The 228836-nt window shown below is 59.1% G+C and carries 217 protein-coding genes, 3 tRNA genes and 1 other RNA gene (1 of these 221 running past the window's edge); 101 read left to right on the top strand and 120 right to left on the bottom strand.

From position 1 onward, the window contains the following. The 4 genes from K7A42_RS24205 to K7A42_RS24220 form a co-directional block, all read right to left on the bottom strand. Positions 1-567 (bottom strand): alpha/beta fold hydrolase (locus K7A42_RS24205; RefSeq protein WP_282456039.1); only part of this gene is annotated, 567 nt, incomplete at its 3' end. A 311-nt stretch (positions 568-878) separates the two neighbouring features. Further along, on the bottom strand, positions 879-1574 hold the full coding sequence (locus K7A42_RS24210) for an FkbM family methyltransferase (protein ID WP_006698480.1): 696 nt from the start codon (positions 1572-1574) through the stop codon (positions 879-881). Positions 1575-1729: 155 nt separating this feature from the next. Next, positions 1730-3652 carry a putative bifunctional diguanylate cyclase/phosphodiesterase gene (locus tag K7A42_RS24215; protein WP_006698481.1) on the bottom strand — a complete coding sequence of 641 codons (1923 nt, stop codon included), beginning with the start codon at positions 3650-3652 and terminating at the stop codon, positions 1730-1732. Positions 3653-3673: 21 nt separating this feature from the next. Further along, positions 3674-4180, bottom strand: coding sequence for an oxidoreductase (locus K7A42_RS24220; RefSeq protein WP_003585660.1), 507 nt, complete (start codon positions 4178-4180; stop codon positions 3674-3676). A gap of 614 nt (positions 4181-4794) precedes the next feature. Between K7A42_RS24220 and K7A42_RS24225 the strand changes: the two genes are divergently transcribed. Further along, positions 4795-6231 (top strand): NAD-dependent succinate-semialdehyde dehydrogenase, encoded by a 1437-nt coding sequence (locus K7A42_RS24225; RefSeq protein ID WP_282456040.1) that lies wholly within the window; start codon positions 4795-4797, stop codon positions 6229-6231. A 245-nt stretch (positions 6232-6476) separates the two neighbouring features. After that, the gene (locus K7A42_RS24230; protein ID WP_282456143.1) at positions 6477-7574 is read left to right on the top strand and encodes a DNA alkylation repair protein; all 1098 of its coding nucleotides are present in this window, start codon (positions 6477-6479) and stop codon (positions 7572-7574) included. Positions 7575-7595: 21 nt separating this feature from the next. Here the strand turns inward: K7A42_RS24230 and K7A42_RS24235 are convergent, their stop codons facing one another. The 5 genes from K7A42_RS24235 to K7A42_RS24255 all read right to left on the bottom strand — a co-directional run bounded on the left by K7A42_RS24235 (position 7596) and on the right by K7A42_RS24255 (position 12628). Next, on the bottom strand, positions 7596-8621 hold the full coding sequence (locus tag K7A42_RS24235) for a sulfate/molybdate ABC transporter ATP-binding protein (protein ID WP_003585657.1): 1026 nt from the start codon (positions 8619-8621) through the stop codon (positions 7596-7598). 5 nt (positions 8622-8626) lie between these two features. After that, complete coding sequence (cysW, locus tag K7A42_RS24240; protein WP_022562944.1) at positions 8627-9514, bottom strand: sulfate ABC transporter permease subunit CysW; 888 nt, start codon at positions 9512-9514, stop codon at positions 8627-8629. A 4-nt stretch (positions 9515-9518) separates the two neighbouring features. Further along, complete coding sequence (cysT, locus tag K7A42_RS24245) at positions 9519-10340, bottom strand: sulfate ABC transporter permease subunit CysT (RefSeq protein WP_003585655.1); 822 nt, start codon at positions 10338-10340, stop codon at positions 9519-9521. Between the two features lie 73 nt (positions 10341-10413). Then, positions 10414-11400: a thiosulfate ABC transporter substrate-binding protein CysP gene (cysP, locus tag K7A42_RS24250; RefSeq protein ID WP_022562946.1), complete on the bottom strand. Its 987-nt coding sequence runs from the start codon at positions 11398-11400 to the stop codon at positions 10414-10416. Positions 11401-11569: 169 nt separating this feature from the next. After that, on the bottom strand, positions 11570-12628 hold the full coding sequence (locus K7A42_RS24255) for an enoyl-CoA hydratase/isomerase family protein (protein ID WP_416220922.1): 1059 nt from the start codon (positions 12626-12628) through the stop codon (positions 11570-11572). A gap of 296 nt (positions 12629-12924) precedes the next feature. Between K7A42_RS24255 and K7A42_RS24260 the strand changes: the two genes are divergently transcribed. Beyond that, a complete protein-coding gene (locus K7A42_RS24260) occupies positions 12925-13182 on the top strand; it encodes a DUF2934 domain-containing protein (RefSeq protein WP_174151291.1) in 258 nt (85 codons plus the stop codon). A 186-nt stretch (positions 13183-13368) separates the two neighbouring features. Here the strand turns inward: K7A42_RS24260 and K7A42_RS24265 are convergent, their stop codons facing one another. Next, on the bottom strand, positions 13369-14214 hold the full coding sequence (locus K7A42_RS24265; protein ID WP_034497603.1) for an SH3 domain-containing protein: 846 nt from the start codon (positions 14212-14214) through the stop codon (positions 13369-13371). A gap of 256 nt (positions 14215-14470) precedes the next feature. On the opposite strand from K7A42_RS24265, the gene ubiG reads away from it, so the two are divergent. Then, positions 14471-15223 (top strand): bifunctional 2-polyprenyl-6-hydroxyphenol methylase/3-demethylubiquinol 3-O-methyltransferase UbiG, encoded by a 753-nt coding sequence (gene ubiG, locus K7A42_RS24270; RefSeq protein ID WP_003585646.1) that lies wholly within the window; start codon positions 14471-14473, stop codon positions 15221-15223. 33 nt (positions 15224-15256) lie between these two features. Here ubiG and K7A42_RS24275 read toward each other — a convergent pair whose 3' ends face one another. The 4 genes from K7A42_RS24275 to K7A42_RS24290 are packed head-to-tail and all read right to left on the bottom strand — an operon-like array spanning position 15257 to position 17672. Continuing rightward, on the bottom strand, positions 15257-15685 hold the full coding sequence (locus K7A42_RS24275) for a DUF1178 family protein (RefSeq protein WP_035211660.1): 429 nt from the start codon (positions 15683-15685) through the stop codon (positions 15257-15259). Further along, positions 15682-16542 carry a carbon-nitrogen hydrolase family protein gene (locus K7A42_RS24280; RefSeq protein ID WP_034497116.1) on the bottom strand — a complete coding sequence of 287 codons (861 nt, stop codon included), beginning with the start codon at positions 16540-16542 and terminating at the stop codon, positions 15682-15684. Before K7A42_RS24280 ends, K7A42_RS24275 begins: the two co-directional genes overlap by 4 nt. A gap of 24 nt (positions 16543-16566) precedes the next feature. Beyond that, entirely contained in the window at positions 16567-16821 is a 255-nt protein-coding gene (gene grxC / locus K7A42_RS24285; RefSeq protein WP_003585640.1) for a glutaredoxin 3, read from the bottom strand. A 59-nt stretch (positions 16822-16880) separates the two neighbouring features. Then, entirely contained in the window at positions 16881-17672 is a 792-nt protein-coding gene (locus tag K7A42_RS24290) for a ComF family protein (RefSeq protein ID WP_006698495.1), read from the bottom strand. 140 nt (positions 17673-17812) lie between these two features. Between K7A42_RS24290 and K7A42_RS24295 the strand changes: the two genes are divergently transcribed. Further along, on the top strand, positions 17813-18694 hold the full coding sequence (locus K7A42_RS24295) for a methyltransferase domain-containing protein (RefSeq protein ID WP_037093261.1): 882 nt from the start codon (positions 17813-17815) through the stop codon (positions 18692-18694). Positions 18695-18711: 17 nt separating this feature from the next. Here K7A42_RS24295 and K7A42_RS24300 read toward each other — a convergent pair whose 3' ends face one another. The 6 genes from K7A42_RS24300 to K7A42_RS24325 form a co-directional block, all read right to left on the bottom strand. After that, complete coding sequence (locus tag K7A42_RS24300; RefSeq protein WP_006698497.1) at positions 18712-18882, bottom strand: Flp family type IVb pilin; 171 nt, start codon at positions 18880-18882, stop codon at positions 18712-18714. A 98-nt stretch (positions 18883-18980) separates the two neighbouring features. Next, positions 18981-19295 carry a hypothetical protein gene (locus K7A42_RS24305; protein ID WP_003585635.1) on the bottom strand — a complete coding sequence of 105 codons (315 nt, stop codon included), beginning with the start codon at positions 19293-19295 and terminating at the stop codon, positions 18981-18983. Positions 19296-19467: 172 nt separating this feature from the next. After that, a complete protein-coding gene (mutT, locus tag K7A42_RS24310) occupies positions 19468-19881 on the bottom strand; it encodes an 8-oxo-dGTP diphosphatase MutT (protein ID WP_003585633.1) in 414 nt (137 codons plus the stop codon). After that, positions 19878-20654, bottom strand: a complete 777-nt coding sequence (locus K7A42_RS24315) for a GNAT family N-acetyltransferase (protein ID WP_282456041.1) — start codon at positions 20652-20654, stop codon at positions 19878-19880. The genes mutT and K7A42_RS24315 overlap by 4 nt, the downstream gene beginning before the upstream one ends. An 18-nt stretch (positions 20655-20672) precedes the next feature. Next, positions 20673-21914: a bifunctional glutamate N-acetyltransferase/amino-acid acetyltransferase ArgJ gene (argJ, locus tag K7A42_RS24320; protein ID WP_022562956.1), complete on the bottom strand. Its 1242-nt coding sequence runs from the start codon at positions 21912-21914 to the stop codon at positions 20673-20675. An 88-nt stretch (positions 21915-22002) separates the two neighbouring features. After that, positions 22003-22866 (bottom strand): peptidylprolyl isomerase, encoded by an 864-nt coding sequence (locus K7A42_RS24325; protein WP_035211677.1) that lies wholly within the window; start codon positions 22864-22866, stop codon positions 22003-22005. 242 nt (positions 22867-23108) lie between these two features. Here K7A42_RS24325 and secA point away from each other — a divergent pair, with 242 nt between their 5' ends. The 5 genes from secA (at position 23109) to K7A42_RS24350 (ending at position 30891) form a co-directional block, all read left to right on the top strand. Then, a complete protein-coding gene (gene secA, locus K7A42_RS24330) occupies positions 23109-25826 on the top strand; it encodes a preprotein translocase subunit SecA (protein WP_282456042.1) in 2718 nt (905 codons plus the stop codon). Positions 25827-25960: 134 nt separating this feature from the next. Next, the gene (locus K7A42_RS24335; RefSeq protein WP_003585624.1) at positions 25961-26854 is read left to right on the top strand and encodes a DMT family transporter; all 894 of its coding nucleotides are present in this window, start codon (positions 25961-25963) and stop codon (positions 26852-26854) included. A gap of 81 nt (positions 26855-26935) precedes the next feature. Then, positions 26936-28138 (top strand): acyltransferase family protein, encoded by a 1203-nt coding sequence (locus tag K7A42_RS24340; RefSeq protein WP_282456043.1) that lies wholly within the window; start codon positions 26936-26938, stop codon positions 28136-28138. A gap of 57 nt (positions 28139-28195) precedes the next feature. Next, positions 28196-29611: a Wzx-type polysaccharide biosynthesis protein UppV gene (gene uppV, locus K7A42_RS24345; RefSeq protein ID WP_107339425.1), complete on the top strand. Its 1416-nt coding sequence runs from the start codon at positions 28196-28198 to the stop codon at positions 29609-29611. 8 nt (positions 29612-29619) lie between these two features. Next, positions 29620-30891, top strand: a complete 1272-nt coding sequence (locus K7A42_RS24350) for a GNAT family N-acetyltransferase (protein WP_003585618.1) — start codon at positions 29620-29622, stop codon at positions 30889-30891. Positions 30892-30937: 46 nt separating this feature from the next. On the opposite strand, the gene uppQ is transcribed toward K7A42_RS24350, so the two are convergent. Beyond that, positions 30938-31597: a polysaccharide biosynthesis GNAT family N-acetyltransferase UppQ gene (gene uppQ, locus K7A42_RS24355; protein WP_113731947.1), complete on the bottom strand. Its 660-nt coding sequence runs from the start codon at positions 31595-31597 to the stop codon at positions 30938-30940. 184 nt (positions 31598-31781) lie between these two features. After that, positions 31782-32486, bottom strand: a complete 705-nt coding sequence (locus tag K7A42_RS24360; protein WP_006698505.1) for a glutathione S-transferase family protein — start codon at positions 32484-32486, stop codon at positions 31782-31784. 100 nt (positions 32487-32586) lie between these two features. Here K7A42_RS24360 and K7A42_RS24365 point away from each other — a divergent pair, with 100 nt between their 5' ends. The 3 genes from K7A42_RS24365 (at position 32587) to K7A42_RS24375 (ending at position 33958) form a co-directional block, all read left to right on the top strand. After that, complete coding sequence (locus K7A42_RS24365) at positions 32587-32961, top strand: winged helix-turn-helix transcriptional regulator (RefSeq protein ID WP_125271209.1); 375 nt, start codon at positions 32587-32589, stop codon at positions 32959-32961. A 133-nt stretch (positions 32962-33094) separates the two neighbouring features. Continuing rightward, positions 33095-33179 (top strand) — tRNA-Leu (locus tag K7A42_RS24370). A gap of 263 nt (positions 33180-33442) precedes the next feature. Continuing rightward, positions 33443-33958 carry a disulfide bond formation protein B gene (locus K7A42_RS24375; RefSeq protein WP_003585612.1) on the top strand — a complete coding sequence of 172 codons (516 nt, stop codon included), beginning with the start codon at positions 33443-33445 and terminating at the stop codon, positions 33956-33958. A gap of 29 nt (positions 33959-33987) precedes the next feature. On the opposite strand, the gene K7A42_RS24380 is transcribed toward K7A42_RS24375, so the two are convergent. Beyond that, the gene (locus tag K7A42_RS24380) at positions 33988-34545 is read right to left on the bottom strand and encodes an HNH endonuclease (protein WP_003585610.1); all 558 of its coding nucleotides are present in this window, start codon (positions 34543-34545) and stop codon (positions 33988-33990) included. A 311-nt stretch (positions 34546-34856) separates the two neighbouring features. Between K7A42_RS24380 and K7A42_RS24385 the strand changes: the two genes are divergently transcribed. The 4 genes from K7A42_RS24385 to K7A42_RS24400 all read left to right on the top strand — a co-directional run bounded on the left by K7A42_RS24385 (position 34857) and on the right by K7A42_RS24400 (position 38170). Beyond that, positions 34857-35156 carry a hypothetical protein gene (locus K7A42_RS24385; RefSeq protein ID WP_125271200.1) on the top strand — a complete coding sequence of 100 codons (300 nt, stop codon included), beginning with the start codon at positions 34857-34859 and terminating at the stop codon, positions 35154-35156. A gap of 120 nt (positions 35157-35276) precedes the next feature. Continuing rightward, positions 35277-35882, top strand: a complete 606-nt coding sequence (locus K7A42_RS24390; protein WP_282456044.1) for a transglutaminase-like cysteine peptidase — start codon at positions 35277-35279, stop codon at positions 35880-35882. 209 nt (positions 35883-36091) lie between these two features. Beyond that, positions 36092-36883: a metallophosphoesterase family protein gene (locus tag K7A42_RS24395; RefSeq protein ID WP_113731950.1), complete on the top strand. Its 792-nt coding sequence runs from the start codon at positions 36092-36094 to the stop codon at positions 36881-36883. Between the two features lie 324 nt (positions 36884-37207). Next, on the top strand, positions 37208-38170 hold the full coding sequence (locus tag K7A42_RS24400; RefSeq protein ID WP_282456045.1) for a glycosyltransferase family 2 protein: 963 nt from the start codon (positions 37208-37210) through the stop codon (positions 38168-38170). 37 nt (positions 38171-38207) lie between these two features. Here K7A42_RS24400 and K7A42_RS24405 read toward each other — a convergent pair whose 3' ends face one another. After that, positions 38208-39680, bottom strand: a complete 1473-nt coding sequence (locus K7A42_RS24405) for a lipopolysaccharide biosynthesis protein (RefSeq protein WP_282456046.1) — start codon at positions 39678-39680, stop codon at positions 38208-38210. A gap of 73 nt (positions 39681-39753) precedes the next feature. After that, positions 39754-40977, bottom strand: coding sequence for a glycosyltransferase family 4 protein (locus K7A42_RS24410; protein ID WP_282456047.1), 1224 nt, complete (start codon positions 40975-40977; stop codon positions 39754-39756). Between the two features lie 316 nt (positions 40978-41293). On the opposite strand from K7A42_RS24410, the gene K7A42_RS24415 reads away from it, so the two are divergent. After that, positions 41294-42415: an acyltransferase family protein gene (locus tag K7A42_RS24415; protein ID WP_282456048.1), complete on the top strand. Its 1122-nt coding sequence runs from the start codon at positions 41294-41296 to the stop codon at positions 42413-42415. A 45-nt stretch (positions 42416-42460) separates the two neighbouring features. Further along, positions 42461-43789 carry a hypothetical protein gene (locus K7A42_RS24420; RefSeq protein WP_282456049.1) on the top strand — a complete coding sequence of 443 codons (1329 nt, stop codon included), beginning with the start codon at positions 42461-42463 and terminating at the stop codon, positions 43787-43789. Between the two features lie 110 nt (positions 43790-43899). Here the strand turns inward: K7A42_RS24420 and K7A42_RS24425 are convergent, their stop codons facing one another. Further along, a complete protein-coding gene (locus K7A42_RS24425; RefSeq protein ID WP_137069501.1) occupies positions 43900-44952 on the bottom strand; it encodes an acyltransferase family protein in 1053 nt (350 codons plus the stop codon). 429 nt (positions 44953-45381) lie between these two features. Between K7A42_RS24425 and K7A42_RS24430 the strand changes: the two genes are divergently transcribed. The 5 genes from K7A42_RS24430 (at position 45382) to K7A42_RS24450 (ending at position 52112) form a co-directional block, all read left to right on the top strand. Beyond that, positions 45382-46239: a hypothetical protein gene (locus tag K7A42_RS24430; protein WP_282456050.1), complete on the top strand. Its 858-nt coding sequence runs from the start codon at positions 45382-45384 to the stop codon at positions 46237-46239. A 133-nt stretch (positions 46240-46372) separates the two neighbouring features. Further along, positions 46373-48631, top strand: a complete 2259-nt coding sequence (locus K7A42_RS24435; RefSeq protein ID WP_060942264.1) for a polysaccharide biosynthesis tyrosine autokinase — start codon at positions 46373-46375, stop codon at positions 48629-48631. Then, entirely contained in the window at positions 48624-49301 is a 678-nt protein-coding gene (locus K7A42_RS24440) for a hypothetical protein (RefSeq protein ID WP_035209090.1), read from the top strand. Before K7A42_RS24435 ends, K7A42_RS24440 begins: the two co-directional genes overlap by 8 nt. Positions 49302-49374: 73 nt before the next feature. Then, positions 49375-50904, top strand: a complete 1530-nt coding sequence (locus K7A42_RS24445; protein WP_282456051.1) for an O-antigen ligase family protein — start codon at positions 49375-49377, stop codon at positions 50902-50904. 2 nt (positions 50905-50906) lie between these two features. Next, positions 50907-52112, top strand: coding sequence for a glycosyltransferase family 4 protein (locus K7A42_RS24450; protein ID WP_282456052.1), 1206 nt, complete (start codon positions 50907-50909; stop codon positions 52110-52112). On the opposite strand, the gene K7A42_RS24455 is transcribed toward K7A42_RS24450, so the two are convergent. Together K7A42_RS24455 and K7A42_RS24460 are read right to left on the bottom strand one after the other, a co-directional pair. Further along, complete coding sequence (locus K7A42_RS24455) at positions 52113-53207, bottom strand: glycosyltransferase family 4 protein (protein ID WP_282456053.1); 1095 nt, start codon at positions 53205-53207, stop codon at positions 52113-52115. Between the two features lie 55 nt (positions 53208-53262). Continuing rightward, positions 53263-54411: a glycosyltransferase family 4 protein gene (locus tag K7A42_RS24460; RefSeq protein ID WP_135855577.1), complete on the bottom strand. Its 1149-nt coding sequence runs from the start codon at positions 54409-54411 to the stop codon at positions 53263-53265. 417 nt (positions 54412-54828) lie between these two features. On the opposite strand from K7A42_RS24460, the gene K7A42_RS24465 reads away from it, so the two are divergent. The 4 genes from K7A42_RS24465 to K7A42_RS24480 all read left to right on the top strand — a co-directional run bounded on the left by K7A42_RS24465 (position 54829) and on the right by K7A42_RS24480 (position 60473). Further along, positions 54829-56166 (top strand): SGNH/GDSL hydrolase family protein, encoded by a 1338-nt coding sequence (locus tag K7A42_RS24465; protein ID WP_282456054.1) that lies wholly within the window; start codon positions 54829-54831, stop codon positions 56164-56166. A gap of 130 nt (positions 56167-56296) precedes the next feature. Then, complete coding sequence (locus K7A42_RS24470; protein ID WP_035209096.1) at positions 56297-57673, top strand: O-antigen ligase family protein; 1377 nt, start codon at positions 56297-56299, stop codon at positions 57671-57673. A 124-nt stretch (positions 57674-57797) separates the two neighbouring features. Continuing rightward, on the top strand, positions 57798-58892 hold the full coding sequence (locus K7A42_RS24475; RefSeq protein ID WP_282456055.1) for an acyltransferase family protein: 1095 nt from the start codon (positions 57798-57800) through the stop codon (positions 58890-58892). A 183-nt stretch (positions 58893-59075) separates the two neighbouring features. Beyond that, a complete protein-coding gene (locus K7A42_RS24480) occupies positions 59076-60473 on the top strand; it encodes a family 16 glycosylhydrolase (protein WP_004445580.1) in 1398 nt (465 codons plus the stop codon). 79 nt (positions 60474-60552) lie between these two features. Here the strand turns inward: K7A42_RS24480 and K7A42_RS24485 are convergent, their stop codons facing one another. The 3 genes from K7A42_RS24485 to K7A42_RS24495 form a co-directional block, all read right to left on the bottom strand. Beyond that, positions 60553-61467, bottom strand: coding sequence for a TIM barrel protein (locus K7A42_RS24485; RefSeq protein WP_072493435.1), 915 nt, complete (start codon positions 61465-61467; stop codon positions 60553-60555). Between the two features lie 401 nt (positions 61468-61868). Then, a complete protein-coding gene (locus tag K7A42_RS24490; RefSeq protein WP_282456056.1) occupies positions 61869-62207 on the bottom strand; it encodes a hypothetical protein in 339 nt (112 codons plus the stop codon). Between the two features lie 134 nt (positions 62208-62341). Continuing rightward, on the bottom strand, positions 62342-62833 hold the full coding sequence (locus K7A42_RS24495) for a hypothetical protein (protein ID WP_004445587.1): 492 nt from the start codon (positions 62831-62833) through the stop codon (positions 62342-62344). 132 nt (positions 62834-62965) lie between these two features. Here K7A42_RS24495 and K7A42_RS24500 point away from each other — a divergent pair, with 132 nt between their 5' ends. From K7A42_RS24500 to K7A42_RS24530, 7 genes are all read left to right on the top strand, one after another. Then, positions 62966-64948, top strand: coding sequence for a BTAD domain-containing putative transcriptional regulator (locus K7A42_RS24500; protein ID WP_282456057.1), 1983 nt, complete (start codon positions 62966-62968; stop codon positions 64946-64948). Between the two features lie 8 nt (positions 64949-64956). Beyond that, positions 64957-65385, top strand: coding sequence for a hypothetical protein (locus K7A42_RS24505; RefSeq protein WP_004445589.1), 429 nt, complete (start codon positions 64957-64959; stop codon positions 65383-65385). A gap of 37 nt (positions 65386-65422) precedes the next feature. Beyond that, entirely contained in the window at positions 65423-66622 is a 1200-nt protein-coding gene (locus K7A42_RS24510) for a YcaO-like family protein (RefSeq protein ID WP_282456058.1), read from the top strand. Beyond that, entirely contained in the window at positions 66619-67335 is a 717-nt protein-coding gene (locus K7A42_RS24515) for a TfuA-like protein (RefSeq protein WP_282456059.1), read from the top strand. The genes K7A42_RS24510 and K7A42_RS24515 overlap by 4 nt, the downstream gene beginning before the upstream one ends. Further along, positions 67325-68461 carry a hypothetical protein gene (locus tag K7A42_RS24520; RefSeq protein WP_282456060.1) on the top strand — a complete coding sequence of 379 codons (1137 nt, stop codon included), beginning with the start codon at positions 67325-67327 and terminating at the stop codon, positions 68459-68461. Before K7A42_RS24515 ends, K7A42_RS24520 begins: the two co-directional genes overlap by 11 nt. A gap of 139 nt (positions 68462-68600) precedes the next feature. After that, positions 68601-69038, top strand: coding sequence for a helix-turn-helix domain-containing protein (locus tag K7A42_RS24525; protein ID WP_006697702.1), 438 nt, complete (start codon positions 68601-68603; stop codon positions 69036-69038). A 93-nt stretch (positions 69039-69131) separates the two neighbouring features. After that, a complete protein-coding gene (locus K7A42_RS24530) occupies positions 69132-69365 on the top strand; it encodes a hypothetical protein (protein ID WP_004445594.1) in 234 nt (77 codons plus the stop codon). Positions 69366-69607: 242 nt separating this feature from the next. Here the strand turns inward: K7A42_RS24530 and K7A42_RS24535 are convergent, their stop codons facing one another. The 3 genes from K7A42_RS24535 to xylF all read right to left on the bottom strand — a co-directional run bounded on the left by K7A42_RS24535 (position 69608) and on the right by xylF (position 72842). Then, positions 69608-70390, bottom strand: coding sequence for an ATP-binding cassette domain-containing protein (locus K7A42_RS24535; protein WP_072493206.1), 783 nt, complete (start codon positions 70388-70390; stop codon positions 69608-69610). Between the two features lie 18 nt (positions 70391-70408). Beyond that, on the bottom strand, positions 70409-71722 hold the full coding sequence (locus K7A42_RS24540) for a sugar ABC transporter permease (RefSeq protein WP_004445596.1): 1314 nt from the start codon (positions 71720-71722) through the stop codon (positions 70409-70411). A gap of 79 nt (positions 71723-71801) precedes the next feature. Beyond that, on the bottom strand, positions 71802-72842 hold the full coding sequence (xylF, locus tag K7A42_RS24545) for a D-xylose ABC transporter substrate-binding protein (protein ID WP_004445598.1): 1041 nt from the start codon (positions 72840-72842) through the stop codon (positions 71802-71804). Positions 72843-73083: 241 nt separating this feature from the next. Here xylF and K7A42_RS24550 point away from each other — a divergent pair, with 241 nt between their 5' ends. After that, on the top strand, positions 73084-74316 hold the full coding sequence (locus K7A42_RS24550) for an ROK family transcriptional regulator (RefSeq protein ID WP_035209109.1): 1233 nt from the start codon (positions 73084-73086) through the stop codon (positions 74314-74316). A gap of 16 nt (positions 74317-74332) precedes the next feature. On the opposite strand, the gene K7A42_RS24555 is transcribed toward K7A42_RS24550, so the two are convergent. The 8 genes from K7A42_RS24555 to K7A42_RS24590 all read right to left on the bottom strand — a co-directional run bounded on the left by K7A42_RS24555 (position 74333) and on the right by K7A42_RS24590 (position 84277). Continuing rightward, a complete protein-coding gene (locus K7A42_RS24555; RefSeq protein ID WP_282456061.1) occupies positions 74333-75877 on the bottom strand; it encodes a glycerol-3-phosphate dehydrogenase in 1545 nt (514 codons plus the stop codon). 165 nt (positions 75878-76042) lie between these two features. Then, a complete protein-coding gene (gene mce, locus K7A42_RS24560; RefSeq protein WP_112636999.1) occupies positions 76043-76459 on the bottom strand; it encodes a methylmalonyl-CoA epimerase in 417 nt (138 codons plus the stop codon). A gap of 12 nt (positions 76460-76471) precedes the next feature. Beyond that, positions 76472-78613 carry a methylmalonyl-CoA mutase gene (gene scpA / locus K7A42_RS24565; RefSeq protein WP_282456062.1) on the bottom strand — a complete coding sequence of 714 codons (2142 nt, stop codon included), beginning with the start codon at positions 78611-78613 and terminating at the stop codon, positions 76472-76474. A 133-nt stretch (positions 78614-78746) separates the two neighbouring features. Next, on the bottom strand, positions 78747-80750 hold the full coding sequence (locus tag K7A42_RS24570) for an acetyl-CoA carboxylase biotin carboxylase subunit (protein ID WP_153775890.1): 2004 nt from the start codon (positions 80748-80750) through the stop codon (positions 78747-78749). Beyond that, positions 80747-81310, bottom strand: a complete 564-nt coding sequence (locus tag K7A42_RS24575; RefSeq protein WP_006697708.1) for an RNA 2'-phosphotransferase — start codon at positions 81308-81310, stop codon at positions 80747-80749. Before K7A42_RS24575 ends, K7A42_RS24570 begins: the two co-directional genes overlap by 4 nt. A gap of 36 nt (positions 81311-81346) precedes the next feature. Further along, positions 81347-81724, bottom strand: coding sequence for a hypothetical protein (locus K7A42_RS24580; protein ID WP_004445608.1), 378 nt, complete (start codon positions 81722-81724; stop codon positions 81347-81349). A 21-nt stretch (positions 81725-81745) separates the two neighbouring features. Next, positions 81746-82642, bottom strand: a complete 897-nt coding sequence (gene yghU / locus K7A42_RS24585; RefSeq protein ID WP_022562996.1) for a glutathione-dependent disulfide-bond oxidoreductase — start codon at positions 82640-82642, stop codon at positions 81746-81748. Positions 82643-82744: 102 nt separating this feature from the next. Further along, positions 82745-84277 (bottom strand): acyl-CoA carboxylase subunit beta, encoded by a 1533-nt coding sequence (locus K7A42_RS24590; RefSeq protein ID WP_022562997.1) that lies wholly within the window; start codon positions 84275-84277, stop codon positions 82745-82747. 118 nt (positions 84278-84395) lie between these two features. On the opposite strand from K7A42_RS24590, the gene K7A42_RS24595 reads away from it, so the two are divergent. Continuing rightward, positions 84396-85814: a helix-turn-helix domain-containing protein gene (locus K7A42_RS24595; RefSeq protein ID WP_004445612.1), complete on the top strand. Its 1419-nt coding sequence runs from the start codon at positions 84396-84398 to the stop codon at positions 85812-85814. Positions 85815-85820: 6 nt separating this feature from the next. On the opposite strand, the gene K7A42_RS24600 is transcribed toward K7A42_RS24595, so the two are convergent. Then, the gene (locus tag K7A42_RS24600) at positions 85821-86477 is read right to left on the bottom strand and encodes a DNA-3-methyladenine glycosylase family protein (RefSeq protein ID WP_282456063.1); all 657 of its coding nucleotides are present in this window, start codon (positions 86475-86477) and stop codon (positions 85821-85823) included. Positions 86478-86516: 39 nt separating this feature from the next. On the opposite strand from K7A42_RS24600, the gene gluQRS reads away from it, so the two are divergent. Then, positions 86517-87416: a tRNA glutamyl-Q(34) synthetase GluQRS gene (gene gluQRS / locus K7A42_RS24605; RefSeq protein WP_282456064.1), complete on the top strand. Its 900-nt coding sequence runs from the start codon at positions 86517-86519 to the stop codon at positions 87414-87416. On the opposite strand, the gene K7A42_RS24610 is transcribed toward gluQRS, so the two are convergent. Continuing rightward, a complete protein-coding gene (locus K7A42_RS24610) occupies positions 87384-88301 on the bottom strand; it encodes a YihY/virulence factor BrkB family protein (RefSeq protein WP_004445618.1) in 918 nt (305 codons plus the stop codon). The two genes, gluQRS and K7A42_RS24610, sit on opposite strands and share 33 nt — an antisense overlap. A gap of 179 nt (positions 88302-88480) precedes the next feature. Between K7A42_RS24610 and K7A42_RS24615 the strand changes: the two genes are divergently transcribed. From K7A42_RS24615 to K7A42_RS24650, 8 genes are all read left to right on the top strand, one after another. Further along, positions 88481-89314, top strand: a complete 834-nt coding sequence (locus K7A42_RS24615; protein ID WP_282456065.1) for an SDR family oxidoreductase — start codon at positions 88481-88483, stop codon at positions 89312-89314. Positions 89315-89330: 16 nt separating this feature from the next. Beyond that, the gene (locus K7A42_RS24620) at positions 89331-89528 is read left to right on the top strand and encodes a twin transmembrane helix small protein (RefSeq protein WP_004445622.1); all 198 of its coding nucleotides are present in this window, start codon (positions 89331-89333) and stop codon (positions 89526-89528) included. A gap of 1 nt (position 89529) precedes the next feature. Beyond that, a complete protein-coding gene (locus K7A42_RS24625) occupies positions 89530-90108 on the top strand; it encodes a cob(I)yrinic acid a,c-diamide adenosyltransferase (protein ID WP_282456066.1) in 579 nt (192 codons plus the stop codon). A 32-nt stretch (positions 90109-90140) separates the two neighbouring features. Continuing rightward, positions 90141-90914 (top strand): rhomboid family intramembrane serine protease, encoded by a 774-nt coding sequence (locus K7A42_RS24630; RefSeq protein WP_004445626.1) that lies wholly within the window; start codon positions 90141-90143, stop codon positions 90912-90914. Positions 90915-91094: 180 nt separating this feature from the next. Continuing rightward, the gene (locus K7A42_RS24635; protein WP_022563006.1) at positions 91095-91841 is read left to right on the top strand and encodes an electron transfer flavoprotein subunit beta/FixA family protein; all 747 of its coding nucleotides are present in this window, start codon (positions 91095-91097) and stop codon (positions 91839-91841) included. 25 nt (positions 91842-91866) lie between these two features. Continuing rightward, positions 91867-92796 (top strand): electron transfer flavoprotein subunit alpha/FixB family protein, encoded by a 930-nt coding sequence (locus K7A42_RS24640; protein WP_282456067.1) that lies wholly within the window; start codon positions 91867-91869, stop codon positions 92794-92796. A 114-nt stretch (positions 92797-92910) separates the two neighbouring features. Next, positions 92911-93792: a 3-hydroxybutyryl-CoA dehydrogenase gene (locus tag K7A42_RS24645; RefSeq protein WP_004445632.1), complete on the top strand. Its 882-nt coding sequence runs from the start codon at positions 92911-92913 to the stop codon at positions 93790-93792. Positions 93793-93925: 133 nt separating this feature from the next. Then, positions 93926-94582, top strand: a complete 657-nt coding sequence (locus K7A42_RS24650; protein WP_107340918.1) for a hypothetical protein — start codon at positions 93926-93928, stop codon at positions 94580-94582. Positions 94583-94604: 22 nt separating this feature from the next. On the opposite strand, the gene tlpA is transcribed toward K7A42_RS24650, so the two are convergent. Beyond that, positions 94605-95267: a thiol:disulfide interchange protein TlpA gene (gene tlpA / locus K7A42_RS24655; protein ID WP_072493436.1), complete on the bottom strand. Its 663-nt coding sequence runs from the start codon at positions 95265-95267 to the stop codon at positions 94605-94607. Between the two features lie 22 nt (positions 95268-95289). On the opposite strand from tlpA, the gene argH reads away from it, so the two are divergent. From argH to K7A42_RS24675, 4 genes are all read left to right on the top strand, one after another. Then, positions 95290-96690: an argininosuccinate lyase gene (gene argH, locus K7A42_RS24660; RefSeq protein ID WP_174151318.1), complete on the top strand. Its 1401-nt coding sequence runs from the start codon at positions 95290-95292 to the stop codon at positions 96688-96690. 94 nt (positions 96691-96784) lie between these two features. Next, on the top strand, positions 96785-96988 hold the full coding sequence (gene lptM / locus K7A42_RS24665; protein WP_072493217.1) for an LPS translocon maturation chaperone LptM: 204 nt from the start codon (positions 96785-96787) through the stop codon (positions 96986-96988). A gap of 13 nt (positions 96989-97001) precedes the next feature. Next, entirely contained in the window at positions 97002-98270 is a 1269-nt protein-coding gene (gene lysA / locus K7A42_RS24670) for a diaminopimelate decarboxylase (RefSeq protein ID WP_282456068.1), read from the top strand. Positions 98271-98436: 166 nt separating this feature from the next. Next, the gene (locus K7A42_RS24675) at positions 98437-101133 is read left to right on the top strand and encodes a TIGR02302 family protein (RefSeq protein ID WP_282456069.1); all 2697 of its coding nucleotides are present in this window, start codon (positions 98437-98439) and stop codon (positions 101131-101133) included. Between the two features lie 257 nt (positions 101134-101390). On the opposite strand, the gene K7A42_RS24680 is transcribed toward K7A42_RS24675, so the two are convergent. The 3 genes from K7A42_RS24680 to K7A42_RS24690 form a co-directional block, all read right to left on the bottom strand. Then, positions 101391-101750, bottom strand: a complete 360-nt coding sequence (locus tag K7A42_RS24680) for a response regulator (protein ID WP_004445642.1) — start codon at positions 101748-101750, stop codon at positions 101391-101393. Positions 101751-101892: 142 nt separating this feature from the next. Then, positions 101893-102435, bottom strand: a complete 543-nt coding sequence (gene hpt, locus K7A42_RS24685; RefSeq protein WP_004445644.1) for a hypoxanthine phosphoribosyltransferase — start codon at positions 102433-102435, stop codon at positions 101893-101895. 68 nt (positions 102436-102503) lie between these two features. Then, positions 102504-103175, bottom strand: coding sequence for a DUF3426 domain-containing protein (locus K7A42_RS24690; protein WP_135855560.1), 672 nt, complete (start codon positions 103173-103175; stop codon positions 102504-102506). Between the two features lie 197 nt (positions 103176-103372). Here K7A42_RS24690 and ftsE point away from each other — a divergent pair, with 197 nt between their 5' ends. The 4 genes from ftsE (at position 103373) to K7A42_RS24710 (ending at position 106787) form a co-directional block, all read left to right on the top strand. Further along, on the top strand, positions 103373-104032 hold the full coding sequence (gene ftsE, locus K7A42_RS24695) for a cell division ATP-binding protein FtsE (protein ID WP_004445648.1): 660 nt from the start codon (positions 103373-103375) through the stop codon (positions 104030-104032). After that, positions 104025-105032, top strand: coding sequence for a cell division protein FtsX (locus K7A42_RS24700; protein ID WP_282456070.1), 1008 nt, complete (start codon positions 104025-104027; stop codon positions 105030-105032). Before ftsE ends, K7A42_RS24700 begins: the two co-directional genes overlap by 8 nt. Positions 105033-105143: 111 nt before the next feature. Beyond that, the gene (locus K7A42_RS24705) at positions 105144-105875 is read left to right on the top strand and encodes a YdcF family protein (protein ID WP_035209126.1); all 732 of its coding nucleotides are present in this window, start codon (positions 105144-105146) and stop codon (positions 105873-105875) included. Positions 105876-105989: 114 nt separating this feature from the next. Next, entirely contained in the window at positions 105990-106787 is a 798-nt protein-coding gene (locus K7A42_RS24710) for a lysophospholipid acyltransferase family protein (protein WP_282456071.1), read from the top strand. Here the strand turns inward: K7A42_RS24710 and K7A42_RS24715 are convergent. Continuing rightward, a complete protein-coding gene (locus tag K7A42_RS24715) occupies positions 106760-107311 on the bottom strand; it encodes a gamma-glutamylcyclotransferase (RefSeq protein ID WP_004445654.1) in 552 nt (183 codons plus the stop codon). The two genes, K7A42_RS24710 and K7A42_RS24715, sit on opposite strands and share 28 nt — an antisense overlap. Positions 107312-107360: 49 nt before the next feature. Between K7A42_RS24715 and K7A42_RS24720 the strand changes: the two genes are divergently transcribed. Further along, positions 107361-108362 carry a DUF2125 domain-containing protein gene (locus K7A42_RS24720; protein WP_004445657.1) on the top strand — a complete coding sequence of 334 codons (1002 nt, stop codon included), beginning with the start codon at positions 107361-107363 and terminating at the stop codon, positions 108360-108362. A gap of 124 nt (positions 108363-108486) precedes the next feature. Here the strand turns inward: K7A42_RS24720 and K7A42_RS24725 are convergent, their stop codons facing one another. The 3 genes from K7A42_RS24725 to K7A42_RS24735 form a co-directional block, all read right to left on the bottom strand. Beyond that, complete coding sequence (locus K7A42_RS24725; protein WP_034497228.1) at positions 108487-109416, bottom strand: prephenate/arogenate dehydrogenase family protein; 930 nt, start codon at positions 109414-109416, stop codon at positions 108487-108489. Beyond that, on the bottom strand, positions 109416-110522 hold the full coding sequence (hisC, locus tag K7A42_RS24730) for a histidinol-phosphate transaminase (RefSeq protein WP_006697142.1): 1107 nt from the start codon (positions 110520-110522) through the stop codon (positions 109416-109418). The genes K7A42_RS24725 and hisC overlap by 1 nt, the downstream gene beginning before the upstream one ends. Positions 110523-110605: 83 nt before the next feature. Beyond that, positions 110606-111367 (bottom strand): class I SAM-dependent methyltransferase, encoded by a 762-nt coding sequence (locus K7A42_RS24735; RefSeq protein ID WP_004445660.1) that lies wholly within the window; start codon positions 111365-111367, stop codon positions 110606-110608. A 119-nt stretch (positions 111368-111486) separates the two neighbouring features. Between K7A42_RS24735 and gloB the strand changes: the two genes are divergently transcribed. Beyond that, positions 111487-112257 (top strand): hydroxyacylglutathione hydrolase, encoded by a 771-nt coding sequence (gene gloB, locus K7A42_RS24740; protein WP_006697143.1) that lies wholly within the window; start codon positions 111487-111489, stop codon positions 112255-112257. Next, positions 112257-112697, top strand: a complete 441-nt coding sequence (locus K7A42_RS24745) for a cupin domain-containing protein (RefSeq protein WP_006697144.1) — start codon at positions 112257-112259, stop codon at positions 112695-112697. The genes gloB and K7A42_RS24745 overlap by 1 nt, the downstream gene beginning before the upstream one ends. Before the next feature lie 142 nt (positions 112698-112839). Here the strand turns inward: K7A42_RS24745 and K7A42_RS24750 are convergent, their stop codons facing one another. Then, on the bottom strand, positions 112840-113613 hold the full coding sequence (locus K7A42_RS24750; RefSeq protein ID WP_004445663.1) for a DUF3108 domain-containing protein: 774 nt from the start codon (positions 113611-113613) through the stop codon (positions 112840-112842). 253 nt (positions 113614-113866) lie between these two features. On the opposite strand from K7A42_RS24750, the gene rpmB reads away from it, so the two are divergent. The 3 genes from rpmB to K7A42_RS24765 all read left to right on the top strand — a co-directional run bounded on the left by rpmB (position 113867) and on the right by K7A42_RS24765 (position 115336). Continuing rightward, entirely contained in the window at positions 113867-114157 is a 291-nt protein-coding gene (gene rpmB / locus K7A42_RS24755) for a 50S ribosomal protein L28 (protein WP_003509888.1), read from the top strand. 109 nt (positions 114158-114266) lie between these two features. Continuing rightward, on the top strand, positions 114267-114911 hold the full coding sequence (locus K7A42_RS24760) for a queuosine precursor transporter (RefSeq protein WP_282456072.1): 645 nt from the start codon (positions 114267-114269) through the stop codon (positions 114909-114911). An 89-nt stretch (positions 114912-115000) separates the two neighbouring features. Continuing rightward, positions 115001-115336: a pentapeptide repeat-containing protein gene (locus K7A42_RS24765; RefSeq protein WP_006697146.1), complete on the top strand. Its 336-nt coding sequence runs from the start codon at positions 115001-115003 to the stop codon at positions 115334-115336. Positions 115337-115338: 2 nt separating this feature from the next. Here the strand turns inward: K7A42_RS24765 and K7A42_RS24770 are convergent, their stop codons facing one another. The 4 genes from K7A42_RS24770 to K7A42_RS24785 all read right to left on the bottom strand — a co-directional run bounded on the left by K7A42_RS24770 (position 115339) and on the right by K7A42_RS24785 (position 120059). Next, a complete protein-coding gene (locus K7A42_RS24770; RefSeq protein WP_282456144.1) occupies positions 115339-116316 on the bottom strand; it encodes an esterase-like activity of phytase family protein in 978 nt (325 codons plus the stop codon). Between the two features lie 37 nt (positions 116317-116353). Next, on the bottom strand, positions 116354-118258 hold the full coding sequence (cobT, locus tag K7A42_RS24775; protein WP_282456073.1) for a cobaltochelatase subunit CobT: 1905 nt from the start codon (positions 118256-118258) through the stop codon (positions 116354-116356). Between the two features lie 107 nt (positions 118259-118365). Beyond that, positions 118366-119355 carry a cobaltochelatase subunit CobS gene (gene cobS, locus K7A42_RS24780; protein WP_004445672.1) on the bottom strand — a complete coding sequence of 330 codons (990 nt, stop codon included), beginning with the start codon at positions 119353-119355 and terminating at the stop codon, positions 118366-118368. 68 nt (positions 119356-119423) lie between these two features. After that, complete coding sequence (locus K7A42_RS24785; protein ID WP_004445673.1) at positions 119424-120059, bottom strand: J domain-containing protein; 636 nt, start codon at positions 120057-120059, stop codon at positions 119424-119426. A 115-nt stretch (positions 120060-120174) separates the two neighbouring features. On the opposite strand from K7A42_RS24785, the gene K7A42_RS24790 reads away from it, so the two are divergent. Next, entirely contained in the window at positions 120175-120456 is a 282-nt protein-coding gene (locus tag K7A42_RS24790; RefSeq protein ID WP_004445674.1) for a BolA family protein, read from the top strand. Between the two features lie 226 nt (positions 120457-120682). Here K7A42_RS24790 and aroB read toward each other — a convergent pair whose 3' ends face one another. Both aroB and K7A42_RS24800 read right to left on the bottom strand, forming a co-directional pair. Beyond that, positions 120683-121816 (bottom strand): 3-dehydroquinate synthase, encoded by a 1134-nt coding sequence (aroB, locus tag K7A42_RS24795; RefSeq protein ID WP_044459155.1) that lies wholly within the window; start codon positions 121814-121816, stop codon positions 120683-120685. Positions 121817-121821: 5 nt separating this feature from the next. Then, positions 121822-122403 carry a shikimate kinase gene (locus K7A42_RS24800; RefSeq protein WP_004445677.1) on the bottom strand — a complete coding sequence of 194 codons (582 nt, stop codon included), beginning with the start codon at positions 122401-122403 and terminating at the stop codon, positions 121822-121824. A gap of 188 nt (positions 122404-122591) precedes the next feature. On the opposite strand from K7A42_RS24800, the gene K7A42_RS24805 reads away from it, so the two are divergent. The 5 genes from K7A42_RS24805 (at position 122592) to K7A42_RS24825 (ending at position 126484) form a co-directional block, all read left to right on the top strand. Further along, on the top strand, positions 122592-122765 hold the full coding sequence (locus K7A42_RS24805) for a hypothetical protein (RefSeq protein ID WP_034497628.1): 174 nt from the start codon (positions 122592-122594) through the stop codon (positions 122763-122765). After that, complete coding sequence (xerD, locus tag K7A42_RS24810; protein ID WP_044459154.1) at positions 122762-123748, top strand: site-specific tyrosine recombinase XerD; 987 nt, start codon at positions 122762-122764, stop codon at positions 123746-123748. The genes K7A42_RS24805 and xerD overlap by 4 nt, the downstream gene beginning before the upstream one ends. Positions 123749-123810: 62 nt before the next feature. Continuing rightward, on the top strand, positions 123811-124764 hold the full coding sequence (locus K7A42_RS24815) for an acetyl-CoA carboxylase carboxyltransferase subunit alpha (protein ID WP_004445681.1): 954 nt from the start codon (positions 123811-123813) through the stop codon (positions 124762-124764). Between the two features lie 191 nt (positions 124765-124955). Continuing rightward, complete coding sequence (locus K7A42_RS24820; protein ID WP_006697153.1) at positions 124956-126251, top strand: L,D-transpeptidase family protein; 1296 nt, start codon at positions 124956-124958, stop codon at positions 126249-126251. Beyond that, positions 126248-126484, top strand: a complete 237-nt coding sequence (locus K7A42_RS24825) for a sulfurtransferase TusA family protein (RefSeq protein WP_282456074.1) — start codon at positions 126248-126250, stop codon at positions 126482-126484. Before K7A42_RS24820 ends, K7A42_RS24825 begins: the two co-directional genes overlap by 4 nt. A 245-nt stretch (positions 126485-126729) precedes the next feature. Here the strand turns inward: K7A42_RS24825 and K7A42_RS24830 are convergent, their stop codons facing one another. After that, entirely contained in the window at positions 126730-127872 is a 1143-nt protein-coding gene (locus tag K7A42_RS24830; protein WP_282456075.1) for a CobW family GTP-binding protein, read from the bottom strand. A gap of 192 nt (positions 127873-128064) precedes the next feature. After that, positions 128065-129183, bottom strand: a complete 1119-nt coding sequence (locus tag K7A42_RS24835) for a D-alanyl-D-alanine carboxypeptidase family protein (RefSeq protein WP_034497250.1) — start codon at positions 129181-129183, stop codon at positions 128065-128067. Positions 129184-129347: 164 nt separating this feature from the next. Here K7A42_RS24835 and K7A42_RS24840 point away from each other — a divergent pair, with 164 nt between their 5' ends. Both K7A42_RS24840 and K7A42_RS24845 read left to right on the top strand, forming a co-directional pair. Further along, positions 129348-130511, top strand: a complete 1164-nt coding sequence (locus K7A42_RS24840; RefSeq protein ID WP_004445691.1) for a M20 aminoacylase family protein — start codon at positions 129348-129350, stop codon at positions 130509-130511. A gap of 679 nt (positions 130512-131190) precedes the next feature. Further along, positions 131191-131490 carry a hypothetical protein gene (locus tag K7A42_RS24845; protein WP_282456076.1) on the top strand — a complete coding sequence of 100 codons (300 nt, stop codon included), beginning with the start codon at positions 131191-131193 and terminating at the stop codon, positions 131488-131490. A 118-nt stretch (positions 131491-131608) separates the two neighbouring features. Here the strand turns inward: K7A42_RS24845 and pbpC are convergent, their stop codons facing one another. From pbpC to K7A42_RS24875, 6 genes are all read right to left on the bottom strand, one after another. Continuing rightward, on the bottom strand, positions 131609-133687 hold the full coding sequence (pbpC, locus tag K7A42_RS24850; RefSeq protein ID WP_112554679.1) for a penicillin-binding protein 1C: 2079 nt from the start codon (positions 133685-133687) through the stop codon (positions 131609-131611). Beyond that, positions 133684-139140 carry an alpha-2-macroglobulin family protein gene (locus K7A42_RS24855; RefSeq protein WP_282456077.1) on the bottom strand — a complete coding sequence of 1819 codons (5457 nt, stop codon included), beginning with the start codon at positions 139138-139140 and terminating at the stop codon, positions 133684-133686. The genes pbpC and K7A42_RS24855 overlap by 4 nt, the downstream gene beginning before the upstream one ends. 119 nt (positions 139141-139259) lie before the next feature. After that, the gene (locus K7A42_RS24860) at positions 139260-139448 is read right to left on the bottom strand and encodes a Trm112 family protein (RefSeq protein WP_004445702.1); all 189 of its coding nucleotides are present in this window, start codon (positions 139446-139448) and stop codon (positions 139260-139262) included. 10 nt (positions 139449-139458) lie between these two features. Continuing rightward, entirely contained in the window at positions 139459-140130 is a 672-nt protein-coding gene (locus K7A42_RS24865) for an LON peptidase substrate-binding domain-containing protein (protein WP_022563035.1), read from the bottom strand. Between the two features lie 67 nt (positions 140131-140197). After that, on the bottom strand, positions 140198-141166 hold the full coding sequence (gene trxA / locus K7A42_RS24870; protein ID WP_282456078.1) for a thioredoxin: 969 nt from the start codon (positions 141164-141166) through the stop codon (positions 140198-140200). Between the two features lie 53 nt (positions 141167-141219). Then, positions 141220-141729, bottom strand: a complete 510-nt coding sequence (locus tag K7A42_RS24875; RefSeq protein WP_004445709.1) for a prolyl-tRNA synthetase associated domain-containing protein — start codon at positions 141727-141729, stop codon at positions 141220-141222. 254 nt (positions 141730-141983) lie between these two features. On the opposite strand from K7A42_RS24875, the gene K7A42_RS24880 reads away from it, so the two are divergent. Then, positions 141984-142058 (top strand) — tRNA-Gly (locus K7A42_RS24880). A gap of 28 nt (positions 142059-142086) precedes the next feature. Here K7A42_RS24880 and K7A42_RS24885 read toward each other — a convergent pair. From K7A42_RS24885 to ruvC, 25 genes are all read right to left on the bottom strand, one after another. Further along, entirely contained in the window at positions 142087-142518 is a 432-nt protein-coding gene (locus K7A42_RS24885) for a hypothetical protein (protein WP_282456079.1), read from the bottom strand. A gap of 75 nt (positions 142519-142593) precedes the next feature. Beyond that, positions 142594-142670 (bottom strand) — tRNA-Met (locus K7A42_RS24890). Positions 142671-142805: 135 nt separating this feature from the next. After that, the gene (mnmA, locus tag K7A42_RS24895) at positions 142806-144002 is read right to left on the bottom strand and encodes a tRNA 2-thiouridine(34) synthase MnmA (protein ID WP_035209137.1); all 1197 of its coding nucleotides are present in this window, start codon (positions 144000-144002) and stop codon (positions 142806-142808) included. A gap of 206 nt (positions 144003-144208) precedes the next feature. After that, positions 144209-145399 (bottom strand): OpgC family protein, encoded by a 1191-nt coding sequence (locus K7A42_RS24900; protein ID WP_022563038.1) that lies wholly within the window; start codon positions 145397-145399, stop codon positions 144209-144211. A gap of 449 nt (positions 145400-145848) precedes the next feature. Continuing rightward, positions 145849-146922: a Tim44 domain-containing protein gene (locus K7A42_RS24905; RefSeq protein WP_174151329.1), complete on the bottom strand. Its 1074-nt coding sequence runs from the start codon at positions 146920-146922 to the stop codon at positions 145849-145851. A gap of 221 nt (positions 146923-147143) precedes the next feature. Then, the gene (gene serA, locus K7A42_RS24910) at positions 147144-148739 is read right to left on the bottom strand and encodes a phosphoglycerate dehydrogenase (protein ID WP_003506257.1); all 1596 of its coding nucleotides are present in this window, start codon (positions 148737-148739) and stop codon (positions 147144-147146) included. Between the two features lie 82 nt (positions 148740-148821). Beyond that, positions 148822-150000 carry a phosphoserine transaminase gene (locus K7A42_RS24915; protein ID WP_022563040.1) on the bottom strand — a complete coding sequence of 393 codons (1179 nt, stop codon included), beginning with the start codon at positions 149998-150000 and terminating at the stop codon, positions 148822-148824. Between the two features lie 212 nt (positions 150001-150212). Then, positions 150213-151067 carry an outer membrane protein gene (locus tag K7A42_RS24920; protein ID WP_142182419.1) on the bottom strand — a complete coding sequence of 285 codons (855 nt, stop codon included), beginning with the start codon at positions 151065-151067 and terminating at the stop codon, positions 150213-150215. A gap of 186 nt (positions 151068-151253) precedes the next feature. Next, positions 151254-152606 carry a phosphoglucosamine mutase gene (gene glmM / locus K7A42_RS24925; protein ID WP_282456080.1) on the bottom strand — a complete coding sequence of 451 codons (1353 nt, stop codon included), beginning with the start codon at positions 152604-152606 and terminating at the stop codon, positions 151254-151256. Between the two features lie 190 nt (positions 152607-152796). Next, positions 152797-154761 carry an ATP-dependent zinc metalloprotease FtsH gene (ftsH, locus tag K7A42_RS24930; RefSeq protein WP_004445722.1) on the bottom strand — a complete coding sequence of 655 codons (1965 nt, stop codon included), beginning with the start codon at positions 154759-154761 and terminating at the stop codon, positions 152797-152799. 154 nt (positions 154762-154915) lie between these two features. Then, entirely contained in the window at positions 154916-156241 is a 1326-nt protein-coding gene (tilS, locus tag K7A42_RS24935) for a tRNA lysidine(34) synthetase TilS (RefSeq protein ID WP_282456081.1), read from the bottom strand. A 30-nt stretch (positions 156242-156271) separates the two neighbouring features. Next, a complete protein-coding gene (gene ybgF / locus K7A42_RS24940; RefSeq protein WP_282456082.1) occupies positions 156272-157279 on the bottom strand; it encodes a tol-pal system protein YbgF in 1008 nt (335 codons plus the stop codon). Positions 157280-157437: 158 nt separating this feature from the next. Then, positions 157438-157971: a peptidoglycan-associated lipoprotein Pal gene (gene pal, locus K7A42_RS24945; protein ID WP_004445728.1), complete on the bottom strand. Its 534-nt coding sequence runs from the start codon at positions 157969-157971 to the stop codon at positions 157438-157440. A 209-nt stretch (positions 157972-158180) separates the two neighbouring features. After that, positions 158181-159494, bottom strand: a complete 1314-nt coding sequence (gene tolB / locus K7A42_RS24950) for a Tol-Pal system beta propeller repeat protein TolB (protein WP_006697167.1) — start codon at positions 159492-159494, stop codon at positions 158181-158183. Between the two features lie 78 nt (positions 159495-159572). Continuing rightward, positions 159573-160751 (bottom strand): hypothetical protein, encoded by a 1179-nt coding sequence (locus K7A42_RS24955; RefSeq protein ID WP_282456083.1) that lies wholly within the window; start codon positions 160749-160751, stop codon positions 159573-159575. A 9-nt stretch (positions 160752-160760) separates the two neighbouring features. After that, a complete protein-coding gene (tolR, locus tag K7A42_RS24960) occupies positions 160761-161222 on the bottom strand; it encodes a protein TolR (protein ID WP_004445732.1) in 462 nt (153 codons plus the stop codon). Positions 161223-161279: 57 nt separating this feature from the next. Continuing rightward, positions 161280-161999, bottom strand: a complete 720-nt coding sequence (gene tolQ, locus K7A42_RS24965) for a protein TolQ (protein WP_003523238.1) — start codon at positions 161997-161999, stop codon at positions 161280-161282. Positions 162000-162260: 261 nt separating this feature from the next. Beyond that, positions 162261-162701, bottom strand: coding sequence for a tol-pal system-associated acyl-CoA thioesterase (gene ybgC / locus K7A42_RS24970; RefSeq protein WP_004445735.1), 441 nt, complete (start codon positions 162699-162701; stop codon positions 162261-162263). Next, the gene (locus tag K7A42_RS24975) at positions 162698-163234 is read right to left on the bottom strand and encodes an NUDIX hydrolase (protein WP_282456084.1); all 537 of its coding nucleotides are present in this window, start codon (positions 163232-163234) and stop codon (positions 162698-162700) included. Before K7A42_RS24975 ends, ybgC begins: the two co-directional genes overlap by 4 nt. Next, positions 163231-163755, bottom strand: coding sequence for an NUDIX hydrolase (locus K7A42_RS24980; RefSeq protein ID WP_034497288.1), 525 nt, complete (start codon positions 163753-163755; stop codon positions 163231-163233). Before K7A42_RS24980 ends, K7A42_RS24975 begins: the two co-directional genes overlap by 4 nt. After that, positions 163752-164333: a DinB family protein gene (locus tag K7A42_RS24985; protein ID WP_004445740.1), complete on the bottom strand. Its 582-nt coding sequence runs from the start codon at positions 164331-164333 to the stop codon at positions 163752-163754. Before K7A42_RS24985 ends, K7A42_RS24980 begins: the two co-directional genes overlap by 4 nt. Before the next feature lie 33 nt (positions 164334-164366). Next, positions 164367-164585 (bottom strand): DUF2945 domain-containing protein, encoded by a 219-nt coding sequence (locus K7A42_RS24990; RefSeq protein WP_004445742.1) that lies wholly within the window; start codon positions 164583-164585, stop codon positions 164367-164369. A gap of 52 nt (positions 164586-164637) precedes the next feature. After that, a complete protein-coding gene (gene ruvB, locus K7A42_RS24995) occupies positions 164638-165678 on the bottom strand; it encodes a Holliday junction branch migration DNA helicase RuvB (protein ID WP_282456085.1) in 1041 nt (346 codons plus the stop codon). A gap of 122 nt (positions 165679-165800) precedes the next feature. Then, positions 165801-166418, bottom strand: a complete 618-nt coding sequence (gene ruvA, locus K7A42_RS25000; RefSeq protein ID WP_004445745.1) for a Holliday junction branch migration protein RuvA — start codon at positions 166416-166418, stop codon at positions 165801-165803. Between the two features lie 29 nt (positions 166419-166447). Next, entirely contained in the window at positions 166448-166960 is a 513-nt protein-coding gene (ruvC, locus tag K7A42_RS25005; RefSeq protein WP_004445748.1) for a crossover junction endodeoxyribonuclease RuvC, read from the bottom strand. A 223-nt stretch (positions 166961-167183) separates the two neighbouring features. On the opposite strand from ruvC, the gene K7A42_RS25010 reads away from it, so the two are divergent. Continuing rightward, positions 167184-168185 carry an LLM class flavin-dependent oxidoreductase gene (locus K7A42_RS25010; RefSeq protein ID WP_282456086.1) on the top strand — a complete coding sequence of 334 codons (1002 nt, stop codon included), beginning with the start codon at positions 167184-167186 and terminating at the stop codon, positions 168183-168185. Positions 168186-168240: 55 nt separating this feature from the next. Here K7A42_RS25010 and K7A42_RS25015 read toward each other — a convergent pair whose 3' ends face one another. Then, entirely contained in the window at positions 168241-168987 is a 747-nt protein-coding gene (locus tag K7A42_RS25015; protein ID WP_004445751.1) for a YebC/PmpR family DNA-binding transcriptional regulator, read from the bottom strand. Positions 168988-169185: 198 nt separating this feature from the next. Between K7A42_RS25015 and K7A42_RS25020 the strand changes: the two genes are divergently transcribed. Then, complete coding sequence (locus tag K7A42_RS25020) at positions 169186-169689, top strand: pyridoxamine 5'-phosphate oxidase family protein (RefSeq protein ID WP_004445753.1); 504 nt, start codon at positions 169186-169188, stop codon at positions 169687-169689. Positions 169690-169726: 37 nt separating this feature from the next. Here the strand turns inward: K7A42_RS25020 and K7A42_RS25025 are convergent, their stop codons facing one another. The 7 genes from K7A42_RS25025 to K7A42_RS25055 form a co-directional block, all read right to left on the bottom strand. Next, a complete protein-coding gene (locus K7A42_RS25025; protein WP_072493294.1) occupies positions 169727-170569 on the bottom strand; it encodes an MBL fold metallo-hydrolase in 843 nt (280 codons plus the stop codon). A gap of 112 nt (positions 170570-170681) precedes the next feature. Then, positions 170682-171506, bottom strand: a complete 825-nt coding sequence (locus K7A42_RS25030; protein ID WP_004445757.1) for a TIGR00282 family metallophosphoesterase — start codon at positions 171504-171506, stop codon at positions 170682-170684. Positions 171507-171578: 72 nt separating this feature from the next. Further along, the gene (locus K7A42_RS25035; protein WP_282456087.1) at positions 171579-172196 is read right to left on the bottom strand and encodes a 5-formyltetrahydrofolate cyclo-ligase; all 618 of its coding nucleotides are present in this window, start codon (positions 172194-172196) and stop codon (positions 171579-171581) included. Further along, entirely contained in the window at positions 172196-173458 is a 1263-nt protein-coding gene (locus K7A42_RS25040; RefSeq protein WP_004445761.1) for a hemolysin family protein, read from the bottom strand. Before K7A42_RS25040 ends, K7A42_RS25035 begins: the two co-directional genes overlap by 1 nt. A gap of 229 nt (positions 173459-173687) precedes the next feature. Beyond that, a non-coding RNA gene (gene ssrS, locus K7A42_RS25045) (6S RNA) lies at positions 173688-173846 on the bottom strand. Positions 173847-173922: 76 nt separating this feature from the next. After that, positions 173923-174300 (bottom strand): cell division protein ZapA, encoded by a 378-nt coding sequence (locus tag K7A42_RS25050; RefSeq protein WP_004445763.1) that lies wholly within the window; start codon positions 174298-174300, stop codon positions 173923-173925. A gap of 10 nt (positions 174301-174310) precedes the next feature. Then, positions 174311-174583, bottom strand: a complete 273-nt coding sequence (locus K7A42_RS25055; RefSeq protein ID WP_004445765.1) for a DUF4164 domain-containing protein — start codon at positions 174581-174583, stop codon at positions 174311-174313. 324 nt (positions 174584-174907) lie between these two features. On the opposite strand from K7A42_RS25055, the gene tkt reads away from it, so the two are divergent. From tkt to K7A42_RS25080, 5 genes are all read left to right on the top strand, one after another. Beyond that, positions 174908-176890: a transketolase gene (gene tkt, locus K7A42_RS25060; RefSeq protein WP_004445766.1), complete on the top strand. Its 1983-nt coding sequence runs from the start codon at positions 174908-174910 to the stop codon at positions 176888-176890. Positions 176891-176952: 62 nt separating this feature from the next. Further along, positions 176953-177963, top strand: a complete 1011-nt coding sequence (gene gap / locus K7A42_RS25065) for a type I glyceraldehyde-3-phosphate dehydrogenase (RefSeq protein ID WP_282456088.1) — start codon at positions 176953-176955, stop codon at positions 177961-177963. Between the two features lie 315 nt (positions 177964-178278). Further along, positions 178279-180144 (top strand): potassium/proton antiporter, encoded by a 1866-nt coding sequence (locus K7A42_RS25070; protein WP_282456089.1) that lies wholly within the window; start codon positions 178279-178281, stop codon positions 180142-180144. Between the two features lie 67 nt (positions 180145-180211). Further along, positions 180212-181414 (top strand): phosphoglycerate kinase, encoded by a 1203-nt coding sequence (locus K7A42_RS25075; protein WP_004445771.1) that lies wholly within the window; start codon positions 180212-180214, stop codon positions 181412-181414. A 191-nt stretch (positions 181415-181605) separates the two neighbouring features. Further along, entirely contained in the window at positions 181606-182631 is a 1026-nt protein-coding gene (locus K7A42_RS25080; RefSeq protein WP_004445772.1) for a class I fructose-bisphosphate aldolase, read from the top strand. A 54-nt stretch (positions 182632-182685) separates the two neighbouring features. On the opposite strand, the gene K7A42_RS25085 is transcribed toward K7A42_RS25080, so the two are convergent. Further along, positions 182686-182841 carry a hypothetical protein gene (locus tag K7A42_RS25085; RefSeq protein ID WP_167378234.1) on the bottom strand — a complete coding sequence of 52 codons (156 nt, stop codon included), beginning with the start codon at positions 182839-182841 and terminating at the stop codon, positions 182686-182688. Positions 182842-182978: 137 nt separating this feature from the next. Here K7A42_RS25085 and K7A42_RS25090 point away from each other — a divergent pair, with 137 nt between their 5' ends. The 3 genes from K7A42_RS25090 to K7A42_RS25100 all read left to right on the top strand — a co-directional run bounded on the left by K7A42_RS25090 (position 182979) and on the right by K7A42_RS25100 (position 185373). Next, on the top strand, positions 182979-184268 hold the full coding sequence (locus tag K7A42_RS25090) for an MFS transporter (RefSeq protein WP_004445776.1): 1290 nt from the start codon (positions 182979-182981) through the stop codon (positions 184266-184268). Then, positions 184265-184456 (top strand): DUF1192 domain-containing protein, encoded by a 192-nt coding sequence (locus K7A42_RS25095; RefSeq protein WP_004445779.1) that lies wholly within the window; start codon positions 184265-184267, stop codon positions 184454-184456. Before K7A42_RS25090 ends, K7A42_RS25095 begins: the two co-directional genes overlap by 4 nt. Before the next feature lie 401 nt (positions 184457-184857). Then, on the top strand, positions 184858-185373 hold the full coding sequence (locus K7A42_RS25100; protein WP_003506184.1) for a DUF1465 family protein: 516 nt from the start codon (positions 184858-184860) through the stop codon (positions 185371-185373). Between the two features lie 152 nt (positions 185374-185525). Here K7A42_RS25100 and rpmE read toward each other — a convergent pair whose 3' ends face one another. Beyond that, complete coding sequence (gene rpmE / locus K7A42_RS25105; RefSeq protein WP_003497640.1) at positions 185526-185747, bottom strand: 50S ribosomal protein L31; 222 nt, start codon at positions 185745-185747, stop codon at positions 185526-185528. Positions 185748-186007: 260 nt separating this feature from the next. Between rpmE and K7A42_RS25110 the strand changes: the two genes are divergently transcribed. After that, positions 186008-187807, top strand: coding sequence for an ABC transporter transmembrane domain-containing protein (locus K7A42_RS25110; protein ID WP_282456090.1), 1800 nt, complete (start codon positions 186008-186010; stop codon positions 187805-187807). A 1-nt stretch (position 187808) separates the two neighbouring features. On the opposite strand, the gene K7A42_RS25115 is transcribed toward K7A42_RS25110, so the two are convergent. The 6 genes from K7A42_RS25115 to K7A42_RS25140 all read right to left on the bottom strand — a co-directional run bounded on the left by K7A42_RS25115 (position 187809) and on the right by K7A42_RS25140 (position 194525). Further along, the gene (locus K7A42_RS25115) at positions 187809-189455 is read right to left on the bottom strand and encodes an FAD-binding dehydrogenase (RefSeq protein WP_282456091.1); all 1647 of its coding nucleotides are present in this window, start codon (positions 189453-189455) and stop codon (positions 187809-187811) included. 89 nt (positions 189456-189544) lie between these two features. Then, positions 189545-190576 (bottom strand): peptidoglycan -binding protein, encoded by a 1032-nt coding sequence (locus tag K7A42_RS25120; RefSeq protein WP_004445789.1) that lies wholly within the window; start codon positions 190574-190576, stop codon positions 189545-189547. A gap of 2 nt (positions 190577-190578) precedes the next feature. Next, a complete protein-coding gene (locus tag K7A42_RS25125) occupies positions 190579-191595 on the bottom strand; it encodes a hypothetical protein (RefSeq protein WP_004445790.1) in 1017 nt (338 codons plus the stop codon). A 202-nt stretch (positions 191596-191797) separates the two neighbouring features. After that, positions 191798-192598 (bottom strand): inositol monophosphatase family protein, encoded by an 801-nt coding sequence (locus K7A42_RS25130; protein WP_004445792.1) that lies wholly within the window; start codon positions 192596-192598, stop codon positions 191798-191800. A 164-nt stretch (positions 192599-192762) separates the two neighbouring features. After that, positions 192763-193863, bottom strand: a complete 1101-nt coding sequence (locus tag K7A42_RS25135) for a tetratricopeptide repeat protein (protein ID WP_044459136.1) — start codon at positions 193861-193863, stop codon at positions 192763-192765. 8 nt (positions 193864-193871) lie between these two features. After that, positions 193872-194525 (bottom strand): thiamine phosphate synthase, encoded by a 654-nt coding sequence (locus K7A42_RS25140; RefSeq protein WP_282456092.1) that lies wholly within the window; start codon positions 194523-194525, stop codon positions 193872-193874. A 104-nt stretch (positions 194526-194629) separates the two neighbouring features. Between K7A42_RS25140 and K7A42_RS25145 the strand changes: the two genes are divergently transcribed. Then, positions 194630-195394 (top strand): sulfite exporter TauE/SafE family protein, encoded by a 765-nt coding sequence (locus K7A42_RS25145; protein ID WP_006697178.1) that lies wholly within the window; start codon positions 194630-194632, stop codon positions 195392-195394. Between the two features lie 103 nt (positions 195395-195497). On the opposite strand, the gene K7A42_RS25150 is transcribed toward K7A42_RS25145, so the two are convergent. Continuing rightward, positions 195498-195674: a YdcH family protein gene (locus K7A42_RS25150; RefSeq protein ID WP_003506164.1), complete on the bottom strand. Its 177-nt coding sequence runs from the start codon at positions 195672-195674 to the stop codon at positions 195498-195500. 234 nt (positions 195675-195908) lie between these two features. On the opposite strand from K7A42_RS25150, the gene K7A42_RS25155 reads away from it, so the two are divergent. The 5 genes from K7A42_RS25155 to K7A42_RS25175 all read left to right on the top strand — a co-directional run bounded on the left by K7A42_RS25155 (position 195909) and on the right by K7A42_RS25175 (position 198709). Beyond that, a complete protein-coding gene (locus tag K7A42_RS25155) occupies positions 195909-196112 on the top strand; it encodes a YdcH family protein (protein WP_003497661.1) in 204 nt (67 codons plus the stop codon). Positions 196113-196160: 48 nt separating this feature from the next. Further along, positions 196161-196628, top strand: a complete 468-nt coding sequence (purE, locus tag K7A42_RS25160) for a 5-(carboxyamino)imidazole ribonucleotide mutase (protein WP_034497641.1) — start codon at positions 196161-196163, stop codon at positions 196626-196628. An 11-nt stretch (positions 196629-196639) separates the two neighbouring features. Continuing rightward, entirely contained in the window at positions 196640-197716 is a 1077-nt protein-coding gene (locus K7A42_RS25165) for a 5-(carboxyamino)imidazole ribonucleotide synthase (RefSeq protein ID WP_034497308.1), read from the top strand. A 146-nt stretch (positions 197717-197862) separates the two neighbouring features. Then, positions 197863-197988 (top strand): type B 50S ribosomal protein L36, encoded by a 126-nt coding sequence (gene ykgO / locus K7A42_RS25170; protein WP_003497670.1) that lies wholly within the window; start codon positions 197863-197865, stop codon positions 197986-197988. Between the two features lie 100 nt (positions 197989-198088). After that, the gene (locus tag K7A42_RS25175) at positions 198089-198709 is read left to right on the top strand and encodes a tetratricopeptide repeat protein (RefSeq protein WP_153775924.1); all 621 of its coding nucleotides are present in this window, start codon (positions 198089-198091) and stop codon (positions 198707-198709) included. A gap of 68 nt (positions 198710-198777) precedes the next feature. Here the strand turns inward: K7A42_RS25175 and K7A42_RS25180 are convergent, their stop codons facing one another. The 3 genes from K7A42_RS25180 to K7A42_RS25190 all read right to left on the bottom strand — a co-directional run bounded on the left by K7A42_RS25180 (position 198778) and on the right by K7A42_RS25190 (position 200292). After that, positions 198778-199035 (bottom strand): DUF2312 domain-containing protein, encoded by a 258-nt coding sequence (locus tag K7A42_RS25180; RefSeq protein ID WP_006314683.1) that lies wholly within the window; start codon positions 199033-199035, stop codon positions 198778-198780. 147 nt (positions 199036-199182) lie between these two features. Continuing rightward, entirely contained in the window at positions 199183-199488 is a 306-nt protein-coding gene (locus K7A42_RS25185) for a DUF1244 domain-containing protein (RefSeq protein ID WP_006697181.1), read from the bottom strand. Between the two features lie 15 nt (positions 199489-199503). After that, positions 199504-200292 (bottom strand): N-formylglutamate amidohydrolase, encoded by a 789-nt coding sequence (locus K7A42_RS25190; RefSeq protein WP_282456093.1) that lies wholly within the window; start codon positions 200290-200292, stop codon positions 199504-199506. 292 nt (positions 200293-200584) lie between these two features. Between K7A42_RS25190 and K7A42_RS25195 the strand changes: the two genes are divergently transcribed. Then, entirely contained in the window at positions 200585-200971 is a 387-nt protein-coding gene (locus K7A42_RS25195; RefSeq protein WP_318252556.1) for a DUF1036 domain-containing protein, read from the top strand. Continuing rightward, the gene (gene pyk, locus K7A42_RS25200) at positions 200971-202410 is read left to right on the top strand and encodes a pyruvate kinase (protein WP_004445813.1); all 1440 of its coding nucleotides are present in this window, start codon (positions 200971-200973) and stop codon (positions 202408-202410) included. Before K7A42_RS25195 ends, pyk begins: the two co-directional genes overlap by 1 nt. An 82-nt stretch (positions 202411-202492) precedes the next feature. On the opposite strand, the gene K7A42_RS25205 is transcribed toward pyk, so the two are convergent. After that, positions 202493-204397: a DUF882 domain-containing protein gene (locus K7A42_RS25205; RefSeq protein WP_282456094.1), complete on the bottom strand. Its 1905-nt coding sequence runs from the start codon at positions 204395-204397 to the stop codon at positions 202493-202495. Between the two features lie 176 nt (positions 204398-204573). Beyond that, positions 204574-206118 carry a sigma-54-dependent transcriptional regulator gene (locus tag K7A42_RS25210; protein WP_244405801.1) on the bottom strand — a complete coding sequence of 515 codons (1545 nt, stop codon included), beginning with the start codon at positions 206116-206118 and terminating at the stop codon, positions 204574-204576. Positions 206119-206288: 170 nt separating this feature from the next. Here K7A42_RS25210 and K7A42_RS25215 point away from each other — a divergent pair, with 170 nt between their 5' ends. Then, positions 206289-208139 (top strand): M3 family oligoendopeptidase, encoded by a 1851-nt coding sequence (locus K7A42_RS25215; RefSeq protein ID WP_282456095.1) that lies wholly within the window; start codon positions 206289-206291, stop codon positions 208137-208139. Between the two features lie 101 nt (positions 208140-208240). Then, on the top strand, positions 208241-208876 hold the full coding sequence (locus K7A42_RS25220) for an aminotransferase class IV family protein (protein WP_112416213.1): 636 nt from the start codon (positions 208241-208243) through the stop codon (positions 208874-208876). On the opposite strand, the gene K7A42_RS25225 is transcribed toward K7A42_RS25220, so the two are convergent. Continuing rightward, entirely contained in the window at positions 208873-209781 is a 909-nt protein-coding gene (locus tag K7A42_RS25225; RefSeq protein ID WP_006697187.1) for a sensor domain-containing diguanylate cyclase, read from the bottom strand. The two genes, K7A42_RS25220 and K7A42_RS25225, sit on opposite strands and share 4 nt — an antisense overlap. Positions 209782-210033: 252 nt before the next feature. Here K7A42_RS25225 and K7A42_RS25230 point away from each other — a divergent pair, with 252 nt between their 5' ends. The 6 genes from K7A42_RS25230 (at position 210034) to K7A42_RS25255 (ending at position 217088) form a co-directional block, all read left to right on the top strand. Further along, the gene (locus K7A42_RS25230; protein ID WP_282456096.1) at positions 210034-211479 is read left to right on the top strand and encodes a homospermidine synthase; all 1446 of its coding nucleotides are present in this window, start codon (positions 210034-210036) and stop codon (positions 211477-211479) included. A 146-nt stretch (positions 211480-211625) separates the two neighbouring features. Continuing rightward, on the top strand, positions 211626-212000 hold the full coding sequence (omp10, locus tag K7A42_RS25235; RefSeq protein WP_003506132.1) for an outer membrane lipoprotein Omp10: 375 nt from the start codon (positions 211626-211628) through the stop codon (positions 211998-212000). A 217-nt stretch (positions 212001-212217) separates the two neighbouring features. Continuing rightward, on the top strand, positions 212218-214125 hold the full coding sequence (locus tag K7A42_RS25240) for a 5'-nucleotidase C-terminal domain-containing protein (protein WP_282456097.1): 1908 nt from the start codon (positions 212218-212220) through the stop codon (positions 214123-214125). Positions 214126-214478: 353 nt separating this feature from the next. Continuing rightward, positions 214479-215513 carry a ferrochelatase gene (gene hemH / locus K7A42_RS25245; RefSeq protein WP_006697190.1) on the top strand — a complete coding sequence of 345 codons (1035 nt, stop codon included), beginning with the start codon at positions 214479-214481 and terminating at the stop codon, positions 215511-215513. 58 nt (positions 215514-215571) lie between these two features. Continuing rightward, complete coding sequence (locus K7A42_RS25250; RefSeq protein WP_077985797.1) at positions 215572-216621, top strand: SPFH domain-containing protein; 1050 nt, start codon at positions 215572-215574, stop codon at positions 216619-216621. A gap of 2 nt (positions 216622-216623) precedes the next feature. After that, a complete protein-coding gene (locus K7A42_RS25255) occupies positions 216624-217088 on the top strand; it encodes an NfeD family protein (protein WP_004445832.1) in 465 nt (154 codons plus the stop codon). 35 nt (positions 217089-217123) lie between these two features. Here the strand turns inward: K7A42_RS25255 and K7A42_RS25260 are convergent, their stop codons facing one another. Together K7A42_RS25260 and K7A42_RS25265 are read right to left on the bottom strand one after the other, a co-directional pair. Beyond that, on the bottom strand, positions 217124-218119 hold the full coding sequence (locus K7A42_RS25260; RefSeq protein ID WP_006697193.1) for a KpsF/GutQ family sugar-phosphate isomerase: 996 nt from the start codon (positions 218117-218119) through the stop codon (positions 217124-217126). Positions 218120-218177: 58 nt separating this feature from the next. Next, the gene (locus K7A42_RS25265) at positions 218178-218543 is read right to left on the bottom strand and encodes a PAS domain-containing protein (RefSeq protein ID WP_006697194.1); all 366 of its coding nucleotides are present in this window, start codon (positions 218541-218543) and stop codon (positions 218178-218180) included. A 409-nt stretch (positions 218544-218952) separates the two neighbouring features. On the opposite strand from K7A42_RS25265, the gene uppP reads away from it, so the two are divergent. Continuing rightward, entirely contained in the window at positions 218953-220446 is a 1494-nt protein-coding gene (gene uppP / locus K7A42_RS25270) for a polysaccharide biosynthesis protein UppP (RefSeq protein ID WP_282456098.1), read from the top strand. A 58-nt stretch (positions 220447-220504) separates the two neighbouring features. On the opposite strand, the gene galU is transcribed toward uppP, so the two are convergent. Continuing rightward, positions 220505-221392 (bottom strand): UTP--glucose-1-phosphate uridylyltransferase GalU, encoded by an 888-nt coding sequence (gene galU / locus K7A42_RS25275; RefSeq protein WP_004445838.1) that lies wholly within the window; start codon positions 221390-221392, stop codon positions 220505-220507. 195 nt (positions 221393-221587) lie between these two features. Here galU and K7A42_RS25280 point away from each other — a divergent pair, with 195 nt between their 5' ends. The 4 genes from K7A42_RS25280 (at position 221588) to K7A42_RS25295 (ending at position 226385) form a co-directional block, all read left to right on the top strand. Further along, a complete protein-coding gene (locus tag K7A42_RS25280; protein WP_282456099.1) occupies positions 221588-222811 on the top strand; it encodes a lytic murein transglycosylase in 1224 nt (407 codons plus the stop codon). Between the two features lie 65 nt (positions 222812-222876). Then, positions 222877-224112, top strand: a complete 1236-nt coding sequence (locus K7A42_RS25285; protein WP_282456100.1) for an SGNH family hydrolase — start codon at positions 222877-222879, stop codon at positions 224110-224112. 246 nt (positions 224113-224358) lie between these two features. Then, entirely contained in the window at positions 224359-225033 is a 675-nt protein-coding gene (locus tag K7A42_RS25290) for a response regulator transcription factor (protein WP_004445841.1), read from the top strand. Continuing rightward, positions 225030-226385 carry a sensor histidine kinase gene (locus tag K7A42_RS25295; protein WP_282456101.1) on the top strand — a complete coding sequence of 452 codons (1356 nt, stop codon included), beginning with the start codon at positions 225030-225032 and terminating at the stop codon, positions 226383-226385. Before K7A42_RS25290 ends, K7A42_RS25295 begins: the two co-directional genes overlap by 4 nt. Before the next feature lie 82 nt (positions 226386-226467). Here K7A42_RS25295 and K7A42_RS25300 read toward each other — a convergent pair whose 3' ends face one another. Together K7A42_RS25300 and gltB are read right to left on the bottom strand one after the other, a co-directional pair. After that, on the bottom strand, positions 226468-227922 hold the full coding sequence (locus K7A42_RS25300; protein ID WP_004445843.1) for a glutamate synthase subunit beta: 1455 nt from the start codon (positions 227920-227922) through the stop codon (positions 226468-226470). A 179-nt stretch (positions 227923-228101) separates the two neighbouring features. Then, positions 228102-228836 carry the 3' end of a glutamate synthase large subunit gene (gene gltB, locus K7A42_RS25305; RefSeq protein WP_006697197.1) on the bottom strand. It continues 4011 nt past the right edge of the window, so only the last 735 of its 4746 coding nucleotides appear in the window; the start codon falls outside the window, past its right edge; the stop codon is at positions 228102-228104.

Consider the following 228836-nt stretch of genomic DNA (forward strand, 5'->3'; position numbering starts at 1 on the left):
CTGACGCCACCAGTTCTGGATCACGCCTTCATGCACAGTCGCGCCATCGCGGTTGAAGCCATAGAACGGGCCGGCCGGCACGTCGCGGAAGAACTGCGCACGGTTTGCGGCAAGGGCTGAGCGGAAGCCGTCAAAAACCTCCATCGGCAGGCCTTCCGGATTGGCTTCGGTCTTGACCATGATCGGCGGTACGGCGGAAACGAGAACCGCCTTGGCGACACGGCCGGCGGGTTCGCCATGCTTGGCGACATAACGCGCAACTTCGCCGCCGCCGGTGGAATGGCCGATATGGACGGCATTCTTCAGATCCAGCGCTTCGACGACGGCGAAGGCGTCGGCGGCGTAGTGGTCCATGTCGTGACCATCGGCAACCTGGGCGGAACGGCCGTGACCACGGCGGTCATGGGCGACAACACGAAAACCCTTGGAGACGAAGAACAGCATCTGCGCATCCCAGTCATCGGACGACAGCGGCCAGCCATGGTGGAAAACGATCGGCTGGGCATCCTTCGGGCCCCAGTCCTTGTAGAAGATTTCGGTTCCGTCTGTCGTCTTAACAAAGCCCATGATCGTTTCTCCTTCGGTTGCGTTGGAATGGTGCATCCTGTTGTGCGCCGTTTTGATGGAGGGATAATGACGCAGGAAAATGACTTCAACAATTACAATAATAATTCGGAATGAATTGCATTTTTGGCAATAATAATCGAGCTGCCCGCTGCCAGATGAATTGCGGCACGGGCACTAAACGGCATGAAGCTCCAAAGGTTGCACCAGATGGCGCAAGCGGTTGGTAAATGATTGCGGGCAGAACGCTTAGCGCCTGCCCGGAGCTTGAAACAAACTCTCCAACGTCGCCCTCGGCTTGAGATGCCCGGCTTTCAATCCACCTCGGGATCGTATTCCCTCGGGCTGTCATCCCGGGAAAACAGCACGCAAGGACCGCGAGAGCCGCGCGGATCATAGGCATAACCCTTGGCGGTGAGTGCCTGCATGATGTCGCGGACGCCGGCAAGACCGTAGAGGTGGTCGTGCAGCTCGACGAATATCCGCTCCACGCCGCTCAGGTCGGCCCTGCCTAGCAGATCGCGTTCCGCACCCTCGATATCCATGACGAGCGCTGTAATGCCGCGGCTCGCGATGAATTCATCGATGTTGGCGGAGGAGATTTCGATGCGTTTTTCATAGGGACCCTGATTTTCGTCCATGGACGACATCCAGAGATCCCTGCGAACGTAAAAAGAATAGGAGCTCGGCTCGTCGGCGGTAAGAAGCCCCTGCGAAAACACGACGTTGCCCCGGCAATTGGCCTTGATCACCCGCTCGGCCAGCGCCGCAGTCGCGGGGTTGGCCTCGAAAGCCCATACGGAAACATCCTTGATGCCTGCAATGATCGACGTAATGATCCCGATACCGGAACCCAGCTCCAGCACCCGATCACCGGGCTTGATGGCTTTCAGGACGCTGCGAGCCTCCTTCGCCTCGTAGCTGCCGTCGGTCAGCGCCTGCCAGATGACGGGCGACACCTCATCGGAAGAAAGAGGCAGGGCAACTCCATGCACGTCCAGTATTTCCATGTCTCAAGCCTTTTCGCAAAATCCGGTCGTCTCGCCGCAACGGTCCCGTATCAACCGAAAATGCTCTACAGCATCGTTGCGGTAACCGGTATGGGTTTTCGCGAGCGACAGTATCACTTGGTAAAAATTCCAATGGCCGCCAGGATAGGCGCCTCTCAGGCAGAGCTCCAGGCGACGAGCTCCTTGGCCGGCAGCGGCCTGCTGATCAGATATCCCTGAACCTGGTCGCATCCCAGACGCCTGACGCATTCATATTGCTCTTCCGTCTCGATACCTTCCGCAATCGTCGTCATTCGCAAACTGCGGCCAACGCCGACCACGAATTCCACGATCGCCAGCGCATCCCGGTCGCTGGTGATATCGCGCAGAAAGGATCGGTCGATCTTGATCTTGTCGAAGGGGACGCCGCGCAGATTGGCGAGCGATGAATAGCCAGTGCCGAAATCATCCATGGCGATCTTGATGCCGACTGCCTTCAACCGCGACAGCGTGTTGATCGTCTGGTCGCTCTTGTTGAGCAGGATCGATTCGGTGATCTCAAGTTCGAGCCGGCTTGGTTCCAGTCCGCTTTTTTCAAGCGCGCCCATGACGTTTTGAATAAGGTTGGTACTGTGGAACTGAACGGGCGACAGATTGACGGCCACCTTCATGTCCTCGTCCCAGCCCATCGCCTCGCGGCAGGCGGTTTCCATCACCCACTTTCCGAGCGAATGGATGAGACCGGTTCTTTCCGCGACGGGAATGAACACACTGGGGGGCACATCGCCGCGCACCGGATGTTTCCAGCGAAGCAACGCCTCGAACCCGCAGAGCTTGCGCGTCTGCGTCGCCACCTGCGGCTGGTAATAAACTTCCATCTCGTCGTTCTGCAGTGCCGTCTGCAGATCGGCTTCGAAGGATTTCTTCTCGGTCAGCTGCTTCTGCATCCGAACCTTGAAAACGCTCGCACGGCCCGGACCGATGGCTTTCGCCTCGTAAAGCGCCAGATCCGCCCGCTTGAACAATTCATCCGCATCCACTGCACCGTGCGATATGGCGATGCCGATGCAGGTGCCGATTTTGACCTCCTGCTCACCCAGCTGATAGGTGCGGCTGATCTGATCGATGAGCTTGGTGGCAAGACGGCGCGCGGCGTCCTCATTCAGATCGTCGGAGACAACCGCGAACTCATCGCCTCCAAGGCGGCAAACCATGTCATAATCGCCGCCAATGGCCGAGAGGCGCTGCGCCACGGCCTGAAGCAGCGCATCGCCTGCATCGTGGCCGAGCGTGTCGTTGACATCCTTGAACCCGTCGAGATCGAGCAACAATATGGCTGTCGTACCGGTGCCACCGAAGGACCGGCGCAGCCGCTCGATCAGTTCCTGCCGAAACAGCGCCCGGTTCGGCAGGCCCGTCAGCGCATCATGATAGGCATCATGCTCCAGACGGACATTCTTTGCCTGCAACTCCAGCGTCGCGGCGCGCAGATCGTCCGTCAGCCCGCGCATGCTTTTCTGCGCGCGGTTCAGGAGATCGTTCTGGCGAAGCAGCAATATCACAAGCGCGATGCCGCAGAGGATGAGACCGCCAGCCAGCGCCGTATAAACGATGTGGAGCTTGCGGACATCCTCATGGGCGGTATCGATCAGATTCACATCATACGCGACGGAAGACGAGGCGAGCGTCGTCATCGGCGCATCCAGCGCGCTCATAGCGGCAAGAAGATCCGGCACATCGCTCGAATTCAAGCTGTTTATCTGCTGTTCGAGACGCGCCAGAACGGCGTCAAGGCGGGTTACCAGATCCCGCCATTGCTGCTTTTCATTGATGAAAGCGCCGAGGTTGCCCTGCTTCAACAGCTCCAGGCGACTGAGCATGATATCCAGACGCAGCTGCAATTCATCCCGGTCAACCCTGCCGGGATTAAGCGCGAACACGGCGAGTTTATTCTGGAGGCGCAGATATTCGGCTACGGTCTGGCTGACGGCCCATGAGTCATTATAGCGGGCGAACTTCTGCAGAGCGGTCTGCCGCTCGGCAATGACGAAAGCGATATAGCCCGTTGCCAGGACGAAGCAACAGATGATCACCGCCACAAGTTTTCGCAAACGGCACCTTTATTCCACTATCAGTTTGGCAACTTGCCATGCGGACCGCGAATAATAAGTCTGCTTCTGCAGTTCCGGGTCGCTGTCATAGGGATAGATGACAAACAACGGGCCCTTTTCGCGTACTGTCATATAGTTGCCATCCAGTTTGATGGCGAGGATAACATTGAATTTCTTAAAGTCTTCAACCGGTATCGTGCTCACATAATCGTTGAGAGCCACCGCCGTGACACTGGTGCCCTTTGCGCCGACGACATCCATCAGCTTGGCAAGCGACACACCGTCAAAACGGACACGGCCGTCGTGCCACGGTGTCGTCGTCTCCACGGTGTCCATGCCGAGCGCTTCCAGCATGTCGCGGTCAAATTCCGCAGCTCCATCGGTATTGGTGTTGGTGATGTTGCCGGATATGGTTAATATCGGCTTGCCCTGCGGCTTGGCTATGTCTCCCGCCTCGGCACAGGAAAGCCACACGAGCGACATGAACGCACTGAGAAGTACCCGGGCGAAATTCATAATTTTTCTCCATCGATAACGTTCAGGTCGAGGGTTTTCGCCAACCCTGGAAGGTCAAGGGAACCGCCAACAGCATATATATCAGGAACCGATGTTATATCCTCACTGAGATTTTATCCGTATTTTCTCTAGGTATTGAGTAAACCCTTTGGATAATTTTTCCGTCTTATTGTACTTTTTGACGTTGCGCGCCCTGTTATGACGCAACCGGCAACGCCGCGCACCGCCCGCCCCTGATCCGTCCAGCGTGACCACGGCCGAATTGTGGCCGAATTTCCACCGTTTCCTTACGGAGCAACGTGATTCGCGCCCGCCGTTGCGGCCGAAAAACGGCATCGACTTCCATGGCGGCACAAACGGCGGATGATGGTTCCGCGTCACATAAAAATCATGGCATTACCTCGGGCAAGCGGTTGAAACATACCGCCCGGAACTTAATATAAGCACTGTCGTTTCCGTTTCCGGCAGTCCACGACCTCCGCCGGAAAAGCCCAGACACCTGTTCCACGCTGCGAAAGCTGCGACGCCGGATTTCGTCCGGCCAGGAAAATTCTGTTCACCTCTCCGGGCCGGGCGGCATGCGCCGCATCGGCCGCATCATGAAGGTAGCCCCTATGCACACCTATCCCGACATCAAACTTCTCGTTGGTGGCGAATGGCGCGATGCCGTTTCCGGCAAGACAATCGCCGTCTCCGATCCGGCGACGGACGAAATCATCGGCGCGATTGCGCATGCCGAGAAGGAAGACCTCGATCTGGCGCTCGCCGCCGCCGAGCGGGGTTTCAAGGTGTGGCGCGACACCTCGCCTTTTGAGCGCTCCAAGATCATGCGCAGGGCGGCCGACATATTGCGCGAGCGCAAGGACAAGATCGCCTACATCATGACCCGCGAACAGGGCAAGCCGCTGGCGCAGTCCGCCACTGAAATCATGGGCGCGGCCGACACCATCGACTGGTTCGCAGAAGAGGCGCGCCGCACCTATGGGCAGGTCATCCCGGCGCGGGCAACCGGTGTCTCACAGCTTGCCATCAAGCTGCCGGTCGGACCCGTTGCAGCGTTTACGCCATGGAACTTCCCGATCAACCAGATCGTCCGCAAGCTTTCCGCCGCGCTTGCAACCGGCTGCTCCATCATCGTCAAGGCGCCGGAAGAGACGCCGGCGTCGCCTGCCGAACTCATCCGCGCCTTTGTTGATGCCGGCGTTCCGGCGGGCGTCGTCGGCCTCGTTTATGGCGTACCGTCAGAGATTTCGGAATATCTCATTCCGCATCCGGTCATTCGCAAGATATCCTTCACAGGCTCCACGCCCGTTGGCAAACATCTGGCTGCACTGGCCGGCAGGCACATGAAGCGCGCAACGATGGAACTGGGCGGCCATGCGCCTGTCATGATCTTCGACGACGCCGATATCGACAAGGCCATCGAAGTCACCTCGCTTGCCAAGTTCCGCAATGCCGGCCAGGTCTGTGTCGCCCCTACCCGCTTCCTTGTGCAGGACGGTGTGGCCGATCGGTTCCTTGAAGGTTTTGTGGAAGCAACCAAGGCGATCAAGGTGGGCAATGGCCTGGAAGATGGTGTCGTGATGGGCCCGCTCGCCAATGAGCGTCGCATCCCGGCGCTGGAAGGCCTCATCAACGACGCCGTTTCGCATGGCGGCGAATTGAAGACCGGCGGCCGCCGCATCGGTAACAAGGGCAATTTCTTCGAGCCGACGGTTCTCGCCAATGTGCCGACATCAGCCAAGATCATGAATGACGAGCCCTTCGGCCCGGTCGCCATTATCAACCGGTTCTCAAGCTTCGATGACGCCATCACCGAGGCGAACCGCCTGCCCTTCGGCCTTGCATCCTATGCCTTCACCGGTTCGGTCAAGACCGCGCACGCGCTTGGCCAACAGGTCGAGGCCGGCATGCTGACCATCAACCACAACGGCCTTGCTCTTCCCGAAGTCCCCTTTGGCGGCATCAAGGACTCCGGTTATGGCACGGAAGGTGGCTCCGAAGCAGTCCAGGCCTATCTGGAGACGAAGTTCGTCAGCCAGATGAGCTGATTTTCTCAGAAAATTCTTCTCCCGCCGCGGAGAAGGTGGCCCGAAGTGCCGGATGAGGGGGCAAGCTCGCGACTTTTCGCTGACCTTGCCTCCTCATCCCGCTACCGCGAACTTCTCCCCGGACGGGGAGAAGACGTTTGTGCCACGCGCTCGGTCCGTCAGCAGTATTCGAAAGCGACTCAGTATTCCCTTGCCTCGCCTCTCCTCCTGCCTTAAAGGAACAAAAAGTGAACTTTGGGGACATTATGGGCGACGCAGCGGCACCGGCACTGAAGGAAATCTTCAACCACGAGAAACTGCAGCATATCGCCAATCAGACCAAGGCCGTCCATCCGCCCTTTGACGTTTCCGCCTTCATGGCGCTCGCCACCGAAAACCTTGAAGCGCTGGGCATCATGCAGCGCATGCGGCAGGTGGCAACAAGCCTGCATGCGACGCTTCCGGGCGACTATGCCCGCAACATCGAAATCCTCACAGCCGCAGCGCCCGGCATCGGCAACGGTTTCGCTTCGATTTCGCTTCCGGAGTATGTCGCGCTTTACGGCCTTGATGATTTCGATCTTTCCATGGGCGCGCTGCAATATTTCACCCGCTTTGGCTCCTCGGAATTCGCCATTCGGCATTTTCTGCAAAAGGACCTGACCGCCACCCTTGCCGTGATGGAAACCTGGTCACGGCACGAAAATGAGCATGTGCGGCGGCTTGCAAGCGAAGGCTGCCGGCCTCGCCTGCCATGGTCATTCCAGCTCAAGCCCCTGATCGATGATCCCTCGCCGGTTACCGCGATCCTCGACACCATGAAAGCAGACCAGGCGCTTTATGTGCGCAAATCCGTCGCCAACCACCTGAACGACATCACCAAGGATAATCCCGCTTTTGTGCTGGCGCTCATCGATGGATGGCCGAAGGACAACCCGCATACACGCTGGATCATGCGGCAGGCCTTGCGCACGCTGATCAAGAAGGGCGACACCGCAGCGCTTGCCCATCTCGGGGCGCATGAGGAGGCGCAGATTACACTTGCGGCGTTCGAGGTGTTGCCGGCAAAAGTCGCTCTCGGCAATCCGGTGCGGATTTCCGCCTCTTTCACTTCGACGGGGAATAGCCGGCAAAAGCTGGTGATCGATTACGCCGTGCATTATGTGAAGAAGAGCGGCGATGCCTCCGCGAAGGTCTTCAAGTGGAAGGAAGTCGAGCTTCCGCCCGGCGAGACATATACATTGTCAATCAGCCGCGCCATACGTGATTTTACGACCCGCAAACACTATCCCGGTGTCCACCGGGTCGACCTTGTGATCAACGGCAGGCTGATAGCCGAAAGCGCATTCGAACTTCTGTTTTAAGCGGACAAAGGCCCTGGCGCCTTACGGCGCCGGGAAAATCTTCGCCCGGCGAATGATGACGGAACCGCGATCTCCGGCGGCGACGTCGTTTTCGGGCGGCACGTCGAATTCCAGAATATCGCCGCCGTCGGTGCTGGCGATCACCCGGCGCTCACCGGCGCGGTCAAGGACGCGCTCCACGGAGGCCGGTATGCCTTCATGCAGGTCTTCCCACTCCAGATCGCCGGGACGCGCGTAAATATCAACCGCGCCATCGCCCTGAGCATAGGAGAAGGGCAGTTCATTCTCACCCACATACACCTTTCCGCCGCGCGCCACACCCGCAACCCGGTTGGCGTCGCCCAGAAAGCGCATGACGAAGGCACTGTTCGGCTGGCGGCAGACCTCCTTCGGCGTGCCCTGCTGCACGATTTCGCCCTGATTGAGAATGACGACCCGGTCGGCCAGATCGAGCGCCTCTTCCTGGTCATGCGTCACGAAAATCGTCGTGATGCCGAGCGAATCGTGGATCTCGCGCAGCCAGCGGCGCAGGTCGCGACGCACATTGGCGTCCAGCGCTCCGAAAGGCTCATCCAGCAATAGCACCTTGGGATCGACCGAAAGCGCCCGCGCCAGCGCCACGCGCTGCCGTTGGCCGCCGGAAATCTGCGCGGGAAAACGGTCGCCCAGGCCATCGAGCTTCACCAGTCGCAGCAATTCTTCGACGCGCGCGGCGATAGCCGCCCTGTCCCGGTTCACCTTAGAGACCTTCATGCCGAAGGCGATGTTTTCGTTGAGCGTCATATGCGGAAACAGCGCATAATGCTGGAACACAAATCCGACACCGCGGTCACGCACCGGAATATTGGTGGCATCCTCCTCCCCGAAGAAAATCTGGCCGCCATCGCTATATTCGAGGCCGGCGACCATGCGCAAAATCGTGGTCTTGCCGGAGCCCGACGGACCGAGCAGCGCCAGAAGCTCGCCGCTTTCGATATCAAGCGAAACATCGCGCACGGCACGGAACGTATCAAAGGTCTTCACCACATTTTCGAGGCGGATTTTCATGGGAATCAGGTCTCCGTGGCGATGGCGGCATCGGCGTTGGTCTTTTTACGCCCGCGCCCTGCGCCGCGCCGTTCCAGCGCCACCTTGGCGATGATGGTGACGACGGCGAGGGTCGCGAGGATCGACGCCGCGGCGAAAGCGCCAGCCGTCTGGTAATCGTGATAAAGCAGCTCGATATGCAGCGGCAGCGTATTGGTCTGACCGCGAATATTGCCTGACACGACCGATACGGCGCCAAATTCCCCCATTACGCGGGCGTTGCACAGCACGACACCATAAAGCAGCGCCCATTTGATGTTCGGCAAGGTCACCGAAAAGAAGGTTCGCCAGCCGGATGCGCCAAGCGAGGTCGCCGCCTCCTCGAGATCACGACCCTGCGCCTGCATGAGCGGAATGAGTTCACGCGCCACGAAAGGTGCCGTCACGAACATTGAGGCGATAACGATGCCAGGAAGCGCAAACAATATCTTGATATCATGCGCGTCGAGGAACGGCCCGAACAGGCCCTGCAAACCATATACGAAGAGATATGCGACACCGGCAACGATCGGTGAAATCGAGAAAGGTATCTCGATCAGCACCAGCAGGAAGCGCCGGCCCGGGAAATCGAACTTGGTGATGGACCATGCCGCTGCAACACCGAAGGCCGTATTGACCGGCACGGCGATTAGTGCGGTCAGCACCGTCAGCATAATGGCGTGACGAGTATCCGGATGGGTGATGGTGGCCGAATAGGCCTTCCAGCCCTGCGAGAACGCTTCGACACCGATGATGACGAGCGGTGCCACAACGAGAAGCGTGCCGATGATGAGCACGAAGGCGATCAGGCTGCGGCGCACAAGAGGTGCATCGCCGACACGGGGCGGTTTGCGATGTGAGGAAACGCCGCTCATCTTCTCAGCCCCTCGCCGTATATCGAAGCGCGCGCGCCTGCAGATAATTGGTCACCGCCAGCATCACGAAGGCGGTGATAAGCAACACGGAGGCGATGGCCGCTGCCGCCTGATAATCATATTCCTCGAGCCGGATGAAGATCAGCAGGGCGGTGATTTCCGTCGAGAACGGCTGATTGCCGGCGATGAAGATGATTGCCCCGAATTCACCCAGGCTGCGGGCGAAAGAGAGCGAGAGACCGGCGAGCAGAGCCGGAGTCAGGAGCGGCAGGATGATCTTGCGGAAAATCTCAAGATCGGAACCACCGAGCGACTGCGCCGCTTCTTCCAGCGCCGGATCGAGGTCTTCCAGCACCGGCTGCACGGTGCGCACGATGAAGGGCAGGCTGGTAAAAGCCATCGCCACCATGATGCCAAGCGGCGTATAGGCCACCTTGATGCCGAATTGCGCCAGCACCGAGCCGAACCAACCATTGCCGGCAAACAGCGTCGTCAGGGCGATGCCGGCGACGGCGGTGGGAAGCGCGAAGGGAAGATCGACGATCGCATCGACAAAACGCCAGCCGGGAAAGCGGTAGCGCGTCAACACCCAGGCGAGCGCAAGTCCGAAGATCACATTGAACAGGGTTGCGGCCAGTGCGCAGAGCACGGTGACACGGTAACTGGCGACGGCCCGCGGCGAGGAAATGATGGACCAATACTCGGCGGGCCCGAGGCTTGCCGCCTTGAACACAAGCGCCGAGAGCGGCAAAAGCACAATGATTGCGACGTAAGTGAGGGTAACGCCAAGGGACAATTTCAGCCCCGGCAGAACATTCCGCTTCAAACCCCGCCCCCATCAATCAAAAAGCGACCCGGCAGTTTCCCGCCGGGTCATTCAAATGTTGCTGTCGCTGTGATTAGCGGCTGCCGTAGAGCGTATCAAGCGTCGCGCCGGATGCAAAATGCTCTTTCTGGATTTTAGTCCAGCCACCGAAAACGTCATTGACGTTGACGAGGCGGATGGCCGGAAACTTGTCCTTGAACTCACCGACAACCTTTTCATTATGGACACGGTGGCCGAATTCAGCGGCGATGCGCTGCCCCTCTTCAGTATAGAGGAAGTCGAGATAGCTTTTCGCCAGATCGCGAGAGCCACGCTTGTCGACGACCTTGTCCACCACGGCAACCGGGAATTCGGCCAGCAGACTGACGGAGGGCACGACGCCTTCCACCTTCTGGGCGCCATATTGCTTGGCGATGCCGCGGGTCTCCGCTTCAAAGGTAATCAAGACGTCACCGATTTCACGCTCCACGAAAGTGGTGGTTGCAGCGCGGCCTCCCGTGTCGAAAACAGGCGTATTGTCGAAGATTTTCTTGACGAATTCCTGGACCTTCGCGTCGTCGCCCTTGAACTTTTCCTTGGCGTAGGCCGTGGCGGCGAGATAGGTGTAACGGGCGTTACCGGAGGTCTTCGGATTGGGGAAAACGACCTTCACGTCGTCGCGGACAAGATCGTCCCAGTCTTTGATTCCCTTGGGGTTGCCGGCGCGGACAAGAAAAGAGGGGAAGGAATAGAAGGGCGATGCGTCATTCGGGAAATCCTTCTGCCAGTCAGCGGAAACGAAACCCTGCTTCACCAGAAAATCGACATCGGTCACCTGGTTGAAAGTGACGACATCGGCTTCAAGACCCTCGACGATGGCACGCGCCTGTTTGGAGGTGCCGGCATGCGACTGATCGACGGTTATTCCCGGATGCTGCTTGATGAAAGCCTCGTTCTCGGCCGCGAAGACCTCGCGGGCGACATCATAGGACGCGTTGAGAATGGTAGTCGGAGACTGCGCCTGCGCCGCGACTGAAAAAAGAGCGGCGATGGCAGTTCCGATAATGAGAAGACGTTTCATGAATACCCCCGGCAATTCGAATGGTGCTCAACATAGCGGGCGGCAGCAACGCCCGCGAGAAACAACTATGCCTTGCCGGAGGATGGATTGGAAATTTCGCCCAAATAATATTCACTTGGAAGGCGAGGATTTCATATAGGCCCGGAAGCTGGATTTCTTTTGCGCCTGGCTAAAGGCGATGATCGGGAAAAAGGTTGCCGGAATGCTTGGCGAGATAGGGCGCAAGGTCCTCCTCCCGCACCTCTTCCAGCCGCGCCGGCGACCAGCGGGGATTGCGATCCTTGTCGACGAGGGCAGCGCGCACGCCCTCATAAAAATCACGTTGGCGCAATATCTCCGTGCCGGCAGCAAATTCCCGCTCAAGGCATTCGATGAGGCTCGCGCTTTCCCGACCCAGGCGCAGCAGCTTCAGGGTCAGCTTCAGGCTGGTGGGAGAGCGCTTTTGCAGAGCCTCGAGGGTCTCGCGTGAAAATGCATCTTGGCGCGCCGAAAGCGCGGCAAAAATCTCCTCGACCGTGTCAAAACGAAATGTCGCGTCGATGATCTCCCGATTGAGGGATAAGATACCTTCGCCGGCCTCAATGGCATGCGCCGTGATCGCCGTCTCAACACTGTCCGTATCCGCCGATCGCGATAGATCCTGAACCAGCCTGCCAAGGCGATCCGAAGGAACAAGATAATCGGCAAAGCCCGCATAGATGGCGTCGGCGGCAGTAACGGCATTGCCCGTCAGCCCCAGCCAGGTGCCGCATTCGCCCGGCGCCCGTGGCAAAAGCCAGGACCCGCCAACGTCAGGAAAATAGCCGATGCCCGTCTCCGGCATGGCGAGCTTTGTGCGCTCCGTGACGATACGATGGCTGCCATGGGCTGAAATGCCAACGCCGCCGCCCATGACAATACCATCCATCAGCGCCACATAGGGCTTGCCGAAGTGGGCGATACGATAATTCAGCGGAAATTCTTCCCGCCAGAAATCAAGGACCTGTGGGTCGCCCGCCTTGCCGAGATCGTGAATGATACGGACATCGCCCCCCGCGCAAAGCCCCCTGTCCCCTTCTCCCGTCAACACCACGCAAGCAACGCCGGGTTCCTCCTCGAAACGCTGAAGCGCATGGAACAGGTCGCGCACCATCGGCAAGGTCAGGCTGTTGATGGCCTTCGGCCGGTTGAGGCGAATGATGCCCGCCCCTCCCTGTTTTTCGACGATGACCTGCGCATCCGTTTCCATTCTCCGCTCCAAGACCGCCTCCTCCGCTGCCCGTTCGTTCGGCCATCTTGGCGGCCTTGGCGCAATCACGCAACGTTGATCTTGCGTGGCAGGAACGTCTTTCGCTCAAACCGCTTTAACGGGCAGAAAATGCCAGAAATCGGTTTTCGCAATGCAGCATGTTTGCTTGACGCCCGGAAAATCATGGCATGTAATGGCCTCTGGAAATGCCGGCATTGATTCCTGTCGAGCGTGTGCCGGACCAAAGCGGAATGTCGCCTTCTCATAGGCGCTGTAAACAGCAACGGGAGACGAGCATGCAGGTTTCGGAACACGAATGGATCAGTAAACGCGCATATACACTCTGGGAAAAGGAAGGCCACCCGCACGGGCGCGATGCGCACCATTGGGAACAGGCCAAGCATGAATTTTCGCTGCTGAAGACGTCGGAAGCGACGAAGCCCGCAACGCGCAAGAAGGCCGCTCCCAAGGCCGCCGCGGCAGAGGCGGCACCGGATGCGCAAGCTGCCGCAAAACCGAAGGTCCGTGCCAGCAAGGCTACCACCACGAAGTAGCAAACACCTACGCATCGATCAAAAGTCTGGAAGCAACCAAGTAGTGCGCGGGTGTGTAGCCTCGCCAGATGCGTTTTACGGAGCATACTGGAAGCGCTTCCCACACGTGTAATGTCCCCGGCAACAAACCGGGGACATTTTTCACAAATCATGTTTGACTGGAAAGTATTCCCGCCAGTCTAAGCTTTATTGTCTCGACAGGCATTCCGTATCCGCCGGATCACAAGCTCGATAGCTCCGTGGTGCCTGCTCGGGCGGACGAACCTGCTCCTGTGACGGAGCGCGGCCTTCGGGACGTCGTTGTTCTTCAGGCTGAACACGACGCTCGGGGCGGCGCTGACCATCATCCTGGTTGAACTGACGGTTGCGGTCGCGATTTTCATCTTCCCAACGGCGGCGGTCATCGTCGCGACGCGGCCTGTCCTGATTTCTGTCGCCCTGGTTCCAGTCGCCGTAGCGACGTTCCCAACGACCATCATTCGGACCACCACCCTGGCGGGGATCACGCCACTCATCGCGGCGGCCATCACGCCAGTCGTCCCGGCGACCATCGCGCCAGTCGTCACGCGGACGTGGGCGATCCCATCCAGCACTCGGGGGCGGGGCGTTCCAGTAGCCGCCTGATGGCGGCGGGCGACGCCACCGGTCACGTTCGCGGTAAAAGTCGCGATCGCGATAATAACGGTCCCAATAACGGCCGGCTTCGAAGGTGATTATGGGAACGCCGAGATCGCGATAATAACGGGGCTCGACGTAGACCCGGTTTTGCCGGAATGTCGTCTGGATGTAGCGGCCGGCTACCCAGCCTCGACCGTTGACGAAAGACACGTCACACCACGGCGTATCGGACAGGCAGCCGTGTACCGTCAATGGCGCGCCGACGGGGATCACGACAACAGCCGGATAGGCCGTGCTGGGACCGGAGCGCATATTCACATTCGCGGTGGCGAATCCCCGCGTCGCAGCTTCGGCAAGGGCCGGCGCGGCGAGCATGGCCACCAGCGCAATTGCGCCAAACAGTTTTTTCTTCACTTCTTTCTCCTCAAGCAAAGGCCCGCTTTGCCCTTGTCGGCATCCATCCTGTTCGATGGACGAGTATGCGTTCCGCATACTGCCACGATCGGAAAATACGCGCTCTTCCATGAACGCAGCATGAAACAAATGAGGGGCCGCATCAGTTCCCCTGCGGCAATGAGCGCCCGATAAATCGCTGCCGGAGAAAGCCTCCGGTCTTGACTTCGGGGGGCAATCGTCCGACTTCAATGCAACAGCAATATGGAGCAGAGCCATGAGCGAGACCGCACAGACGACCGTCGACCAGAGCGAAGTGGATCGCTTCTCCGCGATGGCCGCAGAGTGGTGGAGCCCGACCGGCAAGTTCCGCCCGCTGCACAAATTCAATCCGGTGCGTCTCGAATATATCCGCAACCGCATCTGCGACAATTTCGGCCGGGACCCGAAGGCGCACCGCCCATTGGAAGGGCTGCGTGTTCTCGACATCGGCTGCGGCGGCGGTCTTCTCTCCGAACCCGTCGCCCGCATGGGCGCCGATGTGGTAGGCGCGGATCCCTCGGAAAAGAACATCGGCATCGCCTCCACCCACGCCCGTGAAAGCGGGGTGAGCGTCGACTATCGCGCGGTGACGGCCGAACAGCTGCAGGAAGCCGGCGAAACCTTCGACGTCATCCTCAACATGGAGGTGGTCGAACACGTGGCCAATGTCGATCTCTTCGTCACCACCTGCGCGAAAATGGTACGCCCCGGCGGCCTGATGTTCGCGGCCACCATCAACCGCACGCTGAAAGCCCGGGCATTGGCGATCTTTGCCGCCGAAAATGTTTTGCGCTGGCTGCCGCGCGGCACGCATCAATATGAAAAGCTGGTCCGCCCGGAAGAGCTTGAGCGACCGTTGGTTGCAAGCGGAATGGATATCATCCACCGGACAGGCGTCTTCTACAACGTGCTGCAGGATCGCTGGAACCTCTCGCCGGATATGGACGTCAACTACATGATGCTGGCAAAGCGCCCGGCGCAGGGGTAACGCCGGGCGTTCCGTGAGCGATGTCTCTGAAATTCAGTTGACGTCGTCGGGCAGCACCGGCAGCGGTGCGATCTCAATGCCCTCTTCCAGCAAGGCCCTGGCGTCCTGCACCGAGGCATTGCCGATGATGCCCCGCTCGTCCGCTTCGCCATAATGGATCTTGCGGGCTTCCTCGGGAAACCTGTCGCCGACATCCTCGGCAGTGGCGCGAATATTGGCGACGGCCTCGCGGATTTTTGCAAGCGCCTCTTTTCTGGCGGCATCCATGGCGAGCGTCTGGCGTTCGTCCTTCTTGCGGGCGGTGGAAACCGACGGCGCCATCAAAAGCTTGGAGACCTGCACGGAATTGCAAACCGGGCAGGACAGGAAACCGCGCTGCAACTGATCATCGAAATCGTCGCTGCCGGCAAACCAGCCTTCGAACTCGTGGCCCTTTTCACAGGCTAGCGCATACCGGATCACGCTGCCTCACCTCCCACAGGTTTGAGTGGAATGACCGTATCCAGCCCGAACTCCCGGGAGTTGCGCAGATTGGGAATCTTTCCACGGGCGGTCGCCACCAGCGATGTATCGATCTCGGCGAAGATGATCTCCTCGCCAGCGCCGCCGGCGACTGCCAGAACCTTACCCCAGGGATCGATGATGATGGAATGACCGAATGTTTCACGCCCGTCCTCATGTACGCCCGCCTGAGCGGCGGCGATGACGAACGCGCCGTTTTCAATGGCGCGGGCGCGCAGCAGAATTTCCCAATGGGCTTCCCCGGTCTGGCGCGTGAAGGCCGCGGGAACCGTCAGGATCTCAGCGCCGGCAAGAGCTTCCGCCCGGAAAAGCTGCGGAAAACGGACGTCGTAGCAGATTGCGAAGCCGAATTTACCCAGCGGCAGCTCAACGATGCGCGCCACCTCGCCGGGCTCGTAAGCGGCGCTTTCGCGCCAGCTCTCGCCATTGTCGAGATCGACATCGAACATGTGGATCTTGTCATAGCTGCAGATGCGCGAGCCGTCCGGCGCGAAGAGGAAGCCGCGATTGGCGATCTTGCCGTCCGGGCGGGCAATAGCCGTAGAGCCCACATGGACGTGAATACCGAGTTCGCGGGCAAGGCGTGCGGCGGTCGCGACGATGATATCGCCATCATCGTCGCGCAGCTGGGCCCGCAGCGCCTGCCTGTCCTTCTGGATTGCGCCCGTCATTTCCGGGGTCTGAACATAAACAGCCCCTTCCGCCGCGGCGGCGCGCACAAGCCGATCCATATCGGCGGCATTCCTCGCCGTATCGACACCGGAGCGCATCTGAATGGCGGCAGCCTTGAAACTCATGATTTCCTCCGTCGGTCGGGTAGATCAGGCGGCCAGCATCGCGTCCAGCTTGCCGGCGCGGTCCAGAGCATGAAGATCATCGCAGCCGCCCACGTGCTGGCCATTGATGAAGATTTGCGGGAAGGTCGTTCCACCCGATTTCTCGATCATCTCCTGCCGGTATTCGGGCGTCGTCGTAGCGTTATATTCGGCATAATCCACGCCCTTGCTATCCAGCAGCGCCTTGGCGCGCGCGCAATAACCACAAAAATCCCGCGTATAGATTGTCACCGGTGCCATGTTTTCAAAGCCTCGCAAACGTGCGGTCAAGCGCACGGTTTCCTCATGTCATTATGGCTTCATATAGGACCGGAAATGGCCATTGCAAAGGTCAAAACTGTCACTTCCGCAGCACCCGCTTTTCGGAGGGCCCGGCTTGCCGCACGCACTGTCGCGCCGGTGGTGTAAACGTCATCCACCAGCACCACGTGCTTGCCTGAAACATCCGCTTCCCGACCAGGGGCGAGAGCGAAAGCGCCCCGCATATTGTCACGCCTGGCGATCGCCGAGAGCCCAACCTGCCGCTCCGTCGATTTCACCCGCAGCAGGGTGCCGGCGAGCAAAGGCTTGTCAGCCGCCCGGGCCAGATGCCGCGCAAGCTCGGCAGACTGGTTGAAACGGCGGCGTAGGAAGCGGTAGCGATGCAGAGGAACGGGCACGATGCAATCGCAGGCGCTAACCGCTCCGTCGTCTGCGCGCAGCATCCACAACGCCATCAACCGCGCAAGCTCTGTCCGGTCCTGATATTTCAGACGGTGCACCAGCTTGCGGGCGACGCCCTGATGGCTGGCGGCGGCACGCAGACGGTCGAAGGGCGGCGGGTCGGCAATGGCCTCGGCGCTGACAATGTTTTCGCCATGGTCGCGGACAAAGGGAATGCCGAGAATTTCGCAATAAGGACGCTCGATAAAAACAATGTCCCGCCAGCACTCTGCGCACAACGCTCCTTCTGCGCCGATCATGCGGGTGCAGCCGGCACAGGTCGGCGGGTAAATCATGCGGAAGACCGAACGAAACACGTCTCGCGCGACCCGCGGTACGACCGCAGATTTCGACAGCATCCCCGAAAACAGACCTTCACCAGCGCCCATGAGGTTGACTTTAGCGCCGAACGGGTGCCTTTGCGAGACAGATCATTCCGGCCGGTGCCGGAAAAGCAATGCCTGAAACGGCATGACACAGAATGCGGCCCCGCCGTACCGATGGCGCCAGAGGCCGAGCAGGCAAGACGATGGACATTCTTTTTGACCAGGCCGTGATTGAACAAAACCGTCGCCGGGCGTGGAACCGGCGCGACGACAAGGCCCTTTTTCTTCTCGACATGGCGGCTGAAGAACTGGCAGACAGGCTTGCCATTGTCGAACGCCAGTTCGAGACCGCCATCGAGCTGCATGGCGGCACCGGCGCTGCCGCCCGGCGGCTGGCCCAGACGGGAAAGGTGAATTCCATTCGCCGCATAGAGACGGAAAGCCGTTTCACCACGGATGAAAATATTCCGGAGGCGGCATCCATGGAGCATCTGCCACTGGAAGAGGCCTCCGCCAATCTCATCGTTTCACCGCTTGCCCTGCATTTGACCAACGACACGCCCGGCGCGCTGATCCAGATCCGGCGGGCATTAAAGCCGGACGGCCTGTTTCTCGGCGCGATTCCCGGCAGCGGGACGCTGCAGGAACTGCGTGACGTGTTGTTGACGGCAGAGGCGGAACTGACCGGCGGGGCAAGCCCGCGCGTCATTCCCTTCGCCGACGTGCGCGATGTCGGCGCGCTTCTGCAACGCGCCGGTTTTGCGCTTCCCGTCACCGACGCGGAAACCTACACGGTACGTTACGATTCGATTTTCCCGCTGATGCGCGACCTGCGTGCGATGGGCATGGCCAATCCGCTGGCAGGCCGTAGCAGACGACCGCTCACCCGTGCCTTTTTCATGCGGGCGGCAGAGCTTTATGCTGAACGTTATGCCGATCCGGATGGGCGCATAAGGGCGACATTCTCCGTCATCTATGTCTCGGGCTGGGCGCCGCATGAGAGCCAGCAGAAACCGCTGAAGCCCGGCTCCGCCAAAGTGCGCCTGGCGGACGCCCTGAAGACCAGGGAAGTCAAGCTATCCTGAACGCAAGAATGACCGTTTCAGAAACTGGCGAAAGTGTCGGCGATGAACTGAAACAGGGCATTGATGTTGCTGCTGATGGCGCTCGCGCCGCCGACAAGGGCGACGGAAATCACGGCCACTATCAGGCCATACTCAACGGCGCTGGCGCCGTCTTCATTCCTGCAGAAATCGATAAATGAACGCAGCACAGAATATGCCCAATCCGCCAGCCGGCAATATGACCTATTGAAGTCGGCTTATTCTAGACGGGCTATGTGAGAGATCGGTTACCGACAATGGTAAACGATCAGCAACCGCTCTCATTGCTGTAGCCCGTCACCACGCAGGGCATTTCCGGCATCGGCTGTGTTATGCTACGGCGGATGGAGTATGTCTTGCCCACATCTGTCTTCTTGATGGAGCCGGTGCTGATCATGTCGTAATTGTCGGGGAACTGCGCCACACGCGTGGAAGACTTTCCGGCGAGCATGGGTGTGATGATCAACGACAGGGCGATGACGGCCGTGCCGAAAAGCAATGCGACGTTCAGAACGCCGGTGCGACTGGATTTATCGGAATAAGAGTGACGACCTTCCACCGTCTTCCAGAAATCCTCGTTCATGACCAACCTCGTAACGCGCAGTTTACCGCTTCTTTAGCTTAACAATCTGCCAGAGGGTGCTGAACGATCTCTTAACACAGACCCGTTTTGGCACGGCAAAGCGCTGGCAACGGGGGCATTTTCACGAAGCTGTGACGGGATCATAAGCGAGGGACGCCGGCGATTGCCTGTTCTAAAGCAGATCCTGCAGGAAGGGGATCAGCGGCTCATCGGCCGGCGGCATGGGATAATCGCGCAACGCCTGCGGTTTTACCCATTTCAGCGCCTGTCCTTCCCGGCCATGCGCAATGCCCTCGTAACGACGGCACACGTAAAGCGGCATCAGAAGGTGGAATGTTTCATAAGTGTGGCTGGCAAATGTCAAAGGCGCAAGGCAGGCGATCTTGGTTTTGATACCCAGCTCCTCGTCCAGTTCGCGCACGAGAGTTTCCTCGGGCGTCTCGCCCTGCTCCACCTTGCCGCCCGGAAACTCCCACAGGCCCGCGAGCGACTTGCCCTCCGGACGTTGCGCCAGAAGAATGCGGCCATCCTGATCGAGAAGGGCGCAGGCGGCGACCAGCAGGATTTTTTTGCCGGCCTCGCTCATTCTCCTGAACCCTTGCGCCAATAGCGATAGCGATAGGCCTCGGAGAAGCCGAATTTCTCATAAAGTGCGATTGCCGGCGCATTGGCGGCTTCAACCTGCAGCCACGCGCTTTTTGCGCCGCTGATCCTGGCCCAGCGCAGTGCGGATGACAGGACTTGCGTACCGAGGCCCTTCTTACGCTGCGACTTTTCGACATCGAGGGAAAGGATGCCGGCAAGATCGTTGTCCTGCACGCAGATGACGGTTGCGAGCGGATTGCCTTCCACTTCCTCATTGATGAAGAGACCGAGCGTCGGCTTGATGGAACTGACGATTTCAGCAATTGCCGGGCGCAGCGCCGGATCGCCATCGCTCACCTTGATGCTCGCCTCTACAAAACGGCCGATATCGTGGCTCGGAAGGCTGACCAGCGTTTCCGGCAACTCCATGTCGGAAAGATCGGCAGTCATGACCACAACCTCTTCGAACATCGACCAGCCGTCATTGACCAGAAATTCCACAAGCTGCGGCGGCATCAGCGTCGTTTCGCGCACCACCAGCGGCCGGCCGAAATCATCGAAACGCTTACGCGCCTTTTCCAGCCGCACCGCGCTGTTTCCGTAATCGGACGGATCGAGCGGCACTACGCAGTTGATACGCTTGGAGGGATGCGAACCCGTGAGACGAATTTGCCAGCTGCCGTCATAAATAACCGACGAGGCTGGCCACGCCCGGAAGCTGACGGCTTCCAGACGGCGAACCAGCGGCAGATTGACGGCCTTGTTGTCCTGCATTCTCTTCGGCTCCAACGGTCAGCTCCGGTAGTCGCCGTTGATCGCAACATATTCTTTCGTCAGGTCACAGGTCCAGACCGTGGCCGTTCCCTGACCGAGGCCGATATCGACCTTTACCGTGATGTCTTCCAGTTTCATGACGGCACTGGTTTCCGCTTCGGAATAGTTCGGGTCGCGTTCGCCGTTGACGGCCACGCGCACGCCGCCGAACCAGATGGCAAGACGGTCGCGGTCCGCCATTTCGCCTGATTTGCCGACGGCCATGACGACACGGCCCCAATTGGCGTCCTCACCGGCAACCGCGGTCTTCACCAGCGGTGAATTGGCGATGGAAAGGGCGATCTTCTTGGCGGCGGCGTCGTTTTCCGCTCCTGTCACGGTAACTTCCACCATCTTGCGCGCGCCTTCGCCATCACGAACGACCTGCAAGGCAAGGTCCTTCAGAAGATCGTTCAGCGCAGCGCGGAAGCCGGAAAGGCGCTCATCATCGGCATTCGTCACTTTCACCTGGCCGTCTTCGGCCGCAGCGCCCGTGGCGAACAGCATCAACGTATCGGAGGTGGAGGTATCGCTGTCGACCGTTACGGAATTGAAGGTCGGGCCAACGCCGGCCGACAACAGGGCCTGCAACGCGGCAGGCTCAATATCCGCATCCGTCACAACGAAGGAAAGCATCGTCGCCATATCGGGCGCGATCATGCCGGCGCCCTTCGCGATACCGTTGATCGTCACGATCACGCCACCGATCTCGGCGGTGCGGCTGGCGACCTTCGGATAGGTGTCGGTCGTCATGATCGCCTTGGCGGCTTCCTGCCAGAAATCGGCTTCTGCCCGAACATTCATGTCACCCAGGACACCGGCGAATTTCGAGGCATCCAGCGGTTCCCCAATCACGCCCGTCGATGCCAGAAAGACCTCTCTTTCGGAGCAGCCGATGGCAGCTGCGGCGGATTTCGCCGTCAGCTCGGTCGCGGCCTTGCCCTTGAGGCCGGTAAAGGCATTGGCATTGCCGGAATTAACCACCACGGCGCGCGCCGCGCCGCCGCCGAGATTGGCGCGGCAGAAATCAACCGGGGCGGAAGGGCATTTCGACTTGGTGAAGACGCCCGCAACGCTTGCAGGCTTGTCGAAAACCATCAAGAGAACGTCCGTGCGGTTCTTGTACTTGATGCCGGCGGCGGCCGTCGCCATGCGAACGCCGCGGAGCGCAGGCATGTCAGGATAGGATTTCGGAGCGAGCGGAGAAACGGCAACGGACATGGGAAGCGCCTGAAATTCTGGAATGGATGTCTGGAGATGGCCTGAGATGAAACGGGGCGGCCGTTAAGCCGCCCCGTAATCCGAAATTTTACTGCTGCGGCTGTGCCTGCTGTTCCTTCGTGGCTTCGTCATAGCCCTTCTTCAGCGTCTCATCCATGATTTCGATCTTCTGGTCAGCCTTGGCCTTCTCGATGAGGGCAACGTACTTGTCGCGCATGACAAGCTGACGAACCTGCGGCTCGACCTGCTCGAAAGCCGGCGGCGGCGCAATGCGCTTGTCTTCCAGCTTGATGACGTGGAAGCCGAACTGGGTCTTCACAGGCGTTTTGGTGTAGGCGCCCTTTTCGAGGCCGAAGGCGGCTTCTTCGAATTCCGGAACCATGCGGCCCTTGCCGAACCAACCGAGATCACCACCGTCATCCTTGTTGGAATCGGTGGATTTTTCCTTGGCGAGGGCTGCGAAATCCTTGCCCGAATCAAGCTGCTTGATGATGTCCTTGGCTTCGTCCTCGCTGGCGACGAGGATGTGAGCTGCCTTGATCTCTTCTTCCTGCGGCAGGGCTGCGACTTCCTTGTCGTAGCGGGCCTTTACTTCGTCATTGGTGACGGCGTCGACCACGTGCTTGCGGAAATACGCGTTGTGCAGCTCACGGTCCTGAATGAATTCCATGCGCTTCTTGAAATCTTCAGTCTTTTCCAGACCTTCGGCGCTGGCGTTCTTGACGAGAAGCTTGACATCGATCGCGCCGGAAAGGGCTGCGACCTTCTTCTGCTCGTCGGGAAGCTGCGCGAGTTGCGGATCGAGGTTGCTCATGGCGAGGTCGAGTTCGGACTGGTGGATTTCCAGATCGCCGACCTTGGCGACGACCTTGTCTTCCTGTGCGAAAGCCGGAAGCTGGAGGCCGAGCGTGGCCACAATCACCGCAGCCGCAATTTTATTATAGCGCAACATTTTGAACCTTTCGGGGACAATGCCGGCTCCAGACATGGTTTCCGGCTCTGAAAAAACTTCCAAACACCGGAATGTGGCCATTCTGTAACGGGCAGAACCGTTGACATCATTTGCCCCCCCTCTTATCTGTCACGCAACCTCGCGTCCAGATACGTTGAAGGGCGAAGTCCGTCATTTGTGCTGAAAACAGCGTGACGGAGCAAAGCGCCCGGCAAAACGGAATTTCAGAAAGGGCCAGTAAGATGGTCAGTCTCGGCGGAATAGCCCGCAAGTTGTTCGGTTCGGCAAATGATCGCCGCGTCCGCTCTTATAAAAGCAAGATCGCAGCCATCAATGCGCTGGAAGAAGCCACCAAGGCGCTCTCCGACGAAGCGCTGGCGGCCAAGACCGCCGAGTTCCGCCAGCAGCTGGCAGACGGCAAGACACTCGACGACCTGCTGATCCCGGCCTTTGCCGTGGCCCGCGAAGCATCGCGCCGCGTTCTCGGCATGCGTCCCTTCGACGTGCAGCTGACAGGCGGCATGATCCTGCACGGCGGCGCCATCGCCGAGATGAAAACGGGTGAAGGCAAGACGCTGGTGGCCACTCTTGCGGTGTACCTCAACGCGCTCGCCGGCAAGGGCGTGCACGTCGTCACCGTCAACGACTACCTCGCCCAGCGCGACGCCGCCACGATGAGCCGGCTCTATCGCTTCCTCGGCCTCACCACCGGCGTCATCGTTCATGGCCTTGACGACGACCAGCGCCGAGAGGCCTATGCCTGCGACATCACCTACGCGACGAATAACGAGCTCGGCTTCGATTACCTGCGCGACAACATGAAATATGACCGCGCCCAGATGGTTCAGCGCGGCCACAACTACGCAATCGTCGACGAAGTCGACTCGATCCTGGTCGATGAGGCGCGCACGCCGCTCATCATTTCCGGGCCGCTGGACGACCGTTCCGATCTCTACAATACCATCGACGCCTTCATTCCGCTCTTGACGCCGGAAGATTACGAAATCGATGAGAAGCAGCGCTCGGCCAACTTCTCCGAAGAAGGCACCGAAAAGCTCGAAAACCTGCTGCGGCAGGCGGGGCTGCTCAAGGGCGAATCGCTTTACGACGTCGAGAACGTCGCGATCGTCCACCACATCAACAATGCGCTGAAGGCCCACAAGCTCTTCACCCGCGACAAGGACTACATCGTCCGCAATGACGAAATCGTCATCATTGACGAATTTACCGGTCGCATGATGCCGGGCCGTCGTTATTCCGAAGGTCAGCACCAGGCTCTCGAAGCCAAGGAAAAGGTACAGATCCAGCCGGAAAACCAGACGCTGTCCTCCGTCACCTTCCAGAATTATTTCCGCATGTATGAAAAGCTGGCCGGCATGACGGGTACGGCAGCGACGGAAGCGGAAGAATTCGGCAACATCTACGGCCTCGATGTCATCGAGGTGCCGACAAACCTGCCGATCCAGCGTATCGACGAAGACGACGAGGTTTATCGCACCGGCGAAGAGAAATTCCAGGCGATCATTACCGAGATCAAGGCAGCGCATGAGCGCGGCCAGCCGGTTCTGGTGGGCACGACGTCGATTGAAAAATCCGAGCTTCTGGCACATCTCCTGCGCCAGTCCGGTTTCTCCGACTTCCAGGTTCTGAACGCCCGTTACCACGAGCAGGAAGCTTATATCGTCTCGCAGGCCGGTGTGCCGGGCGCCGTGACCATCGCCACCAACATGGCGGGCCGCGGTACCGACATCCAGCTTGGCGGCAATGTCGAGATGCGTCTGGAGCGCGAGCTGGAAGGCATGGAGCCGGGTCCGGAGCGCGATGCGAAGGAACAGGCGATTCGCGCCGAAATCAAGGTGCTCAAGGAAAAGGCGCTGGCCGCCGGCGGCCTCTACGTCATCGCCACCGAACGCCATGAAAGCCGCCGTATCGACAACCAGCTGCGTGGCCGTTCCGGCCGTCAGGGCGACCCGGGCCGCTCGAAATTCTACCTCTCGCTTCAGGACGACCTGATGCGCATCTTCGGTTCCGAGCGTATGGACTCGATGCTGCAGAAGCTGGGTCTCAAGGAAGGCGAGGCCATCGTCCATCCGTGGATCAACAAGGCGCTGGAACGCGCCCAGAAGAAGGTCGAAGCCCGCAACTTCGAGACCCGCAAGAACCTTCTGAAATATGACGACGTGCTGAACGATCAGCGCAAGGTGATCTTCGATCAGCGCCTTGAGTTGATGGAAGCCGATAATATCGGCGAAACCGCAGCCGATATGCGTCACGAAGTCATCGAAATGCTCGTCACCAAGCATATTCCCGAAAATGCCTATGCCGAACAGTGGGATATTGCAGGCCTGAAGGCCGGCATCGCCCAGTTCCTCAACCTCGACCTGCCGGTGGAAGAGTGGGCCAAGGAAGAAGGCATCGCCGAGGACGATATTCTCCAGCGCGTCACCGAGGCGGCCGACAAATACGCCGCCGAGCGTGCGGAACGTTTCGGCCCCGAGATCATGACCTATGTGGAACGCTCGGTCATTCTCCAGACGATCGACCATCTGTGGCGCGAGCATATCGTCAACCTCGACCATCTCCGCTCCGTCGTCGGTTTCCGCGGTTATGCGCAACGCGACCCGCTGCAGGAGTACAAGGCGGAAGCCTTCGAACTCTTCCAGGCGCTGCTCGCCAATCTGCGCGAAGCCGTGACCGCCCAGCTGATGCGTGTGGAACTGGTTCAGCAGGAGTCGCAGCAGCCGGAACTGCCGGAAATGACTGCCCATCACCTTGACCCGAACACGGGCGAGGATGAAATGGCTCAGGGCTTGCAGGCGACGCCTGCCGCCTTCGTGCCGGCCGAGGAGCGCGATCCGAACAACCCCGCCACCTGGGGCCGTATCGGCCGCAATGAAATGTGCCCCTGCGGATCCGGCAAGAAATACAAGCACTGCCACGGCGTTTACGAACAGGCCTGAACGCCGCGCATATCCGATGAAGACCATCGCCCGTAACCCAGGTTGCGGGCGATTTTCTTTGCGCAATTCATTGTTGTTGACGGGCATAATGGGTTTCAATATGGGAGCCGGATCATCCTCCGGAAAATGCTGCCATGGCCCCTCGCGATCTTGCCGCCTATGTTTTTCTCGCACTCGCATGGGGCGCGTCCTTCCTCCTGCTTCTACAGGTTGTGGATGCATTCGGCTGGATCGGCGCAGTGACGTTGCGGTCACTGGTGACCGCCACCACTCTTTTCCTGATCGCGAGAACTGCGCGACGCAAACTGGCGTTTTCGGCAAGCTGGCAAGCCTTTGCCATTGTGGGCGCAACCACCGTTGCCGGCCAGTTAATCGGCCTTTCTTATGGCACGCCGCTTGTCGGGACCGCCATGGCCGCAATATTGGTCGCGACCATCCCGCTTTTTTCCATGCTCATCTCGCAGGTCTGGGGGTTGGAGCGACTGACGAGGCAAGGTGTCGTGGGGCTGGTTTTGGGCTTCGGCGGCATTGTGCTGCTCGTGGGTTTTCCCGCCGTACCCGTCACGACCGGCTTTGTCATCGGCTGCATTGCCTGTGTCGCCGCCTGCATCTGCGCGGCCTTCGGCAGCAATTATGCCAGCCGGTATCTCAAAGGCGTGGGTTCATGGGAAATTACCATCGGCTCATTCATGACCGGTGGCATCATGACGCTGCCACTGCTGCTGGCAGTTCCGATTCCCCGCATTCCCGCGCCGATCGACTATCTATACCTGCTCATCCAGGCCATCGTCATGAGCGGCCTCACCTACATAACCTATTTTCGCCTCGTCTCCGTGATCGGCGCGACAAAGGCCATCAGTGTGGAGTTTGCGGTCACCGTTGTGGCGGTGCTTATCGGCGCCCTCGTGCTGGATGAGCCGCTGTCGCTGCCTCAGCTCTTCGGCGCGGGCATCATTATCCTCGGCTGCGCGCTGGTGCTCGATCTTCTACCCAAAAAGAAGGCTCCGCCCACACCGGCCGGCGCATGAAGGGTTTGTTAGCGTTTTCCACCAATAGTCGTGTCGGCTACCGCAGATCACGCGTGATCGCATGTGCGACGCGAGGAGAAAATGCAACCGAGCAGCTCAGATTATGAACATTACTGGGACCCGTTGCGAGCGCTTCTGATGCTGCTCGGCATTCCCTATCATGCCTCACTGCTCTATAGCTACGCCCTGCCCTGGGACATCAAGGATTTTGAGACCAGCACGCTCCTGACCGCGCTCGGTGCCGGGCTCGTCACCTTCCGAATGCCGGCGTTTTTTCTGGTCGCCGGGTATTTTTCCACCATGGTTATCGGCAAAAAAGGCAAAATGCCTTGGCTCAGACAACGTTTCCTCCGCCTCGGCGTGCCCTTCGTCGTGACGCTCGTTCTGCTCGGGCCGCTGCAGCTTTTACTGTTGCGACTGGCCGGTATCGCCAAAGGCGAGATTTCAGCCGAAGGACTGATTGAGAGCCTGCCGGGTCTGCTGCGCCCGAGTGAACAATGGATCATGCATCTGTGGTTCCTGCCCGCTCTCATCGCCTATTCCGTGGTGCTTGCCGCTCTCTTGTATCTTCTGGAACGTCCGCCTTTTGCGCGCGCAGTAGACAGGCTCGACAGCCTGCGGCGGCGACATGCCGGGGTGTTTTTCGCCGCACTCTGCATCTTGCCCATTTTATGGGAGTTGGCGATATATGGTTCCAGCCTGATTGCGGCAGAAACCGAAAGCAGCCTGCTTTCTCTCTATGAGCGCGCTTCCGACCCCTATGGGCGCTATGTGCCCTTCTTCCTTGTCGGAGCCCTGCTCCACCGCGACCGGACCCTCTTTCACCGCTTTCGCCGGACCGGTATTCTCACGGCAATCGTAGCGACGGCCGCCATTGCGGCGGCAGTGACACTCAGGCTGCAAAGCCCGTTTTCGAATTCAGCCCTGCTCGTGCTGGTGTCGGCAATTGCCGCAGTAACGGTGAGCCGCCTGCTGATCGACCTCGCCTGCCGGTATTTCGACCGGCCAAGCCGGTTTGCCAGACGGATGACGGATGCGTCCTTCACTATCTATCTGTTTCACCACCCGCTGATTTACGTTCTGGGTACGCTTTTTATTCTCATCTCCCTGCCGCCCCTCGTTGAATTCACCATCATCGTCGCAGCCACGACCATCACGGCTTACTCTCTGCATCAGGCGATACGCCGCAGCCCGTTGGCTCTGTTTCTCTTCAACGGCATCCGCAAGCCGCGGGAAGCGGGTGACATCAGGACAGGCGCAGCCGCCTCCCAAACGCTTCGTTAAGGATGAAGGGCTTACAATCGGCCTGCCCATTCAACTGGAAATAATGGCGTGTGGATCATGGCTATCCTCAGCACGGCGGAAAAAGCCTTACCCGCAGGCCTGCGCGCGAAGATTTCGCCGCTGGGCGATAAAATCGCCCTCATTGTCTCCGCGAGGGACGAGGTTGCCCGGGCACAGCGCATGGCGCTCGTCGCCTTCGCGGTGCGCATCGTCAGCGCCGGCATCGCCTTCATATCGCAGATCATCCTTGCCCGCCTTATGGGCGAGTTCGAATATGGCCTCTTCGCCTTCGTGTGGGTTCTGGTAATCCTGTTCGGCAATCTTTCCTGTCTCGGCTTCCACACCACTGTCATCCGCTTCCTGCCCGGCTACCGTCTGGAAGATGCCCATGACAAGATCATGGGGCTAACCTCGACGGCCCGCGTATTCGCCATGCTGTCTGCCAGCACGCTGGCGCTTTGCGGTTTCATCTTTCTGTATTTCTTTGGCGAGCGCGTCGCCGCCTATTATCTCATTCCTGTCTCGCTGGCGCTTTTCACCCTACCGATGGTGGCTCTGGGCGATGTGTTGAACGGCACGGCGCGGGCCAATGGCTGGGCCATCTCCGCCCTTAGCCCCACCTATATCGTACGTCCCGTACTGATCCTCCTGTTCATGCTGGTGGCCATTGCCCTGGGAGCCGAAAAGACTGCGACGACGGCCATGCTGACGGCACTTTTCGCAACTTATGTCACCACCATTTTTCACTTCGTCTTCCTGAACCGCCGGCTCAACCGACATTTCCGCAGCGTCACCCGAAGGGTTCATTTTCGTCACTGGATCAGGTTTGCCTTTCCGGTCTTTCTGATCGACGGCATCGGTTTTCTGATGACCAATTCCGATGTGGTGATCGTCGGCCTTTATCTGCCGCCGGATCAGGTCGGCATCTATTTCGCCGCGGCGAAAACCATCGTGTTGATGCAGTTCGTGTTTTTCTCCGTCCAGGCGGCGGCCGCACCACGTCTCGCGGCGCTGATTTCGGCTAATGACAGGCCGGGGCTTGCGAGCTTCGCCAGCCAGGCCGCACGTTGGGCCTTCTGGCCGTCTCTCGCCGTTGGCAGCGTGGTGCTTCTGGCCGGGCCATTCCTGCTGTCGCTGTTCGGTCCTGGCTTCGTGGAGGGTTACGAGCTGATGTTCTTCCTGTTTGCGGGGTTCCTGGCAAAAGCGCTCATCGGCCCCGGAGAGACGCTGCTGAATATGGCCGGCAAACAAAAATTGTGCGTGATGCTTTATATTATCATCTTCGGTTGCAACATTGCACTCAACATGGCGCTCATTCCGGTCTATGGTCTGAAAGGCGCCGCCGCAGCGGTGGCGATAGCCATGTCCATAGAGGCTGTGCTATTGCATGTTGCCATACGCCGTACACTCGGGATCGTCCTTTTTGCCTTCAACGACCCCCGGGCGAGTCAAAACACTGGTAAGGCGGTGTAACGATAAGCATGTCCAGCGATCCAAAGAATCCGGATTTTCAGGACCCGCGCATCGCGGCGCTCATGGCGTCTGCGGAGCGTGATCGCCCGGTGGCGGACAGCAGCCGGCGTGTGGGCCGGGAAGGCCGTGAATTCTGCATCTATCCGGGGCAGCTCGGTTACGACATGCAGGAGGAACTCGACTTTCTCTCCAACCGCGTCATGGAGGCAAACGTCTTTTTCACCGGCCGGCTTCTTGCTCCGGCCATGCCGCGTATCGACGACAAGACCGTGCGCTTCGCACTCATTCGCGATGAGAATGGCGCCCGAAGCCGCATGCGGTTTCTGATGCCTTTTACCGTTGAAAAGCCGGGTTTTTCCATCGGTCCTTCCATTATTCGCGTCTGGGCCAATCCTTTCGGGCCGCTCGGGACGCCGCTGGTGGATACCGAAGGGGCGGCCGAGACCCTCGATAACCTTTTCGACGCCCTTTCCGACCGGGACATGCGGCTGCCGAATGTTCTGGTTCTGCCGGATGTGCGGCTGGAGGGACCTTTTGCCCGCATGTTCCGAGCCATCGCGCTCAGCCGCAACCTGCCGGTGACGACGACGGGTCATTATCACCGGCCGATGCTGGAAAGCCTGCTTGATGGCCAGGCTTATCTGCAAAAAGCCCTTGCCCCGCATCATTTGCGGGAAATGCGCCGGCAGTGGCGACAGCTCGAGCGGTTGGGCGCGTTATCCTACACTGTCGCGCGCCAGCCGAAGGATATACGCTACCGCATGGAGGAGTTTCTGGCGCTGGAGGCAAGCGGCTGGAAGGGCCGCAAACGCACCGCGCTGGTCAACGACCGGTATCGCGCGGCCTTCGCCCGCGAGGCGATCACCAACCTGGCCGAAGCCGATGCCGTGCGTATCCACACCATCGATCTCAACGGAAGCGCCATTGCCTCCATGATCGTCTTCATCACCGCCGGCGAGGCCTATACGTGGAAGACCGCCTTTGACGAGAATTACGCGCAATTCTCGCCCGGCAAGCTCCTGGTACAGAAACTGACCGACTGGCATCTGGACGACGCCAATATTCTCCGCAGTGACAGCTGCGCCGTGCCCGATCATCCTGTCATGAGCCGCTTCTGGCAGGAACGGCAGGAAATGGGCACGCTTGTCGTGGGGCTCACCCAGAACAGTGACAGGGACGTTCGACAGGTTTCCACGCAGGTGGACATGTATCGCAACACCCGTAACCTCGCCCGCAGCCTGCGGCAGAAAATCCTGTCCTTTGGTCGCAAGGGCAACTGAGGCCGGAGGACGCCAACGGCATCCTCCGGATTGTTCGGGTCCAGCTTCAGCGCGAGGCCGTCCGGATCATCTTGCACAATTGCGTCAAAGCTGCATCGTATCCGCCACCCAGAATATCGATGCAACGCCGGGCGAGCCTGATCTGCTCGGTGCGCGACATGTCGTTATAAGCCTGAATGGCGTTACGCATGGCGCCAGGCGTTACCGGCCCCGATTTGCCGGGATTGTTCGGATTTCCCGGACTGCCCGGGTTTCCAGGATTGCCCGGATTACCGGGATTGCCCGTGGAACCTGAACCGCCAATGCCGAGACCGACATCAACGCCCAGGCCGTTGGATCCGCCGACATTTGCGCCGACATTGGCATTGACGCCGCTGGAGCCGCCAACGGACGCGTTCACGCCCGCATTGACCCCGCTGGAACCGCCGACGGATGCGTTGACGTCCGCATTGACCCCATTGCTGCCACCAACCGAAGCGTTGACATCCGCGCCCAATCCGCCGCCGCTTCTGCCGCCGACATCGGCACTGGCGTTGACGCCGCCGCTGCCACCAACGGAAGCATCGACCCCGAGCCCACCGCTGCCATTACCACCCACGCTCGCATTAACCCCATTCTCTCCACCGATCCCTATATCCAGCGCGTGGGCGTTGACCGGCAGGATCAGGCAGGCAGACAATAATAAATTGCGAGAAAAAGCCCTCATAATTTCCTCCCTATGAGTTGGCTACTCCCGCCCCGCGTGGAAACTCCACCCGGCCATTATAAATTCAATTAGCAATTGCGTACATACTAATTTATTAGAACTATCTAAAATTATCATGAAAACGCAACCGAGGATGTATCATTTCGAGACAGCGTGGGCGGTAAAATCCGTCCACGCTGCCTCTTCAGTTTCCGAACCGTTCGACAAGCGTTGCGAGATCAACATGGCCCCGGCAGCTTCCATTGCCTTTAGCCGGCTCTCCACGTTCCAGGCCACTCGCATAGACAACAGCGGGATCAGCCTCGAGACGCCTGCGCAACGCGGCTAGCTTTGGCCACCGGCCCGGGTCAGCCACATCGTGAATCTCCAGCCAGCGGGCGACACCGACCAGGATTCCATCCGCGAGGCTCGGCCTGTCGCCGATTGCAAAGGGGGTGACGCCAATCATCTCCTCCAGCAGGTCGTGCCGTCTGATCACGGCGTCCGTTCCATACTGCCGAAGAGCCGATTGCAGGGCCGGGTTCGGCGGCTCCATCTCAAGCGCAACCCACAGCGGGGTGAAAGCGCCGGTGAAGCCGGTGTTGATGAACGCCATAAACTGATGCATCAGCTCGGCCTCCCGTGAATGGAGATCGAAACTGATACGCCGCTCGGTGTCGCGTGTTTCCAGCCATGCAGCGATCGCCATCGTCTCGGTCAGTATCTCGCCCCTGTCCGTGATAAGGACGGGCGTTTCGACGCGTCGATTGATACGCTTATAGGGTGCCTGCCGCATTTCACCGAGCATATCCACCCGGCAAAGCCTGTACGGCTTGCCAAGCCACTCAAGCGCTGCGACAAGCCCCATCGAACTTCCCGCCGGGAAGCCATAAAGTAAAATCGGTTCCATTTTTCATACTCTCAGTTTCGAGGGCGCTGCGCAGCGGGTTGAACTTAGCGCCGGGTGGCGCCAAGTAAATTACGAACCTTTTTGTAACCACGAGGCGCTGATGAAAGACCTTGTATCCCGTTGCCCCATCGAGGAGGCCATGCAGGTCCTGAGCGGGCGCTGGCCGACGCTCCTGATCTACTACCTGAAGGATGGCACAAAACGCTTCAGCGATCTGCGCAGGGACAACCCGACGATCTCGCATAAGATGCTCGCACTGGAATTGCGCAAACTGGAAGACGCTGGCATCGTTCAACGGACAGAGTTTCAGGGTTATCCGTTGCGCGTCGAATACGACCTGACCCCCGCGGGCAACACGCTTGTACCGCTGATCGACTCTCTCGGCCAATGGTGGGAAACGACGAGCGCCACACCGGAAGCCAGCGGCCCGCCCGTCCACGCCCTACCTGGTGCTCAGGCACAGCGAAACGCTTAAAATTCCAAGGAATGGCAGCGATGAGCTGCCATTTGAAAGGCGCGAGGTTACACGCTCAAACGCGCAAATTTCCAGCTTTTGGGGTTGCACGCAGGGTCTCGCCCGTGATAGACGCCGTGACATTACCACCGTTGCCCCAATGGCGGAATTGGTAGACGCGCCGCACTCAAAATGCGGTTCCGAAAGGAGTGCTGGTTCGATCCCGGCTTGGGGTACCATTACCTACACATCTCAATTTTCCCTGCTCCAGATGCTTTTTTCATAGCGGCTTCGATGGGTAGCGTAGAGGCTGGTGTCCTCACGAAAGCTTGCTCATCCGCCTCCGTTTCTTACCAGGCTTTCATTTGCCAGTTGCAGAGGACTGGATTAGACGAATCCCGTAACATTCATCGAGATCGGCGACTTAATTTCGCCATCACGCCCGCCTTTTTGAAAGCCCGTTCGGGATATCTGCTTCTTCGCGAAGTTTGGGGAAATTTACATGGCCAATGCGACATCCGCCGATAACAGCCGCACACTCGCCGCTCTCGGCGTCACGGCGGGAATGATCTTCACCGTCGGCTCAGCCCTCGGTTTCCAGCATATTGGCGGTTACACGCCCTGCGCGCTGTGCCTGCTGCAGCGCGATCCCTATTATTACGCCATTCCGCTTGGCATCTTGGCCATTGCATCCAGCATTTTCAAATTGCCGGTTCAAATAACACGGCTGCTTCTCGCCCTTATCGGCGTGGCCATGTTGATTGGGGCCGGCCTCGGCGTCTATCATGCGGGTGTGGAATGGGGTTTCTGGGCGGGGCCGATTACCTGCGCCACCGGGGCGCCTTCCATCACGACCAATGCCGGCGACCTGTTGGGCAACCTCAACGCCATCAAGGCGCCTTCCTGCAATGATGCGGCACTTCGTGTCCTCGGCCTGTCGTTCGCCGGATGGAATGTCATCGCAAGTCTGGCACTTGCGGCAGTCGCCTTTTTCGGCGCAAGCCGTAAAAGCCGCTAAGCGGAAAACCGCCTTGCAGTCCTGAAAGCTCAGGGCTGCAGCTCGGTATCCCAGTAAAGATAGTCCATCCAGCTTTCATGCAGATAATTGGGCGGAAACAGACGCCCATTATTGTGCAGGTCCTGAACCGTCGGCTGGAAAGGCTTCTGCGCCGGGAACATGCCTGCCTGTTTGGGAAGCTTGCTGCCTTTTTTAAGGTTGCAGGGAGAGCACGCCGCCACGACATTGTGCCAGGTGGTTTCACCGCCATGCGCGCGGGGAATCACATGGTCGAAGGTCAATTCGTCGCGTGTCCCACAATACTGGCATTCAAACTTGTCACGCAGGAAGACGTTGAAGCGTGTGAAAGCGGGGTTGCGGGTGGGCTGCACATAGGTCTTGAGGCTGACGACGCTCGGCAGCCGCATGGAAAAGCTGGGTGACGACACCGCATGATCATATTCTGCAATGATGTTCACACGGTCTAGAAAGACGGCCTTGATCGCGTCCTGCCAGGACCATAACGACAAGGGATAATAACTCAGCGGCCTATAGTCTGCGTTCAGAACGAGCGCCGGCAGGGCCTGTGGTGAAACTGCAATCGTCAAGGGCTTCTCCTGAGCGATTCGGCATCTGCACTTGTATATTAGGTCCGTTGTTACAGGATTGTGAAGCCTATAAATGCAGCGGAGAAGAGCTTAATTTTTCAGCGGGAAAAAGGCCCTTTTATGTTCCGGTGAGGCAGGCAGGCGCCGATTGATCAGCCGGTCGCACGACGAGACAGCGGCGGGTGATTCCATGCGCGGGAACCGTCAAATCCTTCTCACGACAGCTGCTGCATCAATGATATGATCAGCGATACGGCGAGATGAAAACGGCGCTGCCGGCGACGACCATTCGTGCCCCCGGAGGAAACGGAATGACCGCGCATCGGCATCTAACAGCAGCATTTCGGGCGGCCCTTGCGAGCGGCGCATGGATCTTTGCCGCTTGCCTGGCGGGTTCGGCACCTGCCCAACAATATCAGAATTTCGAGATCGCGCCGGATGGCCGCGGTGGTGCGCAGGGAACGATAGGCGGGCGAAATTTCGAAGTGCCCCGCAGTTACGACAGGCCGCCCGCCGGCCGCGTCTCCCCGGACACGCGGCGCGACCGGAGAACCAGCGTACCGCAGCAGACATGTATCGTCGACGCCGAAGGCCGAACACGCTGCAACTGATGGCATTCCCGCGAGAAAAATGGGATTTCACTAAAAAGCAATCTATCGACTTAAATGGCCTGCAAGAAAGCATCGCTATGTTCCCGGGCATAAGGAAAACAACTGTGCAGGGGCAAGAACATGGCGAAGAAAACAACCCGTGTGGCGGCAAGTCTGGCCATTGCCATCGGCGTGGCGGCAGGCGTGGCGACGACGGCACCGGCCGTTCAGCTCGGCGGCCTCGCGAAAAACCCGGCGGCGTCGCGGCCCGGCCAATTCATGACGACAAGCCGCCCAACGATCGCGCCGATCGCCTTTGCCAAATTCTGCGACAATGCCGCCGACCAATGCGTTCGCATTGGTGATCGTGACACGATCGAACTGACCAAACAGAAACGCGTGGAGCTTCAGCGCATCAACTCCGAGATCAACACCGCAATAACCTATGTTGGCGAACTGGAGGGCGAAGACGAATGGAAGCTGAACCCGAAAAGCGGTGATTGCGATGACTATGCGGTGAGCAAGCGGCAGCGCCTGCTGCGTGCCGGCTGGCCTTCCGGCGCCCTGCGCATCGCCACCGCGCGCACCCCCAGCGGTGTCGGCCACGCGGTTCTGGTGGTCAGCACCACCCAAGGGGATTTGGTGCTGGACAATCGCACCAATGTCGTCAAACCGTGGAAGTCCGTGGATCTGAAATGGATCAAGATCCAGTCGCACGAAAACCCGCGTGTCTGGCTGAAACTCTAGGTCTGAAGCAGACATAGTCTTTGCAGGCGAAAAAGAGTATCCTGCCGCTCGCCGATCGAGGCCCCGCCGCGCAAAAACCGCTTCTGGCGAAGCCTTCCGGCAGGGGCCGGGAGCGATATCCTGACCAGGCACGACCTGTCTCGGGCGGGTGACGCGGCATCAGCTTCCAACGCTCTTGACCTCGTGTAAGGGAGACAGTATCGGCAGCTATGCCCAAGGTGCTCAACTGGATTCGCGGTCGTAAACAACCAGCCCCCCGCGAGGCGCGGAGACGGCGCAGAGTTGAGCTTGGCGACAGGCTGACATCCTTTCCGATCTATGCCATCGGCGATGTGCACGGCAGTCTCGACCTGCTTTTGCAGGCAGAACAAAAAATCCTTGCGGATCTGGCCGGCGACCCCTCTCCCGCCCTTGTCGTGCTGCTCGGCGATTATGTCGATCGCGGACGCGATTCCTGTGGGGTTCTCGAGCATCTGCTGCGGCCGCCGCCTGCGCCACTGCGCCGCATCGCGCTGTGCGGCAATCACGAGCAGCTGTTCAGCGACTTTCTCGAAAACCCGCGCGAAAACATGCATTGGCTGGATTTCGGCGGTCGCCAGACGCTTCTGTCCTATGGTGTGGATATTGATTATTTCATTGAAAAGGGCCGCCTGAGGGTTCAACCCTTCACGGATGCCCTGCTGGGCGCCATTCCCCAGACTCACCGCCAGCTTTTGGCCAATCTGCCGATCTACGCCCGCATCGGGCCCTATATTTTTGTGCATGCCGGCCTGCGTCCGGGTCTGCCACTCGAAGCGCAGACCGATGAGGACATGCTGTGGATCAGGGAACCTTTTCTGTCCCAGGGCGCGGGACTGGACCTCCTTGTCATTCACGGCCACACGCCGGTGACGGAACCGGAAACCGGGCCTCAACGGGTAGGCATCGATACCGGTGCTTTCACCACCGGCAGGCTGACGGTCCTGAAGATCGTGGAATCGGGTCTTTCGATTATCGTGTAACCCGTCGCTGTCACCGCCATACAACATGTCGTTTGAATATCCGTTTATTGTTTTGACGAGAGAAATTTCACTTTATTCCTGAAGAAAATTGCCTTTAAAAAAGATGGATACTTAAAATGACTGCAGCATATTTCCGGGAAAAACCGGCCATAATTTAAACATTCAGGACGCCCCGCCAGCGCCGATACAAACAGGAACACTTTCCCTGATCCCCGATGAAGCTCCGCGGGCGTTTCCCACAAGCCTCGCACGCGAAACCGCAGCAGCAGGTAACCCGCTCGGTCGTCGCTTCAGGTCCAGGGGCAGCCAACTGCAAGAGGCTTCATGCGTTATTCCATTCTCGTTCCGGCCTTCAACTCCGAAAAAACCCTGGCGCGCGCACTAGACAGCCTCAGCCAACAGAGCTTCGGTGACTGGGAAGCCCTGATCATCGACGACGCTTCCACCGACGGTACGGCGGAGATGGCAGAAGCCCATGCTGCGCGCGACCCGCGCTTCCGGGTTTTGCGCCAGCAGAAAAATGCCGGCCCGGCCGCATCCCGCAACGCGGGCATCGAGCATGCACGGGGAGAATGGATCGCGCTTCTCGATGCCGATGACGCCTACCTGCCCGATCGATTGAAAAGGCTGGCGGAAATATCCGACCGTGTCGGCCTCGATATGATCGCTGACAATCTCCTGCTTTACGACCTCGGGGCCGATACCATCGTCGGCCCGGCCTTTGCGATGGAGAACGCGCTTTCGAAATGGACGATCCGGACCCTCTGCGAAAACGATGGCCCCGGCCGACACAGCCACGCGGGATGGCTGAAGCCTGTTTTTCGCAAGCAATTGCTTGCGGAGAATAATCTTCGCTACCACGACACATTTCGCGTCGGCGAGGATTTTCTTCTTTATGCCGAATTGATTCTCACCGGCCGCAGGGCAGCCATTCTTGATGAGGCGCTCTATCTATACACCACACCCACCGGCGCAGTATCGGGTCAGCGGTCGACATCGCAGACAGTCGTCAATAATGCGCACTTACTCGCCTCAAGTGACATGCTCATCGAGCGGCTGCAGCAGGGGGACGGCGGGCGCAACGCCCTTCTCGAGCGAAAGGCGCGTCTTAATCTGTCGCAACGCCGGGAACCGGTGAAAGCCGAGATGGTAAAGCTCTATAAAAACAGGCAATTGCTGGCTCTTGCCCTAAAAACCATCCGTCACCCGGCCGCATTCCGGGATATTCTGCGCCCGCCACCCGTCTCCCCCGGTCCTGAAAAATTGCGGGCGCTGCCCTTTTCCTGATGGGAGACGACGGCGAAATAGTCTGCAATGCCCCGCTTCAGCGGCGCGACAGAATTTTGCGCAACTCTACCACCGAGGTTTTCGCGACCGCGGGCATGGCCGCGAAAATCAGCGCCGCGTAGATGCAGGCGCCCACCACGACCAGACATGCGAGAGAGATGATCGGAGGCAATCTACCCTCGATGACCTGCTCCAATCCAAATACGGACGCTCCCATGACGATCGATGCACCGAGCGGGATGGCAATGACCCTCATGATTTTCTGGAATTCCACGCCGCCGTAACGCCGGGTATAAAAAACACCCACTGGCCAGACGCCATACACCTTCGCGACATGCGCCCAGGCGACAGGATAAAGACCGAAAGGAGCGGCAAGGAAACTCAGTCCGATACCGGCGAGCAATTGCAGGACCGATATTTTGAGATTGAGCCCTGGCCTTTTGATCGCCGCCAGAACACCCCAGGTGAAGGATTCCACCACGAAGGGTATGGCAATGAGGCAGAGAATTTGCAGCACCGGCACCGCGGGTTTCCAGTTCTCGCCAAACAATACTGGAATGAATATAGGCGCAACCGCTGCCATGCCGGCAAAACAGGGAAATGCGAGAAGGCCCGAAAAGCGGATGAAACCGAGACAGGCCTCTTCCACCGAGCCTTTCTGTGCATGGGCCTGCGAGTAGGTCGCCATGGCCACCGAACCGAAAGGAATAACGGCGAACTGGCTGACAAGATCGATACAGCGCCAGGAAAGCCTGATGTAACCCACGGCAGCCGGCGTCAGGAACATGGCCGCGATCAGTTCCTGAAGTCTGAGGTTCATGGCGAGCAGGAAGCTGGCCGAGAAAATTCTGGACCCGAAACTCCATTGGTCAGCCGCGTAATGCCTGACGAAACGGCGGCGCGGCACCCAGCCTGATGCGAGCCAGTTCATGATCGTCGTTGCGATACTGGCCAGCAGGCGCTGGGCCACCATGGCCCATATGCCCCATCCCTGGAGGGCAAGAACTATGGCAATGGCCCCGGCGAGCATGTTGGAAAAAATCGCCCGCATTGCCAGCTTTCGAAACGCGAACGCCCGCTGCAGCCGGGCCTCATGGATACTGCCGGCACCCATGATCAGGAGCACCGCGGAAAGCGCCATCAACACGGGGCCGAGTTCCGCGAGCCCGAACAGGCCGGCGAGGAACGGTGCCGCCACGGACAGCGCAACGCATAAGGCAGCGCCCCAGCCAAGGGAGAACCAGAAGGCTGTATCCGCATAGTCTTCTTCAAGTTGAGGCCGCTGCACCACCGCCTCCGGCAATCCGCCGCGCGCGATGACGAGAATGATATCGACAAAAACCGTGGCGATGGCGACGAGGCCAAACTCATCCGGCGTCAGCAGACGCGCGAGGATAAGAAAAACTGCAAATGAGAGGAAGACATTGCCGTAACCGCCGACGGCGCTCCACAGGGCGCTCGTGACCGACCGCCTCTCAAGGCCGGGGGTCTCGTCCTTCGTTTTCAACATGGCCGGCTCCAGTGCGGCCTGTTCAACCCTTCACCCACGGCATCGGGAGCAGGCTCGCGCCGTCGGCGGCCCGTCATGCCGCCGCGGCCCTGCTTTTTGCCAGGACGTCCTCATAGAGTTTCACATAATTCTCGCCTACCCGACGCGAAGTGGATTCCTCGACAATATTTCCGAAGTCGGCTTCCGTCGGCAATTGCTCGCGTGACAGTGTCAGCACCCGACGGATACGGGCAGCCAGATCGGCAGCATTGCCGGGTTCGAACAGCCAGTCATGATTGGTCTCGCCGATCAGTTCCGGAATGCCGCCGGAGGCGGCGCCGATGACCGGCACGCCCATCGCATAGGCCTCATAGATCGTGCGTGGTGAGGGTTCTGCCCAGAACGAGGGAACGATGAGGACATCGATCTGTTCGAAAAACTCCTTCGGTTTCGCCCAGCCGATGAATTCGATCGGCAGATCGCCGGCCTGCGCCTTGAAGCGCTCAATGGAATCGTCCATCGCGTGGCCCGCCACCAGACAGCGCCAGTTGCCATGACCGATTTCCCTGAAAGCATCGACCATGTTGCCGACGCCTTTCTCCGTATTGATGCGGCCTAGGTAACCGAAGGTCATGGGCTGGCCGCTGCGGTCGATCTGTCGTCGCGCCACGGGGTCGCCTTCCGGGACCGTGCAGGAATAAAATATGACGCGCCGCAGGCTTTCCGGAATATGGTGGAAAAGCCCGTGATTGACATGCGTCCTGAGGATTTCCGTACCGACGCTCGCGACCGCGCCGATATAACGCTGTGTGAATTTCTTTGTGAAATTCACAACCTGACAGCCCAGATGAATATGGTCGCACGGTTTGCCACCTTTGAACATGGCGGCGTTGCCGCATAGCAGGTCATATTCGCAAATCGTATGCACGATCGGAATGCGGCGCTTATGCGCCGCCCGCCACACCAGCGTGGTAACATCGAGCAACGAATGCGTGTTGAGGACATCGGGCCTGAAATCGTCAAGAACCGCCTCGAATTGCTTCTCGACGTTGAAATTCCATTGTTGCCTGATCTTCTGCATCCGCCTTTGCTGCGGCGTATATTGCGGCCAGTCTTCCAGCCAGAAATCATTGTTGTGGAACATGCGGTAGACGCTGACGCCATTGCGCACCGACTTCGCCTCGGCCTGGCGCTCTATGCAGGCGGCACCCACCGTATGCCCCATGGCAACCAGTTCCTCTGCCAGATGCTCGACCGAGCGTTCGCATCCACCGACGATATGCGGCGGGTAAAGACTGCTGAGATGGAGGATTCGCATGGGGCTACGCTCAATATCCTTTAAAATTTATATTTCCGCACCGGTACCGCTGAACCGACCAAAAGAAACGGTCGTGAAAGGGCGGCGACCAGGCCGAAGGAAGTAACAATTTAAAAATCAACATCAGAATATCGGGCTTAAAGAGCACCGAAAACACCGCCGTTTCAAGTGATTTTTTGCGGCGCCGCGGAATTCATGCCGTATTGCAAAAAAGAATCTCCGTTGCTAATTATATTCGAATATAAAACCTAACAATATGCAGCCCCGCTGCTGCACCATTGATCTTATTATTTTATTTTAAAAAATTTGGATTCCCATGTCTTCTCAAAGTAGCGGAGAGCTTCCGAGAAACTACAATCTCGACATGTTGCGCGGTCTTGCCGCAGTTTGCGTTGCTTATTCTCATCTGGCGCTGAAGATGCACAATCGTGGCGATACTGATGGAGTGACCCGGGCCCTTTTCGATGTCACCAAGGTTTTTCTCGATGTCGGCAAATTCGGCGTGATCGTGCTGTTCGCGCTCGGCGGTTACTTCATTCTCTCATCGCTGCAAAATGCCGCCATGCGGTATCGGAAACCGCTTACCGCCTTTGTACTGCATCGGTTTTTCCATCTTTATCCCGCCTACTGGCTGTCACTTTTTTTCGGCGTGCTGCTGCCCTGGGATGACCCGGGCAAGATATTCCCGGCCCATGTCGTCGCCATCAACGCCACGATGCTGCAGGGCTTTTTCATGACGGAAAATGTCATGGGACTCTACTGGACCCTGCAGATCAACCTGACTTTTTACGCGCTGTGCGTGCTGCTGTTCCTGATGGGACGAGCAGCCGATTTGCGGGTGGTGACGGCTGCAACAGTTGCGCTTTTTGGTTTTGCGGCAATTCTCTCCCTCGTAAGATACAAGCTCGGCATCAAGATGCCGGTTGCCCTGCCGCTGATGGTGGGTGTGTGCTTTCTGGCATCGCTGTGGAAGGCGTCAGATACCGGGCGCAACCGTGACAGTCGATATTGCGCCTGGATTGCGGTCGGCACTTTCTACGCAATGCTTCTCCCCATCTGCCTCCTGGCCTATTCGCATGACTACGGCTTCGAGGAGACCTGGTATCGCTACGCCATCAGCTACGGCACAGGCATGACGGTTTTCCTTGTGGTTTCGGCGATGAAGAGGCCTGTCCTCAATCGGCTGGCGCCCCTCGGCGGTGCAAGCTACGCCATTTTTCTGTGTCATCCGTCCGTCTATGCGGCTCTCGACAGGATCGGGTTTACGTCAGCCAATACATCGCTGTCCCCATCCATCGTTATGGCTATTTCTGTCTTCTTGGCCATCACATGCGGCCTGGCCGCCAATCGTTTTGTTTTAGCACCCGTGCTCGCCTGGGGAGAGAATGTCGTCAATTCGGCATCCCGCAGACATTTAAGTGCAACCTTGGCCCGTTAAATTGAGATAGGAACATAGGCAGCGAGAATACGGCAGGAGATCTTGATGAAAGAAAACAGGCCTGTCGGTGCTCGCTCCATGACGCGACGCACATTGCTGTCTGCAGCCTCTTTCGCCTTCGCCGCAGCCGGTGGTCTGCGTGCCGCACCGGCGCAGGTCAAAACCGATTTTTCTGCCGATACCGAGGCATTTCTGGACAGTGTTGGAGTGTGCGGCCATTTCACCCGCACACGTGGTGTCTATCCGGAACAATTCGACCGCATCCTTCCGGAACTCAAGGCTCTCGGAGTGCGCCATTTACGCGACGAAGGCATCATCTTTCCCGAAGACCGCCGGGAAAGCGCCTCCTTTAAGCGGCTGCGCCAGATCGTTGCGTCAGGCCTGCGCCTCACCGTCATCTGTTTTGACGATCTCAACCCCTATCTGAGCACGCCATTGGACAGGCTCGTGGATTTCTACGACTGGTGCGATGGCGGCATTGAGGTTTTCGAAGGCAGCAACGAACCCGTGCTTACGTCCGATCCGCAAAATACGCCGCGCCTTTCGGCGCAACATCAGACGGCATTGCACGACACCATCCGCGCAAACCCCGCGCTCAGGGATATTCCCCTTGCCGCGCCAAGCTATGTCCTCAGCAACCGGGCGCTGGCGTTTGATCTCGCCAAGGTTTGCCAATATGGCAATATTCATCCCTATGCGGGCATGGAACACCCCGAAACGACCGGGCCGGGCGCCCTCTCGAAGTCTCTTGCCGCTTCCGCGCACATAGCAGCAGGCAGGCCGACGCTCGCCACCGAAATCGGCTACCATAGCGCCCTGAAGACCCAGAGCTTTCATTTTCCTGTCACCGAAGGAATAAGGGCGCGCTACATGCCGCGCACGCTCCTGTGGTGCTTCATCAATGGTATCCGCCGGACATATATCTATGAAATGGTGTCAAGCTTCGCCCGGGATGACACCAATCCCGAGTCCTCCTTCGGCCTGCTGCGCCACGATCTGAGCCGCACCGCCGCCTATGAGGCGGTTCGCGCCCTGCTCTCGCTCCTGACGGCAAGACGCCAGACCGCGCCCACGCAATGCCAGCTCGAATTCGTCGAAAGCGCCTCCGAAAGTGTTTCCCTGAGACTGTCGCGACCGGATGGCGCGCTGCTTGTGCCGGTGTGGCTTGCAATATCGGGCTGGCAATGGCCGGCGCAGATCGAAAACCCGCCAGCCGAACGTGCAGCAAGCTTTATCGTTACCGGTGCACACAGCCAGGTGATTGCCCACCGGTTTCAGGACGACGGCTCCGTTATCCAGCGCGTTATTCCGCAGGAAGGCGGGCAATATCGGCTTGCCGTCAGCGACCAGTTGACGGTGCTGGAAGTTTTTTGAACACTCACCAACGATTTCCAGCCGCAGCTTGAAACCTCCGCCCACACCGGGCGGGAGACTGGCGCGGCCGACATCTTTCGCGTGATCGACCGGGCAGTTGCTCTCACCGCTCAATGTTGAAGGGAGAGCCGCCTGACGCCGTCTCTTTTGCGATAGGCTCGATTAATCGGCGCCTCTATGAATCGATAAGACGCCAAGCCGCACACGATCGTCAGCAGCAAAGCCAGAACACCTGTGATGAGCACCGACACGATACCCGACAACCCCGTTACCCCGACAGCCTTCATCGCAATTTGAATCACCAGATTGTGGACGAGATAGATGGAATAGCTGGCATTTCCCAGATGGACCGGAAGCCAATGCCTTGCAACATAACCGTTCTGTTCAAGGAAGACGCAGCCGGAAACCAACAGCAGTCCCGCAACGCCCCAGGTCAGAGGCCGCACAATGTTGTTGTTATAGAGCTCGAATCCCGAGCTTGTCGCGAGGATGACTGACGCTCCGGCAACGATGAGAAACCAGGCCCCTCTCGGCCCCAGGAAGGGCGGCTTGTCTTTCCTTGCGCAGAAAAATGCTCCGAAGGCGGCACCCAGGGCGAAATCCAGCATCACCGGGCTGCTGTAATACCGCAGGTAACCATCAAACGAAAACAGTAATCCAGACAGAACAAATGAACAGAGCAAGAATATAATAAGCAATATTCTCGTATAAAAATTCCCCACAACCATCAAAATCGAAAAAACAACATAAAAGAACATTTCGTAGTTCAGGGTCCACCCGACAGACAAGACCGGCTCCCAAAATCCTCCGCGTTCAAATGGTATGAAAAACAGGGACTTCCAGACGTAGCTCGGCTGCAACTCCATAACGCCGAGAGGGCGCGCGCCGAGGAGAAAAATAAAGACGATTATGAATGTCATTATCCAGTAAATCGGAACGACCCTGACAATTCTGTTCACCAGGAATTTCAAGGGATCGCCATCTTTGTTGTGAGTTGTGACGACCATTATGAATCCGCTCAGAACGAAGAATATGTCGACGCCGGAAGCTCCGGCCTCGTATCGTCTGACACCGGGGAAAACCCGGTCGATAACGGGCATGAAATGATGGAAAAAGACCATGAACGCAGCAACCGCGCGTAAAACCTGAAGATTGATGATCATCAAATCAATATCCGTATGAATTCGGGATTAATCAAAAAATTATATTGATATAACAGGTGCTTAACTCGGAAAACCGGAGAAATTATAATTTTGCCACGCAGTGCGAAAAGTAAATGAGCAAGACGGGAAGACAAAATATCTCCCTTTATTCAAACATCAGCTAAAATCAAACAATTCCATATGCCTGTCAATTCCTCAGGACCGAGGAGAAGAACTTCGTGACTTTCATCGCTCGCCGACCAACGCCGTATCAAGCCTTGGGCACCTATCGCCGGTTAAGGATACTTAAGAAGTTGCGGTTGCGTCGTTGTTTTAGCACTTGATCCGCCGCCTAGCCTATGCGATCTAAGAAGAACATTTTAAGTGCTGAATAACCATATCGGCATTGCGCGTAATTAAAGTCGTATTTTAAAAATTTGGAGAGTTGTGATGTCTCGCCTTATTAATGGCTCGGCGCTCACCGGTGCGATATTGATTATCGGCACGGTTATTGTTTCCGCCTCAGCCCACGCACAGAATGTCGAACCTGCGCCAGACGCGCCGCAGCAGCAGGCCGCGCCCGCCCAGAGCGTGGCGACAGGCGCACCGGTCAAATCCCCCGATGAAAGCACCGCCGCATTTCTGGGGCGGGTGAACACGACCAGTCCGGACATGGTTCCCCTTGCCGCCGCTGAAGCGTTCAAGCAGTCTCCGACGTCGCCAACGGTCAGGGACCTGATCGCCGTCGCTTCCAGCACCGATGCCGCCACGGCCGAGCTGGCGGCGAAGGTGACGGGCGGATTTCCGATCATCGCCGTCTCCACCAGTGCCGCGCAGTTTTCCGAGCAGATTTCCGCACTTGTACTGAGCGACTCCAGCCAGTTGCCCGCCGTCGTCGCATTGGCACAGAAGGTCGGCAACAAGGATTTCTCGGAAGTGGTGGGCGAAGGTCTGGCGCTTGCCTATTCCGCGGCGATGCAAAACAACAACACGATCCTTGCGGCCGCCATTCAGCTGCAGACGAAGGGCGCCGGCGTGCCTTCCGATCTGCTGATCGCCTTCAGCGAAAACATTGAAGGAACCGCGGCCGGCCCGGCTGCGGCAGCAGCACCCGCGGCCGCAGCAGCCGCCTCGCCGATCGGCGGCGCAGGCTCCACGCCTGCGAGCGGCAACAGCGTCGGTGGTTCGGCGGGCGGCCAGACCGGGGCGGGTACCGCTCAGTCCGGTGGAACAGGCGCGCCTGCCGGCCGTGGCAGATCGCTTTCCACCGGCAGCACCAGTACGCCGGTCAGCACCAGCCCCGTTTAACAAAGCCCGGCCTTCCCGATCCCTACGGGAGCGGCGATCGCCCGAAACGTGATGCAACCGGGACTTTGGCAGGCCCTGTGCCTGCCTAAAAAAGCGAGGCTGACAGTTGTTGCAAAGGCACGATCCACTGACGATGGCCGATTTCGATAAAAACGGCTTTACGGCTGACTTTATCGATATAGATGCCGCACTTGCGACGGTTCGCCGTCAGTGGCGCATCGTGCTGGCGGCCGTCGCCGTTGCCGGGGCAATCGGCCTTGCTTTCGCAGCCACAGCCGTTCCGATCTATTCCGCTACTGCAACCCTTTTGATAGACCGCAACAACAGCCAGGTTGTCGAACAGCTTTCGACGATCGGGGGCGTGATCGAGGACGAGGCGTCCATTCTCAGCCAGGTCGAGGTGCTGCAATCGGAAACCATCGGCCTCGCCGTGGTCGACAGCCTCAACCTGACGGAAAACCAGGAATTCAGGGCGACACGCGCCTCGTTCCTAAGCTCCGTGCTGAGCACCATCCGCTCACTTGTCAACGTATCGCAATGGTTCGCGCCGGCGACAAAAGAGGCGGTAGTGGATGACGGAACCCTGAAAAGGGGTCTTTCGGACCGGTTGCTGCAGGGTCTCAGCGTCAAGCGTATCGGCCGGACCTATGCGCTGGAACTCACCTATAATTCGACGTCGCCGGTCCTTGCAGCGCAGATCGTCAACGCGGTCGCCGCAGCCTATCTGGTGGACAAGCTGAATTCCAAATATGAGGCAACGAGGCGGGCGAGCGACTGGCTGTCCGATCGCATTGCCGAACTGCGCCAGAGGGCGCTCGACACCGACCTCGCCGTCCAGAAATTCCGTGCTGAGCATAACCTGATCTCGACCGGCAATAACGGGCTGCTTTCCGACCAGCAGCTGGCGGAGTCGAACAGCGCGCTTATCCTGGCGCAATCGGAAACCGCCAGGGCGCGGGCAAGAGTGCAACGCATCGAACACATCCTCGCTACCGACGATGTCGATGCGGTCGTGACGGATATTCTCGACAGTTCGGTCGCAAATGACCTGCGGAAGAAATATCTCGAATCCTCGAAGGTCGAAGCCGAGATCACCGGTCGGCTGGGCGCCAACCATGTGCAGGCGGTGCGTCTGCGCAACGAGATGCAGGAATATCGCAGGCTGATGTTCCAGGAAATCAGCCGTATCGCGCAAAGTTATAAGAGCGATCTGGAAGTTTCCGAAGCAAGGGAGAAATCCCTGGCCGAAACCGTCGCCAAGGCCACCAATATCAGCAACTCCGCTGGCGAGACGCAGGTTCAGCTTCGCGAATTGCAGCGCGAGGCGGAAACCTACAAGAACATGTATCAGACATTCCTGCAGCGTTATCAGGAGGCCATGCAGCAGCAGTCCTTCCCGGTGACGGAAGCGCGCGTGATCTCCAAGGCCGTACCGCCGAGAACGCCGAGCAAGCCGAACAAGGCGCTCATTCTGGCGCTGTTCATGATCATGGGTGCGGCCGCGGGCGGCGGCGTCGCCATGTTCCGCGAATTCCGCGATCGCTTTTTTCGCACGGGGGAGCAGGTCCGCGACGTGCTTGGCCTGGAATTTCTGGGCAATACACCGCTTGTGCCGAACAAGCTGGCCGCAGACACGGAACCGAGAGGGCAAGATGGCGGCCCAACCGTCACGCGCCCCTCCGGCGTTGCCCGTTATGCCGTAGACCACCCGCTCTCCTCCTTCGCCGAAACACTGCGCAGCACGCGGCTGGCGATCGATCTCGGCATAGCGGCAAAAAACGGCGCCAGGGTCGTCGGCGTCGTCTCCGCCCTGCCGAGTGAGGGAAAATCGACAATTTCCATCAATCTCGCGCAGCTTCTGGCCGCACAGGGCGCAAGGGTGCTGCTGCTCGATGCGGATATTCGCAACCCGGGCGCCACCCGCGCCCTTGCCCGCCACGCGACAGCAGGCCTGCTTGAAGTGCTGCTGGAAGGTCGCTCCATCCGCGATGCGCTTGTGCATGATGAAAAGACTCGGCTTGCTTTCCTGCCCACGGTCGTCAAGCAGCGTGTCCCGCACTCCTCGGAACTCCTGACTTCCGCGCAGATGCACCGCCTGCTGGCCGAGGCAAGCGGGGCCTTCGATTACATCATCGTCGACCTGCCGCCACTTGGCCCCGTTGTTGATGCGCGGGCGATGGCCGGCCGGATCGACGGCTTCGTTTTCGTCACGGAATGGGGCAAAACCGCACGGCGGGCGGTTCGCAACACCATCGAAAACGAAGTTCAAATCCGCAAGAAATGTCTGGGCGTCATTCTCAACAAGGTCGACACGGAGAAGCTCAAGCTTTACCGGGCTTACGGTTCAAGCGAATATTATCATTCCCGCTACACGCGATATTATCATGACTAGGACCGCTGGCGTGCCGAGCCTGCGCAGGGTCCTGACGGTCACGCCGGTATTGATCGTTTCGCTATTTGTGTTGTTGCTCGCGGCCCAGGCTTTTTCCGAAACACGACGGTTTTCCGATATCATCGCTTTGGCGCGCATTGCCGACGAGGACAATGGTCTCTCTCCCGATCTGCTGACGAAAACCGTCGAGGGTCTGCAGCCCGTCATTGCCGAAAAAATCTGCCGTTCGGATATCATCAAGGCCGGGATGCGGCTCGTGCTTGCCGATATCGACGCCCATGCCGGGGATGCATCGCCAGAAGCGGATGCCATGCGCCTCGGTTTTGCCGAAACCTATATGCGCCACGCCCTGTCGTGTCTTCCCGCCAATGGCGATGTCTGGCTGCGCCTCGCCATGGTTCGCTCGTTGCGCAACGCCTCTGCCATGGAAATCGCCGTGCTGACGAATTTCTCCCAGCTTTATGGCCCCGCCGATGCCAATCTGATCCGCGGGCGCTTCGTCATCTGGCAACAATTTGCCAAAGGCGCCCTACCGCAGGCTGAGGCGGCCCGTGAAGCCGACACCGCGATCGTCTGCGGCAGGCAGGGCGAAATATTGCGATGGTCGTTGAGGCATGTCTGCTCCCAAGAGCTTCAGACCGGCATGCAAAGCGCCAAACCACGGCCCTGAGATACACGGAAGCGCCAAGTCCTTTCTTTAGTTCATCGTCACCACAACAAGCAGATCTCAAAAGCCGAACATCATGCAGATCCTCGACGCTCCACCGGAATTGCTGTCATCCTCGCCGCCCCGGCCGGCATTTGTTCTGCATCGCGCCCGGGCAATCGTCACGATCGCTTTCTGGACCATATTCCTGCTTGCCTTGCTCAATCGCGGCGCAACCGACATCGAAAGCCGGATCGTCATCACATTCGCCGCCTATCTGCTGCTCCTTGCCGCCCTGCCTCTCTTCGGCCCGCCCCAGCCCGCCATAGGGAAGGCGCTGGCAGCGGCCTGTCTTCTGCTCGGCGCACTGATACTTCAGGTCTTGCTTCAGACATCCGCCAGCCAGGGCATTCTGCCGTCCAACCCCGCCTGGTCCGCCGCCGCGATGTTTACGCAGGTGGCGCCCGCAGCCACGATCTCGCTCACGCCGGCAGATGACTGGCTGGGCCTGCTGAGCGCCGCCTTGTCCTTTGGCGCCTTCATGACCGGGCTCGTGATCTTTAATACGGACGAGCGTGCGGCAAAAGCGCTGCGATGCTTCGCAATCGCCGGCGGCTGGCTGTCGCTGGGCGCGATCCTGCAATTTCTCCTGTTTCCCGATATGCTCGGCCTTATTCAAAAGCGTTTTTATCTCGGCAGCCTGACGGGGCTCTTCGTCAACCGCAATACGGCGGCGACTTTCTTCGGGCTTATCCTGCTTACGCTTGTGGTGCTGCTGAATAACAAGCTGGCGGCTCCGGATTGGGGAAGGGTGAGAGCGCTTGTGGCAAACCGCCTGACGGTGCCGGGCGATCAAAAACGCCTCATCCGCCACGCCGCCTTCATCGGCCTTCTGACCGGATTCTGTTTCATCGCCCTGATGCTGACGGGATCACGCGCGGGCATCATGTCCAGTTTCGCGGCGCTGCTTTTGCTCATCCTTCTCATCGTTTTCAACTCACCCGGGCCCGGCCGGAATGTCGCGCCCTCACGGCGCAGAAGACGCGGCTCCAGACGACGCGCAGCAATCCTGCTCGCCATCGCCATCGGCCTCTTCGCCCTTTTTGCAAATCGTGTAGCGCTGCGTATGGAAACACGCCTCGAAGACGACATGCGCTTCTGCTATGTGCCCGGTATTGCACGCGCGATAACGGATAACTGGCCCCTGGGCGCGGGACTGACCAGCTTTTCAGAAACCTACGCTCCCTATCATTCCGCGCAATGCGGCGTCGATGCCGTCGTCACCCATGCCCATAATGTGTATGCCGAGGGCTTGCTGACCCTCGGAGCCGCTTTCCCGTTTTATGCGGCATTTTTCCTGTTCGGCCAGTTGCTTATTTTCATTCGCGGGGCCCGCAGGCGCAAAACTTATCGTTATGCCTCGCATCTCGGCCTCGCCGGGCTGCTGCTGGTGGCGCTGCACTCCTCCCTCGATTTTTCACTGCAAGTGCCGGGCTTCGCCATGGCTTACGCCGTTTTCCTGGCACCCATCGTCACCCTTTGCCTGCACCCACCAGGAGCAGATCGGCGCAGACAAACTTCGGCCAATGCCGCTTCCTCCGTCTCGGCCGCCGGCACAGGAATTTAAACATGCGTATCTTGCAGGTGACATCACTGTTTTCTCCCGACCGCGTAGGAGGCGCGGAGATATTCGTCGAAGACCTTGCCCGGGGTTTGGCTGGGAAAGGACATACAATCGCGGTTGCCGCCATTTCCCGGGAGCGCCAGACCGCAGAATTGCGAGACGGTTTCGCCATTCATCGGCTTGGACATACGACGCCCTTTTTCATTGGGGATTGGGAGCGGCAAGCAGAATGGAAACGCAAATATTACAAGGTCGCCGTCCAGATCGATCCCCGGCTGGTGCAGCGGCTGGCGCGCGTCATTGAGGATTTTCGCCCGGATGTGGTCAATACCCATTCCCTCTCGGAACTGACGCCGCTGATCTGGCCGATGATTGGCAGACGCGGTATTCCGCTTGTGCACTCCCTGCATGATTTCACCAGCATGTGCACCAATGGCTCCCTGTTTCACGAAGGGCATATCTGCGATGGCAGGAGCAAAAAATGCCGGGCCTTCTCCTGTCTGCACCGGCGCTGCCAAGGCGCGGTGGATGCTGTCACAGGCGTTGGCAGCGACATTCTGAAACGCCATCTGGAGGCCGGTTTTTTCACGCACGTTCCTGAAAATCGCCGCGCGATAATCTGGAACGCCATCGCGCAACCAGAATCGTTGAACCCTCGCAAAGCCCGTGTTGCAGGAGAACCGCTGGTTTTCGGTTATCTCGGACGTATCGAAGAACCCAAGGGCGCCGATCTCCTTATCGGGGCCATGCGGCTCCTGCCCCCGCAAGGTTGGCGAATGACCATGGCCGGTCGAGCGCCCGGCGGCATCGAAACCTATAAGCGAAAGGCATCAGGCCTGCCCGTCGACTTTCCCGGATATGTCGAGGCCGACAGTTTTTTTGCTGGCATAGATTGCCTCGTCGTGCCGCCTTTGTGGCCGGAGGCTTTCGGCAGAACGGTAGCGGAGGCCATTTTGCGCGGCGTCCCTGTTATTGGAGCCAATCTCGCCGGAGTTGCCGAACAGATTGGCCGCGACAGGCCGGACCGCCTTTTTGCGCCAGGTAATGCCAACGAACTTGCCGCCCGTATGATCGAGGCCATGAAAAATCCTGCCGTTCTCACAGAGTTGCCGCAAACCAGAGAGCGGATTTCTCAAGGCGTCGCGCCGGAACGGGTGATTTCCGCGTATGAAAAACTTTATGCTGATCTGCGGCGGCCGATCACGGCATAGTCAGGCCGTTTCGTGGAAAAGCTGCGCATATGTCTCCGCCGCCTTTTCCCAGGAATAAAGGCTGCGGTTTTCGTAACCCGCCTGGCGCAGCGTCTCCGCAAGCGCCGGCTCGCGAAAGAGCCGCTCCAGAGTTGCGACGAGACTATCGGTGTCCGAGGGATCGAAGGTCAGCGCGCCCATACCGGCAATTTCTGGTGTCGCAGAACGATTGGAGCAGACGACCGGGCATCCCAGTTGCTGCGCCTCCAGCACCGGCAGGCAGAAGCCCTCATAAGTGGAAGGCACGCAAAGGCAGGCTGCATGACGATAAAGTTCCGCCAGTTCCCGGTCATCGATGCCTGAAAGCCGGATAAGCCGGGCCTTCAATCCCGGATCGTCAAGCGTGTTGGCGATTTCTTCCGCCTCGTCGCGGCCCACATGGACAATACGCAGGTCCGGCATCGTCGGGGCCAATCGCGCAAAAGCCTTGCCCAGAAGGGCAAAATTCTTGTTCGAGGTCGCGTTTCCAACCGCCAGTATGTAACGCCCCGCAATCGGCGGCGGCGCAGCCATGGCCCCTGCATCCAGCTTCAACGTGCTGTCGGAATGAATGGTCACGCTCTTGCGGGCAGCGCCGGGATAAAAACGCGCAAGATCCATTCGCGTCGCGTCGGATACACACGCGATCCGGTGCGAACCGGCCAGCATGAGGCGAAAAATGAAATCGGTGGTCAAGGCCGCCCGCCAGCCAATCTGTTCAGGTATGGTCTTGAAATAGAGATCGTGAACAAGGGTGATCCGACGCCTGCCGCCCAGCGGGCTGCCAAAAGGATCGGCATTAAAAAGCACGTCAATGCCTTCCCGGCGGCAAAGCACCGGCAGCGTCATGGCCTGCCGCAGCACGTCAAGCACCATGATGTGCGGCCGAGCCGTCTCTATCAGCCGCAGGCGGCTGTCGCGCAATTCCGCGGGCAATTGCGCCCGCGTCCAGGGCGAGCGCAGGATATAATCATCATCAGTCTGCTCCAGAAGCCGCTCCAGCAGGCTGAAGGTTACGCGGGCAACGCCGGAAGCTTTCCCGCCATACTGGCTCGGCATGTTCACGAGAATGCGCATTCCAACCTTCCACCCGTTTGGGATTGCCGCCTGTGAGCGGTCGCAGACCGCAGCGTCACGCTACTTCAGACAAAAGCGCGGAGATCGTCCTGCAGGTTTCCTCGAGCGAAAAACGCCGCATCACATCTTCCCGCCCCTTCTTCCCCAGTTTTTCAGCCAACGTCGGGTCCGTCAGGATGCGGCCCAGCGCCGCGGCCAGTGCCGGCGCATCCGCAGGCGGCACAAGCAGGCCGGTTTCACCATCACGGATGATCTCGGTGACCCCACCGCCGCGGGTGGCAACAACCGGTCGTCCGCACATCATGGCCTCCACCACCACACGACCGAACGGTTCGGCAACAACTGAGGTATGGGCAACCGCATCCATCGCCGCCATCAACTCCGTTACATCCGGGCGAAAACCGAGAAATCGGACACGGGAATCAAGACCGAGACTGGATGCCAGCGTGCGGATGCGGCCTTCGTAAGCCTCCTGCCCGAAAAGCGCGCTGCCAACGATCACGGCCTGGACCCCCTCCATTGCAGCAATCGCCTCCAGGAAAACATGCTGCCCCTTCCATTCGCTCAACCGGCCGAACAATCCGATCAGCGGCTGTGGGCCAAGGCCGAGCTCCCTGCGCAATTGCTGCGCTCTTGCGGGGTCATAAACGGACGCTTTGCCTGGGTCGAAACCGTTATAGACGATGCGGACCTTGTCCTCCTCGCCTCCCGCCTTCACAAAAGCCCTGCCCGTCTCTTGCGAATTGACGGCAACCAGCCTTGCGAAAAGACGCGAGAATGTCAGCGAAGCGCGGCGGTTTGCGGCGCTGAAGGCGGGGTCGGTGACGATATCATGCAGGATCCAGATCAACGGCCGACGACTGAGCTTCGCCGCCAACGCGCAGACAAAAAGCGCCTTTTGCGAATTGGCGCAGATCACGTCATGGTTTTTTGCCTGACGGCTGAGCTGCCAGGCAACGGCCAAAACATCGAGGGCCCCTCGCAGCATCGCACCGAACGACGAATCCCGCCGGATCGACAGCATTTTTTCTCCCGCAGACAGCAGAAGAGGCGGCCTGCCGCATTCCGCCAGATCGTCTGCTGCCCCACCGCCACTGAGGAAGCAGGCTCGCCAGGAGCGCGGCCCGGCCTTGACGATATCCGCCAGAAAAAGTTCGGCACCGCCCTTTTCCCCCGTGTGGCTGACGAAAAGCGCCGATGTCATGCCTTGAGCTCCACGGCATGCAGACACCAGGGATAGCACCACTCCGTCTTGCGGGCATCAACGGGGCCGAGGCCAGAACGACCCCCCCCTCCGTCAGTGGCGGCGGGATATTCGGCGGAGACAGCAGTTGAGGAATAACAATACTTGATCGCGCGGAAAAAAAATGACATTCAAACCTTCGTGCGGATCAAAAATCCGGCTCAGATAAAATAAAAAATCTATTTTATTTATATGCTTTAGTTGAAAACGAAGAAAATTCGTGACGTGCAGTTTTATTGCGATTCAGCGTCCGGCTCCCTGTGTTTTTCCCCGGGCCTCACCGCGAGGTTATTCTCAAGGGGCAGACAAGGAGACCGAAATGATGCTGCTCGAAGACAAGATATGCATATATATGACCGGAACGGAAGAGGTGCCGGCATGATCGGCGTATCGCTCGGCATTTCCCAACAAAACCGCACACCGATGGCGGGATCAGTCGATGCGTTCTCTCCCCTGCGCGCCCGTCTTGTTGCGGGCAAGAACGCCACGATCTTCGTGAATGGCGACAGCACCGCCCATGCGGACGACGGGCCATTCCAGCAATTCGCCATCATGCTTGGCGGCCTGCATGATATCAAGGTCGTGCTTTACCGCTGGGCGGAATGGCAGACCCATGCCGCGACGGGTCCCAAGGCCTATGCCGAACCGGTTATACTGCGCGCCGGCACGGGCGCGACGCTGACTGTCTATCTCGCCACACTGCCGGTTGGCAGGCCGGGCTACATGCTTGCCGAACAGCGCATGGCGGCGCTGCAAATTCCACGCCCCGACCTTTGCATCATGCATCACGGATATAATATGCAGAGCTTCGAAACGCCGGGCGGCATTCGAAGCCCCGGAAGGGCTGCCCTGCTTGGGCCGCTGGGCATGACCGAATGGCATTGGCCGGGCGCTGCACAGCTCATCACCACCCAAAACCCCTGGAAGGATGGAACGGGCTACGACAAGGTCTATCACACCATACTGGACGTCGCCCGGGCGCACCCGAACCTGACGCTGGTGGACACCCATGCGGCATTTATCGCAAACGGCAAGGACACCACGCTTTACAACGACAATATTCATCCCAGCAGCACAGGTTCGGCGCTCATCGCCAGAACCTTGTTCGCCGCCTATCTGGCGTCAGCGCCGAATAGCGGCTTCGAAACCCCCTGCTGGCCAAAACTATCCGCCACCAACCTGATCGCCAACGGCGATTTCACCGAATGGTCCGGGCCCGCTCCTTCAGGCTGGTCCCTTGCAGAGTCAGCCTCCGCTACCAAAAGCACGGAGGTCACCTTCTCCCCCTCTTTCGCCTATAGCCTCGCGTTGCGAGCGAATGGCAGCGAGTTCAGCGGGCTTTTCCATTATTTCCGCAACGAAGAAGCGGCCGCGATGATCGGCAAGACTCTCTCCTTTGCGGTGCTCTATAAGAACAGCGCAGGACAACGCAGCCCGTTCGTGGAGTTGGTTGCAAAAAGTGGCGGCGACCTCAGGACGATTATTTGCGCCGCCTTGCAATTTGGTGACTCCGGGGTTCTCGACAATAGCGGTTGGATGTGGGCAACAGCCAGCGGTGTCAGTTTAGACGCCGATATCGATCAGGCCGGATACAGCCTTTATCTACGCATACTTCCCGCCTTTGGTTATAGCGCACCCAGCTCTGATGCGCCGCTCTACGTTCAAAGGATAGTTGCGGTGGAAGGAGATCTTCCGAAAGGCAATCTAAGCGCATGAGACATCGACAAAATGACTTGCGCGCTAGCCCTATCAAGACCATTATGTGGCGTCTCTTCGTATCGTCGCGGAGGCGACGCCCTCACCATCAGACAATTTCAGTGTCCGCAGCAGATGATAGAGGCCGCGAATGACAAGCCAGCCATACAGTGCGGCATCAGATCAACCCTCGCTCCCGGGGCTCGTTATCGCGATGCCCCTTTATCCTTCAAAAATCATCGATATTCCCGCCGCCGTGCTGGCAACCTTCGTGTTTTCGATTGGCTTTTTTATCCAATGTAACATCGTAACAAGCAACATTGGGCTGCGCTTCCTCAACATTAGCGATATGTTGGTGCTGATGACGTTGCCGGCTATCATCCTTCTGTATATTCGATGCCTAACTCCTTCCATCATTTTACTTTATCTGTTTCCGCTTACCACCTTATTTGGACTTACGGCTCTTTTCGCGGACGCGCGTGGAGACGGAGAGTTTTATCCCACCGCCCTAACTTACTTTTACGCTGTCTATTTTCTCTTCTTCATCTACATGGTGTTGAAGGAAAACCTTTTGGCTTTATTTTGCTGTGGCAGCTTTGCAGGATTTATAGCGGTCACTATTCTTCTTTTTCTCGATGTCACCATCCACGACAGGCTTGCTGCGCTCGGGCTGTCCTTCCAATTTGACGAAGCCGCAGTACTCGAAGCGGCAGCCAAAGGCGAGATGAGCGCGATGTTTTTGCGCATAGAAAAAGCCGGCGGTATTTGGTCTGCGGGTAACATGGCTGGGCCAGCCTTCGCGCTCGCTGGCGCGGCAGCTGCCTATCTTGCCGAGCGCTACCGTCGCCCATTCGTCTTTGCTATATTTTTGGCGATATATCTGGCCAGCTTTACGCTAACGCTTAACAGATCGGGCGTCTTTGCTGTTTTGGCTATCGGAGCCTATTATTATCTTCGGAATTTTTCGATCCGCATGCTTTTCAGCACCTATTTTGGCGTTGCTTTTTCGGCACTTGTCATTGCAGCCGTTTTACCTTTCGGCGCCCTCAATTTTGTGGAGCAAGCTTTTTCCAAACGCTTTCTGGAAGACAATCGTAGCACCGACAACGCCCACGAGCGGTGGACTACCATAACGGGTGGCTTTGAGGTAATGCTCAACCACCCCCTAGGTATTGGGTTTAGCGCAAGGGATCAAGAATTGTCTGGAATATCAGGTATCGGTACCCCTCATAATGGTTTTCTTGCCACCGCCTATACTTCAGGCATTGGTTTTTGCCTGTTAAGCGCATTTGCGCTTGTCTATACTATCTTCCGGACACGAAAAGTCGGGTTTTTTGCCTATTCGGCAATTGGGGTGGTAGTGGGCTACCAGTTCGAGGAACTGAATTCGAATCCTGTTTTTATGGCGCACGTTGGGATGGCGCTTGGATATGCTTTTACTGATCTCGATTTCAGGCTTTTTTTAAAAAATGCGGTGATGCGTAAAACAAACCTTTCCGGGGTTTATAGCACACAGGGCCTCGGCTAATATTGCGAGTTTGCGAAGGCGGAAAGAGCCAGAGCCAACGTAGATTCGAAATTTCAATAGCACGCATCATGATATTACTATAAATATCATTATATATTTAGTTAATTATTAATCAGAGAATAAAATGACTGAAAAAATTAGGCTTAATAATATAGATCAATTACGGGGCGTTGCCGCACTATCTGTAATTTTTTATCACCTTTCAGCGCACTCGCTCATAAATCGCGATGACATCATCCAAAATTCGTGGGCAGACACTATATTCAGAAACCTCATTGCCGGAGAGTATTTAAATTTTGGGCGATTTGGAGTTATTTTATTCTTTTTAATAAGTGGATACGTCGTACCTTTCAGCTTCCCGAAGCAAAGTCCGGTCGCGGGATTTATTATAAGCCGTGTTTTTAGACTATACCCTTTGTTCTGGGCGTCCCTCACTGCTACACTGCTTCTTCGTTTATATGCAGGAAACCAAGTTTCGGCATATGACATTGTAGCAAATATCACGATGATCCCTGATTTCTTGGCATCTCACAGGGTCCTGGATGTTTACTGGACCTTGGCTTACGAGTTTCTGTTTTACGCCAGCATCGTTGTCATATATATATTCGTCGGTCCGCTGAATTTGTTGATCACACGACAGGCAGCTATATTATGTGCTTGTCTATCCATAGCAATTTCGATCTTGCAAATGTTGGGGCAATCGGTAGGTGCCGGGGATAAAATTATCCTTCTCGGATTTATGTTTCTGGGTGCCTCAATTCGGAAAACACAGATCGATCAGGGCCATATTATCGATCACTGGATTAAGCTGATCGTCGCCCTGCTTTTAGGCGGAATTATTCTTCGGGGTTATATTCATTACGTACTGTTTCTATACGGAACAGATACGCGGTTTGAAAATTTCAACTCGATTATTATCACTCATACTGCAGCAACTATTACCTTCCTAGGAACACTGGCTTGGTTGGATAAATTTGAGCTTCCATCTCTCACCTACATGGGGATCGTAAGTTATTCTCTCTACATCACTCATCCAATATTAATGGAGATGGTTACAGTTTTTGGGTGGGAGGACAGATTGATTAAGAGTGGGGCGTATATTCCTGGCTTATCTATAGCCACCATTGTGCTCAGCATCGGTACCTATCACTTTATAGAACAACCATTCATCCGAATGGGAAAAAGCGTGCGGCAGCACATATTGAATACGCGGAGTTAAGTATCGCCTAGCGATCGTTCATTATCGGAACCAGAGGATATTCCGGAAATGAGATCGACCTACTCCCCTCCGTCCGGAACGGAACATACCCCTCATTTCTGGCCCTAACAGGAAGCTTTTCGCGCTGTTAGGCTGTTGTTCAGGAGGAGGGAGGAAGCGACGCAAACGGACAGGAGAAGGCTTATGGCCAGAACAGTTGTGAATGCGCTTGGAGACACACTCTACTATAGCGGCAGTTCCACCGGATTTTTCTCCGCCACGGGCTCCGGCCCGCTTCTTGCCGGTACGGCCGGCAATGATTCCATGTGGGGTGACAGTTCCGTCAATGTGACAATGGCGGGCGGCACCGGGGACGATATTTATTATCTTTATTCCAGCATCAATCGCGCCGTCGAAAATGCCGGAGAGGGTATCGATACGATCGACACCTGGATGAGCTATACACTTCCCGAAAATTTCGAAAACTTGCGGGTCACCGGCGATGGCCGTTATGCCTTCGGCAATTCGCTCGACAATATCATCACCGGCGGATCTGGCAGCCAGACGATTGACGGCGGTGCCGGCAATGATGTGCTGATTGGCGGCGGCGGTGCGGATACGTTCGTATTCACGAGCGGCAATGGCACCGATCTCATCATGGATTTCAGCGCCAATGACACGATCCGCCTCAATGGCTACGGCATTACCTCCTTCGAGCAGCTTGCAAGCAATGCCACGCAGCAGGGCAATGATCTGTGGCTGAATTTCTCGAATGGCGAAGCCGTCGTTTTGGCCGGAACGACCATAGACGATATCCAGCCCGACCAGTTCGAGCTCAGCCTCGACCGGTCATCCCTGACACAAACCTTTGCAGACGAGTTTGATACGCTGTCACTGCGCAACGGCGATCAGGGAACTTGGGATGCCAAATATTGGTGGGCACCGGAGAAGGGCAGTTCCCTGACGACGAATGGCGAGGCGCAGTGGTATGTCAACCCGGCATATACCGGTACGTCGGAGGTAGACCCGTTCAGCGTCAGAAACGGCGTCCTGACCATCACGGCTGCCGAGACCCCGCAATCGATCGCCGACGAGGTCGAGGGATATGATTACACCTCCGGGATGCTGAACACCTATTCCTCCTTCAGCCAGACCTATGGATATTTTGAAATTCGCGCCGATATGCCGACCGATCGCGGTGCCTGGCCGGCCTTCTGGCTTCTGCCGGAAGACGGGTCGTGGCCGCCGGAACTGGACGTCATCGAAATGCGCGGCCAAAATCCCAATACGCTCATCATGTCCACACATTCGAATGCGACCGGCGAACAGACTTCTGTCATCAACAATGTCAGCGTGCCGAGCACGGAGGGGTTTCACACATACGGCGTGTTGTGGGATGCCGAACACATCACCTGGTATTTCGATGATGTCGCCGTTGCGCAAACGGATACGCCTGACGATATGCATGATCCGATGTACATGGTCGTCAATCTTGCCGTCGGCGGCATGGCGGGAACACCCTCGGCAGGTGATTTCAGCGACGGTTCGCAAATGATGATCGACTACATCAGGGCCTATTCGCTCTCCGACTGGGCAGCGTGAACAGAATGCCGGCAGCCGCGTCCGCAACTGCCGGCATCTCCGGCGTCGGCCGATCGCGGCCGCGCGCAATTCGGTTCCCTTACTCTGCTGCGAGCAGTGTCCGTTCGGCATTAAGCGTCATCAGACGCCGCGCCGTTTCGAGGCTTGCGGGCTGCTCGGCCCGATAGCGACGGCCGATTTCCATCATCAGAACGGTGTCAGGCAGGAAGGTCAGTTCGGAGAAGATGCTCTCCCATTCAATGTCGCCCCAGCCGAGCGGCATATGCAGATCGCCGATGCCGAGCGCTGTGTTTTCCTGCGGAAAATAGGGCTGGTAGAAACCCTGCGGCCGGCCGAAGGAATCGTGGACATGGAGATGACCGGCGACCGGCGCCATGGCACGAAGCTGTTCACGGAAGTCCAGGCCACGATAAGTGGATTCGAGATATGCATGGCTGAAGTCGATCAGCGCCACGACATTGTCGTGGCCGACAGCCTTAACGGTCGCTGCCACCTCAGCCGGTGTCTGGCGGTATTGGCCGGGCTCGGTGGTGAAGATATTTTCGAGCGCAATCCGCACACCATAGGGCCGGCAGAATTCCGCGAGTTCGAAAAGCGCGTCGCGTTCACGATGATCGGCCTCTGCCCGCTCGGCGATCTGGTCAGCGCGCAGCGCGCCGCCATGCTGAACAAGAATACCCGCACCGATGCGGTCACAGAGAACGGCAAGCGCCTTCGCGGCATCGATCTGGTAGCGGCAGGTCACCGGATCCATGAAGTTGGATGAAACCAGGCCGTGCACCGTGTAACGGAAATCAAACTGCCTTGCGAGCGACACGAGACGGTCCGCGCGCTCCTCGATGATACGGCCGCCGGCAATCACGTCGAGGCTGGTGGCGGCGATTTCGACGGTGTCGCAGCCAATATCGGCAAGGGCACGCAAATCGTTTTCAAGCGTGGCGAACTCGCCATCGTCCGAGCCGGCGTTAAAACCGGTACCAATAAGATTGCTCACTTCGTCATCTCCAGAGCTAAGAAAGTCATGCGAATTCGCGCGACCCGCGCAGCGCGTCATGCCGCATCGAAAGATCAGGCCGGCCAGCACAGACATGGTCTGTCTCGGCCGAAGCGACGTGATAAGAAAAGTCCGTGCCCGCCGGCGAGGCCAACGGGTGGACTGTGGTGATGCGTCTCCATCGAGACCGATCACTCAATTAGGTTTGTTCATTTACAGCTTTATGACATTCCGCTGTGCGATGTCCGCAAATCGACGTGGCGGAAGCGGCGCTACAGGGCTGCGGAGGAGCCGGACTGGATGTCCACTCAGTTTCGGGGGGTGCGACAGTCTCCAAGTTCCAATGCCCGAATTAGTGGCGGACGATATCGGCGGTTGAGCCCGTTTTTGGGCAGGAGGAGTCAACCGAGATTACGCACCATGAAATAGATCAGCAGACAATGCCCAATCGCAAGCACTGCCCATGCCCATTTCGCGACCCTGATATCGGCGTCGACGACCATGTTGCTGATTTCCGCCCGGCGTCCCGCTTCTTCCCCCTCGCGCACTTCCAACGGGCGCGGCGGGAACGCCACCCTGGCCTCCGCCTCTTCCACGACATGAAGCCTGTCTTTATGAGCTTGCGGACGTGGATCCCCCTCGGCGCGCTCCGTCGAAAACGCACGGCTGTCGGAAGCGCTATTCACCGCCAGAAGCTGCGATGACACCCGCCTGTTACGCACGTTACCTTGATTGGGCATCATAATTTTCCACACAATAAAAATAAAAATATGCACCGGTATTCCCCGACCAAGCCTGAGCTCTGCCAGGTGAATCCACCGAACCCCCTCTGCCCGCGCGCCGCGCTCTCCCCTGAACGCGAAGCACCCCGCAATCAGCGCGCCGCGCCCGCGGGAAAACTCCGCCCGCCGGGGTGAGGTTTCGCCTCCCGCTGGATCAGGAAAACTGATTTCTCCACCGGCAGCGGCTCCACCGTCCGGTAACGCTGAAAACGTCTGGAATATTCGAACCGGATGAGCCTGTCGTCGAATTTACCCGCCAGAACGCGATAGCCGTTGACCACCTCGTTCAGGATTTCCAGTTCCTCTCCCCACAGCCAGCCGCCATAGAAAGTGCCTTCGTTCGAACGCAGCACGATCTCGAAGAAGTGTCCGCCCGCCACGGCAGGCATGCGGAAGAGAATGTCGAGATTGTCCTCATCCTGATCATCGCATTTTTCCGCCGACAGCCTTGCATGCGCGACCTTCGCGTGAACCAGCGCCGAGACCGGATAAAACGGGCGGCCCTTGAACCACATGAATTCACTAACCGCGTATCCGACGTCATCGGCGCGCTGGTAAGGCTCAATACGCGGCTCGAATGCCATGTAGCTTCCGTTGAACGCTATCACTTTCGATGATCCCCGATACCTGTCGCCTGCCGGTTCCGCCCGTCATTCACGCTTCCGTTTGCGACAATAGGCAGGCGGCGTCACACCAGCGTCAAATCGAATGCTATGATGACTTTCAATTTCCCGGGCACGTTGTTAGATGGTGATTCAAGGGGGACGAAAGTGGCTGGGAACGATGAACTGATAGCGATCCGGCTTTTTGGCACCCCGCGCTGTGAAGCGGTGCGGGAGGCATTTTTTCCGTCCAAGGGTTTTGCCCTCACGGCCGCCCTGATCCTTGCTCCCAACCAGTCCCTGTCGCGCCAGCACCTCGCATCGCTGCTGTGGGAAGATGTCGAGCAAAAAAGGGCGCTGGGCAATTTGCGGCAGCTCATTCTGCGCCTTCAGAAACTCTTCGGCGACGACGAGGCCATTCTGCTGACGGAAGGGAATGATCTGAAGGCCGGAAAGCTGGCGCAGCGCACGGACCTCGCGCTTTTTCTCGCCGATGCGAGAGCCGAAGACCCAATGCGGCGGCTGAAGGCCCTTCTGGAGTTCGGCGGCGACCTTCTGGAGGGACTGGATGCCGGCCAGGACCATCTCTACCTCTGGCTGCTTTCAGAGCGTCGCCGTCTCAAGGACCTGTTTTTTTCGAGCTACACGCAGCTTCTGGAGGAGCTGACCCGCTTCGGTCGCGCCAGCTCGAATGATATCGCCAGACTTTCCGAGCGCGCGCGCAATATCGAGCCGGAGCGCGAAGAAACCTATCGTGCCGCCATGGCCTCCTATGCGCGGATCGGCAATATCAGCGGTTGCGAGAGCATGTACCAGCTGTTGCTGGAACAGCTCCGCCAGGAGGGACGCACGCCGGAAGCCGAAACCGTCGCGCTGAGGCGGCGAATACAAAGCCTCACCGCGACAATCACGACCCCCGCCGAGCCGGAGGAAAGCAGTCGCCGGCAATCGCTGGCAAAACCGCGCGTGGCTTTCGGCCGGCCGGCGCGGGTGGACGGGCTATCCGTTTCACCGGTGATGCAGGCCTTTGTCGAAGACGTCGCAAACAGCCTTGTGCGGTATCGGACCTTCACCGTCCTTTCACCGCACAGTACCTTCGCGCTCTCGCATGACCGGGCGGATGACGGATATGCGATGTTGCGGGCCGATTATCGCATCACGTCGACAGTTTTTGACGATGCCCGCATGTCCGTGGCGCTGATCGAGGAAACGACCGGTGAAATCGTCTGGTCGCTGGAGGCGGTGCTGACCGAAAGGCACATCCACGCTGCCTTCCGGCTGCTGTCCAAACAGGTGGCTGCTGCGCTGGCGCGGGAGATCGAGCGGCTTCAGGTGGAACCCGACCGCAACCACAGTGGCGAGGCTTACCGGCAATTGCTGGAGGGCCAGCAGCTTCTGCGCGGCAAATGCGACCTGCCGCTCCTGCGCAGGGCCCGCTCGATGTTCCGCAAGGCTGTCGATCTCGATCACCGAATGGCGGTCGCCCGCGCCCGCGTTGCGCAAAGTCTGCAACTGGAGTGGCTGATGCTGGGCGGTAATGACCCTCACCTGCTGCACCGCGCCAAGGCCGAGGCTGACGCCTCTGTGGAGATTGATCCGGCCCTCGGCGTCGGCCACTGGATGTGCGCGGTGGTGGCGCTTTATCAGCGGGATTTCGACATGTCCGCCGAGAAATTCTTCGAGGCGGAAGCGCTCGCCCCAAACTCAGCCGACCTGCTTCTCCAGCATGCCGATGCGCTCGCCCATTTCGGTGAGGCGGAAGTCGCGTGGGAAAAATTTCAGCAGGCCATCGACCTCAACCCGCTCGCCCCCGATATTTACTGGTGGGCTGGCGCCAGCATCGCGTTTAAGCGCGAGGATTATGGGGCCGCGGTGGAACTCTGCGGTCGCATGGAAAACGATGAGCCCGCGCTGCGAGTTCTGACCGCAAGTCACGCGCTCCACGGAGATCTGGCCGCCGCCCGGGAAGCCGGCAGCAGGCTACAGGAAAACTATCCGGGCATGACGGCAAGGGAGATCAGCAGCCTGTCTCCGGACCGCGACCCGGTAGCAAACGAAAAATTTTATCAAGCGCTTCGTTTAGCCGGGATCAAATAGGAGAGAATATGTCGTCGCATTTCTTTATCGTCGGGAAAAAGGGTTTTGGCGTTCTGTTCATTCGCACCACGCCGCTCAGGGTTGCTTCGGTATCGCACGAAACGATCACCGCCTACGAGGCGAGCCACCCCGGCGTGGATGGTTACGCCCGCGTGGCTGCAGCAGCCAAGGCCATGCTTGTCCGCCAGGACGGCCAACCTGAAGCCGAGCTGGACCAGGTCCAGATTCAAGGCATCGAGGCGCTAGTCTCAGGCGGCGCCGTCGTATCCGAAGCCGATTTCGCCTTTATCGGTGAAGTGGTCGATGCCGGCTGGGATTTCAACCGCATGGTGCTGACGCCGATCGAAGCGGCACTGAAGGCAGTCGGGCCCGCGGGTTCGATCACCGGCGAATTGTTCGACGCGATCCTTGCCGACGACCCGAACGCCGCGCCCTGACGGCGATTGTGAAGCCTTGACCGCTCAAGGTCCTTCCATGTCAGCGACAACGGCCAAAGGTGATGCAGATGCTTCCATCTTCGATCCCGAACTGCTCCGGCGGTTCGGGATTACCCGTGTCGGCGACGTGACCGGCCTCGATATTGTCGGCATACCCGTCTGGTTTGCGGTTCGCCCCAATTCGCGCGGTTTATCGGTGTCACAGGGCAAGGGACTGGTTCCGGCGCAGGCGAGGCTCTCTGCCGTGATGGAGGCGATCGAAGGCGCGGTTGCCGAGGATACCCGCAGACACACGGCCGCTTTCGGCTCAATCCAGGATATGCGCGACAGGGGTTTTCCCTTAATCTCCTTCGAGAGCGTTGGCAGGGTCGATATGGACATGCTCGACCCCCAGCGTGAACGCGCGTGGGTGAAGGGAACATCGGTTCGTCGGCAGCAGGAGATCTACGCTCCCTTTGAGCTGATCGGCATGGATTTTCGAGCGGATTTCCCCTGGGACCGGCAAGCCTTCCTCATGAGTTCGCAGGGCCTCGCAGCCGGTTTCAATCATGACCACGCCGTCCTCCATGCCCTGCAGGAATTGGTCGAAAACGACGCCTGCTTTCTCGTGGACGCTTTCGAAACCCGCGCCGTCAGCCTCAGACCGATCCTGTTCCCAACGGGCGTTGAAACATCATTCGACAGGCTTGTCCGGCATCTTTCGGACATCGGCCTGTCGCCCTCGTTCTTTGATATGACAAATGCACTCGGCGTGCCGGTGGTGATGGCAAGCCTGCCGCGGTCGCTTCATGCGCAGGATGGGCCGGCGACCCGCAGCGCTGCCGGCGCGGCCTGCCGTCCCGACGTTTACGACGCCGCGCTTGCTGCGCTACTGGAGGCGGTCCAGTCGCGGTTGACGGATATTAGTGGTGCCCGCGACGATCTCTCCCCGCTTCGTTATCGGCGTGACGGGGTTGCTTCCAAGTCCGTGGCCCCCGCAGCAAATCAGGCAGAACAGGCGCCGGGCAGTCTCGACTTATCGCGTTTCGAAACCTCTTTGCCGCCATGGCGCCAGCTTGCGGAACACCTTTTTGCGCGTGGCATCGACGATGTCCATGTTTTTACGCTGGAAACGGACCTCCCCGGGCTGCACGTCGTGCGCGTCCTGGCAAGCGGGCTGGCCCCGCTCAGCCGCGGAATGCAACGCCTATCGCAACGAACGCTCGAGGGTTTTCTGAAGGCCGGGGGGACGACATGAGACCGGTGGTTTTCGCGGGCCCATCCATCCACGGCATTGCCGGCCAGTTCGCCGGCCTCGATCTTCGCGGCCCGGCGGCATGCGGCGATATTCTCGATGCGGTCGGTCAAGGCATCAAGGTCATTGGGCTGATCGATGGGCTTTATGGCGATTGCGCCGCCGTCTGGCACAAGGAAATCCTTTACGCGCTTGCATCAGGCGTCACCGTTTTCGGTGCCGCCAGCATGGGCGCGCTGCGCGCGGCGGAATGCGCCGCCTTTGGCATGATCGGCATTGGTCACGTCTTCGAAGACTATCGGGATGGACGGCGTTTTTCCGATGCCGATGTGGCCGTGAACCACGCCCCAAGAGAGCTCGGTTACAGCCCGCTCACTGTCGCGCTGGTTGACGCCGAAGCAACGCTCGCGGCGTGCGGAACCTCCTTCGGGCCCGCAGAGCGGAACGCCCTGCTGCATGCCGCCCGCTCTCTGCATTTCACCCGCAGGACCTGGCGCTCCGTCACCACGGAGGCCGGTCTCGAAGCCGAAGCGGCAAATCTTCTCGCCGCTCATGCTGTTTCCGTCAAACGAAACGACGCCGCCCTGCTTCTGGCCATACTGAACGGCAGCGCGTTACCCACCCCGCCACCGCCAGGCTGGAAATTCCAGAATACTCTCTTCTTGCAGCAATTGGCGTCCGGACGGACCGCGAGAGATCCACGCGGTGACCACTGATCGGCCTTCGCCTCTGATAGCCGATTGCGGCGGCCTCATTGAGACGATCGCGCTCTCGCTGCCCGCCGCTTGGTTTGCCGACGCCGGGATCGGCTTTACCGTTTCACCTCTTGCTCCCATCGGTAACCTGCTTTTGACCCTGCCGCGAAATGTCGCGGTTCTTCTGCTGGTTGATCGTCCGTGCCTTGCAGCGGCGCGGAGCTGGCTCGATCGTCTCGCTGTCAAGTGTCAGGTAGACTTGGTGACGCTTGATGAACCCGGCACCGTTCCGCACCCGTGGATACAGGATATGTTCCATGTCCAGCTGCGCGCAGACGCCCTGACACCGGAATTGGTCTCAAGCGGGGAGAGCGCTATAAGCCAGGCGCTTGCAGCCCGTTTAGGCTTCGCGACCGCAATCTCCGATGTCATCTTGCCCGGCGGCAACCAACTTGTCGGCCCGGATTACCGGCTGGTCGGCCACGCCAGCCTGCAGGGCGGCGCAGAAAGCGCGCGAAGCGCGCCGGCCACCCTTTCACGTCGTTGGCTGCGGATCGAGGCTCTTGATCCACGGACCGTCTTCAGCTTCGGCTATAGGCCGGAAGACCTCGGCGAAACAGTCCAACCCGACCTTTCGCAGACGGGGTCCGGACCGGCAATGGCCGCCAGGAACATCCACCAGTGCGGTTTCCACGTCGATCAGTTCGTTTCGATAACCGGACTTCGGCGCGACGGGCGGCCGCTTCTGCTCGTCGCCGATCCGGAAGCCGGTAACATGCGCTACCCCCGTGCCGCCGAGGAGCTGAAACGGAAGCTGGACGCGTCTGCTCTTTCACTCGCGCGCCAGGGTTTCGCCATCCTGCGAAATCCCGTGCCGGTTTTGCCCACCATCGACACCAACAAATGCCTGCCGAGGCTTTACAACAACGTCCTCCTTGAAAACGTGACGCGCAACGGCGAGACCCAGCCGTTGGTCTGGGTTCCGCATTTTGGCGATCTGGAACTGCTCACGAACTTCGATGCGGAAAATCGGCGGATATGGGAAAGCCTCGGCTTTCGTGCGATCGGTGTTTTGGGTTTCAGTCATCTTGCAAGCCGCAACGGGGCGTTGCGGTGCGCTACAAAGGTTATAATGCGGGGCCTCTGACAATCGATTCCAGATGAAAAACCCTGTTCTTTTGGCAATAAAGGTTCATAATACCCGTGGAAATTGTGTTGAATGTATACCTTCGACAATATTAATTGACGATCATCGAATTTAGCCCTCACAGCCGGAGGAATTTGTAATGCAAGCGAAACTACCCAGCCCGATCGATGTACATGTGGGCGCGCAAATCAGAATGCGCCGCAAGTCGCTCGGCATGAGCCAGAGCGCGCTGGCCGGGCGATTGGGCATCACCTTTCAGCAGGTGCAGAAATACGAAAAAGGCGCCAATCGCGTCGGCGCATCACGCCTGCAGGCCATAGCATCCATCCTCGGTGTAGAGGTCAGCTCGCTATTCGCCAATGCCACGCCCGACGGCGGAGAAGCCAATCCGGCCCTCGGCTCGATCAACGCCATGCAGACATTTGTCGCCTCCAACGAAGGTTTTTCGCTCAACCAAGCCTTTTCGCGCATCAGGAGCGCCGCCGTGCGCAAGAGTATTGTTGCCCTCGTCACATCATTGGCAGCTTCGGAAGCCATTGAAAATGCTGGCACCGCGGAAACCAAGAACGACGATTGACGCAGGTGTGACGCTCGCGTGACGCTCGATGTGGTCGAAAATGAACAACGCGGTATCACGCGTTCTCATACTGTCGACTGTCGAGAGGGAATCATGGTCACGCCTACCACAGCAGTACTTGAACAGGACGATGCAGACGAGATTCTGGCGCTTGGGCGGATGGTTTCCTACCTATGCCAGCGGTCGAAATCTCTGGAACTAGGCATGTCGACCTATTTCCTGGAAATGGCCTTGTTGTCGCTCGCCCAGGACATCAATCAGCACGGCCTGCCGCTCACAGCCGCGGAGGCGAATGGGGGTGGTTTCGCTCCGGCCGACCTGCATTGAACGGGCGGCCGGCGTAATCTGCAGGAATGAGCGCCTCCATCTCGATCTCCGGTCATGAGGCGTCGGTCCGCTTTTTTCGTGCCGCTCCGGCGCGGCCGGTCCGTCGGTAGCGCTTTCGGTTTTCTGCAAATCCAATGACAAAGGCCCGGCTTACCACCGGGCCTTTGTCATTAACAAGCGCTGCGAAAGGAAGTCCGAAGCCGCTTCGGATTTTGCGCGTCTTCGGACGGAATATTCGACAGTCAGGATACGACCGCGCCGGGGCCTGCCACGGCACCCGCAGGCACCTTGCCCAGAATGATCATCCCGAGCACTTCGTCCTTGGTCACATCCTCGGTGCGGGCATGGCCCACCACCTTGCCGTTTTTCATCACGAACACACGATCGGCGAGATCGAAAACGTCGTGAATATCGTGGCTGATGAGAAAGATGCCGATGCCCTGCCGTTTCAGCTCCTTGACGAGATCGCCGACCTGCGCGGTCTCCTGCGGACCGAGCGCCGCCGTCGGTTCGTCCATGATAAGGATGCGGGCGTCAAAGAGAATGGCACGGGCAATGGCAACGGACTGCCGCTGGCCGCCGGACAGCGCCTTTACCGGCTCCTTGAACCGCCGAAAATTCGGGTTGAGACGTCCCATGACCTCACGCGCGGAGGCTTCCATGGCGACATCGTCCAGCGTGCCCCATTTCGTCTTCAGCTCGCGGCCGAGATAAAGATTGGCTGCCGCATCGACATTGTCGGCCACGGCAAGCGTCTGGTAGATGGTCTCGATGCCATATTTCTTGGCGTCACGGGGATTGCGGATATCCGCCTCTTCGCCATTGATGAGGATATCGCCGCTATCGCGCCGATAGGCGCCTGAGAGTATCTTGATCAGGGTCGATTTGCCTGCGCCGTTATGGCCGAGAAGGGCGACAACCTCGCCGGGGAAAAGATCGACAGAGGCGTTTTCCACCGCGTGGATGCCGCCGAAGGAAATGGAAATATTGCGCATTTCCACGAGGGGCGTGACTTGGTCCGTCATAGGAGTTCTCCTCGGTTCTTACTTGGCGCGGGCGCGGTAGATGGTGTCGAGCCAGACGGCGACGACCAGAACCACACCGACGACGATGCGCTGGAAGGGCGTATCGATGCCCACCAGCACCATGCCGGATTGCAGCGACTGCATGACGAGCGCGCCGAGCATCGCACCCGCTATGGTTCCGACGCCGCCGGCAAGCGAGGTGCCGCCGATGACGGCTGCCGCGATGGTGTAGAGCTCATCGAGCTCACCCTGGGCATTGGTAGCGGCATTGAGGCGAGCGGTTGAAATCGCCGCGGCGATGGCGCACAGAACCCCCATCAGCGTGAAGATCTTCACCGTGACCCAGCGGGTCTTGATGCCGGCAAGTTCGGCAGCTTCCGGGTTGCCGCCGATGGCGAAGACATACCGTCCGAAACGAAGCCGTGTGGCGATGAAGGTCATGACCGCACCGACGGCAAGCGCCATCAAAACGGGAATGGCGATGCCGTGCGGAATGAACAGGCCGCCATCCGGCCAGGCGATGCCGTTGGCATCGGCATAGTTGCGGGCAATGTTGACCGGCCATGGGTAGCTGTTGACGACGGCCACGAAACCGATGACGACAAGGCATCCGAGCGCAGCCAGAAAATACTCCGCCCAGACGGGCCGTAGCGGAAAGCCGAAACGTCGGCGCTGATGGCGTGAATTCAGGATCGCCGCCACAATGGCGACGCAGGCGACGGCCGCGGCTATCCAGCTCCATGTCGCACCGATCGAGCCGCTGGTGCCGCCCCCCATCAGGCGGAAGGTGGAATCCATCGGCGCCACCGTGCGGCCGCTGGTGATGAACCACGTGCCGCCGCGCCAGACGAGCAGGCCACCGAGCGTGACGATGAAGGAGGGTACGTTGAGGAAGGCGATGATGGAGCCCTGCAACATGCCGATCGCGCCGCCGACGAGAATGCCGACCGCAAGCGTGACAATCCATGTGGCCCAATGTTCGAAGCCAAGGATCTGCGGCAGGATTTCCGCCTGCATGACACCCATGATCATACCCGAAAAACCGAGGATGGAACCCACCGAGAGATCGATGTTGCGGGTGACGATGACGAGGACCATGCCGGTTGCCATAACGGCCACGGACGCCGTCTGTACGGAAAGGTTCCAGAGATTTCGCGGCGTCAGGAACAGGCCGCCGGACAGGATATGAAATCCGATCCAGATCAGAAGAAGTGCGCCGACCATCCCGAGCAGGCGGGTATCGAGTTCCGTGGCGCTGATGAAGCGCGCAATCGAGCCGGTCTTTTCCGTCTTGGCGGACGCTGTGGAATTGGATTGGGTCATATCGGCCATGAACTGCCGGTGCTCCTCACATCTTAAAGGGCGCCGCGCCATGAACCATGGCGCGGCGCCCGAACCGGGACATATTCGATCAGTCGCAGGCCTTGACGGACCCGGCCTTCACACCCTGGCAGGCGGTTTCCTTCTTGATCCATCCCGCATCGATAACGACGTTCAGATTGTCCTTGGTGATGGCGATCGGCTTGAGGAACACCGACTGCATCGTCACCTTCTTCGGACCTCCGTCAAAAGCGGTGACGCCCTTGATCTCCGTCATCTTCTTGCCACCGGCCAGTTCCAGCGCGATGCCGGCTGCTTCCTTGCCGAGTTCGCGGCTGTCCTTCCAGACTGAGACGGTCTGTGTGCCGAGCGCGACGCGGTTCAGCGCGGCGAAATCGGCATCCTGCCCGGAAACCGGGACCGACCCCGCCAAGCCCTGCGCGGCGAGCGCGGCGATTGCGCCACCGGCCGTGCCGTCATTCGAGGCGACGACCGCATCGACCTTGTTGTTGTTCTTGGTCAGGAACTGTTCCATGTTCTTTTGGGCATTTTCCGGCTTCCAGCCATCGGTATAGGCTTCGCCGACATTCTTGATCTTGCCGCCGTCAATGGCCGCCTTCAGCACTTCCTGCTGGCCCGCAAAGAGGAAATCCGCGTTCGGATCGGAAGATGAGCCCTTGATGAAAACATAGTTGCCTTCCGGCTTCACCTTGAAGACTTCGGCTGCCTGCAGACGACCGACTTCCTTGTTGTCGAAGGTGATGTAGAAGGCGTTCTTGTTTTCGATCAGGCGGTCATAACCGACAACCGGAATACCCTCGGCAACTGCCTTTTCAACAGCCGGGCCGATGGCGTCGCTGTCCTGCGCCAGGATGATCAGCGCGTTGGCGCCCTGGGAAATCAACGATTCCACATCAGTCAGCTGCTTGGCCGCGGATGACTGCGCATCGGCGGAGATATACTTTGCGCCTGCCTTGTCGAGGGCGGCCTTGATGGCCGCCTCATCGGTCTTCCAGCGCTCTTCCTGGAAATTCGACCAGGATACGCCGACGACGAGGTCAGCCGCAATAGCGGCCGTATGCAGGGAAACGAGTACGGCTGTACCCGCCAGAAGCTTGGCAAATGAATTCATGATGTCCTCCCGGTAAGAGCGCTGCCCCACACCTCCATGCGGGGAAAACGCCTGAAAAAGCTGCCGGTCGCTGTGGTTTCACAATTTTCTCGACAGTCGAGAAAATTAATGTCAGAGATTCCCCATGCTGTCAACAACGGCTGCGGGCAGCATCCGGGTGCCTTGATCTTGTCCAGCACATGCGCCATGGACAGGTCTAGCACGACAGGAAAAAGGCCGTTCAGGGAGCATGCCCCAGCCCATGTCCGCCATTGCAAGCACGGAACTGGTGCGCCAGAAAAACAGCCTGTCGGTGATGGCCGCACTGCGCCTGCACGGCAGTCTCTCCCATACGGACATGTCGACTTTCACCGGGCTTGCTTCAGCAACCGTTTCCGCCATCACCACCGAGCTTGAGCGGGCGGGCCTCATATTACGGAAAGAACAGCTCGCAACCGCCGGTCGGGGCCGGCCGCGCATTCTCTTCGGGCCACGCGGGGCTTTCTGTCACGTCGCCATCGTCATCATTTCTTCAGATAGCGTGCAATATTCGCTGGTCGATTATGCCGGCAAGCTGGTGGACCGCTTTACCGAACAGAGGATCGCCGCTGAGAAAGGCACGTTCGGCGGCGCGATCCTTGGCGGCCTTGCACGGCTTGCCGACCGCTCACGCATCGACAGTCATGATATTCTCCAGGTCTCGATCAGCAGCAAGGGGCTGGTTGATGCGGGCGCGGCAACGCTTCTCTGGTCTCCGGTTCTCGGCGACGAAAAGATAGATTTCCAGCAGCTTGTTTCGCAAGACGGGCGCACCCGCGTGACGTTGAACAACGAGACGCTGCTGGCCGCAAAAGCCATCTGGATGGGAGAGCATGCGAAGGGCAATCCCGCGCCGGATGCCCTCGTTACCCTGTCGCTCGGCCATAGTATTGGCCTTGGCGTCGCGCGTGCAACGGGCGGCACGATCGAGGTTAGCGCCCCCAACTTCGGACATATGCTGCATCTGGCCGACGGCGCCTTGTGCCGCTGCGGCACCAAGGGCTGCATCGAGGCTTATTCCGGCTTTTACGCCATCCTGCGCTCGGCTTTCGAGGCCCCACCTCAGGCCGAACCTGCGAAGTTCGTGCCAATAGCCGAGGTGGACAAGATCGCCGCTTCAGCCCGCGCGGGGGGACGCATGGCGCGGTTTGCGTTCCGCACCGCTGGGCTGGCGCTCGGCAACGGCCTTTCACGCCTCTTCAGCCTGCATGGTCATATGCCGGTTTTCATCACCGGCCCCGGCACACGTTATTTCGACCTCCTGGAAAGCGGCCTGCGCGACGGGCTGGCGCAATCGCAAGCAGTGCGTTTCGGCGGCATGCCGGAAATTGCAATAGCACCGAACGAACCGGAACTGGTGTTCGAAGGGCATATGGAACACGCCCTTTCCGCCGCCGATGACTATATATTGAGTGCAGAAAGCTTTCCAAAACCGGCGAGGAACTCCACAGCCTGACACTAGCGGAAGACGTTCAGGCTCGCTCCACCGCAGCTTCCGCCTCTTTCCTTCCACCCGTCAGCTTGGATACGAAGTCATCCAGCTCGGCGGCCTCGGCCTTGTTCAGGCGAAGGCCCTGTTTCGTGCGTCGCCAGAGAATGTCCTCGGCCGTGCAGGCCCATTCCTGCTCAACCAGCCAGCGCACCTCGCATTCATAGAGCGTGCCGCCGAAATGCCGGCCGAGCCCGACGGCATCGGTAACGCTGCCCAACAATTCCGCAGCCTTCGTACCGTAGTTTCTGACTAGCCGCTCGGCATGGTGTCTATCGAGGAAAGGATATCGGGAGACAAGCGCCCGCACCTGCGTCTCATATCTCTCCGCGCCGAAATCTCCGCCCGGCAGGTGTGAGCCCGCCGTCCATGGTTTGCCCTTCTCGCCGATCGCCGCGCCGATCTTTTCCAGCGCATGTTCCGCCAGCCGTCGATAGGTGGTGAGCTTGCCGCCGAAAATATTGAGGAGTGGAGCTTGCCCGTTGCCCTCCTCAACCTTCAGCACGTAATCGCGTGTGGCTTCCTGCGCTTTCGAAGCACCATCATCAAAGAGCGGCCGCACGCCGGAATAGGTCCAGACGATGTCTTCCGGCCGAACCGGCTCGCTGAAATAGTCGCTGGCGGCGTTGCAGAGATAGGAAATCTCTTCCTCGGAAATGCGAACCTTGGCCGGATCGCCCTTGTAGTCGCGATCCGTGGTGCCGATCAGCGTGAAATCCCGCTCATAGGGAATGGCGAAGATGATGCGGTTGTCAGGGTTCTGGAAGAAATAGGCGCGCGGATCGGAAAACTTCCGGCGCACGATAATATGGCTGCCCTGCACGAGCCGGACATTATGCACATCCTTTCGCCCGAAGACGCCGGACAGCACCGTATCCACCCAGGGACCAGCGGCGTTCACCAGCATACGTGCCTTGTGCACGCCCGCACGGCCGGTTTTTTCGTCCAGAGTTTCGATGAGCCATAGCCCACCTTCGCGTCGTGCGGAAACGACCCGCGTGCGGTTCATGATCATCGCGCCGCGATTAGCGGCATCGCGCGCATTGAGAACCACGAAACGGGCATCATCCACCCAACCGTCGGAATATTCGAAGGCCCTGGCAAAAGCCGGTTTCAGAGGCTTTCCAGCCGGGTCCTTCCGCAGATCGAGCGTTCGGGTGGCTGGCAAAAGTTTCCGGCCGCCGAGATTGTCATAAAGAAACAGGCCAAGCCGAACCATCCAGGCCGGGCGCACCCCGCCCTTCTGAACGGGCAGGACGAAACGCATGGGCCAGATGACATGCGGCGCCATGGCCCAGAGAATTTCCCGCTCCATCAGCGCCTCGCGCACCAGACGAAACTCGTAATGTTCGAGATACCGCAGGCCGCCATGGATGAGCTTGGTGGCGGCGGACGACGTGCCGGAAGCGAAATCGCCTTTTTCCGCAAGCGCCACGGAATAACCCCTGCCCACCGCATCGCGGGCAATGCCGCAGCCATTGATGCCGCCGCCGATGACAAAAAGATCAAAAATGTTCTCGCTGGACATGAAGCCTCCGCGACAATGCAAGGGAGAACCCTTTATGGAAAGACAATTACATAAAAACGAAAACAAAACGAATGTCAAAAGAAAACATACGAACCACGAAAGCACGTGTGAAAGCGCCGCCGTGAGCATTGCCTCACAGGGTCAGCCTCCTAGGAGATTTATGTTTCAGCCGTGTGTCTGAGAAACCTGCTCGAGCTCATAAAGCACCCCGCCCATATCCTTCGGATGCAGGAAAAGAACGGGATTGCCGTGCGCGCCGATCTTTGGCGTGCCATCGCCGAGAATACGGACGCCTTTTTGAATCAGGTCGTCGCGCGCCGCCAGTATATCCGGCACCTCGAAGCAGAGATGATGTGTGCCGCCGCCCGGATTGCGTTCGAGAAAAGCGGCAATCGGCGAGTTTTCCCCGAGCGGGTGAAGAAGTTCGATCTTGGTGTTATCAGCCTGAATGAAAACAACCGTCACGCCATGTTCAGGCAGGGCTTGTGGTTCCGAAACCGCCGCGCCAAGCGCCCTGTAACGGGCAATGGCGGCATCGAGGTCGGGTACCGCGATGGCGACGTGATTCAATCTTCCGAACATGGCCGCCTTCCCTCACACGTTCCGCCTGATGCCTTCGAGCAGGTCGAGCACCTTGTTGGCCGCATCCATGACATTGGTACCGGGGCCGAAGATGGCCGAGACTCCGTGGTCGAGCAGGAACTGATAATCCTGGCGCGGAATGACCCCACCGACAACAACGATGACGTCTTGCGCGCCTTTCTGTTTCAGCGCCTCGACCAGCTGCGGCGCAAGCGTCTTGTGCCCTGCGGCGAGCGACGACATGCCGACCACATGCACCTTGTTCTCAACGGCAAGCTCGGCCGCCTCCGCCGGTGTCTGGAACAGGGGACCGGCCAACACGTCGAAACCAAGATCGCCGAAGGCAGACGCAATGACCTTTGCGCCACGATCATGCCCATCCTGCCCCAGCTTGGCGACCATGATGCGCGGTTTTGTGCCGATCCGTTCAGCCACACCTGAAAGGCGGGCGGCAAGCGTAGCGAGTTCCGGCTCATCCTTGTAGGCCTCGCCGTATATATCGCTCACCACTTCAGGCACGGCGGCGTGGTCGCCAAAGGCAACGCGCAGCGCATCGGAAATCTCTCCCACCGTAGCGCGTGCACGGGCCGCAACGACGGCGGCTTCGAGAATATTGCCCTTGCCGCTGCGGGCCACCTCTGAAAGCGCCTGCAAAGCGGCGGTCACGTCCTTGCCATCGCGGCGCCGGCGCGTGTCTTCGATGCGGCGGATTTGCGCGGCCCGCACGGCGGCGTTATCGATATCGAGAACATCGATATCTTCTTCATTTTCGAGACGATAGCGGTTGACGCCGACGATCACCTCCTCGCCCTTGTCCACCGCCGCCTGCCGGCGTGTCGCGGCCTCCTCAATCAGCCGTTTCGGCAGGCCCTCCGCCACGGCCTTTGTCATGCCGCCAAGCGTCTCGACCTCCTCGATCAGCGCCCAGGCCTTCTCGGCCAGCTCATTCGTCAGGCTTTCGACATAATAGGAACCGGCCAGCGGATCGACGACCCTGGTGACGCCGGTTTCGTGCTGGAGGATAAGCTGGGTATTGCGGGCAATGCGGGCGGAAAATTCCGTCGGCAGGGCAATCGCCTCATCGAAGGAATTGGTGTGCAGTGATTGCGTGCCGCCGAGCACGGCGGACATGGCCTCGAAGGCAGTGCGGACGATGTTGTTATAGGGGTCCTGCTCCTGGAGCGACACGCCCGACGTCTGGCAATGGGTGCGCAGCATCAGCGAGGACGCCTTTTGCGGCTTGAATTCCTCCATGATGCGTGACCACAGCAGGCGCGCGGCGCGCAGCTTGGCCGCCTCCATGAAGAAATTCATGCCGATGGCGAAAAAGAAAGACAGGCGGCCGGCAAAATCGTCAACATTCAGCCCCTTGGCCAGCGCCGCCCGCACATATTCACGGCCATCCGCGAGTGTGAAGGCAAGCTCCTGCACCAGCGTCGCCCCGGCCTCCTGCATGTGATAGCCGGAGATGGAGATGGAGTTGAATTTCGGCATCTCCCTCGCCGTATATTCGATGATGTCGGCGATGATCCGCATAGAGGGTTCGGGCGGATAGATATAGGTGTTGCGGACCATGAACTCCTTGAGGATGTCGTTCTGGATGGTGCCGGAAAGCGCTGCACGCGGCACGCCCTGCTCCTCCCCCGCGACGATAAAATTGGCAAGAACGGGGATGACCGCGCCATTCATCGTCATGGACACCGAGACCTTGTCGAGCGGGATGCCGTCGAACAGGATTTTCATGTCCTCGACGCTATCGATCGCCACGCCCGCCTTGCCGACATCGCCCTCCACGCGCGGATGGTCGCTGTCATAACCGCGATGGGTAGCGAGATCGAAGGCGACGGAAACGCCCTGCTGACCGGCAGCCAGCGCCTTGCGGTAAAAGGCATTCGAGGCTTCCGCGGTGGAGAAACCGGCATATTGGCGGATGGTCCAGGGCCGTCCCGCATACATGGTGGCGCGCGGGCCGCGGGTGAAAGGCGCAAATCCCGGCAGGCTGTTCAGATGGGAAACATGTTGCAGGTCGTCGGCCGTATAGAGCGGCTTGACCTCGATACCCTCAGGGGTGTGCCAGACGAGTGTGTCCGGTGAGCGCTTCAGCTCCTTTTCAGCAAGGTGAAGCCAATCCCGCACCGTTTTTTCACCCGACATGCATCTCTCCCCGTTTGCATTTCGCTCTGGCATTCCAGCGGGAGATCAAGGCAGATTCGCCCGGCCCGTCCGCAGGTCCGACCCCGTAAACCGCTCCGGCCGGTATCCGTTCCGGAAAAACCGGCAGCGACCTTCACTCGAACTCGAGAATAACCTCATCCACAGCGAGACTATCGCCGGGTTTCGCCGCCACTCTCGCAACACGACCGCGTTTTTCGGCACGCAGGATGTTTTCCATCTTCATGGCTTCCACCGTCGCCAGTGCCTGCCCGGCCTCTACCTCGTCACCCTCACCCACCGAAATACCGGTGATGACCCCCGGCATGGGGCAGAGCAGCAGTTTCGACGTATCCGGCGGCAGTTTTTCCGGCATCAGCAGCGCCAGTTCCGCCACGCGCGGGCTGCGCACGCGGGCGAGAACATCCATGCCACCCCAGCGCAGACGAACCGCTGCGCCTGCAAGATCGACCTTGACGGCAATGACCTCGCCCGCCACCGTAAACAGGCCAAGGCTTTGACCGGGAAGCCAGCCGGTATCGATGGTGAGCGCTGTCCCGTCTTCAAAACGGACCGCCGCGCCATCCGCACCGGTTTCAATGCTGAGCCGGTGGCGAAACGCACCAAACGAAACCATCCAGTCTTGCCCGATAATGCGGCGATGATTGCCGATGGTACCGGAAATTTCCACCGCTCGGTTCTGCACACGCTGATTGATGATAGCGGCAATGGCAGAAAGCTTGCGTGCTGCGGCTTCATCCGGCTCGACGCCGGAGAACCCTTCCGGAAACTCTTCCGCGATGAAGCCCGTCGTGAGCCTGCCAGAGCGAAAGCGCTCATGCTGCATGACGGCCGACAGGAAGGGCAGATTGTGGCCGATGCCCTCGACTTCGAAACGGTCGAGCGCCCGCCCCATGGCATCGATGGCCGTTTCGCGATCCTTGCCCCAGCTGCACAGCTTGGCGATCATCGGATCGTAATACATCGAAATCTCGCCGCCTTCGAAAACACCGGTATCGTTGCGGAGAATGGTGCCGTTTTCCTGCGCCCCCTCCTGCGGCGGCCGATAACGCGTCAGACGACCGATCGAAGGAAGGAAGTTGCGATAGGGATCCTCGGCATAAAGCCGGCTTTCGATCGCCCAACCCTTCAGCTTCACATCCGACTGTTCGAAGGCAAGCTTTTCACCTGACGCCACACGGATCATCTGTTCTACCAGATCAATGCCGGTGATCAGTTCCGTTACCGGATGTTCCACCTGCAAACGGGTGTTCATTTCGAGGAAATAAAAGTTGCGGTCGCCATCAACAATGAATTCCACCGTGCCGGCGGAGTGGTAACCGACCGCTCTCGCCAGCGCCACGGCCTGCTCGCCCATGGCATGCCGAGTTGCCTCGTCCAGAAAAGGCGACGGCGCTTCCTCGATGACCTTCTGGTTACGCCGCTGGATAGAGCATTCGCGCTCCCCGAGATAAAGGATATTACCGTGCCTGTCGCCCAGCACCTGAATTTCAATATGGCGCGGCTGGGTGACGAATTTTTCGATGAAGATGCGATCGTCACCAAAGGAGGATTTCGCCTCGTTTTTCGAGGACTGGAAACCCTCGCGCGCCTCAGCGTCGTTGAAGGCGATGCGCATGCCCTTGCCGCCACCGCCGGCAGACGCCTTGATCATGACCGGATAACCGATCTGCGAGGCGATCTTCACCGCCTCATCCGCATCCTCGATCAGCCCCATATGGCCGGGTACGGTGGAAACGCCGGCTTTCGCAGCCAGTTTCTTCGACGTGATCTTGTCACCCATGGCCTCGATCGCGCCGACGGGGGGACCGATAAAAACGACACCCGCCTTTTCCAGCGCCTGCGCAAAGGCAGCGTTTTCCGACAGGAATCCGTAGCCCGGATGGACCGCATCCGCTCCGGTCTTCTTGATCGCCTCAAGGATCTTGTCGATGACGATATAGGACTGTGACGAGGGTGCCGGGCCGATATGAACGGCTTCATCTGCCTGTCTCACATGCAGCGCATTGGCATCGGCATCCGAATAGACCGCAACGGTGGCGATGCCCATCTTCTTCGCCGTCTTGATGACCCGGCAGGCAATCTCGCCGCGATTGGCGATAAGGATTTTCTTGATCATTTGCCATCGCTTTCTGCAACATCGTTTTCAATCAGCATCAGATAGCCAACAGCGACAGCGTTCGTCAGCCAGACACCGTTCTCTGCCTGATAAAAACTATGGCCATCAGCAAACATCCGTTTGGCATCTACAAGCAGAATGGCTGGCTTTCCATGGCGCCGGCCAACCTCACGTGCCGTCGCAATATCTGCAGAAAGATGGACTTGTTGCCGACTGCCGGGGCGCAATCCTTCCTGCAGGATAGCCTCAAGGAAGCGCGTCGCTGTGCCGTGAAAAAGCCGAGGCGGAGGCTCGACGGGAGCTATACCAAGATCAACTTTCACGGAATGACCTTGCGCGGCCCGAATGCGACGACCGTCTTCCGACAGCGTGAAGCGCTTCTTGTCACTTTCGGCAACCACCGCCCGTAGGCCCACCTCATCAAGTGACGTGCCGCTCGAATTTGCCTTCGCTAACAAATCTGAGACATCTGCCCAGCCCTGATCGTCCAGGGTGAGGCCGATGCTCTCAGGCGCATGGCGCAGCACGTAACTTAAAAATTTGCTGGTTGCTGTCGACATAGAACTTCGCTCCCCCTTTGGCGGATGACGGAGGCCTCAAATCTCGAAAAAGTTCTCGAAGGATTCCGGGAAATTCTGCCGGGCGACGCGTTCGTCTATGACGAGCATTGCCTGATAGGAAACAGGGTCGAAATTTTTCTCCGCAGGTACGACCTCGCGGCCGAAAAGCAGGTTGAGGCGGGCGGCGTCGAGATTGCCGCGCTCGAAGGGCTCGGCACCGAAATGGTGCCAGAGCGAGTGCAGAAAGGCGGCATCGATGCGATGCTCCTTGGTGTCGTTGCGCGCCCGGCGGGGTATCATCTTGATCGGTGTTACCCCTTTGGGGTTGGCGCGGCGGATGGTGAACTGGACGCCCGTGCTCGGCATTCCGGAGGGAAATCCCTTGTGTTTTGTCATTTCGGGCAGGTTCGCCATCTTTAGTCCTTCTCGTATCTGTTACGCCTTGCCGATCTTGTCCTGCGTCTTCGTGTCGAAGTCGGAGGCATCGTGGCGTTCATGCAATTGTTCAGACGGATCGCCGGAGGTCTTGTTGACGATCACGCCGCGTTTTACAGCAGGGCGTTCGCCGATTTCCAGTGTCCAGCGCATGACGTTCTTATAACCGTCTGCTTCAAGGAAAGCACCCGCATCGCCATATGCCTGGCCAAGCGCGATCTTGCCATACCACGGCCATACCGCCATGTCGGCAATCGTGTATTCCGAACCGGCGAGATAACGGTTTTCGGCGAGATGGCGATCCAGCACGTCGAGCTGGCGTTTGACTTCCATGGCGTAACGATCGATGGCGTATTTGATCTTGATCGGCGCATAGGCATAAAAATGGCCGAAACCACCGCCAAGGAAGGGGGCGGAGCCCATCTGCCAGAACAGCCAGTTCAGCGCCTGCGTGCGCGCATTGCCCTCCTTCGGCAGGAAGGCGCCGAATTTTTCCGCGAGGTAAACGAGGATGGAGCCGCTTTCGAAAACGCGCGTCGGCTCAGGCGTCGAATGGTCCATCAGCGCCGGGATCTTGGAGTTCGGGTTGACCTCGACAAAACCGGAACCAAACTGGTCGCCTTCGCCGATCTTGATCAGCCAGGCATCGTATTCGGCGCCCTTGTGGCCGGCGGCAAGCAATTCTTCCAGCATGATGGTGACCTTCTGGCCATTCGGCGTCGCCAGCGAATAAAGCTGCAGCGGATGCTTGCCGACGGGAAGTTCCTTTTCATGGGTGGGACCGGCGATCGGCCGGTTGATATTGGCGAACTGGCCGCCATTGCCCTTGTCCCAGGTCCAGACCTTGGGCACTTCATATCCGGCGGGGAAATTATCTGCTGAGGATTTTTCGGCCATGAAAATGTGTCCTTGTGCGTTTCAAGAGGACATCCGGACATCCGGGCGCCTGAACATCCATATAGTAAGGTGGCCGAAGCATTTTTCCAGCCCTTCAGCAGATCAGAGCGGAATGGTGTCGTGTTTCTTCCAGCGGGTTTCCACGCTCTTGTTGCGCAGCGACGCAAACGCGCGGGCGATGCGGCGGCGCGAGGAATGCGGCATGATGACCTCATCGATAAATCCGCGCTCCGCCGCGACGAAGGGATTGGCGAAACGCTCCTCATATTCTCTTGTGCGCGCAGCGATCTTCTCGGGATCGGCAAGCTCGGAACGATAGAGGATTTCCGCCGCGCCCTTGGCACCCATCACGGCAATTTCGGCCGTTGGCCAGGCGTAGTTGACGTCCGCGCCGATATGTTTGGAGGCCATCACGTCGTAAGCCCCGCCATAGGCCTTGCGGGTGATCAGCGTCACCATCGGCACTGTCGCCTCCGAATAGGCGAAGAGAAGTTTTGCGCCGTGCTTGATGACGCCGCCATATTCCTGGGCCGTGCCTGGCAGGAAACCCGGCACATCCACCAGCGTCAGCAACGGAATGTTGAAGGCGTCGCAGAAGCGCACGAAGCGGGCGGCCTTGCGCGAACTGTCGATATCGAGGCAGCCGGCCAGCACCATCGGCTGGTTGGCGACGACGCCGACCGTCTGGCCTTCGAGACGAATGAAGCCGGTGATGATGTTTCGGGCAAAGGCCTCCTGCAATTCGAAGAAATCGCCCTCGTCGGCCAGCGCGTGGATCAGTTCCTTCATGTCATAGGGCTTGTTGGAACTGTCGGGGATCAGCGTATCGAGCCGCGCTTCCAGGCGCGCCGGATCGTCGTGGAACGGCCGCACCGGCGGCTTTTCGCGATTGTTGAGCGGCAGAAAATCAAAGAGCAGCCGCACATGTTCCAGCGTCTCGATGTCGTTTTCGTAAGCGCCGTCAGCGACGGAAGATTTTTTGGTATGGGTCGAGGCGCCGCCCAGTTCTTCGGCCGTGACGATCTCGTTCGTCACCGTCTTCACCACATCCGGCCCCGTCACGAACATGTAGGAGGTATCGCGCACCATGAAGATGAAATCGGTCATAGCAGGCGAATAAACCGCACCACCCGCACATGGCCCCATGATGACGGAGATCTGTGGCACGACGCCGGAGGCGACGACATTACGCTTGAAGACATCAGCATAACCGCCAAGCGAGGCCACGCCTTCCTGAATGCGCGCGCCGCCGCTGTCGTTGAGGCCGATAACAGGCGCGCCGTTACGCACCGCCATATCCATGATCTTGCAGATTTTCTGCGCATGGGTCTCGGATAGCGAACCGCCGAGCACGGTGAAATCCTGGGAAAACACATAGACCTGCCGGCCATTGATGGTGCCCCAACCGGTCACGACGCCGTCGCCCGCGATCTTCTGGCCCGCCATGCCGAAATCCACCGCTCGGTGGGTGACATACATGTCGTATTCTTCGAAGGAACCCTCATCCAAGAGTACGTCGATGCGCTCGCGCGCCGTCAGCTTGCCCTTTGCGTGCTGCGCCTCGATGCGCTTGACGCCGCCACCGAGCCGAGCCTCTTCCCGCCGCGTTTCCAACTGCTCCAGAATGCCGGGCATGTATCCTCCATGCGTTATGCCAAGATCAATAACCCAGAAAATACTCTGCCAGAAGCCTTGATCGTGCGCGTATGCGTGCCATAAATATTTGCAATATTTAATTTTGCAAAGTTGCAACATGGCGACGGAAAAACTCTTCATCGGCCGCAAGGTGCGCGGCCTTCGCGAAAATGCCCGCGCCACGCAGGCGCAATTTGCCGAACGGCTGGGCATTTCCGCGAGCTATCTGAACCAGATCGAAAACAACCAGCGCCCCGTTTCGGCCAGCGTTCTGGTGACGCTGGTGGAAAAATTCCAGCTCGACATGGCGGAACTGGCGACAGGCGAAAGCGACCGGCTGGTTTCCGCCGTGCGCGAGGCGCTGAAGGACCCGCTGTTCATGAATTATGAGCCGGGGCTTCAGGAGTTGAAGCTGATTGCCCAGAACGCACCTGGTTTTGCCCATGCGCTGCTGCGGGCCCATCAGGCCTATCGCCAGAACAGCGAACAGCTGGTGCAACTGGATGACCGCCTGGGCCGCGGCACCGCACAGGTTGAAAGAACCCCCTATGAGGAGGTCCGCGATTTCTTTCACTTCGTCGACAATTACGTTGCCGAGATTGATCTTCTGGCCGAGGAGCTGGCGCAGGAACTGGAGATCGAGGGAGGCGAGACCGACAGCATTCTGTCAGCGCATCTCAGGAACCGTTACGGCATCCATATCACAAGAACCGCGGCGGCAGGCGGGCTGATCCGGCATTTCGATCCTGTCGGCAAAACGCTCGCCCTCAGTTCCTACATGGCCGCATCCACCCGCTGTTTTCAGCTCGCGTTGCAGATCGCCCAGCTTCACGCCGGCCCGACGGTGGACAGGGTGCTGGCCGGCGCCGGTTTCCGCAACACGGAAGCGGCCGAAATCTGTCGTATCGGACTGCACAATTATTTTGCCGCAGCGCTCATCCTACCTTATGGACAATTTCACCGGGCGGCACAGGAACTGCGCCATGATCTCGAACTTCTCGCCGTGCGTTTCGGCGCAAGCCTTGAGCAGGTGGCCCACCGGCTGAGCACCCTGCAGCGCCCGGGCATGAAAGGCGTACCGATCTTTTTCGCCAAGATCGACCGCGCCGGCAACATCACCAAACGCCACAGCGCCACGCGGCTGCAATTTGCCCGGTTCGGCGCGGCCTGTCCGCTGTGGAATATCCATCAGGCTTTCGAAAGCTCCGACAGGATCGTGCGGCAGCTGGCGGAAACACCTGACGGCGTGCGCTATCTTTCCATCGCCACCCAGATCGAAAAGGCCGGCGCCGGTTTCAATACGGAAAGACCGCGTTACGCCATCGCACTCGGCTGCGAGATTTCCCATGCGCAGAATTTCGTCTACGCCGACACGCTCGATCTCGGCAATGCGGCTTCCTTCAAACCGATCGGCATTTCCTGTCGGGTGTGCGAAAGGGTGGATTGCGTGCAGCGCGCCGTGCCGCCGCTGAAACGCAAGCTGCATTTCGATCATCTTTCACGCGGCGCCCTGCCCTATCGGATTGCCGATTTTTGACCCCGCTCAGGGCATTGGCACCATCGCGCGCCGCATGATGTTGGCGTAATAACCCCAGAAAAGCCGGGCGGCGACGGAGCGCCATGGCGACCAGAGTGTCGCGCGTTCCGCGAGCCATTTCGCTTCCGGCCTGATCTCCAGATCGAGCGCATGTGCCACCGCTGATCTCAGCGCCACATCGCCAACGGGAAAAATATCCGGATGGCCTCCGCAGAACATCAGATATACCTCTGCCGTCCATGGGCCTATGCCACGAAGCGCCACCAGTTCAGAAAGGGCTGCACTCCCCTCCTTGCGCACCACGCCGTCAAGGTCGATCTGTCCTTCGGTAACGGCGCGAGCCAGTCCTTCCAGCGTCGTCGCCTTGGCGCGCGAAAGGCCAAAGGTGGCGCGCAACTCCTCCGGTGCGGCGAGATAATTTTCCGCCGTGACCGCGCCGCCGGTGCCGGTGAGAATACGCGCCCAGATGGCATTGGCACTGGCGCGCGACACCATCTGCGAGACGACGATATGAGCAAGGCCGGCAAAGCCGGGCTCGTGGATGCGCAGTTCCAGCGGACCGGCTATCTCAATGACAGGGGCAAGTGCGGGGTCGAGGCGGGCGAGATGCTCCAGCCCTTCGCTGATGTCATCCATCCCGGTGATGATTTTCATGTCGGTCATTCCATATGCCGCCAGCCCGCTGGCGGGGTGCATTAAAACATGGCAGAAGAAACCATGCCTTCATCCATCCGTCAAAAACCGGTTTACCGTTTCGCGCCAAGCCCCAACGGCCCGCTGCATCTCGGCCATGCGCTTTCCGCATTCCTGAACCATGACATGGCGCTGAAAAATGGCGGCCGCTTTCTGCTGCGTATAGAGGATATAGACCAGACGCGCTGCACGCCGAAGCTGGAGCAGGCGATCTATGATGATCTCGGCTGGCTGGAACTCTCTTGGGAAGAGCCAGTGCGGCGACAATCGGAGCATTTCGATGAGTACCGGATGGCGCTGCACAAGCTGATCGAGGCGGATCTTGCCTATCCCGCCTTTCTCAGCCGTGGCGAAGCCAGGGCCATTGTCGGTGCCTTCGAAGCGGAAGGCGGGACATGGCCGCGCGATCCTGACGGAGCGCCGCTCTATCCGTCCGTCGACCGCGAGAGGCCGAAGGCGGAACGGGCGGCCCTGCTCGCATCCGGCCGGCAACACGCCTGGCGGCTCGACATGGACAAGGCGATCCGCGCCGCCCGCACCCCCCTGTTCTGGCAGGAGAGCGGCGACGGGGTGACGGGGCAGATCGAGGCCCTGCCCGCGCTCTGGGGCGATGTGGTGCTGTCGCGTTCCGACGCGCCTTCGAGCTATCATCTTTCCGTTGTTATTGATGATGCACTGCAGGGGATCACCCATGTGGTGCGCGGCATGGATCTCTTCCATGCCACCGCCATCCACCGGCTGCTGCAGCAGCTGCTGGAGCTACCGCAGCCCGCTTATCATCATCACCGGCTGATTCTGGGCACGGACGGGCGCAAGCTTTCGAAAAGCGAAGGCAGTACCGGGCTTTCCGCCCTTCGCGCGGAAGGAGCGACGCCCTCAGATATCCGCCGGCTTGTCGGCCTCCTCTAGCGCCTGCCCGCGGCGCGCGCCATTGCCGCCGATGTTACGGCGGATGATCTGCCGGACCTTGTATTTCATCAACGCGGCATTCACCTCCGCGCCGAGCATGAAGATGACGCCGACCATATAAAGGAACACCAGAACCACCATGACGGAGGCGAGACCGGCATAGGTGGCGGCATAATTGGCGAAGGTGGAGAGATAATAGGCGAAGATAGCCGCGCCGATGACCCAGAATATCATCGTCAGCAAAATACCCGGCCAGACATCCCAGATGCGGCGCTTGCCTGCGGGTAGCCACAGATGCGCCGCCACCAGCCCCGCCGTCAGCACCACGATGGTGCCATAAAGACCGAGGCTGGAGATGGTGTTCAGCACATCCGTCAGCCACGGAAACCGCCGTTCGGCGAAGGACATGGCGACCGGCACGGCGACGAGCACGGTGCTGATGCCGGCAAAGACCACAACGGCAATCAGGACATAAAGCAGGCTGAGCAGCCGGGTCACATACCACCAGCGCGTTTCCGTGACGCGATAGGCGCGGTTCAGCGAAATGCGCAGCGCCTCGACGCCGTTCGAGGCGAAGTATGCGGCCGCCAGCACCGAAATCGTCAGCAGGCCGCCGCGCGGGATGGTGAGAACCTGCTGTACCTGAGCTGCCAGCGGACCGGCAATTGCTTCCGGCCAGGTGTCGAAAATCAGATGCACCGCCGTTTCTGAGAACTGGTCGGCGCCCAGAAAACCGGCCAGCGCCGTGCCGAAGATCAGGAACGGAAACAGCGCCAGCAGGATGGACAGCGCCATGTGGCTCGCCATCGCCCAGCCGTCATCCTCGGCGAAATGGGAATAGGCATCGAAGGCAACCTTGCCTGCCAGGCGCACTGCGGCAACCATGTCGCCTCCATTCATCGGCATTTCATTTGTAACTTCGCCCCGAATATGGGAAATCAGCTTCGTTTTGTACAGCGCGCAAGCTGACCTTTCGGTTCCCGAAGGACACGGATTTCGCGCGATTGGATTTTAACGGGCCGGGTAATCGGACCAGAGCGACAGTCGGTTTCCCGGAGCGGCAAATGTCTGAAAAACCCGTCATCATCATCACCGGATGTTCCTCGGGGATCGGCGCCTATTGCGCCGGCGCGCTCCACCGGGACGGCTGGCGGGTTTTTGCCACCGTGCGGCGCATCGCTGACATGGCAGCCCTCGAAAATCAGGGCATAGAAACCCTGATCATGGATTACACAAAGCCCGAAACCATCGCCGCGCTGGTGGACACCGTCTCCGCCCGCACCGGCGACCGCATCGATGCGCTTTTCAACAATGGCGCCTATGGCCAGCCGGGCGCGGTGGAGGACCTGCCAGTCGAAGCGCTGAGAGCCCAGTTCGAAACCAATGTCTTCGGCTGGCACGATCTGACGCGGCGGGTCATTCCCTTTATGCGGGCGCGTGGTGCGGGCCGCATCGTGCATTGCTCGTCCATTCTCGGGCTCGTGCCCTATCGCTATCGCGGCGCCTACACCGCTTCGAAATTCGCGCTTGAGGGGCTGGGCGTCACCCTGCGCATGGAGCTTCAGGGCAGCGGTATCCATGTCAGTCTGATCGAACCCGGCCCGATCACGTCGAAATTCACCGCGACGGCGCTTGCTCATATCAATGAGCATATCGATCTCGAAAATTCGGCCCATGCGGCAGAATATAAACGCCAGCTGGCGCGTATGGATGGTTCCGGCCCCGTCAACCGTCACAAGCTCGGCCCGGATGCCGTTTATGCCGTGCTGAAACACGCCCTGACGGCTGCAAGGCCGAAACCACATTATCCCGTTACCGTTCCGGCCAAACAGGGGCTTATGCTGAAACGGCTCTTGCCTGCCGGACTTTTCTATCGTCTGCTGCGCAGATTCGATTGAGGAGGAGTAATACCGCATGTCCGGCTTCACCACCGTTCTGGCCCTTATCGTCATGGGGCTTGTCGTCATCGTGTTGATACGCGGCCTCTTCAACATGCTGAAGGGACAGGACGCCAACCGGTCCAACAAGCTGATGCAGCTTCGCCTGCTTCTGCAGGCCATTGCCATCGCTCTGATCATGCTCACCCTCTGGCTCACCGGAGGCGGCCGCTGACATGGTGAAACTGAACAAGATCTACACCCGCACCGGCGACAAGGGCACGACGGCGCTGGTTTCCGGCCCGCGCCGACCGAAGCACGATCTGCGCGTCGAAGCCTATGGCACGGTGGACGAGACCAATTCGGCCATCGGTGTCGCGCGGCTTCACACGGCTGGGCTGGAAAAGCTGGATGCCATGCTTTTCCGCATCCAGAACGATCTTTTCGACCTTGGCGCCGATCTTGCCACGCCTGACGATGGCGAACCGCTGCGTTACGAACCGTTGCGTATAGTCGAAAGCCAGGTCACACGGCTGGAAAGCGAAATCGACGACCTCAACGCCACCCTCGAACCGTTGACGTCGTTCGTGCTGCCGGGCGGCAGCGCCGCGGCGGCAAATCTGCATTTGGCACGCACGGTTTGCCGGCGCGCAGAAAGGCTGATGGTGGAGCTTTCCGTCACCGGGAATGAGATCGTCAGCCCGGCCGCCATCAAATATGCCAATCGCCTCTCCGACTTCCTGTTTGTCGCGGCCCGTTTCGCCAATGATGCCGGTAAGGCCGACATATTGTGGGTTCCGGGCAAGAACCGCTAAGGCGTTTCAACGACGCAACCAAAGGGCGTTCGATGTTCATACCGCTGCACGATGCGAATTCCCTCAAGCATATCCGGCTGCAATATGTCACCATCGGCCTGATCGTGGTCAACGTGCTGGTCTGGCTGTTTACCGGCGTGCTGGCCAGCGACACCGAAGCCAATGCCGCTGCCCTCGGCCTCGGCTTCATTCCCGCCGTGGTGTTCGATTACGCCTATCTGGAACCCGCCCTGCAGGTCGTGCCTGATGACCTCACCGCCATCACCTATGCCTTTCTTCATCTCGATTTCTGGCATCTGGCCGGCAACATGCTGTTTCTCTGGGTCTTCGGCGACAATGTCGAGGATGCGCTCGGCCATTTTCGTTTCCTGATCTTCTATCTCGCCTGTGCCATCGCCGGCGCGCTGTTTCACGGTTTCGTCGCACCCACCTCGGAAGGACCACTGATCGGTGCCTCGGGTGCGGTTTCCGGCGTCGTCGCGGCCTATTTCCTGCTGCATCCAAAAGTGCGCGTCTGGGTGCTGGTCCTCATGCGCATTCCGCTTCCACTGCCCGCCTTCATTCCCCTGGCGCTGTGGATCGGCCAGCAGTTCCTGATGCTGGCGCTCGGGCTGGAAGAGAACGTCTCCTGGGGCGCGCATGTCGGCGGCATCTTGGCGGGCGCCATCATGGTAATTTTCATGCGCAGACGGGGCGTTCCCCTGTTTGATCGCACCATTGTCCCGCCGAGGGCGGCGCAGTTCAAAAATACGTCGCAAACGGCGGGGTTGTCGCAAATCGAACGCGGCTATGACGGGGGTAGATGAGAGGTCACGTCAGAGATAGAGTATTTACGTTAACGTCAACGTAAGATATGCCTTGTGTGCATGCGATAATGAAGATTGCTCCGTTGTAATTGCGGGAAAAATGCTTATCCATGTCGCCAACCTGTTTTTGGAGGTCCGCTCGGCACTGCCAAGCGGACAGGAGTTTGAGGAAAGCCGCCGATGAAAATCCTTGTCCCCGTTAAACGAGTCGTCGATTACAACGTGAAGATCCGCGTGAAGGCGGATGGTTCTGGCGTTGAGCTTGCCAATGTGAAGATGTCGATGAACCCGTTCGACGAAATCTCGGTGGAAGAGGCCCTTCGCCTGAAGGAAGCCGGCAAGGCTGAAGAAGTCGTCGTCGTCTCCATTGGACCTGCCAAGGCGGAAGAAACGCTGCGCACCGCGCTCGCGATGGGTGCCGATCGCGCCATCCTGATCGAGACCGATGAAACGGTCGAGCCGCTCGCTGTCGCCAAGCTCCTGAAGGGCGTGGCCGAGGCTGAGCAGCCCGGTCTCGTCATTGTCGGCAAGCAGGCGATTGACGACGATTCGAACCAGACCGGCCAGATGCTGGCAGCCCTCCTCGGCTGGGGCCAGGGCACCTTCGCCTCAAAGGTCGTGCCTGCCGACGGCAAGGTTGCGGTGACCCGCGAAGTCGATGGCGGCCTGCAGACGGTGGAACTGAAGCTTCCCGCTGTCGTCACCACCGATCTTCGTTTGAACGAGCCGCGTTATGCCTCGCTGCCGAACATCATGAAGGCGAAAAAGAAGCCGCTCGACAAGAAGGCTCCGGCCGATTTCGGCGTCGATGTTTCGCCGCGCCTGAAGGTGTTGAAGACCGAAGAGCCGGCGGGCCGCAAGGCCGGCATCAAGGTGGGCTCGGTTGCCGAGCTGGTCGAAAAGCTCAAAGCCGACGGCGTCCTCTAAGGTTTCGGAAAAGGGAGATATTCTCATGGCCATTCTTCTTCTGGCAGAACACGACAACGCAACCCTTTCCGACCTGACGGCAAAGACCCTGACGGCGGCAACTCAGATTGGCGGCGACGTCCATGTGCTGGTCGCCGGATCCGGCGCCAGGGGCGCTGCCGACGCCGCAGCAAAACTTTCCGGTGTTTCCAAGGTGCTGCTTGCCGACGATGCATCCTATGCAAACCAGCTGGCGGAACCGCTGGCGGCGCTGATCGTTTCGCTTGCCCCGTCCTATGACGTCATCATCGCTCCTGCGACCGCCTCGGCAAAGAACGTCACGCCGCGTGTTGCTGCGCTTCTCGACGTGGCTCAGGTCTCGGAAATCATCGAAGTTGTCAGCCCGGATACCTTCAAGCGCCCGATCTATGCCGGCAATGCCATCCAGACCGTTCAGGCAACCGATGGCAAGAAGGTCATCACCGTGCGCCCGACGGCCTTTGCGGCAGCGGCAGAAGGCGGTTCGGCAGCGGTCGAGACGATCGCCGCCGCTGAAAACCCCGGCGTCTCCTCTTTCGTTTCTGATGCACTGGCCTCGTCCGACCGTCCGGAACTGACCTCCGCCAAGATCATCATCTCGGGTGGCCGTGCTCTCGGTTCTTCGGAAAAATTCAAGGAAGTCATCCTTCCTGTCGCCGACAAGCTCGGTGCTGCCGTTGGTGCATCGCGCGCTGCCGTCGATGCCGGCTATGCGCCGAATGACTGGCAGGTGGGCCAGACCGGCAAGGTCGTCGCCCCACAGCTTTACATCGCGGCGGGCATTTCCGGTGCCATCCAGCATCTGGCCGGCATGAAGGACAGCAAGGTCATCGTCGCCATCAACAAGGACGAAGAAGCGCCGATCTTCCAGGTTGCCGATTACGGCCTTGTGGCGGACCTCTTCGAGGCATTGCCGGAACTGCAAAAGTCCCTCTGATTTCAAATAGATGATGAAGGCGGCGCGTTTTTTGAACGCGCCGCCTTCTCTTTTTCGGCGATATGCGTAACATCGCCAGCGAATTTGCACATGCAGCACATGGGAGAACAGCATATGACCGCCCCCTTTAAGAACATCGGTGTCATCGGAGCCGGTCAGATGGGGTGCGGCATCGCACATGTCTCTGCGGTTGCCGGCTACAGGGTTCATATTTACGATCTTTCCAAAGACGGCATCGAGGCCGGCCTTGCCACCATCAACGGCAATCTCGCGCGCCAGGTCACCAACGGCAAGCTTTCCGACGAGGCCCGCAAGCAGGCCCTGGCGCTCATCAGCGGTTCGACCGATGTCAACGATCTAGCACCCATGGACCTCGTCATCGAGGCTGCCACCGAGAACGAAGAGATCAAGCGCAAGATCTATGCGCAGATCTGCCCGGTCCTGAAGCCGGAGGCGCTTCTCGCCACCAACACGTCTTCACTTTCCATCACCCGGCTTGCCTCTGCCACCGACCGTCCGGAACAGTTCATGGGCATCCACTTCATGAACCCGGTGCCGGTCATGAAACTGGTGGAACTGGTGCGCGGCATCGCCACCAATGAAAAGACCTTCGATGCGGCCAAGGACTATGTGCGGACGCTCGAAAAGGCGATCACCGTCGCCGAAGATTTCCCGGCCTTCATCGTCAACCGCATCCTTCTGCCGATGATCAACGAGGCAATCTATACGCTTTATGAGGGCGTTGGCTCCGTGGAAGCCATCGACACCGCCATGCGCCTCGGCGCGAACCACCCGATGGGTCCGCTGCAGCTCGCAGACTTCATCGGCCTCGATACCTGTTTGTCGATCATGCAGGTGCTGCATGACGGCCTGTCCGACAGCAAATACCGCCCTTGCCCGCTGCTGGTCAAATATGTCGAAGCCGGCTGGCTCGGCCGCAAGTCCGGCCGCGGTTTTTATGATTACCGCGGCGAGACGCCGGTTCCGACACGATAGAACCTTCACTGTTCTTTCGTTGCTCCACCGCAGAAGGCAACCGGGCGACAATGCAATCTATACGATTATAAAGTAAGTAGACGCGCAGTGCGTGCGAACCCAAGATCATGCTGTGATTCTTTTGGGGGCTTACATGAAAATTCATATTGCAATGTCTATTGTCGCCATTCTCGCGAGCGGTTGCGTTTCGGAAAATCCGCGGGAGATTGTCAGAAGGGCTGGTTATCTCACGACGGTGCCGCCCAGCACCAGCTTTGGTCCAGGTAACATCGTCTGGAAAAAGACCAATCGATATAACGACAAAGACGATATCTCGCTTGGTTACATCTGCTCTCCGGAATATGTGACGTTCCCTGGCAGCCCTGAAAAAGGGAGGGGCGAAATCAGTGATTTCGGGCGAAAGAAGGATTTCTCCTTCAATGCAGACAATCTGCAGAAACTCGGATTTTCAAGCAGCGCGCAATATGTGAACAACCTGACAATCAGGTTCAGCAATATCGAATATCTCGAATACGGCCTCGACAAACTCGAAGCCATAGAAAGGACGCTGGGGCCGGAGTGCCGCAATATCCTTCGGAAACAACGCAAGAAGCAAAATGCACATATTGTACGTTCTGCTTTCAAGGCGGATCTGGATTACGCCATTACATATAAGGCATCAACCAGCGCCTCCATCAAAGCTGCAATATTGAAGGAAATTGAAGCCGGGTTTGGCATTACCCTTGAAGGCAATCAGGGTCGTGTCGGCCGAGGCCTTTATTACGGTGTATCGGTGGACCCGCTATACTGAGTTTGAAAAGTCTTATCGGCAGTCATTTGACTGCCGATATCAGCGCCTTCGCATCTTCGCTATCCCACGCCGCCGGGCCGTTCATGGCGCCGAGCAGGCACCCGTTTTCGTCCAGCAGCAAGGTTGCGGGCAGGCCAAAGGCGAGGCCTTCCTTTTTGAGAACGTTGAAAACGCCCATGGAACTGTCGCGATAGTGCTTCAGGGAATCGATCTTGTATTCGTCCATGAAGGCTTTCGGCTTTTCATCCCCGCCCGTATCGATGTTAACAGCCACGACTTCAAAGCCGTTACCGCCCTTTTCCTTCTCCAGCGCGTTCAGCGCCGGCATTTCTTCCCGGCAGGGCACGCACCACGTCGCCCAGAGATTGAGCAGCACCGCTTTACCCTTGAGATCGGCAAGGCTCATATCTTTCCCCTCCGGCCCTTTGAAGGAGAGCGGAATAACGCGCGGGGTGTCTGCCGCCGACATAGCCGCCACCTGGCCCTTCAGAAAGGGTTTCAGCGTCGCAATGCGGTTCGCCGCACCTTCACATAAACCGGCGTCGGCCACCGCTGCCCCTTGAACCGGGCCCTCAGACCCAATATGCCTGAACCAGACCGCGCCCGCACCGGCGAGCACACCGGCAACGGCAGCAATTGCAACCAATTTGGCGGAAGGAAGCCTGAATGGCCTTTTCTCTGTCATCGAATACTCCAGGGCATCACACATGGCTGACGGCACAGATCAGAAATCCTCCAACCAGATGTGGGGCGGGCGTTTCGCTTCCGGGCCATCTGCCATCATGGAAGAGATAAATGCCTCCATCGGCTTCGACAAGAAACTTTACGCCCAGGATATCCGCGGCTCTATGGCGCATGCCGCCATGCTGGCATCTAAAGGCATTATTTCGCCTGAAGATAAAGACAAGATCAGCGAAGGCCTGAACACGATCCTGTCAGAGATCGAATCCGGCAGCTTCGAATTCTCCCGCAAGCTCGAAGATATTCACATGAATATCGAAGCGCGGCTTGCCACCCTCATCGGCCCGGCCGCCGGCCGTCTGCACACCGCCCGCTCGCGCAACGACCAGGTGGCGCTCGATTTCCGCCTGTGGGTCAAGGAAGAATTGCAGAAGACCGAAGGCATGCTGACGGCGCTCATCGCTGCCTTCCTCGACCGCGCCGAGGAAAACGCCGATACGGTCATGCCCGGCTTCACGCATTTGCAGACGGCGCAGCCTGTCACCTTCGGCCATCATTGCATGGCCTATGTGGAAATGTTCGGCCGTGACCGCGCCCGCGTACGCCACGCCATCGAGCACATGGACGAAAGCCCGATTGGTGCGGCCGCCCTTGCCGGCACCGGCTATCCGATTGATCGCCACATGACGGCCAAGGCGCTCGGTTTCCGCGAGCCGACCCGCAACTCCATCGACACCGTTTCCGACCGCGATTTCGCGCTGGAATTCCTGTCGATCGCCTCCATCTGCGCCACGCATCTGTCGCGTCTTGCCGAAGAGATCGTCATCTGGTCGACGCCGCAATTTGGTTTCATCCGGCTGTCGGACGCCTTTTCCACAGGCTCGTCGATCATGCCGCAGAAGAAGAACCCTGATGCCGCTGAGCTGGTGCGCGCCAAGACCGGCCGCATCAACGGCTCGCTGATCGCTCTCCTCACCGTGATGAAGGGTCTGCCGCTCGCCTATTCCAAGGACATGCAGGAAGACAAGGAACAGGTTTTCGACGCCGCCGAAAGCCTGGAACTGGCGATCGCCGCCATGACCGGCATGATCCGCGACCTCGAAGTACGCAAGGACCGCATGCGCGCAGCGGCGGGTTCAGGTTATTCCACCGCGACAGATCTGGCCGACTGGCTGGTGCGAGAAGCAGGTCTGCCCTTCCGCGATGCCCACCATGTGACCGGCAATGCCGTGGCGCTGGCGGAAAAGAAAGGCTGCGATCTCGCCGATCTTTCGCTGGAAGAATTGCAGGCCATCCACCCCGGCATCACCAACAGCGTTTTCGATGTTCTTTCGGTGGAAGCATCGGTCGCCAGTCGCACAAGCTTCGGCGGCACGGCTCCTTCGGAGGTGCGCAAACAAATCGCCTGGTGGCGCGGCCGCAACTGACAAAATCACGTTACGCTGCGATCACAAGAAACAGGGTGCACAAGCGCCCTGTTTTTCGTTATCAGAGATGCACATATTTCCTTTGGACAGGCCCATGCTTTCAAAATCCGTGCGCAAACTCATCGTTCCCATCGGCATGACGCTTGCCGTAAGCCTCGCTCTCACCGCCTGCGGGCGCAAGGGCGACATCGATCCGCCGAGCACGCCGGTCGAAATGCGCAACAAGCGCGCCGCCGATGGCAGTGAGCCGAAGCCGGCAACGGCGGAACGGCCCTTCATTCTCGACAAGCTTCTCTGACGGGTAAAAAGCCGTGAACCATTTTGGCTATATCGACGGCGTGCTGCACGCCGAAAACGTGCCCATGCCCGAGATCGCCAAGGCGGTCGGCACGCCCTTCTACGTCTATTCGACCGCAACCCTGGAGCGCCACTACAAGGTGTTCTCAGGTGCGTTTGCGGATGTGGACGCCATGGTCTGTTATGCCATGAAGGCCAATTCCAACCAGGCGGTGCTGAAGACGCTGGCAAAGCTCGGCGCCGGCATCGACGTCGTCTCCGGCGGTGAATTGCGTCGCGCTCTGGCTGCTGGCGTGCCGGCAAACCGCATCATGTTCTCCGGCGTCGGCAAGACGGTTGCGGAAATAGATTATGCGCTGGATGTGGGCATTTATTGTTTCAACATCGAATCCGAGCCGGAGCTGGAAGTCCTCAATCTGCGCGCCATCAAGGCGGGCAAGCGGGCGCATGTCTCCTTCCGCATCAACCCTGATGTGGATGCGCGCACCCACGCCAAGATTTCCACCGGCAAGAAAGAAAACAAGTTCGGCATTTCCTATGAGCGGGCGCGCGCCGTCTATGCCCGTGCCTCAACGCTGCCCGGCATCGAAGTGACCGGCATCGACATGCATATCGGCAGCCAGATCACCGAGTTGCAGCCTTTCGAAGACGCCTTCCGGCTGCTGCGCGAACTCGTCGAGGCCCTGCGAACCGATGGCCACACCATCAGCCATGTCGATATCGGCGGCGGCCTCGGCATTCCCTACCGCGACGACAACAATCCGCCGCCGCTGCCGGATGCCTATGCGCATATCGTCAAGAACGAGTTGAAAAGCCTCGACTGCAAGATCGTCACCGAGCCCGGCCGTCTGATCGTCGGTAATGCCGGCATTCTGGTAACGGAAGTCATCTATGTGAAGGATGGCGGCGAAAAGACCTTTGTAATCGTTGACGGCGCGATGAACGACCTCATCCGTCCGACACTGTATGAGGCCTATCACGGCATCCGCCCGGTGGTGCAACCGGCAGAGGATACGCCGCGCATCAAGGCCGATATCGTCGGCCCGGTCTGCGAAACCGGCGATTATCTGGCGCTGGACCGTGAGATGGCCGCACCGCAACCGGGCGATCTCATCGCCGTCAGTTCCGCTGGCGCCTATGGTGCGGTGCAGGCAGGAACCTATAATTCCCGCCTGCTGGTGCCGGAAGTGCTGGTCAAGGGTGACAAATTCCACGTCATCCGCCCCCGCGGTACGTATGAAGAGCTGATCGCCCTCGATTCCGTGCCCGCCTGGCTCGACTGATCCGCTTGCAGCCGATCACAATTGAGCGAAGCTGCCTAAAAAATGGGGGTGAGGGCTTGGCTGCCCTCGTCTTCGCCACAAAGAATGTTATCCTTGCCTCTGTGATATGGAGAACTCGCCGTTCCGGGAATGGCGTTGACGTGGCCAGAACCGGGAGAACGGATTGATGACCACAGCCGGAGAGGACAGGACAGGCAGAAAGCGCTCCACTGGCGCATTCGTGCAGCGGCCGGACCTTACCCGCCGGGTTGCCGCCAAGCGTTTCTTCGCAAAAATCGTTCTGCTTTCGGAGAAGATCGCCCCGAAAACGCTATGGCCGCTCTCTATTGCCGCTCTGTTTCTGGTGCTTGCCTGGTTCGGCCTTTACCGGCACATGCCGGATTTTCTGCGGCTCGGCGTCGTTTTCGTGCTCGTGTTCGCCTTCATTGCCACTCTCCTGCCGATCGCGCGGCTGAAATGGCCGACTGACAACGACGCTTCCCGCCTTCTCGAAGATCGCAACGGTCTTGCACACCAACCTGTTGGAGTACAGGAAGACGAACCGGCCTTCGACACGCCTTTTTCCAAAACGCTCTGGAAGGAACACCAGATCCGCATGGCGGAGCGTATCGCCGCACTGAATGCCGGTCTGCCGAAGCCCGATATCGCCCGTTATGACCGTCTCGCCCTACGCGCCGTTCCCGCCCTTCTTCTGGCCGCTGCCTTCGGATTTTCCTTTTCCAACGGCGCAGGCACGATTGCCGATGCCTTCCGCAGCCAACCGACCGTGGGTCCGCTCAATCCCGATATTCGACTGGATGCCTGGGTTACGCCGCCCTCTTATACCGGCCGCGCACCGATTTTCCTGACTGGGCGTGACGCGACCAACCGCGACGCGGTTTCCGTGCCGCAGTCCTCCAGGCTGACGATCCGCATGACCGGTGGTGATGGCGGCGAAGAAGTGACCTTCGAACCGGAAATGGCGGGCGCCCTGCAAAAGCTCGCTCCCGAGACAACCCGGGCCGACAGCGCGAGCGGTGATGTCGCGGTTCCGGCGCAGGCTCCTTTGGCGGATCAGCCCTTGGCACCGCGCACCTTCGCGATGGATGTCACCGAAAGCGGCATGATAACCGCCAATGGTGAGCAATGGTTGTTCAATGTCATCCCGGACCAGCCGCCCAGCATCGCCTTCGACAACATGCCGCGCCGCGCCGTCAACGGCGCGCTGGAAATCGGCTTCACCGCCAAGGATGATTACGGGTTGAAGGAAGCTCACGCAATTATTGAGCCTATCGGCGTTGCCGAAGGCGCGACAGCGCTTTACCCGTCGCCGGAATTCAAGCTCGATCTGCCGCGGCAGAACAATCGCGAGATCAAGGGGCTGACCAGCCGCAACCTGACCGAACATCCGATGGCCGGGAAACGCGTGCGTATTACACTGGTGGCGACTGACGGTGCAGGCCAGACCGGCCGCAGCCCTCCGCATGAAATGGTGCTGCCGGGCCGCAATTTCTCCGAACCGCTGGCTGCTTCAATTGCCGAACAGCGGCAGATTTTTTCGCTCGACACACGCCAGATGCCAAAGGCGATCGCCTATAACGAGGCGGTTGGAATGCGTCCGGAAGAGACCATTCCCAACACGACGCATTATCTCCTGCTGCAATCGGCGCAGACCCGCATGCGGCTCGCCTATAATGAGGAAATGCTGAAGGACACGGCGGATTACCTTTGGGAGATCGCACTGGGCATCGAGGATGGTGATCTTTCGCAGGCGGAAAGGCGCCTGCGCGATGCACAGACCGCCCTTTCCGAGGCGCTTCAGCGCAATGCCTCCGATGAAGAAGTGGCCAAGCTCATGCAGGAGCTGCGCGAGGCGATGCAGCAGTTCATGAGCGAGCTTGCGCAACGCATGCAGAATGCGCCGCAAGCCAACATGAACCAACAGGCACAGAACGTGCTGCGCCAACGCGATCTGGAAAACATGATGAACCAGATCGAGAATCTCGCCCGTTCCGGCAATCGCGATGCCGCGCAGGAAATGCTCTCGCAATTGCAGCGCATGATGAACAATCTGCAAGCCGGCCGACCGCAGCGTCAGGGGCAGCAAGGCCAGCAGCAGAGCAGCAAGATGCGCCAGCAGATCGACAAGCTAGGCGAAATCCTGCAGCAGCAGCAGAAGCTGATGGACGAAACCTTCAAGCTGGATCAGGCATTGCGCGACCGGATGCAGCGCGGTGATCCGCAGCAGGGCGGCGAAAGCGACGACCAGCAGATGGGCGAAAACGGCCAGCAACAGCCTCAGGGCCAGCAAGGCCAACAGGGTGAGAATGGCCAACAGGGCGGACAGCAGCAGACTGACCAGATGACCGCCGAGCAATTGCGCGAAGCGCTGAAAAACCTGCGGGCCCAGCAGGATGCCCTCGGCAAGCAGCTCGGCGAATTGCAGCAGGGACTTCGCGATCTCGGCATGGAGCCGGGCGAAAATTTCGGCAAGGCGCAGCAGGAAATGCAGGGCGCCGGTGAGGCGTTGGGCAAGAGCCAGGGTGAACAGGCCGTCGAGGGCCAGGGCAATGCGCTGAATGCGCTGCGCCAGGGCGCACAGGACATGATGGGCCAGATCATGCAGGCCATGCGCCAGCAGGGCCAGCAGCCGGGTCAGGGGCAGGAAGGTATGGCCGGTCAAGGCGGCCAGAACGGCCGCGACCCGCTCGGCCGTCCGCGCAGCACCACCGGCCCTGACTTTGGCGATCAGGTGAAGGTGCCTGACGAAATAGACGTGCAACGCGCCCGCGAGATTCTTGATGCCATCCGCGAAAAGCTCGGCAACAATCCGCCGGGTGAGGTGGAACGGCGTTATCTCGAGCGGTTGCTGGATATCAGGTGAGGGTTCGCACAGGTAATGGTGCGCCTCTTTACATCCTGTTTCAGAAGCTAAAGTTTCCGTCATGCCGGACTTGATCCGGCATCCAGCAGACGCGCGTCTGCGCGGCGGAAAGAGTTCTTTCAGCCCAAGGACTTGGGCTGGCTGGATTCCGGCTCAAGGCCGGAATGACGGAGGTAGGGAACTGCGCTGAGCCAGGGGGCTGACCAACAAAAAAGGCGGCCCGACGGCCGCCCTTTAAATCTCTGCGCCCTTGCCACTCAGGCCGCAAGCGCCCGCGCCACGGCCTTGCGAATATCCGGAAGCGCAAAAGGTTTGGAAACCACGTCCACGATCTTCGTCGCCAGATCATCCGCCCGTTCGCGCTGCTCGGCGTAACCGGTCATCAACAAAATACGCATGGCCGGGAAGCTTTCGGCGGCGCGGTGCGCCAGCTCGATGCCATCCATGACCGGCATGCGGATATCCGAAAGAAGAAGATCGAAACTGGTTTCCTGAAGCTTTTCCAGGCCCTGCTCGCCGTCTGCCGCCTCATGGGTCTCGTGACCGTCGAGACGGAGCGCCCGCGCCACGAAAGAACGCAGCGCATCCTCGTCTTCGGTAATCAGAATCTTCGCCATTACTCATTGCTCCTGGGCATCATTTCCAGCCGTGAGCAACATCGCAGGCTCCTCTTTTCAAGAGGTAAACACCCAGGCTTTGGCTGGGTGAATGGTTAATGAGGCGTCTCTTCGCTGTGCCGTTCCGGCACGGGAAAACTGCTCAGGCGTCGCCGGTGACAACGCCGACGAAGGGCAGCTCGCGGAACGCATAAGCGACATCCATGCCGTAACCCACCACGAAATAATCAGGACATTCGAAACCGACATAATCGGCTTCCAGATCTTCCTTGCGCTTGACTTTCTTGTCGAGAAGCACGGCGATGGTGACGTTGCGAGCGCCACGTTCGTAAAGAAGTTCCTTGGCGAAGCGCAGCGTGCGGCCGGATTCGAGAATGTCGTCAATCAGCAGGACGTCGCGGTCTTTCACGTCGCTGTCGATATCCTTGACGATCCTCACGCCCTGCGAGACCGTGCCGGTGCCATAGCTCGACAGCGTAATGAATTCGACTTCGGGGGCAAGACCACTGTCATGCAGCGCGCGGATAAGGTCGGCCGCGAAAATGAACGATCCCTTGAGCACGGCAATGACGAGCAGATCCTTGGTCGGGCCGCTGGCAATGTGCTTGGCCATGTCGCGATTGCGCTCTGCAATCTGCTCGGCGGTATAAAGCGGCTCGATGTTTTTTCCACGGACGACGGGCATTCATACTCCTGTGCTGCGCCTTGCCGATTTTACCTTTCAGTAAAAATAGAAGACAGGCGTTAGCACAGTCAGCGTCCGGACGCACCCGCCTCAACGAAGGAAAGCTTGATCTCGGGCGTTTTTCCACCGGGATGGCGCAGTTTTGCCGAAAAACCGTGGCTGAAACCGGGCTGCATCTGTTTAACCGGCGGTTCAATGACCATGCTGGCCACCAGTTGTCCCTTGGCGGCAAAAAGGTCGGCGCGAAGGGCCGGCACCTCTTCAAGCTTGCCGCCGTTGTTCTCCACGATGCCATTGATGAGCAGGATATCCATACCGCCCGCCTCCTGCGGCGTCACGGTGACATGGGAAATGGCGAGGGGGCTGACCGACGCTGCTACAGCGGTCTTTTCCGGCACCACCACGGAGAGGCCGCCTGAACAGACAAAAACAAGAATGGCGAGCCCCGCCACCAGCGCGGAATAAGCGTCCGCCGAAAGGAGGGATAATCTGCGATCCAGCCAGCCGATGAAGGCGAGGCCGAGCACACCGATGGTGACAGGTGGTTTTGCACCGTCCAGGGGCCTCGCGCCGCGATTGTCGTTTCCGGGCTGGCGCGGACGGTTTTCCTTGATGGTGACAAATTCCGCGTCTACCACGTCAACTGTCGGGTTTGCCGTCCGCGCCGTGCGGCGCAGCGGCGTCTCCGGCATCAGGAGGTCAAAATCGAATGCCGCTTGCCGGCGAGATGAACGGAACATAGCCATAGAATTCCTTGGGTGAGGTTTTCCGGCCCGCAAAACTGGGCATTGCAACGAATCCTGCCAAGTTTTAAATTTAAATGGTTAATGCTTCGCAAAAACCGCTCGCCGGGCGTCCCGAACCGGGGTAGACCGCGCCCTCCGGCTTCATCCCAGCGGCTTGCGAACCACCACGAAACGAAGAGACTGGAAGTCCGTTGATCCATTTCGAAAATGTCGGGTTGCGTTACGGCATGGGACCCGAAATCCTGAGGGACATGACCTTCGATATTCCCAAAGGGTCGTTCCAGTTTCTGACCGGCCCCTCGGGTGCCGGCAAGACAACGCTCCTGCGCCTGCTACTGATGTCGCTGCAGCCGACCCGCGGCAATATCCGCATGTTCAATCGCGATGTGTCACGCATTCCGCGCAGCGAGCTGCCGATGTTGCGCCGACGCGTCGGCATCGTGTTTCAGGATTTCCGGCTGCTTGATCATCTGACGACCTATGAGAATGTCGCCCTGCCGCTGCGCGTGCGTGGCAAGGAAGAAAGCGCCTATCGCAACGACGTGATCGAGCTTCTGAAATGGGTTGGGCTCGGCGAGCGTGTCAACGTGCTGCCGGCGATCCTTTCCGGCGGCGAGAAGCAGCGCGCCGCCATTGCCCGCGCGCTGATGGACCAGCCGGAAATATTGCTGGCCGACGAGCCGACCGGCAATGTCGATCCGCCGATGGCCAAGCGCCTTCTCAACCTGTTTCTGGAACTCAACCGGCTGGGCACCGCCGTCGTTATCGCCACCCATGACTTCGGCCTGATGGACCAGATCGATGCGCGCCGGATGATCCTGACCGAAGGGCGGCTCGACATCTATGAATGAGATCACCCGCAAACCGTTGAAGCCGGAAGCGGCGCAGCCGAAGCGTCCGCCCATGCGCATCCGCCCGATGGCACCCATTCTGCCGCCCTCCAACATTCAGGGCAATGCGCTGATGGTGGTCATCGCCATCATGGCTTTTCTCGCCTGCCTCACGCTCGGCGCCGTTTCCATGGTGCGCGCCACCGCCGCCACGTGGCAGAGCCAGATTTCCCGTGAGATCACCATCCAGATCAAACCCGAGGACGGGCTGGACATGAATGCAGCGCTGAACAAGGCGCGCAATCTGGCGCTCACCTTCGTCGGCACCCGCGATGGCACCATTCTTGACGATGCGGCGACATCACGCCTGCTGGAGCCGTGGCTCGGCAGCGGGCTCGATCTCTCCGAACTTCCCATACCGCGTCTCGTCGTCATCACCATCGATGAAAACAATCCGCCCGATTTCCATGCGATGCGGGATATGCTGAAGGCCGAGATTCCACAGGCATTTCTGGACGACCATCGCACCTGGGTCGACCGGCTCGTTTCCATGGCAAGAACCACTGTCATGATCGGCGTTGGCGTCCTCGTTCTCGTGTTCACAGCCATGGTACTGACCGTCGTATTTGCCACCCGCGGCGCGCTTTCCGGCAACCGGCACATTGTTGAGGTGCTGCATTTTGTCGGCGCGGAGAGCAGCTTCGTGGCGCGGGAATTCCAGAAACACTTCCTGAAGATCAGCCTCAAGGGCGCGGCGGCGGGCAGTGCGCTGGCGGCCGCCGTGTTCCTCGTCGCCGGTTTCTGGCAGTCGAGCACCGTCGCCACCCCCCAGAGCGACCAGGCAAGCGCGCTTTTTGGCTCCTTTTCCGTCGGCCTTGGCGGTTATTTCGGCATTGCGATGACGATGATCATCATCGCGCTTCTCACCACCATCACCGCACGCGTCACCGTCATCCGCACCATCGACGATATCGATCGTGTCCGGTCCGATCCGTCGAAAAGCGACGGCCTGGCATCGTGATGACACGATGAATCTAGCGGAAAAACTGAAACCGTCACGAACGGGATGTAACCTGCGGACGGTGGACAAAAATGCCTGTTCCTTGCCTTAATCGGCGAGTAATCAGGAGGAATGTTTGTGAGTCGGACGGACCAGGATCAGGCAGCGACGCGACCGGCCCGAAAGGGGCTTTTGGCGCGGCGTGGTCCATTGCGCCGTTTTATCCGCGGCCTCATCCTGCTCTGCGTCATCGCGCTCGGCGCATTTTCCGGTGGTTTCCTGTGGTTTGCGGATTCTGTCGCCTCGATGCGCCCGCCCGAGGGTGCCAGAGGCGATGCCATCATCGTGCTCACTGGCGGTTATCAGCGCATCGAACAGGCGGTCGGCCTTCTGAGAGACGGCGTGGGAAAACGGCTTTTGATTTCAGGCGTCAACCCGGCCACAACCCGCTCGCAGATACGCAAGATGACGCAAGGGTCGTCCGACATGTTCACCTGCTGCGTGGACATGGGCTACAAGGCGATAGATACGATCGGTAACGCCAATGAGGCGGCGAGCTGGATACGCGATCACAACTACTCTTCCATCGTGGTCGTCACAAATAATTATCACATGCATCGCAGCCTTCATGAATTGCGCAGTGCCAGCCCACACACACAATTCATCGCCTATCCCGTCATCAGCGCCGATCTTGCCCGCACGAACTGGTTCGTGGAACCGGATGTGGTGAGAACCATGCTTTATGAATATCTGAAATTCGTGGCGGCGGCCGGACGTGACCTGACGGGCTTCGGCAAGGGCGATGGCCTGCGCAAGGCCACTGCCGATCACACTGCACCTAAAGTCACTGCAGCTTCCTCATAAGCATCCAGAAACACGCTTGCTGCCGCCCCTTGTTTTCGTGTAGGCGTCTGACATCGGCATCCGGCATCGAAACGCTAAAGACTTCGAACCGGCTGCGTCCCGGGAAGGCTGTTGATGCTCAAGCTGCGCTCTTTTCTTTTCAATACGCTGTTTTATCTCAACCTGATTGTCCGCATGATCGTGCTGACGCCGATCTATTTTATCCTGCCACGCAAGATCGCCTACGAAATCCCGAAGAACTGGGCGCGCTCCAATCACTGGCTGATGAAAACCATCGTCGGCACCACCTTCGAGATCGAAGGGCTGGAAAACATTCCAGAGACTGGCTGCATCTTCGCACCGAAGCACCAGTCCTTCTGGGACACCTATGCGCTGCTGCCCAACCTTCCCGATCCGGTCTACATTCTAAAGCGCGAACTTTTGTGGATCCCGCTGTTCGGCTGGTACGCGATGAAACAGAGGATGATCCCGGTCAACCGCGCCGCACGCGGCAAGGTGATGCTGAAGGTGATGGAGCGCGCGAAAGAGGAAATGGCCGCGGGGCGCGAACTCATCATCTATCCCGAAGGGACACGCCGGCCGCCGGGCGCCGAGCCTGAATATCGTTACGGCATCGCGAGGCTGTACCGTGACCTTCAGGTTCCGGTCATTCCCGTCGCCATGCATCCGGGCCTCTTCTGGCCGCGCCGTTCCACCATGCGGTATCCCGGCCATTTCAAGGTGCGTATCCTGACCGCCATCGAACCAGGGCTCGACCCCGATGTGTTCTTCAAGCGCCTGATCGATGTCACGGAAAAGGCGAGCGACGAATTGCTGCTGGAAACCGTGCGCAACAATCCGCATTTGCCCTTGCCGCCGACTGCGGTGAAGCGGATTGCCGAACTTCAGGGCAAGGAATCAACGGCTGGCTGAGCGACAAGCGCGCCGACATTGGCAGCGATGCTCTCCAGCAAGGAATCGCGTATGCCCATGTCCTGCAGATGCTGCACGGTGTTGAAGACGTAATCCGTGTTCGGACCGGAGCGACCGGCCGCAGCCGCGATGATGACAGCCGATTCGGCAACGCCGAGACCGCCGATATATTGCTCATGCGCGGGATCGGCCACATAGGTCACGGCGCTGCCGCGCCGGCCGTCGGAAAGCGCGATCGAAACCACCCGCTCCTTGTAAACGTTCGTCACCAGTTCGCGCTCACGCAGATAGGCCATGACGGGATCATGATCCTTGCCCCGCACGCGAAAAGCGACGCCAAGACATGAGCCACCGCGTTCCAGCCCGAGAACGAGGCCGGGCTTTTCTTCCGTGCCTCTGTAAAAATTGGAGCTGATGCAGAGCGAGCGCCGATAACCGTGCAATCGTGCCTGCTGCCTCTCCTCAAAGGCGAAGCCAGGGTTCCACATTAACGAACCGTAGCCAAAGACCCAAAAATCGTCCATATCCCAAGCCAAATCAAAATTCCCTGAAGTCTGTTCATCGGAGATCAATATGGCAGCGTCAAGCCAATCCGGCACGGCCAAAAAATTCCTCTGGCTCGCCATCGCCATCCTCGTGGTTATCGGACTTTATACCGCCGGGTGGTTTTACGCCGCCGACAGGCTGAAGCAGACTGTCCTGAACGTGATTTCCCCCTCGCAGGCCCGCAGCGTCAGCGGCGAATGCAGCGATATCGCCTTCAAGGGTTATCCCTTTCGCATCGGCCTCTTCTGCGCGAAGGTGACGGTGGATGACAGCCAGAACGGCGTCTCCGCCTCCTTTGGCGAATTGCGCTCGGCGGCACAGGTCTACAATCCCGGCCATATCGTCTGGGAACTCGATTCGCCTGCGGAAATCCGCTCGGCCCACGGCCTGACCATTTCGGCGGAATGGAAGAACATGCAGTCCAGCATCGTCACCAGGCTGAAGGGCATTGACCGCAGTTCACTCATCATCGATGGGCTAAAGGCGCAGGCGGTTTCCTCGGTCACCGGCCAGACCATCGACTTCGATGCCGTCAAGACGGAGATGCACCTGCGCCAGAACGGCGCCGATCTCGATGGCGCGATCACGCTCACGGACTCCGCGACCGTCATCAAGGACTGGCCGCAGATTCTTCCGCGCCTCAACGCCATTGCCGATGTCACACTCGCCGGCAAAGCGGGCATGGTGGATGGCAGCGATACAGCTGGCCTTTATGGCGCAAGCGGCGAGCTTCGCCGGCTGGTCGCCGATATCGGCGAAGGCCGTGTCATGCGCATCAGCGGCCCCTTCTCCTTCGATAACGAGGGTTATCTCTCCGGCAAGTTCAAGCTGGAGATCGAAAAGCTCGGCGCGTGGTCTGACAATGCCAAGCAGGCGTTTCCACAGCTGCAATCCACCATCGACACGGCGCGCAAGCTGCTCGGCGCACTCGCCGGCGGCGGTGACAGGGCGTCCGTCGATCTCGTAGTGGACCGCGGCCGCGCCACGATCAGCGGCTTTATCCCGCTGGGCAAGATTCCGCCGATCTGAGGGTTAGCCCGTAATCGACGTCATCCTTGGGACAAGCCCGAGGATGACGAAAGCAAGGCTTTGACACTTTACCAGCGGTTTGATGGCCGGATCAAATCCGGCCAAGACTGTCGCCAGCGGCGCCCTACTTCTTCTGATCCAGCGCGTGACGACCGAAGTCGGGCGCATCGACGTCCTGACCTGCCTGCACGATGGAGCGACGAATAGCGCGGGTGCGCGAGAACAGCTCGAACAGTTTGTCGCCCTCTCCCCAGCGAATCGCTCTTTGCAGGGAGGCGAGATCCTCGGAAAACCGGGCCAGCATCTCAAGGATGGCGTCCTTGTTGTGCAGGCAGACGTCGCGCCACATGGTAGGATCGGAGGCGGCCAGACGTGTGAAGTCGCGGAAACCGGAGGCAGAATATTTGATGACTTCCGATTCGGTCACCGTCTCCAGATCATCCGCGGTGCCGACGATGTTGTAGGCGATGATATGCGGCAGATGCGAAACAATGGCCAGAACCTTGTCGTGGTGTTCGGCATCCATTTCATCCACGCGCGAACCGAGCGCCCGCCAGAAATCCTTCAGCTTTTCCAGCGCCGCCGCGTCCGTGCCCGGCAGCGGGGTGAAGATGCACCAGCGGTCGCGGAAGAGGCCGGCAAAACCGGCATCCGGGCCGGATTTTTCCGTACCTGCCAGCGGATGGCCGGGAATGAAATGCACGTTGTCAGGCATATGCGGCGCCATCTGTGCGATGACCGAAGCCTTGGTGGAACCCACATCGGTAACGATGGCGCCCGGTTTCAGATGCGGTGCGATCTGCCGCGCCACGCTTTCAGACGCGCCGACAGGCACGGAAACGATGACGAGATCGGCATCCTTCACCGCTTCCGCCGCCGAGACGGTATAATCCGTGCCAAGCGCCAGTTCTTCCGCCCGTTTCAGTGTATCTTCGCTGCGGGTGGAAATAATCACATGGCGGGCGAGCCCCAGTTCCTTGATGTCCCGGGCAATGGACGAGCCGATCAGGCCGATGCCGATCAGCGCGATGCGTTCAAACATGATCTCAGCCATCAAGCCCGCCCCATGAACTCGGTGAGAGCAGCGATGACGCCAAGATTGGCCTCTTCCGAACCGATGGTCATTCTGAGCGCATTGGGGAAACCGTAACCGCGCACCGCACGCAGAATGTACCCGCGGCGGCTCAGGAACTCGTCAGCGTCCGTTGCCCGCTTGCCGTCCTGATCCGGAAAATGGATGAGGATGAAGTTGGTGACTGACGGCGTGACGGTGAGGCCGAGGCCGGTAAAGGTCGTGACCAGCTTTTCCATCCACACCGCGTTGTGCGCCACGGCTTTTTCGACGAAAGCCTGATCGCGGATGGCAGCGGCACCCGCTGCGATGGCCGGCGCGCTCATGTTGAACGGCCCGCGCACACGGTTCAGCGCGTCGACGATGGCGGCCGGACCATACATCCAGCCCACGCGCAGGGCGGCAAGGCCATAGACCTTCGAGAAGGTCCGGGTCATCACCACGTTGCGGTTGCCGGAAACCAGTTCCAGCCCGGCCTCATAGTCGTTCTTGCGCACATATTCGGCATAGGCCGCATCCAGCACCAGCAGAACATGTTTCGGCAGGGCGGCCTGCAGGCGGCGAATTTCCGCAACCGGAACATAGGTGCCGGTGGGATTGCCGGGATTGGCGATGAACACCATTTTGGTCTTCGGCGTCACGGCGGCGAGGATCGCGTCCACATCGACAGCGCAATCCTTTTCCTTCACCGTCACCGGTGTCGCGCCCGCACCCATGATCTGAATCTTGTAGACGAGGAAACCGTGTTCGGTGATGATCGCCTCATCGCCCGCACCCAGATAGACGTGGCAAAGCAGGCCGAGAAGCTCGTCCGAGCCGTTGCCGCACAGGATATTCGCGATGTTAAGGCCATGCACGTCGGCAATGGCCTGCCGCAACGCAATCGCCTGCCCGTCCGGATAGATTTCCAGATGGCTGGCCGCCGCACCGAAAGCCTCGATGGCTTTCGGGCTTGGCCCGAGCGGGGTTTCATTGGAGGAGAGCTTATAAACCTTCGCAACGCCATCCACATGCTCCTTGCCCGGAACATAAGCGGCGATATCCAGAATACCCGGACGCGGAACAGGTTGGCTAAGCTCTGCACTCATTTGATCGACCTTTGGAAAGCGCCGGAGAACCCGGCAAAAGCAATGCCGGAGGCATTAGACCGGAACGGTCGCTTTGTCGAGGGTCAGCGCGGCTTTCCTTGGCTTGCGGCCGCGCGGGTGGTGGGCACCCCCTGTGGCGCGAGAACGGGCACGAAAACCCGGCGCGAGGCGCGCTGGGTCACTGGCAATCCCTGATAGAGACGTTTTTGCGCTTCCACCACGATGACGCCGGAAAACAGCGGCCAGAGACGACGGCCGGTATGTTCGAGGTAACGGCGGAATTTCAGCACCGGCCGGCTTGTGGTGGGCGGAAAGAACAGCGCCTCGGCGGTGGCGCCCGGCGTGAAATTGGTTTCGCGCAACAGCGCCGTCAGCTGCCCGCGCGAATAGGGCCGGCCGGAACCGAAAGGCGTGTGTTCCATGCGCGCCCAGACGCCGCGGCGGTTCGGCACCACGATGACCAGGCGGCCGCCCGGCGCCAGTACCCGCCATAGTTCCTTGAGGCTTTCCCGCGGATTTTCGGCAAATTCCAGCGCATGCACCATGAGAACCCGGTCTATCGACGAATCGGGCAGCGGCAATTCCTCATCGAACACCAGCGCGGTGGAGGAAAGCTCTCCCGCCGGCCAGTTCACCGCCCCCTGCCCGGCCGGCATGAAGGCGAAGGTGCGCTCCGTATCGCGGCGGAACCGGTCCAGAAACGGCACGGCATAACCGAGGCCCACCAGCCGCTCTTCCGGCAAGGGGGGCCACAGCGTCGAAAGCGCCATGGTGATCGCCTGCTCGGCAGAGCGGCCAAGCGGAGAATGATAGAATTCGCGCAGATCGACGATATCGGTATTCATGGGCGAGAATGTAGCATCAGGCGGTTGGACTTCAAGGCGTCTGCCCTTACATTGGAAGTCGGTTGGGAAAGTCAGGCAGGCGAATGCGCCGGTTTTGGCCGGCAAATGGAGAGGATACGATGAAACCTTTGGAAATAGACGTCTTTCTTTGCCGCAGCGACAATTTCGGGGTTCTGTTGCACGACCCCGAAAGCGGGGCGACTGCCGCCATCGACGCGCCGGAAGAAGGCCCTATCCTGCACGCTCTCGACGGCCACGGCTGGAAGCTCACCCATATTTTCACCACGCATCACCATCAGGACCATGTGGAAGCCAATCTTGCGCTGAAAGACAAGTTTCAGTGCGAAATTTACGGCCCTTACGATGAGGCCGTGGCCATACCGGGGCTCGACCGCTCGCAGGCCGATGGCGACGAATTCGAATTCGCCGGCCGCCGCGTTCAGATCATCGCCACACCCGGCCATACGGCGGGGCATATCTGTTATTATATGCCGGATGACGGGCTGCTGTTTGCCGCTGATACGCTGTTTGCCATGGGCTGCGGCCGCCTTTTCGAACGCCCGGCGGCGGATATGTGGCATTCCTTCCAGAAGCTGATGGCTTTGCCGGATGAGACCAAGGTCTATTTCGGCCATGAATACACGCTGAGCAATGCCCGCTTTGCCCTGACCGTCGACCCCGATAATGCCGCGCTGCGTGACCGCGCGGAAAAGGTGGAAAAGGCACGGCAGGCGAATGAATTCACGATTCCCACCACCATCGGGCTCGAAAAACAGACCAACCCCTATATGCGGGTGGCGGATACCGGCATTCGCAAAAATCTTGGTCTGGAAAGCGCCACCGATGCCGACGTCTTCGCGGAAATCCGCACGCGCAAGGATAATTTCTGATGGGAACGGATATATCTGCGCAGGCGATCATTCGTGAACTGGGACTCGAGCCGCATCCCGAGGGCGGTTTTTACTACCAGACTTTCCGTGACAAGGCCGGCGGCGATCGCGGTCATTCGACGGCCATTTATTATCTCCTGGAAAAAGGCGATCGCTCGCACTGGCATCGGGTAACCGATGCGGTGGAAGTCTGGCACTATTATGCCGGCGCGCCGATCGCGCTGCATCTTTCGCAGGATGGCCGGGAAGTGCAGACCTTCACGCTCGGCCCTGCCATTCTGGAAGGCGAGCGCCCGCAGGTCATCGTTCCCGCCAATTGCTGGCAGTCGGCCGAAAGCCTCGGTGATTATACCCTCGTCGGCTGCACCGTCTCGCCGGGCTTTGCCTTTTCGAGTTTCGTCATGGCCGAACCCGGCTGGTCGCCTGGGGATGCGCAGTAACTTTCAGAGCAATGCTGGCAGCGGGATGAGGAGGCAAAGCGAGAGCTTGCCCTCTCATCCGACCCTTCGGGCCACCCTCTCCCTGGCGGCGAGAAAAAATACGCCGCAACGTCTGCTTTTCTTACACTACCATCAGCCTTAGTCAGCCGCCGTATTTCGTGGCGGTGATGTAGACCTGTCCCACCCGCGTCGGGATGATCGCATAAACGGGCGCATAGACATCCATGTTGTTCGACTTGGCGAACCAGATCTCCATCGAAATGGATTTCAGATATTCGATATCCTTGCGCCCCTGCCGGTAACCCGACTTCGGCACATAACGCGCCTTGCAGACGATGGCATCGCCATTAAAACCATTGGTCTTGAACGGCTTGGTGCCGCTGGAGCTCAAAACGAGATCGAGTCGCGATTCGCCGTCATAGATCGGCAGGCGAGTCGGGCAGATGCGGCCGCCCGCGGGAATGATGAGACCGGAAATCGGATCGAGAACCGAGCGCAGGTCGCGGTCTTTCACATCAACCCAATTGTCCGGCCGTGTCTTCGGCTCCGGTTTCACCGTCGTCGATGTCACGTTGCCGTTGCGATAGACGACGTCATAGGTGCGCACGCGTTTGCCGTCCTTATAGACCAGCGAATACTCGTTGGCCTGCAGCCGGTGGCCACGCCTGGCGCCGGAAACGGTCGTCTTGCCGGAAATATCCTTGAGAATGCTGGCAAGACCGGCGGCACTGAAGGACCCGGAGATCGAATAATTTGGTCCATCCATGCGAGTCGAAAAACTCGCTTTGGCAATCGGCAAAATGCCGAGATTGATGCTGTATTCGCTTGTGTGGCGCGCTTCGGCAGCGAGCGAGGGGGAGACACCCGCTAACGCCATTGTCGCGGCCACGAAAATGCTTTTTCCTCTGGCAATCATTTCGATATCACCTTAAAAGAGGCGCGGAAGCGGCCTTATCGGGCGATGATATACGCCGACTTGTGGCAATAAAAAAGCGGATGCCGGTTGAAAACGCCGGAATTTCCTTTCATTTGCTCGCGAGCGGCTTGACTGTTAAGTCTCGTCTGACTATAGAACCGCAACTTTCCAATCATGGCCAGTTGGATTGCCACCCCGGTTTTTGCCGGTGGCGAGCCAGTGGTGAAACAGACGAAACGAAATAGGTGTACCCATGTCCCGTGTATGCGAATTGACCGGCAAGGGCGTCCAGACGGGCAACAACGTCAGCCACGCCAACAACAAGACCAAGCGCCGGTTCCTTCCGAACCTTTGCCAGGTTACGTTGATCTCCGATGCTCTCGGCCAGCGTTTCCGCCTGCGTGTTTCCGCAGCCGCTCTGCGCTCCGTTGAACACCGTGGCGGCCTCGATGCCTTCCTTCTGAAGTCCGGCGAAAACGAACTGAGCATGCGCGCTCGTCTCCTGCGCCGCCAGATCGCCAAGAAGACGGCTGAAGCTGCTTAATAGCAGTTTCGACATCATCGACATTCGGAAGGCTTGACTGGCTTTGGCCGCTCAAGCCTTTTGCTTGTTTAATCCGGTTCCAACTGGTGGCATCACCCAGGATAAAAAAATGCTCTACCTGCGCTATACGCTTATCTATGTCGTGCTGATGACCCTCGTGGTCGTTGCGTCCAATATTCTGGTGCAATATCCGCTTTCCGGTTCGCTGTTCGGCATCAATCTCGGCGACCTGCTGACCTGGGGTGCCTTCACCTATCCAATCGCCTTCCTTGTCACGGACCTGACGAACCGCCAGTTTGGCCCATCCATCGCGCGCCGCGTCGTGCTTGCGGGCTTTGTCGTCGGGGTCACGCTGTCCTTCTGGACATCCATTCCACGCATTGCAGTCGCCTCTGGGACGGCTTATCTGATCGGTCAGCTGCTGGACATTTCCGTGTTCAACCGCCTGCGCCGCCAGCGCTGGTGGCATGCGCCGCTGGCCGGCTCCATGCTGGGTTCGGTGCTGGATACGGCGCTCTTCTTCTCCATCGCCTTTGCGGCAAGCTTCTCCTTCTTCGGCCCCAACGATGCCTTCGCCATCGAAAACGCTCCCATCCTCGGTGTCTTCGCCGTGGAAGCGCCCCGTTGGATTTCATGGGCCCTGGGTGATCTTTCGGTGAAGGTTCTCGTCGGCCTTGTCATGCTCCTGCCTTACGGCGCGCTGATGAACACGCTGAAGCCGATGCCGGGCGCCGTCAAAACCGGCCGCGTTTGAGACCGTCAAGCGCGGATCAAATCGCGCTTGCAAGCCAGCCGTCAGCATTGCAGTCTGTCGTCCGTGGCACAGCGCGGAGGCAGGTAGACATGCAGATCAAGGACGTTATCGACATTGTAGAAGCCGCCAGCGCTACGCTTTCAGGCTCAACCTTCAATGACGTCAATCTTTCCGGCACGGTCTTCGACAACGTCAATCTTTCCGGGGCGAGCTTCAACAATATTAATTTGTCGGGTGCGTCGTTCACGGATAACAACATGTCCGGCTGGTCGATCGATGACGTCAATTTTTCCGGTCTGAAACTGAGCAACTCAAATCTGTCCGGTGCGCAGATAACGTCATGCCGAATGACCGGCATGAAGATCGACGGCATTCCCGTCGAGGATTTGATGGCTGCCTACAAGGCGGCACAGCAGCAGACTTGATTTTACTCCACTAGTCTGAATTCCAGCATCAGGTTGCGCTGGAGGAAAGAGTGGTTGTCATCAGAAATGATGACGAGGCGCGTCGAACCATCCGGCCCCTTCACCACATCCATGCCTTCCATATTGTCGATCTGGTAGGCCATGCCGGCTTCCATGAGGATTTCACCATCCACCACCGCGCCCGGCCGGATATCAGCACCGTGTATGCGGCGGATGCGCATGCCGACGCCTTCGGCAAAATTGAAGCGGCGCTCGAGCAGCAACAGGTCGCCATTGGGCAGGAATGCGCCATCAGTCACGTCGAACGAGGGATGGTGGGTAACCGCGAATGTGCCTTTCAGCGGCCCCTCAAGGACCGCGGCGAGAAGATTGCCGTCCGCATCAATGCTTTTCTCCGCAACGACGACGAGAGCGCCCGCGAGCGGCGAATCGGCTGGCGAGACCGCCAGCGCCTCCATGCCGCCATTGTGGCGCAGCTCATTATTGGGAATGAGATGCGGCAGACGGCCAAGTGGCTTTGAGGTGGCAAAGCCCGGATCGGGATAGATATCGATCCTGTGGCGTTGCTCGTAACTGACGAAAACCCTGCCGCCGCGGAGCGCCAGCCCTTCCGCATCCATCTCCATCTTGCGCGGCGGTTCGCGGCCGTTCATGTCCAGCATCGGGGTAATACGGACTTCAGCAAGACCAGACAGCGCCCCGACAGCGTCACGTGTCACCCTACCGGTCAGCCAGTGGCCGGTATCCAGCACCGCAACGAAGTCTTCCCCGTTGGGGCGGAACCGAATGGAGGAGATAGCGCCGAACAACTTTTCCGGCGCACTCATCACCATGCCGCCAATGAATTCCAGCTTGCCGAAACGTTTTTCGCTGGTGCCGACCTCGAAACCGGAGAGCTGACGGACGCTGACCGGCACATCGATGGCGGACGCGCCAATGGAAACCGGACAAAGCGATACGGCCGCCAGAATGGCGGCCATCAAGAGCGTTTTGCGGGCGGAGGACGCCCCGCCCTGCTTATCCCGCACGACGGACCCTGCGGGACGAACCGGCAGCGCCGCTCGTATCTTCAAAGAGCGCCGCGAGCTGTTCGGTCATCGCGCCAGCCAGCTCGTCCGCATCCACAATGGTGACCGCGCGGCGGTAATAACGTGTCACGTCATGACCGATACCGATTGCCAGCAGCTCCACCGGCGAACGCGTTTCGATCTGCTCGATAACGGCGCGCAGGTGCCGCTCCAGATAGTTGCCCGGATTGACCGACAGGGTTGAATCGTCCACCGGCGCACCATCAGAGATCATCATCATGATCTTGCGCTGCTCGGGGCGGCCGATCAGGCGATTATGCGCCCACATCAGCGCCTCGCCGTCGATGTTTTCCTTGAGCAAGCCTTCGCGCATCATCAGGCCGAGATTGCGCCGTGCGCGCCGCCACGGCGCATCCGCCGACTTGTAGATGATATGGCGCAGATCGTTAAGGCGGCCCGGCGAAGCCGGCTTGCCGCTGGCGAGCCATTGCTCACGCGATTGCCCGCCCTTCCATGCCTTGGTGGTGAAGCCCAGAATTTCCACCTTTACACCGGAGCGCTCCAGGGTACGCGCGAGAATATCGGCGCAGGTGGCGGCAACCGTGATCGGACGGCCGCGCATCGAACCGGAATTGTCGATGACCAGCGAAACCACGGTATCGCGGAATTTGGTGTCCCGTTCCTTCTTGAAGGAGAGCGGCTGCATGGGATCGATGATGAGCCTGACGAGGCGGGCCGGATCGAGATAACCCTCTTCCAGATCGAAATCCCAGGAACGGTGCTGCTGCGCCATCAGGCGGCGCTGCAGACGGTTCGCCAAACGCCCCACAGCGCCCTGCAGATGAGCAAGCTGCTTGTCGAGGAAGGCGCGCAGACGGTCAAGCTCGGCCTCGTCGCACAGTTCCTCGGCGTGGATTTCCTCGTCGAATTCCTGCGTGAAGATGCGGTAATCGACTTTCTCGTTGAAATCATCGAAAGGGCTGTTGGGACGGCGGGTCTCGCCAGGCGTTTCGGAATCCTCGTCGAGATCGTCGGACATTTCCTCGTCCGACATCTCGGCGCCGTCCATCTCGCCTTCTTCCATTTCCTCCTGCGAGGCCTCGTTCTCATCGGCGGGCGTCGCGTCGGAGCCGGCCTCTTCCTCAACCTGCTCTTCTTCGGTCTCGTTGGTGCGCGGCTGGTCCTCGTTGGATTCCGCTTCCTGGCTTTCCGGCTCGTTATCCTCGTCGCCGAAATCCTCCGCCATCTGCATGGAGGTCAGCATCTTGCGCACAAGACGCGAAAACGCCTTCTGGTCGCCGATCACCTTGGAAAGATCGTTCAGGTCGCCGGCAGCCTTGTCCTCGATGAAGTCGCGCCAGAGGTCGAGAACCTTGCCGGCACTTTCCGGCGGCTTTTCGCCTGTCAGCTTCTCGCGCACCAACAGCGAAACGGCTTCGGCAAGAGGAGCATCATCCTGTTTTGTAATACCGGCAAAATTCGCCTTGGCGTATTTTTCCGTGTTCATGGCATGGATATTGGAAGCCATGCCCGGCATCCGCAGCGCACCGATCGATTCAACGCGCGCCTGCTCTACCGCATCGAAGATCAACCGCGCTTCAGCGCCCTGCGGCGACATCACCGCATGGGTATCCGCATCGTGGCAGGCGAGACGCAGCGCCATGGAATCGCCGAGGCCGCGGGTTATCGCGATTTCCTGCGCGGTGGGTTTCTTGGAAATTTCCGGCAGGCGCATGCGCTCGCCGGCAAGACCCGGCCGTTCATTGGCGAAAACGACTTCGACTTCGGCATCGCCAGCGACGGATCGCACGCATCCGGCAATCGCCTGACGCAACGGTTCCGTATCGACCGCCGTACCCGGTTTCGCTCTGGAATTGTCGCCGCGCGCTGCCATTGTCTTTCCTGTCGATTGTCGACGCCTGCGGCCCACGCATCTCTGGGTGCGCGATCCGCCGGCGTCCTTAAGTCATGGATGATCTTTTCCGGGCAAGCCGGGAACGATCAGGCGCTGAGAACGATGTTCGCAGCGCTTTCCTTCAGCTCGACGCCAAAGGCCCGCTGATACTGTTCGGCCACCAGCGTGCGCTCCAGCTCGTCGCACTTGTTGAGGAACGTCACGCGGAAGGCAAAGGCGAGATCGCCGAAGATTTCCGCATTTTCCGCCCAGGTGATGACGGTACGCGGGCTCATGACGGTGGAGAGATCGCCATTGATGAAAGCCGAACGGGTAAGATCCGCCACGCGCACCATCTTGGAGACGGTTTCGCGTCCCTTCGGATTGTCGAAGCTCTTCACCTTGGCGGCGATGATGTTCACTTCCTGCTCATGCGGCAGATAATTCAGCGTGGTGACGATGGACCAGCGGTCCATCTGCGCCTGGTTGATCTGCTGCGTGCCGTGGTAAAGGCCGGTCGTATCACCAAGGCCGATGGTGTTGGCGGTCGCGAAAATGCGGAAGGCCGGATGAGGACGGATAACGCGGCTCTGGTCAAGCAGGGTCAGGCGGCCAGACGATTCCAGCACGCGCTGGATCACGAACATCACATCCGGGCGACCGGCATCATATTCATCGAAGACAAGCGCGACATTGTGCTGGTAGGCCCAGGGCAGGATGCCGTCCTTGAATTCGGTAACCTGTTTGCCGTCTTTCAGGACGATGGCGTCCTTGCCGACGAGATCGATACGGCTGACATGGCTGTCGAGGTTGACGCGCACGCAGGGCCAGTTGAGACGGGCAGCCACCTGCTCGATATGGGTGGATTTACCCGTGCCGTGGAAACCGGAGACCATGACACGTCGGTTGTGAGCAAAACCGGCAAGGATCGCGAGCGTCGTGTCGCGGTCGAAAAGATAGTCGGGATCGAGATCAGGCACATAGGCGTCGCCCTGGGAATAGGCGGGAACCCGCAGATCCGTATCAATGCCGAAAACCTCCCGCACGGACACCGTCGTGTCGGGCAGGTTGGAAATATCAAGGTCGATTTTGCTCATCACGTCTCCAAGGCGGGCGGCAGCCACCCGGCCACATCATCAATCAGGCGGTAAACACAGAAGTTGGCTTAGCAGAAACCTGACTGCTTTAACAATTGATATGCTTGAACAACAGCCCGAAAACGTTCTTCCGAACCACGATCGCCACCATTAGCATCAGGATGGTGCTTTTTGACAAGCTCCTTATAGCGCCTTTTTATGTCTTCCTGCTTTGCACTGGAAGAAAGTCCGAGCGTATCGAAGGCTTTTGCCTCCAGCGTCTTCAATTTTCGGTCCTGCTGCATGCGGGTGCCGCCTGCCTTCGAGCCACCCGCGAAACCGCCGGCAAAGCCGAAAGGATCACGGATACGGGCATTGCCGCTCGCCGTGCCGGAGCGCAGCGTGGAATGCAGCGGGCTGTCGCGGGCGGTCTTGTTGACGCCAACCGTCCAGGTGGGGCGATGGCCGGTGATCGCTTCCTTCTGGTAACGGGCGATCTCGCTGTCGGACAGGCCGGAAAAATAATTATAGCCTTTATTATATTCCTTCACGTGCTCAAAACAGAACAGGAAGAATTGCCCCTCGGCATTGCGGCCGACGGGTGCCCGGTGAATGCCCGGCTTGTCGCATCCGTCCCACTGGCAGGTTGGGGCCTGAACCTCAGGTTCCCGCTCCCTTTTCCGGCGCGTGCGGATGCGGTCGAAATATTTCGAATCCAGTTTCATGATGCCCTGATTATGGGGTGCGAAAAGCCGCACAACAAGAATTGACAAAGCGGAATGTTACAGGCTTTTAGGGAGCCCCCTTCAAAGACCGGCAAACAGTATTGGAGCCCTTCGAATGTCTCTGCGAGAGCGCATAGAAACCAAGCTTCGGGAAAGCTTTTCACCGGAGCGCCTGAGGGTCGTCGATGAAAGCCAGATGCATGCGGGCCACCAGCCGGATATCACAGGTACCGGCGAAACGCATATGCGTGTTCAGATAGTGTCGGAGAGCTTTTCCGGCAAGTCCCGCATCGAACGGCACCGGGCAATCAACGCGCTTTTGAAGCCCGAACTCGATGCCGGGCTGCATGCTCTGGCGATAGAGGCAGCGGCACCGGGGGAAGCGGTGCGGTTTTAAGTAAAGGTTGTCATCAGAACCGAGAGCAAGCCCCCTTACCCGGCCCTTCGGCTACCTTCTCACCGGCGGAGAGAAGAAACCGGGCGGCAACGCCTTGCTCAACGCGCCAGCAACTTTTCCCCGTAGAGCATTGCCAAAACAGCTTGTTCTTTTCCCCGCCGGGGAGAAGTGCCGGAGCGAAGCCAGGCGATGAGGGGGCGCTCTCACCGTACCTCTCAGCGCCAGTTCACCCCGGATGCTTCTCCGACAGGAAGGACTGCACCTCGGATGCCGCAACGTCATCCGCCACGAAGGACTGGCCAATGCCGTGGGTGAGGATGAAGGTGAGCTTGCCGCCCTTGACTTTCTTGTCCTGCGCAATTGCCGTCATCAGCGTTTCGACGGGCGGCAATTCTCCAGGAATATCTTTTATCGTGGTCGGCAGGCCGACTGCCTTCAGGTGCGCTTCGACGCGCGCGGCATCGTCAGGACTTGCGAGGTTCAGGCGGGCAGAGAACTGGTGCGCCAGCACCATGCCGATGGCGACACCTTCACCATGCACCAGCCGCTTGCCGTCGTAATTGGTCGCCGCCTCCAGTGCGTGACCGAAGGTGTGGCCGAGATTCAGAAGGGCGCGTACGCCGTTTTCCTTTTCGTCGGCCACCACCACGTCTGCCTTGGCCTGGCAGCTGGTCGCAATCGCCTGGATGCGGGCAGGGCCGCCGGTACGGATGTCGTCCCAATTCTTTTCCAGCCAGAAGAAAAAATCCGGCTTGTCGATCAGGCCGTATTTCACCACTTCGGCGTAGCCGGCGCGGAATTCGCGCGGACTGAGCGTATCGAGCACCGCCGTATCCGCCAGCACCAGATCAGGCTGGTGGAAGACGCCAATGAGGTTCTTGCCGTGGCGGGTGTTGATGCCTGTCTTGCCGCCGACGGAGGAATCGACCTGCGCCAGAAGCGAGGTCGGTATCTGCACGAAACGTACGCCGCGGCGGACGATACCGGCTGCAAAACCGGCGAGATCGCCGATCACGCCGCCGCCAAGCGCGATTACCGCATCATTGCGCTCCACCCTTGCGGCTAGAACCGCATCGCAGACAGTGACGAGATGCTCGAAGCTCTTGGTCTTTTCACCGGCCGGCAGGGTCAGGGAAACAGCCTCGATGCCGTCCGTCTGCAGTCCATCCATCAAGCCTTCAAGGTAGAGCGGCGCGACATGCTCATCGGTGATGATCGCCGCGCGCCGGCCCCTCAGCCGCGCCGAGATTTCGCCGCCCGCCCGGCCGATGAGGCCGGGCCCGATCAGAATGTCATAGGCGCGCTCGCCGAGCGGCACATGGACGAGACGTTCATCGGCGTGGATTTCAGAAGGCGTCATGGGAATCAGTCTTTCTGTTCGATGCCGGCAATGGCGGCCAGCACTTCGGTCACGATGATTTCCTTGCGGACATCACGGGATTCGATGGTGAGATCTGCTTCCGAATAGATCGGATAGCGCTTCTCCATCAGGGCCGCCAGCGTGGCCCTGGGGTTTTCGGTCTTGAGAAGCGGGCGGTGATCACGCTTGTTCACCCTCTCCCACAACACCTCCAGATCCGCCTTCAGCCACAGCGAAATCCCACCACGGCTGATGTGCCGGCGCGTATTGTCGTTTATGAAGGCGCCGCCGCCAGTTGAGATGACCTTGGGCCCGCCGCGCAGCAGCCGCTTGATGACCCGCGTTTCCAGCGCCCGGAATTCTTCTTCACCATAGGTGGCAAAAAGTTCTGATATCGTCATGCGCGAAACCCGTTCGATTTCGACATCCGTATCGATGAAGGGAACCCTGAGCTGCTGGGCAACCATGCGGCCTATCGCCGACTTTCCGGCGCCCATCAGTCCGACAAAGACGATATTGCGCCGTCCGAGTTTTGCCCGCGCTTGCTCCCCGAGTGTGGCCGGGACGGATAAATTCGTTTCGCTCATAAATTTGAAAGCCCGTTTGGCATGGATATCTGCAAATGTTTACGAAGCGTCAAGCCAAATTGCTGACTGAATTGCGGTGAATCACAATGATCGCCGCATGCGGCGGCGACAGTGGCAGGCTTTTTCAGCTTGCCGCCGGTTTCGCCGCACCGCATATACGTTTCGATCGCCACCTTCACGGAGCCGCCATGCCCACCCTCTTCCGCTTCACGATGATACTGGCGACCATCGCGGGGCTGGTCTATGGCGGCATGGTGCTGCTTGTCATGGTCGTTCAGCCCCGCGACCGCGAAGTAACGGTGCGCATTCCCTCGGAAAGGCTGAACCCACCGGGGGCAGAACCGGCAAGGCGCACCCCATGAGCGGTCAACCGGCGGGGGGGCGCGACAGCGCGCGGCTGGAGAGTTTTCTGGAGATGATGAGCGCCGAGCGGGGTGCAGCCGCCAACACGCTCGCATCTTACGAGCGTGATCTGACGGACCTGCGCGAGTTCCTTGGGAGCCGCCGCCAGTCTCTGACAGAAGCCGCCACATCGGACCTTTCCGCCTATCTGACCCATCTTTCCGCGCAAGGCTTCGCTGCGACCTCGCAGGCGAGACGCCTCTCATCCATGCGGCAGTTTTATCGCTTTCTTTATTCGGAAGGCCTGCGCAGTGACGACCCGACCGGCATCATCGATGCGCCCAAGAAGGGCGTTGCCCTGCCGAAAACGATGAGCGTCGCCGATGTAAACCGTCTCCTCGGGCTTGCGGCGCAGGAAGCGGCAACCGAAGGTCCCGGCCAGCTCGCGCGCATCCGCATGCATCTGCTGCTTGAGCTTCTTTATGCGACCGGCATGCGTGTCAGCGAACTCGTCTCGCTTCCGGTTAAAGTGCTGCGTCAGGAAGGACGTTTCCTGATGATCCGCGGCAAGGGTAACAAGGACCGGATGGTTCTTCTTTCCCGAACGGCCATCGAGGCCATGGAAAAATATGAAGCCGCCCTAAAGGCGCTTGCCTCAGAAAATGGCAAGGCAACGAAAAAGGCCGAAGCGACGGATAGCCCGTGGCTCTTCCCATCCAACAGCAAGGAAGGCTATCTGCCCCGTCAGGTCTTCGCCCGCGACCTCAAGGACATCGCCATTCGGGCCGGGCTGCACCCCTCGGCAGTGTCACCGCATGTGCTGCGCCACGCCTTCGCCAGCCACCTCTTGCAGAACGGTGCGGATTTGCGCGCGGTGCAGGAACTGCTCGGCCACTCCGACATTTCCACGACACAAATCTATACACATGTGCTGGAAGAACGCTTGCAAGAGCTGGTACAAACACATCACCCCCTTGCCAAACAGGGCAAAAACCTTGATTAGAGCGACCGGAACCGCCGGATAATCCGGTCAAACCTTGCGCAAAACGATCGGAAACGGATCTCATGCACAATTATCTCGACTTCGAAAAACCTATCTCGGACCTTGAGGGCAAGATCATCGAGCTGAAGAAGCTTGCCGATGAAGACGAGAGCATAGACACCTCGGAGGAGATCAACCGCCTGGAATCGCGCGTCAACGATGCGATGCAGGACATCTATTCCAAGCTGAACGCCTGGCAGAAAACGCAGGTCGCGCGTCATCCGCAGCGTCCGCATTTCGTCGATTACGCCAAGGCGCTGTTTACGGACTTCACGCCGCTTGCCGGCGACCGCAAGTTCTCCGAAGACGCCGCCATACAGGCCGGCCTTGCCCGTTTCAACGGTCAGCCAGTCGCAATTATTGGCCAGGAAAAGGGCAATGACACCAAGAGCCGGCTGAAGCACAATTTCGGCAGCCCGCGCCCGGAAGGTTACCGCAAGGCTATCCGCGTGCTGGAATTGGCCGACCGCTTCTCGCTGCCTGTCGTCACGCTTATCGATACCGCAGGCGCCTACCCCGGCGTGGGTGCGGAAGAGCGCGGCCAGGCTGAGGCCATCGCCCGCTCGACGGAAATGTGCCTGAACGTGAAGGTGCCGATCGTCTCCGTCGTCATCGGCGAAGGCGGCTCGGGCGGAGCCATCGCGATTGCCACCGGCAACCGCGTCTACATGCTGGAACATGCAATCTACTCTGTAATCTCGCCGGAAGGTGCGGCATCCATCCTCTGGCGCGATTCGACCCGCGCCAAGGAAGCCGCGACCAATATGAAAATCACCTCGGAAGATCTGAAGTCGCTCGGCGTCATCGATGGTATCATTCCCGAGCCGATCGGTGGCGCGCATCGCGCGCCGGAAACCGTGATCAGCGCGACAGGCGACGTTATCGCCAAGGCGCTGGCCGATCTTTCCCAGCGCTCGGGCACGCAGCTTAGGGCCGAACGCCGCCAGAAGTTCCTGGATATCGGCCGTAATCTCTGAGGCGGCCTTAATTTCCGCCGCTATCGCCCCAACTCGGCCATAGTCCGGTCACATCAAAAGATGGATCGGCGGCCGCGGGGGCGGATCCGATTTGAGTTAAGAAGATGTAAACGGTTAATACCGTATTTAAATTGCACACGGAACGGTATAGAACTGCCGCCACTTCGTGCCATCGTCTTTCGGATCAGATCATGCGTTTGACACATTTTGCACTTCTTGCCTGTACCGCGCTCGTTCTCGCCGGTTGTAACGATACACTCGAAACCGTCGAACGTGATGTGTCGCACATCAAGAACAAGGTTGATTACCCGCTGTCTCCGTCCATTCTGGCCGAGATCGACAAGAAGGGCATGGACCGCACGTCGCCGATCATGATCCGTATCTTCAAGGAAGAAGGTGCGCTGGAAATCTGGAAGGCCAAGCGCGATAACCGTTTCGACAAGATTGCCGAATATCAAATCTGCGCATGGTCGGGAAAACTCGGCCCCAAGGTCAAGGAAGGCGACCGGCAGGCGCCGGAAGGTTTCTACAACCTGACGCCAGCCCATCTCAATCCGAATTCGAAATATTACCTCGCGATCAATACCGGCTTCCCGAACCGCTACGATGCTGCCAATGGCCGCAACGGCACCAACCTGATGATCCATGGCGCCTGCTCATCATCAGGCTGTTATTCGATGACGGATGCGCAGATTCTTGAAATCTACGGTTTTGCCCGCGATGCCTTCAAGGGCGGCCAGAAGACAGTTCAGCTGCAGGCATTTCCTTTCCGCATGACGGCGGAAAACATGGCCCGTCATCGCAAGAGCGAGCACCTCGAATTCTGGAAGATGCTGAAGGTTGGTTACGACAATTTCGAAGTCACCAAACGTCCGCCGGAAGTGAATGTCTGCGAGAAGAAATATGTCTTCAACCAGCAGGCGGAAGGCGGCAGCTTCAACGCTTCGGCTCAGTGCCCGCCCATGAGCACGCCGCCTGCACTCGTCAGCGCGCTTTCGAGCTATGAGAAGACCTACGATCTCGCCTATGAAAAGGCGATGAAGAAATATGAAGGCATGGCCTGGTACGACCCGAGCGAAGCCGAGCGCAAGGCGCTGGTGGCCGAAAAGCGCAAGGGCCGCGAACCCGCCTATGCCCCGACGGGCTCGGCGCTGAAGGCCGGCAAGCTGATGAAGGAAACGGAATATGCCGCGCTGATGGAGAAGAAGGCGCAGCAGGTGACATCGTCTTCGCCAGCGACCACCGCAACCGCCTCGGCGCTGCGTGGCCCTCGCCCTTCGGCTAACCAGCCGGCCACGGCGCCGCAATCGAACCCGGCACCAGCTGCCCCGACAATGGTTGCCTCGGCTACGCCTGCAGCAGGCCAGACTGGCGCTGCTGCCCAGAGCGTTCCGGTGCCAGCCATGAACCCGCTTGCCTATTCCGCAGCCCCGGCGCCGGAAGCACCGGAGAAGAAGCCCTTCTGGAAGTTCTGGGCCAAGGAATGACCGCAACAAGCGAGATCATCTTTGATTTGAGGGGGCTTAAATGCCCCCTTCCGGTTTTGAGAAGCCGCAAGAAACTTGCAACGCTGAAGACGGGGGATGTTCTCACCGTCGAGACGACCGATCCTTTGGCGGTGATCGATATTGCACATATGTGCAATGAGGATGGGCATCGTCTGGTGGAGACGACGGCGCTGGATAAGGGCCATCGGTTTCGGATTATGAAGGGGCCGTAATACACGGCGTTTCAACGTTCTCGTCCGTGGTTACCCCCCTCTGTCCTGCCGGACATCTCCCCCTCAAGGGGGGAGATCGACAAGCGGCTTGCTCCGATCATCTTTATCGATGCAGTAGCCCGAAATGTAGAGCTTGTGAGAAAACGAGCGGCCGCAGCAACTGATCTCCCCCCTTGAGGGGGAGATGCCCGGCAGGGCAGAGGGGGGTAAGCCACTCCTACCGACCTACGCCATCACCGCGCGACCTAAAACCGCAACCCCGAAACCGCCAAAGGATTATCCGTCAGTGCCTGCCGGTCAGGTCGATCGATACCCAGCGCGCTGGTGAAGGCAGCGAAGAGGTCCTTTACGAAAGCCTCCGGCAAATCCTTCGTAATCAGCACCATGCGCGTGCGCTGATCAGCGGGGTCCGGCCAGGCGGAAAGACGCTCCGGCGCGTGAAAAATCGTCTGCACGCCATGGAGCACCAACGGCCTGTCCGGATTGTCCGTGAGCTTTACGATGGCCTTCATGCGCAGAAGCTTTTCACCATGCGCCGAGCGCAGCAAATCCACAAACATGTCGATGGCCATTGGGCTTATCGGCTCGTCGTGTATGATCGAAAAGGAACGAATGGATGCATCGTGGCGGTTCACGTCGTGGTCATGGTGGTGGTGGTGATCATCGTGGTCGCCGTGATGGTGATCATGTGCATGATCATGGTGGTGGTGATCGTGCAGCGCCTCTTCGCCTAACCAACGGCTGACATCGGCAGTTTTATTGCCGGCATCGTAAAGGCCGTTATTGAGCAGATAAGCTGCGCTCCAGTCGGTTTTGTCACCGTCCTCGATGATCGCGCGCGGATTGAGCGCCTCTAGGCGGGCAGTCAATGCCGCAATCGTGGCGTCATCGGCGAGCGCTCGTTTCGTCACCACAAGACGATCGGCCACAGCCACCTGTTTCACGGCTTCCTGATGATTGTCGAGTGTGGAGAGGCCATTCACGGCATCCACCACAGTGACCATGCCAACCAGCACGAAATTCTGCGCAATGACGGGGTTACCCATGACTGACTGCATGACGGGAGCGGGATCGGCAAGGCCGGTCGTTTCGATGACCACGCGCTTCACCGGCTTCAGCTTGCCGGTCTGGATACCGTCCATCAGTTCCGCCAGCGTGTCCACCAGTTCGCCGCGCACGGTGCAACAAAGGCACCCTTCCGCCAGTTCTATAATGCCCTCGCCCGCGCTTTCGACCAGCATGTGATCGATGCTGACATCGCCGAATTCATTGATGATGATCGCTGCGTCGCTCATGTCAGGATCCTTGAGGAGCCGATTGAGCAGAGTCGATTTTCCGGCGCCGAGAAATCCGGTGATAATGGAAACCGGGATACGATCGCGAGACATGTCTGGCCTGTATGTTGATTGCCGCTTTGGGAAAGTCAGTTCAGGACGTAAAACCCGCAACGGCATGAAGCTAAAACAAATCGCCCGAGGCTGGAAGCCGCGAGCGCCACTGTAATATCATAACATGATCGATCTGCGAATAGCCAAATGGCAGGCGGCCGGGAGACCTCTCCCGGCACCTTCGCCTGTCCGTCAGAATGTGGGGCGCGGGATCGGGATCGGCACATTCGCCAATTGGCCCTTTGCGGCCGCGCCCTTGGGCGCATTAACCGCGACCGTCTCGCTGCCCGGTATAAGACCGGCAAAGGAATATTCCGGCGGGCGGGTCATTTCCTGCACATAGGGCGAATGGATGACCATGCGGCCGGCATCGTCGCGTCCCTCACTGCGGATTTTCGCCGCCTTCGGGTTGCATATTTCGGCGCTGATATCGTTGACCTCTGCGGTATCGCCATAAGGGGCAAGCGAGGCGAGCGAGACACCCTGACCGGAAGGAGACGTCAGGCCCATCTGCAGAAGATCGGCCGACTGGTCGGTTCGACCCGCGAGACTATCGGCACCCAGCACCACAGTGATGATCGAGCGGCCATTGCGCACGGCCGATGCCACCTGGTTGAACCCGGAAGCGCAGATAAAGCCGGTCTTCATGCCATCCGCGCCATCGAAGCGGCCAACCAGCATGTTGAAATTGGCGTAATTCTTTTTGCCCGTGGTGACGCCCTCAAGCGAGAAATAATGCGCATATTCGGGAAATTCCCGCTTGATGATCAGCGCCAGCAGCGCGAGGTCACGGGCCGTAGTGTATTGGCCCTTCCCCGGCAGACCATTGGGGTTCACGTAATGCGTGGAATTCATGCCGAGGCGCTGCGCCTGCGCATTCATCTGCGCCACGAAATTATCCGTGTTGCCGCCGATGGTCTCCGCAATCGCGACCGCAATATCGTTGGCGGACTTGATCAGCAGCAGCTTCAGCGCGCTGTCCATCGTCAGTTTCTGGCCGGGCTTGAAATACATCTTGGAGGCGGGCTGGTCGGCGGCCTTCTTGCTCATCACCACTTCGGTCTGCGGGCTGATCTTGCCAGCCTTCATCTGCGAAAAGGCGATATAGGCGGTCATCAGCTTGGTCAGCGAAGCCGGATACCATTTGCGGAAGGCTTCCTGGTGCGAGATCACCTTGCCGGTTTTGACATCGACCACCATTTTCGGATTGGCATTGGCCACCGGGGCCGCGGCGACGACACCTGCGGTGATGATGGCAATGGCTGCGGAAAGCCGGCGGGCGGCGTTTGGCGATTTGAAAGTCTGTGGCAAGGCTAGTCCTCGAATTCCCGTCTTCAGTCGGGGAATGGCAATATTCACCATATATGTCCTAGCAATGGCAAAGTACATTGATTACGTCAATTATGCGGCGCACTATCCACCACGGAGGATGGAGTTTTACGACACGCCGTACCGATGAACCCAGGAATGAACGAATGCCGATTTTGAACAGAGCCGCCGAACTCCAGCAGGAAGTCAGCGAATGGCGGCATCACCTGCACGAAAATCCAGAGATTTTGTATGATGTCGACAACACCGCGGCCTTCGTCGCGGAGAAGCTGAAATCTTTCGGCGTTGACGAAATCGTGACCGGTCTCGGCCGCACCGGCGTCGTCGGCATCATCAGGGGCAATCTTCCAGGCAATCGCACCATCGGCTTCCGCGCGGATATGGACGCGCTGCCCATAGTCGAGGAAACCGGCAAAGCCTGGGCATCGAAAACGCCCGGCGCCATGCACGCCTGCGGCCATGACGGCCACACCGCGATGCTTCTCGGCGCGGCGAAGTACCTCACCGAGACCCGCAATTTCGCGGGCTCGATCGCTGTCATTTTCCAGCCAGCGGAAGAAGGCGGCGCCGGCGCGCTCGCCATGGTCGAAGACGGCCTGATGGAGCGTTTCGGCATCGACGAAGTTTACGGAATGCACAATATGCCGGGCATTCCGCTTGGCGCCTTCGCCATCCGCAAGGGCGGCATCATGGCAGCACCGGACAAGTTCTCAATCACGGTCAAGGGCCGAGGCGGCCATGCGGCCCAGCCGCATCGCACGATCGACCCCATCACCATCGGCGCGCAGATCGTAGGCAACCTGCAAATGATCGCCTCACGCAATGCCGATCCGATCCGCTCCGTTGTCGTCTCGGTCACGCGCTTTCAGGCCGGCTCCAGCCACAACATCATTCCCAACGAGGCGCTGATCGCCGGCACCGTGCGCAGCCTCGATGAGACAGTGCGCGATCTCGCCCAGGAGCGTATCAAGCAGATGGCGGAAGGCATTGCGCTTGCCAATGGCGCAGAAGCCGAAGTCGTCTATGAGCGCTATTGCCCGGTGACCTTCAACCACGCCGCTGAAACCGACCACGCTATCCGTGTGGCCCGCGATGTGGTTGGCGAACCGAATGTAGACCCCGATGTCGATCCCTCCATGGCAGGAGAGGATTTCTCCTTCATGCTGAAGGAAAGGCCCGGCTGCTTCATCTTCATTGGCAATGGCGATTCGGCCGGGCTCCACAATCCGGGTTATGACTTCAACGACGAAGCCATCGCCTACGGCATCTCCTATTGGGTGAAACTTGCAGAACAGCGCCTGACGAGCTGATGTCAGGCCAACGCGAAGAAAGCGGAGGACGAGATCAACCGCGATGAAGAACGCGGTTGATCCGCCGGCTGGGTCAGGTTAAAGAGCAATTCAGTGTCCACGTAGCTCAGCAGGATAGAGCACAGGATTCCTAAGACAAATTGGGGGTTGCGTCCGGAAACGACGCAATCGATCTGCTCAAAGTCGGGGAAAGCTTCGCTGGTCTTCCAGCATGCCAATCCCGAGCCAAGCTCCGGAGAAATCCGGTGAAGGTGTAGAGACTGGATGGGCAGCACCTAAAGGCCTCACGGCCCATGGTGAAGGGACAGTCCAGACCACGAACGCCCTTCCCGACAAGGCAGGGCGGCGGCGAAAGCCGAAGCGGTATGAATCCTGGGGTCGGAGGTTCGAATCCTCTCGTGGACACCATTTCCTGAAAATTATTTAAAATCAATGACATAATCGGATAGCGACCAGCAGACAGCTGGTCCGGGCGCGAGAAGTGGTGCGTATTCTTTGCCAGCCTGGCCGCCTGCAATTGGCAAATATCAGATCGACCGACATAAAAGCGTTTCCTCCTAGAACACAGAAAGTTCAAAGCTTCGTAAGGGAACGTTGAAAGCCCGCGATCGCTTCCTATTTCCTATCAGTGACGACGAGGCGCCTGTCGAAGTGGGTCGCGCGAGACGAGGGAGATTTGATGATCGACGAATATGGTCCATATGTGCAGATGTCCACACTTGGAGAACAGATGGCTGCCTGCTACCAGACGGATGCAAATCTCGCGCTGGAACCGCATCTGGCACATTACATGGACGAGGTGGAGGTGAATATAGCCGCCGACAGCTTCAACCATGTTGGCTTCCTGAACGGGATCAGCAGCCGGTTGCAGGTGACGTTGGCGGCAACGACCAATCAAAGACGCCGGGAGTTTCTGCAAGCGGTTGTGGCTTCGCTTCAGGAGCGGATCGACCGCCATTCGTTCGATGTGGCTCAATAGGATTGGACCGGTCATCTCCCCGCGGTTGACCGGCTTGCCGCACTTGGTCGACGAGACGGTCACAAGGCCTGTCTTACAGGAGCCCTCGGCGGCCGTTGTTGACTTGGACGCGCCGTCATCATTCGACGAAAATCCGGACACTCGACGCACGGCCATCGGCGTCAATCACCGTGAGTGTGGAAAACCCCTGCCCTTCCGGTCGCCATTCACTGTTGCGACGGTGGGACGCATCCGGCAAAGGCAAACCGTTGGCGAGCCAGCGGAAGGGTGCACGCCCGCCCTGAAGCTTCAGCACCAGTGGCGAGATGCCCGACTGGCCGGAAAGCTCCACCCGCGCGCCCTCGGGCGGATAAACGATGCGCGGGGCGCTTTCACGTCTTGAAGCCGAAAGCAGGCCGTTTGCGGTCGTCGTAAAACGCCGCTGGTTTGCCGGAAGGTCGGCCACGCTCACGCGCGCGACGCCGGAGGGTGCTGCCGGCATTGGCGTGATGGCCACGCCCGATTTTTCAAAGGCCTCGAAGAGGATGGGAGCCGCCGTCGCGTAACCGGCAATACCCGGCACGGCGCCGTTATCGGCGCGGCCGACCCAGACGCCGACCACGTGCCGCCCGTCATACCCGATCGACCAGGCGTCGCGGTAACCGTAGCTGGTGCCGGTCTTGTAGGCAATGCCGCGCTGTTTCATGCCGAGTGGCGGCAGCACGCCGGACAGGATGTCCGAAACGTTCCAGATTGCGGCATCGGAAAACAATCGGTCGCCTTCCAGTCGTTCCGGGGCGGAGCGGACGCCATCACCGAGGCGTACGGGACCCTCGCCACCTGTTAGCCCGGCATAAAGCTGGACAAGATCGACAAGCGAAATACCGGCGCCTCCGAGAGCAATGGCGAGCCCGGGTGCTTCGTTGGCAGGCAACGCGAGTGTGACGCCAGACCGCCGGAACCGCACCATCAGCGCCGATGGGCTCACCGCGTCGAGCAATTTCACGGCGGGCACGTTGAGCGACAGTTGCAGCGCCTGCCTGATGCTGACATCGCCCTGATAATGCATGTCGAAATTGCGCGGCCGGTAACCGGAAAAATCAGCCGGGCGATCCTCGATGATGGTCTCCTGACCGATCAGGCCATCCTCAAAGGCGAGGCCATAAATGAATGGCTTGAGGGTCGATCCGGGCGAGCGCACCGCGCGGCTCATCTCCACGAAACCCCTCCTCGCGGTATCGAGATAATCCGCCGAGCCGACCTCCGCCAGAATATCCCCGCTCTCTGCGTCGGCCATGACGATGGCGACGGATACCTTATCGCCGATTTTTCCTGCTGCATGGCGCGCCACGCCTTCCAGTTCCCGCTGGATCGAAAGCTTCAGAGTCGAGCGTATTTCCGCAGCATTGGGGAATTTCGCACGCGCGGCAGCAGCCATGTGCGGTGCTAGCGCCGGCAGATCGCGCCGGCTGGTCGGAACGCCCGCAAGCGTCGCCCGTTCCGCTTCGCCCTCACCCACGACACGTTCGACGGCAAGCCTCTGCAAGACCCGTTCCCTTGCCTGTCTCGCCGCCTCGGGATACCTGTCCGGGCGACGCCTTTCTGGCAATTGCGGCAGGGCGACCAGAAGGGCCGCCTCGGCCGTGTCGAGCCTTCCCGGCTCCTTGCCGAACCAGGCGAGGCTGGCCGCGCGTATGCCTTCGAGATTGCCGCCATAGGGCGCGATATTCAGATAAAGATCGAGGATATCCGCCTTGCTGAGCCGCCGTTCGATTTGAATAGCCCGCAGGGCCTGAAGAAGCTTTGCCGAGAAGGAGCGATCGGCGCGTGGCTCGACCAGCCGCGCCACCTGCATGGAAAGCGTCGAGGCGCCGGATACGATCCGGCCGTTGCTCACCAGTTGCCACGCGGAACGCAGCAAGGCCCAGGGATCGATACCGTGATGGTCGTAAAAGCGTTGGTCCTCATAGGCGACCAGCATCCGCAGGAACTGCGGATCGACTTCGGCCGCCGTGGTGTCGAGCCGCCAGCGGCCATCCGCTGTTGCAAAGGCACGCAGCAACTTGCCGTCTCGGTCCAACACCTCGAAGGATCGCTGCCGCGCTGTCTCGAGCGGCGGCGGGTAGGCCTTGTCCAGCGCATCGAGACCGAAGGCCGCACCGCCGATAAGCAATGCGGCCATAACGAAGCCGACGATGACAGCTTTTTTCCGCCTCATGGGGTCGCCGAACGCACCTCCATGCGGCCGGTTGCGGTGCGGGCGGCAAATTGCGGCCGGTACATATCCTCAACAGACGCCGCCGGATGATCATAAGTACCGGGAGTGACCGCGCGGACGACATAGGCCAGCGCAATTTCCGAACTGTCCCCTGCCGAGCGATCGAAGGCCGCCACAAAACGGTCGTAGCGGAATTCGGTATGCGCCGCCTCCGTTTCCGGCAACCAGTCGAAATTCGACAGTTCGGCCGAATTGACGAGGCTCGGATTGTCGATCTCGAAACCGGAAGGCAGTAGATCCGTTACCAGAATGCGCGACTGCCAGCTATTTTGCGGCACCACGTTCAGAACCACGACATAACGTTCGTTCTGTGTGACGTCGCTCGGGTTCACCTCCTCGCCATCCATGGAATAATAGGTGCGGGTGATGGTGAAGCCTTCGCCGCCGGCAGCGAGCGGCTGAGCCGGCGGGGCCACCGTAGTGACGACGGCCGTGACCGGATCAGCCGAGGCATTGGCGATCTTCAGCGGTGCGGCCAGCAACTCGTCGCCGCTCATCCGCTTCCCGAAACCACCGGTCTGCAGATCACCGTTCACATCGAGACGGATATCCTTGTCCTCGCCTTTCACGGCCCGGGCGGCCAGCAGCATCCATGCCTGCTCCTGTGTGCTAGTATAGGGCTTCTTTTCCCATTCCCTTGCCACGGCACCGGCAAGCTGCGGCACGACGGCCGGAACCGGACGGCTTTCCGCCGCCAGCGCCAGCGCCGCCGCACCGTCGCGAAGGGCGGAGCCGTAATCGGCGCGGGCGAAGCTGACATTGGTGGCGCGGCTGGCCATGTCGAGCGAAGCACCGAACACGGTCTTCGAACGGGCCTGGTCGCCGTAAAGCGAAAGGGCTGCGGCAACCTGCGCCTTGGCAAGCGGCGTCGGGAAATCGGCAAGCGCAGTATCGGCGTAATAACGCAGATCGTTGATCGCCGCCTTGCGGTTGCGCGCCAGCACATAAAGCGAATAGGCGATCTCGTTGCCGCGATCCTTTACATTGCTGTCATAGGACAGGCCGTTCTGCAGGTTGTTCAACGCCTGCACCATGGCCGCTTCGGGGACATCGTACTTCTGCTCGCGCGCGCGGGTCAGGAAGTCGGTAATATAGGCATCGAGCCACAGATCGCCGTAACCCGGCGACCAGAGGCCGAAGCTGCCGGAACTCGACTGGAAGGACAGCACGCGGTAGACCGCTTCCTGGACCCTCTTTCGAGTGTCGGGATCTTCAGCCATGCCGCTGTCCTTCGTCAGTTCCGAGACGTAAAGCAGCGGCAGCGCGCGGCTCGTCGTCTGTTCGGCGCAGCCGTAAGGATATTTGTCCAGCATCATCACCAGCGCCGGGATATCGAAAGCGGGCGAGCGCGTGACATTAACGGCGACGGAGGAGCCGAGGAGCATGCTGTCGGCCAGAAGATCGCCGTTGATCGTCAGGCTGCTGTTCGGCGCAATCTTGATTTCGCGCCGCGTCGTGACTGGAAGAACGGCCGGGCGCACCGGAATGTTCAGAACCTGCTCAAGCGAGACACCTGCCGCATTGGAGACCTTGATTGTGATCGCGCCATTGCCGGGCTGTTCGCCCGTCAGCGGAACGGTCAAAGACGACTTGCCGCCCTTTTGCAGCGCAAGGGTCTGCGACACTTCACCCTGATCCACCGTCAGAGCGGTATTGCTGGTCACATCCAGCCGGTAGTCGGCGGCGTCGCCATCCGTATTGGCGATATCAAGCCGCAATTGCGAGATATCGCCGGGGGCGAGGAATTTCGGCGCGCTGGCCGTTACCACGACGGGATCGCGAATGATGGCATCGGAAACCGCATGTCCCACGCCGGTCTTCGTCCAGGCAACCGCCATGATGCGGGCCGTCCCGTTGAACTGCGGAATATCGAAGCTCACCGTCGCCTTGCCGTTAGCGTCAAGTTCGACCGGACCGGCAAAGAAGGCCACAAGCTTTTCCGTGGGCGGGCTGCCCTGAATGGCCGCCCCGCCGCCATCACCGCCGGTGCGCAGCCGGCCGGTGGCGCCAAGCGAGCCGTCAATCAGGCGGCCATACAGATCGCGGATTTCCAGTCCCAGCCGGCGCTGGCCGAAATACCATTCATCCGGCTTCGGCGGCTCATAGCGGGTGAGGTTCAAGATGCCGACATCGACCGCCGCAACGATGGCGTAGGCCTTTTCGCCCACACCAGCCCCCGCAACCGTGATCGGAATTTCGAGCGGCTGGCGCGGCAGCGTCTTCTGCGGCGCGCCGAGTGTGACGGCAAGCTTGCGCTCGGCCGGATCGACGGCAAGCCACTTGATGCCGATGGCGCGCATGGGCATACGGCTTTCCTGCGCGTCGCCGGGGCGGAACAGCGTCGCCGTCACATAAGCGCCAGCGCCCCATTCCTCGGTGACCGGAATGTCGATCTCGCCGCCCTCTTCGCCGATCTCGGCATTCTGTACCGCAATCAGCTTTTCCGAACCGGACGTTATCATCAATTCACCGGCGAAACGTGAGGAGACCTTGAGTTTGGCCGTATCGCCGATCTTGTAGCTCTGTTTGTCCAGCGCGATTTCCAGCGCATCCGGCGTTTCCGTCGAGCTTGCCTCGACATAGAAACCGGCATCGAATTCGACACTGGAAACCGGTGCGCCATTACCCGCACCCTCCACTTCCAGCCGGTAGCGGCCCCAGGTGACCGGCACGGAAATTTCGCCGCCATTGGCGTCGACCGAAAGCGTGCCGGTTTCCTGCTGCTTGGTGTATTCCACGGGCTCATAACGCCAGGAATTACCCTGACGATACCATTGATAGTTACGCTCTACCTTGATGAGCTTCCAGGTCAGGCCATTCATCGCCTGTTTGGCACCATCGGCACTGACACCGATGATATGGAAACGTCCAACGGAGTTCTGGGCGAGATCGCCGGAAAACTGCGGCTTGATGCCAATGACGGATGCTTCCGCCTTGATGGGCAGCGCCAGCGAGCGTTCCACGGCGCGGCCGCCGGCTTCGCGCATGCGCACGGTGATGTTGGCGGAGAGAAGCTGCGTTGTGGATGGCAGATCGGTGAGATCAACGTTGAAGCTCGCTTTGCCCTCTTCATCCAGGACCGGCAGATCGGCAAGCGTCGTGCGGTTTTCCTCTTCGCTTTCCTCGTCGGCCAGGCCGAAGAAATACCCTTCGAAATCGGCGCTGGTGCGCGTCGGCTTGATCGCGACCTCTCCTTCCAGCGTCAGGCCGGCAGCGGGCGCGCCATAAAGATAACGGCCATCAACGTCGATTGCCGTTTCTGCGCCCGGATCGATCTGTCTTGCCTTGCTCGAGAGGTCAAACTCGGTGCGGTCAGGCACAAAATCATCGACAAGGAAGCTCTTTTCGCTGATCGCAGCCGTCTTCGGGTCGGTATGGATGCGCAATGTCCAGGTGCCGCGCATGGCATTTGCCTGCAACGGCAGATCCACCGCATGACCGCCAAGCGCCTTGCCGTCGCTGACAAAGCGCCGGTCTTCCACCCCGTCAGGGCGTGAGAAAATGAAAGTGAGCGGCAGGTCCTCGATTGCCTTGCCGTCAACGTCACGGGCCAGGGCTGCGGCATGCACGGTCTCGCCGGCACGGTAGATGCCACGTTCGGTCCAGCTGAACACGTCGATAGCACCGGGTGCTGCACGTCCCGTCACGCCGCGATCCGAAAGATCGAAGCCTGCACGGGTCATATCGAGGAACACGTAATCCTTATCGCCGTTGCGCGCCGTCAGGATGGCAGGCGCCTGAGCCGCCGTGCCGCGCATCAGGCCGGCAGAGAACACCGCGCGTCCGTCCGCATCGGTTTTCGCGGTGCCCAGCACCTCGTTGTTCTTGGCCAGGAGCTGCAGATCCACGTCCGCAAGCGGTTTAGCGCTGCCGAGTGCACGGACAAATACATTCAAACCGTCCGTTCCGGCATAGGTGGTGATTCCGGTATCCGACACAAGGAACCATTGGGTGGCGCGCGAATCCCAGGTTTCCGGCGCCGTGCCCGGCGGCACGGCAGTCAGCACGTAGATGCCCGGCTTGCGCTCCGGCAAGGCCTCATCCACTGGAAAACTCGTGACCACATCCTTGTTGAGATCGGGCTGGATATCAATCGAGCCCTGCCAGACAAGCTCGCCGATTTCGTTTTCGATACGGTCGGCATTGTAACCGTCCATCTGCGTCAGAAACTGCGAATTTGCGAGCAGCGCGGTGATATTGCGGTCACCGACGCGATAAAGCTTCAGGTCGGCCTTGTCGGCATTCACAGAGACAATCGGAATGCCACGGCGCGCACTGCCCGGCAGCACGAAATTCTCGCCGGTGAAGCGCACGCTGGCCGTGCGGTCACGCACGTAAATATCGAGATTGACCTGTTTTTCCAGCGGCTGTTCCACGGAAGACGGCAGGCCGGCGCGCAGTGCGATCTTGTAGCGCTGGCCATGGGTCAGGCCTTCGACGCAAATTTCGCTGCCCTTCGCCTCGATGGCCTTGGGAGCTGCCCCATCCAGCGTGATGAAGGAAGAATAATCGACGCCATTCTTCACCAGCGGTTCGGAAAACTGCACGCAGGCGCGCGGGCTTACGCTGTCCGTATCCACCGTATTGTTGATGACGCGAAAACCCTGGCGCGTGCGCAGGTCGGCATAGGCCGCCTTTGTCTGTGAATCGTCGGTAAGCGCAAGGCTTTCCTTATAGGCATTGAGGGCTGCGCGATAATTCTGGGTTCTTTCAAATGCCTTCGCCAGCCGGTTCAGGGCTTCGGTGCGGGCGCTGACTGTTCGGCTCAGCTGATAGGCATTGATGGCGGCAGACGCCGCTTGCCCTGCGATCGAATAATTATCGGTGACCTGCGCCGCCGTTTCGGAAAGCTCCGCCCAGAGCGCGCCGTCGTCTGGCGTGATCGCAAGGGCCTGCTTATAGGTCGTAACCGCATCGGGAATATTGCCCCCGGCCGCCTGCTGCCGCGCCGTCTGTACGAGGGCTTCCACGCCTTGCCCGCCCTCACCGTCATTCGCCGCAAGGCCGGATTTCATTCGGCGCGCTTCCTGCTGCAGGCTGTCAGTGACGAAGGACAGGCGCTGCGGCGCGCCGATATCGGCTTCCGTCGCCGCTTCGACAATCTTGCCGGCAACCGCACCGGGGAAGGCGTTCAGCTGATTGAAATCAGATTTGAGGAAGCACCATTTCACCTTTGGATTGTAGGTAAAGGCCTTGCAGGATGTGTCTCCGGCGCAAATCTCGCCACATTGCTCCAACGAGACGTTTTGCTCCGTCCTGAGATCGAAGCCGAAATAATCGCCATTTTGGGTGGTCACGACCTTGCGGGAGGGTTCCGCCGCCATGGCTGGCGCAAAAATCATGGCGGCTGAGACCGCAACCAGCGAAATCCGGACGAGCGCGCGCAACGACATCAGTTCTCTCCCCGCAACAGACATGTCGGGCGGGACTCTGGTCAAATCCACGCATGGTTGTCAACGCATCTTCGTCAATTCGCGCCATGACAATCTGTGGAGAGTAAAAGAAGCTGCGATTAGTCCTCTATTTTACGCGCTTCCGAGATGAGCATGATCGGCACACCGTCACGAATTGGATAAGCAAGCCGTGCATTTTCGGATATGAGTTCATTGCGGGCACGGTCATAGGAAAGGCGGCCCTTCGTCAAAGGGCAGACAAGCAATTCGAGAAGCTTCGGATCGACGTTGTTCATCCTGTCGTCCATGGCGGCGATCCTACTGCAGCACGTTGCCGCCCTCACCCGATCCTTGGGCAAGAACGATCTCGGTGATGGCGATCAATGTTTCGGCCCGCGTCTTCAGATCGGGCGCTTCCAGCAGCGCCTGTTTTTCGGCGGGTCCAAAGGGAGACATCATGGAAAGCGAATTGACCAGAACACGGTTGCCGGCCCTTTCCACACTCTCCCAATCCGCTTCCAGCTGGTTGGCATCCAGAAACGAGCGGAACACCCGCAGCAGGTTTTCACGGTCCACGGCCTCCTCATCGTATTCGCCGGAGAGATCGGCGATGAAGGGCGCGTGACGGAAACTGCGATAGGGCTTGCCGGCCTCCACCTCCTCCAGCAGACGGAAACGGCACACACCGGTCAGCGAGATGATGTAACGGCCATCGCCGGTTTCGGAAAAGGAGGTGATGCGGCCAAGGCACCCAACCGCACTCAACGGCCCGCCCTCTAGGCCCGATTCAATGACATGAAGGGCTGGCTGCACCATGCCGATGAGACGGTGACCCGCCAACGCCGTGTCGATCATGGCAAGATATCTTGGCTCGAAGATATTGAGTGGAAGATGGCCTTCCGGCAACAGAAGAGCACCGGGAAGGGGAAAAACCGGCACGGTTTCCGGCAGGTCGTCGCTCTTCACATATCTTGCATTTCCGACATGCATGGGAATCAAGCCCCCTGTTCACTGCTGCCGGCCGGCGGATCAACCGCCTGGCCGGGATATGCCCGCATTAAGAAAACAGTATCGACGAAAGCTTCCGGCGGCCCGCGACGGTCGCCGGATCCTTAAAGCCCCAGGCCTCGAAAAATTCGAGAAGCTGGCGGCGCGCGCCGTCGTCGTCGAAGGTCCGATCCTTACGCATGACGTAGAGCAGGTGTTCCGCCGCCTCGTCGCGCCGGCCCTGCGCATTCAGCACCTTCGCAAGCTTAACCCGTGCCTCGTGTCGATCCGGGTCGGCTGCCAGTTCGCTTTCCAGCGCCACGGGATCGCCGATCTTGCGGGCTTCCTCATATTGGGCGATCTTTTTCGAAACGAGCTGAATGCCCGCATCCTCATTGAGTTCCGCCGGCAGTGACGACAGCAATTCACTGGCCCGCTCATATTGTCCGGCGGCGATCATGCATTCGGCAATGCCGGCAATCGCTGCGGGGTTTTCCGGATCCGCCTGCATGACGGCGCCAAAGAGCTGTGCTGCGCCGTTAAAATCGCCATCGGCCAGAAGCTGTTTCGCTTCGGTCAGAACGGCCTCGATCTCCGCCTTGGGATCGCCTGCATCAGGGCCGGCAATCTTTTCGACGAATTGCTTGATCTGGCTTTCCGGCACCGCGCCCATGAAGCCGTCGACCGGCCGGCCATCGGCAAAAGCGACGATTGCCGGAATGGACTGGATGCCGAGTTGGCCGGGAATGGACGGGTGGTCGTCAATGTTCAGCTTCACGAGCTTCACGCGGCCATTCGCTTCGTTGACGACTTTCTCGAGCACGGGCGTCAGCTGTTTGCACGGGCCGCACCAGGGCGCCCAGAAATCCACGAGAACTGGCTGACGACGTGACTCTTCCAGAACGTCCTTGGAGAAACCAGCCGTCGTTGTGTCCTTGATGTGTCCGGAGGACGCACCATTCAGCTCGCCACTATAGTGCGCGCTTGCGGACATCTGCCCGCCGTAGGAACCGCCGTAAGGATTATTCGTGTCGCTCATGCCGGTCTCCCGTAACCTCTGTCATATGTCTTGATTGAACCAAAGATCGTGTCTCACTCGCTGACTTTCAAGACAAGCGGCGTATGTCCGGTCGCCTCGAGAAAGCGAATGAGATCCGCGGATGCGATCGTCGTCGTCTGATCGTTGGAGAGCGGGTGGCCATTGACAAGTTCGTTTTCCAGCAGCGCGCTATCCAACACAAAAGTGACCTGCCGGTCCGTGTCGTTGATTGCGCCGAACACCGTGACCGAACCCGGCACCACACCCAGATATTCGAGCATTTTTTCCGGCCGGCCGAAGGACACGCGGCTTGCAGCACCGATGATCTTATGGACGCTTTTCAGATCCACCACCGCGTTTTCTTCCACGGTCAGAACGAAGTACTGGTCCTTCTTGTCCTTTACAAAGAGGTTCTTTGTGTGGCCCCCAGGGATCAGGTCGCGCAATGACTGCGATTCCGCGACGGTAAAGACAGGCTCGTGCTGTTTCGTGGTGTGCGAAATTCCGAGCCCATCGAGAAATTCGAATAGCTCCGCTGCCGTCTTGCGAGAATTCTCCGCCATATGCTGCCACCTGCCTCTGCCGATTCCATTGTCGTTGCGTCATGATTAAGTGGGCAGCCGCCCATTGGCAACGCGGGAAAAATCGGCTGCAGGAAAAATTATCAATCTTTTCCGCCGCTTGTCGCATTTCTCAAAGAAATTTTCGCGTTTTTGTCATTTCCCTGTTGCATTCCAAAATCGATTGAGCGATATAGCGCCCGTCGCCGCTTCGGCGGCCCACGGTTCAGCATACTACCCCGGACCGGTGGATTTGAGCGGGTGTAGCTCAGGGGTAGAGCACAACCTTGCCAAGGTTGGGGTCGAGGGTTCAAATCCCTTCGCCCGCTCCAGTTTCCCAAGTCATGATCTTCCGGATGTTTATTTTTTCGCAGCGGCGGTTTTCGTTGCGGCGTCACCGGCTTCATATTGTCTGTGTACGAGCGGTACAAAAATCGTCCCCCGGGCGGAACCTATATCGAGGATGGCCGTTTGAACGCTGAGGCTCCTAACCTCAGTTCCCTCTGATTGCCCGCTGCCAGCGGGCATTTTTTTACCCTCTTTAAAGTCGCCTCCTGCGCCCGCCCCTTTAAAACTACGGGTGAGAGCCCCGTCATACGCGGCTGAATGGCAGAACACCCCTTTCAGCAGCAACAATATGACGCCTTGATCTTGCCATATTTCATTCAGTGTGCTTTTGTGCAGCCGCCCTTGTGGGAGGGGGTAGAGGTTGAGGCCCGCTGGCTGCATTTCAGCAGTAAGCGGGTTTCCCTTTTTTTGGGCGAGATTCGCCGGCAAAGGCGCCTGATCCATTGCTATTTTCCACCGAGACAAGCAACGAACTCCCGCGCTGCACGGTGAGGTATGGTTTTTTCGTATGAAGAAAAGTGGTAGCGGGAGAGGGACTTGAACCCCCGACACGCGGATTATGATTCCGCTGCTCTAACCACCTGAGCTACCCCGCCACAGGGGAAACGTGACAGTCATGTGACCGGCCGTTCCATCAGGATGAGCGGCTTATAAGGTGCCGCTCCCCAAAGTGTCAAGCGCAAGATGCGCAAAAAATTCGCTTTCCCCATCGCTGCAAAAAGCGAGTGGTTTCAGGCGGCAACCGGCTTTTCCAGAAGCGCCTTGAGCGACGCCTCGGCCTCCGCCGAGCGTTCGGACCGTTCAATGAAACCGCCGCCGTACACGCGGGCATCCGCGCCCGGCGCGGAATAAAGCACGCAGGCCTGACCGGGCGCGACACCCGCCTCTCCGGTCATCAGGTCGACATAGATACCATTCTCATCCGCATGCAGCACTGCCTCCGTCGGAGGACGGGTGGAACGCACCTTGGCGAAGCAGGCAAAGCCCTGCCCGGCGTCGACGGCCAGGTCGCCATCACCCAGCCAGTTCATGTCACGCAGATAGACGCGGCGGGTTTCCAGCGCCTCACGTGGGCCAACGATGACCCGGCGGCCACGCGCATCGAGATGCACGACGTAAAGCGGCTCGCCTGTCGCAACACCGATACCGCGGCGCTGGCCGATCGTATAATGCACGATGCCATCGTGGCGGCCGAGCACACGCCCGTCGAGATGCACGATATCACCCGCCAGAGCCGCATTCGGCTTCAGCTTGTTGATGATATCGGTATATTTGCCCTGCGGCACGAAACAGATATCCTGGCTGTCGGCCTTCTTGGCAACGACAAGCCCCATTTCTTCCGCCAAAGCCCGCGTTTCGGCCTTGGAGAGGCCACCGAGGGGAAAGCGCAGATAATCGATCTGTTCCTGCGTGGTTGCGAAGAGGAACCAGCTCTGGTCGCGGTCGCTGTCGATCGGCCGATAGAGCGCGCGGCGGCCCGGCTGGCCGGGAACGGGGTTGGGCCGCGAACGGATGTAGTGGCCCGTGGCCAGCGCATCGGCACCCAGTTCCTGCGCGGTCGCTAGAAGATCGGCGAATTTTACCGTCTGGTTGCAGGCAACACAGGGAATGGGCGTCTCACCCATCGCATAAGCTTCCGCAAAGGGGTTGATGACGGTTTCACGGAACCGCGCTTCATAATCCAGCACGTAATGGGGGATACCCAGCGTTTCGCAGACCCGGCGCGCATCGTCGATATCCTGGCCGGCGCAACAGGAGCCGGCGCGGTGCACGGCGGCGCCATGGTCATATAGCTGGAGGGTGATGCCGAGGACATCGTAGCCCTCGCGCTTGAGGATACCGGCCACAACAGAAGAATCGACGCCACCGGACATGGCGACAACGATCCGGGTATCTTCCGGCCTCTTGTCAAAATCGAGCGTATTCACGTTTTTTCCCATCGTCAGTCATAACGGGGGTAAAGGCCCCGCCGCCTGTCGGTCATCCGCCGCGAGAAACCTTGCCCACTAAAAGGGCCGTCCTGTCTCGCCATACCGCGGATTTAAGGGCTGCATATAGAAAGGAATGGCTTCACACGCAAGTACGGGGCGGAAAACCGCCCCGTAAAGCCGTCTGATTCCCCTTGTGGAGGGCTTCAGGCGCCAGCCGTCTTCTGGCCGCTGCTGCCGAACCACTTGTCGCGCTCCCGCCACAGGGCGGGCATGGCCAGCAATCCGATGGCCGTGAAGGCGATCAGCGTCTTGTTCAGCTGCGACAGTTCGGCCGTGCGTCCATCGAGATAATAAACGCCGTAGACGATCGCCACGTGCCAGACATAGACCTGCAGCGAGTGGCGGCCGAGCAATTGCAGGAACTTCAGCGACAGCACCCAGATAACGCCTTCGGCGATTGAGCGCACGAGCGGGCGGTGGTGATGCGGTCCGGCAATCACGAGCCAGGTGAGGCCAACGCCGACGGCGAGGAAGTTGATGAGATAGACCGGGCCGAAATCGGCGCGGATTTCCATCGTCGAAAACTTGCCCATCATGAATTCCGGCATCAGACCCCACGCGGTAGCGATGCGGAGCGGCATGAAGAACAGGCAGATGACAAGCGCGGCCTTCGGCAGCCAGGTGTGCTCCGGGGAGAAAATCTTCTTCCACGGAATGCGGTTCTGCGCCGTCATAGCACCCATCACCAGCGCCGAGTAGAACACCAGCTGCCAGCCGAGCAGGTTGAAGCTGACGCGAATACCCTGTTCGTCCGCGCCTTTGACGAGTTCATTGAGAGGCGTCGTCACAATCTGCTGCAGGCCAAGCTGTCCCGCCATCCAGACCAGCAGCGAGCCGGCCATGACATAGGCCCACTTGCCATCGAGGCAGAGCTTCACCAGGACAGGCGCGAAAATCATGTAGACAATATATTGCGGCAGAATGTCCATGAAGGTCGGCTGAAAGAGAAATGTCGCAATTGCCGCCAGACGCAGCGGATCGTCGAAAGACGTCATGCCGAGCCAATTGTACCAGATATAGGGCGCATGCGGGATGATCATACGGAAGAACAGAACGGCGATGACGAGACCCATCGCATAACGATAGAGTTCCAGCGCGCGGTTCCAGATCATCTGTTTACCGGCGTCATAGCCATATTTCATCATCTTGCGCGCATATACCATGCCGATCAGCAGGCCGGACAGGAATACGAAGCCCTGCGCGTCCTCGACAAAGGCGAACTGGCGATGGTTGATTTCCACCAGCCAGAAGCCGCCGGCAAACACCAGATGGTTGATCAGCATGAAGACGAGGAAGTAACCACGCATCCCGTCGATCAGGTCAAAGCGTTTCATTTCGATAGCTCTCCGTTCTCGCGGGCCGTGCATTGCCCGGCCACCCAGCCCGGCCTGCGAGATGCCGGGAATTGGATTGTCAACGCGTTTTTGCGGCTGAGGTTCCGCTCCCAAAGCGGTTTAGAACCGGCACGAAAAGTCACATTGACGTGTACGCCCTGTGGTTAGGACGCGGGGACTGAATGCCGGATGAATGAAAAAAGGCAATTCCGTGAAGCGGATAAGCCATGCGCCGGGGACATACCGTGGCAAACAAGCCTCAAGGCCTTGCATGGCAGGGGAAAGCCGAATCCGCCGAGCGTGGCTGGCGGATATATCACCCGTAAGATCTCCCAATCTTTTTTCGCGGCATCCCGCCATGCTTTTTAGGAAGCTTATCGAACGAAACGAATAAAGGCCCGGCGGTGAAGCGACCGCCGGGCCTTATCCGTTTAAGAGGCTCTGATTCGTCAGGCGGCGGCCTGGATGGCGGCGACCTGCCAGTTGTCGTTGCCGGGGCGGCGGACAAAGGTCCACATTTCCACCGATTCGGACGGATGTTGCTCGTCACCTTCGATCACCTTGCCGGAGGTGCGGTCACGCATCACGTCGATGGCAGAGTAGCGCATCGCGACTGTCGCGTAGTCCTGCCCTTCTTCGTGCCATGCTTCGGCGACATCGCCCTGCAGTAGCGTCACCTCGCGCACGTCGTTTTTCACACCGCTGGTCGCGTTATCGCTGAGTTCTTCAGCGAGATAAGACATGGCTTCGGGCGTCGTCAGTTTGCGCAATGTGCCATAATCCTCGGCGGCATAGGCAGCCTGCACGTCTTCCAGCATTTTCTGGAACGTCTCGAGGTCGCCCTGCGTGATGCCGATTTCGTCGCCTTCCGAGATGGCGTTGGCATGGGGCGTGGGCTTTGCCGTTGCGGCAGCAGCAGCCGCTCCGCCCGCAGCGCCGGCCATCGCGCCGATCTTCGGAATCTTGAACGAGGATGCTGCCGGACCCGCCTGCGAACCGCCATTATAGGAGGAGCCGGAATGATCCGTGCGTTGCGAGCCGTTGGCCGATCCATAAGCGGGCTGGCCCTGACGGCGCGACGCGAAGAAACGCATGGCGAGCATGACCAGAAGGCCGATCAGCGCAACCTGTAGCAGCATGCCGAAGAAACCGGCCATGCCGCCGAAACCACCACCCAGAAGCATGCCGAACAGACCGCCCATCAGCAGGCCGCCCATCAGACCACCCATCATGCCGCCGAAGAGGCCACGATTTTGCTGCGGCGCCTGTGCGCCAGGACGTGCCGGCTGAGCAGCGCCAGGAGCTGCCTGGTTGGTGTTGGGCGTCATGCTGCGGTTAATCGGCGCGGTCTGGCCGGGCGCAGTGCTGGTCGAAGGCGGAGCGGAGTAGGTCCGCGTGCCACGGCTGCCGAAACCGCCGCTGGCGCGACGTGCTTCTGCCATATCAACCGCCACAAAAGACACCGCGATACCAAGCGCGGCGACTGCGAACAAACCCTTGAAGCGCCGAAAGGCAGCAAACATCGTTATCTCCTGTTGGCCGCCCTCCCATGAGCGGCATCTCAACAGGCGATATAGCAACTCATGATCATCATTTTTAGACCGCTCGGCTTAAATTTTTTGTGATATGCAACCAAGGCGTGAGGCGCGTGCAATCTGCCGCAAATCGAATGCTGGAAAAACAAAAACCGGCACAGGGTTTCCCCTGCACCGGTTCCTATTGTCCCCTTGGGAGGAACGATAGATCAGTCGACGTTGAACGTCAGCGGCTTGACCTGACGGATGGCCGGGTTGGCGCGCAGCTTGTCCAGCACCTCTTCGGAAACCGGACCGTCGACATAAAGCAGGGCGATGGCGTCGCCGCCTTCCTTTTCACGTCCAAGCTGGAAGTTGGCGATGTTGACGCCAGCCTCGCCGAGCGTGGTGCCCATGAAGCCGATCATGCCGGGAACGTCGGTATTGGTGATGTAGATCATGTGCGATCCGACATCGGCATCCATGTTGATGTTCTTGATCTGGATGAAACGTGGCTTGCCATCCGAGAACACCGTGCCGGCAACCGAGCGGATCTGGTTTTCCGTCTTCACCGTCAGCTTGATGTAACCGTCGTAAACGCCGGTCTTGTCGCGCTTGACCTCGGAAAGGATGATGCCTTTCTCCTTGATCATGACCGGGGCCGAAACCATGTTCACGTCGGCAACCTGACTGCGGATGAGGCCGGCCAGCAATGCACTGGTCAACGCCTTCGTGTTCATGTTGGCGGTTGCACCGTCATAAAGGATTTCGATTTCCTTGGTGGCGCTTTCCTGTACCTGGCCGACGAAAGACCCGAGAACATCCGCGAGACGGATGAAGGGCTTCAGACGCGGCGCTTCCTCAGCCGTGATCGACGGCATGTTGATGGCGTTGGACACGGCACCCTTGACGAGGTAATCCGACATCTGCTCGGCAACCTGCAGGGCAACGTTTTCCTGTGCTTCCGTGGTCGAAGCGCCAAGATGCGGCGTGCAGACGACGTTAGGAAGGCCGAAAAGCGGGCTCTCGGTGGCGGGCTCGACTTCGAACACGTCAAAACCGGCACCGGCGACATGGCCGGACTTGATGGCTTCCGCAAGGGCAGCTTCATCCACTAGACCACCACGGGCGCAGTTGACGATACGTACGCCCTTCTTGGTCTTGGCAAGGTTCTCGGCGTTCAGGATGCCGCGCGTCTTGTCGGTCATCGGCACATGCAGGGTGATGAAATCGGCCTGGGCCAGCAACTCGTCCAGCTCAACCTTGGTGACGCCCATTTCCTGCGCGCGCTCCGGCGACAGGAAGGGGTCGTAGGCGAGAACGTGCATCTTGAGGCCAAGTGCACGCGAGCAGACGATCGAACCGATGTTACCCGCACCGATGACGCCGAGCGTCTTGCCGGTGATTTCGACACCCATGAACTTCGACTTTTCCCACTTGCCGGCCTGCGTGGAGCTGTCGGCTGCAGGAAGCTGGCGGGCGACGGCAAACATCAGCGCAATCGCGTGTTCTGCCGTTGTAATGGAGTTGCCGAAAGGCGTGTTCATGACGATGATACCGCGGCGCGAGGCAGCCGGGATATCAACGTTGTCGACGCCGATGCCGGCGCGGCCGATGACCTTGAGGTTGGTCGCGGCTTCGATCAGCTTTTCGGTTGCCTTGGTGGCAGAGCGGATGGCCAAGCCATCGTAATTGCCGATGATTTCAGCAAGCTTGTCCTTGTCCTTGCCGAGCTTCGGCTGGAAATCAACTTCGACGCCACGATCACGGAAAATCTGGACGGCGGTTTCCGACAGTTCGTCGGATACGAGTACGCGAGGTGCCATGGTTCACGGGCTCCTTGAAAAACGGTGCAGTTTTGAAAGCGGGAACTATGCGGCCCTGCATCAGCGCAGGGCCGGTATGAAATCAGGCGGCAGCCTTGGAAAGTGCTGCCTTCTGCGTCTGGTAAGCCCAGGTGAGCCAGGGCATGACGGCTTCCATATCAGCCGTCTCGATGGTGGCGCCGGCCCAGATGCGCAGACCGGACGGGGCGTCGCGGTAAGCGCCGATATCGAGGGCGACATTTTCCTTTTCGAGCAGGGCGACGACGCCCTTGGCAAAATCGGCCTGTGCCGCGGCATCCAGCGCCTGGACCTCGGGATCGACGATCTTGAGGCAGACGGACGTATTGGAGCGAGTTTCCGGCTTCACGGCCAGGTTGGCGATCCAGTCGTTCTTCTCGATGAAGTCGTAAATAACCTTGGCATTGGCATCGGCGCGGCCGATCAGCGCCTTCAGGCCACCGAGATTCTTTGCCCAGAGCAGCGCGTCGATATAATCTTCAACGCAGAGCATGGACGGCGTGTTGATGGTTTCACCGGTGAAGATGCCTTCGATCAGCTTGCCGCCGGAAACCATGCGGAAGATTTTCGGCAGCGGCCATGCCGGTGCGTAGCTCAAGAGACGCTCAACGGCGCGCGGCGACAGGATGATGACGCCATGGCCGCCCTCGCCGCCGAGAACCTTCTGCCAGGAGAAGGTGACGACGTCGAGTTTCGTAAAGTCCATATCCTGCGCGAAAGCCGCCGAGGTGGCGTCGCAGATGGTCAGGCCCTTGCGGTCGGCGGGAATGAAATCGGCGTTGGGAACACGAACGCCAGAGGTCGTACCGTTCCAGGTGAAGACTACGTCGCGGTCGAAATCGACTTCGGCAAGGTTCGGCAGCAGACCGTAATCGGCCTCGAACTTGCGAACGTCCTTCAGCTTCAGCTGTTTGACGACGTCGGTGACCCAGCCGGCGCCGAAGCTTTCCCAGGCGAGCATATCGACGCCACGTTCGCCGAGCAGCGACCAGAGCGCCATTTCAACGGCGCCGGTGTCGGATGCGGGAACGATACCGATGCGATAATCGGCGGGAACATCAAGAACTTCACGGGTGAGATCGATGGCCTGCTTCAGCTTGGCTTTGCCAACCTTGGCGCGATGCGAGCGACCGAGCGGCGCATCGGAGAGAGCATCTAGCGACCAACCGGGGCGCTTCGAGCAGGGACCAGAGGAAAAATGCGTATTGCCCGGACGGACGTCCGGCTTCACGATATCTGTCATTTGACTACCCTTCCAGATAGGCGCTCCACGTTAGGGTGGAGTGTCCTGACGCCGTTGCTATTCCTGTCGCCGATCCCAGTCAAGCGGAATATGTCGCTACGCAGAAGAATCTTGGTCCATATGCGTCATGTCCCTTGCCACATGCCGATAAAACAAAACCGCCCGCACCCGGAGGATGCGGACGGCCCGAAACTATCAGGTTGGCGTGACGTTTATTTATAAACGGCAGGCTGCAGCGGAATATCGGCAGGCGGCATGTACTGAGCGGTATCGCAGCCATTGAAGACATAACGGCCACCAACGCGCACCTCATGCGAATAAAGACCCTTGTCACGACCGGGGCCGCCGCCATTCTCATAAGCGAACATGTCGCCCTTGTTAATCTGCCGGAAACGGTAACCGATATCGGCCTTGAGGTTACAGGTGACATCAATGGATGCGCCGGCCATAAGGGCGTAAGCGAAACGCCACTTGCCCCTGCCACCGTGTTCGGTGGTCGGGTCGCAATAGCCCGATCCGTCTGTCGCGCAGGAGGTATTACGCAACTTGTCCCACTTCACGTAGGACGCGCCGATACCGCCGCCGACGTATGGTGTGACGCGGCCGTAGGTACCCAGATCGACATAGGCGTTCGCCATCAGCGTATAAGCCCGCAGCGCGCTTAGGTCGGTCGATACGCACGGCGTTCTGCTTCCCAAAGGACCACCGCCACAAAAACCACTAGTGGAACCGCGGAAATCCGACTTGCCCATATAGTCGAAGGTCAAGTCGCTGCGGAAATAGTTGTTGAACTGATAACCGACACCGGCGCCAATGACATAGCTATCGTCGATCTTCGCAGTATCGAAATCAGCGAGATAGCCACCAGGGCCACCCTGATAATAATTGGCACCACGCAGCTTATTGAAAGAATAACCGACGTCGCCACGCAGATACCAGCCGCTTGCCTGGGTGATCTCCACTTCGGGAGCATAGGTCGGCGCAGGCTCAGCTTGATAAAGATCGGCGGCAATGGCGCTGGTGCCGGTCAGCAGGACGGCCAGAAATCCGGCCAGGGCGTTTTTCATGACTTCCACTCCAGAAGAGGCACGTGCGTTTGCGGCAGCAGATGCCAGTGAACTGTTCAGTCATGGAGATTGACGTAAAATGGTTAAGTCCCGATTAACCACGCTCATTCACTATATTTATTAGTAAATACTCAAAGAAAAAGCCGGCGGAAGGCCGGCTTTTTGCTGATTTATTGTTGCTATGCCTCACGCGGCAGAGCGGGCATTCGCGATGATGCCGGCAAGATCATTGACGATACGCTCCACCTTCGCGCTATCGTCGCCTTCCGCCATCACGCGGATCAGCGGTTCGGTGCCGGAAGGGCGGATGACGAGGCGGCCATTATCGGCAAGCGCACTTTCCGCATCCGCAATTGCCTGCTGCACGACCGGGTTTTCCAGCGGTTTGCCACCGGAGATACGGACATTCTTCAAAAGCTGCGGCACGGGCTCGAACTTGCGACAAACCTCGCTCACCGTGCGGCCGGAGCGCTTGACCTTTGCGAGAACCTGCAATGCCGCAACGAGCCCATCCCCCGTGGTGCCATAATCCGACAGCACGATATGGCCGGACTGCTCACCGCCAACATTGAAATTGTGGTTGCGCATGTGTTCGACCACATAGCGGTCGCCCACCTTGGTGCGGGCAAGGGTGAGGCCCTTGTCGCCAAGAAAACGCTCAAGACCGAGATTGGACATGACAGTTGCGACGATGCCACCGCCGCGGAGCGTGTTGTCTTCGGCCCAGCTGTCGGCGATGACGGCCATCAGCTGGTCGCCATCGACGATCTCACCGCGTTCATCAACGATGATGACGCGGTCCGCATCACCATCCAGCGCAATGCCGATATCGGCCCGCACCTCGTGGACCTTTTTCTGAAGGGCTTCCGGGTGCGTGGAACCGCATTCGAGGTTAATGTTGATGCCGTTCGGCTCGTTGCCGATGGTGACGACCTCCGCGCCGAGTTCCCAGAGAGCCGCGGGCGCCACCTTATAAGCCGCGCCATTGGCGCAGTCGATGGCGATTCGCAGGCCGCTCAATGTCACGTCGCGCGGAAGGGTGCGCTTTACGAACTCGATATAACGATAGATGTCGCCATCGACGCGCTTCGCCCGGCCGATTTCGGCAGGTTTCGCCAGTTGGGCGTAGATATCCTTGTCGAGGAGGTCTTCAATCTCCAGCTCCAGCTCATCGGAAAGCTTGTAACCGTCAGGCCCGAAAAGCTTGATGCCGTTGTCGGAGAAGGGATTGTGCGAGGCCGAGATCATCACGCCGATATCGGCGCGCAGCGAGCGGGTCAGCATGGCGACGGCCGGCGTCGGGATCGGGCCGAGCAGGAAGACATCGAGACCGGCGGCGGTGAAGCCGGCAACCAGGGCGTTTTCCAGCATATAGCCGGAAAGGCGCGTATCCTTGCCGATGACGACACGATGGCGATGATGGCCACGGCGGAAAATCGTCCCGACGGCAATGCCAACCCGCATCGCCAGATCAGGCGTCATGGGGAAGACGTTCGATTGTCCGCGGATACCATCGGTTCCGAAATAACGGCGTGCCATTTTAACTCCAAATCTTTTCCAGCATTCCGGCATAAGCTGAAAACAGCCGGAAGCGTTTTTGGCTAGATGCCACAAACCACGATAAACAGCACGTAAATTACCGCAAAAATGGCTTATATCTTGTTACCAAAATGAAAAGGCCACCCGGAAACCCGGATGGCCTTTTACAATTTCTAACAGACGCGGTCGATCAATGCGGCTGCGGCTCCATGCCGCCTTCGGCTTCACCGTCGCCCTTTGCTTCGCCGTCACCCTTCACTTCACTGGGACCGTCCTTCTTGGTGCCGGCCTTCGGCACTGCGGAACCACGGCTGCCCGGAGAATCGTCGCCCAGATCGCGGGCGGGCTTCTCACCCTTCAGCAGGGCCTTGATCTCGTCACCCGTCAGGGTTTCGTATTCAAGCAGACCCTCGGCAATCGCAACGAAACCATCGTGATTTTCCGTCAGAATGCGGCGAGCCTCGGCATAGGCCTCATCGATAAGGCGGCGAACTTCCGTGTCGATCGTCTGGGCTGTGGCTTCGGAGACGTTCTTCGACTGCGAGACGGAATGGCCAAGGAAAACTTCCTGCTGGTTTTCACCATAGGAGACCTGGCCGAGCGCATCGGAAAAGCCCCATTGCGTCACCATGGCACGGGCAAGCTTGGTTGCCTGCTCGATATCCGAAGACGCGCCCGAGGTAATGTTTTCCTTACCGAAGGTCAGTTCTTCGGCAACGCGGCCACCCATCATGATCACGAGGCGCGACACCATCCACTTGTAGCTCATGGAATAGCGGTCGCCTTCCGGCAGCTGCATCACCATGCCAAGTGCGCGGCCGCGCGGGATGATCGTTGCCTTGTGCAACGGATCGGCCACGGCAACCTTCAGAGCGGTGATGGCATGACCGGCTTCGTGATAGGCAGTCAGCTTCTTTTCGGCCTCGGTCATGGCAGAAGAGCGGCGCTCCGCACCCATCATGATCTTGTCCTTGGCGTCTTCGAATTCCTGCATGGTGACCACGCGCTTGTTGCGGCGGGCGGCCATGAGGGCGGCTTCGTTGACGAGGTTCATCAGGTCCGCACCCGAGAAACCGGGGGTGCCGCGGGCGAGAACCTTGAGATCGACATTCGGCGCCAGCGGCACGTTGCGGATATGCACCTTGAGGATGCGCTCGCGGCCGACGATGTCAGGGTTCGGCACAACGACCTGACGGTCGAAACGGCCGGGACGCAGAAGTGCGGGATCGAGAACATCGGGTCGGTTGGTAGCGGCGATGAGAATGATGCCCTCATTCGCCTCGAAACCGTCCATCTCGACCAGCAGCTGGTTCAGCGTCTGTTCGCGCTCGTCGTTACCGCCGCCGAGGCCGGCGCCACGATGGCGGCCGACGGCGTCGATTTCATCGATGAAGATGATGCAAGGCGCATTCTTCTTTGCCTGCTCGAACATGTCACGCACGCGGCTGGCACCGACGCCAACGAACATTTCCACGAAATCCGAACCGGAAATCGTGAAGAACGGCACATTGGCTTCACCTGCGACGGAACGCGCAAGAAGCGTCTTACCGGTGCCCGGAGGACCAACAAGCAGAACGCCGCGCGGAATCTTGCCGCCGAGGCGCTGGAACTTCTGCGGGTCACGCAGGAATTCCACAATTTCCTCAAGATCCTGCTTGGCTTCATCCACGCCGGCAACGTCGTCAAACGTCACGCGGCCATGGGCTTCCGTCAGGAGCTTGGCCTTGGACTTGCCGAAGCCCATCGCACCGCGCGAACCACCCTGCATCTGCCGCATGAAGAACAGCCAGACGCCAAGAATGAGAAACATCGGCAGAAGCGTGCCGAGATAGCTCAGGAAGCCCGAGGAGCCATCGCTTTCCGGGCGCGCCACAATGGTCACGTTCTTGCTCTGCAAGCGCTCCATCAGGCTATCGTCGATGACGGGGGAATAGGTCTGAAAGGCCGTGCCGTTTTCGGTATAGGTTCCAAGAACCCGGTTACCGGTGACGGTCACGTCGCGAACTCGCCCGGAATCCACGTCGCGGAGAAACTGGGAATACGGAATCTCCCGTGAACCCGTTTGCGTCGGCGACGTCTGGAACATGCTGAACAGCGCGATCAGCAAGAGGGCGATCACGGCCCACAAGGCGAAATTTCTGAAATTTGGGTTCATCGAACTCCCCGAACTCACACGGGCACAACTACTGCCCGCTATTACGTGCCCTTAACATAAGGACGACATCTGCCCTTGCCAAGGCAAAGCGCATTATCTGATGCGTTTTGGTGTAAAAACTGTTCCAAGGCAATTCACGAAAATGAGGCCCGATTTAAACCGGGGGCTGTGGATATGCCGGCCGTCCGAACAAAACAGCGATCGTATTTGCCAACTCAAGGTCGAAGCGTGGCAGAAAAAGATCGAAGGGCGCCAGCCTTGGCGTCACATCGACCGTCAACTCCTCGACCGTTTGCCCCACTTCCGCTGCGGCGATTTGCGGAAGGCCCGATAGCGCCAATCTGGTCACTCCCGGCGGCACCGATGGAAAACCCGCTCCAGTACCAGCCTCCTCCGCGCTGACCCGGACAGGGAAAGGCGACCGGTTTTCCACGATGAAGCGATCATCCCACAGGCCCTTCTGATATGCCTCAAGACGAAGCTCCGGCAGATTTCGTTGCTCGCGGAAGATATATAGCCCACCCCGTCGGCGATCAAGCAGGACACGACCGACTGTCATACGTCCGTAATTGCCGGTTTTGAGGAAGCAAAGAACGCGCTCCATGCTGCCCGCGGCCGGCAGATAGGGCCGCCCGCCGAGACTTGCTATCAGCACTGCCAGCCCGTGCCGGAAATCCGCCCGATCAGGCGACACGCCGTCCGGCTGCAATTTCGCGAGCGCACCAGAAAAGACCTCGGCGTGTGCGCGCAGGAAAACTGCCGTTTTTTCAGAGGATATACGCCTTTTTTCCGCCTCTCCCCCATCGGCCGGAAGCGGAACATCAGGCAAGGCCTGCCGCATGCGAACACGCTCATATCGTGGATTTTCGTTGCTTGGATCGTCGAGCCAGCGCCGCGAACGGGACGACACGTAATCGCGGATCGCCTGCCTTTCACACCTCAGGAATGGCCGCATGATCCAATGGCGCCGAGCGTATAAAACCGCGTCCGCCATGCCGGAAAGGCCGAGATTGTCCTCGCCGCTGTTGCGGGCAGCGCGCATCGCGACGGTTTCCCGCTGATCGCCGGCCGTGTGACCCGTCACCACGAGATCGGCATCGAACGCGACGGCTGCTTCCGCGATAAGCCGGTAGCGGGCAAGACGGGACGCTTCCGAAATGCCGGAGACCGGCTTTAAACCTTCCCACCGGCGTGTGACGTGCGGAATGCCCAGCTCGGCGCAAAGTGTCGCAACCTTGCGGGCCTCATCGGCGGATTCCACTCGCAGAGCGTGATCCACTGTAACGGCAGAAAGCCGAAGCAGATCGCGCCCCTTCTCGGACATCACCTCATGCAATGCCAGCAACAGGCCGGTGGAATCGCTGCCGCCGGAGATTGCGACGAGAATATGCGCAGGTTCGCGGAATTTTTCGACAAAGGACCGTGCGGCCGCAAGCGGCGCAATTGCCTGTTCATTCGGAATGCGGGCATCAACCGGCATGGAAAGACCGCCGCGATGGCAGGGAAAAGATCAGCAGCTCAGCCGCTTCTGTTCACTGGCGACTTTGTTCAGCACGGTCTTCGAGGCATTGGGGTAACGCTTCGGCACCTCGCGCAGCGTGGCGCAGGCCGTTTCGGTATTATCGAGAGCGGCAAGGGACATGCCAAGCTTCATCAGCATTTCCGGAGCCTTCGGAGACTTGCCATAGGCCTGGTGGCCGTTAAGAAAGGTCTTCGCGGCTTCGTTGAACTTGCCCTGGGAATATTGCGCTTCACCCAGCCAGAAGCTCGCATCCGCGGCTTTCGTGCCCTTGGGGTAACCCTGCAGATATTGCTGGAAGCCCTGCTCCGCCAGCTTGTAATCACCGGAAAGGACATGACCGTAAGCGGCCTGGTAGATATCGCCTTCGCTGGTCAGCGCCGCTGTATTGACGGGATCGGTCTTGCGCGTGCTGCTGCCTGTCGTCACGCCGGGAAGGCTGCCGGAAGAATTGTTGGCGCCTGAATTGAGCGTGCCGCCAATAGGCATCCCCTTGGAATCAAGTTCGATCGAACCGAGCGTGGTCTCACCCGGCGCGCCTGTCGGAGCACTGGAGGGAGCAGACGGTGAAACGGAAGCGCCACCCTCGGGTGGCGTTTCGATGATCGTTGCAACGTCGTCGGTCGGGGGCGTCGCCGGACTGACCGGACTTGCCTCCGCCTTCTTTTTCGGCGTTGCTGTAGGACTTCCGCCCTTTCCGCTTTCCAGTTCCTGGAAGCGGAACTCATTGTCTTCCTGCGCCTTGCGGATCGTCTCCTGCATCTGCAAAAGCTGGAAGCTCATTTCCTCGATACGGCCGTTGAGTTGCCGGATCTGTTCTTCAAGCTGCTGAACCCGATAGGCTTCATTGGCCTGAACCCGGACGACCGGGGGCTGCTGCTGAGAATTGATCGTGCCGAAGCTACCCCCCGCACCGAACAGCGGACCCGAAACGGCTGTGCCGCTCAAGCCGGTGCAGGCTGCAAGCCCCAGCATTCCCGCCACGACAAGTTTCTTCATCTCATTCGTCCTGCCTTAACTGATTTGCACCGGAATAGTGCAAGCCGGATTTTTTCCATATCGACCGAAAAAGCAACTTAACTTCGGCCAAACTATGAAAAAAACAAAAGGCGGCCCGAAGACCGCCCTTTATTTACGTTCACAAAAACGTCAGGCGATTACATGCCTGCGCCGCCGAGAACCGTGACCGCGCGACGGTTCTGCGACCAGCAGGAAATGTCGTCGCAAACCGCGACCGGGCGTTCCTTGCCGTAGGAGATCGTCTTCATGCGGCTTGCCGGAACACCCTGAGAGGCCAGGAAGTCGCGGGTTGCTGCCGCACGGCGGGCGCCGAGTGCCAGGTTGTATTCACGCGTGCCGCGCTCGTCGGCATGGCCTTCAACCGTGATGGCGTAGTTCGGGTAACGGGCAAGCCACTGTGCCTGGCGCTGCAGGGTCTGCTGGGCGTCGGCGCGGATCGAGGTGGAGTCCGTGTCGAAGAAGATGCGGTCGCCGACATTGACCGTGAAGTCCTGCTGGGAGCCCGGCGTTGCAGAGCCTGCGCCACCAAGGCCGAGTTCACCGGCGCTGTTCGGCATGTTCTTCTTGTTCGCGCAGCCTGCGAGAGCAAGCGCGAGCGTCATGGCGATGACAGCCGGGTTACGGGCCAGTTTCTGCATGGGGCTGAGTGCCGAAATATGTGTACGGCTCATCGCCGGTCTCTCCTTAGGATTTCAATAACGTTGCCGGACACTAACTGATCGCGGTTAATAGCCGGCAAACGCTTATGGTTAACAGAAAGGAAATGTCCCAGTTTTTTGCTCCCTCACAACACTTTGCGGCAAGAAAGAGGCACATTTCCCTGTGGTATGCTTAAAACATCACGGCACCGGTTCAAGCCGGCGCCGTGATGGCAGTCATATCAGTCCAGAAGCGGCGACCAGGCCGGGTCTGAAGCGAAGGTCGGTGTCTTGATGAGCTGTTCATTATAGCCCGTCAGATCGATCGAATAGAGCTGCGGACCGCCCGCACCCGCGTTCTGGCGGAAGAACATCAGTACGCGGCCATTCGGTGCCCAGGTTGGCCCTTCATTGTGGAAGCCGCTGGTCAGGATTCGTTCGCCCGAACCATCCGTCTTCATCACACCGATCGAGAACTTGCCGCCAGACTGCTTGGTGAAGGCAATCAGATCGCCGCGCGGGGACCATACCGGCGTGGAATAGGAACCATCGCCGAAGGAAATGCGCTGCTGGCCGGAACCATCGGCATTCATGACGTAAATCTGCTGGCGGCCGCCACGGTCACTTTCAAAGGCAACACGCTGACCGTCAGGCGAATAGGACGGGGCCGTATCGATCGCCGACGTGTTGGTCAGGCGTGTCGTGGTACGAGAGCGCAGATCCATGGTGTAGATATTGGCGTTGCCATCCTGCTGAAGGCTCATGATCACCTTCTGCCCGTCAGGCGAAAAGCGCGGCGAGAACGTCATGCCTGGGAAGTTGCCGACGACTTCACGCTGTCCGGTTTCCAGCTGCAGCAGATAAACGCGTGGCTGCTGGCCTTCAAAGGACATGTAGGTGACTTCCTGGCGGCTCGGCGAAAAACGCGGTGTCAGGACGATGTCGTTCGAGTTGGTCAGGTTGCGGACGTTGAAACCGTCCTGGTCCATGATCGACAGCTGCCGCTTGCGGGCCGTCTTCGGACCACTCTCGGAAACAAAAACGACGCGGGTATCGAAATAACCCTTTTCACCGGTGATGCTTTCATAGATCGCATCCGCGATGATGTGGGCGACGCGACGCCAATTTTCTGGCTGGGTGAAGAACTGCTGGCCCGCCATCTGCTTATTTGCAAATGTGTCCCACAGACGGAATTCCGCACGTAAGCGACCATCCCCTTCGCGCGTCACGCGACCCGTCACAAGCGCCTGCGCGTTAATGACTTTCCAGTCCTCGAAACGCGGCTGCTGATCCGGATTGCTGATCTTCTCGATAAAAGCATTCTTGTTGATCGGCGCAAAGAGACCGGACCGTTGGAGGTCGGCTGCAATAACGGCAGAAACCTGCGCGCCGATCCCGTCTCCGGATATGAAATCCGTGATGGCGATGGGCAGCGGCTGTACATTGCCCTTGTTGATGTTGATTTGAACTTCCGCATTGGCAGGCACGACAGCAACCAGCGAAAACAACATGCCCGTTGCAACCATGAGGGCGCGGAGGACAGAATTCTTGATCATTGAAACAAGCCTTTCAGCTTCTTACGAAAATGGGACAGATATTTCAGACGCATAGTGTCGACTCCAGAATCTGTCGGCTTAAGTCGCGAAATCGGAGGCGTCGAAGTTGAAAACGATCGTGTTCCAACCCTTTTCGCCATCATATTTCTCGGGCGGTAAGTTCTGCAAAGGCGATGAGCGCAGAACGGCACGCCGGGTGCTGCTCTCCACTGCACGGCGGGTACCTTCAGGACCACCCGATGCCGTTACCTCCGGCTCGCCCACCACGTTCCCCGCCTTATCCAGCGAAACCCGGACCTGCACCCTTACCTCGGCTACTCCCGTCAGGCCGGCGACCATCGACCAGTTCTTCTGAACCTGGCCTCTGACATTGTCCATTTCGCTGGCGCTCAATCCCGTACCGATGGTCTTCTTGCCGCCAAGAGACGCCGTCTGGGTGGAGCGCTTTGCGCCGCCGCCCGAAGGTGCCTGCTTGTTAAGCAGCGCAGAAATTTCGTCGGCGTTAAATTCACTCGCCTGAGAGGAAGCAGATTTCGCCGTCTCCTGCTTCTTCTCACCGGGTTTCTTATCCGAAGGCTTGTCCGTGGACTTGGCCTGATCGGGCTTCTTCTCAGCTGGTTTTTCGGCTGGTTTCTGCTCGGCGGGCTTCGTCTCGGCCTGTTTCGGCTCTTCGGGCTTGGGTGGCTCAGGCCTGGAATTCGGGCGCGGAATGTTCTGCGGCACGGGGATTTCGGCCGGTTCCTGCGTTGCCGGCGGAGGCTCTTCCGCTTTGGTTTCCTGCGGTGGCGGCTCGGTCTTCGGCTGCGGTGTAATCTCAGGCTTCGTCTGCGGCAGGGCGGCCATTTCCTGCTGCTTCGGAGCCGAGGTTTCTTCCTTGACGATCTCCTTCACGTCGTTCGCTTTCGTATCGACGGTCGGAAGTGGCTTTTCCTGTTTGGGCGGGGCGGCCGCACTCATATTGTCGTTTGGCTTGGTCGTCGGCGTCGGCGGCGCCTCTATATCTGCCGTATTGTTACCGACATTCTGAGAGTTCTCGATGATATCAGGCCGGGTCGTCGGAACAGGAGCAGATTTTTCCGCCTTCGGAGCGTTCTTATCACCCTGCTGGATCTGGGTTAGCTCTTTAACATTCACCAGCTCCACCGGCAGTGCCTCAGCCTGAGACACGTCGAGGGGTTCCGGCGAGCCCAGGGAGACAAGGGCGAAAGCCAGAAGCGACGCATGCACGATCGCGGATGTGGTAAGGCTGCCCTTCATCGCTTTACGTCAATTGTCCTGTTTCTGCTGGGTCACAAGCCCGATATTTTTGAAACCGGCCGCCTGGATACGCGCCATCACATCCGCAACGACGCCATAGGCGGCAACGGAATCCGCGCGCACGAAAATGCGTTCGTTATAGCCGGTCGTGGCGATTGCCTGCAGCTTGTCCGCCACTTCAGCCGCCTGGATTTCCGTTTCCTGCAAATGGATCTGGCCATTGGCATTGACGGAAATGGTGATCGGTTGCGTGTCCGAATTCAACGCATTGGCGGAGGTCTGCGGCAGGTCGATCGGCACGCCGACAGTCATCATAGGCGCCGCCACCATGAAGATGATGAGCAGCACGAGCATGACGTCGACCAGCGGCGTCACGTTGATTTCGCTGATCGCGCCGCCTCTGCGCCGTCCGCCGCGTCCACCCCGGCGTCCGCCGGAACCGCCGCCGCTGCCACCTGCTGACATACCCATATCATCTACTCCGTTTTGCCTTGCGGCAAATCACTCGACGGCATTGCAGTCGGCCGCTTACTGGGCGGCCTGCCGTGTCTGAAGTTTTTCATCGATCTGTCGCGACAGGATTGCCGAAAATTCGTCGGCGAAACCTTCCATTCGGGCGGAAAGCTTGTGCGCGTCAGCCGTGAACTTGTTGTAGGCGATAACCGCGGGAATAGCCGCGACAAGGCCGATCGCGGTGGCAAGAAGCGCTTCCGCGATACCGGGAGCCACGACCGCGAGGTTGGTGGACTTCGAACCGGCAATCGCCTGGAACGAGGTCATGATACCGACAACCGTGCCGAAGAGACCGATAAAGGGGCCGGCCGAACCGATGGTGGCGAGCGAGCCGAGGCGCGCCTCGTATTGTTCGCTTTCCCGCGCCATGGTCACGTCCATTGCCCGGTCGATACGCATCTGCAGGCCGATGGGCGAACGTGCGCCACGCTCGAAGGATTTTTTCCATTCGCGCATGGCCGAAACGAAAATTGCGGCCAGACCGCCATTCTGGCGCTCCGCCAGCGTCCGATAGAGCTCTTCAAGAGACTGGCCCGACCAGAACACCTGTTCGAACTGGTCGAACTGGCGCCTCGCCTTGCCGAAGCTCACATATTTGTCGAAGACGATTGCCCACGTCCAGACCGAGGCGGCGATAAGCCCGATCATCACGAGCTTAACGATGAGGCCCGCCTGCATAAACAGCGCCCAGAGACTTACATCATGCGTCGCCGCTGCCAAACCTGCCTGTTCCATAAATATCCAATCCCCGAATCCAAACGCCCGGTACGGGACCGGGCGATTCAAACGCGTGTTAACGCTCGAAGTCCTGCGGCAACAGCCGCCAACCCCTTAGCCATACCCCGATACTTGCCAGTAAGCCTTACTTGCCAATAAATTTGGTGAAAGGAAGGCGTGCGCTGCACAAATGCCAGTTGCTAAAGTAAGACACCATTATGGTTAAAGGAGTGTTACAACCCGGCCACGCCCGGCGGATTTACTGATCCGGCCCGTCAATTACTTCAGAAATTTTTCCGCCACCGTCTCGGGAAGACGCCTTGGCCGGCCATTGGCATTGATGACGGCTATGATGACCTTGGCGGCGACGAGCAGCGTTTCACCGCGCCTGATTTCCTGATTAAGCACCATTTTCGCGCCCCCGGCCTTCTCGGTGATGGTTGTCACCGTCAGCACGTCGTCCATCCGGGCGGGGCTTTTAAAATCGATCTCCATGCGATGCACGACGAAGACCAGACCTTCTTCATCAGCGGTCAGAAGCGCACTTTGTTCGCAGCCGAGGCAACGCAGGTAATCGGTACGGCCCCGCTCAAGAAAATGCAGGTACCGCGCGTGATAAACCAGGCCGGAAAAATCGGTATCCTCGTAATAGACGCGTTGCATCAGGCGGTGACCGTGTTCGATCAGTTCACCCGACAGCGAAACCAAAAGCTCGCTCATAATGTCTCCTTGGGATTTTCAGTAGCGTCGGAGCGGCCCTCGCGGACAATCAGATGCTCGTGCCGCAGGGGCAACGCCTCGATGCACTCTGCGATGAAGCGCGGGCGCAGATCGTTCCTGATCAGCGCGGAAGTTCGTGAAGGCAGCCAGCGGAATTCGACCTCGATGCCATCCATCACCCTGTGGACGATGTGGTTTTCATGGAATGGCAGGGGATGGCCCAGCGAAACGAGATAATAAAATCCCAATTCATGGGCCGAATAACCGTCATAGGCGAAAAAGTTTTCGGCCGACCATAAAAGGCGCTCCACCGAACACGTCCGATCAAGCTCCTCACCGATCTCGCGAACAATGGTCTGCTCGGAGCTTTCACCGATTTCAGCCCGACCGCCAGGCAAGGCCCAGTAGTCATCCCCTGCGCCACGCTGCACCAGAAGATGATCACTCTGAAAAATGAGGGCTGCCACGCGCATGCTGAAAAGCTGCGGTCTGCGATCCAACCGGATCATGTGACGTTGGGGCGGAGAGGTCATTTATCGTCCAGATCGCCGTCGTGCCAGACAAGGTGTCGCGTGGCCCTGGGCAGGTTCTCTATTTCGTCGGCGATGAAATAGGGGGGAATATCGAGCTCCGTCAATGCCTGCCGGGTTGCCGCGACCCAGCGAAACTCAAGCTCGTTATCGCCATCCTGAACACGGTGAATAATGTCGGTGGGATGAAAGGCAAGCGTTTGCGGCAGGTCCATCAGGTAATAAAAGCCGAGTTCGTGCCAGTCCTTGCCTTCGTAATGGAAGAAATTTTCGACCGCCCAGAGAAGCCGCCCGATCTTGGCTTCCACACCGAGCTCCTCGACCATTTCTCGCGCCAGCGTTTCTTCTGAGCGCTCACCCATTTCGGCACGCCCGCCTGGAAAGGTCCAGAATTTTTCATGTGTGGCCCGGTGCACCAGGACGTGGCCATCGCGGAAGGCCAGCCCCGCGACCCGCATCTGGAAAATGCGCTTCGGCTTGAACTTGATGCGGATGCGGGTGTCCTGCTTGGTATCGTGTGTCATTGGGCGGGCCTGCGGGCTGGAAACATCAAATCGGTTTCCGTCCACCCTAATGCATCCATCTCGTCTTTTCTCGCCTTTGCATCATCTCCCACAATGAATTCATCCAGTTGCGGCGGCTTGACCGGGGTCCCGGACAGCATCGCATGCGCCTGCCCGCGATGATGCGTCTGGTGCTGGAAGAGATGCGACAGAACGTCGTCGCAGCGATCCTGCTGGATACGCCTGCCGCGGTGGATATTGACAATAGCGGCGAGGCGATCTTCATCGAGCCCGTCGACAAGAGCGATCAACACCTCGTCAAGCTCTGTCTGGGCGCCTTGCAACGCCAGCATGTTGGCAAAGGGTTCCTCTACGGCAAAGGCGGCCAGTCCCAGTGTGCCGCCCTGCAACGCATCGATATAAAAGCGGTCGACAGTGTAGATATGATTGAGCGTCGCACGCAGCGTCGGGAAGAAACTGATGCGGCGGGCAACAAACGCCTCCTGCGAAAGCTGGAGACAGGCTTGATGCAGCCGGTAATTGGCGAGCCGGTTGTTGCGCGCAAGTTTGCGGAAAACCCGCAGCGGATCATAAGGCATCGGCATCCCTCCCGTAACACCTAACGGCGTCGTTCAATCGGTGCGTTCGAGCTCTGATCTGCTTTTCAGAACCTTGCCGCCATCTTCCTGTTCGATGAGATAAGCGGGTTCGTCTTTGCTGGCCTTACGCTTTATCGTGGAACCGGAAATCGTTCTTTCGACATCTTCGGTGAAGACTTCAAGGATTTTCCCTTCACCTGTACCCGTGCCCCAGTTCCAGCGGACCTTCGTACCCTTGCGATATCCAGACATGACCATCTCCGTGCCAAAGACGATCAAAGCCGGCAAGGCGGGTTTGTTCCCCTCAATCGTCCTCAAGCGTGAGCCGGAACTGTGCTGCCTCGAGATCCTTCGGCGGCTGCATGCCCAGATGTTTCCAGGCCGTGGCGGTCAGGATACGCCCGCGCGGCGTGCGCTGGATGAAACCCTGCTGGATCATATAGGGCTCGATGATATCCTCGATCGCGTCGCGCGGCTCCGACAGTCCGGCAGCAATGGTCTCGATGCCGACCGGGCCTCCGCCAAAATTGACGGCGATCATGGTCAGATACCGCATGTCCAGCTGGTCAAGACCCATATTATCCACCAGCAGCCGCGTCAAAGCCTCGTCGGCGATATCCCGGGTAACGGCTTCCGCCCGTGCCACCTCGGCAAAGTCGCGCACCCGGCGCAGAAGCCGTCCGGCAATGCGGGGCGTGCCACGCGCCCGCCTCGCCACTTCGCGGGCACCCTCATCCGTCATGTTGAGACCCATCAGCCGCGCACCGCGACGGACGATAAGTTCCAGTTCATCAACCGTGTAAAAGGACAAACGCACGGGAATGCCGAAACGGTCGCGCAGCGGTGTCGTCAAGAGGCCGAGGCGGGTGGTGGCGGCGACAAGCGTGAATTTGGAAAGATCGATCTTCACCGAACGCGCCGCCGGGCCTTCCCCGATGATCAGATCGAGCTGGAAATCCTCCATCGCCGGATACAGGATTTCTTCCACGGCCGGGTTGAGGCGATGAATTTCATCGATGAAGAGAACATCGCGCTCTTCAAGATTGGTCAGGAGCGCGGCGAGATCGCCCGCCTTGGCGATTACCGGCCCTGAGGTGGACTTGAAGTTTACTCCAAGCTCCTTGGCCATGATCTGCGCCAGCGTGGTCTTGCCGAGGCCGGGCGGACCGACGAACAGCACGTGATCCAACGCCTCGCCACGATTCTTGGCGGCCTCGATGAAGACCTTGAGATTGGCGCGCGCCTCCGCCTGCCCGGTAAAGTCGTCCAGCGACTGCGGGCGCAGGGTGGTGTCGATGTCCTCACCGCGCTTTTCCGGGGTGATCAGTCTTTCCGCATCGCTCATTCAGGGCATTCCATTATTTCTAGAATTCATGAGGTCGTCTTCGCCGCTATAACATGGCTGTCGCGCCAGGGCCCGTCACGAAATTCAACACCGCATCCGGACGCTTGTGTAACGCGCTCACCTTACCGTGAAAGCTCCTTCAGCCCCAGCCGGATCAGCTTGGCGCTATCCGCGCCCTCACCGCCATTTTTCAGCGCCGCGGCGACCGCATTGGCGGCCTGGTCACGCGAATAGCCGAGATTGGTGAGTGCAGATACGGCGTCCGCCACCGGCGCGGAGGCTACACCCTCCCCGAGTTCCTGCTTCAGTCCGATAGCCCCGGACGCCTCGCCCGCGAAAGCCGGGGCCTTGTTGCGCAATTCGGTCACGAGGCGCACGGCCACTTTGGGCCCAACCCCCGGCGCACGCGATATTGACGCCTTGTCCTGCAGCGCTATGGCATTGGCAAGCTCGGTGGGCGACAGGGTGGAAAGCACCGCAAGAGCGACTTTCGATCCGACGCCCTGCACGCTCTGCAAAAGGTTGAACCATTCCCGCTCCAGCGCCGAAAGAAAGCCGAAAAGCTTGAGCTGGTCCTCTCGTACATAGGTTTCGATGAAGAGGATCACGGCCTCTCCGACGGAGCCTATTTTCGACAGCGTGCGCGCCGAACAATAGGCGACGTAACAGACGCCATGCACATCCACCAACACGTAATCCGTGCCGATTTCCTCGATGCTGCCCTTCAGTTTTCCGATCATGATCGCGCCCGCTGAAATGAGACTTAAAATTAACCGGCCGCCAGCAGCCGACGCATCCTGTCACCGCCGCGATTATGGGCGTGGCAGATTGCGATCGCGAGGGCGTCCGCCGCATCGTTACCCTTGAACTCGGCCTTCGGCATCAGGATTTTCAGCATCATGTGAATTTGCTGCTTTTCACCATGCCCCACGCCGATGACAGCTTTTTTCACGGCGTTCGGCGCATATTCGAACACCGGCAAACCGGCACGCGCCGGAACAAGCATGGCAATGCCGCGCGCCTGTCCGAGTTTCAGCGTGGCCACCGCGTCCTTGTTGACGAAAGTCTGCTCCACAGCCGCCTCATCGGGCTGATGGCTGTGCACGATTTCCGCCAGGCCGTCATGAAGCTGGCAAAGCCGGGAGGCGAGATCCATGTCGCCATCTGAAGTCACCGTGCCGGAAGCGACGAAACGCAGGCTGTTTCCCAATGTGTCAATCACGCCCCAGCCGGTGCGCCGTAGTCCGGGGTCGATGCCGATGATCCGAATCGTCTTTTGCATGAGGTACCTTATCTTTCCGGCCGCGAGACTGCCAGCGATAAGTGAACAAAACGACAACATTCCCGGATACAGACGTCAAGTCAGGACCAAAGTTGTGCCAGTACCGACCTTTGGCAAAGGCCAATTTTTTTGATCCATCCTTCAATTCTACGCGACTTGTCTGGTAAATCCGTAGACGCGCCTTACATCCGCTGCAAAGACCCAGATTACGCAGGAGCGTCGGATGATCCCCTTTTCCCTTCTCGATCTTTCGCCCATCGGCGAAGGCGAGAGCGTCAGCGCGGCGCTCGAAAACTCCCGCCGGATGGCGATCAAGGCTGAAGAACAAGGTTATAACCGCATATGGCTGGCCGAACATCACGGCATGCCGGGCATCGCAAGCGCCGCGACGTCGCTCGTTATCGCCCATGTGGGTGCGGCCACGAAACATATCCGCGTCGGCTCGGGCGGTATCATGCTTCCCAACCACTCCCCGCTCGTCATTGCCGAACAGTTCGGGACGCTTGCAGCACTTCTGCCCGGCCGGGTCGATCTTGGCCTGGGCCGCGCCCCCGGAACGGATATGCGCACCGCACGGGCGCTGCGCCGTAATCTCGACGCCGGTGCGGAAAATTTCCCGCACGACATCGTCGAATTGCAAAGATATCTCGGCCCGCCCCAGCAGGATCAGGCGATCCTCGCCGTACCCGGCATGAATTCGAACGTGCCTATCTGGCTGCTCGGTTCCAGCACCTATAGTGCGCATCTGGCCGCAGCCCTTGGCCTGCCCTATTCCTTCGCATCTCATTTTGCCCCTGACATGCTGATGGAAGCGATCCATATCTATCGCGAGCGTTTCCAGCCCTCCGAGGTGCTGGACAAGCCCTATGTGATGGTGGGCGTGATGGGTGTAGGCGCCGATACCAACGAGGAGGCACAGCATCTCTTTACCTCGTCACAGCAGCAATTCGTCAATCTGCGGCGCAATGTGCGCACGCAGTTCCCGAAGCCCGTGCACAGCATGGAAGGCTACTGGAACGAGATGGAGCGCTTCTCCGTGGAGCACACGTTGCGTTTTGCCGCCGTTGGCGCGCCTGAAACGATCCAGCGTCATCTCGACGGTTTTCTGGCTGAAACACAGGCGGATGAACTGATTGTCTCGATGCCGATCCACGACATCGAAAAGCGGCTGCGGTCGGTCGAGATTTTCGCCGACGTGCGGACATCCATCAAAAAGGCCGCCTAAACAAAAAGCCCCGGAGCGGATCGCTGCCGGGGCTTTTTTTAGGAACGTAAAAACGTCAGGCGGAAAGCTTGGCGAGAATTTCTTCCGACACTTCGAAGTTCGAATAGACGTTCTGCACGTCGTCATCGTCTTCGAGGTTGTCGATGAGTTTCATCAGCGACTGTGCCTTTTCTTCATCTACCGGTACCGTGTTCTGCGGCTTCCAGATGGCCTTGACGCTTTCGGCTTCGCCCAGCACGCCTTCCAGCGCCTTGGATACCTCGTTCATCGCTTCGAAACCGCAGATGATGATGTGGCCGTCTTCGGAAGATTCAACATCGTCCGCACCGGCCTCGATGGCCGCTTCCATCACCTTGTCTGCATCGCCGACTTCCGCCTTGTAGGAAATCTCGCCGACACGGTCGAAGGAGAAGGAGACCGATCCGGTTTCACCCAGCGCACCACCAGCCTTGGTGAAGATGGATCGTACATTGGAGGCAGTGCGGTTACGGTTGTCTGTAAGCGCCTCGACGATGACGGCGACGCCGCCAGGGCCGTAGCCTTCGTAGCGGACCTCATCATAGTTCTCGCCTTCGGCACCCGCAGCCTTCTTGATGGCACGTTCGATATTGTCTTTCGGCATGGACTGGGCCTTGGCGTTCTGGATGGCCAGACGCAGGCGCGGGTTCATGTTCGGGTCGGGCATGCCCGTCTTGGCCGCAACGGTGATTTCGCGCGCAAGCTTGGAAAACATTTTGGACCGCACGGAGTCCTGCTTGCCCTTGCGGTGCATGATGTTCTTGAACTGTGAATGACCAGCCATGGAAAACCTGATTTATCGTAATTTGGAGATTGCGGGCCTTATAAGTGCGATAGGCTCATCGTTCAAGCCCGCAGGCGCTTTCTCTTGCCGCAACAACAGAAGGAACTGATTTATCCGCTCTTCGTTCTGATCATGAACGCGACGGAGAAGGCCATCTTGTCCACTCCGCCGCAGCCCCAAACCGGAAGGAGAAGACATATGGTCAGCCTGACTGAAGCAAGAGAAGCCCCGGCCCGCCAGCTCTGGGACGAGATCAATTCCGTCCATGCCGGCATGCTCGGCCTTGAGGGCCTGCACAGTCACATGCAGCCTATGGCGCCCCACGCTGACCCCAAGACCAACACGATCTGGTTTTTTTCCAAAAAAGACACTGATCTGGTAAAATCGCTCAAATCCGGATCCCGTGCGCATTTCTGCCTCGTGGGCAAGGATCATGATTATCACGCCTGCCTTTCGGGCGTACTCGAAGCGCGCGATGACAAATCCAAGATCGACGAATACTGGAATTCAGTCACCGCCGCCTGGTACGAGCACGGCAAGAGCGATCCGCAACTAACGATGCTGGCGTTGCATGTCGATGATGCCGATATCTGGGCTTCGACGGACAGTACGCTGAAATTCGGCTGGGAAATCGCCAAGGCAAACATGTCGGATGACAAGACGCCCGACGTCGGCGTTCGCCAGCACCTCACCTTCGCCTGAGAACCCGCTCCCCGAGCCTTTCCCCGCCCGTCGCCATTTACATGCCTTTCGGCACCAGTATCTGCGGCTGGCGGGGAAGGTTTCTCATCGAGACTCGGATGACCGGATCGCTCGCATAGGCGATAGCGAAATTTTCGCCAAACATAGTCAGAAACTGCTCCAGCGGCGGGCCGGTGCGATGCATCGGCAGGATCAGCGCAGAGCGCAGGCGCTTGACCACCCTGCTCATGCTGTCGGCCCCCATGGTCAGACCACCATCGACAGGCACCATCAACACATCCAGGCGGCCGATCTCGGCATAATGCGTGTCCGTCAACTCATGATGCAGATGGCCGAGATGGCCAATACACAGCCCGGCAACCTCGAAGATGAAGATGGAATTGCCGTTTTCCTGAAAAGACTCATAATCTCCCCAGCGGTTGCGGATGTCGGTTGAGACATTGCGGATGTAAACGTCGCCCACGAGCACCTTGTGCTCGGCTTTTTCTCCCGGCGTATCGCTCCAGCCATGCAGCACATATTGAATGGCCGGGTCCGGATTGAGGGTGAAATGTGTTGAATGCGCCCGGTTCATGGTCACCACCGTCGGCATGACGGGAGGGCGATAGACGCCGTTATAATCCGTGGCAATCGTTACCCCGCCGGGACTTTCGATCAGGTAGGTGGAGTGGCCGATGAAGCTGATTTTCACCTCTTCCTTCGCCGTGGCCTGAGCCAACTGAACATTGCGCGCATCGAAGCGCGCGAACATCACGCCCGGAATGGCGCTGGCGATCGCCTGGCACTGGCTGACGGGAGGACGGCTCGCCGACTGGGAAAAGGCCGCTCCCGAACAGGCGATCAGTCCTGTTACTGCAAGCATTAGCACGCGCAACATCATGCCACTCCCCTGAACTTGCGAAGCTGAGAGGATGGGACAGGTTTTGCCGAGCGTCCAGTTACATCAGCAACTGAAGGCTAGCACTCTCGTCATTGTGAACGCTTCGGCGGGATCAAACCCAGAAGGAAGGCAGCGTTTCCGAAAGTCGCGGCCCGATGCGCAGCGGCGCAATTTTTTCCGCAAGCCCAGTCCGGTCGGAAATCTCCACCCCGACACCGCAGATCGTGGCAGGCCCGCTCGCTGCCTCAAAGCGGCCCTTCGGCATCTTGGAGATAAAGCGGTTGATCGGCTCTTCCTTGTCCATTCCGAGGGAACTGTCATAATCGCCGCACATGCCCGCATCCGACATGTAGGCGGTTCCGCCGTTCAATATCTGTGCGTCAGCTGTCGGAACATGGGTGTGGGTGCCGACGACGAAGCTTGCACGGCCATCCACGAAATGTCCGAAGCACTGTTTCTCGCTGGTCGCCTCGGCGTGAAAATCGAAGATGATGGCATCCGCCTGTTCCTTCAGCGGGCAGGCAGCAAGAATGCTTTCCGCCGACTTGAAGGGGTCGTCCAGCTCCGGATGCATGAAGACCCGCCCCATGATGTTGGCGACCAATATGCGTGCGCCGTTGCGGGCATAAAAAATGCCCGAGCCCTTGCCCGGCGTACCCTCGGGGTAATTGGCGGGCCGCAGGAACTGGTCATGGCGCTCGCAGAAGGAAACCGCCTCTTTCTGATCCCAGACGTGATTGCCGGTGGTGACAACATCGGCACCGGCATTGATGGTCTCGAGATAGATATCCTCGGTGATACCGAAACCACCAGCAGCATTCTCACCGTTGACGATGACGAAATCCAGCTTCAGATCGGAAATCAGCCCCGGCAATCGCTCCCAGACAGCCGTGCGTCCGGTCTTGCCAACCATGTCTCCGAGAAAAAGAAGCCTCATTCACCCGCCCCGATCTTGCGCATGTTTCGATATTTCGTCCCCTCTAACGGGTAATCCATCTTTTAAAAAGTGCTAAAGCGCCTTTTGCTCACTATCGGAGATCGACAACGGGGCTGAAAACCAGCGCAGACCGCTTTCTGTCAGAATGGCGTGAAGCGAGACATCGTGCGGCTCCGCGGGGATGTCTGCCACTTCCTGGCAGTCAAAGGCGACACCGATGAGAACGGGCTGTTTGCCCTTGGCGTGCAACCGCGCGATGGCGCGGTCATAATGGCCTGCGCCATAACCAACCCGTTGCCCGTGTCCGTCGAAGACGGACAGGGGTACGAGCAGTATATCGGGATCGAGAAGCTCCGCCTCCTCACCCGGACCGGTCGTGCCGAAGCCAGTCTTCACCAGCGGCGTATCCCTCTCGAAAGCCCTGAAGACAATGGTTTCACGATCCAGCACAACGGGAAGGACGAGACGTCCACCCCTCACCCGCAACGCTTCCATCAGCGGACGGGTATCCGCCTCCGAGCGGATCGGCATGAAGCCGGAGATGACGGTCCCCGGCACAAGGGGAATATCCGCGGCACCGTGGGCGGTAATGAACCGGCTCTTCTCGTGCCGTTCCGCCAGTGTCAGAGCATCTCGCGCGGCGAGCCGTTCGCCGCGCAACCTTGCTTTTTCGGCAACGTCACCGGGCATCAGGCGGCCCGGCTCACGAGAACCTTGTCGATGCGGTGACCATCAAGGTCGATGACCTCGAAACGCCAGCCGTTGCGGGTTACATGTTCACCCAGTTCCGGCAGGCGACGGAACTCGTCCAGGACAAGTCCGGCGACGGTCTCGAACTCGGCGTCCTCATTGATCTGGAAGCCCATGCGATAAGCGAACTCATCGGCAGGCATCCAGCCGGCAACGAGGAACGAACCGTCCTCGCGCTCGACCATGGCCGGCTCTTCGTCGTCATCTTCCTGAAAGGCACCGGTAATGGCCTCAAGCACGTCGCCGGAGCTGATGATACCTTCGAAATGGCCGTACTCGTCATAAACGAGGACCATGTGCACGGTGGAGCGACGCAGCGACTGGATGACGTCAACGGCGCTCGTCAGGTCGGACACGACGGGCACCTCGCGCAGAAGCTCACGAATGTTGAGCTCCTTGCCGGAGGCCAGCGCATCGAAGGCGTCCTTGGCGAAAAGCACGCCAAGAATTTCGTCGGACGCGCCGTTGCGCACCGGCAGACGCGAACGCTGCGTCCCGCGAAGCTGCTCGCGGATTTCCTCGGCGCTGTCTTCGATATCGACCACTTCCACGTCGCGACGCGGCGTCATCAGGCCGCGCGCGTTGCGGTCAGCAAGGCGCATGACGCTGGTGATCATCGCCGATTCTTCGGTCTCGATCACGCCGGCGCTATGGGCTTCGGCCAGGACGGTGCGAATTTCATCGTCGGTAACCGACGCGTTGGATTCGCCACTATGGCCGAGAAGCGCCAGAATGGCCTTACCCGACCGGTCGAGCAGCCACACCAGCGGCGCGCCGACCTTGGACAGTAGCATCATGGTAGGCGCAACACGCGCGGCAATCTTTTCAGGATCGCGCAACGCAATCTGCTTTGGCACCAGTTCCCCGACGATCAGTGACAGGTAAGTAATGGCGACGACGACCGAGCCGACGCCAATTGCATCGGCCGCACGGTCAGGAACACCCTGCTCCAGAAGCCACGCCGTAAAGCGGGCACCGAGCGTGGCGCCGGAAAATGCGCCCGAGAGGACGCCGACCAGCGTGATGCCGATCTGCACTGTAGAAAGAAAGCGTCCGGGGTTTTCGGAAAGGCTGAGCGCCTGTGTGGCGCCCTTGCTGCCTTGCGTGGCAAGCACCTTTAGCCTCGCCGGTCTGGAGGAGACAACGGCAAGCTCGGACATGGCAAGCACACCGTTCAATACGGTGAGCAGGACCACGATCATAATTTCAGTAAACAAGTTTAGCTCTTTGGGCTGTTGAACGGCACGTCGCGGTTTTGGCCGCAGCGCCCCTTTTTAAAGGGCATGACAGACATACCAATCCGGATAATAGGGAATTGTTCCGCCATTGCAATGACAGGAATATAAAAAAGCCGTGCCCGGCAGTTATGAAAAATGACTGTCGACTATATCGAGGGTACAGGGAAGCATCGGAATTGTCCCGAAACTTCAAGCGCGTTCCACGGCGACCGATGGAGATTTACGATCCTGGGTGCCTACAAAAGTAGGTGGGCACCGTGTGTCCAGCCCCACGGGACTGGCCAGGGACAGCTCCCTTTGGATCGAGTATGGCCCCAGGGATTGTGGTTCCTGTCGAGAAGCGCAGAACGCATTCAAGATATAGGACGGATCGGGAAAAACCGCCAGAGGCGCAGAGCGAAATTTTATCGCTTCGGAATTCCGGATGATCAGTGTGCCGCCGGTTTTGGGCGGTCCAGCAATTTTTCGGTAATGCCGTTCAGCCGGTCGGCCAGATCGCCGATGGCAAGCGCCACCATCTCATCCGACTTCGCCTTGTGCTCGGCCATGCCATCGCGATTGCGGGAGAGGGATGCGACCTCACCTTCCAGCTTCTCGATCTTGCGGTTGAGCTCGGAAAGCTCGTCCATCACCATGATACCGGCCATCACCGTTAGCCTCAGATCGCCGATTTCTCCGAACTGGCTCTTAAGATGCCCTACATACCGGTCGAAACGGGTGGCAAGGTCGGTCAGGTGGTCTTCCTGGCCTGCTTCGCACGCCATGCGATAGGCCTTTCCGTCGATCATAACAGTAACTTGCGCCATGATACCGCTCCTATCGATCCAGCACCGCGCGGATCGTCTCCATGGCCGTCACCAGCCGGCGCGAAACCTCGCGATTGACTTCTTCAAGACGGTTAGCGCGAAACTCGGCCTGGTCCAGTTCCTGCGCCAGTCTGGCGCGGTCGACATGGACGCGCTTCACCTCGTTATCGATCTCGCCGGTCTCTCTCTGCCGCTCGATACGCATATCGATGGCATTTTCGAGATTTGTGATGGCAGCATTCAGCTCCGTCAGCGCAGATTGTAAGGTCTTCTCAGCCGACATCGTTTTTTCCAACTCGCACGCCACCGGCCGAATCGTCCGGTTTCAGGCCATTTAAACGCTCACGAGGTTATTACCCGATTTACCATCCCGTCAATCAAACCAGTGCATTGTGGCGTTTTGCTCTGTGGATGAACGAAGAAACCGGGCCGGGCGGGACACGAAATCCGTTCCAGCCCCCGCTTTGCGAAACGATTTTTATCGACCGCAGAACCGCAATTGCCCGTCGATTTATTGACTTGCCTGCCTCACCTGCTATGGATCAACCCGCTTTTTGGATAGTTGCGTAAAACTATCTCCTTTCACCCGGAAACAGACGGAAAAGCCATGATTTCTCGCGACAAACACAACCGGATGGCAAATGCGATCCGCTTTCTTGCCATGGATGCAGTGGAGAAGGCCAATTCAGGCCATCCCGGTCTGCCGATGGGCGCCGCTGATGTCGCCACCGTTCTCTTCACCCGTTACTTGAAATTCGATCCCAAGGCGCCGCTTTGGCCGGATCGCGACCGTTTCGTGCTGTCGGCGGGTCATGGTTCGATGCTTCTTTACTCGCTGCTCTATCTGACGGGCTACGAGGACATGACGATCGACGAGATCAAGCGTTTCCGTCAATTCGGTTCCAAGACCGCCGGCCATCCTGAATATGGCCACGCCACCGGCATCGAAACGACCACTGGTCCGCTCGGCCAGGGCATCGCCAACGCCGTGGGCATGGCAATCGCCGAACGCAAGCTGGAAGAGGAGTTCGGCTCCGACCTGCAGAGCCACTTCACTTATGTACTGTGCGGCGACGGCTGCCTCATGGAAGGCATCAGCCACGAAGCCATCGCGCTTGCCGGCCATTTGAAGCTTAACAAGCTCGTTCTCTTCTGGGATGACAACAACATCACCATCGACGGCGAAGTTGGCCTCTCCGACAGCACCGATCAGATTGCCCGTTTCCAGGCGGTTCACTGGAACACCATCCGTGTTGACGGCCATGATCCGGATGCGATCGCCGCTGCCATCGAAGCCGCGCAGAAATCGGACCGCCCGACCTTCATCGCCTGCAAGACCGTCATCGGTTTCGGCGCGCCCAACAAGCAGGGCACCCATAAGGTTCATGGCAACCCGCTCGGCGCAGAAGAAATCGCTGCGGCCCGCAAGAGCCTGAACTGGGAAGCCGAAGCTTTCGTCATTCCGGAAGACGTGCTGGATGCATGGCGTCTTGCCGGTCTGCGCTCCACCAAGACGCGTCAGGACTGGGAAGCCCGCCTCGAAGCCGCTGAGGCCGGCAAGAAAGCCGAGTTCAAGCGCCGCTTCGCCGGCGACCTGACGGGCAATTTCGATAGCTCGATCGATGCTTTCAAGAAGAAGATCATCGAGAACAACCCGACCGTTGCGACCCGCAAGGCCTCGGAAGACTCGCTCGAAGTCATTAACGGCGTGCTGCCGGAAATGATCGGCGGTTCTGCCGACCTGACGCCGTCCAACAACACCAAGACCAGCCAGATGAAGTCCATCACGCCGACGGACTTCTCCGGCCGTTACCTGCACTACGGCATCCGCGAACACGGCATGGCTGCTGCCATGAACGGCATCGCACTGCATGGCGGTCTCATTCCTTATGCGGGCGGCTTCCTGATCTTCTCGGACTACTGCCGTCCGTCGATCCGTCTTGCCGCGCTCATGGGCATCCGTGTCGTCCACGTTCTGACGCATGATTCCATCGGCGTTGGTGAAGACGGCCCGACCCACCAGCCGGTGGAGCAGATCGCTGCCCTTCGCGCCATTCCGAACCTGCTCGTCTTCCGCCCGGCGGATGAGACCGAGACGGCGGAATGCTGGCAGCTGGCGCTGGAACAGAAGCATCGTCCGTCTGCGCTGGCCCTCACCCGCCAGAATCTCGCTCCTTCGCGCAAGGAATATGAAGAGAAGAACCTGTCTGCTTACGGCGCCTACGAACTCGTCTCCGCCAGCGACGCCAAGGTTTCGATCTTCGCTTCCGGTTCGGAGGTCGAAGTGGCTCTGAAAGCGGCCGCAACGCTGAAGGACAAGGGCGTATCCGCCCGCGTCGTTTCCGTTCCCTGCTTCGAACTCTTCAAGGAACAGCCGGAAACCTATCGCAACGCCATCATCGGCAAGGCTCCGGTCAAGATCGCGGTGGAAGCCGCCATCCGCCAGGGCTGGGATTATTTCATCGGTAACGATGGCGCTTTCGTCGGCATGCACTCCTTTGGAGCGTCCGCGCCGGCGAAGGATCTCTTCAAGCACTTCGGTATCACGGCAGAAGCTGTCGTCGCCGCAGTCGAGGCAAAACTTGCGTAAGGGCTTCCCAAGCCCTCACCATTCAGCAAAGACCAAGCCCATTCTTGATCGGGAGACTGTAAATGACTGTAAAAGTTGCCATTAACGGCTTCGGCCGCATCGGCCGCAATGTTTTGCGCGCCATCGTCGAATCCGGCCGCACCGATATCGAAGTCGTCGCCATCAACGACCTCGGCCCGGTTGAAACCAACGCTCACCTGCTGCGCTACGATTCGATCCACGGCAAGTTCCCGGCCGACGTCAAGGTCAAAGGCGACACCATCATCGTTGGCGGCGGCAAGCCGATCAAGGTGACGGCCGTTCGCGACCCGGCAACGCTGCCGCACAAGGAACTGGGCGTCGATATCGCGCTTGAATGCACCGGCATCTTCACAGCCCGCGACAAGGCTGCTGCCCATCTGACGGCCGGCGCAAAGCGCGTCATCGTTTCGGCTCCCGCTGACGGCGCCGACCTCACCGTCGTCTTCGGTGTCAACCATGACCAGCTGACGAAGGATCACCTCGTCATCTCCAACGCATCCTGCACCACCAACTGCCTCGTGCCGGTCGTGAAGGTTCTCGATGACGCCGTTGGCATCGATCATGGCTTCATGACCACGATCCACTCCTACACCGGCGACCAGCCGACACTGGACACCATGCACAAGGATCTGTACCGCGCCCGCGCCGCAGCCCTGTCCATGATCCCGACCTCGACGGGCGCCGCAAAGGCTGTTGGCCTCGTCCTGCCACACCTCAAGGGCAAGCTTGACGGCACGTCGATCCGCGTTCCGACCCCGAACGTATCGGTCGTCGACTTCAAGTTCGTGGCCAAGAAGAGCACGACGGTTGCCGAAATCAACGCAGCCATCAAGGCGGCTTCCGACGGCCAGCTGAAGGGCATCCTCGGCTATACCGACGAGCCGCTGGTTTCCCGCGATTTCAACCACGATAGCCACTCGTCGATCTTCGCCAATGACCAGACCAAGGTCATGGAAGGCAACTTCGTGCGCGTCCTGTCCTGGTACGACAACGAGTGGGGCTTCTCCAACCGCATGTCGGATACGGCGGTCGCCTTCGCGAAGACCATCTAACGAATACCCATCAGTCGATGCATTCCGGCGGGAGCGATCCCGCCGGATTTTTTATTCCCGGTTTTCCTCTATAGTGCCGCCATGTTTTCAATTTCCTGCCTTTGTCTGGTCCATTTTGAAACGGACAAGGGACGCAGGGATAACGGTCGTGCGCAATGCACTTCGGCCCTGCCGTATCTTTCGATACACCCCGCCTTGCGTTACCTTTCAACGCCGCCGACCGAGCGCTGACAGACCGCAACCCGTGGCGCATTGACTGCGAACGTGCAGAGCAATCATTGCGGTGGCCAGCGCGGCGTGAAAGAGGCGGTGGACGTGGAATCATTTTATCTGTTGTTGCTGGTGGCAACTGTTCTTGTCCTCGTCGCCGCCTTCTCGAGCCTCATCGCCTACCGCTTCGGCGCGCCGCTGCTGCTGCTTTTCCTTGTGATTGGACTTGCGGCGGGTGTGGACGGACTCGGTATCGAATTCACCAACAACCCTCTCGCCTATATGCTCGGTTCGCTGGTACTTGCCGTCATCCTGTTCGACTCCGGGTTTGGCACGTCGGTCCAGTCTTTCCGGCTTTCCGCGGCACCGGCAATGGCGCTTGCCACGGTCGGCGTTATTCTCACATCCGTCTTTTTCGCGGGCGCAGCCGCCCTCCTGCTCGGGCTCTCCTGGCTAGAGGGCCTGCTGCTCGGTGCCATCGTCGCCTCCACCGATGCGGCAGCGGTGTTTTTCCTGCTGCGCATCGGCGGCATCCACATCCGCGATCAGGTGCGCTCCACGCTGGAGGTCGAATCCGGTACCAACGATCCAATGGCCATCTTCCTCACAGTCGCCCTAGTCGAGATCATCGCCAAAGGACAGGGCTTGGCCGGTATCGAAAGCGGTTTTCTGCTGCTTTTTGTTGAGGAAATGGGCCTCGGTGTGATCGTCGGCGTGCTGGGCGGTCTCATGATCGCCGCCGTGGTCAACCGTTTTGCCGCCGATCGCGGGCTGGCGCCGATCTTTGTGCTTGCGCTGGCGCTGCTCGTGTTTTCCTTCACCGGCACGATTGGCGGCAGCGGCTTTCTGGCGGTCTATGTCGCCGGCATTGTCGCCGGCAATCGCAGGATCTTCGCCAAGGAAACGATCCGTCGCTTCCACGAAGGGCTGACGTGGCTGGCACAGATCATCATGTTCCTGATGCTCGGCCTGCTTGCCACGCCGTCGCAGTTTCCTGCAATCGCAATTCCAGCCATCCTGCTGGCGCTGTTCCTGATCTTCGTCGCCCGTCCGCTCGCGGTCTGGCTCAGCCTCATGCCGTTTAACTACACCCAACAGGAAACCTCTTTCGTCGCCTGGGTGGGCCTGCGCGGCGCCGTCTCCATCCTGCTTGCCATCATGCCCATCCTCGGCGGACTTGATGACGCCCAGATCTATTTCAATGCCGCCTTCATCATCGTGCTGGTATCGCTCCTCGTGCAGGGCTGGACCATCAAACCAGTGGCAACAAGGCTGGGGCTGATCGTGCCGCCGCGCATGGGCGAGGTGGACAAGCTGGAAGTTGACCTTCCCGGCACGGCCAATCACGAACTGATTTCCTACCGCGTGGCAAAGGGCAGCGCCATCCTGCAGGGCGAGCGCATTCCCCGCTGGGCGATGCCTTCGCTGGTGGTGCGTGACGGTAAATCGATTCGCTACCAATATGCCGGGCGACTGCGTGAAAATGATCTTGTCTATCTCTTCATCGCCCCCGGTTATTCCCGCCTGATCGACCGGCTCTTCGCGAGCGCCCTGCCCGTCGCCGATGACGACGCCGATTTCTTCGGCACCTTCGCGATCTCTCCCGCCCGGCCGGCGAAGGAGCTTGATGCCGCCTATGGTCCCGGCCTGCTTGCGCCAGCAGAACAGGCAATGAGCATCGCAGAACTCATCGAGACACGTCTTGCCGGACGGGCCGATTATGCCGACCGCGTGCGCCTCGGCTCCATCGTCCTGATCGTGCGAACTTTGGACGAACATGAGGCGATAGCGGGTGTCGGAATTTCACTGGAGCCGGTCGAACCGGCTACCACCCTGCCGATCTTCATCAGCTTCTCGGAAATTTTCAAACGGGTGCGTGACTATCTGGCGCAGCGGCGTCACTCGCGTTCCACCGCTACCGCACAAGACGTGGTCGCACCTTCAAACACCGTGAGAGAAAATGAAGCCTGACCGGCTTGCGTCGGCAATCAGGCATAGTATGGTCCCTGCCGAACTCGCAACAAATCAGGATCGACCTATGCCCGCTTTCAAGACCATCGATGACCTCAACGACATTGCCGGAAAGCGCGTTCTCGTCCGCGTTGATCTCAACGTGCCGGTCGCGGATGGCAAAGTTACGGACAAGACCCGTATCGAGCGGGTCGCGCCGACCATTCTGGAACTTTCCAAGAAGGGCGCAAAGGTTATTCTGCTTGCCCATTTTGGCCGTCCGAAGGGCGAACCCGTGGCTGACATGTCGCTTTCCCAGATCGTACCAGCAGTTGAGGAAGTGCTGGACCATGCCGTCTCCTTCGCGTCCGACTGCATCGGCGCGCCGGCGGCGGAAGCCGTTGCGAAACTGAACGACGGCGACATCCTGCTTCTGGAAAACACGCGCTTCCACAAGGGCGAAGAAAAGAACGATCCCACCTTCGTCGAGGCTCTGGCGGCCAATGGCGATATCTATGTCAACGACGCCTTCTCCGCCGCGCATCGCGCCCACGCCTCCACCGAGGGCCTCGCCCGCCACCTGCCCGCCTATGCCGGCCGCACCATGCAGGCCGAGCTTGAGGCTCTGGAAAAGGGCCTCGGCCAGCCGGTCCGTCCGGTCGTCGCCATCGTCGGCGGCGCGAAGGTTTCAAGCAAAATCGATCTTCTGATGAACCTCGTGAAGAAGGTCGATGCCCTCGTCATCGGCGGCGGCATGGCCAACACCTTCCTCGCCGCCCGTGGCGCCCAGGTTGGAAAATCGCTCTGCGAGCACGATCTGGCCGAAACCGCAAAGCAGATCATGATCGAGGCCGCGACTTCCGGCTGTGCCATCGTGCTGCCGGAAGACGGGGTCGTTGCCCGCGAATTCAAGGCCGGTGCGGCCAGTGAAACGGTCGACATCAATGCCATTCCCGCTGACGCCATGGTGCTCGATGTCGGCCCGAAGTCGGTTGAAAGCATCAAGGCCTGGATTTCACGCGCGGAAACGCTGGTCTGGAACGGGCCGCTCGGCGCCTTCGAAATAGAACCCTTCGATGCAGCCACCGTGGCTGCCGCAAAACATGCCGCCGAATGCACGAAGGCCGGCAAGCTCGTCTCCGTCGCAGGCGGCGGCGACACCGTGGCCGCGCTCAACCATGCCGGCGTTTCCGAGGATTTCTCCTATGTTTCGACCGCCGGCGGCGCCTTCCTTGAATGGATGGAAGGCAAGGAACTGCCGGGCGTTGCCATCCTGACCGCCGCCAAGTAAACTTATCTCACTTGCCTGACACGAGGCCGGACAAGCGATGCTTGTCCGGCCTCGTCTTTTGGTAAGTGCACGCGGGAGGAAAAGTTTCAAACGATTGAAATCATTTCAATCGTTTCAATGAGTTAGCGTGCCATTTCCCTGCCCTGGAACTTCTGTTATCGGAAATTTATTGTGCCTTGGGAGAATAGCAAATGACCGAACGTCTCGAAGACATCGCAATCAAAATGGTCGCCGACGGCAAGGGCCTGCTCGCCGCCGACGAATCCACGGGAACGATCAAAAAGCGTTTCGACAGCATCAATCTGGAGTCCACCGAGACCGCCCGCCGCGACTATCGCGAGATGCTGTTCCGTTCCGACGACGCCATGAAGAAATATATCTCCGGCGTCATTCTCTATGAAGAGACCCTGTTCCAGAAGGCTGCCGACGGCACACCTTTCGTTGATATCATCAAGGCGGCTGGCAGCCTGCCGGGCATCAAGGTGGATATCGGCGCCAAGCCGATGGCCTTCCACCCGCATGAATTCATTACCGAAGGCCTCGACGGTCTTTATGAGCGCCTGCGCAAGTACCATGAAGCCGGTGCGCGCTTCGCCAAGTGGCGTGGCGTCATCACCATCGGTGAACAGCGCCCGAGCTGGGGTTCGATCAAGGCAAACTCCCAGTCGCTCGCTCGTTATGCCGCTCTCTGCCAGCAGGCGGATATCGTGCCGATCGTTGAGCCTGAAGTCCTGATGGACGGCGAGCCGGGCACGCACGACATCGACCGCTGCGCGGAAGTCACGCAATGGGTTCTGCAGACCGTCTTCGCGGACCTCTTCGACGCCCGCGTGAACCTCGAAGGCATGATCCTCAAGCCGAACATGATCATCGACGGCAAGAAGGCCCGCAAGGCTTCCGTCGAGGAAGTGGCGGAAAAGACCGTGAAGGTCCTGAAGGCAACCGTACCTTCCGCCGTTCCGGGCATTGCCTTCCTTTCCGGCGGCCAGTCCTCCGAAGAAGCAACGGCGCATCTCTCCGCCATGAATTCCGGCTATGACCTGCCCTGGTCTCTCACCTACTCCTACGGCCGCGCGCTTCAGGATACGGCCCTCAAGACATGGGGCGGCAAGCAGGAGAATGTCGCTGCCGGCCAGCGCGCCTTCACGCACCGCGCCGCCATGAACAGTCTGGCGGCCAAGGGCAACTGGAAGCAGGAACTCGAAAAGGCAGCCTGAGGCTTCGCTCCAGAGCTTTGGTGAATGAAAGCCGCCTCCCGGGGCGGCTTTTTCTTATGGGCGCAGAAGCAGCGTTACCGACCAGATGACAAAGGCGGTAACCGCTATCTTCCAGCAATCGCCCCGTTTCTTCAGCCCCGGCAGGCCGAGCGGCCGGATAATCTGGACGGCCATGGCCAGCAGTAAAAAAAGGCCGATCGCCTTCGTCATTTATTGAGCCTTTTCTTTATTTCTGCATCGTCACAGGCTGGACATTTTTACCGTTCACCAGAAGAGTGCAACTCATTCGGGTAACTCCCGTTGTATGACCTGTCCGACCGTCCGTCCGAACGCATGAGAGTGTTGTCATGAGCAGAAATCTTCTACCCGTATTCGCTCTTTTATCCAGCACTCTGTTTCTCTTTCTCGGCAACGGTCTTCAGGGCCTCGTGCTGCCAGTGCGTGGCTCGGCAGAAGGTTACTCCAACGAGATCCTCGGTTTCCTCGGAACCTCTTGGGCTGCGGGCTTCGTTGTCGGTTGTTTTGTCGCGCCGGCCATCGTGCGCCGTGCCGGCCATGTGCGGGCTTTTGCGTCTTTCGTCGCATTGGTATGCCTGACCGTGCTCATGACCGGTCTCATCGTTGATGACGTCTGGTGGATTACGCTGCGTGCGCTTACCGGCTTCTGCACCGCCGGCACCTCAATGATCATCGAAAGCTGGCTGAACGAGCGCGCCACGAACGAAAGCCGCGGCATGATCTTTTCGCTCTATATCGCCATCACGCTTCTGGGCGTCGTGGCGGGTCAGATGATCGTGCCGATGGGAGATATCAGCAATACTTCGCTGTTCATGATCTGCGGCATCATTTATTGCATCGCCATTCTGCCGGCAACGCTTTCAAAGGCGGCCAGTCCACAGCCCTTGCAGAAGGTGAAACTGGATTTGCCGGCGCTCTATCGCAACTCCCCGGTCTCCTTCGTCGGCATTCTGATGATCGGCATCGCCAACGGTGCTTACGGCACGCTCGGCGCCGTCTTCGGTGCCCGGGCAGGCCTGGATCCGACCATGATCGCCATCATGGTGTCCGTCACGATTTTCGTCGGCGCATTGGCGCAGTTTCCGGCGGGGCGCCTTTCGGACAGGATAGACCGTCGTTACGTGCTGGCCGGCCTCGCGGGGCTTGGCGCCGTCGCGGGACTTGCGGTCGCAGCCGTGCAGCCGCATCACGTCTACGTTCTGATTCCGATGATCGCCGTTTACGGTGCAGCCGCCAATGCGCTCTATCCCATAGCCGTGGCGCACGCCAACGACTTTGCGGCGTCCGAGGATTTCGTTAAGGTTTCAGGCGGGTTGCTGTTGCTTTACGGCGTCGGCACCATTATCGGACCGACGCTCGGCGGCGCTGTCATGACCTATTCCGGGCCCTATGCGCTGTTTCTGGTCACAGCCGTCGCCCATATTTTGATTACTGCCTATGCCATTATCAGAAGCCGCAGGCGCGCCGCGCTTTCAACCGACGAGAAAGACAATTTCTCGACGATGATGCCGACGACGCCTTCGCCGCTGGTGACACCGGAGAGTATTGCGCTTGACCCGCGCGCGCCGCAATATCCCGGCGAGGATGGGGACTACGTGGAAAAAGGAGCAGGCATATGAGCCTCTTTGACGACGACCGCCCGCAAAAACCCGCTGCACACCAGATTGGCAGCGATCTCAGCCTCCTCTCCGTGGACGAACTGGACAGCCGGATCGAGCTTCTCCAGGCCGAAATCACCCGACTCGAAGAGGAAAGAAAGCGGAAATCCGCGGGAAGACAGGCGGCGGAGAATCTTTTCCGATCCTGATGCGCGTTGACCAATAAACCCGGCCCGCACGTGCCTAACGGCAGAAGCGGTTCAACGTGCGTTCCAAAATAAGAGGTTTTGGGTCAGTCTTTCGTTTACCATTAACCAAAAATTAAGCTTTCTGAGAGATTACTATACATGTCCAGTTCTTCTGGATTTCAGGCATCTTCTCCATTCGGCGAATTGGTCTGATTTTTCTCCCTGTTTTACCTTGAGAGCCGCTTTCGCGGCTCTTTTTTTGCCGCCGCTGGCTTCGGTAAAACTGTGGGTATTAACCCTTCTTTAATAATTGCCTTGCGCATTTCAGGTAAAGATACCATCCTGAAAACACTAAAGGCCGGAACAAAATATCCGGATCGTCGTTGCCTGACAGTGTGGTGCGTGAGCAGGGATTTAAAGAAATGTCGGAACAGGTTTTAAATACCATAAGCTTTGCGGGGCGCGCGGCTGCTTCCAACCAGTTCAAGACCCTCTATACCGAAGGCATGACCCTGGTGGAGGAAACCGCGAGCTATCTCGACGGCGCCGGCCGCGCTGCCTCAAAAGTTCTGCCGCGCATGGCCTCAGTGCTTTATGCCGCGGAATCGATGCGCCTCACGACTCGCCTGATGCAGATGGCCTCCTGGCTGCTGCTCCAGCGCGCCGTCAACAACGGTGAAATGACCCGCGATCAGGTTTTGAGCGAGAAGAATAAGGTTCGCCTCGACAGCTTCAACGTCGACCGCAACGCGCCCGGCTGGAACGACCTGCCGGAGTCCTTCCGCGATCTTATCGAGCGCTCGCTGCGTCTCCAGAACCGCATCGCCCTGCTCGACCGCGAAATCTATCGCCCCTCCGAAGCCGCGAAGGTGCCGGACAATGAGAACAGCGTTCAGGCGCAGCTCAACCTTCTGCGCACGGCTTTCTCGATCAACTGAGAAAACACCACATTGAGTGGACAATTTGAAAGCAGGCTCACCGGCCTGCTTTTTTGTTTCAGCGGTCATGCCGGGTAGATGCCATCGCCAAAACAGCGCAACAAAAAAGCCCGGTAAAACCGGGCTTTTTTAACAATCCGTCCGCAAGGGAATCAGAGGCCGAGGCCGCCGAAACGCTTGTTGAACTTGGAAACGCGACCACCGCGGTCCATAAGCTGCTGGTTGCCGCCCGTCCATGCCGGATGGGACTTAGGGTCGATTTCAAGGTTCATGACGGCGCCTTCCGAACCCCAGGTAGAGCGGGTTTCGTATTCGGTGCCATCGGTCATGACCACCTTGATCGTGTGATAATCGGGATGGATATCAGCCTTCATGACAATCTTCCTGGTTAAGTGACGTGCGGTCCATTTGCCGCAATTGCGTCAACTGAGCCAATTCAATAAATGAAGCCATAGTCCAGATGGGCTATGGCTTCCCAATTCGATGCGGAGCCTATACATGAAGGTCGCCGAGATAACAAGAGCCTGCTATCCCCTTGTGAAAGGAGATGGCTGCCGGGCAGGAATTTTACCGCAGACCGGAAATTCGCCCGCAAAAGGCCGAAAAATGGCGAAGAACGAGGAGCATAGAGGACGTGGCAGACATCGAACAGCATAAAGCGGTGAAACAGAGAAGCCTGAAACCGCTCCTTGGCCTGTTTCCTTATCTCAGGCGTTATCGTGGCTTGATGGCTGCGGCTCTTTTTGCACTTGTTCTGTCTTCCGCCACGACTCTCGCCTTGCCGCTCGCCGTTCGCCGCATCATCGATCACGGTTTCCAAACGCCTGATGGCGGTATGATCAACAGCTACTTCGCCATGCTTTTGGCCATTGCGGTTGTTCTCGCACTCGCCAGCGCCATGCGTTATTATTATGTCATGACGATCGGCGAGAGGGTCGTCGCCGATCTGCGCCGCGATGTGTTCGCCCACCTCACCACGCTGTCACAGCAATTCTTCGATGCCAACCGCTCAGGCGAGCTCACCTCGCGACTGACGGCTGACACGGTGCAGATCCGCTCCGCATTCGGCTCATCTGCGTCGGTGGCGTTGCGCAACATCATCATGTGCTGCGGCGCCGTGGCGATGATGATCTATACCAGCCCCGGTCTTTCCGGACTCGCGCTGCTGGCCATTCCCTTTATCGTTTTTCCCCTGATTGCCTTCGGGCGCTCGGTTCGCGCCCGCTCCCGTACGACACAAGACACATTGGCCAACTCCGCCGCTTATGCTTCCGAGACGATCGCGGCGAGCCGCACCGTACAGTCCTTCAATGCCGAGACGCTGGCGAATGCCCGTTATGGCGCTTCGGTGGAAGCGGCCTATCAGGGCGCACGCGCCGCCATCGGCGCACGCTCCATCCTCACCGCCGTCGCCATCACGCTCGTCTTCGGCAGCGTTGTCGGCATTCTCTGGTATGGGGCGCAAAGCGTCCTGTCCGGCAGCATGACCGCGGGAACGCTCGGTCAGTTCGTGCTTTATTCGGTCATCGCGGCCAGCGGCCTTGGCCAGCTCTCGGAAGTCTGGGGAGAACTGGCGCAGGCCGGCGGCGCGGCGGAACGGCTGTCCGAACTGCTGGACGAGCGCTCGCCGGTTCTCGATCCCGTCGCGCCCGTCACTCTGCCCCAGCCACCGCGTGGCGAAGCCGCATTTGAGAATGTCGATTTTGTCTACCCGCTCGCGGCAGGACGGTCGATCGTCTCCGGCCTCTCCTTCAAAGTCAGCGCCGGCGAAACCGTCGCCATCGTCGGCCCCTCCGGTGCGGGCAAGAGCACGGTCTTTTCGCTGCTGATGCGCTTTTACGATCCGCAGCAGGGCCGTATCACCATTGACGGCGCTGATATCCGCGACGTCAAGCTCGCCGATCTGCGGGCGCGCCTGTCCATCGTCCCGCAGGATGTGGCGATATTCGCCTCCTCCATCCATGACAATATCGCCTTTGGACGGCCTGACGCGACGCGGGAAGAAGTGCGCGCCGCCGCCATCGCCGCGCAGGCCGACAGCTTCATCGAACGCCTTACCGACGGATATGACACCCAGGTGGGAGAGCGCGGCGTGACGCTTTCCGGCGGGCAGCGCCAGCGCATCGCCATTGCCCGCGCCATCCTGCGTAACGCACCTATCCTGCTTTTGGACGAGGCCACGTCGGCGCTCGACGCGGAAAGCGAGACACTGGTACAGAAGGCTCTCGATGAGCTCATGAGCAGCCGCACCACCATTGTCATCGCCCACCGCCTTGCCACCGTTCTCAAAGCCGACCGCATTCTGGTGATGGATGAAGGCCGCATCATCGAGGAAGGCACGCATCAGAGTCTCATTCGCCAGAACGGTCTCTATGCCCGGCTCGCCCGTCTGCAATTCCAGACCGGGCCCGAAGAACTGCGTGCACAGGCCTGAGTTACGTCAGCACGCTGCGCCCCGCAACGCGCCCGGAAAACAGGCATCCTCCGAGGAAAGTGCCTTCAAGCGCGTTATATCCATGCATGCCGCCACCGCCGAAACCAGCCACCTCGCCAGCGGCATAAAGCCCCGGCACCGGCTCACCGCCGGCGTCCAGCACCCTCGCCTCAAGGTCGGTGTGCAGGCCACCCAGGGTCTTGCGCGTCAGCACATGCAGACGCACGGCAATCAAAGGCCCCATGGCAGGATCGAGCAGGCGATGCGGTTTCGCCGTTCGCATCAGCCGGTCACCGAGGTAACGGCGCGCACCGTGGATCGCCGTTACCTGCGTATCCTTGCTAAAGCCGTTTTCAATCTCACGGTCGCGCGCTTCGATCTGCCGGCGGATGTGGTTGGTGTCCAGACGATCATTTCCGGCGATGGCGTTCATCGCAGGCACCAATTCTTCCAGCGTATCACGAACGGCGAAATCCTCGCCCCGTTCCATGAAAGCCCGCACGGGTCCAGGCGGCTCCTTTCCCAACCTTTTCAGCAACAGGCGCATATTCTTGCCCGTCAAATCAGGATTCTGCTCCGAACCTGAAAGCGCAAACTCCTTCTTGATGATCGCTTTGGTCAGAATGAACCAGCTGTAACCGCTGCCACGTTCACCCAGCATCTTCAGTGTGCCAAGCGTATCAAAGCCAGGCATGGCCGGCGCATGAAGCCGGTCACCATTCGCATCGCACCAGAAGGACGAAGGACCGGGCAGAATGCGGATGCCGTGACCTGGCCAGATCGGGTCGTGGTTTTTGACACCCTCGGTGTAATGCCACATGCGGTCACGGTTGATGACCCCGCCACCCGCCGCCTCGGTGATGGCGATCATGCGGCCGTCCACATGCGCAGGCACACCGCAAACCATGTTTTGCGGCGGCTGGCCCAGTCGTTCCACGGGCCAGTTACGCCGTACCAGCTCCTGATTTCCGCCGATGCCGCCGGAACTGACAATGACCGCAGCAGCGGAAAGACTGAATTCGCCCTGCTCTTCCCGGCTGCTCTCCTCTCCGCGTTGCACCGGATCGCTTGCAAGAACCGCGCCGGAAACGCCGGTCACCCGGCCATCGGCGATATCCAGCCGATCAACCCGGTGGCGGAAGCGGAAGGATAGTCGCCCATCTGCCGCGATAAGCTTTGCCTTTTTAACGAAGGGAGCAAGCACCCCGGGGCCTGTGCCCCAGGTGACATGGAAGCGTGGAACAGAATTGCCATGGCCATCGGCCAAACCGCCGCCACGCTCGGCCCAGCCTACCACGGGAAACCAGCGCATACCCATGCGGTGCAGCCATTCCCGCTTCTCACCGGCAGCAAAATCGAGATAGGCCTCTGCCCAGCGACGCGGCCAGTGATCTTCCGGGCGATCAAAACCGGCCGAACCGAACCAGTCCTGCCTCGCAAGGTCGAGACTGTCTCGCACGCGCATCCGACGTTGTTCTGGGCTATCGATGAAAAACAGGCCGCCAAGCGACCAGAAGGCCTGTCCGCCCAGGTTCCGCTCGCCCTCCTGATCAACCACGCAGACGCTGAGACCTCGCTCGGCAGCCTCCGTTGCCGCAACCAGCCCGGCAAGCCCCGCCCCGACAACGATCACATCATAGCGTTCCATCAGCCCCTCCCAGATATGACGGAATTACTTTTACGCGAACGTAAGTTTACTTTCGTCGGAAGGCAACCGCCCAGATGCGGTCCGCGATTTCAGCGCTCGGTCAGCTTGAGCTCGATACGGCGGTTCTGCTGCCGTGCCTCCGGTGAGTCACCTTCTGCAATCGGCTGATATTCTCCAAAGCCGGCGGCGACAAGACGGTTTGCCGGCACGCCCTTGGAGATCAGGAACTTCACAACCGAAGTGGCACGGGCCGAGGAGAGTTCCCAATTGTCGCGGTAGCGGCCGGAGCCGGACAGCTGGACATTATCCGTATGGCCATCGACGCGCAGGACCCAGTTGATCTCCGCCGGGATTTCCTTTGCGAGATCAAGCAGCGCGGTTGCGAGCTTCGCCATTTCCGCTTGCCCTTCCGGATTGAGTTCATTGCCGCCGGAAGGAAAGAGCACTTCGGATTGGAAGACAAATCGGTCGCCGACGATGCGGATGTTTTCACGATCGGACAGAATTTCGCGCAACCGCCCGAAGAAGTCGGACCGATAGCGGTTCAGTTCCTGCACCCGCTGCGCCAGCGCGACATTGAGGCGGCGGCCGAGATCGGCGATCTTGACCTGAGAAGAGGCATCCTTGGCTTCCGAAGCCTGCAGCGCGGCTTCGACCGAGGCAATCTGCGCCCTCAGCGCCGCAATCTGCTGGTTGAGCAACTCGATCTGCGCGGAGGCGCGGGAATTGGCCTGCCGTTGCTCGTCCAGTTCACCGGTGAGACTGCCGATACGGGCGTTGGCGCTGGCATTGTTGCCCGAGCCGGCGTCGAGCAGTGCCTGCAGCCGCGACCGTTCATTCTCAGACGCGGCAAGAGTGGATTGCAGGCTCGCCAAGGCGTCCTCTACATCCTGCTTGTTGCCCTTTTCCATGGCCAGAAGTTCGGTCAATTCGGCAATCTGGCTGTTCAGACGCGTCAGCACCTCGTCCTTGCCGGTAATCTCACGCGACAGCACGAATTGCGCGAGCACGAAGACCGTCAGCAAAAACATGATGGCCATCAGCAGCGTCGACAGCGCATCGACGAAGCCCGGCCAATAATCCACACCCCTGTCGCGGCGGCGGTTGCGCGCAAGCGCCATGGCTATTCGCTCCCGTTATCGTGCCGGGTGCGTCCGGAAGACTTCGTATCGCTGTCAATCCGCGCCGAAAGCCGGTCGAGCGTGCGGCGGAGCGATTTGGATTCCTCCTGTTGCGCCTCGATCCAGTCGCGCAACATCTGCTGTTCGCTGCGCATGTTCTTGACCAGACCCTGAATGCCTTCGGCAAGACTGGTCATGGCCGCGAGCGAACGCTCGGTGCTCACCACGGCCCCTGCGTCGCCCCGGGACTCCCTTGGGGCGTCCGTCGTATCCGTCACCGAGGAAAGCCAGTTTTCGAGCTGGGTGTAGAAACGGTTCTGGGCGCGGCCGGCCTGAAGATCGAGAAAACCGAGAATCAGCGAACCGGAGAGACCAAGCAGTGACGAGGAAAAGGCCGTTCCCATACCCGCCAGCGGCGCGGTGAGACCGGCCTTAAGCGAACCGAGAATATCATTGCTGTCACCGGCGCTTGGGTCGAGAGACTGGATGACGTTGCTGATGGCGCCAATGGTGCCGATAAGGCCCCAGAAGGTGCCGAGCAGGCCGAGAAATACCAGCAAGCCGACGAGATAACGCGAAGTATCACGCGTCTCGTCGAGGCGCGTTGCGATGGAATCGAGGATCGTGCGTTGCGTAACGGCAGAAAGGCGGACTTCACCACGCTTGCCGATCAGCGTGCTCATCGGCGCAAGCAATTTGGGCGCGCGACCGACCTTTTCGACGCTGCCGGCGGCACGAAAGGCGTTGAACCAGCGGACTTCCGAACGCAGGCTCATCGTCTGCGTAAACACCAGAATGATGCCGATGGCGAGCACACCGAGAATGAAGCCGTTGAGCCCCGGATTGGTCATGAAGGCGGTGTGCGCCTGCCGATAGAGAATCGCTGCCAGAAAACCGACGAGGATCAGAAACAGAACCATCGTCCAGAGAAACGGTGTGGGGCTGGACAGCTTGTGGCTGTATTCCCGTGTGGTCACCGGTTTCTCGACGCCAAGATCGAGCAGCTCCGAATCCGCCATAACGTTCGCATTCCCTTTGGTCAGCTATCCAGCGGAAGCTATTTGAAAATTGCGACGATTTGAAGCGAAAAGCCGGTCTTTCGTCACAGGCTTTTCACGAAAGAAGGCATGGAGCCGGGCGAGGGAAAACAAAAACGCCCGGCGAACATTCGCCGGGCATCGAAAACTTGCAGAAAACGGCAGGTTTTCTGCTGAAAACCAATCAGCGGCCCGGAATAGGACGGTTGGCCACCTCAACGAGCGCCTTGTGGATATATTCGTTGCCTGCAGCAACGGAACTGCTGCCGAAGATATCCGTGCCGCCCTTGATGTCGGAGGCGAAACCACCGGCTTCCCGAATCAGCACGAGGCCGGCCGCCATGTCCCACGGCGAAAGATCGGCTTCCCAGTAACCGTCGAGACGGCCAGCGGCAACGTAGGCGAGATCGAGCGACGCCGCACCCATGCGACGGATGCCTGCAGCCTCCCCCATGACGTGACGAAGCTCGACCAGGAACTTGCCGTGGTTGCCGCGGCCGAGATGCGGCACGCCGCAGCCGATGACGCAATCCGTCAGCGCCTTGCGCGCGGCAACGCGGATGCGGCGATCGTTGAGGAACGCGCCGCCGCCACGCTCGGCGGTGTAGAGTTCGTCGGTAGCAGGATTGAAGATCACACCGGCGACGACTTCGCCGTTACGCTCCAGTGCGATGGAAACCGCAAAATGCGGAATGCCGTGCAGGAAGTTGGTTGTGCCATCGAGCGGATCGACGATCCAGCGATGTGCACCATCGGTTCCCTTTTCCTCGCCGCCTTCTTCACCCAGGAAATCATAGGTCGGGCGCGCCTTCATCAGCTCCTCGCGCACAATCTTCTCGGCCTTCAGATCCGCCTGCGAAACGAAGTCGCTCGGTCCCTTGACCGAGACCTGCAGGTTCTGCACTTCACCGAAGTCACGCGACAAAGACTTACCCGCCTTGATGGCGGCCTGAACCATGACATTGAGAAGGGCTGAACGGGCCATCGATGTTTTTTCCTGGAAAGCTTGCGAACCGCCCGGAAGCTCACCGGGCAGGCACGTCATTATTTTCTTGAATTGAAAGTTTGCGGTTCAAGACCACAAAACGCGCGGAAATTCAAGGTAAAAAGCCCATGGGTCAACCGCGGCCAGGGAACGCAACCCTTCCATCAGGTCGGACGGAAACGATTTGCGGCCTCGATCGCCTTCTTCTGCTGCTCGTCATTGATGCCGAGATAGAAGTCCTCGAGAGACGGATCCTTCAATCCGGCGCGGCGGGAAAGCACGTACCATTTGGCTGCCTCAACCGGATCAGGCCGGGTACCGAGTGCCTGAATATAGAGATGCGCAACCTTGTTCTGCGCCACGACATTACCGCGCTGTGCTGCGCCATAGAGCCAGCGGAAGCCTTCGTCGAGATTACGCTCGCCACCAAATCCGTTGACCAGCCAGATACCGAGATCGACCTGTGCAGTGTCATAGCCGGCCTTTGCAGCGCGCATCAACCAGTCGCGCGCCTTTGCCTTTTTCTCGGCAGGCACATCCTTCACGGACCAGTAAATTTGCGATACCGCATATTGCGCATCGGCAATGCCCTGTTCGGCGGATTTTTCATAGAAGGGCAAAGCCATCAGCAGACCCTTGGCGCCCGGATTTTCCGAAACCAATATCTGGCCCCAGTTGAACTGGGCAGAGGCGTTGCCGGCTTCCGCTGCACGACGCATGAAATCATCGGCCTTCGCCTTGTCGCGCGTAACGAACTTTCCTTCCATCAGGATAAGGGCAAATTTGAACATGGCGACGGGATCGCCGCCCTGTGCGGCCTGCTGATACCAGAACGCGGCTGTTTTCTCGTCACGTGCAATGCCAAGTCCGCGCGACATCATTTCCGCCACCAGCGTCTGGGCGGGTGCGTCACCGTTCTGCGCGCGGTTCAGCGCCTTATCAAGCGCCTGCACATATTCGCCGCGCTGGAAATGGCCATAGGCCTCATCCACCCGGCCCTTGAATTCCTTCTCAGGCGGCAGTGCCGGCAGATCCGCACCCATGCGCTGATAGACGTTCACGCCGGCTGAAGGCTGCAAGTCCTTCTGCTCTTCGGATTGCACCCTGCCCTGACGGGTCGGCTGAGCCTCATTTTCCAGCTGTCGGGAAAGCGCGTTGTTTTCACTCTGCGGCCCGGATTGAGCAAGAGCGACACCCGCCGACGCGCCGAAAGCAAACGCCAGCAGCGAAACTGAGAGGCAGAAATGAAGCGAGCGCATGATCATCGCCTGTATCAACCGTCAAACCGTGGCGCTTTTTCGTCAAGCAAAGCGTTGATTTCAGAAACGGCCTGGGCGGCGCCACCGACATTATCGAAAACACCGCTGCGCATAGCCACGAACTCCACGCCCGTCTCCGCCACGGCAACCACGGACGAGAGGTCCGTGCCGCCCATGACGATGGCGGGGATTTCGATCATCGACGCCCACCACTCACCAAGCGCCAGGTTCTTGGGATGCGCCTCGGGCTTGATGTCGCCTTCGAGCTTCCCGAAAAACACGTAATCCGGATTGGCCTCGCCCTGCTCCAGCGCCTTGTGGCGGTCATCGGCATTTCCGCCGCCGACGATCAGTTTCGGGGTGAATTTTTCCACAGCCTCCGAAAGCGCCTCGGCGTTACCGACCACATGCAGCCCGTCCGCCTTCACCCGGCCGGCGACACGGCTGTCACCGGCAATGAGCGCTGCGGCACCCGACGCCTGGACGAGGGGTACGATCAGTTCGGCGCGTTTCTGAAAAGCGGCTTCATCCAGACCGTATTGCGGAATGATGACCGAAGCGACATCGCCTCCCCGCAGCGCGGCTTCCACATCTGCCGCCTGCTTTTGCGCATCGTCCGATTGCGGGACGATCAGGACAAGGCGGCAACGGTCTTCAACAATGCTCATCGTTTCGTCCATTTCAGGCAGACGACGCTTCCGGCGCGATCTGCACTCGTTTTCATATGACAAATCCGATAAACCGGACCGGCGAAAGGATCAACCATACATCCATGCTGACCGATTTTCATTTTTATCTCGTCGCCATTCCCGCAGTGGTTCTCGTCGGCCTTTCCAAAGGGGGACTGGGCGGCGCGCTGGCGCTGATGGGCGTGCCACTGATGGCGCTTGCCGTATCGCCCGTGCAGGCGGCGGCGATATTCCTGCCGATCCTGATCGTCATGGATATTGTTGCGCTCTTCGCCTGGCGGCACTACAACCATCGCCAGACGCTCCTTGTCATGCTGCCGGGGGCAATCGCCGGCATTGCGCTCGGCTGGGCAACTTCGAGCATGATCTCCGCAGATGCCATGCGTCTCGTCGTCGCCTCGGTCACGATCCTGTTCGTGTTGCGTTACTTTTATGAGAGTTTCAAAAGCCGCAATGGTCAGGAAATTCCGGCAGAACCGCAAAGGCCGGCCGCCGCCACGCTCTGGTCCAGCCTGTCCGGTTATGCGAGTTTCGTGGCCCATGCGGGTGGACCGCCCTTCCAGATCTACGTTCTGCCGCTGAAACTCGACCCGAAGACCTATACCGGCATGAGCGTGCGCTTCTTCGCCATCATGAATGCGATCAAGCTCATACCCTATTTCGCACTTGGCGCGCTCGACGCCACCAACCTCAAGACATCGGCAAGTCTGCTGCCCGTCGCGATGCTGGCGACGCTGGCCGGTGCAAGAGTGGTGAAATACCTTAAACCATCCGTGTTTTACCCGCTGATGTATGCCATGGCGTTGATTGCGGCACTGAAACTGCTGTGGGACGGACTGCCGTTCTAATACGGCAATAAAAAAAGCTCTGGCAGCAGGTTTTCGCCGCCAGAGCTCGAAAGGGTCAGACCGCCGACCCCTCATTCATCGAGGGCCAGCGATCTGCCATAAATCAATGTCTTGTGGAGGCTTTGAGCCTCTGGAGTTCATCCTTCAGGCGCAGTTTACGACGTTTAAGGTCCGCGATCTCTCTATCGTCAGACGACGGGGAAGCAAGAATACTTTCGAGCTCCTCCTCCAGAGCACCGTGTTTCTTTTCGAGCGATGCAATATGAGCCTGAATGGTCATGCGGCACGTCCTTCCTTTTTGAACCTACCTCCAGCTCTCCATCGCTGGAGTTTCAGGTTTGCGACGACAATGTGACACGGATCGATCGGCTTGTCGAAGGCGAAATGAAGGCAATAAGTGGGCAATTTGGTCGCAAGGGATAACTTCCCGTTACCGCGATTTGATGATAGAGGCTCGTGAACGATCACATACGCGCCGGAGGCTATCCGGCTGGCATAAAATGGGGATGACAAGATGCCCGATCAGGACCAGGCGGACATCAGGCTCACGCTGGCGCGGCTGCGCCAGGAGCATGAGGATTATGACGCGGCGATCAATGCGATGATCCAGACCAGCTGCGACGCGCTGCGGATACAACGCATGAAAAAGAAGAAGCTGGCCGTCAAGGACAAGATGACCCAGCTGGAAGATCAGGTCATTCCCGATATCATCGCCTGAGCCCGGAGACATTACGTGACAGCAGAAACGCCCCCCGTCGCCATCATCATGGGCAGCCAGTCCGACTGGGAGACCATGAAGAACGCCGCCGACACGCTGGATGCGCTCGACATCGAGTACGAAGCCCGCATCATTTCCGCCCATCGCACCCCTGACCGGCTTTACGATTTCGCCAACGGCGCGAAAGACGAAGGCTTCAAGGTCATTATTGCGGGCGCCGGCGGCGCTGCCCATCTGCCGGGCATGACAGCTGCCATGACGCCGCTTCCGGTCTTCGGCGTTCCGGTCCAATCGAAGACCATGTCCGGCCAGGACAGCCTCTATTCCATCGTGCAGATGCCCGCCGGCATCCCTGTCGGCACGCTCGCTATCGGCAAGGCCGGCGCGATCAATGCGGCCCTTCTCGCGGCCGCGGTGCTGGCGCTTGGCGATGAAGACCTTGCCGATCGTCTGGACGCCTGGCGTGCGCGCCAGTCGGCGGCTGTCGCGGAATACCCCATGGACAGCGCCCAGTGACGACACACGACATGGCAAAGACAACCAACCTCACCATCGGCATCATCGGTGGCGGGCAACTCGGCCGCATGCTGGCGATGGCCGCGGCGCGTCTCAACCACCGTACCATCGTGCTGGAGCCGCAGGCGGATTGTCCGGCGGCACAGGCCTGCAACGACCAGATCGTGGCAGCATATGATGACGAAAACGCACTTGCGCAACTCGCAAGCCGCTGTGATGTCGTGACCTACGAATTCGAGAACGTGCCCGTTGCCGCGGCAGAAAAACTCAGCGCCTCGGTTCCCGTTTATCCGCCGGCACAGGCGCTCAGCGCCTCACAGGATCGCTTGACGGAAAAACGCTTCCTCAACGATTGCGGCATTCCAACCGCCGATTTCCGCGCCGTGGATAGCCAGGAAGAACTGGAAGCCGCGCTGGCCGCCTTTGGCGGCAAAGGTGTGCTGAAAACCCGTCGCATGGGTTATGACGGCAAGGGCCAGCGCCTCTTCCGGGGTGGCGAAGACCTCGCGGGCGCGTTTGCAGCGCTTGGCGGCGTGCCCCTGATTCTTGAAAGCTTCATCGCCTTCGAACGCGAAATTTCGATCATCGCCGCCCGTTTCCGGGACGGGACCGTGACCTGTTACGATCCGGCCGAGAACGTTCATCTGAACGGCATCCTGCACACATCCACCGTGCCGGCCGCACTTTCGGATGCCGCAAGGGATATTGCCGTGAAATCGGCGGAAAAGCTGCTGGCCGCTCTCGATTACGTCGGCGTTATCGGCATTGAGTTTTTCGTCCTGCCGGATGGATCGCTGGTCGCCAATGAAATGGCGCCCCGCGTGCACAATACTGGCCACTGGACGGAGGCGGCCTGTGTGATCTCGCAATTCGAACAGCATATCCGAGCCGTATCGGGCCTTAACCCCGGCAACACTGATCGCCATTCCGACTGCATCATGACCAATCTGATCGGCGATGACATCAACGACGTACCGGCATGGCTGTCGAAAAAAGACTGTCTCGTCCACCTCTACGGCAAGACGGAAGCACGGCCGGGCCGCAAGATGGGCCACGTGACGCAGCTTCTGCACACAGGAAAAGCCTAGTCTTTTAAGGCAAAGACGCGGGCAAGTGTTGACAGGCAGGGCTCAAACAGGTATCTGCCTGCCAACCGAAAAGAGCGCGCCCCGTTGCGCGCTTTTGATTGTTTGAATAGCACGGCACAAACCGTGCAAAACTGCGGACCAGTAAAATGAAGATCAAGAATTCGCTTAAAGCGCTTAAGGCCCGTCATCGCGATAACCGCCTGGTTCGCCGCAAGGGCCGCGTCTACATCATCAACAAGCAGAACCCGCGCTTCAAGGCTCGTCAGGGCTGATTGACTGCGACTGCGGTTCGCGATCAGATCGCGGATCACTTTGTTGACAGACCAGAAGTTTGCATTTGATATTGGGCGCAGTCGGGTTAAGCTTTAACCCATGCGCCCAAATCGTTTTTGCACCGCTCTCATTATTGCTCAGGGCTTCATGGTCTCAAGCCTCGCGTTTGCGGGAACGGCTGCTGTTGCTCAAGCGGCAGACGGAAAGCCAGCTGTTGCTGTCGAATCAGCGCCATCACCCGCCAAGACAATCGACACGCTTTTCGCTTCGCTGAAAAAGGAACGGAATGCGGTCAAGGCGCGCAGCATCGCCAACCAGATCGCCTCCGAATGGAATGATTCCGGCAGCGCAACGATCAATCTCCTGATGCAATGGGCAGGCGAAGCTGCCGACGAAAAGCGCAACGCCGCCGCTTACGATTTTCTCGACCAGGTTGTTTTGCTCGATCCCGACTATGTGCAGGCGCCCTATCGCCGCGCCATGGTCCATTTCGCCGATGGCGACACCCGCAAGGCAATGGCGGATATCAACCTGACGCTGGAAAAAGAGCCGCGCTATTTCCCGGCCCTCGCAAGCCTGGCCAACATCCTCGAAGCCTCCGGCCGCGACGAGCTGGCGCTAAAAGCCTGGGAGCGTTATCTGGCGCTTTATCCTGCGGACAAGGATGCCCTCAAGGAAGCCATCGACCTTTCAGAAAAGCTGGCTGGCACGCGCGGCTGATGTCGAGGGCAGTTTAAACAAAAATCGCCGCAGAAGCGGCGATTTTTCATTGAGGCATTTTCAGCCGATCATTCCATGCCGAGCGCGGCCATATAAGTCTGAAGAATCGTTTCTTCCTCTATGCGCTCGTTGGCATCCTTCTTGCGCAGGCGGATGATGGTGCGGATTGCCTTGGTATCGTACCCACGCCCCTTCGCTTCGCCCATGACATCCTTGATATCACCCTGAATAGCAGCCTTTTCTTCTTCGAGGCGCTCGACGCGCTCGATGAACTGACGCAGTTCGGCGGCGGCGACGGTTTCGGTGGTGCTGGTTTCGTCCATCATATCATCCTTCATTGGCGGCCCGCATGTGGGCCTTGTTCATTCAAACTGGCAAGGCGTTCGCCGGTCGCTGCCAGCAGGCAGCAAAATTCAGGCCTGTGAACTGCCCACTGAAAGGCGTCCCGTCAAGTCGATTCCGTCGGTGAAGACTTATTCCTTGGGCCGGTTCTGCTCGAAAGCGGCTTTCTGGTCGCCACTCGCTTCGCCCTGGTATTTCTCTTTCCAGTCCTCATAGGGCATGCCGTAGACGATTTCCCGGGATTTTTCCTTGCTGAGCGGAACACCCGCTTCCTCGGCCGCTTCACGGTACCAGTTGGAAAGGCAGTTGCGGCAGAAGCCCGCGAGATTCATCAGGTCGATGTTCTGCACATCGTGGCGTTCACGAAGATGTTTGACGAGACGCCGGAATGCGGCCGCCTCAAACTCGATCTGCCCGTTGTCGTTCTCATTTGTCATGGCGAAACTCCAGGCTCAATAGGGGCCGGTGCGGGAAGCGAACAGCTGATATTCATGCAGAACCGGATCGTCATTCATTGCGGCAAAAATGGGAGCGAGCCGGTCTGACCATTCGGCGATCCCCTCCTCGTTCCCGATCAGATCCTGCCTGACCTCCAGAAGTGCGTGCGGTATACCCTTCGCCATACAATGACGATACATGGTATCGCCCTTGAGTGCTCCGTCATAGGGTTCGTTGTCGCCGACGAGAATGTCGCCGGTAGCGCGCAGATGCGCCAGCAGCGGATCGACGGCGCGATGATCCGTATCCCACAGAACCGCCGCATGCCATGGCCTCGGCGTTTCCTTCCAGAACGGTGTATAGGAATGCAGTGACAGGACGAGCGGCGCTTCTTCCGAGGCCTCGGCCACACGGGTCAGCACGCTGTCCACGGCATTGTGATAAGGCCGGTGAAAAGTCTCGATCCGCCTTTGCCATTCCTCGTCGGAAATCGGATGGTTTCCGGAGATGATCGCTCCGTCCGAGATTTTCATGATGAGAGTTGGATCATCCTCACCACGATTCGGATCGATCAGCAGCCGCGAGAAACGCCCGAGCACCGCCGGCACGCCAAGGCGCACAGCCAGCGAGCGCGTTAGCCCCTCTATACCGATATCAAATGCGATGTGGCGATGAAAAGCGGTTTGCGGAAGACCAAGATTGCCGTAGTGTGCCGGCAGAAGGTTCATGGCGTGGTCTGCCAGCAGGACCATGCCTTTGTCATAATCGCCTTCTATGATTTCATAGGGTATGAAGTCGTTCATCGATGATTTTTCTGGGGCAGCATTGAGGAGAGAAACTTGATGGCATGGCTTGAGGCCGGGCGCAAGTTACGGCGGAAGAACAGCCATCTACCTTATCGCACTCACGATCCCACGAACAATATAATCGATTAAACTCGCGTTGACTTTCTTGGGCGGCCACGCCAAGAAGTGTGTTCATTATAACCATGGAATCCGGATGGAAGCCGTGACTCAGTCATCTCTCGCTCGTCCCCGCCACATCAGGCACCTCGCCCGTCTTTTTTCCATAGCGGCATTGTTTCTGACCCCTTTCATGATCGCGGCGCCCGCGTATGCGGATTTTCGCGTCTGCAACAGCACGCAGAATCTCGTGGGGGTCGCAATTGGCTATCGGGCACAGGAGGGCTGGGTCAGCGAAGGCTGGTGGCAGGTCCCCGCCTCGACCTGCGCGACGCTGATCGAAGGTGAACTGCAGTCACGTTATTATTATCTCTATGCCGAGGATGCCGCTCATGGCGGCCGCTGGACCGGTGACGTCAACATGTGCGTGGCGGAAAACGAGTTCAAGATCACCGGTGTGGATGATTGTTATGCCCGCAGCTTCCAGAGAATGGGTTTCAAGGAATATGACACGGGCAGACAGGGCAGCTGGATGGTCCAGCTTTCCGATACGCCAGGCACACAGGGAAATCAAAACTGATGAAGCGTAACCGCAAAGTCAAAATTCTTGCAACTCTCGGCCCTGCCTCCTCCGATGAGGCCATGATCGAAAAGCTGCATCTCGCCGGCGCGGATCTTTTCCGGATCAACATGAGCCATGCGAGCCACGACCTGATGCGGACGCTCATTCAGCGCATCCGTTCGGTCGAGAGCCGCAACGGCCGCCCCATCGGCATTCTGGCCGACCTGCAGGGTCCCAAGCTGCGCGTCGGAAAATTTGCGGAAGGCAAGGTCGAGCTCGTACCTGGCCAGACCTTCACCCTTGATAACAACGACGCACCTGGCGACAACACCCGCGTTTTCCTGCCGCACCCCGAAATTCTCGAGGCGGTCAAACCGGGCCATCGCCTGCTGATCGATGACGGCAAGCTGCATCTGCGCGCTGAAAAGAGCGACGGCAAGAGCATCGTCACCACGGTCATTTCCGGCACGCGCATTTCCGACCGCAAGGGTATCAGCCTGCCCGACACTCTGCTCGGCGTCGGCGTTCTCACCGACAAGGACCGCGTCGACCTCGATGCCGTGCTGGAAACCAACGAGGTAGACTGGGTCGCGCTTTCCTTCGTCCAGCGTCCTGAGGACCTGGCTGAAGTGCGCAAGATCGCACGCGGCCGCGTCGGCCTTATGTCCAAGATTGAAAAGCCGCAGGCGGTCGAGCGCATCGAAGAAATCATCGAGCTTTCTGACGCCCTGATGGTTGCCCGTGGCGACCTTGGCGTCGAAATGCCACTGGAAGCAGTTCCCGGCATTCAGAAGCAGCTGACCCGCGCCTGCCGCCGCGCAGGCAAGCCGGTCGTGGTTGCCACGCAGATGCTCGAATCGATGATAACAGCGCCTGTACCGACCCGCGCTGAAGTGTCCGACGTCGCCACCGCCGTCTTCGAAGGCGCTGACGCGATCATGCTCTCTGCCGAGTCTGCCTCTGGCGATTATCCGGTCGAAGCCGTTTCCACCATGGCCTCCATCGCAAGCACCGTGGAACAGGATCCGCATTATTCCAACATCATCTACGCGCAGCGCGCCCAGCCGGAACCGACAGGCGCCGACGCGATTTCGCTGGCCGCCCGCCAGATTGCCGAAACGCTGAAGCTTGCGGCGATCGTCACCTACACATCGTCGGGCACGACAGGTCTGCGCGCGTCGCGTGAGCGGCCGCAGGTTCCGATCATCGCCCTCTCGCCGATCATCCAGACCGCACGCCGACTGTCGGTTGTCTGGGGTCTGCACTGCGTCGTCACCGGCGACGCCAGCGATCTGGACGACATGGTGAACCGCGCTTGTCGCATCGTCGTTTCCGAAGGCTTCGGCAAGCCGGGTGACCGTATCATCATCTCCGCCGGCGTTCCGCTCGGCACACCCGGCGCGACCAACATGGTGCGTATTGCCTATATCGGCTCGGACGGCCAGAGCGGCGTCTGACGGACAGATATCAGGAACAAAAAAACCCGCCGTCACCGGCGGGTTTTTTATTGGCCTCTCGGGCCGCATTGGCAATGAAGGCTCAGTGCATCTTGACCGGCGTGCTGAAGCGGCTCGATTCGATGGCGACCGCGCCCGGCTTGAAGCTTGCCGACGTCGCGGAAGCCGACATATCGTGGCTCAGCATGCGGTTGGCGACAACCCGCGGCGCCTTGACCGAGCGCCCGGTCGTGCCCTTGTTCTGATTGAGGGCCCAATCCGAAATCAGGTCCTGTGTCAGACGCCCGCCGCCGACCATGGCCTGGTGGGAAACCGCAGCATCCTGCTTGCTCGGGCGTGCACCCTTGGTCGGCAGGCCGGCAGTGAGACCACTATTGATGGCAGGTTTCAGATCGAAAGCGTCACCGAAGCCGGACTGTGGTTCTGCCTTGGCCGTTTCAGCAGGTGCGACCGTGACCTTGTGATTGACGGCGGCCGGGAAAGGAGCGGCTGTCGGCGTGACGGCTGACTGAACCTGCGACCGGGCAGCCTGACCGCTCTGTTCCAGAGCTGCGACCACCGTTGGTGAAAGGGTGTCCTGCTGCGTCTCGGCGAGGTCGTCTTCACCCTCCGGATCGGCATTCGCGGCCGCCAGCAGGGCTTCCGCAACAGCCGGACGGTTGGCGGGGACCGGAACAGAGGCCAGTTCGCCCGTTGCTGCGGGCGTTGCGCCTTCAGCGGAAGCGGTGAGAACAGAACCCTCGGCATCCCCCTTCATGCCACGCGGCCCGAGAAGCGTCGGCACCGGAACTGAAACCTCGGCGAGATCGGCAAATTGCTGACGCTCGGCAGGCGCGGATGTGGGCGTCGGTGTGGTCGCTGCCTGCAGCGCATCCTGGGCTGCGTTACGCGCCGGCGAATAAAGCGCGGTCGCAAGGCCGGTATTGGCAGGCGGCTGGTTGCCGAATGCGGGACGGGCCGTGGGCAACGGGGCATCGGTCACACCCGGAAGTGCCTGGGCCGAAGCAACGGCGATTGTCGGTTCGGGCTCAGGAGCCGCCTGCTGCGGAGCTGCCGGGCGAGCAACCGCCGGACGTTCGGCGGGCTCGGGCGCTGCGATGCTATCGGGATCTTCATCCTCGTCACCGCCGCCAAACAGGGCCTGCAACAGGGTCTTGCGCTTGCCGCCGCCCGAAGAGGCCGGACCGGCACCGGCACTGGAAGCAACCTGAATGGAAGAGGAACTGACGCGCTTCTTGTAATCGGCAAGCGCCTGCTCATAACCGGGAAGCGGCTTACCATCGGAAGGAAGATGCAGCGTATTGCCATTCGGGAAGATGCGGACGAGTTCCTGGCGGCTCATGCGCGGCCAGGCACGAACGCCGCCGACATCCATATGCACGAAAGGAGATCCCGATGTCGGATAGAAACCGACGCCGCCGATCTGCATCTGCATGCCGATCTCGCGAAGACGGGAAAGTTTCACGCCGGGGATATAAAAGTCCATGGCCTTGCCCAGCATGTGCTGGCTCTTTTCTGCGACACCCTTGGTGCGCGTGCGCAGAAGACCATTGGTTTCAGGCGAGCGGAAAGCCGACACGACGTTGATATAATCAGTGGCACCGCTGCGGCGATAGACTTCCCAGACGAGATCGAAAAGGCGCGGGTCCATGCGTGTCGGCTGGTTGCGACGCCAGTCGCGCAGGAATCGGTTCAGCTCCTGCAGACCCTTCTGGTCATATTTTCCATTGCGCTTGAAGGTGATGACCGCCTTCTCGCGTGTGTGGATATAATACAGCTTGAGACTGCGCGTTTCGGCGGCGGCTTCCGTCGCCGAAACACCAACGAAAGGCATTGCGGCGAGCATCAGGCAGGCAAAGGTGACAGCGCGTGCCGACAGCTTCGTGCATATATCCTTGATCAAGCCGCGCGCCATCTTGCCTGAAAGCGCGTTATTCCGATGCAGATATGGCAATTCGATCCCCGCCTGGAAGACAATTTCTGTCACATTGCCTCAAATGAACGTCAAATACGGTGACACGATGGCAAAATTGCCACACACATACAACCTTCCTCTATATAGTGAATCAGCCACTAACAAGAGGTTTATAGACGGTAAGCGGATATCCTTGCTCAGAAGTTAACGAATTTTGCGATCTGCCCTCGAATAAGTGCCTTGCGCGATCATGCGACGTCTCGAAGCGGATCATCGGGATCGATGCCGTAATCCTTCAGCTTGCGATAAAGTGTCGAGCGGCCGATGCCGAGCTTTCTGGCGACCTGACTCATCTGCCCGCGATAAAAACGCAGGGCGAAACGAATAAGCTCCTCTTCGATCTCCGCCAGCTTGCGGATGTTGCCTGTCTCATCCGTGCTGGAGATCAGGCTTCCTCCCCTGTAAATGGTGGTGGAAACATCCGCCGGTTCATCCGTGACGACATGGTTTTCGACGGCTGGTGCCGGTGGCGAATAGGCTGCGAGCTTCAGTGACGATCCGGATGGCGAGCGGATGGCATCCTCTGCGTAATCGCCTGTCGAGAATTCCGGCAGTTGCAGCGCGATCTGCGGAAAATCGGCATCCGACAGTTCCCCGCCCTGCGACAGCACGACGGCGCGGAAGACGGCATTTTCAAGCTGGCGAATATTGCCGGGCCAGTCATAAGCGGTCAGCAGCGCCAGCGCGCTGGCATCCAGGCCCACGGGATTGGGCAGCTTCTGCTCCGCGGAAAAACGTTCGGCAAACACCCGTGCGAGGTGGGGGATATCTTCCTTCCGGCGACGCAAGGCGGGAATGGTAATCGGAAAGACGTTGAGGCGATAATAAAGATCCTCGCGGAAGCGGCCTTCCTTGACCTCCTCGATGAGATTCTTGTTGGTGGCCGAGATCAGCCGCACATTTACTTTCTGCACCCGAGCGGAACCGACGGTTTCTATTTCGCCCTGCTGGACGGCGCGCAGCAGCTTGACCTGCACGTCCAGCGGCAGATCGCCGATCTCGTCCAGGAACAGCGTGCCACCATCCGCTTCCATGAATTTGCCGACGTGCTTTTCCGTCGCGCCGGTGAAGGCGCCCTTCTCGTGACCGAAGAGAATGCTTTCCACGAGATTATGGGGAATAGCGCCGCAATTGACTGTAATAAAGGGCTTGTTCGCCCGGTCGCCGGCGGACTGGATGGCCCGGGCGACCATTTCCTTGCCCACGCCCGACTCACCCTCAAGCACCACGGGAATGCTGGACTGGGCGGCGCGCTGCGCCAGTTCGATCACCCTCAGCATTGCGGGGCTTGCGGAAACGATATCGGTAAAATTCACTGCATTGCTCCGTCCGCGCCTGCCCGTGCGGGCCTTTGCCTCTCTTCTGTCGAGCTTGAGCGCATTGGAGATGGCGGCGCCGATCCTTTCCGGTGAGACCGGCTTGACGACGAAATCGAAGGCGCCGGCGCGCATTGCCTGCACCACCGTGTCTATGCCGCCCTGCCCCGTCTGGACGATGACCGGAACGTCGACGCCCAGTTCACCAACGGCTTTCAGAAAACCGAGACCATCCATCTCCGGCATCATGAGATCGAGGACGACGACATTTATTTCACCGCTATATTGCTTGAGGAGCTCCAGGCCGGCCTTGCCGTTCTCGGCAAGCAGGGCCAGGTGCCCATAACGTTCCACCGCATTTTTGAGCAGGCGGCGCTGGACGGGATCGTCGTCTATCACAAGAACATGCGCGGTCATTTTTAGCTCCGGTTTCCGGTTTATGGACCTGCGTCATGCGGTCCCTTGTGCCGCACTCTGGCACGGGAGACTTGAACATCCAGTTTTGAGAATTGCTTGCATTTTATCCATTGCCGCGGGAAACAAAGGCCCCATATGCTGCGCAAAGCATAATCAGAAGGACATATCCGATGACCCTCAACCAACCCGTTCCGCAGCCTGTCTTCGCCCTCGCCGAAACAGCCGCCCCACTGCTTGGCGACCTGCCCGGCTGGAAGCTTTCGGACCTTTATCCGTCGGGAGATTCGGCCGAATACAGGGGTGACCTGGAGAAAGCGGCGTCGATGGCGGCTGCTTTCGAGCAGAAATGGAAGGGCAAGCTTGAGGCCGCCGCAAAGGCGACGGGCGAAAAGGGCATCGGCGCGGCGCTGAAGGAATATGAAGCGCTGGACGATCTTATCGGCCGCATCGGCTCTTTTGCCGGGCTCACCTATTTTTCCGACACATCCAATCCGGCAAACGGCAAACTCTACGGCGACGCCCAGGCGAAACTGACGGATATTTCCTCCCACCTTCTGTTCTTCACGCTCGAACTCAACCGCATCGACGACGCCACGATGGACGCCTGCATGGCGAATGATGCAGCTGCAGGGCATTACCGCCCCTGGCTTGTGGATTTGCGCAAGGACAAGCCGCACCAGCTCGATGATCAGCTCGAACAGCTTTTCCTTGAAAAATCGATGACCAGCGCGGCGGCGTTCAACCGCCTCTTCGACGAGACGATGGCAGATCTGCGTTTCGACATAGACGGTGCAAGCTTGCCGCTGGAAGTGACGCTCAACATGCTTCAGGAGCCGGAACCGGAAACCCGAAAGAAGGCGGCGGAAGCGTTGAGCGCCACCTTCAAGGCCAATCTGCGGGTCTTCTCGCTCATCACCAACACGCTCGCCAAGGACAAGGATATTTCCGACCGCTGGCGCAAATTCGAGGATATTGCCGATAGCCGCCACCTGGCGAACCGCGTCGAGCGCGAGGTTGTCGATGCGCTGGCGGCGGCAGTCAAAAAAGCCTATCCGCGCCTTTCGCATCGCTATTACGCCATGAAAGCGAAGTGGCTTGGCATGGAGCAGATGAATTATTGGGACCGCAACGCACCCCTTCCCGATACGTCGAACACGATCATTTCGTGGGATGAGGCAAAGGATACCGTACTTTCCGCCTATGGCGACTTCGCGCCGGAAATGGCCGATATTGCCCGCCGCTTCTTCGATGAAGAATGGATCGACGCCCCTGCCCGCCCCGGCAAGGCGCCGGGTGCCTTCGCACATCCCACCGTGCCCTCGGCCCATCCCTATGTGCTGGTCAACTATCTCGGCAAACCACGCGACGTGATGACGCTTGCCCATGAGCTTGGCCACGGCGTGCATCAGGTTCTGGCCGGCGAACAGGGGGCCCTGATGTGCGCGACGCCTCTCACTCTGGCTGAAACGGCCTCGGTGTTCGGGGAAATGCTGACCTTCCGCAAACTGCTCGATGACACGAAGGATGTTCGGGAACGCAAGGCCATGCTCGCCCGCAAGGTCGAGGACATGATCAATACGGTCGTGCGCCAGATTGCTTTTTATGAATTCGAGCGCAAGCTTCACACTGCGCGCAAGCAGGGTGAACTGACCTCCGAGCAGATCGGCGACTTGTGGCTTTCCGTTCAGGCCGAGAGCCTGGGTCCGGCGATCCGGATTTCCGAAGGCTATGAAACCTGGTGGACCTACATCCCCCATTTCATCCACTCGCCCTTCTATGTGTACGCCTATGCCTTTGGCGATTGCCTGGTAAACTCGCTTTATGCGGTTTACCAGAAGGCCGAGTCGGGCTTTCAGGAGAAGTATTTCGAGCTTCTGAGGGCGGGCGGCACCAAGCACCATTCGGAACTCCTGAAGCCCTTCGGCCTTGATGCGACCGATCCCTCCTTCTGGGACAAGGGGCTTTCGATGATCGAGGGGCTGATCGACGAGTTGGAAGCGCTGGATAACAGGCAGGCTTAATCTCATCCACCGGCAGGGCTATCCTGTTCCGGATAAGCTTTGCCGGTTGATGGTGCCGGCACAGGATGCCGGTCATCAATTTCGGACGACGAGCACAGGCCATGAAACGCAAACCCGCCGATCTGACCTTGAGGGAAACGCTGCGCTGGGAGCCACAGACCGGCTTTCAGCGCATTGACCAGCATATCCGCCGGCTGCTGCGCTCTGCCGACGCGCTCGGTTTCCGTGCCCCGGCCAATGCGGTTCAGGCGCTGGAAAAGGCGGTGGGCGGCGACAAGCCGCTCTGCGTCAGGCTGGTGATGAACTACAAGGGGGAACTGGACATCGAAACCACCGAGTTCGAGCCCCTGCGACAGGATACGGTCTGGCGGGTTCGTATCGCCCGGAACGTCAAACTCGATTCCACTGATACCTTCTATCGCCATAAGTCCTCGCGCCGCGAACCCTATGACGCCGCCCGTGCTGAATTTTCAGCCGGAGAGGCCGACGAGGTACTGCTGCTCAACGAACGCGGCGAATTGTGCGAGGGATCATCGACCAGCATTTTCGTGGAAATGCCAGATGGGCAATTGCTAACGCCGCCGCTCGACAGCGGCATTCTGCCGGGCGTGCTGCGCGCCGATCTGATCCGCGAACGCAAGGCGCGTGGACAGGCACTGAGGCCGGAAGACATTGCCGGCCGCAGGCTCTTCGTCGGCAATTCGCTGCATGGGCTGGTTGCGGCGGAACTCATCTAAACCGTTACCGCCAGAAGCCGGTCGCGGCCCTTCTCCTTGGCCGCATAAAGGGCCTGATCGGCACGCGTGAAAATATCGTCCGCGCTTTCCGCCGTCCGATAGGCCGTCATGCCGGCCGAGCAGCTGTAGGAAAAATCCGGAAAATCCGCGAGAGGTCGCGAAAGCCGAACTCGCTGCAGCAGCCGCTCGACAATGTCCCGCCCCTCGGCAAGAGACGTTCTCGGCAGGACGAGCATGAACTCTTCACCACCGATCCTGCCGAAACAATCGACCCTGCGGATGACGGAATGGGCGACGCCGACAAAATCGCGCAGCACCGCGTCACCGCACTTATGACCGAAACGATCATTGATCTGCTTGAAAAAATCGATATCGAGCGTGCAAAGGCAAAAAGAGGCTTCCAGCCCCTTTGAGACCTGCTCGACCTGCAACGCCAGCTTGGCGAAGACGAAGCGGCGGTTCGCCGTTCCCGTGAGTTCGTCCGTCTGGGAGGCGCGTACGGCCAGATCCCTGTCCTGCCTCAGCGTTCTGTAACCCTGGCGCAATTCGGTGACATCGCTTGCAACGCACAGCATCCAGCCATCCTGCTGCACCGTTTCCGTCATCCAGAACCAGCGGCCGTCATACATGTCCATCTCGAAGGCGCGGTAAGGCAGCTTGCCGCGACGGGACTGCGCCGACAGCAGCCATCCCTCGAAATCATTGTTGCGAATGACGACACCGGTCCGCAGCCGGTGGTTCAGCCGCATGATATCCGCCCAGGTCGGAAAATCATCTTCGGCAAGCCTGAAGCTCTCCCGAAACGACGGATTGGCATGCCGCAACCGATCGTCGGAATCATAGAGGGCGATCAAAACGGGGGTGGCACTCTGAAGCGCTGTTACACGCGCGAAAAGATCACTCAACAGGCAACTCCTGTGATGGAGAAATCCCTCCCCCATCATCCCGTCAAGCCCTCCCCGAGCCTTGGTCGATGGCGAAAAGAAGAGTTCAATTATAAACGCGCCCTCCAAAATGCGAAGAGGTAGAATGAAGGGAAGAGAAGCTGAACCGACCTTGCGAGCAGCACCGTCATATGTCCGTCATCTGCCTGCCCTTTATTGTGGCACGCTTTTGTGATCTAGCTTACTTATTGGCTGAAAAAGGAAAATTGACGAATGACGGACGCAAACCACCCGATTTATGGCGATATCGATGGCCCAATCATCATGATCGGCTTCGGCTCCATCGGGCGCGGCACTCTTCCGTTGATCGAACGTCATTTCAATTTCAACCGGACCCGCCTCGTGGTCATCGATCCGCGCGCAGACATCGCCCCGTTTCTGGCCGAGAAGGGCATCCGTCATATCCAGACACACCTGACAAAGGAGAACTATAAGGAGGTTCTCAAGCCGCTTCTTAAAGGCGTGCGGGGTCAAGGTTTCTGCGTCAACCTTTCCGTGGATGCCGCATCCGTCGATCTCATGCGGATTTGCCGTAAACACGGCATGCTCTACATCGACACCGTCGTCGAGCCATGGCCCGGCTTTTATTTCGATGCCGATGCCGACAATGCCGCGAGAACGAATTATTCGCTGCGCGAGACCATGCTCAAGGAAAAGGCGCGCAGACCCGGCGGCACGACGGCCGTTTCGACCTGCGGCGCCAATCCGGGCATGGTCTCGTGGTTCGTGAAACAGGCACTCGTCAATCTCGCAAAGGATATCGGCGTCGACATCGAGGAGCCGCAGTCCCATGACCGGGAGGGCTGGGCGAAACTGATGGAGCGGCTTGGCGTCAAGGGTGTTCACGTGGCTGAACGCGACACCCAACGGGCGAAAGAACCCAAGCCCTTCGGCGCTTTCTGGAACACGTGGTCCGTCGAAGGTTTTATCGCGGAAGGTTTTCAGCCGGCAGAGCTCGGCTGGGGAACGCATGAGAACTGGATGCCGAAAAACGCAAGAAAACAGAAGAAGGGCAGCAAGGCAGCGATCTATCTCGATCAGCCGGGCGCCAACACAAGAGTACGCACATGGTGCCCGGGCCTTGGGCCGCAATATGGATTTCTCGTCACGCACAATGAGGCGATTTCGATTTCGGATTATTTCACCGTCCGCAACGAAGGTGGCGACGTGACATACCGACCCACCTGTCATTATGCCTACCATCCCTGCAACGACGCGATTCTCTCCCTGCATGAACTCTTCGGCAATGGCGGCATTCCCCAGCCGGTTCAGCATGTGCTGGGCGAAGACGAGCTTGTCGATGGCGCCGACGAGCTGGGCGTCCTGCTCTATGGTCACGAAAAAAACGCCTATTGGTATGGCTCCCGGCTCAGCCTGCAAGAGGCGCGGTCGCTTGCCCCGAACCAGAACGCGACCGGACTGCAGGTCAGTTCGGCGGTGCTGGCTGGCATGGTCTGGGCGCTCGAAAATCCTCAGGTCGGCATCGTCGAAGCCGACGAGATGGACTATCGCCGCTGCCTTGAAGTGCAGCGCCCCTATCTCGGCCCGGTCGAGGGTCATTATACCGACTGGACACCGCTTGATGGTCGTCCCGGCCTGTTCCCCGAAAATCTCGACAAGTCCGATCCCTGGCAGTTCCGCAACATCCTCGTGCGCTGATGGAAGAGTCTCATATTTGCCACGCCGGGACTTTCCTGAATGACCTCAGGAACCGGGGAGAGCGAACAACGTTGCCTTGAAATAAAGAACGCTTCACGGCATGGTCGAAGCAAGAAGCTTTTATCGAATCGCAGGAGAACAGGCTCATGAACTTCAAGACAAGCGCGGCTTTGCTTTCAGCCGCCATCGCGGTGTCTTCATGCGTCGCGCCGGGTCCATCGCAGCAAACCTCGATGGCGCCGTCCCTGTCCCGCGGGCCGGCTGTCGACGGCCGCTGGATCGACCGCAACGGCATCGTATCGACCTTCCAGAACGGCGCCTTCTCCACCCGGTCAACCGACACCAACACGCTGCTGGCCTCCGGCACCTATGTCACCATTTCGCCGACGCTTTACGAAATCAATATGACGTCGCTGGTTCGCAACACGCAGTCGCGCGTTAACTGCGCCCTCGTCTCCCCGTCACAATTGAACTGCACGACGGACACAAACAGCCAGTTCTCGCTCACGCGTCAGGGCTGATAATATCACCTATTCAATAAGATAAACCCCTCAGACGCACGCCTTTGGCGTGCGTTTTTCTTTATTGCCTACCTGTCATAATTTCGCTTGCGGCGACTGCCGCTAAATGGAAACATCCGGTTTTCGAAAGACTGACATGTTTTCGGACTAAAGAATGAGCGTGGTCGGAGAATGATCAACCGGCCAGGGCTTCCGCTTTGAACAGGAGAGAGGGACCATGAAGAGAATTTTGGGACTGGGCATGCTGAGTGTTTCGGCGATAACGCTTTCCGCCGGCGCGGCTCTGGCCGATTACGAGCTCAACATTCTTCACATCAACGATTTTCACTCCCGTATCGAATCGATCAACAAATTCGACTCGACCTGCTCTGCGGAAGAGGAAGGCAAGAATGAATGCTTCGGCGGTGCCGCGCGCCTGCTGACAGCGATCAACCAGACAAGGGATGCCCTGAAGGCCGGGGGAAAAAACGTCCTGCTGCTCAATGCCGGCGATAATTTCCAGGGCTCGCTGTTCTACACCACCTACAAGGGCACGGTGGAAGCGGAAATGCTGAATGCCATGAAGTTCGACGCGATGACCGTCGGCAACCATGAATTCGACGATAGCGAGGACGGGCTCGCCGGCTTCCTCGACAAGGTTCAATTCCCCGTCGTGACCGCCAACGTGGTGGCCACCGCCGCCTCTAAAATCGGCGACCGGGTAAAGCCGTTCATCGTGCTCGAGGTCGGCGGACAGAAAATCGGTATCGTCGGCGCCGTTGCCAACGATACGGCCGAACTGGCAACACCTGGTCCCAACATCACCATTGCCGAAGATGTCGCGAAAATTAGCGAACAGGTACGGAAGCTGAAGCAGGACGGCGTCGATAAGATCATCGCGCTCACCCATGTCGGCTACCCGCGCGATCTGGAATTCATCGCCAAAATTCCCGATGTCGATGTTGTGGTTGGCGGCCATTCGCATACGCTGCTGTCGAACACCGACCAGAAAGCCGAAGGCCCTTATCCGACGCTCGTTGACAATCCCGGCGGCTACAAGGTTCCTGTCGTGCAGGCCGGCCAGTACAGCAAATATCTTGGCGACCTCAAAGTCGTCTTCGACGACAACGGCGTGGTGAAGGAAAGCAAGGGAGACCCGATCCTCGTCGATTCCTCCTTCAAGCCCGATGAAGCCACGCTGAAGCGTATCGATGAACTGAAGGCGCCGATCGAAGCCCTGAAAGCCAAGGTGGTCGGCACTTCTGAGGGCCCGATCGAGGGCGACCGCAAGATTTGCCGCGTGAAGGAATGCTCGATGGGCAATCTGGTGGCCGATGCAACGCTGGCCCGCGTCAAGGATCAGGGCGTCACCATCGCTTTTGCAAACAGCGGCGGCCTGCGTTCCTCCATCGATGGCGGCGATGTCTCCATGGGTGAAGTGCTGACGGTTCTGCCGTTCCAGAACACCGTCGCAACCTTCCAGCTCAAGGGCGAGGATATTCGTGCCGCCCTCGAAAACGGCGTCAGCCAGATTGATGACGGTGCGGGCCGCTTCATGCAGGTTTCCGGCATGAAATATTCCTTCGACCGCTCGAAGCCGGCCGGCAGCCGTGTCGTTTCCGTCGAAGTCAAGGAAGGCGATGCCTTCGTGCCTCTCGATCCCGCCAAGACCTATATCGTTGCGGCCAATAACTACGTGCGGACCGGGGGTGACGGCTTCAAGGTTTTTGCGACCAAAGCCATCAACGCTTATGATTTCGGCCCCAATCTCGAGGAGGCCGTCGCGGCCTATATTACCGCCAACAGCCCCTATAAGCCCTATACGGATGGTCGCATCGCCGAAGTGACGCCCGCAGGTTACGTCGCCCCGGCGAAGCCCGCAGCACCCGCGCCGGCAGCGACGACCGCCGCTCCGTCCGCCACACCGGCACCCGCACCTGCAGCCCCTGCCACCCCCGCACCGCCCACAACGACGCCTGCTGCAGGCGCCAGCAAATATGTGGTGGAAAAAGGCGATTCGCTCTGGAAAATTGCTGCGGAGAAATATGGCGACGGCGCGCTCTGGCAGAGAATTGCCAAGGCAAACACGCTGAAGCATCCGAACCACATCGAAATCGGCGAGGAGCTGGAACTGCCGGCTCAATAAGCGGGGCTACAGCAGACAGGGCAATATGCCGCAGACACGAAGCCGGCCCTCGGATTTCTGGGCCGGCTTCTTTTTTCTAATGAAAAACAGATACTTACGAGAATAATTTTGCCGCCTGAAGGCATGTGCCTGCCGGAATGGCGGAAATAGCCGGTGGCGGTGGTTTAATCCTGAAGAATTTCGTCTAGAACACGATGAACAAAGTAACGCCACGGGCGTATAGCTCGGGCACGTCCGGCCAAACTTCATTGCTGTTTGCGTTGGGGTCAATAAACAGACGATGGAGCGTTTCCAGCCTTTATCCGAGGCGGAGCGTCCTTCGCACAACCAGTTCGAGTTTCAGGGTATCATTCATGGTGACAGAACTATCCGCACTCCCCGCGAACCATCCCCGTGTCGCATTTGGCAAGGTGGGCGTGCTGCTCGTCAATCTCGGCACGCCCGATGGTACGGATTATTGGCCGATGCGCCGTTATCTGGCGGAGTTCCTGAGCGACAAGCGCGTGATCGAATGGTCGCGCCTCTACTGGTATCCGATCCTTTACGGCATCGTCCTCAACAAGCGCCCACAGAAGGTTGGCAAGGCTTACGAGGAAATCTGGAACCACGAGCGCAACGAAAGCTACCTGCGAACATATACGCGCAGCCAGGGCGAGTTGATGGCGCAGGCATTGAAGGATTTGCCCAACGTGGTTGTGGACTGGGCAATGCGTTACGGGCAGCCTTCCATCGCCTCGAAGATCGACGCGCTTAAAGAACAGGGCTGCGAAAAAATCCTGCTTTTTCCGCTTTATCCGCAATATGCCGCGTCCACCACGGCGACCGTGAACGACAAGGCGTTTGAACATCTGATGAAACTGCGCTGGCAGCCGGCGATCCGCACCGTGCCGCCCTATCATGACGATCCCGCCTATATCGAGGCGCTCGCCGCCTCCGTCAAAAACCATCTGGCGACGCTGGACTGGGAGCCGGAGATGCTGATCACCTCCTTCCACGGCATTCCGCAATCCTATTTCAAAAAGGGCGACCCCTATTACTGCCATTGCCAGAAAACCGCCCGTTTGCTGCGGGAGGCTCTGGGCTTGACCGAAAAGAACTTCATGATCACGTTCCAGTCCCGTTTCGGACCGGAAGAGTGGCTCCAGCCCTATACCGACAAGACCGTGGAAAAACTCGCCTCGGAAGGCATCAAACGTATAGCCGTGATGAATCCCGGCTTCGTATCGGATTGTCTTGAGACCCTGGAGGAAATTGCCGGTGAAGCCGGAGAAATCTTCCTGCATAATGGCGGCGAGAAATTCACCCACATCCCATGCCTGAATGACAGTGCCGAGGGCATGACCGTTCTCGAAAAGGTTGTGCGGCGGGAGTTGCAAGGCTGGGTGTAATCTTGCCATAACGATACGGGGGTAAAACCCTGATCATGATGTGCTGGAGGGTAAAGTGATGATCGCATTGGGCGGTTTCGACATCGTCGTCTTGGCAGCCGTGGTTCTGGTCATTCTGGTGCTGTTTGCCGGCATCAAGACCGTGCCGCAGGGATACCGCTATACGGTGGAACGTTTCGGGCGCTATACGCGCACGCTCGAGCCGGGCCTGAACCTCATCGTACCCTTCTTCGAGCGCATCGGCGCCCGGATGAACGTGATGGAGCAGGTGCTCGACATCGCCACACAGGAAGTCATCACCCGCGACAATGCCAGCGTTTCCGCCGATGCGGTGGCGTTTTATCAGGTTCTGAATGCGGCGCAGGCTGCCTATCAGATCGCCAATCTGGAAAACGCCATCCAGAACCTTACCATGACCAATATCCGCTCGGTCATGGGTTCGATGGACCTCGATGAATTGCTGTCGAACCGCGACGCCATCAACGACCGCCTTCTGCGCGTGGTGGATGAGGCCGTGGGACCTTGGGGCATCAAGGTCACCCGCATTGAAATCAAGGATATCGCGCCGCCGAAGGATCTCGTCGATTCCATGGCGCGGCAGATGAAGGCGGAGCGCGAAAAACGCGCGCAGGTGCTGGAGGCGGAAGGCGCCCGCAATGCCCAGATTTTGCGCGCGGAAGGCGCAAAACAATCCGCTATTCTGGAAGCGGAAGGCCAGCGCGAAGCAGCGTTCCGCGACGCCGAAGCGCGCGAACGTCTCGCCGAGGCCGAAGCCAACGCCACCCGGATGGTGTCGGAAGCCATTGCCGCCGGCAATGTCCATGCCATCAACTATTTCGTTGCTCAGAAATACACCGAAGCACTTGCAGAGATTGGCACGGCCAAAAACGCCAAGATCGTGCTGATGCCGATGGAGGCCTCGGCGCTGATCGGCTCTCTCGGCGGTATCGGCACGATTGCGAAAGAGGTCTTCGGCAACAACGGAGACGCGCCCACTGCTCCCGCCGCGCCCGCATCCTCCCGCTCCGTGCCGCCGACACGGGCTTCGGGCCAGACGATTAACGTCACGGCTCCCGGCAATCCCTTCGGTTCTTCCTCGGAGAAGTGACGATGCTGCAAGGGCTTGCCACGGAACTTGGACCATGGAGCTGGTGGATCGTCGCTTTCGTGCTGCTCGCTGCCGAACTCATCGCCCCCGGCGTCTTTCTGATCTGGATCGGCCTTGCCGCACTGGTCATCGGTGCGCTCTCCCTGCTCCTTTGGCAAACAGCGTTTTGGGCGTGGCAATTGCAGTTAGTGATGTTTGCCGCGCTCTCCGTCGTTTTCGCTCTGCTCGGCCGGAAATACTTCGGCAGAAACCGGGCGACAAGCGACGAGCCCTTCCTCAACCAGCGAGAGGCAAGCCTTGTCGGCCGCACGGCGACGCTTCAGGAACCGATTGTCGAAGGGCGGGGCCGTATCAGGCTGGACGATACCTGGTGGCCGGTCAACGGTGAAGACCTGCCGGCGGGAACCCGGGTGAAGATCGCTTCCGCCCGGGGACGAACGCTGACAGTCGAGCCGCTAGAGCGATAGGTTTTCAGGATCAGCCTTCTCAGGATCGGCTGGCCTCAGGCCACGCCGATTCTCAGCAGATCGTGGAAATGCACCAGCCCTATCGGCCGGTTGTCGTCATCGACCACGATCAATGCGCCGATGTGGAATTTTTCGAGCGTTGCCAGCGCACCCGTTGCCAGGACCGATTTTTTGACCGTCTTGGGCGTCCGGGTCATGATATCGTCCACGGTCAATTCGGCAAGATTGCGCGACAGGTTGCGCGCCATGTCCCCCTCGGTGACGATGCCGCACAGACGCCCGTCCTCATCGAGAACGCCGACGCAGCCGAAATGCTTGCGGGAGAGAACACCCACGGCTTCCGGCATGGCCGTTCCCCTTTTGACCAGCGGCACACGATCGCCGGTATGCATTATGTCGCTGACCAGCGTGAGACTGGCGCCCAGCTTGCCGCCGGGGTGAAATACCTTGAAATCGCCCGCCGTAAAATTGCGCGCTTCCAGCAGCGCAACAGCAAGGGCATCACCAAGCGCAAGCTGCATCAATGTGGAGGTGGTGGGCGCAAGGCCAAGCGGGCAGGCTTCCTGCTCGTTGGGAACCAGCAATACGATATCGGAAGCCTTCGCCAGCGATGATGTCTCGGAACAGGTGAGCGCGATCAGCGGAATGGAAAAGCGGCGCGAATAATTGATAATGCTGCGCAATTCGGCACTTTCCCCACCCTTGGAGATGGCGAGAACCACGTCGTCGCCGCCGATCATGCCCAGATCGCCGTGATTGGCCTCCGCCGCATGGACAAAAAATGCCGGCGTTCCAGTGGACGCAAAGGTGGCCGCCAGCTTCGCACCTATATGCCCGCTTTTGCCCACACCGGTTATGATGAGACGGCCGTTCGACTGGCCGATTGTTTCGATCGCCTTGCAGAAGGGGACCGAGAGACCGTCTCGCAGAGCCGTCTCGAGGGCGGCAAGGCCCGCCCGCTCCATCGAAATCGTCCGTACGGCGGATTCGATGGCATTGTCTTCGACCAAGTTGACGGCGCGCGTAATCATGGGGGACTGTTACTCTTTCAGCCGGAATAAGTCCACTCCCTGCCGGGAGCCGCCTGCTTTAGTGGCGCAAATCCGGCGGAGAAATTTCCTCCATGGTTCCCAGCCGCTTAAAGGGAATGTTTTCTTCATCGACGAGATATCGGCCAGCGGTCCTCACCCAGGAAACCGAACCGTCGGTGCGGCGCACGGCATATTCCTGACTGTAGAAGCTCGCATCCTTCAAGGTGTTCAAGGCGGTCTCTATAACCCGATTCCGATGATCCAGATCCACTTTTTCGAGTATCTGGAAAATACTGATGCCCTGCATTGCCTGTCTTAGTGGAATTCCGAATAGTTCAGCGCACACTTCATCCAAATAGAAGCGGTCATTGGTAATATCCCAACAATAGAAACCGACCTGTTTGATATTCAAAACGGCTTTCATGAAACGACACTGTCACACAAAATAAAATTCAATACGATTTGCCGGGCAATGGAAGGTCATCTTTCGTTAATCATAGGGCGATTCCGTGCCAAATTGAAACGTTTTAATCTTTTCATATTAGGAATCTGCATTTGCGAACAGCCCCGCTGCCGCCAGCTCTGACCGGTTCGCGCAGGTAACGGGAGTGGACGGCCCTCCAGGACGCCTCCCCGTGACATCAGGAAATTCCGGCGATCTTTATCAACTGTTAACCATAAAAAACCTATTGTTAAAGCGATGTTAAAACTTGCGTCGACTGTTTGGTCCCTGGTTTGTCCATGTCGTTTCGTCGGCCTTTCTGACTGGGGCCTGCGGCAATGTATTGGCGGACTGTCGGTCCGGCATTCGGCCCATTCGCCGGGTGAAAGGAATGATTGTGAAGGGCACCGCCACACGTCTGCCGACGTCGCGGAAAGCAGCAACCCTGCTGCTCGCCTGCACGCTTTTTTACCACCACGAAGATGCTTCTGCACAGACGGCGACTGCCGCCCCGGCAATGCCTGGCGCCGCTGCCACGGCCGATGGCATTGGCTCCGCCGCTCCCGCGCCGACCCCCGGGACAATGGCGGGCACGGCCCAGGCCACAACGGCACCTGTCCCCACGCCCCAACTCTGGCGTCCCTCAAATAATCCCGGTGACGCGATTTCCGAGCAGCAGGACGAAGCGGGGCAGCCCTATGCCGACGCAGACAACCCCTATGAGCCGACCGTGGACGGGGGCGAAAACCCACGCGTTGTTACCGAACCCGGACAGACTCCGGGAATTCGGCTGGGCACCCTTCTGCTCCGGCCTTCGATCAGTCAGACCATCAACACGGAAAAACAGAGGAATACGGGTGGTCCCTCGCGACGAAACTATCTGACGACGGGCATACGCGGAACGCTCACCAGCGACTGGTCCCGCCATGCTTTGACCGTCACCGGAGACGGCGCGTGGGAGAAAAACTTCGGTGATAAGGACGGAGAAGAACCAAGGGCGCGGATAGAGGCCGATCTGCGTCTTGACCTCGGATCAGAAACAACCGCCAACCTCAAGGCCGGTTACGAATTCAGCCGTGAAGACACGACCGATCCCAATGCCTTGACCGGCGCCGCCGTGCAGGGTGGCGAACACCGTTTCAGCGCCGGGGCATCGATAGAGCGGGATTTCGGCAAGCTGCGAGGTCTGGCCGCGCTTGACCTGTCCCGTACGGTGTATACCGACGCGAAGGGTCTCGATGGCCGGCCGATCAGCCTCAGTGACCGTGATCAGAATGGTGCGAATCTGCGCGGACGCCTCGGCTATGAGCTGTCACCAGCGCTGATCCCCTTCCTCGAACTGAACGCCGGCACAACGAAATATGACAGCCGCCTCGACAATTCCGGTTATGCCCGTTCATCCAATGCCTATGGGGCGAAGATTGGGGCAGAGGTCGACCTTGGCGAAAAGACCCGTGGCGAAGCCGCCATCGGTTATCTGCGCAAACAATATGACGATGATCGCCTTGCGTCGATCGGCGCGTTGACGCTGGACGGCGACCTTAACTGGTCACCCCAGCGCGGCACGAATGTCAATCTTGGCCTGCGCACGACAATAGAGGATTTCGCCGGCGGCCCGCAGGGCGGATGGGTTTCCTATCGCCTGGATGCCGGGCTGACCCACGAATTGCGCAGCAATCTGGTAGCGCGACTGACCGGCCAAATCGTGCATCGCACATTCCCCTCCTCCGACACGGAGGACGCCGTGGAATATACGGCGGGAGCCGGCCTGACCTGGGGTCTCAACCGTTATCTCGATCTGACTGCCGATGTCAGCTACCAGTGGACACCGGTTTATGACAGCAGCGAACTTCGCGTCGGTGCAGGGCTTGTCCTGAAGCGATAAGCGCCAAATAAAAATCCCGGCGCGAAGGCCGGGATTTTGTCATCTATTCTCTGGTCTCTCACTTCAGCCCGTCGATCAGGGCCTTGATCGGCTCTTCGATTGCCGGACGGATATCGCCGCGCTCGAGAGCGAAAGCGACATTGGCCAGAATGAAGCCATCCTTGGCGCCGCAATCGAAGGTCTGACCGCGGAAATGATAGCCTGCAAACTCCTGCGACTTGGCAAGCGTCAGCATGCCGTCCGTCAACTGGATTTCATTACCGGCGCCACGCTCCTGATTTTCGAGAATATCGAAAATCTCGGGCTGAAGAATATAGCGACCGTTAATGTAGAAATTCGAAGGCGCTGTACCCTTTGCAGGCTTTTCAACCATTTCGGTAATCTTGAAACCCTCACCCACGGTCTCGCCCACGCCGACAATACCATATTTATGCGTCTGGTCGGGAGCGCATTCCTGCACGGCGATGACGTTGCCCTGGGTCTGGTCGTAAAGTTCGACCATGCCCTTCAGGCAGCTTTTCTGTGAATGCATGATCATGTCAGGCAAAAGCACGGCGAAGGGCTCGTCGCCGACGATATCACGGGCGCACCAGACCGCATGGCCCAGGCCGAGCGGCACCTGCTGGCGCGTGAAGCTTGCGGTACCTGCCTTGGGCAGAAGGCCGGCCAGCAGTGTCAGCTCGGCGTTCTTGTTGCGCTCGCGCAGCATCTGTTCAAGTTCAAATTGAATATCAAAATAATCTTCGATCACCGCCTTGCCGCGGCCGGTGACAAATACAAAATGCTCGATACCCGCTTCTGCCGCTTCATCGACGACGTACTGAATAACCGGCTTATCTACGACGGTGAGCATTTCCTTCGGAACTGCCTTGGTTGCGGGCAGAAAGCGCGTGCCGAGACCTGCGACGGGAAATACGGCCTTCCGAATTTTCTTATGTTCTACCACATATTCCTCCTGAGAGATAACACTTGATCACAATCCCCGCACGCTGTTGTTATTTCAAAAACAACAACGTTTTGTAAAGGGTGACGCTACCATCTATTAATGGTAAAGAATTTGTTGACGTTCTTTTGTTATCCATGATGACGCCCGATGCGTTTTCGCAATCGAAATGACATTCGAGAGAACGAAAGACAGACGATGACAAAGATGATCCCTTCAGATGTCCGCAAATTCGGCTGCATGGTGGCTGCTGGCCTGGTAATCTCGCTGGCGCCGGTTTCGGCCCGCGCCGATGCCGGATTCCGTCAGTGGATCAACCAGTTCTATGCAACAGCCGCGAAAGAAGGCATTAGCAAGGCGACCTATCAGAAAGCCTTTGCCGGCGTTAGCGAGCCGGATCCCGACGCGTTGCGCAAGGCCACTTTCCAACCGGAATTCACAACGCAAATCTGGGATTATCTCGACTCCCGCGTCAATCCGTACACGGTGCGGATTGGCCGCGAAATGAAGATGAAGCACGCGACGACCCTCAACTGGATCGAGCGCAACTTCAACGTCGACAAGCACATCATTCTCGCCATCTGGTCGATGGAATCGAATTACGGCGCGGTTCTCGAAAAGCCGGAGCGTCTGCACAACATCCCGCAGGCGCTGGCAACGCTCGCCTATTCCGATCCCAAGCGCGCCAAATTCGCGCGTACGCAATTGATTGCCGCGCTCAAGATCCTTCAGGCGGGTGACGTCACCCCCAAACAGCTGACGGGCTCCTGGGCCGGCGCGATGGGCCATACCCAGTTCATCCCGACAAGCTACCTGCTTTACGCGGTAGATGCGGATGGCAATGGCAAACGGGACATCTGGCATTCCGTCCCGGACGCTCTCGCAACTGCCGCCAATCTTCTCGCGAAAAACGGCTGGGAGCCCGGCCGGACATGGGGTTACGAAACCGCCGTTCCGCGTGGCGGCGCGCGGTATGAAGGCCAGACGAAGACCATCGCGGAATGGGCAAAGCTTGGCTTCACCCGCCCCAACGGCAAGAATTTCACCCGTGGTTCCGACCGCGCGATGCTGAAACTACAGGGCGGGGCAAACGGCCCGGGCTTCCTGATGATGAAGAACTTTTTCACCATCAAGAAATACAACGCCTCCGACAGCTATGCGCTCGCCGTCGGACTGCTCGCGGATGAAATCGCCGGTTACGGCGGCATGCAGCAGAAGTGGCCGCGTCCGGACGGTACGCTGGATATTCGCGAAAAATTCGAACTTCAGACCCGCATGAAGGAACTCGGCTATTATGACGGTGAAGTCGACGGCAACTTCGGCTCCGGTTCCAAGGCCGCCATCAGTGCCATCCAGTCACGCATGGGGATGGACGCGGACGGCCAGCCGTCGCAGCGGTTGCTGAGAGCCCTTCGCAACTGATAATGTGCCGGCGAGTTCGGCGGCAGTTACGAAACGCCGCCGAAATATCCGGAAGGGCCGATGTCATGAGTACGAAACCTGCGGAAAAAACTGGAAGAACCGGCTGGCGTTTCTGCGCCGTCCTTCTTTCCGCTGTTCTTGCCATGCCGCTCGTTCCCTCCGAGAGCTTGGCACAGGAACAGCGGCGCACCCTGTTTGAAATGCTGTTCGGCAGGCCAGTGGGCCGCGATAGCGGATCAGGCCGCGAATACCAGCCCCGCAACCGGCGCGATTTCCCATCCGCGCCGCGTGAAAGATCGGTTACCCGCCCGCAACCAGCAAGGAAAGCGCCTTCGGTGGTGCAGATGCGAACCGCTAAGCCGGAGCCTGCCGCCAAGCTTGAAAATGCCAGGCGCGTCCTTGTTATCGGTGATTTCCTCGCCGGCGGGATGGGGGAAGAGCTGGTCAATGCCTTTGCCAGCTCGCCGGCAATTGCGGTCGATGTGCGTGCCAACGGCTCTTCCGGCCTGGTGCGCACCGATTATTACGACTGGTTCAAAAACCTGCCGCAATTCATAAGCGAGACCAACCCCGCCACCATCGTCATCATGATGGGCTCGAACGATCGCCAGCAGATGCAGATCGGCGATATCAAGGAAAAATTCGGCACGGAGGTCTGGCTCAAGGAATATGAGAGGCGGATCGATGAGCTTCTCACCCTCGCCGGCCGCCCGAAAGTGCCGCTGTTATGGGTGGGTTTGCCCGCCTTCCAGTCTCCCTCGCTTTCTGCGGATCTCGTTGGGTTCAACCGGCTTTACCGCAGCCATGTGGAAAAATTCGGCGGCGAGTTCGTGGATGTCTGGGACGGTTTTGTCGACGAAGCCGGCAAATTCGTCATCACCGGTTACGACATGAACGGTCAGCAGGCCCGCCTGCGTGAGGCCGACGGTATCGGCATGACGCAGGCCGGAAAGCGCAAGCTTGCCTTTTACGTCGAGAAATTCGTCCGCCGGCACCTCGACGGCGCCGGACCGGACCTTGTGAAACTGGACGGCAGCAATCTGCCGGCACTCACCTCCCTGCCGGCACTTGGCATCGATGCGGGACAGGTGCGCACCCAGCCGATCAGCCTTACCGATCCTGCTCTCGATGGCGGCGACAAACTGCTCGGGGATGTCCCTCTTTCGGCCGCGCCAACACGCGTCTCCGTCGTGGAATCCCCGCGCGAAAGGCTGACCAAGCGTGGCGAAATGGCCGATGCGCCGGCAGGCCGCATCGATGACTATCGGATGACGCCCGATACCACGCAGGCAAAGCAATAGAAGCTTGCCCGCCGTCTGCCGCCCAGTCGGTCGGCGTAATGTTCAGGCAATCCCACGATGACAGGATAGCTGCAGCTTTGCAGGAATGCGGAGATCGGTCACAAACCTCCGCCGCTCCACCGATTTCGCACGGCGAATGTATTCGACGGCGACGCGTCGCTTGCCATGAGCGTCAGCGGCACCGTCGTTTTTGACTCCATGTGTACGCTTCACCCTAAAGTGTGCCGACAATGCCGAGACGAATTCATGCGCCTGCTGCTTGTTGAAGACGAACGTGAGATGGCAGCGGCCCTGTCTGCCGCGCTCCATCGGTTCGATATTATCGTGGATACGGTCGGAACACTGGATCTCGCCCGACACGCCATCATGGATGGTGTCCACGACCTCGTTGTGCTGGACCGGCAACTGCCCGATGGTGACGGCATCGAACTGATAGAAAATCTGCGTCTGCTGCCGGTCACCCCACCTGTCATAGTGTTGACGGCCCAGGGCGGGCTCGTGGATCGGGTGAAGGGCCTGAACCTTGGTGCAGATGACTATATGGCCAAGCCTTTCGCTGTCGAAGAGCTACTTGCCCGCATTCGCGCCCTGATGCGCCGACCCGCCGGAACCGTGGCGATGACGGCAAAACTCGGCAGGCTGGAGTTTTGTTTCGAGACGCGTGAAGTGCGTATCAACGGCGCGTTTCTTCCGCTGACGAGACGGGAGTTGCTGATTCTCGAAGCCTTGCTGCGACGACAGGGCAGAACAGTGCTGCGCTCGCTGCTCGAAGAGGCCGTCTATAACTTTGACGATGAAATCCAGTCCAATGCGCTCGATTCCCACATTTCCCGCTTGCGGCGCAAATTGCAGGCCGCGGACGCCGCCGTGGAGGTGCATGGCATTCGCGGCGTGGGATATCTTTTGAGGGCGACGGGATGAGATTGTCCAAGAGAAAGTCACTGAAGCGGCGATTGACCATTCAACTGCTCCTCTTCCAGATCGGCAGTCTGTTGATCGTCAGCATCGCATTCTTTGCTTATCTGTTGAGCGACGGCGTCGGCAGCGCTCTTCTTAGCTCGGAGGCGGCGCAGATAACTGCAAACGCTTTGATCCGCGATACGGATGGGAAGCTTACGCTGAAAGAGACGGCCGAATATGCCAAACTCCGGGAAAAAATGCCCGATTTCTGGTTTGTCGCGCTGAGCGACAAGGATGAGCTCATCCAGGGTGGCCCTGTGCCCGAGGCCTACAGCAACATGGAGAAGGAGTTAAACGACATCAAGATTTCGAACATTCGCGAAGCCGGGATGTCCTACTCCTATCTTGCCGTTCTCTACCTTGCGGTCGTTCGCCGTGCATCCGGACCAGCCGGCGACTTCATGATGATCGGAAAAGGCGATCTTTTCAGCATGACGCTCCCTGTTCTGCTGTTCTCCAACATCATGATTTTCCCGGTCCTCGTCCTCATCTCCATTGCGACCGCGATAGCAATTCCCTTGATCATCCGCAGGGAATTTCGTGCACTCTCGACGATTGCCAAAACCGCGGAAGCGATCGATATCGACAGACGCGGATATCGCTTGCCCGACAATGATATTCCAAGGGAAGTGCAGCCGCTGGTGCACGCCGTCAATGGTGCGCTCAAGCGCCTGGACGATGGCTATGAACGGCACAAGCGCTTCATTCTCGACGCCGCGCACGAATTGCGCACGCCGGTCGCCATTCTACAGACGCGTGTCGAAACTCTGCTGGAAGGGCCCGCGCGCAGCCGGATTTTGGCGGATGCAAACCGTATCGGCGTGCTGGCCGAACAATTGCTCGATCTGCAGCGTCTCGGCGGCCAGAAGGCGCCATTAGTGCCGCTCGATCTGGTCAATCTCTGCAGATCGGTTGTTGCCGATATGGCACCGCTTGCCATCTCGCAGGGTTATGAGCTCTCATTTGAACCGGAGGAAGAACCGATCCTTGCACTTGCGGACGATCCTTCCCTGCGGCGAGCCCTGATGAATATCGTGCAAAACGCCATAGAACACGGCGGCAACCGCGGAACCATAACGATGACAGTGGCGGGCAATCGGGTGATAGAGATCGCCGACGAAGGCAACGGCATTCCTGAAAAGGAGCGGGAACTCGTCTTTGATGCCTTTCATCGCCTGCAACCTCGAGACCGGGGCACGGGCCTCGGGCTTAATCTCGTGCAGGAAATCGTGCGGTATCACGGCGGAGATATTACTATCGGCGATTCATCCAGCGGTGGGGCCTGCTTCCGGATTACGCTTCCCTATTGCTGAAAAAGAAGCGCTCGTTTTCTGACATCAAAAAAAGGCCTGTTGCGGGTGCGACAGGCCTTCCCATTTTTATCCATTTGCCGGCTTAGCGCGGAAGAACGGTCGCGCCCATCAGCGCTTCATCGATAGCACGCGCCGCCTGACGGCCTTCGCGGATCGCCCAGACCACCAGCGACTGGCCACGGCGCACATCGCCCGCCGCCCAGAGTTTGTCGACAGAGGTCCTGTAATCCGTCTCGTTGGCGACGACATTTGTGGAGCCACGGCGGTCCGTGTTGAGTGTCAGCTTGCCGTCCATTTCCTTCAGAACGCTGTCCGTGAAGGGACCGGAAAAGCCGATGGCGATGAAGGCGAGATCGGCCTTGATGATGAACTCCGTGCCGGCAATGGGCTTGCGTCGGTCATCCACCTGGCAGCACTTCACACCTGTCAGCACGCCGTCTTCGCCAACGAATTCGAGGGTCGCCACCTGGAACTCGCGGATGGCGCCTTCGGCCTGCGAAGACGAGGTGCGCATTTTGGTTGCCCAGAAAGGCCAAACCGCCAGCTTGTCTTCCTTTTCCGGCGGCATCGGGCGTATGTCGAGCTGGGTGACTTTAACAGCACCCTGGCGGAACGCCGTGCCAACGCAGTCGGATGCAGTATCGCCACCGCCCACAACGACGACATGCTTGCCGCCCGCGAGGATCGGATCGGCCGGCCAGCCAACGCTGTCAATGTTTTCACGACCGACGCGCCGGTTCTGCTGCACTAGATAGGGCATGGCATCATAAACGCCATGCAGATCCGCACCGCCGATGCCGGCCGGGCGCGGGGTTTCCGAGCCGCCGCAATAAAGCACGGCATCGTGGTCGGCGAGAAGCGCCTCCACCGTCACATCGACGCCGACATTGACGCCACAATGGAAGGTGACCCCTTCGCCCTTGATCTGCTCGACACGGCGGTCGATGAAGTTCTTTTCCATCTTGAAATCGGGGATGCCGTAACGCAGCAGGCCGCCGGGCTTGGATTCGCGCTCATAGACGTGAACCTCGTGGCCGGCACGGCCAAGCTGTTGCGCCGCCGCCATGCCCGAAGGACCGGAACCGATGATGGCGACCTTCTTGCCGGTGTGGATCGTCGCCGGCTTCGGCACGATGAAGCCCAACTCATAGGCTTTGTCGGCAATAGCCTGTTCGACGGTCTTGATCGCGACCGGCGCATCCTCAAGATTCAGCGTGCAGGCCTCCTCGCAAGGGGCGGGACAGACGCGACCGGTGAATTCCGGGAAGTTGTTGGTGGAATGGAGGTTGCGGATCGCCTCCTCCCAGTTATTATTGTAGACCAGATCGTTCCAGTCGGGGATCTGGTTGTGCACGGGACAGCCTGTCGGGCCGTGGCAATAGGGAATGCCGCAATCCATGCAGCGCGCCGCCTGCTTCTGCACCTCGGCATCCGACATCGGAATGGTGAATTCGCGGAAGTGGCGGATACGATCCGATGCGGGCTGATACTTGCCCACCTGCCGGTCGATCTCCAGAAAACCTGTAACCTTGCCCACGTTTATGTCCTCACATCAAAGCGGAGCGCCTGTCGGGCCCCAGTACCAGGTGGCGAAACCCAAAGCCGCCCCAGCACGATGAACTCAAATCCGGTCTCGCCGCCCGTCCAAGTGGTCGCCACGAATGGCGACCGCTGTTATCAGCGAGATCAGGTGGTGTAGTGTCCTCACGCGACGGATTACTCCGCCGCCACGCCCATGCGCATGCGCTCCATTTCCTCAAGCGCACGACGGTATTCAACCGGCATGACCTTGCGGAACTTCGGACGGAACTCGCTCCAGCGATCGAGTATATCCTTGGCACGCGACGAGTTCGTGTAATGGAAGTGGTTGGAGATCAGCTGGTAAAGGCGCTCCTCGTCATGGCGCGTCATGTCTTCGGAAACGTCGACACGTCCCTTGTGCATGAGGTCGCCGCCGTGATGGTGCAGCTTTTCCAGCATGTCGTCTTCTTCCGGAACCGGCTCCAGCTCAACCATGGCCATGTTGCAACGCGTGGCGAAATCGCCCTTCTCGTCGAGAACATAAGCCACGCCGCCGGACATGCCGGCCGCAAAGTTGCGGCCGGTCTCGCCAAGAACGACCACGATGCCGCCAGTCATATATTCGCAACCGTGGTCGCCGACACCTTCAACAACCGCAACCGCGCCGGAGTTACGCACCGCGAAACGCTCGCCAGCCACGCCACGGAAATAGCACTCGCCGGTTATGGCGCCGTACAGCACGGTGTTGCCGACGATGATCGAGTTTTCCGCGACGATACGGGCGTTTTCCGGCGGGCGCACAATGATGCGGCCACCCGAAAGACCCTTGCCGACATAGTCGTTACCGTCACCCACCAGATCGAAGGTGATGCCTCGAGCGAGGAACGCACCGAAGGACTGGCCCGCCGTGCCGCGCAGCGTCACATGGAT

The organism is Agrobacterium sp. InxBP2 (genome assembly GCF_026191755.1).
GTDB classification, from domain to species: domain Bacteria; phylum Pseudomonadota; class Alphaproteobacteria; order Rhizobiales; family Rhizobiaceae; genus Agrobacterium; species Agrobacterium pusense.

Excerpts from the sequence above, each read along its gene's own strand:
- K7A42_RS24210 (WP_006698480.1), bottom strand. The coding sequence starts at position 1,574 with ATGGAAATACTGGACGTGCATGGAGTTGCCCTGCCTCTTTCTTCCGAT.
- K7A42_RS24220 (WP_003585660.1), bottom strand. The coding sequence starts at position 4,180 with ATGAATTTCGCCCGGGTACTTCTCAGTGCGTTCATGTCGCTCGTGTGG.
- K7A42_RS24225 (WP_282456040.1), top strand. The coding sequence starts at position 4,795 with ATGCACACCTATCCCGACATCAAACTTCTCGTTGGTGGCGAATGGCGC.
- K7A42_RS24230 (WP_282456143.1), top strand. The coding sequence starts at position 6,477 with ATGGGCGACGCAGCGGCACCGGCACTGAAGGAAATCTTCAACCACGAG.
- K7A42_RS24235 (WP_003585657.1), bottom strand. The coding sequence starts at position 8,621 with ATGAAAATCCGCCTCGAAAATGTGGTGAAGACCTTTGATACGTTCCGT.
- cysW (WP_022562944.1), bottom strand. The coding sequence starts at position 9,514 with ATGAGCGGCGTTTCCTCACATCGCAAACCGCCCCGTGTCGGCGATGCA.
- cysP (WP_022562946.1), bottom strand. The coding sequence starts at position 11,400 with ATGAAACGTCTTCTCATTATCGGAACTGCCATCGCCGCTCTTTTTTCA.
- K7A42_RS24255 (WP_416220922.1), bottom strand. The coding sequence starts at position 12,628 with ATGGAAACGGATGCGCAGGTCATCGTCGAAAAACAGGGAGGGGCGGGC.
- K7A42_RS24260 (WP_174151291.1), top strand. The coding sequence starts at position 12,925 with ATGCAGGTTTCGGAACACGAATGGATCAGTAAACGCGCATATACACTC.
- ubiG (WP_003585646.1), top strand. The coding sequence starts at position 14,471 with ATGAGCGAGACCGCACAGACGACCGTCGACCAGAGCGAAGTGGATCGC.
- K7A42_RS24280 (WP_034497116.1), bottom strand. The coding sequence starts at position 16,542 with ATGAGTTTCAAGGCTGCCGCCATTCAGATGCGCTCCGGTGTCGATACG.
- grxC (WP_003585640.1), bottom strand. The coding sequence starts at position 16,821 with ATGGCACCGGTGACAATCTATACGCGGGATTTTTGTGGTTATTGCGCG.
- K7A42_RS24290 (WP_006698495.1), bottom strand. The coding sequence starts at position 17,672 with ATGGGCGCTGGTGAAGGTCTGTTTTCGGGGATGCTGTCGAAATCTGCG.
- K7A42_RS24295 (WP_037093261.1), top strand. The coding sequence starts at position 17,813 with ATGGACATTCTTTTTGACCAGGCCGTGATTGAACAAAACCGTCGCCGG.
- K7A42_RS24305 (WP_003585635.1), bottom strand. The coding sequence starts at position 19,295 with ATGAACGAGGATTTCTGGAAGACGGTGGAAGGTCGTCACTCTTATTCC.
- mutT (WP_003585633.1), bottom strand. The coding sequence starts at position 19,881 with ATGAGCGAGGCCGGCAAAAAAATCCTGCTGGTCGCCGCCTGCGCCCTT.
- K7A42_RS24315 (WP_282456041.1), bottom strand. The coding sequence starts at position 20,654 with ATGCAGGACAACAAGGCCGTCAATCTGCCGCTGGTTCGCCGTCTGGAA.
- argJ (WP_022562956.1), bottom strand. The coding sequence starts at position 21,914 with ATGTCCGTTGCCGTTTCTCCGCTCGCTCCGAAATCCTATCCTGACATG.
- K7A42_RS24325 (WP_035211677.1), bottom strand. The coding sequence starts at position 22,866 with ATGTTGCGCTATAATAAAATTGCGGCTGCGGTGATTGTGGCCACGCTC.
- secA (WP_282456042.1), top strand. The coding sequence starts at position 23,109 with ATGGTCAGTCTCGGCGGAATAGCCCGCAAGTTGTTCGGTTCGGCAAAT.
- K7A42_RS24335 (WP_003585624.1), top strand. The coding sequence starts at position 25,961 with ATGGCCCCTCGCGATCTTGCCGCCTATGTTTTTCTCGCACTCGCATGG.
- K7A42_RS24340 (WP_282456043.1), top strand. The coding sequence starts at position 26,936 with ATGCAACCGAGCAGCTCAGATTATGAACATTACTGGGACCCGTTGCGA.
- uppV (WP_107339425.1), top strand. The coding sequence starts at position 28,196 with ATGGCTATCCTCAGCACGGCGGAAAAAGCCTTACCCGCAGGCCTGCGC.
- K7A42_RS24350 (WP_003585618.1), top strand. The coding sequence starts at position 29,620 with ATGTCCAGCGATCCAAAGAATCCGGATTTTCAGGACCCGCGCATCGCG.
- uppQ (WP_113731947.1), bottom strand. The coding sequence starts at position 31,597 with ATGAGGGCTTTTTCTCGCAATTTATTATTGTCTGCCTGCCTGATCCTG.
- K7A42_RS24360 (WP_006698505.1), bottom strand. The coding sequence starts at position 32,486 with ATGGAACCGATTTTACTTTATGGCTTCCCGGCGGGAAGTTCGATGGGG.
- K7A42_RS24365 (WP_125271209.1), top strand. The coding sequence starts at position 32,587 with ATGAAAGACCTTGTATCCCGTTGCCCCATCGAGGAGGCCATGCAGGTC.
- K7A42_RS24375 (WP_003585612.1), top strand. The coding sequence starts at position 33,443 with ATGGCCAATGCGACATCCGCCGATAACAGCCGCACACTCGCCGCTCTC.
- K7A42_RS24385 (WP_125271200.1), top strand. The coding sequence starts at position 34,857 with ATGACCGCGCATCGGCATCTAACAGCAGCATTTCGGGCGGCCCTTGCG.
- K7A42_RS24390 (WP_282456044.1), top strand. The coding sequence starts at position 35,277 with ATGGCGAAGAAAACAACCCGTGTGGCGGCAAGTCTGGCCATTGCCATC.
- K7A42_RS24395 (WP_113731950.1), top strand. The coding sequence starts at position 36,092 with ATGCCCAAGGTGCTCAACTGGATTCGCGGTCGTAAACAACCAGCCCCC.
- K7A42_RS24400 (WP_282456045.1), top strand. The coding sequence starts at position 37,208 with ATGCGTTATTCCATTCTCGTTCCGGCCTTCAACTCCGAAAAAACCCTG.
- K7A42_RS24405 (WP_282456046.1), bottom strand. The coding sequence starts at position 39,680 with ATGTTGAAAACGAAGGACGAGACCCCCGGCCTTGAGAGGCGGTCGGTC.
- K7A42_RS24410 (WP_282456047.1), bottom strand. The coding sequence starts at position 40,977 with ATGCGAATCCTCCATCTCAGCAGTCTTTACCCGCCGCATATCGTCGGT.
- K7A42_RS24415 (WP_282456048.1), top strand. The coding sequence starts at position 41,294 with ATGTCTTCTCAAAGTAGCGGAGAGCTTCCGAGAAACTACAATCTCGAC.
- K7A42_RS24420 (WP_282456049.1), top strand. The coding sequence starts at position 42,461 with ATGAAAGAAAACAGGCCTGTCGGTGCTCGCTCCATGACGCGACGCACA.
- K7A42_RS24425 (WP_137069501.1), bottom strand. The coding sequence starts at position 44,952 with ATGATCATCAATCTTCAGGTTTTACGCGCGGTTGCTGCGTTCATGGTC.
- K7A42_RS24430 (WP_282456050.1), top strand. The coding sequence starts at position 45,382 with ATGTCTCGCCTTATTAATGGCTCGGCGCTCACCGGTGCGATATTGATT.
- K7A42_RS24435 (WP_060942264.1), top strand. The coding sequence starts at position 46,373 with ATGGCCGATTTCGATAAAAACGGCTTTACGGCTGACTTTATCGATATA.
- K7A42_RS24440 (WP_035209090.1), top strand. The coding sequence starts at position 48,624 with ATGACTAGGACCGCTGGCGTGCCGAGCCTGCGCAGGGTCCTGACGGTC.
- K7A42_RS24445 (WP_282456051.1), top strand. The coding sequence starts at position 49,375 with ATGCAGATCCTCGACGCTCCACCGGAATTGCTGTCATCCTCGCCGCCC.
- K7A42_RS24450 (WP_282456052.1), top strand. The coding sequence starts at position 50,907 with ATGCGTATCTTGCAGGTGACATCACTGTTTTCTCCCGACCGCGTAGGA.
- K7A42_RS24455 (WP_282456053.1), bottom strand. The coding sequence starts at position 53,207 with ATGCGCATTCTCGTGAACATGCCGAGCCAGTATGGCGGGAAAGCTTCC.
- K7A42_RS24460 (WP_135855577.1), bottom strand. The coding sequence starts at position 54,411 with ATGACATCGGCGCTTTTCGTCAGCCACACGGGGGAAAAGGGCGGTGCC.
- K7A42_RS24465 (WP_282456054.1), top strand. The coding sequence starts at position 54,829 with ATGATCGGCGTATCGCTCGGCATTTCCCAACAAAACCGCACACCGATG.
- K7A42_RS24470 (WP_035209096.1), top strand. The coding sequence starts at position 56,297 with ATGACAAGCCAGCCATACAGTGCGGCATCAGATCAACCCTCGCTCCCG.
- K7A42_RS24475 (WP_282456055.1), top strand. The coding sequence starts at position 57,798 with ATGACTGAAAAAATTAGGCTTAATAATATAGATCAATTACGGGGCGTT.
- K7A42_RS24480 (WP_004445580.1), top strand. The coding sequence starts at position 59,076 with ATGGCCAGAACAGTTGTGAATGCGCTTGGAGACACACTCTACTATAGC.
- K7A42_RS24490 (WP_282456056.1), bottom strand. The coding sequence starts at position 62,207 with ATGCCCAATCAAGGTAACGTGCGTAACAGGCGGGTGTCATCGCAGCTT.
- K7A42_RS24495 (WP_004445587.1), bottom strand. The coding sequence starts at position 62,833 with ATGGCATTCGAGCCGCGTATTGAGCCTTACCAGCGCGCCGATGACGTC.
- K7A42_RS24500 (WP_282456057.1), top strand. The coding sequence starts at position 62,966 with ATGACTTTCAATTTCCCGGGCACGTTGTTAGATGGTGATTCAAGGGGG.
- K7A42_RS24505 (WP_004445589.1), top strand. The coding sequence starts at position 64,957 with ATGTCGTCGCATTTCTTTATCGTCGGGAAAAAGGGTTTTGGCGTTCTG.
- K7A42_RS24510 (WP_282456058.1), top strand. The coding sequence starts at position 65,423 with ATGTCAGCGACAACGGCCAAAGGTGATGCAGATGCTTCCATCTTCGAT.
- K7A42_RS24515 (WP_282456059.1), top strand. The coding sequence starts at position 66,619 with ATGAGACCGGTGGTTTTCGCGGGCCCATCCATCCACGGCATTGCCGGC.
- K7A42_RS24525 (WP_006697702.1), top strand. The coding sequence starts at position 68,601 with ATGCAAGCGAAACTACCCAGCCCGATCGATGTACATGTGGGCGCGCAA.
- K7A42_RS24530 (WP_004445594.1), top strand. The coding sequence starts at position 69,132 with ATGGTCACGCCTACCACAGCAGTACTTGAACAGGACGATGCAGACGAG.
- K7A42_RS24535 (WP_072493206.1), bottom strand. The coding sequence starts at position 70,390 with ATGACGGACCAAGTCACGCCCCTCGTGGAAATGCGCAATATTTCCATT.
- K7A42_RS24540 (WP_004445596.1), bottom strand. The coding sequence starts at position 71,722 with ATGGCCGATATGACCCAATCCAATTCCACAGCGTCCGCCAAGACGGAA.
- xylF (WP_004445598.1), bottom strand. The coding sequence starts at position 72,842 with ATGAATTCATTTGCCAAGCTTCTGGCGGGTACAGCCGTACTCGTTTCC.
- K7A42_RS24550 (WP_035209109.1), top strand. The coding sequence starts at position 73,084 with ATGTCCGCCATTGCAAGCACGGAACTGGTGCGCCAGAAAAACAGCCTG.
- K7A42_RS24555 (WP_282456061.1), bottom strand. The coding sequence starts at position 75,877 with ATGTCCAGCGAGAACATTTTTGATCTTTTTGTCATCGGCGGCGGCATC.
- mce (WP_112636999.1), bottom strand. The coding sequence starts at position 76,459 with ATGTTCGGAAGATTGAATCACGTCGCCATCGCGGTACCCGACCTCGAT.
- scpA (WP_282456062.1), bottom strand. The coding sequence starts at position 78,613 with ATGTCGGGTGAAAAAACGGTGCGGGATTGGCTTCACCTTGCTGAAAAG.
- K7A42_RS24570 (WP_153775890.1), bottom strand. The coding sequence starts at position 80,750 with ATGATCAAGAAAATCCTTATCGCCAATCGCGGCGAGATTGCCTGCCGG.
- K7A42_RS24575 (WP_006697708.1), bottom strand. The coding sequence starts at position 81,310 with ATGTCGACAGCAACCAGCAAATTTTTAAGTTACGTGCTGCGCCATGCG.
- K7A42_RS24580 (WP_004445608.1), bottom strand. The coding sequence starts at position 81,724 with ATGGCGAACCTGCCCGAAATGACAAAACACAAGGGATTTCCCTCCGGA.
- yghU (WP_022562996.1), bottom strand. The coding sequence starts at position 82,642 with ATGGCCGAAAAATCCTCAGCAGATAATTTCCCCGCCGGATATGAAGTG.
- K7A42_RS24590 (WP_022562997.1), bottom strand. The coding sequence starts at position 84,277 with ATGCCCGGCATTCTGGAGCAGTTGGAAACGCGGCGGGAAGAGGCTCGG.
- K7A42_RS24595 (WP_004445612.1), top strand. The coding sequence starts at position 84,396 with ATGGCGACGGAAAAACTCTTCATCGGCCGCAAGGTGCGCGGCCTTCGC.
- K7A42_RS24600 (WP_282456063.1), bottom strand. The coding sequence starts at position 86,477 with ATGACCGACATGAAAATCATCACCGGGATGGATGACATCAGCGAAGGG.
- gluQRS (WP_282456064.1), top strand. The coding sequence starts at position 86,517 with ATGGCAGAAGAAACCATGCCTTCATCCATCCGTCAAAAACCGGTTTAC.
- K7A42_RS24610 (WP_004445618.1), bottom strand. The coding sequence starts at position 88,301 with ATGGTTGCCGCAGTGCGCCTGGCAGGCAAGGTTGCCTTCGATGCCTAT.
- K7A42_RS24615 (WP_282456065.1), top strand. The coding sequence starts at position 88,481 with ATGTCTGAAAAACCCGTCATCATCATCACCGGATGTTCCTCGGGGATC.
- K7A42_RS24620 (WP_004445622.1), top strand. The coding sequence starts at position 89,331 with ATGTCCGGCTTCACCACCGTTCTGGCCCTTATCGTCATGGGGCTTGTC.
- K7A42_RS24625 (WP_282456066.1), top strand. The coding sequence starts at position 89,530 with ATGGTGAAACTGAACAAGATCTACACCCGCACCGGCGACAAGGGCACG.
- K7A42_RS24630 (WP_004445626.1), top strand. The coding sequence starts at position 90,141 with ATGTTCATACCGCTGCACGATGCGAATTCCCTCAAGCATATCCGGCTG.
- K7A42_RS24635 (WP_022563006.1), top strand. The coding sequence starts at position 91,095 with ATGAAAATCCTTGTCCCCGTTAAACGAGTCGTCGATTACAACGTGAAG.
- K7A42_RS24640 (WP_282456067.1), top strand. The coding sequence starts at position 91,867 with ATGGCCATTCTTCTTCTGGCAGAACACGACAACGCAACCCTTTCCGAC.
- K7A42_RS24645 (WP_004445632.1), top strand. The coding sequence starts at position 92,911 with ATGACCGCCCCCTTTAAGAACATCGGTGTCATCGGAGCCGGTCAGATG.
- K7A42_RS24650 (WP_107340918.1), top strand. The coding sequence starts at position 93,926 with ATGAAAATTCATATTGCAATGTCTATTGTCGCCATTCTCGCGAGCGGT.
- tlpA (WP_072493436.1), bottom strand. The coding sequence starts at position 95,267 with ATGACAGAGAAAAGGCCATTCAGGCTTCCTTCCGCCAAATTGGTTGCA.
- argH (WP_174151318.1), top strand. The coding sequence starts at position 95,290 with ATGGCTGACGGCACAGATCAGAAATCCTCCAACCAGATGTGGGGCGGG.
- lptM (WP_072493217.1), top strand. The coding sequence starts at position 96,785 with ATGCTTTCAAAATCCGTGCGCAAACTCATCGTTCCCATCGGCATGACG.
- K7A42_RS24675 (WP_282456069.1), top strand. The coding sequence starts at position 98,437 with ATGACCACAGCCGGAGAGGACAGGACAGGCAGAAAGCGCTCCACTGGC.
- K7A42_RS24680 (WP_004445642.1), bottom strand. The coding sequence starts at position 101,750 with ATGGCGAAGATTCTGATTACCGAAGACGAGGATGCGCTGCGTTCTTTC.
- hpt (WP_004445644.1), bottom strand. The coding sequence starts at position 102,435 with ATGCCCGTCGTCCGTGGAAAAAACATCGAGCCGCTTTATACCGCCGAG.
- K7A42_RS24690 (WP_135855560.1), bottom strand. The coding sequence starts at position 103,175 with ATGTTCCGTTCATCTCGCCGGCAAGCGGCATTCGATTTTGACCTCCTG.
- K7A42_RS24700 (WP_282456070.1), top strand. The coding sequence starts at position 104,025 with ATGAATGAGATCACCCGCAAACCGTTGAAGCCGGAAGCGGCGCAGCCG.
- K7A42_RS24705 (WP_035209126.1), top strand. The coding sequence starts at position 105,144 with ATGTTTGTGAGTCGGACGGACCAGGATCAGGCAGCGACGCGACCGGCC.
- K7A42_RS24710 (WP_282456071.1), top strand. The coding sequence starts at position 105,990 with ATGCTCAAGCTGCGCTCTTTTCTTTTCAATACGCTGTTTTATCTCAAC.
- K7A42_RS24715 (WP_004445654.1), bottom strand. The coding sequence starts at position 107,311 with ATGGACGATTTTTGGGTCTTTGGCTACGGTTCGTTAATGTGGAACCCT.
- K7A42_RS24720 (WP_004445657.1), top strand. The coding sequence starts at position 107,361 with ATGGCAGCGTCAAGCCAATCCGGCACGGCCAAAAAATTCCTCTGGCTC.
- K7A42_RS24725 (WP_034497228.1), bottom strand. The coding sequence starts at position 109,416 with ATGGCTGAGATCATGTTTGAACGCATCGCGCTGATCGGCATCGGCCTG.
- hisC (WP_006697142.1), bottom strand. The coding sequence starts at position 110,522 with ATGAGTGCAGAGCTTAGCCAACCTGTTCCGCGTCCGGGTATTCTGGAT.
- K7A42_RS24735 (WP_004445660.1), bottom strand. The coding sequence starts at position 111,367 with ATGAATACCGATATCGTCGATCTGCGCGAATTCTATCATTCTCCGCTT.
- gloB (WP_006697143.1), top strand. The coding sequence starts at position 111,487 with ATGAAACCTTTGGAAATAGACGTCTTTCTTTGCCGCAGCGACAATTTC.
- K7A42_RS24745 (WP_006697144.1), top strand. The coding sequence starts at position 112,257 with ATGGGAACGGATATATCTGCGCAGGCGATCATTCGTGAACTGGGACTC.
- K7A42_RS24750 (WP_004445663.1), bottom strand. The coding sequence starts at position 113,613 with ATGATTGCCAGAGGAAAAAGCATTTTCGTGGCCGCGACAATGGCGTTA.
- rpmB (WP_003509888.1), top strand. The coding sequence starts at position 113,867 with ATGTCCCGTGTATGCGAATTGACCGGCAAGGGCGTCCAGACGGGCAAC.
- K7A42_RS24760 (WP_282456072.1), top strand. The coding sequence starts at position 114,267 with ATGCTCTACCTGCGCTATACGCTTATCTATGTCGTGCTGATGACCCTC.
- K7A42_RS24765 (WP_006697146.1), top strand. The coding sequence starts at position 115,001 with ATGCAGATCAAGGACGTTATCGACATTGTAGAAGCCGCCAGCGCTACG.
- K7A42_RS24770 (WP_282456144.1), bottom strand. The coding sequence starts at position 116,316 with ATGGCCGCCATTCTGGCGGCCGTATCGCTTTGTCCGGTTTCCATTGGC.
- cobT (WP_282456073.1), bottom strand. The coding sequence starts at position 118,258 with ATGGCAGCGCGCGGCGACAATTCCAGAGCGAAACCGGGTACGGCGGTC.
- cobS (WP_004445672.1), bottom strand. The coding sequence starts at position 119,355 with ATGAGCAAAATCGACCTTGATATTTCCAACCTGCCCGACACGACGGTG.
- K7A42_RS24785 (WP_004445673.1), bottom strand. The coding sequence starts at position 120,059 with ATGAAACTGGATTCGAAATATTTCGACCGCATCCGCACGCGCCGGAAA.
- K7A42_RS24790 (WP_004445674.1), top strand. The coding sequence starts at position 120,175 with ATGTCTCTGCGAGAGCGCATAGAAACCAAGCTTCGGGAAAGCTTTTCA.
- aroB (WP_044459155.1), bottom strand. The coding sequence starts at position 121,816 with ATGACGCCTTCTGAAATCCACGCCGATGAACGTCTCGTCCATGTGCCG.
- K7A42_RS24800 (WP_004445677.1), bottom strand. The coding sequence starts at position 122,403 with ATGAGCGAAACGAATTTATCCGTCCCGGCCACACTCGGGGAGCAAGCG.
- K7A42_RS24805 (WP_034497628.1), top strand. The coding sequence starts at position 122,592 with ATGCCCACCCTCTTCCGCTTCACGATGATACTGGCGACCATCGCGGGG.
- xerD (WP_044459154.1), top strand. The coding sequence starts at position 122,762 with ATGAGCGGTCAACCGGCGGGGGGGCGCGACAGCGCGCGGCTGGAGAGT.
- K7A42_RS24815 (WP_004445681.1), top strand. The coding sequence starts at position 123,811 with ATGCACAATTATCTCGACTTCGAAAAACCTATCTCGGACCTTGAGGGC.
- K7A42_RS24820 (WP_006697153.1), top strand. The coding sequence starts at position 124,956 with ATGCGTTTGACACATTTTGCACTTCTTGCCTGTACCGCGCTCGTTCTC.
- K7A42_RS24825 (WP_282456074.1), top strand. The coding sequence starts at position 126,248 with ATGACCGCAACAAGCGAGATCATCTTTGATTTGAGGGGGCTTAAATGC.
- K7A42_RS24830 (WP_282456075.1), bottom strand. The coding sequence starts at position 127,872 with ATGTCTCGCGATCGTATCCCGGTTTCCATTATCACCGGATTTCTCGGC.
- K7A42_RS24840 (WP_004445691.1), top strand. The coding sequence starts at position 129,348 with ATGCCGATTTTGAACAGAGCCGCCGAACTCCAGCAGGAAGTCAGCGAA.
- K7A42_RS24845 (WP_282456076.1), top strand. The coding sequence starts at position 131,191 with ATGATCGACGAATATGGTCCATATGTGCAGATGTCCACACTTGGAGAA.
- pbpC (WP_112554679.1), bottom strand. The coding sequence starts at position 133,687 with ATGAGGCGGAAAAAAGCTGTCATCGTCGGCTTCGTTATGGCCGCATTG.
- K7A42_RS24855 (WP_282456077.1), bottom strand. The coding sequence starts at position 139,140 with ATGTCGTTGCGCGCGCTCGTCCGGATTTCGCTGGTTGCGGTCTCAGCC.
- K7A42_RS24860 (WP_004445702.1), bottom strand. The coding sequence starts at position 139,448 with ATGGACGACAGGATGAACAACGTCGATCCGAAGCTTCTCGAATTGCTT.
- K7A42_RS24865 (WP_022563035.1), bottom strand. The coding sequence starts at position 140,130 with ATGCATGTCGGAAATGCAAGATATGTGAAGAGCGACGACCTGCCGGAA.
- trxA (WP_282456078.1), bottom strand. The coding sequence starts at position 141,166 with ATGAGCGACACGAATAATCCTTACGGCGGTTCCTACGGCGGGCAGATG.
- K7A42_RS24875 (WP_004445709.1), bottom strand. The coding sequence starts at position 141,729 with ATGGCGGAGAATTCTCGCAAGACGGCAGCGGAGCTATTCGAATTTCTC.
- K7A42_RS24885 (WP_282456079.1), bottom strand. The coding sequence starts at position 142,518 with ATGGATCAGGCGCCTTTGCCGGCGAATCTCGCCCAAAAAAAGGGAAAC.
- K7A42_RS24900 (WP_022563038.1), bottom strand. The coding sequence starts at position 145,399 with ATGAAACGCTTTGACCTGATCGACGGGATGCGTGGTTACTTCCTCGTC.
- K7A42_RS24905 (WP_174151329.1), bottom strand. The coding sequence starts at position 146,922 with ATGTTTGCTGCCTTTCGGCGCTTCAAGGGTTTGTTCGCAGTCGCCGCG.
- serA (WP_003506257.1), bottom strand. The coding sequence starts at position 148,739 with ATGGCACCTCGCGTACTCGTATCCGACGAACTGTCGGAAACCGCCGTC.
- K7A42_RS24915 (WP_022563040.1), bottom strand. The coding sequence starts at position 150,000 with ATGACAGATATCGTGAAGCCGGACGTCCGTCCGGGCAATACGCATTTT.
- K7A42_RS24920 (WP_142182419.1), bottom strand. The coding sequence starts at position 151,067 with ATGAAAAACGCCCTGGCCGGATTTCTGGCCGTCCTGCTGACCGGCACC.
- glmM (WP_282456080.1), bottom strand. The coding sequence starts at position 152,606 with ATGGCACGCCGTTATTTCGGAACCGATGGTATCCGCGGACAATCGAAC.
- ftsH (WP_004445722.1), bottom strand. The coding sequence starts at position 154,761 with ATGAACCCAAATTTCAGAAATTTCGCCTTGTGGGCCGTGATCGCCCTC.
- tilS (WP_282456081.1), bottom strand. The coding sequence starts at position 156,241 with ATGCCGGTTGATGCCCGCATTCCGAATGAACAGGCAATTGCGCCGCTT.
- ybgF (WP_282456082.1), bottom strand. The coding sequence starts at position 157,279 with ATGAAGAAACTTGTCGTGGCGGGAATGCTGGGGCTTGCAGCCTGCACC.
- pal (WP_004445728.1), bottom strand. The coding sequence starts at position 157,971 with ATGAGCCGTACACATATTTCGGCACTCAGCCCCATGCAGAAACTGGCC.
- tolB (WP_006697167.1), bottom strand. The coding sequence starts at position 159,494 with ATGATCAAGAATTCTGTCCTCCGCGCCCTCATGGTTGCAACGGGCATG.
- K7A42_RS24955 (WP_282456083.1), bottom strand. The coding sequence starts at position 160,751 with ATGAAGGGCAGCCTTACCACATCCGCGATCGTGCATGCGTCGCTTCTG.
- tolR (WP_004445732.1), bottom strand. The coding sequence starts at position 161,222 with ATGGGTATGTCAGCAGGTGGCAGCGGCGGCGGTTCCGGCGGACGCCGG.
- tolQ (WP_003523238.1), bottom strand. The coding sequence starts at position 161,999 with ATGGAACAGGCAGGTTTGGCAGCGGCGACGCATGATGTAAGTCTCTGG.
- ybgC (WP_004445735.1), bottom strand. The coding sequence starts at position 162,701 with ATGAGCGAGCTTTTGGTTTCGCTGTCGGGTGAACTGATCGAACACGGT.
- K7A42_RS24975 (WP_282456084.1), bottom strand. The coding sequence starts at position 163,234 with ATGACCTCTCCGCCCCAACGTCACATGATCCGGTTGGATCGCAGACCG.
- K7A42_RS24980 (WP_034497288.1), bottom strand. The coding sequence starts at position 163,755 with ATGACACACGATACCAAGCAGGACACCCGCATCCGCATCAAGTTCAAG.
- K7A42_RS24985 (WP_004445740.1), bottom strand. The coding sequence starts at position 164,333 with ATGCCTTATGATCCGCTGCGGGTTTTCCGCAAACTTGCGCGCAACAAC.
- K7A42_RS24990 (WP_004445742.1), bottom strand. The coding sequence starts at position 164,585 with ATGTCTGGATATCGCAAGGGTACGAAGGTCCGCTGGAACTGGGGCACG.
- ruvB (WP_282456085.1), bottom strand. The coding sequence starts at position 165,678 with ATGAGCGATGCGGAAAGACTGATCACCCCGGAAAAGCGCGGTGAGGAC.
- ruvA (WP_004445745.1), bottom strand. The coding sequence starts at position 166,418 with ATGATCGGAAAACTGAAGGGCAGCATCGAGGAAATCGGCACGGATTAC.
- ruvC (WP_004445748.1), bottom strand. The coding sequence starts at position 166,960 with ATGCAAAAGACGATTCGGATCATCGGCATCGACCCCGGACTACGGCGC.
- K7A42_RS25010 (WP_282456086.1), top strand. The coding sequence starts at position 167,184 with ATGATCCCCTTTTCCCTTCTCGATCTTTCGCCCATCGGCGAAGGCGAG.
- K7A42_RS25015 (WP_004445751.1), bottom strand. The coding sequence starts at position 168,987 with ATGGCTGGTCATTCACAGTTCAAGAACATCATGCACCGCAAGGGCAAG.
- K7A42_RS25020 (WP_004445753.1), top strand. The coding sequence starts at position 169,186 with ATGGTCAGCCTGACTGAAGCAAGAGAAGCCCCGGCCCGCCAGCTCTGG.
- K7A42_RS25025 (WP_072493294.1), bottom strand. The coding sequence starts at position 170,569 with ATGATGTTGCGCGTGCTAATGCTTGCAGTAACAGGACTGATCGCCTGT.
- K7A42_RS25030 (WP_004445757.1), bottom strand. The coding sequence starts at position 171,506 with ATGAGGCTTCTTTTTCTCGGAGACATGGTTGGCAAGACCGGACGCACG.
- K7A42_RS25035 (WP_282456087.1), bottom strand. The coding sequence starts at position 172,196 with ATGCCCGGTGACGTTGCCGAAAAAGCAAGGTTGCGCGGCGAACGGCTC.
- K7A42_RS25040 (WP_004445761.1), bottom strand. The coding sequence starts at position 173,458 with ATGATCGTGGTCCTGCTCACCGTATTGAACGGTGTGCTTGCCATGTCC.
- K7A42_RS25050 (WP_004445763.1), bottom strand. The coding sequence starts at position 174,300 with ATGGCGCAAGTTACTGTTATGATCGACGGAAAGGCCTATCGCATGGCG.
- K7A42_RS25055 (WP_004445765.1), bottom strand. The coding sequence starts at position 174,583 with ATGTCGGCTGAGAAGACCTTACAATCTGCGCTGACGGAGCTGAATGCT.
- tkt (WP_004445766.1), top strand. The coding sequence starts at position 174,908 with ATGATTTCTCGCGACAAACACAACCGGATGGCAAATGCGATCCGCTTT.
- gap (WP_282456088.1), top strand. The coding sequence starts at position 176,953 with ATGACTGTAAAAGTTGCCATTAACGGCTTCGGCCGCATCGGCCGCAAT.
- K7A42_RS25075 (WP_004445771.1), top strand. The coding sequence starts at position 180,212 with ATGCCCGCTTTCAAGACCATCGATGACCTCAACGACATTGCCGGAAAG.
- K7A42_RS25080 (WP_004445772.1), top strand. The coding sequence starts at position 181,606 with ATGACCGAACGTCTCGAAGACATCGCAATCAAAATGGTCGCCGACGGC.
- K7A42_RS25085 (WP_167378234.1), bottom strand. The coding sequence starts at position 182,841 with ATGACGAAGGCGATCGGCCTTTTTTTACTGCTGGCCATGGCCGTCCAG.
- K7A42_RS25090 (WP_004445776.1), top strand. The coding sequence starts at position 182,979 with ATGAGCAGAAATCTTCTACCCGTATTCGCTCTTTTATCCAGCACTCTG.
- K7A42_RS25095 (WP_004445779.1), top strand. The coding sequence starts at position 184,265 with ATGAGCCTCTTTGACGACGACCGCCCGCAAAAACCCGCTGCACACCAG.
- K7A42_RS25100 (WP_003506184.1), top strand. The coding sequence starts at position 184,858 with ATGTCGGAACAGGTTTTAAATACCATAAGCTTTGCGGGGCGCGCGGCT.
- rpmE (WP_003497640.1), bottom strand. The coding sequence starts at position 185,747 with ATGAAGGCTGATATCCATCCCGATTATCACACGATCAAGGTGGTCATG.
- K7A42_RS25115 (WP_282456091.1), bottom strand. The coding sequence starts at position 189,455 with ATGGAACGCTATGATGTGATCGTTGTCGGGGCGGGGCTTGCCGGGCTG.
- K7A42_RS25120 (WP_004445789.1), bottom strand. The coding sequence starts at position 190,576 with ATGGCGCTTGCGCGCAACCGCCGCCGCGACAGGGGTGTGGATTATTGG.
- K7A42_RS25125 (WP_004445790.1), bottom strand. The coding sequence starts at position 191,595 with ATGGCGGATTCGGAGCTGCTCGATCTTGGCGTCGAGAAACCGGTGACC.
- K7A42_RS25130 (WP_004445792.1), bottom strand. The coding sequence starts at position 192,598 with ATGGCCCGTTCAGCCCTTCTCAATGTCATGGTTCAGGCCGCCATCAAG.
- K7A42_RS25135 (WP_044459136.1), bottom strand. The coding sequence starts at position 193,863 with ATGATCATGCGCTCGCTTCATTTCTGCCTCTCAGTTTCGCTGCTGGCG.
- K7A42_RS25140 (WP_282456092.1), bottom strand. The coding sequence starts at position 194,525 with ATGAGCATTGTTGAAGACCGTTGCCGCCTTGTCCTGATCGTCCCGCAA.
- K7A42_RS25145 (WP_006697178.1), top strand. The coding sequence starts at position 194,630 with ATGCTGACCGATTTTCATTTTTATCTCGTCGCCATTCCCGCAGTGGTT.
- K7A42_RS25150 (WP_003506164.1), bottom strand. The coding sequence starts at position 195,674 with ATGACCATTCAGGCTCATATTGCATCGCTCGAAAAGAAACACGGTGCT.
- K7A42_RS25155 (WP_003497661.1), top strand. The coding sequence starts at position 195,909 with ATGCCCGATCAGGACCAGGCGGACATCAGGCTCACGCTGGCGCGGCTG.
- purE (WP_034497641.1), top strand. The coding sequence starts at position 196,161 with ATGGGCAGCCAGTCCGACTGGGAGACCATGAAGAACGCCGCCGACACG.
- K7A42_RS25165 (WP_034497308.1), top strand. The coding sequence starts at position 196,640 with ATGGCAAAGACAACCAACCTCACCATCGGCATCATCGGTGGCGGGCAA.
- ykgO (WP_003497670.1), top strand. The coding sequence starts at position 197,863 with ATGAAGATCAAGAATTCGCTTAAAGCGCTTAAGGCCCGTCATCGCGAT.
- K7A42_RS25175 (WP_153775924.1), top strand. The coding sequence starts at position 198,089 with ATGCGCCCAAATCGTTTTTGCACCGCTCTCATTATTGCTCAGGGCTTC.
- K7A42_RS25180 (WP_006314683.1), bottom strand. The coding sequence starts at position 199,035 with ATGATGGACGAAACCAGCACCACCGAAACCGTCGCCGCCGCCGAACTG.
- K7A42_RS25185 (WP_006697181.1), bottom strand. The coding sequence starts at position 199,488 with ATGACAAATGAGAACGACAACGGGCAGATCGAGTTTGAGGCGGCCGCA.
- K7A42_RS25190 (WP_282456093.1), bottom strand. The coding sequence starts at position 200,292 with ATGAACGACTTCATACCCTATGAAATCATAGAAGGCGATTATGACAAA.
- K7A42_RS25195 (WP_318252556.1), top strand. The coding sequence starts at position 200,585 with ATGATCGCGGCGCCCGCGTATGCGGATTTTCGCGTCTGCAACAGCACG.
- pyk (WP_004445813.1), top strand. The coding sequence starts at position 200,971 with ATGAAGCGTAACCGCAAAGTCAAAATTCTTGCAACTCTCGGCCCTGCC.
- K7A42_RS25210 (WP_244405801.1), bottom strand. The coding sequence starts at position 206,118 with ATGACCGCGCATGTTCTTGTGATAGACGACGATCCCGTCCAGCGCCGC.
- K7A42_RS25215 (WP_282456095.1), top strand. The coding sequence starts at position 206,289 with ATGACCCTCAACCAACCCGTTCCGCAGCCTGTCTTCGCCCTCGCCGAA.
- K7A42_RS25220 (WP_112416213.1), top strand. The coding sequence starts at position 208,241 with ATGAAACGCAAACCCGCCGATCTGACCTTGAGGGAAACGCTGCGCTGG.
- K7A42_RS25230 (WP_282456096.1), top strand. The coding sequence starts at position 210,034 with ATGACGGACGCAAACCACCCGATTTATGGCGATATCGATGGCCCAATC.
- omp10 (WP_003506132.1), top strand. The coding sequence starts at position 211,626 with ATGAACTTCAAGACAAGCGCGGCTTTGCTTTCAGCCGCCATCGCGGTG.
- K7A42_RS25240 (WP_282456097.1), top strand. The coding sequence starts at position 212,218 with ATGAAGAGAATTTTGGGACTGGGCATGCTGAGTGTTTCGGCGATAACG.
- hemH (WP_006697190.1), top strand. The coding sequence starts at position 214,479 with ATGGTGACAGAACTATCCGCACTCCCCGCGAACCATCCCCGTGTCGCA.
- K7A42_RS25250 (WP_077985797.1), top strand. The coding sequence starts at position 215,572 with ATGATCGCATTGGGCGGTTTCGACATCGTCGTCTTGGCAGCCGTGGTT.
- K7A42_RS25255 (WP_004445832.1), top strand. The coding sequence starts at position 216,624 with ATGCTGCAAGGGCTTGCCACGGAACTTGGACCATGGAGCTGGTGGATC.
- K7A42_RS25260 (WP_006697193.1), bottom strand. The coding sequence starts at position 218,119 with ATGATTACGCGCGCCGTCAACTTGGTCGAAGACAATGCCATCGAATCC.
- K7A42_RS25265 (WP_006697194.1), bottom strand. The coding sequence starts at position 218,543 with ATGAAAGCCGTTTTGAATATCAAACAGGTCGGTTTCTATTGTTGGGAT.
- uppP (WP_282456098.1), top strand. The coding sequence starts at position 218,953 with ATGATTGTGAAGGGCACCGCCACACGTCTGCCGACGTCGCGGAAAGCA.
- K7A42_RS25280 (WP_282456099.1), top strand. The coding sequence starts at position 221,588 with ATGACAAAGATGATCCCTTCAGATGTCCGCAAATTCGGCTGCATGGTG.
- K7A42_RS25285 (WP_282456100.1), top strand. The coding sequence starts at position 222,877 with ATGAGTACGAAACCTGCGGAAAAAACTGGAAGAACCGGCTGGCGTTTC.
- K7A42_RS25290 (WP_004445841.1), top strand. The coding sequence starts at position 224,359 with ATGCGCCTGCTGCTTGTTGAAGACGAACGTGAGATGGCAGCGGCCCTG.
- K7A42_RS25295 (WP_282456101.1), top strand. The coding sequence starts at position 225,030 with ATGAGATTGTCCAAGAGAAAGTCACTGAAGCGGCGATTGACCATTCAA.